This is a genomic window from Saccharopolyspora spinosa NRRL 18395, from assembly GCF_000194155.1.
GTDB classification, from domain to species: Bacteria; Actinomycetota; Actinomycetes; order Mycobacteriales; family Pseudonocardiaceae; genus Saccharopolyspora; species Saccharopolyspora spinosa.
This window is the reverse complement of sequence record NZ_GL877878.1, coordinates 2,777,729-2,964,530: the sequence shown is the minus strand read 5'-3', so window position 1 is coordinate 2,964,530 and position 186,802 is coordinate 2,777,729. Positions and strand designations below refer to the sequence as shown.

Sequence of the window (186,802 nt, the reverse complement as noted above, 5' to 3'; positions counted from 1 at the left end):
AGCCGCCGCCAGGGCCGCTGCCGGGACGGCTTCCGCCGCTGCTCGGGCTCGCGCCGCCCGGGCTGTGCCCGCCCGGGCCGCCCATCGGCCCAGCCATCGGGCCACCGGCCGGAGCGCTGCCCGGCTGGTCCGCACGCGGTGCGCTGGGAGACGGGGCGGCAGGCGATGGCGCGGCCGGAGCGTCCACATTGGATGCTCTGGTGCTTGATGGGGTATCCGGGTGCGACGTGGAAGGCGAATGCCCGCTGCTCGGTGCCGATGGGCCGCCGCCGAGCGGCGGGCCACCGCCTGGGGTGCCACCACCGGTCGGGCTTCCGCCGGGCGAACCGCCAGGGCCGTGCGAGCTGGGGCTGCTCGGCGAACTGCCGGCGTCCGGGCTGTGACCGCCGCCGCTGTTCGGCGCGTTGCCGGGACTGCTGGGGGTGTCCGGGCTGCTTGGCGAACTGCCGTTGCCGGGGCTGCTTGGACTGCTCGGTGTGCTCGCCTCCGGACTGCTGGGCGAACTGTTCGGGGCGTCCGGGCTGCCACCGCTCGGTGACCCGCTGGCGTTCGGGCTGCTGTACAGGTCGCCGGAGAACGTCGTGGGACGGTTGGCGTCGGGCGAACTCGGGGAGTTCGTGGAGTTCTGGGAACTCGGCGTGTTCGGCGTGTCCGAAGGCGAACCGGTTCGGGTGCCGTTGTCGGGCATCGCGCTGCTGTTCGGGGAGCCGGAGCCGTTTCCGGAGCTGCTCGGGGAGGCGTCCGCGCCTCCACCGTCCGAAGTGGACCTCGAGGATCCGCTGTCGGCGCCGGAGCTCGACGACCCGTTGCCGGAGTTCGTCGTACCCGAACCGGAATCCGTGCCTCTGCCGGGTGAGCCCGATCGGCCGTCCGAGCCGGAACCGGAGTCGTTGCCGCTGCCGTTGCTGGAATCAGATCCGCTGCGGGAGTTGTTGCCGTTGCCGGAATCCGAGTTGGAGCCGCTGCCGTTGCTATTGCCGGAATCCGACCCGTTGCCGGAGTTGTTTCCGGAGCCCGAACCCGACCCGCTACCAGCGTCGTTGCCAGCGTCGTTGCCGCCGTTGTCCCCGGACCGTTGCCGTCGGTTCCGCCGCCCGGGCCGCCGACCTTGGCGTTGTGCTTGCCCACGACGTTCGTGCCGAATACGTCGTCGACCTTCTTCCACACGCCTTCGGCGATCTTGTCCGGTGCGCTGCCGAGCTTCTTGATGACCTTGCCGAGGACCTCGACCATCTTGCTGATCTTCGGCGCCACGTTGCTGATCGTCTTGATCAGCTTCTTGACGACGTCGCCGATCTTCGAGGTGACCTTGGCGATCTTGGCGGTCACCTGCGCGACGATGACCGGGGTGCCCAGCCCGAGGGTGCACACCGCTTCCAGTGCATACGTGATGATCGCCGCGATGCACTCGGCCACCAGATCGCGCACGAACTCGCGCACGAACGAGACGACCTCGCCCATGATCGTCACGACGGAGCTCAGGGTGCCCGCCAGCTCGCCGGCGCCCGCAAGAGCCTCGGCCTTCTCCGCGGCATGCTTGCGATACGCGTCGCCCGCCGCGCCGGTCCACTCCGCCGTATCGGCCTTGACCGCGTTGTTGTACTCCTCGACGGCCGCTTTGACCGCCTCGGACACTTTCCCCCACGTCTGCCCGTAAGCCTTGACGCCGTCCGGGTCGCCGGCGAACCAGTCCAGCGCCTCCTTCAGCGGCTCGACGTGCTCGATCAGCCACGACAGGCCGTAGGAGAGCAGGGTACCGATCGGGTCCACGGCCATGCTGACGACTTCCATCGCCATGCCGCCGTAGGCCAAGCCGGCTTCCACCCAGCTGGAGCCGTCTTCCAGGCTCTTGATGTCGTGGGCGGACTCCAGGATCCCGATGCCCTTGATGCCGTCGGGAGTCTCGTTCGGGTCCTTCTGCAGGGTGTCTTCGGTGACGACCAGGTTGTTTTCGGCCATCACTGCACCTTGTTGATCAGCGCGCTGTTGTCGTCGTCCACGGCCTGGTAGTCCTCGGCCGCGCCGCGGATGTTCTCGGCGATTTCCTCCATCGCCGAGATCGCCTTCTGCAGCGACTCGACGCCGTTGCGCTCAACGGGCTGCAGCATCATGGCGAACGGCTGGCAAAGGATGCCGTACGCCTCGTTGTCCATCGTCACCTGCTGCGACGCGTCCAATGCGGTGTTCAGCTGATCCACCACTCCGTCCACTCTGGATGAGTGGGCGCGCAAGTTCTCGGTGACGAGTTTCATCTCGTCTGCCATCGTTTGCTCCCTCGGTGATCAGCGCAGGAAAGAACGGTCGCTGAAGTCGTCGTCGAAGTCGTCCGGGCGGCGGCGAACGGGCCGCGGTGGTGGCTGTGGCGGTGGCGCGGCCCGCCGCTGCGGGGGCTGCTGCTGCCGCGGTTGCTCGTAGCTGTCCTCGACGCCGAACTGAATCTCCGGCACGCCGGACCCGCGTTGCTGCGCCTCTTCCTCAGCTGCCGGGGGTTCGGGGAAGTTCTTGCGGGCCTCGCCGAGCACGTGCTGCGCGGCGGAGTCCTCCAGCCCTACGGTGCCGGCCACCGCCTGCTGCATCAGTTCGGGAATCTTCGCTTGTGCCGCCTGGACGGCGCGCATGATCTCGGTGCCCAGCTTCGCCATCGGGCGGTTGTTGGCGTGCTCGGAGAGCTTGATGTTCTGCAGGATGCCGTTCGATCCGATGGTCACCTGGATCGAGCCGTCGCGGGACGTTTCAGTGACGGAGATCTGCTCGATCTCCTGCTGCATCCGACCGAACTTCTCGGCCTTCTCGGCAGCACGTTCCTGCCATTGCTGAACCATCCGCTCGGCCGCGCCGATATCCCTGCCGAAATCCTCGGACACATGTCCTCCCCCGGGCGAAACCCCTGTTCGGGAAAGAATGACGTGCCGCGATTGGAATCGGTGCCCCTCGGTTGCACAAAACGGCTTAACGGCTCATTTCGTTGCGGCGAATGGACTAATCTGAATTGCTGGGTTCAGGTGATTCGGGCTGATCCTGTTAGCGGGTGTCGATCATCGGTGCCCGACGCGTTGCCGTTCGCCGTACCGCCCGCAAGCCCCGACTTCCAGTGGCCTCACCAGGCCCCCAGGACCTCGTCCCGCAGTACGGGTGCCTGTTGGCTGCTGTTCACCTCGGCGGCCAGCGCGACATCGTGCGCGAACCCCAGCTCCGCGAGCTCCCGACCCGATTCGCAGTCGGCGAGCAGGGAGCCGATCTCGCCGGACACGGCGCGGAACGCGGCCGCGGCCAGCTCTGCCTCGGGAGAACGGCGGCCGGGCAGGGCGGAAATGATCGCGCCCGCGCCGAGCTGATCCTCGATCGCGGGCCGCAGCTGGTCGTCCCGGCGTTCGCCTGCGGCGATCACGCCGATCGGCCCACCTTCCTGCGCTGCTGCGTGCGCCACCGCCTCCGCGTTGCGCAGACACCCCACGAACACGGTGGCACCGGTGGCTGACGCCTCAGCGCAGAGCGTCGCGCCATTCGGTGACGGCAATCCCAACAACACGTCCGGGGCGAGGGTGCGCAGCGACGACGGGCTCAGGGACCACTCGTCCAGGCAGCGGGGCTGCGCGAGCACCACACCTGCGGGTATCGAGGCGTCCTGCCAGCGCAACGGCAGCACCCGGGCTCCGGTGGCCGTGGCGACGTCCACGGCCGTCGAGAACGACAGCACGTCGACCACCACCAGCACCGGGCAGTCCGCCAGGGCTCGCAGGCCGGGCAGCGCCCAGTCGAGGTGCACGTCAAGGTTCGCGCTGGTCACAGCGGGTAGCGTAACCGGGGTGTGCGGGGGTGGTGGGCCGTTTGGCAGACTGCCCGCGTGCGCGTCTACATCGGCTCCGACCATGCCGGCTACGAACTGAAGAACCACCTTGTCAAGTGGCTGACCGACAAGGGTCACGACGTGACCGACGTCGGTCCGGCGGAATACGACGCCCAGGACGACTACCCGCCGTTCTGCGTCGAGACCGCCCGCCGCGTTGTCGCCGACGAGGGCAGCCTCGGGCTGGTCCTCGGCGGGTCCGGCAACGGCGAGCAGATCGCCGCGAACAAGGTCCCCGGCGCCCGCGCCGCGCTGGCCTGGAGCGTTGAAACCGCGAAGCTCGCCCGGCAGCACAACAACGCGCTGCTGGCCGGCATCGGTGCGCGGATGCACACCGTCGAGGTGGCCGAGCAGATCGTCGAGGCGTTCCTGACCACCGACTTCGAGGGTGGCCGGCACCAGCGCCGGATCGACCTGCTCACCGACTACGAGAAGACCGGCCAGCCCCCGGCCCTGCCAGGCAGCTGATCGAGATGGCACCGGCACGCCGGACCGCGGCGCTGCTGACACCTCTGGTGGCGGCAGCGGGCACTGCGGCTGGCGTGCTGGTGCTTTTCTTCGGGCAGCGCGCGCTCGCGCCCGTCCTCGCCGGTGGCCCCGGTGCGGTCTGCACCGAACCCGACTGCGTGCTCGGGGTTGGCCTGTGGCTGATCGTGGGCGGTGTCATCGCGCTGTGCGCCTCGCTGCTGGCCGGGACGGTGTTCCGGCATCGCGACCGACCGGTTCGGCGCGGCCTGCTCATCGCGCTGTGGTGCGTGGCGGCGTACCTCGTGGAGTCGGTCGTGCTGTGGATCCTCGCTTGACGCGGACGGACTGTTGACATGCCTGAAGGCCACACCTTGCACCGGCTCGCCGGATTGCACGGCGAGCTGTTCGCCGGCACGAAGGTCCAGGTGGGCAGCCCGCAGGGGAGGTTCGCCACCAGCGCTTCGCTGCTGAACGGCTCGGTGTTCGAGCGGGCTGAAGCGCACGGCAAGCACCTCTTCCACTGCTACGGCCCGGATCGGGTCGTCCACGTGCACCTGGGGTTGTACGGCACGTTCACGGAAGCCGAGCTCCCGCTGGCCGAACCGCGCGGCCAGGTGCGGATGCGCATCGTCGGCCGTACACATTGGACGGACCTGCGCGGTCCCACCGCGTGTGAGCTGCTGACCGGCGAGGAGGTCGCCGCGCTGCGCGGGCGGCTGGGCCCCGATCCGCTGCGCCGGGACGCCGACCCTGAGCAGGCCTGGCAGCGGATCTCGCGGTCCCGCACGAGCATCGCCGCGCTGCTGATGGACCAGAAGGTGCTGGCGGGTGTCGGCAACGTCTACCGCGCCGAAGTGCTGTTCCGGCTCGCCATCCCGCCCTACACCCCGGGCCGGTCGCTGGACCGGACGCAGTGGGAGACGATCTGGGCGGACCTGGTCGAGCTGATGGCCGACGGTGTGCGCGTGGGTCGCATCGACACGGTGCGGCCGGAGCACCTGCCGGAGGTCACCGGTCGAGCGCCGCGCCAAGACCGGCACGGCGGAGAGGTATACGTCTACCGGCGGGCGGGAATGCCCTGCCTGATCTGCGGAACCCCGGTGGCCACGGCAGCTCTCGCCGCCCGGAACCTCTACTGGTGCCCCACCTGCCAAGCGGGCTGACGAACGTCCCCACCTCCCCAGGAGGTGCGCGATTTCAAATGGAAATCGATGGTCCAGTTTCCATTGAAACTGCGGGTTGTCGCCAGCGACATCGGAACCGTCAGAGGTCGAACCCACCGATGTCGAAGCCGTCGAATCCGCCTTGGTCGAATCCGCCTTGGTCAAATCCGCCGTCGCCGCCCGCGTCCGCGCCGTCCATGCCCGGGTCACCGTCGGCACCCAGGCCGTCCTGGAAGCCGTCCGCGTAGGCCGCCTCTGCCGGGATCCCGGCCATGCCGCCGAACAGGGCGCTCATCAGCACGAACGAGCCCACGCCCCAGGCGCCCGCGACGAGCGCCGGCTTCCACCACGGCTCGCTGTACCAGCCCTGCGGCACCGGCCGCCCGGCGACCGTGCCGCCCGGGTAGTAGTGCGGAGTCTGCTCGGTCGGGTTCGGCGAGGCCACCTGCGGGTGGCCTTCGACCTCGACCTCGCGGTACTCGGTCACCTTGCCCGCGCCGCGCTGGCCGGAGAGGTCGGGGAGCTCGGGGCCCGGATCCATGTCCATCGCGATCCGGGCGGCCCGCACGTAGTACAGGCCTTCCAGCGCGGACTCCGCGGTCAGGCGGGCCTGCGCGGCGGTGCGCGCCTGATCGAGCTGGGAGACCGCCGCGCCGTGCCGTTCAGCCGCATCGGCGAGCGCCTGCTTGGCTGCTTCGTTGGTGCCGACCAGGTTGAGCACCTGGCCGCCCAATCGCTCGACCCAGCGCCGCGCTTCCGCCTTGGCGTCTTCGAGCTGGTTCCGCTGGTGCGCCACGGCCTTCTGCCGGGACCACCAGACCGCGGCGACGATCACCACGAGGGCGATCACGATGATGACTATTGCGGTCACCCGTGCCTCCTGAGCCAGCGGAACACCCGTTAGTTCCGACAGTACGCCGCTGGGCAGGGGCGCTGGCCGATCAGAAACCCTCCAGGCAGTGCGGGGCGTCGTCGGTGGCGAACGCGCGAGAGGCTTCGACCAGCGCACCCGGCGCGAGCTCGGCTACCCGCCCGGACCGGGCCAGTCCGGACAACGTGTTGCCGCCCAGGTATGCCGCGGCCAGGTCGCTGACGTCCAATGCGATCTGGCCCGGGTCGTCGGTGCGGGCGACGCTCGCGACCCCGCCGGCACCTGTGGTCAGCCGCCACCGGCCCGCGTTCCACGGGCAGAACGAGTCGGTGACGTCGAGCACGACGTCCACCGCGGCGCTGTACCGGCGTGCTTCCAGCACGCGGTCGAGATCGACAAGCCGGACCCACAGCGCGTCGATGATCTGCCGCTCCGCGAGGCGCGAGTTGGCGAGCATGCTCACCACTGGTTCGTCGACCGCGGCCTTGCGCCAGTGCACCTCGCCGACCAGGTCGAAGTCGAGCAGGTACCGCCAGAGCGCGGCGTAGGCCTGCGGGGTCGACGCGACGAGCTCCAGCACCCGCAAGTGGTAGGCGGGGCCCTGGTTCGTCCAGTTCGGCTTGGGCCGGTAGATGATGTAGCCGTCGGGGTGCAGCGCGAACCGGGTCTCGCCCAGGTCGCCGCGCTCGCTGCGGTCGTCGATCACCCGGACTTCCCAGGAGCCGTCGGCCCTGGACAACCAGCCGGTCCGGGTCGCGGCCACCGCCGGGTATCGCTGGTGCACGAATTCCAGCGCGGTTTCCCGGTCGACCTCGCTGACCCGCCGCCCATCGACGTCCACAGTGGACAGGAAAGCCGCGCCGCGGGGCAGGGTCAGGTGGCTCTCGTAGCTGGCCACGCCGAAGCCGAACCGGCCGTAGATGGACGCTTCCGAGGCGTACAGCGCCGCGAGCCCGGAGCTGTTGCCGCGCACGTCGTCGAGCTGGGCGCGCATCAGCGAGGTCAGCGCGCCGCGCCGCCGGTGTCCGGGCTTGACCCCGACCGCCGTGATGGCGGCGACCGGGTGCTGAACCGAGCCCGGCAGCGTGATGCCCGTTTCGAACCGCCCGGCGACGCCGATCGCCTCGTCGCCGTCGAAGGTCCCGTGGGCCAGCGCCGGGTCGAAGATCGCGCGGTAGCGCTCGACCGCGGAGTCGCGGCTGTCGTCGAGGAAAGCAGCCGTGAATACGTCGAAGAACAACTCGTGGTCGTCGGCCGAAAGACTTCTCGTGGTGAGGTCCGCCATGTGACTTTCATACCGCCCGCGAGAACGGCGTGCGACTCATTTTCAGTCGGTCTTCGGGAGTCAAAGGTTTCAATTGAAACTGCGGAACCCCCCGGGGGGTGACCGCACTTTCAATTGAAACTGTGCTCTCAGACGCCGAGCGGTACCTCGGCGACGGACTCCCACTCGGAGCACGAGTGGTCCCGGTTGAGCTTGACCAGGGACAGCGCGGAAACCTTGGCCGTGGTCGGCTCGACCACCGTGGCACCGAGGGTGGCGACGGCGAAGATCGCCGGGCCGTCGGTGGTGGAGTGGGCGAGGCTCACGTGCTTGTCGATGTCTTCGGGTTCCGCCGGGACGGTCGCTTCGCCGAGTGCCTCGGCGGTCACTTCGCGCACCGCGGCGCGGAGTTCGAGCACCCTCGACTGGGGTTCGGCGGGCAGCGACAGCGACTCCGGCAGCACCACTGCGTGGTGGAACGCCAGCGTCAGGGGCGGCGCGGACGCCAGCCGGGTACGGGCGGCCGCCACCAGCGGTTCGATTCGCGACTCGTCGATCTCGTCGGTGAAACCGATTTCCTGCACCAGGATGTGCATCCATTCCAGCGGGACGAGGTCGAAGCCGGGCAGGTCGCGCAGCGCGTACTGGTAGTCGTTCACCAGCTTGCGCAGCCCGGGCTGGTCGGCCAGCGGCAGCAGCCACGCGTAGCCAGTGCGCCCGGCGCGCCAGCCCGAGCGCCAGCGGGCGTGATTGCGGACCTGGTCGGCGTGCGGCATGTCGGTCACCCCTCACATACTGCCCGGGCCGCTCCGGGAGTGGGGCGAGCTTGAGCTATCTCACGGTTTTCGAGGGCTCGCGTTCACTCGGCTGTGTCTTCGTGGCCGGGGTGTCCAGGCTGGCCGCCGCGTCGGAGTCGCGCACCCGCAGTCCCAGCAGCAGGCCGAGCCCGGCGAAGACCACCGAGACCAGGAACGCGCCGTGGTAGGCGCCCAGCTGCGCCTCGGCGACCTGACCGGCCGCCGTGGGATCCACTGTGGACATGCCGTGCTCGGTGAGCATAACCAGCACGGTTGCGACGATCGCGGTGCCCAGCGCGGTGGCGACCTGCCGGCTGACGTTGAACATCGAGCTGGCCTGCCCCATGTCGGCACGGGAGATCCGGGCGAACGTCGCGGTCTGCACCGGAGTCATCAGCAGCCCCATCGCCACGCCCTGCACCGCGAGCAACGCGACCAGGAGCCACAACGAGGTGTCGGTGCCCTGCAGCTGCAGCCCGAGCCCGATCGCGACCTGCACCGCGAACCCGGCCAGGATCAGCCGCTTCGGCCCGACCCGGCCGTAGATCCGGCTGATTACCTGGGTGGTCAGCAACATGCTGATGGCCTGCGGCATCAGCACGAGGCCGGCGTGCATGGGCGATACCCCGCGCAGGTTCTGCAGGTACAGCGGGATGAGGAAGAGCACCCCGAACATCGCCCCGGTCTGGCACAGCAGCAGCACGTTGCCGGTGCAGAACAACCGGTCGGTCAGCAGCCGCAGGTCGAGCATCGGATGCGTGACGGTCAACTCCCGCCAGGCCAACCCGCCGATGAGCAGCACCGCGGCCACGAGGCTCGACCAGACCTGGGGCTGGCCCCAGCCGAGCTGCGCACCCTGTTCGAGCCCGTAGAGCAGCGTCGCCAAACCGGCTCCGGCGAGCACGAAACCGGGGAAGTCGAAGCGCCCCGGATCGCGCCGCGGCTCCTCCCGGAGGAACACCACGGCGAAGAACAGCGCCAACGCCCCGACGGGAACGTTGATGAAGAAGATCCACCGCCAGTTGGCGTATTGGACGAGTAACCCGCCGAGCACCGGCCCGAGCATGGGCGCAACGGTGATTGGGATGGCGAGCACAGCCCCGGCCTTGGCGCGCTCGTCGGGCGGGAAGGCCCGGAACAGCATCGCCTGGCCAACGGGCACGAGCATCCCGCCCCCAACGCCCTGCAGCACCCGGGCGCCGACGAGCTGCCACATCTCGGTGGAAACCCCGCACAGCACGGACGCGAAGGTGAAGATGACGACGGCGGTTTGGAAGGTCCGCTTGCTGCCGAACCGATCGGCGATCCAGCCGGACGAGGGGATGAACACGGCGAGGCTGATCATGTAGCCGGTGAGCACCCACTGGAGTGCGGCGGCGTCCACCCGGAACTCCCGCCCCAAGGTGGCCAGGGCGACGTTCAGGATGGTGACGTCGAGGATCTGCATGATCAGCGCCAGCACAAAGGTGATGCCAACCAGCCACTTGTACTCAAGCCGCCGCACAGAACCCCCAAAAAAGATCGAAAGAGCCGCGAAGGCCCGAGCCGCCCCACAAGCCTCGCTCAACCCCCCGACAAAACCCAAAGCCTTTTTATTCCCAAGACCCCACCCCAAGAACCCAACTGCCGCGAAGCGGCACGAATCGCCCAACAGCAGGCCGTACCAGAGAGGCACGACACAGCGGACACTGTGAGCAAGGTCGCTACCCCGGCACACCGCTCCGCAGGACGAGGCCGGATGGTCACGAACACAGCTCGTCCCAAGGAAGCAGGAGCAAGTGGCGATTTCGCGTGAAATCGCCACGACGCGCTAGACGCCGAAACGGCACGGCTGCCGGGAACGGGAGATAAGGCGAGAAGCGGTCGAAAAGGCCCCGCATCGCGTGTGCGGTGGTTGGGGGTGTGGGGCTCGGCCCCCATCGCGAAGGCGAAGAATAAAGGTCGAAGGGCAACGTCCCTCGACGCAAAACACCCAACTCGGAGCGGGCGACGGGAATCGAACCCGCGTAGCCAGTTTGGAAGACTCCCTCAGACTGGCCGATTACCCCTCAGACCTGCGGATCGGGTGGTCGGGGATGCCGCCGAGTGACCGTAGTTGACCGCGGCTAGTTGCACGCTAATTGCACGCGACCTACGCCGGGGGCGCGGGCAGCAGACGGAGCAACCGGCGGGTCGGCGGGGTTGATCGGTGGAGCTGGGCCGAACAGCGGGCCGAGCGTGCGGCGGATCCATATCGACTCCACTGCCTCGCGGTCGTCAGCGTCGGCCGGATCGTCGGGGTCGATGCGCAGTGCAGCCAGTGCGGCATCGAAGTCCGGTATGTCCACGAGTGGCAGCGTGCCCGTCAGATCCCGCGACGGTGGTCCAGAACGGCGAGGCTGTACGCCATCGCGAACTGCTCAGGTCGGTTTGCTGTCCCCGCCCGGTGTTCGTGTGGCATCCCGTCGACCTGCCGCCCCCCGACCGCGCGGCGGCCCGGGGGCGGCCCTCGACGCAACCGCCAGGCCGAACTCGTCCAATTCCGCCTTCGGGACGTCGTGTGGTAGCCCTCAGGGAGGTCGACGGGATGCCACACCCCGGCCATTCCGGAGACTTGCCCGCCCGGCGAGGGTGAGCATTTGCTTTGCCCCACTCGACCGGACTGTCCGGTAACGCTCGGCTAGCGCCTGGCGACAGGGAGTCGACATCACAAGAAGGAGCATGATGGCCCGACCCCCGTCGCGCGCGAGCAAGACCTCCCTGTATCGCCTGCAGATCGCTCCCGACGAGCAGCTCACCGCAGGCGCTAAGACGGACTACCTAGACAGGAACGAGTTCCATCAGCAGACAGTCGAGGTCGGAGCTCGCCCTGCCCTCCTCGTCTACGGGCAGATTCCGAAGGCGCAGCCTGACTGGCTTGATCATGCGCAGTCGCTGACGCGGTTCCGCCCACCATGCAGTAACGACACGTCCGCAGGTCTACTAATTCTTCGATTAGCCGACGATTCACGATTCTGCTACGGCCTTTCTTGGGGAATGGGTCATCTAGTCGTTAGCTCGGAGCGCATCGACGATGGGTTCGGATTGCGCTTTGCGCTACGGCGAGCAGACTCGAATCAGATTAGCGCCCTAACGACGCACGCCCTCGACTCTCTACCGCGAACCGCCCGGCTGTCGATCTTCGGCGGTACAGCAATCAATTCATTTGGCATGGAGGATATCGGGGAAGTCGTCAGCCGCATTGTCGGGAAGATTCCGGCGACTGGCCTGTCGAGCAGTCGGGCAAACGTGGAGGCGTTCATAACTGTTCGAGGTGCGGACGCCCTGAGCGTTCCGATCGGCAGAACACCTGACGACGCATTGCACGATCTCGCCATGATCGACCACGTAATTCGCAATGAAGAGCCAGCTGAGGGCCTTGAGTACCTGGAGAACACTCGCCCACTTCGCCCTGGCCATCCGAGAATCGAGCCGCTGGAACACGCGCTAGCTGAGGAGTTAGCGGGCGAGGCGCCATCTCGGGTCGCGCTATGTTGGCCGGCTGGGTGGAACGAGGATCTGGGAGAGGTCGAGACATTTCGCATCACGGGTCTTGGTTCAGAGAATACTGAAATTCCCGATATCGAACTTGACGACATACTCGAACCGCTTGCCCGCTGCGAAGAGGCGGACAAGTTCGCCCGCCTTCGCCGGATGGACATTCAGGGCCTCGCGGCAGGTGGCTCACCCATGTCGCGCAAGATCTCCGCCGACAAATGGATCACCTTCGAGTGCGACATGGATGGTGAACGCTATGTGCTCCAGCGCGGACGCTGGTACAACGTTGGCGGCGCATATATCGATATGCTGGAAGACAAGGTCGCTAGGGCGCTCGGCAATAAATCTGAACTGGTACTGCCTGCCTGGCCGCTTCAATGGAAAAAGAAGAAGAACGGTGAGGACTGCCTCGGCCGCGCAAATGAGCGAGAGTACAACCAGTGGGTAGCCAGGGAGCAGACGGAACTGCTCTGCATGGACCGCAAATTGATTCCTGCGGAGGTTCATCCCGGCGGGTTCGAGGCTTGCGATCTGCTACATACAGACGGCACATTGATCCATGTGAAACACTTGGACGATTCGACGTCCGCCAGCCACTTGTTCAATCAGGCATTAGTGTCCGTTGAAGCGCTCAGTCGACAAGTTGACGCGCGGGACAATTTTATTCGGAAAGCCGCGGAGATCAGCGAAGGGACGCACGAGCTTCCCGTTGACTTTAGGCCAGCCACAGTCGTGCTCGCATTCAGTGGTGGCGGCGCAATCGCGGACTCCATCTTTACCTTTTCGAAGATCGCACTCGTGCGGTGCTTTCAACGTCTGTCGGATTTTGGGGTCACGCTCAAGGTCGCCCGGCTGACCGAGTCCGACGACGTTCTCGAAGCGGGTGCGTGAGGCACCTGCCCAGGTAAACATTCAGGTGCCTGAGTTGATCTCGGGCGCGAAGTGTGATGATCTTGGCTCGTGGCTGGGTTGGAGGAGCTCTCGCGTGAGGAGCTGATCGCGCTCGTTGAACGGCTCCTGGAGTCCAACGCCAAGTTGACCGAGCGGGTCAAGCAGCTGGAACGGCAGGTCAGCCGCAACAGCGCGAATAGTTCGATGCCTCCCTCCGCCGATGATTTGCCCGGCCGGGCCACGCCAGCGGCGAAACCGGCGAAGCGGGCCGACCGTAAACGAGGCAAGCAGAAAGGCGCGCCGGGCAGTGCGATGTCGTGGGCGGTGCCGGATACGACTGTGCCGCATCGCCCGAGCGGGAACTGTGGTTGCGGTGCTGATTTAGCCTTCGCCGAGGATCTGGGTGTCGAACGTTCCCACCAGGTTCACGACCTGCCCGAAGTGCGTCTCACAGTTTGGCAGCACGATGTGCACCGGGTGCGGTGTGCCTGCGGCACCGAACACCTCGGCTCCCTGCCCGATGAGGTGCCGGACTCGCCGTTGAGTTATGGGCCGAATCTGCGATCGCTGGTGGTGTATCTGCTTGTCTACCAACACGTTCCGGTGCAGCGCTGTGTCCAGCTGATCGCCGACCTCACAGGCGGAAAGGGCCCGTCGGGTGGGTTCGTGCACGGCATGCTGACCCGATGCGCCCGCGCGGTGAACGAGGTCGTGGCCGTGATCAGGTCGCTGATCACGATGGCGCACGTGGCCGGGTTCGACGAGACCACCCTGCGCGTCGGTCCCGCCGGGTCGAGGAGGCGATACGTGTTGTCGGCTTCCACCGAGACCGCCACGGTTTATCACTTGGGTGGACGGGATCTGGACTCGTTTGCCGATGCCGGGATCCTGCCCGGATTCGCCGGCATCGCGGTGCATGACCGCTACAGCAACTACTTTCACTCGCGCTGGGAGAACCTAGCCGGGCATCAGGCCTGTGTTGCTCACCTGCTGCGGGACTTCGCCGACGCGGCGGAAACCTACCCGGATGAGCACTGGCCGAAACAGGCCCAACGCGCTTTACGCGGTCTGATCAAAGCCTGGCACCAAGCCAGGGAGAAGCGCTTGGCCGAGATCGACCCACGGGTGTCCGGCCCGCTGATCACCGAGTTCGATAACGCGGTCAAGGTCGGGATTTCCCGGGTTCCGCGGGTGCCCGGGCCGCCTTCGTCGACGGCGCAACGCCCCGGGCGGGAACTGCTGGAGTTCTGCCGCGACCGCCAAGGCGATGTTCTCCGCTTCAGCGGCGACACCCGGGTCTGGCCGACCAACAACATCAGCGAACGCAACCTGCGGCCCACGAAAACACAGCAAAAGATCTCCGGGCGTTTGACCAGCGAAGACATCACCCAAGATCGGTTGAACATCCGCAGCTACATCGACACCGCCCGCAAACAGGGTGTCAACGTCATGACCGCACTACGCCAGGCCATCACAGGCAACCCCTGGCAACCAGCGCTGCCCCCACCGATCTAAACCACCGGCAGATTCATCACCACCACACCCGACCCGCAAGAGCCGGGGACTTCAGCATGCCCACAGCAAAGCACCTGAATGTTTACCTGCCCAGGTGTGGAGTGGAGCGGTCGGGACAGGCCGGAGGCCGCACGCCCGACCGCTCCCCTCCACGATGCGGCGCCGAAGGCGCCGCCTTGATACGGAATGAAAAGTCTAGACACGGTGCACGCTAAGGCGCCGTGACCAGTGGTTTCGGTCACACTCAGGCGGCGGACGCGTTGGGAACCCATCGGGCCGCGCGCTCGGGAGCAGCACCCGTTGACGCGGCGAGGGATCGTGCAACGGCGACGGCTGGGGCCGGATCGTCGAGGCACGCTTTCAGTGCGACCACGGCGACGTCGTATGCGGGTTCGCCGTTGACTCCGCGGGGGTCGATGAGCCAGAGCCGGTCGGCGCCCATGAGGACGTTCCAGGGTGACAGATCGCCGTGGCAGAGGCGTGCAGCCTGAGGCGGGCTCCGAGTGCGTCGAGGGCATCGAGGGCGGGACGGCGCTGCTGCTCGGACACGAGCCGCCTGTGGGGCGGCATGTCGTCGTCGCCACAACGCGGCGCGGCCGGTCATCCGCAAGGACAACACTTACAAGCCATTTGGTGGGGTGCCCGCGCGAATTCTTGGCCGGCGCGGGCAGCCCGCTACCCGACCTGCGAAGGACTTGAGTAGCGATGAATCAGCGTAGGGCAACCCTATGACCGGACCGGCCCGCACACCGATGCGCTGATCCCACCGACCCGCAGGCCGCGAGTGGCGCGTCCTGGTCTGGCTACTGCGACACCCGCTGTTCCTGCTCCACCCGGCCCTGGCCGTCGTCCTGCTCGTGGTCGTCGGCCCGATCGCCGCGGTGGCCGGCTACGGCGCGGTCGCTGTGCTGGTGCTGGCGTGTGGCGCGGACACCCGGCCTCCTTCGACCGCGACATCGCCCCGCACGTGCGGGCGTGCTGGCGGCGCTGGACGAGCTACCGGGGCCGCCGGTGGGCGTCCCTGCTCGCCGACTGTGGCCTGACCCGGGAGCACCGCCACAGCGGCGAAACCCTTGTTCCGCGGGTGATGCGGGTCCGCTCCGCTACGCCGACGATCGACACCCTCCACGTGCGGATGGTGCGGGGCCAGGACCTCGCCCACTGGCAGGACCACGCCCCCGTACTCGCGGAGGCTCTGATCGCCCACCGGGTGGCGGTCATCCGTGCCCGGCCGCGTCGTCGCCCTAGTCGTCGAGCGCGAGCTGCTTTTTGGCCGCGTCATCCCGGCCCCGGACATCCCCGCGTCGGTGGACTAGGTGGACCTGTCGGCGCTGGAGATCAGTGACAACGAACACGGCGAACCCTTCACCGCGAGCGTGCTGCCCGGGCACCAGCCCGTCCCGGGCGCCTCGGGGCCGGTAAGGGCTCGATCCTGTGGTCCACCCTGCGTGCCGCGGGGCCGTGCATCCGCGACGGCCTGGTGCGGGTCTCGCCAAATTCGCCGAGGACGGTTCGGAGTGCCTGGTCTTCGTCGGGGAGCGGGGTGGACCACTGAGGCGAGGCACCTTCCACCGCAGCACCGCGTGCACGGCGACCGTGGTGAAGCCGGGCCTGCCCAGCGGTTTCCACTTCCACGACCTCCGGCACACCGGCAACCATCTGCCCGCCGCCGCAGGTGCCAGCACTCGGGAGCTGATGCACCGGATGGGCCACGGGTCGATACGCGCGGCGCTCATCTACCAGCACGCCACGAGCGAACGGGATCGTGTTCTGGCCGACCGGCTCGACGCCCTCGTACAGGACACGAGCGGTGATAGCTAATTGCACGCGAAGGCCGCCCCTTCCATGATCGGAGGCGGGCGTCATTTTTGTTGGTGAGAGTGTTGAGCGGGCGACGGGAATCGAACCCGCGTAGCCAGTTTGGAAGACTGGGGCTCTACCATTGAGCTACGCCCGCGCGCCGGTTTCGCCTGGCCCTCGCGGGTTTGGGCGACCTTGCGTGCCACAGCTTAGCGGGTCGCGATAGGCTCTCCACAACGCACCCGGGGTTTCCGGGTGCTCCGCACGTCGGACGGGGTGTGGCGCAGTTTGGTAGCGCACTCGCTTTGGGTGCGAGGGGTCGTGGGTTCAAATCCCGCCACCCCGACGTCGCGGCCGGCCGCTCACCATCGGTGAGTGGCCGGTTTTCTTTTTTTGCCGGCCGGCGTGTTGGGCGTGGTGATGTGCGTCGCAGCAGCTAGCTGCGGGTGGTAACGGTCTGTGGTGGGCGGCCGATTTCCCCTTCGTGCGCGATTCGAGTCTGGCCGGTTTCCGGGTCCAGCTGCCAACCTTTCTGGTGTGCGCGGTGCTGGGCGCCGCGGTGGCTTTCCTCGTCGTCGTTTCGCTGTGCGTGCCGGGTCCGCCGGTTTCGCCTGCGTCGGCGCCTTCGGAGGGCATCGTGACCGCCGTGACGCCTACTCAGTTGGGTTCGGCGGTTGGGGCGCTGGTCGGCGGTTGATGGTTTCGACGGTGCAGGCGGTGGGGCGGATCGCCGTCTTGCCGCAACTGTTGGGCCGGGGCGGGTCGAGTTCGCGTTCCCGGACCTCGACCTGCCAGCGTCGGCCGTCCTCGTGGTCGATCAGCACCTGGTGTGCTTCTTCGCCGGTGACGCGCAGGGCGTCGGCGAGGTATTCGCCCAGGCGCTCCCGGAGGGCGAGTTCGGCGGCTTGTCCGGCGCGGCTCCACGTGGATCGGCCTCGGCAGTGGTCGAGGACGACCTTCCCGGCCGCGGCGGAGGACAGCACCGCATCGGCGGTGTGCGCGGTCAGCCGCCCGTAGGTGTATCCGCTGGGCAGCACGACCGCGGCGGGCGCGAAGCGGTGCCCGCCGGTGTGCGTGGACTCCCAGATCCGGCCGTCGTGCCGCCCGGCGAGTTCGGTGATCAGTTCGCGGCCGAGGAGGGCGCAGCACCGGTCGCGGCGGCCGTTGGTGCACACCAGCAGCAGCGGCTCGGTGGTGGGTTGCCCCCAGTCGTCGTGGTTACCGGCCGCGATCCGGGCGAAGTCGAGTTCGAGGAGTTCGGCGGGGTCCGTAATGGTCGCCGTCCGCAGCCAGCCGGTGCCGGGAGCGGTGTGCGCGAGGAACACCCGCCGCTGCTGGTCACCGGCGGTGTCCGCGTGCCGCCCGGGGTGCCGGATGAGCTGGATCCGCACCCGGTGCTGGCCGGCCCGCGCGGACAGCGCCTGCCCTAGCTCGGGGTCCAGGTGGCTCTGGGTCAGCGCGTTGTGGCCCCAGGGGCCGCGCTGTTCCAGGCACAGCCAGCTGTCGGCGACCGCTGCGGTGCCGGGCATCGGCTCGGCGAGCGCTTCGGACAGTGCGGCGCAGGTAGCGGCGTTGGCTGCGGTGTGGAGCACGTTTCCACTCAAACACGGATGTCGGTTCAACGGAGCATTCGGGCTTAGGTGAGGCTTGCCAACGCGGGTAGTTGCAACCCCGGGCCGGGTGCCCGGGCGGGAAGCAATAGACTCGGAGGGCAGCCCGGCATCGTTGGACGTGGTGGTACGCCGCGCCCGTTGGTAGCGCCGGGAATCAAGCACGTTCGCACTAGGAGACCACGTGAAGAGCACCGTCGAGCACCTGAGCCCGACGCGCGTCCGGATCAACGTCGAGGTGCCGTTCGACGAGCTCAAGCCGAACTTCGACCGCGCGTACAAGGCACTCGCCCAGCAGGTCCGCATCCCCGGCTTCCGGCCGGGCAAGGTCCCGGCGCGGGTGCTGGAGAGCCGCATCGGTCGGGGCCCCGTGCTCGACGAGGTCGTCAACGAAGCGGTTCCGGCCAAGTACCTGGAGGCAGTCAACAGCAGCGAGGTGCGCACCCTCGGTCGCCCGGAGATCGAGGTGACCAAGATCGAGGACGGCGCGGAGATCGCGTTCACCGCCGAGGTCGACGTCCGCCCCGAGATCACCGTGCCCGCCTTCGGCGAGCTGTCGGTCAGCGTGGACAACGTCGAGGTCACCGAGGACGAGGTGACCGAGCAGCTCGACTCGCTGCGCGCCCGCTTCGGCACCCTCGCCGGGGTGGAGCGCCCCGCGCAGGAGGGCGACTTCGTCAGCATCGACCTGTCGGCCACCGTCGACGGCGAGGACGTCGAGGACGCCAAGACCAGCGGCCTGTCCTACGAGATCGGCTCCGGCCAGCTCATCGAAGGCATCGACGACGCGCTGATCGGCGCGAGCGAGGGCGACACCAAGACGTTCACCACGAAGCTGGTGGCCGGTGAGTACGCCGGCAAGGACGCCGAGGTTTCGGTCGCGCTCAACTCCGTCAAGGAGCGCCAGCTGCCCGAGGCCGACGACGAGTTCGCGCAGATGGCCAGCGAGTTCGACACCGTCGAGGAGCTCGTCGCCGACCTGCGGGAGCGGCTGGGCCGGGTCAAGAAGATGCAGCAGGGCATGGAGGCCCGGGACAAGGTCCTGGACGTGCTGCTGGAGACCGTCGAGGTGCCGCTGCCGGAGAAGGTCGTCGAGTCGGAGATCGAGGCGCGCCAGCACGACGCGGTGCACCCGTTCGACCACGACGAGGCGCGCCTCGAAGAGTGGCTTGAGCAGCAGGAGAAGACCCGCGAGGAGTTCGACGCCGAGACTCGCACTGAGGCGGAGAAGGCGGTCAAGACCCAGCTGGTGCTGGACACCATCGCCGACGCCGAGGACGTGTCCGTCTCCGACGACGAGCTCACCCAGCGGATCATCTACCAAGCCCAGCGCTTCGGAATGAGCCCGGACCAGTTCGTCCAGCAGGCCCAGCAGTCGGGCCAGCTCGGCGCGCTGTACGCCGACGTGCGCCGCAGCAAGGCGCTGTTCTCGGTCGTTCGCCAGGCCACCGTCACCGACGAGGCCGGCAACGAGCTGGACCTGGACGAGCTGTTCGGCCCGCAGGAGTCCGAGTCGGACGAGGCGGCCGAGACGGCGACGGCGGAGTGACCAGCCGCTCAGGCGACAACTGGATATAGAGCTAGCCGGACTGGGTGTGATCCGCAGGTGGGCGTCGGGCAAGCGGCGTTAGCCGTTTCCTGCCACCTTCGCAGCTTGCACCGCCGCGGGTTCTCAGAGGCCTTCTCGCGAGGACAACCCCGACACGACGTATTTGGACATACGTGCGTCGGGATTCCGGAGCCGAGAAGGCCTCTGAGGTTCCGCTACCCGCACCGCCACGCCAAGGCCAGTCCGAGCAATCTCTACGCATGCTCTAAGCGAACGTGGGCGGTACTGGGAAGCTGGTGCCGTCCACGTTCGTTAGGGTCGGTTGTAGCGGATCACCCGAGAGGGAAGCAGGACATCACCGAGGTCGCGGTCCACTGTGGAAGTGGGCGGAGTGGCCGATGTGGCCCCGGTGGACAACGGCCCATTGTGGGAGAAGGCAGGGAGACGTGACGCAGCACCTGACTGTTCCGACGTCCGACGCGCAGTCGCCGTCCATGCGGACGGGGACGAACGGGCTCTCGCTCAACGACTCGGTTTACGAGCGGCTGCTGCGGGAGCGCATCATCGTCCTCGGCTCCCAGGTCGAGGACTCGATCTCGAACCAGATCTGCTCGCAGCTGCTGCTGCTGGCGGCGGAGGACGCGGACCGCGACATTTCGCTCTACATCAACTCGCCGGGTGGTTCGGTGACGGCGGGCATGGCGATCTACGACACCATGCAGCTGATCAAGCCGGACGTGGCCACCGTGGCGATGGGCATGGCCGCTTCGATGGGGCAGTTCTTGCTGTCCGCGGGCGCCAAGGGCAAGCGCTTCGCGCTGCCGCACGCGCGGATCATGATGCACCAGCCGTCGGCCGGTCTCGGCGGTACGGCTTCGGACATCGAGATCCAGGCCAAGATGTTCTCCCGGCACAAGAAGGAAATGGCTCAGCTGATCGCCGAGCAGACCGGTCAGACGGTGGAGAAGATCACGCAGGACTCGGACCGCGACCGCTGGTTCACCGCGGAGGAGGCCCGCGAGTACGGGTTCGTGGACCACGTGGCGAGCGCCGCGAACCTGCCCGGCTGATCACCCCACCCGAGACCTAGCAACGAGGAGTCACCTGTCGTGAACCCTTACGAATCTTTGCAGTCCCGGTACGTCCTGCCCTCGTTCGTCGAGCGCACCGCGTACGGGGTGAAGGAGTCGAACCCGTACAACAAGCTGTTCGAGGAGCGCATCGTGTTCCTCGGCGTCCAGGTCGACGACGCGTCGGCCAACGACGTGATGGCGCAACTGCTGTTCCTGGAGTCCGACGACCCGGACCGCGAGATCCAGATGTACATCAACTCGCCCGGTGGTTCGTTCACCGCGCTGATGGCCATCTACGACACCATCCAGTACGTCCGGCCGGACGTGCGCACCATCTGCCTCGGGCAGGCGGCCTCGGCCGCGGCGGTGCTGCTGGCCGCCGGCACCAAGGGCAAGCGGATGGCGCTGCCGAACTCGCGGATCCTGATCCACCAGCCGTCGGTCGAGGGCATCTACGGCCAGGTTTCCGACCTGGAGATCCAGGCCGCCGAGGTGCAGCGGATGCGCGAACTGCTGGAGACCACGTTGGCGAAGCACACCACCCGGTCTCAGGAGCAGGTCCGCGACGACATCGACCGGGACAAGATCCTCACGGCCGAGCAGGCCGCCGAGTACGGCATCATCGACGAGGTCCTGCCCTACCGGAAGCTGTCGGCGCAGAAGGCGTAGGGAGATTGCAACGGCTCCGCTCGCGAGGGCGGAGCGGACGGCCGGGCGTGGTGGTTGCGCCACGCCCGGCCGTCATGCACGACACGCCGAACGCGGCGCTGGTCACACCACGCTCGGCAATGGCGGACACTGTGAGTCTCCCCGAACCCGGGGAACGACAGGTACCGTCGGAGACACATACGGTCAGGCGCGCTACCGGACGGCGCGCTGGAGGGGACGGGGTCAGCGGTCATGGCACGTATCGGTGACGGCGGCGACCTGCTGAAGTGCTCCTTCTGCGGGAAGAGCCAGAAGCAGGTGAAGAAACTCATCGCCGGCCCCGGCGTGTACATCTGCGATGAGTGCATCGATCTCTGCAACGAGATCATCGAGGAGGAACTGGCCGAGGCGGGCGAGGTCAAGCTCGACGAGCTGCCGAAGCCGGCCGAGATCCACGAGTTCCTCGACCAGTACGTCATCGGGCAGGACCCGGCGAAGCGGAACCTGTCGGTCGCGGTCTACAACCACTACAAGCGCATCCAGGCTGGTGAGCGCCGGGAGAGCCGCGGTGAAGAGGCCGTCGAGCTGGCCAAGTCGAACATCCTGATGCTCGGGCCTACCGGCTGCGGCAAGACCTACCTGGCCCAGACGCTGGCCAAGATGCTCAACGTCCCGTTCGCGATCGCTGACGCCACCGCGCTCACCGAGGCCGGTTACGTGGGCGAGGACGTGGAGAACATCCTGCTCAAGCTGATCCAGGCGGCCGACTACGACGTCAAGCGGGCCGAGACCGGGATCATCTACATCGACGAGGTCGACAAGATCGCGCGCAAGAGCGAGAACCCGTCGATCACTCGCGACGTCTCCGGCGAGGGCGTGCAGCAGGCGCTGCTGAAGATCCTGGAAGGCACCACCGCGAGCGTCCCGCCGCAGGGCGGTCGCAAGCACCCGCACCAGGAGTTCATCCAGATCGACACCACGAACGTGCTGTTCATCGTGGCGGGCGCGTTCGCCGGGCTGGAGAAGATCGTCGAGGACCGGGTCGGCAAGCACAGCGTCGGGTTCGGCGCGGAGCTGCGGTCGAAGAACCAGATCGACATCACCGACCACTTCGCCGACGTGATGCCCGAGGACCTGATCAAGTTCGGCTTGATTCCCGAGTTCATCGGCCGCCTGCCCACGGTCGCCAGCGTCACCAACCTGGACAAGCCGTCGCTGGTGCAGATCCTCACCGAGCCGCGCAACGCGCTGGTGAAGCAGTACAAGCGGTTGTTCGAGATGGACAACGTGGAGCTGGAGTTCACCAAGACCGCGTTGGAGGCCATCGCCGACCAGGCGATCCTGCGGGGCACGGGTGCCCGCGGGCTGCGCGCGATCCTGGAGGAGGTCCTGCTGCCGGTGATGTACGACATCCCGAGCCGTTCGGACGTGGCCAAGGTCGTGATTACCGAGCAGACGGTGCGCGAGAACGTCAACCCGACGATCGTTGCCCGCCAGGCCACTCGTCGCGAGCGCCGCGAGAAGTCCGCCTGAGGTCAGCTGGGGAGCGGCAGGAACCCGGCGGTTTCGCAGTCGGTCGTGCGGTAACGTGCTGCGCGGGCCCGCGCGTCGCGAGCGCGTTCAGCGGCTGACGAGTCGGTGCGAAGGGTGCCGACGGCGGTGCCCTTCGGGCTGCTCCTCGGGTGGGCGCCCGCCCGTAGCTTGATTATGACCGGATCGGTGGGTACCGGTCGCGGCCAGCGGATCCATCGGGGTTAGATGATCATTGGGTGCGACCAGACCAACGTTTCTCCGGGAGCGGTGCCATGAGCGAGATGCATGTCCTGCTGGTTCACGGAATGAGCGGTTCCGGCCCTTGGCATTGGCAGCAGTGGCTCGCCGGTCAGCTCCGGGAACAGGGCGTCCAGGTAGACCTGCCGGCCCTGCCCGACCCCGGTCGGCCGATGCTCGAGAACTGGCTGCCGGTGCTGCGGGAGCGGCTGGAGGCAGTGCCACCGGAAGCCGAACTGGTCGTCGCGGCCCATTCCTGCGGGGTGGCGCTGTGGCTGCACCACGCGGCGACGATCGCCGGGCGGTCCCGGCGCGCGGACCGGGTCCTGCTCGTGTCCCCGCCGGCCCGGGACTGGCAGCACCCCGACGCCCAGGGCATCACGCCTTATCCGACGGACGCCTCGGCGCTGCGCCGGGCCGCCGGGATCACCCGCCTCGTGGTCGGCACCGGCGACCCCTACCTGTCGATGTACCAGGCGCATGCGTTGGCCGAGGACCTGCAGGTCGAGATGGACGTCATCCTCGACGGCGAGCACCTCAACACCGACGCCGGCTACGGTCCGTGGCCGGCGGTGCTGCGCTGGTCCCTGTACGACACGGTTCCGCTCAACGACCGCTTCGACACGGACACCTACACCGCGGGCGCGTCCCAGGAACGCCTACGCCTGGTGTGAGCCCTTCACCTGTCGCTTGAGCGGGCGAGCTGGGTGCCGACGAAGTCGACGAGTTCCGGCAGCGCCTTGCGGTAGTAGCGGCTGTTGTGGCCGCCTGGGGTGGTCGAGGCGTACTCGGGCTGGGCGGCGTCGATGAAGCGGCGGGTGCCGTCGATGAAGCGGTCCTCGGTGCCGCACCACACGCCTAGCGGGAGGTCGCCGAGCGCGCCGATGTGGCGGAGCGGGTCCATCTCGGCCCACTCCGCCTCGTTTGCGAAGGCCCGCCGCTTGCTCATCTCCAGCCAGCTGGTGATCAGCGCCGGGGAGACCACGGCGGCGGCCGACAGCGGGTCGCCCTGCTCGCGGCGGCGGCGGGCGTAGAGCAGCGCGCCGAAGCCGCCCATCGAGATGCCGGCGGCCGCGAATGGTCGGCCGCCTTCGCCGCCGAGGCCGCGTTCGGCGAGCCAGCGTGGCACTTCGTCGAGCAACATCCACATCGGATCATCGCCGGGCCACCGGTGCCAGTAGCTGTTCCCGCCGCCGTCCACGGCGAGGAACGCGAACGGCGGGATGCGGCCGGCCGCGACCGAGTCGGACAGCCAGTTCGGTAGCCCGCCCGCCGACTTGCGCGCGTCGCCGAACCGGCCGTGCAGCATCAGGCAGACCGGAAGTCCTTCGCGCGCAACGCCTTTCGGGTACATCGTGACGAGGTGGACGGGGCAGTTGCGGGCCTGCGAGTACACCTGCTCCATGAAGACGTTCGACGCGTCGGCCAGCTGCACCGCCGGGCGCGAGTCGAGGTCGGCGGTCAGCCCGATGCCCAGCGCGCCGAGCCCGGCGACACCGGAGGCGAGGACGCTGCGCCGACTCAGCATGCGGCCGCGCGATTCACCGTCGCCCATGCGCCCTCCCGTTTGGCCGTTCCGCTTTCATCGTGCCAACGGCATGTCCCGCCACCAACAGGATGGGGCGTAATCAGGCGATGTCCTTCGTCACGATGCGCTCGGCTCCGGTGTAGACGTTCATGGACCGGCCGCGGAGGAACCCGATCAACGTCATGCCCTGCTCCGCCGCGAGGTCCGCGGCCAGCGACGACGGCGCGGACACCGCAGCGAGCGCGGGCACCCCGGCCATCGCGGCCTTCTGCACGAGTTCGAACGAAGCCCGGCCGGACACCATCAGCACGCATCCGGTCAACGGCACCCGGTCCGCCAGCAGGGCCCAGCCCAGGACCTTGTCGACCGCGTTGTGCCTGCCGACGTCCTCGCGCACCACGAGCACCTCGCCGTCGGAATCGAACAGGCCTGCCGCGTGCAGCCCCCCGGTGGTGTCGAAGACGCGCTGGGCGGCCCGCAACCGGTCGGGGAGCTCGATGAGGGTGGCGGGTGCCAGCCTCAGCGGGTCGTCGGCGGGGGAGTGGCGGGTGCTCAGCCGGACCGAGTCCAGCGCGGCCTTGCCGCACACCCCGCAGGACGAGGTGGTGTAGAAGTTGCGCGTCACAGAGGCGTCCGGCGGCTGCACGCCGGGCGCGAGCAGGATGTCGAGCACGTTGTAGGTGTTGCGGCCGTCCGGGCCGGGGCTGTCGCAGAAGCGGGCCGTGGACAGCTGGTCCTTGTCGTGGATTACGCCCTCGGTCAGCAGGAGAGAGCGGGGTGCCGTTGACCCGGATCTCCAGCGGCTCCTCGGCGACCAGGGTGTCGGGCCTGGTCCGGGTGCCGTCGGCGGCGATCTTCAGCACCGGTCGTCGCATGGTGACGCGTCCCATCAGGCCCTCCCTACCAGGCTGCGTCGGCGAAACGCGCTTCATCGGATGACTTGCACACAGTATGCTCAGCCGCGCTGTGATCAACGCCGCATCGGGGAGGTTTCATGGTCGCAGACCTGCTCGCTCCCGCCCGAATCGTCGCACCCGCTGGCTGGAACCGGTGGCTGGTTCCGCCCGCCGCCCTCGCCGTGCACCTGTCCATCGGGCAGGTCTACGCCTGGAGTGTCTTCAAACCGCCGCTGGAAGGAGCCCTCGGCCTGTCCGGGACGCTGAGCGCGCTCCCGTTCCAGCTGGGCATCGTAATGCTCGGGCTGTCCGCCGCGCTGGGCGGGACGCTGGTGGAGCGCCGCGGCCCGCGGTGGGCCATGACGGTGTCCACCACCTGCTTCTCGCTGGGATTCCTGCTGTGGTGGTGTTCGGGTACGGGTTCGTCGGCGGGATCGGGCTGGGCATCGGCTACATCTCGCCGGTGTCGACGCTGATCAAGTGGTTCCCGGACCGGCCGGGCATGGCGACCGGCATCGCCATCATGGGCTTCGGCGGGGGCGCGCTGATCGCCTCGCCGTGGTCGACCCAGATGCTGGAGGCATTCGGCACCGGTCGGTCCGGGATCGCGCTGACCTTCCTGGTGCACGGGCTGGTCTACGGCGTGTTCATGTCGCTGGGCGTGGCGCTGGTGCGGGTGCCGCCGCAGGACTGGCGCCCCGCAGCGGCGCCGAAGCAGGTGGCCCGCCCGCTGATCACCACGGCGAACGTGGCGGCCCGCAACGCGGTGCGCACGCCGCAGTTCTGGCTGCTGTGGGTGGTCCTGTGCTGCAACGTCACGGCCGGGATCGGCATCCTGGAGAAAGCATCGCCGATGATCGTCGGTTTCTTCGCGGAGAGCTCGACACCCGTCGCGACCGGCGCCGCGGCCGGGTTCGTCGCGCTGCTTTCGCTGACCAACATGGCCGGGCGCTTCATCTGGTCGTCCACATCGGACATCTTCGGGCGCAAGAACATCTACCGGTTCTACCTCGGCGGCGGGGTGCTGCTGTACCTGGCCATCATGTTGTTCGGGGCGACCGGGGTCCCGGTCTTCGTGCTGTGCGCGATGCTGATCCTGTCGTTCTACGGCGGCGGCTTCGCGACGATCCCCGCCTACCTGAAGGACCTGTTCGGCAGCTACGAGGTGGGCGCCATCCACGGGCGGCTGCTCACCGCGTGGTCGGTGGCCGGCGTGTTGGGGCCGCTGATCGTCAACGCGATCGCCGATGTCCGCAAGGCGGCCGGTGCCATCGGGCCGGACCTGTACACGACGTCGCTGTACATCATGATCGGCCTGCTCGTCGTGGGATTCGTGGCCAACGAACTGGTGCGGCCGGTCAACCCCAGGTTCCACGAACCGGCCACGGGAGGTGCGCGATGAACCGCCGGGGACTGCTCCTCTTCGCGTGGGCGTGGGTCGGCGTGCCCTTCGCCTACGGCGGGTACGAACTCGTCCAGAAGGTCACCCAGCTCTTCACCGGCTGACCGCGGCGTCGGTTCAGCGCGGGAACCGGTCGATGAGCGTTTCCAACCGCTTCTTGCGTTGCGGTGTGGGAGCGGAACCTCAGCGGCCTTCACAAGTCCGGGATCCTGGACTTGTGTGATGAAACAGGCTCATTGAAATTGCGGACCGGTCGGTTCGGCTGGACCGTTTCAGCCCGTTCAGCACCCGGTGGGTGGTTGGTGGCGCTAACGTCGGTCGCGCACCCCGCACAGTTAGGAATGCGATGGCCACCAGCACCCCGCTCGATCGGCAGAACCTGGGCTTCGCGGAAGCGCCGGAGCCGATCACCGAACCGATCACCAAGTTCGGCGGCCAGCCAGTTTGGCTGGCCGATCCGACCTGGCCGCTGTCGGCGAGCACCGGCCGGCCGATGCGGTTCATCGGTCAGATCCGCCTGCCGGGCGAGGAGGTCCGGCTCGGATACCTGTTCATGACCGAAGACGATCCCGGCGCATTCGTCGATGGCACCTACGACCCGGCCGGCGGTGAGAACGCCTTCTTCGCCCAGCCCGGCGAACCGGCGGACTTCTACCAGGTGGCCAGCATCCGCCGCGGCCCCACGTTCGGCCTGGACCACCGAGCGGAACTCACCCCGCACGACCCCGACGCCGCCACCGACGACGACAACGACCTGCTGCGCAGCCACCTCTGGGGCGAACCGGGCTGGCTGCAGGGCGAGGAGTGGCCGGACGAACCCGGCACCTGGCGGTTCGTGGCGCAGCTGGACAGCGCGGACGAACCGTTCGACATGAACCTGGGCGACGCGGGTGTCGCCTACGCCTTCCTCGACGAGAAAACCGGCCAAGGCCGCTTCCTGTGGCAATGCGGCTGACGCTGATCAGGGCCCGTGAGTGCTCTTGGGTGCGGTAGCCCGAAAGCACTCACGGGCACGTCAGGCCCGTTCCATGCGGATGATGACAGCCTTGGAGACCGGTGTGTTGGATTTCTCCGCCACCGAGTTCAGCGGGACCAGGGGGTTGGCCTCCGGATAGTAGGCGGCCGCGCAACCCTTGGCCGTCGGGTAGGCGACGATCCGGAAGCGGTCCGCGCGGCGCTCTTCGAGCGAGCCGTCCGCCGCCGTCCACTCCGAGATCACGTTCACCTGATCTCCCGCCGCGAAGCCGAGTTCCGTGATGTCCTCGGGGTTGACCAGCACCACGCGGCGGCCGTCCGCCACGCCACGGTAGCGGTCCGACAGGCCGTAGATCGTGGTGTTGTACTGGTCGTGGCTGCGGAGCGTCTGCAGCAGCAGGCGCCCGGCGGGCACCCGGATCGGCTCCGGGACGTTAACCGTGAAGTTCGCCTTGCCCGTCGCAGTCGGGAAGGTGCGGCTGTCGCGCGGCGGGTGCGGGAGCACGAAACCGTCCGGTTCGCGGACCCGGCGGTTGTAGTCCGCGCAGCCGGGCACCACCTGCGCTATGTGGTCGCGGATCACGTCGTAGTCGAGCTCGAAGGACTCCCAGCGCACCGGGTGGTCCGGGCCGAGCAACTCGCGGGCCAGCCGGCAGATGATCGCGACCTCGGAGAGCAGGTGCTCGGATGCCGGGGCGAGCCGTCCGCGCGAGGCGTGCACCACCGACATCGAGTCCTCGACTGTCACGAACTGCTCCCCGCCGCCCTGCACGTCGCGTTCCGTGCGGCCGAGCGCGGGCAGGATCAGCGCGGTCCGGCCCGGGGTCGCGTGCGAGCGGTTGAGCTTCGTGGACACCTGGACCGTCAGCTCGCAACCGCGCAGCGCCTGCGCGGTGGCGTCGGTGTCCGGCGTCGCGGACACGAAGTTCCCGCCCATCCCCAGGAACGCCTTGACCCGGCCGGACTGCATGGCCCGGATGGTGTCCACTGTGTCCAGACCGTGGTGGCGCGGCACCGGCACCCCGAACTCGCGCTCCAAGGCGTCCAGGAACTTCTCCGGCATCTTCTCCCAGATGCCCATCGTCCGGTCGCCTTGCACGTTCGAGTGGCCGCGGACCGGGCACACCCCGGCGCCAGGCTTGCCGATCATCCCGCGTAGCAACAGCAGGTTGACCACCTCGCGGATGGTTGCGACGCCCTGCTTGTGCTGGGTCAGCCCCATCGCCCAGCACGCCACCGTGCGCTGCGACGAGATCAGCATCTCCGCGATCCGCTCGATCTGCTCGCGGGCCAGCCCGGTGGCCTCGGCGGTGGCCTCCCAGTCGACGTCGGTGGACTGGGCGGCGAACTCGTCGAAGCCGTGCGTGTAGGTGTCGACGAAGTCCTGGTCCACCGCCCCCGCCTTGATCACCAGCGCGTTGATGGCCTTGAACAGCGCCAGGTCGCCGCCGATGCGGATCTGCGCGAACTCGTCGGCCAGCTGGGTGCCGTCGCCGACCACGCCGCGCACGTTCTGCGGGTTCTTGAACCGCATCAGGCCGGTCTCCGGCAGCGGGTTGACCGCGATGATCCGCCCGCCGCGCCGCTTGACCTTCTCCAGCGAGGACAGCATCCGCGGGTGGTTGGTGCCCGGGTTCTGGCCCACCACCAGCACCAGGTCCGCGTGCTCCACATCGGACAGCGACACCGAGCCCTTGCCGATGCCGATGGTCTCGGTCAACGCCGACCCCGACGACTCGTGGCACATGTTCGAGCAGTCCGGCAGGTTGTTCGTGCCGAAGCTGCGCACCAGCAACTGGTAGAGGAACGCCGCCTCGTTGCTGGTGCGGCCCGAGGTGTAGAACGCGGCCTCGTCGGGCGAAGCCAGCCCGCGCAGGTTCGTCGCGATCACCTCGAACGCCTCGCCCCAGTCGATCGGGCGGTAGTGGCTGTCGCCGTCGCGCAGGATCATCGGCTGCGTCAGCCGACCCTGCTGGCCCAGCCAGTAGTCGGTCTTGCCGGCCAGCTCGGCGACCGGGTGGCGGGCGAAGAACTCCGGCCCGACCCGCCGCGTCGTCGCCTCCTCGGCCACGGCCTTCGCGCCGTTCTCGCAGAATTCCGCGATCTTGCGCTTGTCGCCCTCGGCCTCGCGCGGGTCCGGCCACGCGCAGCCCGGGCAGTCGAAGCCCGCGCGCTGGTTCAGCAGCGGCAACGTCCGGACGGTCCGGGCTAGGCCCATCTGCTCCCAACTGCGCTGCAGCGAGACCAGCACGCCCTTCACACCCGCCGCGGCGTGGCCGGGCTGACCGACTCGGAGGGCGTTCTCGTCGATGTCCTGTTCTGGGGCTCCACGCGACATGGCAATAGCGTGCGACACCGCTCACAGACCGGCATCGCCGAGGTGTCGGGATTCACAACGGTGCTGGTCGCGGCGCAGCCCAATGCCCGGAAAACGCGCTGAACAGGCACTCGTAGAATTCGGTGCGTGACACAGACCCATGCCGCCCAGCCCCGTGAACTTCCGTCGACCTGGAATCCGGCCGACGTAGAGGCCGAGCTGTACGAGCGCTGGGTAGCTGCGGGGTACTTCGTCGCCGACGCCAACAGCGACAAGCCGCCGTTCTCGATCGTCATCCCGCCGCCGAACGTCACCGGCAGCCTGCACATCGGGCACGCCTTCGAACACACCCTGATGGACATCCTCACCCGGCGCAGCCGGATGCAGGGCTACGAGGCGCTGTGGCTGCCCGGCATGGACCACGCGAGCATCGCGGTGCAGGCACTGGTCGAGCGCCAGCTCCGCGACGAGGGCATCGACCACCGCGACCTGGGCCGCGAGGCGTTCCTGGAGCGCGTGTGGCAGTGGAAGGAGAAGCACGGCGGGGCGATCTTGTCCCAGATGCGCCGACTCGGGGACAGCGTGGACTGGACCCGCGAGCGCTTCACAATGGACGCCGGGCTGTCCCGCGCGGTGCAGACGATCTTCAAGAAGCTCTACGACGACGGCCTGGTCTACCGGGCGGAGCGCCTGGTCAACTGGTCGCCGGAGATGCGCTCGGCGATCAGCGACATCGAGGTGGAGCACAAGGAGGTCGAGGGCGAGCTCGTCTCCATGCGGTACGGCGACGGCGATGGCTCGATTGTGGTCGCCACCACCCGGATCGAGACGATGCTCGGCGACACCGCCGTCGCGGTGCACCCCGACGACGAGCGTTACAAGCACCTCGTCGGCACCGAGATCGAGCTCCCGCTGACCGGTCGCAAGATCCCGGTCGTCGCCGACGAGCACGTTGACCCGGAGTTCGGCACCGGTGCCGTCAAGGTCACCCCGGCGCACGACCCGAACGACTTCGAGATCGGCAAGCGGCACGACCTGCCGATGTTGACGATCATGGACGAGCAGGGCCGGATCGCCCACACCAGCACGCAGTTCGACGGCATGGACCGCTTCGAGGCCCGCGCCGCCGTCCGCGAGGCGCTGCGCGAGCAGGGCCGCATCGTCGCGGAGAAGCGCCCGTACCTGCACAGCGTCGGACACAGCTCGCGGTCGAAGGAGCCGATCGAGCCGCGGCTGTCGCTGCAGTGGTTCGTCAAGGTCGGCCCGCTGGCCAAAGCCGCCGGCGACGCGGTGCGCGACGGCCGGGTCGCGGTGCACCCGCCGGAGATGACCAAGCGCTACTTCGACTGGGTCGACAACTTGCACGACTGGGCCATCTCGCGGCAGCTCTGGTGGGGCCACCGCATCCCGATCTGGTACGGGCCGAACGGCGAGGTCGTCTGCGTCGGACCGGACGAGGAGCCGCCGAACGGCGAGGGCTGGCACCAGGACGAGGACGTGCTGGACACCTGGTTCTCCTCGGGCCTGTGGCCGTTCTCCACGATGGGGTGGCCGGTGGACACCGCGGACCTGCGGAAGTTCTACCCGACCAGCGTCCTGGTCACGGGCTACGACATCTTGTTCTTCTGGGTCGCCCGGATGATGATGTTCGGTCTCTACGCGATGGACGGCGTGGAGCCGTTCAAGGTTATCGCGCTGCACGGCATGGTCCGCGACGCGCACGGCAAGAAGATGTCTAAGTCCGCGGGAAACACCGTCGACCCGCTGGTGTGGATGGACAACTACGGCACCGACGCGCTGCGGTTCACCTTGGCGCGCGGCGCGAACCCCGGCACCGACTCGCCGATCAGCGAGGAATGGGTGGCGGCGTCCCGCAGCTTCTGCACGAAGCTGTTCAACGCCACCAAGTTCGCGATGATGAACGGCGCACGGGTGCCGGAGCGGCTGGCCGACCGCGGCGAACTCACCGACGCGGACCGGTGGATCCTGGACCGGGCCGACCAGTTGGTGTCCGATGTGGACGAACTGCTGGAGGACTTCCAGTTCGCCAAGGCCACCGAGGCGCTCTACCACTTCACCTGGGACGAGTTCTGCGACTGGTACCTGGAGCTGTCCAAGGTCCAGCTGGACGCTTCTGGAGCTGGCGTGGGCGATAATTCTTCGCCTGCCCAGGACCAGCGACCGGGTGCGGATGTCCCGCAGGACGCCGCCGAGCGGGCGGAGCGCACCCGCGAGGTGCTCGGGTACGTGCTCGACGTGCTGCTGAGGCTGCTGCATCCGACCATCCCGTTCATCACCGAGACACTGTGGACCGCGTTGACCGGCCGCGAGTCCGTGGTTATCGCGGACTGGCCGGAGGTGTCCGGGGCGGCTGCCGACGAGGCGGCCGCGGTGCGGATCGCCGCGGCGCAGAAGCTGATCACCGAGATCCGGCGGTTCCGGTCCGACCAGGGCCTAAAGCCGGGTCAGCGGGTGGCGGCCAAGCTCGGCGGCGTCGTGGAGCGGGGTCTGGCCGACCACGTGCCCGCGGTGCGGGTGCTGGCCCGGGTCACCGAGCCGGCCGACGGGTTCACCTCGTCGGCGTCCATCGAGGTCGGGTTGAGCGGCGGCAACGTGTCGGTGGAGCTGGACCTCTCCGGCGCCGTTGACGTGGTCGCCGAGCGCAAGCGGCTGGCCAAGGACCTGGCCGCGGCGGAGAAGGAACTCGTGGGCACCGACAAGAAGTTGAACAACGAGGCGTTCCTGGCCAAGGCCCCGGCCGACGTGGTGGACAAGATCAAGGCGCGCCGCGAAACGGCGCAGGCCGACATCGCCCGCATCAACGCGCGCTTGGCCGCGCTGCCGGAGGCCTGATCGGTCAGGAGAGTGGCGGACGGCGATTTCGCGCGAAATCGCCGCTCCTCCCCATTTCTCGGCGCAGATTCAGCCCCCTTGCGCGGTCATGACTTCCGCCAGTAGCCGCAGAACATGATGTGGTCCTTCGGCAGGCCGTTTCGGATCCAGTGCCGACGCAGCGAGGCGGCCAGGTTGGATTCGCCCACCACCCAGCCGTAGGTCGGCGAGGTGGCCGTCGGCAGCGCCTGGGCGGCCGCGAGCGCCGCCCGCCCGGGGGTGGATTCCGGATGGTCCCGCACGACCCACCGCACCTCGACGCCGGCGGGCGCGTCCAACGGCTGCAGGTCGGCTTCGGACGGGACCTCGATCAACGCGAGGCCGCGGGTTTCCGGAGCCAGTGCGGCCAGCACGCCCGCCGCGGCCGGAAGTCCTGTCTCGTCCACCACCAGCAGCACGTGTTCCACACCCCGCGGCGGGTTGAATCGGATGCCCTCGTCGAGGATCGCCACGGCGTCGCCCTCTTCGCAGGTCTGCGCCCACGTCGCGGCCGGGCCTGCCGTGCCGTTCTTCGCGGAGCCGTGCAGCACGAAGTCCACGTCGATCTCGGGCCCGTCGGGGCCGACGGGCCGGTAGGCGCGCACCGAGTAATTGCGCAGCACCGGGCGGGAGATCTTCGCGGTGGTCAGGAACTTGGCGTAGGAGACCGCGTTGAGTTTGTCCGGCAGCCGGGACAGCGAGTCCTCCGAGACCGGGATGAACAGGCGGAACCACTGGTCGAAGCCCATGTACCGGAACTCCTCGACGTCCCCGCGTCCCAGGGTGATCCGGGCGAAGTGCGGCGATATCCGCTCCCGGCGGAGCACCCGCAGGGTGAGCAGCTCGCTGTGCTCCGGCTTGATCCTCCGCGTCGCCAGGTTGGTGCGTGCCACGCTCAACACCTCCATTAATTAGCCACGCCTAACCTAAGTAAGGCTCACAATAAAGCACGCTGCCCTCGGAACTGGGCCGCCGTTCGTCGATCTCGCCCCGCCGGACCGCTCGACCACCGCCGCCGAGCGGGTCTTCGGCGGCCCGCCCGACGTCGAGACGTAGACTGACCTCGACATTCGTCGTGCCCAGTCGAGAAATCGCAGGGGAGTGAGCACTTGTCCGGCACCGATCCCGCCGCGCTGCAGGAGCTGCGCGTGGTGGAGGCCGAGCTCAACGAACGCTGGCCGGAAACCAAGATCGAACCGTCGCTCGACCGGATCAGGGCGCTCACCGAGCTGCTCGCCGACCCGCAGCACAGCTATCCGGTCGTGCACATAGCCGGCACCAACGGCAAGTCGTCGACCTCGCGCATCACGGACGCGCTGCTGAGCGGCCTCGGGCTGCGCACCGGCCGCTACACCAGCCCGCACCTGCAGCTGGCCACCGAGCGCATCAGCATCGACGGCGCGCCGATCAGCCCCGAGGGCTATGTCGAGGCGTACCGGGACGTCGCCCCGTACGTGTCGATCGTGGACTCGCGCAGCGACGTCCGGATGAGCAAGTTCGAGGTGCTCACCGGCATGGCGTTCGCGGCCTTCGCCGACGCCCCGGTGGAAGCCGCGGTCATCGAGGTCGGGCTGGGCGGCAGCTGGGACGCGACCAACGTCGCCGACGCGAAGATCGCGGTCGTCTGCCCGGTCGCGCTGGACCACGCCGATTACCTCGGCACCGACCTGGCCGGGATCGCCAAGGAGAAGGCCGGGATCATCAAGCCCGGTTCCATCGCCGTCGTGGCGGCGCAGCCCTCCGAGGCGCAGAAGGTGATCATGGAGCGGGTCGCCGAGGTGGACGCGACCGTGGCCCGCGAAGGCCAGGAGTTCGGGGTGCTGTCCCGGACCGTCGCGGTGGGCGGCCAACTGCTCCGGCTGCAAGGCCTGGGCGGCGTGTACGACGAGATCTTCCTGCCGCTGCACGGCGAACACCAGGCACGCAACGCCGCGCTCGCGCTAGCGGCCGTCGAGGCGTTCTTCGGTGCCGGTGCGGATCGGCAGCTCGACGTCGAGCGGGTCCGCGAAGCCTTCGCCAGCGTCGTCACCCCGGGACGCCTGGAGCGGGTCCGCGCGGCACCGACCGTGCTCGTCGACGCGGCCCACAACCCGCACGGCGCTCGCGCCCTCGCCGACGCGCTGAGCTCGGAGTTCTCCTTCCGCCGACTGGTCGCCGTGGTCGGTGTGCTCGTCGACAAGGACGCGCGCGGCATCCTGGCCGAACTGGAGCCGGTGGTCGAGGAGATCGTGCTGACCAAGAACTCCTCGCCCCGCGCGATGGATCCCGACGAACTCGCGGGCGTGGCCAAGGACATCTTCGGCTCAGACCGGATCGTGGTGGAACCCCGGCTGGACAACGCGGTCGAGACCGCGATCGAGCTGGCCGAGGAGACCGAGGACCCGGGCGAGTCGGTCTCCGGCGGCGGCGTGGTGATCACCGGGTCCGTGGTGACCGCAGGCGAGGCGCGCGCCCTGTTCGGCAAGGAGCCGGCATGATCGATCCGCAAGACACGGGAGCCGTCGTGACCGATCAGTCGAAACCCGAACCCGAAAAGGGCCTGCCCGTGGCGCCGACCGGCGTGCGCGACCCGTGGAAGGGCCTGCGCGGGATCATGGCGGGCACGCTGGTGCTGGAGTTCATCACCTTCATGCTCGCGCTGCCGGTGGTCGGGAAGCTCGGCGGTGGTGTCTCCAGCATCGGCTTCGTTGTCGTCACGGTGCTTTCGGTGCTGATGCTGGCGGCCGCTTTCGTACAGCGCCGCCCCTGGGGCCTCGGCGTCGCGCTCGCGCTGCAGGGCGCGATGATTCTGTGCGCCTTCGTGCACCCGGCGGTCGGGATCATGGGCGCGGTCTTCGCTGCGGTGTGGGGCTACGTCCTGTACCTGCGCCGCGACGTCGCCCGTCGCATGCGGGAGGGGCAGCTCTACGACCAGCTCGGCCACCCGCCGGGCTACCCGCCGGAACAGGCCGACTGAACGTTGCGCGTCCCGTGCGCACGTTTCGGCGCCATAGCGCTGCCATAGCGCCGAAAAGTACTCGCGGGCAGCTAGCGGCGGAGAGCTTCGACGAGTGCCGAAGCGGCCGGGTGCCAGGGCCTGGCCAGCGGGCCGGTGAGGACGAGATTGCGGGTTACGCGTTGGCGCAAGGGGACCAGCACGAGCCTGGCGTCGAGCATCGGCTCGGCCAGGCCCGGCACCACCGAGATCCCCACACCGGCGCGGACCATGACGAACAACGTGCCGAGCTCGCGGATGCGGTGGGCGGGTTCGAGCCGGGCCCCGGCCTGGCGGTAGGCGTCGCGGACGTGCCGCTCGCAGCCGCCGCAGGACAGCAGGAACGGGTCGTCGTCGAGGTCGCGAAGGTCGACCTCCTGCTGGTCGGCCAGCGGGTGGTCGCGCGGTAGCAGCGCGTGGAAGCGGTCCTCGCCGATCGGCACCCCGTCGCCCGGCGGCGGATCCACGAGCACCGCGAGTTCGACGGTCGCCGAGGCCAGCCAGTCGGCGACCTCGTCGTCCTCGCCCTCGAAGACGCGGATCTTCAGCTGCGGGAACTCGTCCCGCCAGCGCGCCAGCAACTCGGGCAACAGCCCCTGGCAGACGGTCGGCGGTGCGGCCAGCCGGAGCGGGCCGGTCGGACGCCCGTCCCGCTGCTCCGCGAGCACGCGGATGGTGTCGGTCGCGGCTACGGCGGTTCGGGCGTGTTCGAGGATGGTTTCGCCGAACGCCGTCGGCCGGGGTTTCCCCTGGCGCACCAGCACCCGGCAGTCCAGCGACTTCTCGAGCGCGGCCACGGCGTGGGACACCGCGGACTGGCTGATCCGCAGCGCGTCGGCCGCCGCGCTGAACCCGCCCTCGTCCGCCACCGCGAGGAACGCGCGGAGCGGCGCGATGTTGATCGACATGAGGAACTCTCATCAATGAGTCAGATCTGCTTGTTTGACTCATGATGCCCCGTCTTGTGCGATGGCGGGAAACCGCCGGAGAACGGCGACGGCGACAGACAAGGTGGTGGCATGGCCGAGCGGTTGGTTGAGTCCGCTGAGCGCGGAACCGAACGGTGGTTACCGGGCTTCGTCCTGCTGTCCGCGATCTGGGGATCCAGCTTCGTGCTGATCAAGGTCGCAGTCGACGCCGGTGTCGCACCGGTCTGGGTGGCGCTGGCGCGCTGCCTCTTCGGCGCCTCGGCGCTGTGGCTGGTATGCGCCGCGCAGCGGGTTCCGGTGCCGCGCGATCCCCGAACCTGGGGGCACGCCGCAGCGGTGGCGTTTTTACTCAACGCCGTGCCGTTCACGCTCTTCGCCTACGGCGAGACGCAAGTCAGCTCGGTGCTGGCCGGGGTCTGGAACGCGACGACCCCGTTGACCACGCTCGTCTTCGTCCTCCTGCTCGTCCCGCAGGAGAAGCCGACCGCGCGCCGGATGGTGGGCCTGCTGATCGGCTTCGGCGGGGCGCTGGTGGTGCTCGGAGTGTGGCGCGGTGTCGGCGGCGGGGTGCTGGTCGGGAGCCTCGCCTGCCTGGCCGCGACCACCTGCTACGGCGCCGGATTCGCCTACACCAGGCGGTTCTTATCCGGCCGCGCCGAGTCGGCGACCGCGCTGACGGCCGTGCAACTCACCTGCGCCACGACCCAACTCGCGCTGGCGGCCACGGTCGTCGGGGCGGTGCCCGCGTGGCCTGGCGCGACGGCGTTCGGATCCCTGGTGCTGCTGGGCGCGGTGGGCACCGGCCTCGCGTTCCTGCTGAGGGTCGACCATCGCATCGACGGTCACGTACGTGACCCCGTTGTGGTCGACGGCGCTGGGCGCGGTCCTGCTCGCCGAACCGGTCGGCTGGAACACCCTGCTCGGCGGGGCCCTGGTGATCGCCGGAGTCCTCTTCGCCAGGGGAAGGCGCAGTTTCAATTGAAACCTTCCGCTGACGCCGAACCTGGGCGGATGAGCGCTAGCCAATATCGATGACGGCTCGACCGACGGTTTCGCCTCGCTTGAGCGCGTCATAGGCCTCTTGGACCTGTTCGAAGGGGTAGTGGCGGCTGATCGCGTCCTGGGGGCGGAGCAAGCCGCGGGCCACCAGGTCGAGCAGGACCGGCATGTCGCGCCGCGGCTTCGCGCCGTAGGAGCCCTTGATCTGCAGCTTCCGCCGGGCGATGGTGGCCAGGTCGAACTCCCCGGTGGTGCCCCTGGCGGCGATGCCGACGACCACGATCTGCCCGCCCTCGACGACCGAGTCCCGGGCGATGTTGAAGGTCGGCACCGCGCCCAGCGCCTCGAATGCGACGTCCACGCCGCGCCCGCCGGTCAGCTCGCGGATCGCCGCTGGTGCGTCGGCTTCTGCGGAGTTGACCGCGTGCGTCGCGCCGAGCTTCCGCGCCCCAGCCAGCTTCTTCTCGCTGATGTCCACCGCGATGATCACCGATGCGCCGAACACCGCTGCCAGCTGGATCAGCGCCGAACCGACGCCGCCCGCCGCGACCACCGCCACGGTGTCGCCCACGTGCACGTTCGCCGCGTGGCGCAGCGCGCCGTACGCGGTCATCGTCGAGCAGCCCACCGAAGCGACGTCGCGGAGCTCCACGCCGTCCGGCACGCGGTAGACCGACGTCGCGGGCGTGACGCAGCGTTCCGCCAGGCCGCCCATCGAGTACATCCAGACCGGCTCGCCGTCCGGCCGGAACAGCCGGGTCTCGTCGTCGTAGAGCCGCCCCTTGCCGCGGTTGAACTCGAAGAACCTCTGGCAGATCTCCTCGTTGCCGCGCGCGCACTGCTCGCACTGGCCGCACGGCATGATGAAGCTGGTCACCACCCGGTCGCCCACCTCGAAACCGCTGACGTTCGGCCCGACCTCGGCGATCACGCCAGCTACCTCGTGCCCGAGCACGGTCGGCGTCGGGAACGGCAGTTCGCCCTTGAGCACGTGCAGGTCCGTGTGGCAGGCGCCGCAGGAGCGCACGTCGATGGCGACCTCGCCGGCCTTCGGCCGGGGATCGGCGAGTTCCTCGATCCGCATCGGCCGGTTCGCGGCAGTGTGCACGGCGGCGCGCATCCGGACCTCCTTGTCAGACCGGCCAGTCGGTTTGCCCGTGAAGCTATCGCGCCGATCGGCCGCAGACCAGGTGTGAGCGCGAAAGTGCCGTCGGTGACCGGCGGCCGATCGGCACGAACTCTTCACCTTTGTGTCGACCAGCGGTGATCCGGAAGCTTCCTGCCCTGGATAGAACCAGCGGCATGAGTCCCGAACGCTTCCAGCTCAACCGGCGCGCCCTGCTACGCGGCGCCGCTGCCACCGGAATCGCTGCCACCGGCATGTTCCTCTCCGGCGCCCCCGCCTTCGCGCGCGGCGGTGGCCCGGTGCTGACCCACGGCGTCCAGCTCGGCGACCCGCGCCCTGACGGGGCCGTGGTGTGGACTCGCGCCGACCGGCCGTCGAGGATGTTCGTGGAGATCTCCCGGCACGCCGATTTCCGCGGCGCGCGGCGGATCCCCGGTCCGGTCCTGACCCCGGAGACGGACGGCACCGGCGAGCTGCGGGTGACCGGGTTGCCGCCGGGGGAGCAGGCCTACTACCGCGTTATCGCCGAGGATCTCGACGGGCGCGTCGAGAGCGAGACCCTGACCGGCACCTTCCGCACCGCCCCGCGCAACCGCCGGGACGTGCGCTTCCTGTGGTCCGGCGACGTCGTGGGGCAGGGCTGGGGCATCAACCCGGACCTCGGCGGTATGACGATCTACAACGCGATGGCCGCCCGGAACCCGGACTTCTTCCTGCACAGCGGCGACACGGTGTACTCCGACGGGCCGTTGAGGGAGTCCGTCACGCTGCCCGACGGCCGGGTGTGGCGCAACGTCGTGACCCCGGAGAAGTCCAAGGTCGCCGAGACCCTGGCCGAATACCGCGGGCAGTTCGCCTACAACCTGCTGGACGAGAACGTGCGCCGCTTCGCCTCGCAGGTCCCGCAGCTCGTGCAGTGGGACGACCACGAGGTCACCAACAACTGGTACCCGGGCGAGATCCTGGACCTCGCCCAGTACACCGAGAAGCGGGTCGACGTGCTCGCCGAGCGCGCCTTCCAGGCCTTCCACGAGTGGCAGCCGGTCCGGCGCCAGGACGCGGTGGACGGCCGCGTGTACCGGAAGGTCTCGCACGGCCCGCTGCTGGACGTCTTCGTGCTCGACATGCGCAGCTACCGCGACCCGAACTCGGCGGGCACCACGCCGGAGCGGATCCTCGGCGACCGCCAGGCGCGTTGGCTCGTCGACGAGCTCAGCCGGTCGCGGGCGACCTGGAAGGTGATCGCCTCGGACATGCCGATCGGCATCGTCGTGCCCGACGGCGACAAGATCGAGGCGGTCGCGAACGGGCTGCCGGGGGCACCCAACGGGCGCGAGGCCGAGCTGGCGTGGGTGCTGCAGGAGATCAGCCGCCGGTCGGTGCGCAACACCGTCTGGCTGACGGCCGACGTGCACTACACGGCCGCGATCCACTACTCGCCGGAGCGCGCGGCGTTCGCCGGGTTCGACCCGTTCTGGGAGTTCGTCTCCGGCCCGCTGCACGCCGGCGCGTTCGGGCCGAACAAGCTCGACCCGACCTTCGGCCCGGACCAGGTGTTCGTCAACGCCCCGACCCGCCAGGGCGCCTCCCCGTGGGAGGGCTTCCAGCACTTCGGCGAGGTCAACATCGACGGCCGCACCGAGCAGCTGACCGTGGACCTCCGCGACCAGTCCGGCCGCTCGCTGTGGGCCAAGACGCTGGCGCCGAGGCGCTGACCAGCCACGATCGGGTTATTCCGTGGAAGTGGAAGTAGGAAAGGTCGTATTCTTACTTCTGTGAAGATGACGGAGAAGGGGCAGGTGACCATCCCGGTCGACCTTCGCCGCGAACTAGGACTGCGACCCGGAGATCAGATCGAGATCAGATTGGATGGAGACGCGCTGATCCTCACCCGCGGGCATTCGGTGCCCAGCCGTGGCCAGCGGATGGTCGATTTGCTGCGCGGCAGCGGGCACGGGGAGATGACGACCGACGAGATCATGGAGTTGACCCGTGGTGAATGAGGCGGGAGCCCGTCCGCCCGTCACCTTGGTCGACTCAAATATCTTCCTGGACCTGATCACCGAGGACCAGCAGTGGGCTCCTTGGTCGGAACGGAAGCTGAAGGAAGTCAGCGGTCAGGGACCCGTCGTGATCAACCCGATCGTCTATTCCGAGGTCTCGGTCGGTTACTCGACCTTGGGCGAGCTCGACGCTGTGCTGCCGGACGACCTCTACCACCGCGCGCCACTGCCGTGGTCGGCTGCGTTCCTCGCGGCGAAGTGCTTCCAGGACTACCGGCGCCGAGGCGGGGAGAAACGGTCACCGCTGCCCGATTTCTACATCGGTGCGCACTCCGCGGTCAGCCGACTCCGCCTCCTGACCCGCGATGCGCGTCGGTACCGCGTGTACTTCCCGACGGTCGAGGTGATCGCGCCGGACTGAGGCAGGGCCGCCGCTCGCGGTGTCACCTGCATCGATACCCTGGCGGGCAAATCGGGCGCGGAGCGTGTTCGCACCCGGAGCCACCGGAAATGAAGGAGAGTCAACCGTGAGCGAGCGCACCCTGGTCCTGGTCAAGCCCGACGGTGTCGAGCGCGGCCTGGTCGGCGAGGTGATCAGCCGCATCGAGCGCAAGGGCCTGAAGCTGGTCGCGCTGGAGCTTAAGAACGTCGACCGCCAGCTCGCAGAGCAGCACTACGCCGAGCACGACGGGAAGCCGTTCTTCGGCAGCCTGATCGAGTTCATCACCTCCGGTCCGGTCGTGGCCGCGTGCGTCGAGGGCCCGCGCGCGATCTCGGCATTCCGCGGCACCGACCCGGTCGACAAGGCCGCGCCGGGCAGCATCCGCGGCGACTTCGGTCTAGAAGTCCAGTACAACCTCGTGCACGGCTCTGACTCCGTCGAGTCCGCCGAGCGCGAGCTCAAGCTGTGGTTCCCCGAGATCTGAGCACGTAACCGAAACCAGCGTCGCCGCCGACGGCGTCGTCACCGGTCCGCCACGGGTGGAAACCCCGCACCCGGACCTGGTGGACGCGTTGGCCGGTCTGTGGGGCCGCTTCACCGCCGCCGGTGGTGCGGCCGGCTTCAGCCCAACGGACCCGGTCGACCAGCTGCGCGCGGCGGCCGCCGCGCTCGTCGAGGACGCGCGGAACGAGACGGCGTATCTGATCACCATCGACCAGCAGAGCGTGCCGGTAGGGCTGGCGGTGCTAGCGTCAGGTCCGCAGGCACACAGGTGAACTTGCCTGGCTTGCGGTCGATCCCGCGTTCCAGGGCAAGGGATGGGGAAAGCGGCTGCTTGCCGAGGTCCTGGTGCGGGCCCGGGCGATCGGCCTGGAGAAGCTGGACCTGATCACCCGCAGCGGACACGACTTGGAGCGCTTCTAGGAAGCCAACGGCCGGGTCGAACGCGGCCGCTGGCCGGGCGCGGTCCGGGTCGCCACCGGTGCCGACCGCGACGAAATCTGGTTCGCCCGGGACGTCTGAACTCCGATTGAACTCCGGTGTTGCGCGATTTCAATGGAAAGTCCGATTTCCATTGAAATCGCCCCCGGTCCTCCTGACCGGGGCGGACCTCTACCCTGGTCGCGTGCGTGTTGAGTCCGTTTTCGACAGGTTGGAACCGCTGCTGCCGCGTGTCTCCAAACCCGTGCAATACGTGGGTGGGGAGCTCAACGCGACGGCGAAGGCGTGGGACGACGTCGCCATCCGGTGGTGCCTCATGTACCCCGACGCCTACGAGGTCGGCCTGCCCAACCAGGGTGTGCAGATCCTCTACGAGATCCTCAACGAGCAGCCGGACGTCCTGGCCGAACGCACCTACGCGGTATGGCCGGACCTCGAAGAGCTGATGCGAGCGCACGACATCCCGCAGTTCACCGTGGACAGCCACCGCCCGGTCGGCGCGTTCGACGTGCTGGGTCTCAGCTTCGCCACCGAACTCGGTTACACCAACCTGCTCAGCGCGCTCGACCTCGCGGGCATCCCGCTGCACGCGGTGGACCGCACCGACGACGACCCGATCGTGCTGGCCGGCGGGCACGCGGCGTTCAACCCGGAGCCGATCGCCGATTTCCTGGATGCCGCGGTGCTCGGCGACGGCGAGGAAGCCGTCCTGGAGATCACCGAGGCCCTCCGCCGCTGGAAGGCCGAAGGACAGCCGGGCGGCCGGGACGAGCTGCTGCTCCGGCTGGCCGAGTCCGGCGGCGTGTACGTGCCGAAGTTCTACGACGTCAGCTACCGCCCCGACGGGACGATCGACGAAGTCGTGCCCAACCGCGACCGGGTGCCGTACCGGGTCTTCAAGCGCACCACCCTGGAGCTCGACGACTGGCCGTACCCTAAGAAACCGCTGGTCCCGCTGGCCGAGAGCGTGCATGAGCGGATGAGCGTGGAGATCTTCCGTGGCTGCACCCGGGGCTGCCGGTTCTGCCAGGCCGGGATGATCACCCGACCGGTGCGGGAGCGGTCCATCGAGGGCATCGGCGAGATGGTGCAGCGCGGGCTGGCAGCCACCGGCTTCGAAGAGGTCGGCCTGCTGTCGCTGAGCTCGGCCGACCACTCCGAGATCGCCGAGATCACCAAGGGGCTGGCGGACCGCTACGAGGGCACGAACACCGGGCTGTCGCTGCCGTCGACCCGGGTGGACGCCTTCAACATCGACCTGGCCAACGAGCTATCCCGCAACGGCCGTCGCTCTGGCCTCACCTTCGCGCCCGAGGGCGGCAGCGAGCGGATCCGCCGGGTGATCAACAAAATGGTGTCGGAGGAGGACCTGATCCGCACCGTCTCCGCCGCGTTCGCCAACGGCTGGCGGCAGGTCAAGCTGTACTTCATGTGCGGCCTGCCGACCGAGACCGACGAGGACGTGCTGCAGATCGCCGAGATGGCCAAGGAGGTCATCCGGGCCGGGCGTGAGGTTTCGGGCCGCAAGGACATCCGCTGCACGATCTCGATCGGCGGGTTCGTGCCCAAGCCGCACACCCCGTTCCAGTGGGCCGGGCAGACCGACCCCGACACCATCGACGACCGGCTGCGCAAGCTGCGCCAGGCGATCAACGCCGACCGCAGCCTGGGCCGGAACATCGGCATGCGCTACCACGACGGCAAACCGTCCACGGTCGAAGGCCTGCTCTCGCGCGGCGACCGCCGCCTCGGCCGGGTCATCGAGCGGGTGTGGCGCGAGGGCGGCCGGTTCGACGGCTGGAACGAATACTTCTCGTTCGAGCGCTGGATGTCCTGCGCCGCCGCCGAGCTCGGGCAGTTAGGCGTGGACGTGGACTGGTTCACCACTCGGGAACGCGGCGAGCACGAGGTGCTGCCGTGGGACCACCTCGACTCCGGGCTGGACAAGGAGTGGTTGTGGGCCGACTGGCAGGACGCGCTGGACGCCCGCGAGCAGGACGACTGCCGGTGGACGCCGTGCTTCGACTGCGGCGTGTGCCCGACGATGGGCACCGACATCGAGGTCGGCCCGACCGGGCGAAAACTGCTGCCGATCTCCCCGGTCGGCCAGGGCTCCCCGGTGCGCAACCCGGCCTTCAACGGCGGCTGACAATTCGGACCAGATCGGTTTCCGCTGTTCAGATATTGCTGGACGGCTGCGCCTCGGCGGAGCCGAGGATGTGCGCCCGAGCAACCGGAGCCCGTGAGCCGAGCTGTCGGTGCAGGGGTGGTCGTCGGGGTACGGTCCTGCGAAACATGACCCGCAGGTGTTGTCACACTGCGGGTTAGCACGCAAGCATCGACATCGGAGCGGTCGACGGCGACCGCCGATGACGATCATTGGTCGGGGAGGGAATCCTGAGTCGGCGAGATCACCCCAATCCCTCGGCGCCACCGGTGCAGAAGCTGCGGCTGCGCTACGCCAAACGTGGGCGGCTGCGGTTCACCTCACACCGGGACGTCGCGCGTGCCTTCGAACGCGCGCTGCGGAGGGCCGGGGTACCTATGGCGTATTCCCAGGGCTTCAGCCCGCACCCGAAGGTGTCCTGGGCGGGCGCGGTGCCTACCGGCGTGTCCAGCATGGCCGAGTACGTCGAGGTCCAACTCGTCGAACGGCTCGACCCGGAGGTGCTGCGCGACGAGCTCAACGCCGCGCTGCCCGACGGGATCGACGTGCTGGACGCGGCGGACGCCGAGCCCGGTGCGCTCGCCGACCGGCTGCAGGTCAGCCGGTGGCGGATCGATCTTCCCGGCACGGACGTCGCCGAACTGCGCGACGCCGTAACGGCGCTGATGGCGGCTGACACCGCGCTGGTGGAGCGGATGACCAAGGACGGCCGCCGCACCATCGACGCGCGCGCGGCGCTGGTCAGCGCGGAGGTCCCGGACGGTCCCCGGATCGTCGCGCAGAGTGAGCAAATTTCCGCGTCGACCGTCCAGGTGGACGATTGGCCGGAGGCGTCGGAACCGTATGGGATACTTGTAACGGTCGTGCGGCAGACAACACCGGTCGTACGACCCGACGACGTACTGAGCGCCCTGCGTGTCGTCGCTGGTCTGGCACCGTCGGCCGCCGCGAGCGCGACCCGGCTGGAGCAGGGTCGGCTCGACGACGGGGGAGGGATTGTCGACCCGTTGGCCCGGGCCTCAGGCGGCGACCGGATTCCGGCGGGAGGCCCCGCAGCGGGGTGACGGGCGGCGCGGACGTCGTCGACCCGCCGTGTGACTTCCCGGCCTGAAGGCCGGGGCGGAGGGACCACCAAGAATTGCCGTCGCCTGCGGGCGGCGGAGACCGAAGATCGCACATGCCTCTGTGCGGCCGCGTCCCCGGACGCGCCCGGGGGCGGAGGAGCTGGATGTTGAACATGGATACGCCCGCTGGAAGCACCAGCGGGCAATCGCCCACACCTACCCGAGAAGGGCAGGGCACGATCGAGCTGCCCGCCAAGCTCCGGGTGCACGCACTGGCCAAGCTGCTGGGCGCCAGCAGCCGGGAGATCATCACGACGCTGGAATCGATCGGTGAATCGGTCCGCAGCGCGCAGTCGAACATCACCCGCGACGTCGCCCTGCAGGTGGTGCAGGCCCTGCACCCCGAGCTGGTGGCGGAGTCGGACGGCCCGGCTGAGCCCGCGCAGGCCGAAACCAGGAGCGAGGCCGAACCGCAGTCCGCGGTCGAGCCCGCGGTGCCTGCTGCTGACTTCACTCCCGCCGGAGTCGAGTCGGCCGGCAAACACGCGCGCGGGTTGACGCCGCTCTTCGCCGCGCCGGAGGCGATGTTCCTGGCACCGCAGCCGCAGGAGTCGAGGCCCGTGTCGAAGGCCGAGCCGGAGCCGCAGGAGGCGCAGCCGGAGCCCCAGGCCGTTGCGGCCGAAGAGCCCGGGCAGGAAGCCGAGGCCGAGGACGAACCCGCTGGTCGCCGCCGTCGTAGGCGGGGCCGCCGGGGCCGTGGTCGGGGTCGCGGTGCCGACTCCGAGTCGGGTGGCGAGGAAGAGTCGGACACCGCCGAGGAGACCAGCGCCGAAGCCGCCGAACCGGTCGCCGAGGAAGCCACCGAGGAACAGTCGGCCGAGGCCGAAGGCGCGGGCGATTCCAACCGTCGCCGTCGGCGTCGCCGCCGTCGCAAGGGCTCTGCGGACGACGAAAGCGGCGCCCGCGAGGACGACCCGCCGAACACCGTCGTGCACGTGCGCGAGCCGGCGGCCGCGGAAACCCGCCAGGACAGCAGCGACGACGAGGTCCGCGCGGTCAAGGGCTCGACCCGGCTGGAAGCCAAGCGGCAGCGCCGCCGGGATGGCCGCGAGGCAGGTCGCCGCCGGGCGCCGGTGCTCTCCGAGGCCGAGTTCCTGGCCCGCCGCGAGTCGGTGGACCGCAAGATGGTCGTCCGGCAGAACGGCGACCAGACCCAGATCGCGGTGCTCGAGGACAACGTCCTCGTCGAGAACTTCGTGACCTCGTCGGGCTCCGGCTCGCTGGTCGGCAACGTCTACCTCGGCCGAGTGCAGAACGTGCTGCCGAGCATGGAGGCGGCGTTCGTCGACATCGGCCGGGGCCGCAACGCGGTGCTCTACGCCGGCGAGGTCGACTGGGACGCCGCCGGGCTGGCCGGCAAGGCCCGCCGCATCGAGCAGGCCCTGCAGACCGGCGACAGCGTGCTGGTGCAGGTCACCAAGGACCCGGTCGGCCACAAGGGCGCACGCCTGACCACCCAGATCAGCCTGCCCGGCCGATTCCTGGTGTACGTGCCGGGCGGCGGTGCCACCGGCATCAGCCGCAAGCTGCCGGACACCGAGCGCAAGCGGCTCAAGGAGATCCTCAAGCGTATCGTGCCGGACAACGCCGGGGTGATCATCCGCACCGCGTCCGAGGGCACCAGCGAAGAGGCGCTGGACCGCGACGTGCGGCGCCTGCAGGCGCAGTGGGAGGTCATCAAGGAGAGGGCCGAGACGCCTGGCGCGCAGGCCCCGCAGCTGCTCTACGAGGAGCCGGACCTGCTGATCAAGGTCGTCCGCGACCTGTTCACCGAGGACTTCTCGACCATGACGGTCCAGGGCAACGACGCCTGGGACACCATCGAGGCCTACGTCAAGCACGTCGCACCCGACCTGGCGCAGCGGCTGCACAAGCACGTCGGCAAGAACGACGTGTTCACCGAGCAGCGGATCAACGAGCAGATCGCCAAGGCCCTGGACCGCAAGGTCTGGCTGCCCTCCGGTGGCTACCTGGTGATCGACCGCACCGAAGCCATGACGGTGATCGACGTCAACACCGGCAAGTTCACCGGCTCCGGGGGCAACCTGGAGGAGACGGTCACCCGCAACAACCTCGAGGCGGCCGAGGAGATCGTCCGCCAGCTCCGGCTGCGCGACATCGGCGGCATCATCGTCATCGACTTCATCGACATGGTGCTGGAGTCCAACCGCGACCTGGTGCTGCGCCGCCTCACCGAGTGCCTGGGCCGGGATCGCACTCGCCACCAGGTCGCCGAGGTGACCTCGCTCGGTCTCGTGCAGATGACCCGCAAGCGCGTCGGCACCGGGCTGCTGGAGGCCTACAGCAGCACCTGCGAGCATTGCCGAGGTCGTGGCCTGCTGGTTTCGACGGAGCCGGTCACGCACCTGAACGGCCAGGCCGTCAACAACGGTGCTCGCCGCAACCGGCACCGCGGCAAGCAGCACGACGAGCAGCCCGCTCCGGAACCGCGCAGCGAGGCCAAGGCAGAGGCCGCCAAGGCCGATGAGCCGAAGGCCGAGGCTGCCAAGGTCGAGCAGCCCAAGCCGGAGCCCGTCAAGCCGGCGGAACGGGTGCAGGCGGAGCCTGCGGCCGTCGAGGTCAAGGCCGTCAAGGCCGAGCCGGAGACGCCGAAGCCGGAGGCGCCGGTTGAGCCGAAGGCGGAGGCACCGGTTGTCGAGCCGGAGCCGGTCGTCGAGCCGAAGGCGGTGGAGCCCGCGGCGGAGCCGCTGATGGCCGAGCCGGTGGCGGCTGCCCCTGCGGAGGCCAACGGCCGACCGCGGCGGAAGGCGACGCGGGCCGCTGGGAGCGCCGGTGCTCCGGTGACTCCGCTGGTGGTCAGCAAGTCGGCGGAGCCGCAGCAGTCCGCCGACAACGGACTACCGAGCGTCACCCCGGCCGCGCCGGTGCGGCGGGTTCGTCGCCGGGCAGCGTCGCGTCCGGCCGGTCCGCCGGTGGAGGACGCCCCCACCGGGGCTGCGACCGAGGGCTGAGCAGATTCGACGGAATGGCCGATTCGTTCAAGAACGGGTCGGCCATTCTTCTTATCGTCGGCACATGATTCGATGCACCGCCGAGCGCGTGGCCGCTGTCGAGCAGTTCGTCTGGCTGACCGCGCGAGTGCTGGAACAACGCCGTTTCGAGTTCTTGTTCGCCGAGGGCAGCGCGGACGGGGTGCTGGCAGCGCTCGATGCGTACCGCTGCGCCGACGGCGGCTACGGCTACGCCCTGGAGCCCGACGCACGCGGCCCGTTCAGCCAGCCGTTGCAGACCTACACGGCGCTGATGATCCTCGACGAGGTCGGGGCGTGCGACGGGGCTGCGGTTGCGGGGGCCTGCGACTACCTGATGTCGATCACGCGTCCGGACGGCGGTGTGCCCGCCGGTGACACGCGGCTGCGGGACTACCCGCACGCGCCGTGGATGCCGGCAGTCGAGGAACCCGATGGGAACCTGCTCACCACCGGACTGCTTGCTGGCGTGCTGCACAAGAACCAAACCGAGCATCCGTGGCTGGCCGGGGCCACCGAGTTCTGCTGGCAGCGGATCGATGGGCTGACCGAGAGTCACCCGTACGAGGTGCAGGCGGCGATGGCGTTCCTCGACCAGGTTCCCGATCGGCATCGGGCGCGTGCGGCGACCAAGCGACTCGGCGAGTACGTGCGGGAACAGGGGTTGGTGCTGCTTGATCCGCAGCACCCCGAACGAGCCGAGGTACCTCCCGGCTACGCCCTTGGTGAGCTGCACTGCGTCTGGGACTACGCGCCGGAACCGACGAGCCTGGCGCGTTCGTGGTTCTCCGACGCGGAGATGGCACAGGGCCTTGACCACCTCGCGGGCCTGCAGGAGGACGACGGCGGCTGGCCGATCCGCTGGCGCGCGTGGGCCCCCGGCACCCGCCTGGAGTGGCGACCTCGGGTGGCGATCGAAGCCCTGCGCACCCTCCGCGCCTACGACCAAGTCTGAACCGGGGCCGTGAGTCCTTCGGACCGCCCTAGCAGGTCGCCGTAGCCGCCCCAAGGACTCACGGCCGCGCGGCCCAAGGATTGCTCACCTGTGCTAGATTTAGCTCATGCGAGCAAATTCCAGCTCAAGTGAGCAAGATAGATCGTTCACTGAGCGGGGACGGCGGGCGCAGATCGTCGAGGCCGCCATTGAGGCGATCGTCGAGCTCGGCTACTCGCGCGCGTCGTTCGGGCAGATCGCCAAGCGGGCCGGCCTGAGCAGCACGGGCATGATCTCCTACCACTTCAGGAACAAGGCCGAGCTGATGCAACAGGTCGTCACCGATGTCTACGCGGCGGCAGAGGAACTGGTGGGAGCACGCATCGACGCGGCGGGCACGGCGCGCGACCAGCTCCGGGCGTTCATCGAGTCCAGTGTGGACTTCTACCGCACGAACCACCGGCAGCTCCGGGCGATCACCGAGATCTTCCTGAACGAACGCGGCGACGATGCGGCGTTGCCGCACCGGCGAGAACTCGAAGGCATGCGAGAACTGCTCCGCGCCGGTCAGCGGTCGGGGGAGTTCCGGGACTTCGACCCGCATGTCATGGCGGTGACGTTGCGCCACGCGCTGGACGGCGTCGCGCTTCGCCTCGGGGTGGAGCCCGATGCCGACGCCGACCGCTACGCCCGGGAGCTCGAGACCACGTTCGATCTGGCCACCCGAGCGGGTTGAGCCGACTGGGGTGCGGGGCGTCCCGCAACGACACGGAGGTGTCATGAACGAAATCGTGGAACTGGATTCCGGCCGCGTGCGCGGGCTGACCTACGAGAAGCACCGGCTGTTCCAGGGGATTCCGTACGCCGCGCCACCGGTCGGCGAGCTGCGGTGGTGCTCACCGCAACCCGTCGCTCCGTGGCCGCAGGTGCGCGACGCGACCGAGCCGGGCAACCCATGCCCACAGCTCCCGCAGGACTTCGCCGACATCGCCAGCTTGGACGAGGACTGCCTGTTCCTCAACGTCACCGCACCCCGGACCGGCGGTTCCAAGCCGGTCATGGTGTGGCTGCACGGCGGCGGCGGGGCCAACGGCGAGGGCGCGATCTTCGATGCGCATCGGCTGGCTGTCGCCGAGGACGTCGTGGTGGTGACGCCGAATTCGCGGCTGGGCATCTTCGGCAACTTCGCCTACCCGGGCCTGGCCGGCGGTGGCGGGTTCGGGATTGAAGACCAGCAGGCGGTGCTGCGCTGGGTGCAGCGAAACATCGGCGCGTTCGGCGGAGACCCGGGCAATGTGACGCTGTTCGGCGAGTCCTACGGCGGGCTCAACGTCAGCGCGCACCTGGTCGCGCCGGGCTCGGCCGGGCTGTTCCACCGGGCGATCGTGCAGAGCGGGTTCGCGCTGCTGCGCTCCCCGGCCGGTGCCTGGGCGCCCGGATCACCCAAGATGCCGGCCATATGGCTGTCCATAGTGGAATTCGAGGGGTTGGCGGAGCACCTGGTCGGCCAGCTCGGCTGGGTGCAGCCGGGGAAGGGGTCGGCGATCGAGCAGTTGCGCCGCATCCCGGTCGAACAGCTGATCAACGTGTCATCGGTGTTCAGTCGGCCAGTTTTCGGCGGTGCCGTGCTGCCGGAGTCCCCGGAGCAGGCGTTGCCAGGTGGGCGGTTCCACCGGGTCCCGGTGTTAGCCGGTGGAACCCGGGACGAGGCCAGGCTGTTCACGGCGCTGTTCTGGGACGCGGCAGGTCAACCGATCACGCCCGACGGCTACGACAAGCTGCTCGCAGACGGCTTCGACGCCGCAGCCGACAAGGTGGCCGAGCGGTACCCCGTTGACGCGCATGCGACTCCGAGCCTGGCTTGGGCGGATGTGATCGGTGACGCGGCTTGGGCACGCTCGGTGTGGGACCTCGCGACCGCGCTGAGCGCGGAAACCACCACGTACGTCTACGAATTCGCCGACCGGGATGCGCCGCCGGTCGTGCCGTTCCCGCCGGGATTCCCGCCCGGTGCTCACCACTCCGCAGAGGTTGCCTATCAGTTCGACCTAGGCAACCCGGCACCGCTGACCGAAGCGCAGCGCCAGCTGGCGGCAACGATTAACCGCTATTGGGCGAACTTCGCGCGCAGCGGTGACCCCAACGGGCCGGATCTGCCCGGCTGGCAGACCTTCTCGGCGGCCGATCCGCATGTGCAGTCACTGCACCCGGAACAGATCACCGGAACGGACTTCGCCGCCGAACACCGCCTGGATTTCTGGAACGCTCTCGCCTGATCACCAGGTGCGGTGAGTGGTCTTGCGGTGCTGTGGCGGCTGTTCGGGATGTGGCGGTGCGGCGTTGTCACGGGGCATTGGCGCCTTTGAAACGCCGAGGCTGTTAGTCAGCCCAAGCGGGAGCGCGCACCCGAGCTATCCAGGGCACTACCGGCTATGGATGTGGGTGAACGGCCCGTTCGTGACATCTATCGGGGTGGAGGGTCCGTTCGCCTCACGGCAGTAGTCCGGGGGGTGGGGGGGGGGGGGTGGGGGTGGTGAGGTGAACGGCCCGTTTGTGACGTCTATCGGGGTGGGGCGGTCCGTTCGCCTCACGGCAGTAGTCCGGTGGCTGGGGTGGGGTGGGTGAGGTGAACGGCCCGTTTGTGACGTCTATTGGGGTGGACGGTCCGTTCGCTTCACGCGTTCGCTTCACGGCAGTAGTCCGGTGGCTGGGCTTGGGTGGGTGAGGTGAACGGCCCGTTCGTGACATCTATCGGGGTGGACGGTCCGTTCGCTTCACGGCCGCGACACCAGGCGCATCACCGCCGCACAGCGAGTCCGCAACCAGCCGCAATTGCGCCCAAAGCACTCACGAGCCGTTCTGCGGCAGCGGGCTGAAGTACTGGCGCGGGGTCACCCCGGCGAGGCGGCGGAACTCGCGCGTGAGGTGCGCTTGGTCGGCGTAGCCGCTGGCGTGAGCGAGCTCCGCGAGTCCGCCCGAGCCCACGCCTAGCCGCGTCGCCCGCTGGAAGCGGAGCACGCCGGCGAGGGTCTGCGGGCCGTATCCGACGGCAGCCGCGACACGCCGTCGGAGTTGGCGCACGGACAGCCCGACGCTGTCCGCGAGCGCCGGAATCGCGGGTGGGACCGGAGCATCGAGGGCAGCCACCACCGGCGCTAGCACAGGATCGGGCCGGTACTTCGACAGCCGCGAGAACGCGAACTCCTCCAGGATCCGCCCAGCCCGATCCGGCTCATCGCCGAGCCTGCCCACGACGTCCCGCATCGAGGAGCCCCAGATGTCGAGGCTGTCGACCTGCAGATCGCGCAGCTCGGTGGCGGGGATATCGCCCAGCAGCAGGCGGGCAGCACCGGGCTTGGCGCGGATCCCGGTGATGCGGCTGCCCGGCGGCAGCGCCGAGAGCCTGGCCGTGGTGTCCGGTCCGACCACGTCGAGCCGGGCGCCCATCCAGATCAGATCCACGCAGCCGTCCGGAACCACGCGCTGCAGGTAGCCGAGCGACCCAGCCCCGTGCGTCCACACGCAGGCGATGGCCGTGCTCAGCGCTCCGACCGGCGGCCGCTCGCGATACCGACTCACAGACCCATGATGCCCACCCGCCCCGACACCAGAACCCGCGACGGGTGCGAGCGACCACGCCGCCAAAGGCACCCATCATCGCAATCCGCTCACCTGGTCAGGCATGAGTGAGGGGCACCCCGACCCGCTCAGTCGGTCGGAGGTGCCCCTCACTCGGATCGAAAACGCCCGCCCGGGGTCAGTCCTGCTCGTCGTCGAAGGTGGGGATGTCGGTGCGGTCGTCGGAGCTGGGCATGTCACCCGGCAGCTCCACGGACTGCGTCAGCGGCCCCGGCGACCAGGTGCCCCAGTGAGTTTCGGAGTGCACCTCCATCGCCGCCTGCGCGGGCAGCGCATCCGCCTCGTACGGGTGCACCACGAACAGCGAACCCCAGTCCTGCTGCGGATCGTTGCGCAGGTACGTCGGCAGCTCTCGGACGCTGGACGCCACGGTCAACCAGCCGAACGGCCCGCCGGCATCCGGCGACGACCAGCCCTCGCCGATGTCCCGGACCTCCTCGCCTGCCGACACCCGGAACTGCGGCATCTCCGCGATCCCGTTGTACAGCCCGGAAATCCGCAGGCAGGGATGCACCAGCGCGGCGGGCCACTCGACGAACGTCGCGCTGCCGCCGATGACCTCGGTCATGTTCGTCAGCTTGGGCACCCGCGGCGCGGTCACCGCGAGCCAGCCCTCACGGCCCAGCGCCTGGTCGACCGCGACCAGCCGCATCTTCGTCGCGCCCTCGGCTTCGGCGCCGAGCATGTAGCGGTGGTCCCGCCACCCGGGCGGCGGCCCCTGCGCCACGGTGTAGCGGCCGGTGACCTGGAAGCCCCGGTCGGTGTCCTTACCGAATTCGAGGACCACGAAGTTCGCCCCGGTCTCCGCGCCCGCCAGGCTCACGGCCACCGGCACCTCGCCGTTGCGGGCCGACTCCGGCAGGTCATACCAGGGAGTGCGCAACTCGCCGGTGTTCGTGCCGGCCTCGTCGAAGCTGCCCCACACCGGGGCGTTGTCGCCGCCGAACTGGTGCGGCGGCTTCCAGTTCGGCGAATCCGGATCGGCACCGTCGCTCGGGGGCACGCCCGGCCGGGTGAAGCCGACCTGCTTGGGCTGGAGGTACTGCTCGGCGGTCTCCCGATCGGCCAAGCGGCGCGGCGGCACCGGCACGTCGGAGTTCTTAGTCGGCGCGGCCACGGCGGGCTGCTCGGGCGACACCGGCAGGACGCTGGCCTGCGGATCGGTCTCCACCCCGATGTAGTCCGACAAGCCGCAGCTGGTCCCGGTGAGCTGCTTGATGTTGTCCGTGGACAGGCTGTAGCTGTCGCCGCGCTCCTGGATGGCCTTGCCGAACGCCGAAACCTCGCCGAACACCATGAGCGCGCACAGCACCGATAGCGGCGCGGTCCCGAGCCGCAGCGCCCGGCTGCGCTTCTCCGGGCTGTCCCAGCGCTCATCGACGATCTTCGGGTTGTTCTCGTCGATCCGCAGGTGCTCGATCAGCGCGATGACGCCCGCGATCCCGGCGAATACCAGGAACAGCGTGCTGAACTGGTGCCCGCTGATCGACGGCGGTTTGTCGAACCAAGGGATGCCCCAGCCCGAGACGTACCACCAGGCGTTCGGACCGGTGGAGGCGAACGCCAGGATCACCATCAGCCCTGCGACGAAGGCCGCCCGGTTGCGCCGGGAGCGCAGCACGGTGGTGCTGGTCGCCAACGCAGTCAGCGCGGCCAGCGCACCACCGAATGCGGCGAAGATGCCGAAATGGTGGGTGTGCTTGGTGGGGGTCAGGGCCAGCACGGCGAAGCACAGCGCGGTGACCGCGAGCAGCCGTCGGCTCGAGCCGAGCGCAGCGCCACGGATGCGGCCACGCCGCAGCAGCACCACAGCGCAGGTCGTCAGGCACAGGATCACCAGCAGCACCGGGAACCGGCGGGTCAGCGAACCGTCCGGACTCTGGCTGAACAGCAGGCTGTAGCGGTTGAGTTCCTCGTACCAGCGGCCGTTCGGACCGAAGGTGGTCTTGAGCTCCATCGCGTCCATGACCGACTGCCACGTCTGGTCGTAGAACAGCAGCGTCAGGATCACGAACCCGGAAGCGGAGATCGGCGCCAGCACCGGCACCCAGCCGAATTCCTGCGCCCGCTTGCGCACCAACAGGAACAGCGGCTTCACCGCGGCGATGTAGGGCAGCACCGCGACGAGGCCGTGTGGGTTGACGCCCACCGACAACGCGGCGCCGACCAAGCCCAGCGCGGCGGGCATCAGCCGCCCGGTCGCGACGGCACGCTCCACGGCGCACAGCGCCAGCAGTGAGAACAGCACCACGACCGGCTCGGCGCGGAGCCCGTTGTTGTAGGGCAGCCAGAACGCTAGGAACACCGCGGCGGCGGCCCAGCCGGCGGCGTTGCTGCGCCGCACCTGCTGGCCGAGCCGCGGCAGCACCTCGCGGCTGATCAGCAGCCAGCTCACGATGCCCATCAGCAGCGCGGGCAACCGCACCCACGGCGTCGCCGTCGACACCTGCACCCACAGCGCGTAGAACTCGTAGAACCAGCCGAACGGCGATTCCGGGTTGGCGAACCAGCGGTAGTAGTTGCTGATGTACCCAGCGCTCTGCGCCGACCGCACCATGCTCAGCACATAGCCGTCGTCGGAGGTCATCGCGCCGATCAACCACCACACGACCAGCGCTGCGCACACCGCCGCATCGCGGAAGGTCGGCTTCCACCAGCCGCGCGGGGCCAGCCGCGGCGGACGCCGTCCGGCGCGCACGTCCAGCCGCCGCAGGCAGATCACGGAGCCGATGAACGCCGCGATGGTCAAGGCGATCACCACGAGCTTGAGCGGCGTTGCATAGCTGCTGACTCGAAGGACAGGCCGCGCACGTCGTCGACGGTGTTGTCCAGCGACGAGTAGATGCCGGTCAGCTGGGGGCGCTGGTCGCCGAGAACGCGGGCCCACACCTGCTTGCCGATCCCGGCGGTGGTGCCGGAGGCGTCGGCGCGGATGTTGATGGCGCAGTCACCGGCCGGCAGCGGCACGGTGCTCACCTGCTGGCCCTTGGAGTAAAGCGCGGCTTGGCCGTTGTCGACCTGCAACGTCAGCCCGGTCAGCTTGCCGTAGTCCGATGACGGCGGGTTGGTGCTCAACAGGATTGCCGGCCCCGCGGTGCGCGCGTCCAGGCCGTGCGCGGCAGCGCACGGCACCTCCGCGTCCAGCCACAGCGGCGAATAGGCGACCAACGGCGCGGACACCGACTTGGTGCCTTCCGCGGTTGGCCACCGTAGTGTCACCACATCGTGGTTGACAGGTAGGAAAGGCACGAGCAACGCCAGCACGGTGCCGACGAGCCCGAGCAGCGAGGCGTACAGCCGAAGTTTCTTCGCCGACTCAGGGTGCACGGGGAGACCATACGGCCGGTGATCGACCGTAGTTGTGCGCACCCCTCGCGTGTTCGCCGGGCCGCTTCTGCATACCCGCAGCGCCCTGTGTTCCCGCTGGTCAGAACCCGTGAGTACTGCTGGGTGGCACAGCGCCGAGGACACTCACGGCGACTTACCGGACTGAGCCGGGCTCGCGTTCGTCGTCTGGTCGGCCACCAGCACGTCCACGTCCCGGCCCCGCCCGGTCCGGTGCAGCACCAGCTCGGCGAGCAGACCGACGGAGATCATCTGCACCGCGAAGATCTCCAGCAGGATCCCCAGCGTCAGCAGCGGGCGGGTGCCGATCGACTGGTCGGTGAACAGCCACACCCCGCTCAGGTAGAGCAGGATCAGCGTGCCGATCGTCCCGGCCAGCAACCCGAGCCCGCCGAACAGGTGCGCCGGGCGCCGCCCGTAGCGGGTGAGCGCGACGACCGTGAGCAAGTCCAGGGCGCCGCGCACGTACCGCTCGAGCCCGTAGTTGGACTTGCCGTGCACCCGCGGCCGGTGGTGCACGGCGAGCTCGCGGACCCGGTAGCCGAGCTGGTGCGCCAGCGCGGGGATGTAGCGGTGCAGCTCCCCGTACAGCGGCACGCGCCGGTAGACCTCGGTCCGCGCCGCCTTGAGCCCGCAGTTGTGGTCCGCCAGCTTCAGGCCGGTGATCAGCCCGGTGACCCAGTTGAACACCTTCGACGGCAGCCGCTTGCCCAGCGGGTCCTGCCGTTGCGCCTTGTGCCCGCTGATGAGGTCGGCCCCGTTGTCGAGCTCCGCGAGCAGCCGCGGGATCTCGGCGGGATCGTCCTGCAGGTCGGCGTCGAGCGTGACCAATAACTTCCCGCGGACCTCGGCGACCCCGGCGGCCAGCGCAGCGGCCTTGCCGAAGTTGCGCCGCAGCCGGATGCCGCGGAACCGGGGGTCCTGCCGGGCCTGCTCCGCGATCACCTGCCAGCTGTCGTCGGTGCTGCCGTCGTCGACGACCAGCAGCTCCCACGTCCGGTGCTGCTCCTGCATCGCATCGCGGATCTCGGCGAACAGCCGGGGCAGGTTCTCGCGTTCGTTCTTGGCCGGGGCGAGCAGCGAGACCTCGACTTCCGGTGCGGCATCTGTCATGGCTTGACCTGCGGACTTTCCGTGAGGGGCCGGATCCACCAGCCGTCGGGGAAGTGGAAGGCGACGCGCAGCAGCCCGGGCTGCGCGGGGGCGACCGCCTCGAAGCCGAGCCCGATCTCGATGCCGGGCGTCTGGGCTTCCGCGTCCGAGCGCGGGATGTCGACCACCCCGCCGCCGACGACCGTGTCAGTCTGGTCGAGCACGGCGATGCACTCGGCGCGTTCGATCCCGGAGATGGCCCAGCCCTTGAGCATCCGCGCGCCGCCCTGGACTTGGTCGGTCTCCACGTTGAGCACTACGTCGCGGCCGTCCGGCCGGGGCTCCCGCAGCGCGCCGACGCTGGGGGCCCGCCAGTCCGCGGTGCTGACCCGGTCGCCGATCTCCACGCCGTCGGGGCAGCCCAGCGTGAACTCGCCGGAGAACGGGTAGTGCCCGAGGGCCTGCAGCCGCGGCAGCAGCCGGTCCGGTTCGGGGAACCGGTCCTCGAACGCGTCGGGGTGACCGATGCGCGCGGCGATGGCCAGCAGGTTCTGATTCGGCGCATCGGCCCGCACGCTCTGCGCCATCGGGGCGCCCAGGGCTACGGTGGCCAGCACCGTGCCCGCGACCGCGACGGTGCGGATCTTCGGCCAACGCGGCCAGGCGACCACGATCACCAGCACCGCGATCCACAGTGCGGCGGTCATGCTGTTGTACCGGCTCTGCAACCCGGCGGCCTCGCCGAACGCGGCGCGCGAACCGGAGATCATCGCCGCGCACCCCACCGCGTAGATCGCCAGGCCCCACCAAGGAGCGGCACTGCGACGTTCTTCTGCGGTCTGCCGGACGTGCAGCGCGAGCACCGCGAGACCCGCCACGCCCGCGATCAGCGCGATCGCCGGTTCGGTGCCGGTCCACACCATGCCGAGCATGCTCAGCCCGGCGAGCAGCGCCTGCGCAGGATCGTCGGTCGGCGAGCTGCCGCCTCCGCCCTGCGGGCCGCGCAGCACCAGCCAAGACGCCACTACGAGCACCCCGACCACCGTCGGGGCCGCGATCGAGCGGCGACGGTCGCCGCGCAGCAAGGCCACCAGGGCCAGCGCCGGCCACACCGCGAAGGACGTGCCGTAGCTGATCGACGCCAGCAACCCGAACACGATCGCCAGCACCCGGTGCTCCCGCTGCATCGCCAGCAGCGCCGCGAGCACCAGCATCAGCGCGAGGATCCACGACGCCCCGCTCATCGAGCGCACGTAGTTGTGGATGCCGTGCGGGTTGAAAACCAGCGTCGAGGTCGCCGCCACCAGCCCGGCCCGCTGCCACGGGTTCAGCGACTTCGGCAGCATCGTCCACACGAGCAGCACGGACACGACGCCGAAGACGATGATCAGCAGCCCCAGCGGCTGGTTGAGCCCGTGCCCGTACCGGGCGCTGAGCCAGAACAGCAGGCTGGGCAACACGAACGGGTGCTCGTTGCGGAACCCGAACAGTGCCTCCGGGCGCAGCGACCCGTCGTCGTTGGTGATGTCGAGGAGGACCCACCAGTAGTCGTAGAAGTGCATCTGCGGGTAGCGCAGCACTTCCCGAAGCATCATCAGCGGCGGAACGAGCGCCGACAGGCCGAGGAGCAGGGGGCCGAACCGCCGCACGAGGCCTGGAACGGGGGCTTCGGGGGTGGCGCGTTCGCCCCGGTTCGTGTCGGATGCGATGTCTGTCACGCTTTGTCCCCAGATCCGAATCAATAAGCGACTCACGTTAGCAAGCGCAGGTCAGGGCCCGGCACCTTCCAACGTCAGGTGGCTGGATTTGACCACGGGGATCCGGTGGTCGTATGCTGCCGCGGCTCGTCCGTCTCCGGCCTCCACGGCCGGGTCCTTCCCGCAGTTGCGGCCCCGGTCGATCGGGGTTGGGAACGCGGTCTGTATGATGGATGAGAACTTCTCGCCGCCGGACGGGCGGAGAGATTAAACGCCTGTTTCGAATGCGGTCGCCCGTGCGGCTCGGCTGCCGAGACAGGAACCCACCGAGGCGCTGCACCGGCGGCGTGGTAGGAATCCTCGCCCCGCGCGGTCGAGGTGGACGTCCGCCGCAGACCTGGTGAAGTAGCGAAACCGAGCAGCAGGAGACTTCCGACTCATGTACGCGATCGTCAAAACCGGCGGCAAGCAGTACAAGGTGGCTGTCGGGGACGTCGTCGAGGTCGAGAAGCTCGAGGGCGAGCTGGGCTCCGAGGTCAGTTTCCCGGCGCTTCTGGTCGTCGATGGCTCTGAGGTCACGACCGACGCCGACGCGCTGGCCAAGGTGTCGGTGACCGGCAAGCTGGTCGAGCAGACCAAGGGCCCCAAGATCCGCATCCACAAGTTCAAGAACAAGACCGGCTACCACAAGCGCCAGGGTCACCGGCAGAAGCTGACCCGCGTTGAGGTCACCGGCATCACGAAGTGAGGACCTGAGTAGTCATGGCACACAAGAAGGGCGCATCCAGCTCTCGGAACGGCCGCGACTCGAACCCCAAGTACCTCGGGGTGAAGCGCTACGGCGGCCAGGTCGTCAAGGCCGGCGAGATCCTGATCCGGCAGCGGGGCACCAAGTTCCACCCCGGCCTCAACGTCGGGCGGGGTAACGACGACACCCTGTTCGCGCTGTCCGCTGGCACTGTCCAGTTCGGACGTTACCGCGGCCGCAAGGCCGTCAGCGTGCTGCCGGCCGAGGCCTGACCCGGCTCTCGGCTGCGAAGTACTTCCCGACGAGGGGCGGGTCCGGCTAGTCCGGCCCGCCCCTCGTCGTTTGCGTTGTGCGGGTGGTCACGCCCCACGGCAACATCGCGCCCCGCGCGGCACCATCGAGGTAGGTGACGTTCGTGCGCCCCTGGTTCGCACGCGCGGAGCGCTAAGACCGTTTTCGCCGGGCCGGGCTCGGCCGGAGTTTTCCTGGAGGCATTCGTGTCGCGGTTCGTTGACCGCGTGACCATCCACGTCGCGGCAGGCGACGGCGGGCATGGCTGCGCCTCGGTGCACCGGGAGAAGTTCAAGCCGCTGGGCGGTCCGGATGGCGGCAACGGCGGCAAGGGCGGCGACGTCCAGCTCGTCGTGGACCCCAACGTGCACACGCTGCTGGACTTCCACTACCGCCCGAACGCCCGCGCGGCCAACGGCAAGCCGGGCCAGGGCAGCATGCGCAACGGCGCGCAGGGCGGAGACCTGGTCCTTCCGGTCCCGGACGGCACAGTGGTGCTGACCGCGGCCGGTGAGGTGCTGGCCGACCTGGTCGGCGCGGGCACCACGTTCGTCGCTGCCGCCGGTGGTCGTGGCGGGCTGGGCAACGCGGCGCTGGCGTCCAAGGCTCGCAAGGCGCCGGGCTTCGCGCTCCTCGGCGAGCCGGGGGAGCAGTCCGAGCTGGTGCTGGAGCTGAAGTCGGTCGCCGACGTCGGCCTCGTCGGATTCCCATCGGCGGGCAAGTCGTCGCTGATCTCGGTGCTTTCCGCGGCGCGGCCGAAGATCGCCGACTACCCGTTCACCACGCTGGTGCCCAACCTCGGCGTGGTCACCGCGGGCGAGACGGTGTTCACCGTGGCGGACGTGCCCGGCCTGATCCCGGGTGCTAGCGAAGGCCGCGGGCTGGGCCTGGACTTCCTGCGCCACATCGAGCGCTGCGCGGTCCTGGTGCACGTGGTGGACTGCGCCACGCTCGAACCCGGTCGCGACCCGCTGTCCGATGTGGACGCGCTGGAGACCGAACTGGCGCAGTACACCCCGGCGTTGAAGGCCGAGCAGGGCGGCCAGGACCTGGCGTCCCGCCCGCGCATGGTCGTGCTCAACAAGATGGACGTGCCGGAAGCCAAGGAGCTGGCCGAACTGGTCAAGGCGGACGTCGCCGCGCGCGGCTGGCCGGTGTTCGAGGTGTCCACCGCCTCCCGCGAAGGGCTGCGCGAGCTCAGTTTCGCGATGGCCGCCGAGGTCGAGCGCTACCGCGCGGAGCTGCCGCCGCCGGAGCCGGCGCGCGTGGTGGTCCGGCCCACGGCCGTGGACAGCGGCAACTTCACCGTCGAGCCCGATCCCGAGTTCGAGGACGCGTTCGTGGTGCGCGGCGAGAAACCGGAGCGCTGGGTGCGGCAGACCGACTTCGGCAACAACGAAGCGATCGGGTTCCTCGCCGACCGGCTGGCGAAGCTCGGTGTGGAGGAAGCCCTGGCCAAGCGCGGTGCTAAGCCCGGCAGCCAGGTGACCATCGGCAACATGACCTTCGACTGGGAGCCGTCCACGCCGGCCGGGGTCGCGGGCGTGCTCGGCCGCCGCGGCACCGACCTGCGCATCGACCACGAGGACCGGATCTCAGCAGCGGACCGCAAGGCGGCGAAGAAAGCCCGCCGCAGCTCGCTGGACGAGTTCGGCCGGTTCGTCGAGGAGGAGGAAGGCCGGTGAGCGATCAGCTCTCGGCGACCAGGAAGGCAGTCGCGGCGGCGCAGCGCGTTGTCGTGAAGGTCGGGTCGTCGTCGCTGACCACCACGAAGGGTGGCCTGGACGCGGCGCGGTTGGCGGCGCTGGTCGACACCGTGGCCCGGCGAGTCGCCGCTGGTGGCCAGGTTGTGCTGGTGTCGTCCGGGGCGATCGCGGCGGGCATCGCGCCGCTGGGGCTGCGCCGCAGGCCGAAGGACCTCGCGACTCAGCAGGCCGCGGCGAGCGTAGGCCAGCAGGCCTTGGCGCACGCGTACGCGGAGTCCTTCACGCGCTACGACCTGACGGTCGGGCAGGTGCTGCTCACCGCGGACGATGTGGTGCGCCGCGGCCACTACCGCAATGCGCAGCGCACCCTGAACCGGCTGCTCGGACTCGGCGCGGTGCCGGTGGTCAACGAGAACGACACGGTCGCCACGCACGAGATCCGCTTCGGCGACAACGACCGGCTGGCGGCGTTGGTGTCCCATCTGGTGGGGGCGGACGCGCTGGTCCTGCTGTCCGATGTAGACGCTCTGTATGACGGGGATCCGCGCCGCGGCGACGCTTCCGCGATCCGCGAGATCAACGGCGACGCGGACATGGAAGGCGTGCGGGCGGGTCGAACCGGCGCGTCCGGCTTGGGCACCGGCGGCATGGCGTCGAAGGTGGAGGCGGCGAGGGTCGCCTGCTCCTCGGGGATTCCCGTGCTGCTGACCTCGGCAGCGCTGGCCGACCGCGCGCTCGGTCCGGCCGACGTCGGCACGGCGTTCGCGGCGACCGGCAGCAGGCTGTCGGCCCGCCGCTTCTGGCTGGCGCACGCCGCCGGAGCCAATGGCCGCCTGTGGTTGGACGACGGTGCGGTGGCGGCCGTGGTCAAGCGCCGCCGTTCCCTGCTCGCGGCGGGCGTCACGGCGGTGGAGGGTGCCTTCGACGGCGGCGACGTGGTCGAACTGGTCAACCCGGTGGGCAAGGTGGTGGCGCGCGGAGTCGTCGCCTACGACGCGACGGAACTCCCGGACCTGATCGGCCGCTCGACGCACGAGCTACCGGCGGAACAACGCCGAGAGGTGGTCCACGCCGACGACCTCGTCCCGCTGCGCTGAGCAGCCCGCAACGGGTTTTCGGGGCGGCGGGCACCTTTGGGCGACCATGTAGCTGTACACCCTGCAGTCAAAGTTGCCCTTCACTCACAAGCCGTCGGGGTCAGCGGAGTTCGGTGCCCTTGGTTTCGGGGAGGGTGCGGATCACGAAGAACGCGACCGCCGCGCCGATGGCGATATACCAGAAGAACATCGTCGACAGCTCGTAACGGGCGAGCGCCTGGATCACCAGCGGCGCCGTGCCGCCGAAGATCGCGACGGTGAGGTTGTACCAGGCGCCGATGCCCAGGCCGCGCAGTTCGGTCGGGAAAAGCTCCGACATGATCGCCGGCGCGATCGAGGTCATCGCCGTGTACAAAGCGACTCCGACGCAGAACACCACCAGCAGCCCGCCCAGTCCGGGGCCGACCAATGTGGACAGCGGAACGATCAGGACCGCGATCGCCGCCGACCAGACCAGCAGCTGCGGCTTCCGGCCGATTCGGTCCGACAGCGCACCCATCGGGTACTGCAGCACGATGAACAACGCGGTGGCGATCGACAGCGCAAGGAACACGTCGGTGGCGTCGGCGTGCCGGTTCTGCACCGCGAACGGGGTCAGCGCGCTGAAGAACGTGTAGTAGCACAACGTGGACAGCATGCTGAAACCGACGAGTTGGCCGACCGCCTTGGGGTGGTGCTTCAGCGTCATCCACAGTGGATTCTTCAGCGCCTTGGCCTTGGTGCGGTTGTCCTCGAACTGCTCGGTCTCCTCGAGCGTGCGGCGTAGCCAGATGCCGAGCACCCCGAGCACACCGCCGATCAGGAACGGGATCCGCCAGCCGTAGTCGGTGAGCTGGTCCTTGGTGAGCAGCGCGGTCAGTGCGAAGCCGAGCAGCGAGGCGACCAGCAGCGCGGAACCGGTCGAGATGTAGAAGAAGGCCGAGTAGCGGCCCCGCTTTGCCGGTGGCGCGATCTCCGCCAGGTAAGCCGACGCGTTGGACACCTCGCCGCCCAGCGAGAGTCCCTGCCCGACCCGCGCCAGGACCAGCAGGATCGACGCAGCCCAGCCGATCGTCTGGAAGGTCGGCAGCAATGCGATGATCAACGAGCCGCCTGCCATCAGCGAGATGGTCAGCAGCATCGCCGTCTTGCGGCCCCGGAGGTCGGCGAACCGGCCGAGCAGCCAGCCGCCGAGCGGGCGGAAGAAGAACGCCAGCGCGAACGCGGCGAGGGTGTTTATCAGCGCGAGTTCGCCGGGGAAGAACGCCGCGGCGAAATAGACGCTGAAGGCCGTGTAGATCGTCCAGTCGTACCACTCGACCGCGTTGCCGATGCTGGCGGCGACCAGCGTGCGAAGGGGTAGTCGGGATTTCTCGGCCGTCGCCGCTTCTTGCGCCATCGCATCCTCCGGTGCCTTGGTAGGACGCCCGTGCGCGCCGGAGGTGTGCTGTTGTCCTCCGGACCTCGTACGGGTCACGACACAGTACGGTCTGCGTTGCCTGTGCGGAAAGGTCCGAATTCAATTAGCGGGAGGACCTGGACTACAGGGAGCGATGGGGGTCCCGGCCAACTCGTGCGCGGTCTTGTTGCACTCGGGGCAGGTCGTCCACAGCCACGCGACGTCGGAGTTATCCACGGTGATCTGCTTGCCGCACAGCGTCTCGACCTGAGAATCGGCCGGAAAGCCGCCGCGGGGTCGGGGTTTCAGCGTGGCGTGTCGCTGTCCGTTGCCCGGTTGCCAGCGAAACGGGTGTGGCATGCATGATCACCGCCTGTTCAAATCGATTTGAGGCGTCCGCCGCGTGTCGCGTCCGGCAGCCAGTTCCGGGACGACGCCGACGGGAGCGCGGTATCGGACACCGGGGGTGCGGTGCGCCTGGGGTGGTCGTCGTCGCGCGTACCATTTTGGTGGTACTGAAACGGATGGCCAATTACCTGAACAGGTAGTAGTTACCAGACCCGAATTCTGTTTCGCTATGTTTCATGACCCGTACCACTGGTGGCACGCCGAAGGCCCGCGCCCTCGGGGCTGAGCTGCGCGAAGCCAGGGCAGAGGTCGGCAAGAGCCTGCGTGCGCTGGCACAGGAGCTCGACACCAATCACGTCAGGCTGATGCGGTACGAAACGGGTAAGTCCGTCCCGCCGCCGGAAGTGGTGGCCGCCTTCATGACCGCTCTGGGTGTTTCGGCTACCGAACGTGATCGACTTGTCGAGATGGCCCGCGATGCCGATGCGCCGAACTGGCTCACCGCGGACCGCTCCGGCGTGCGGCAGGAGCTGACCGCGCTGATCGAGTTCGAGCGCACCGCCACTCACATAACCAATGTGGCCACCGGGCTGATTCCGGGGCTGCTGCAGACTTCCGACTACGCACGCGCCGTGATGCGCGGCCGGCCGGTCGGTGAGGCCGAGAAACTGGTGCTGATGCGCGTCGGCCGCCGGGAGATCCTCTCCGCCCGCAGCGGCCCGCGGCTGACGGCGATCATCAGCGAGCACGCGCTCCGGGAGCCGATCGGCGGCCGCGCGGTCATGGCCGAACAACTCCGCAAGGTGGCGGAACTGGCCGACTGGCCCAACATCGACGTCCGGGTGGTGCCCAGCGGTTCGACGACGTGGCATCCGGGGCACGTCGGGCCGTTCGTGGTTTTCGAGTTCCCTAAGGCGCAGCCGATAGTTCACTTGGAGCACTACCGTTCTGCTGCTTTTCTCTACAACCCCGGACTCGCGCAGGAATATCTGGACGCGATCACTACCCTTCTCTCGTTCGCGATGGACGACGCCGATTCGATCGCGTTCATCGCCAAGTGTGCGAACGAAATGGAGGCCATCGCGTGAATACGGCAAAGCCGGTTGGTTGGCGGAAGTCGAGCCGGTCGGCGCAGGTGACGGACTGCGTCGAGGTCGGTCGCTTCGGTGACGGGGCGGCCGTCCGGGATTCGAAGCAGCGGACGGCGGGGTATTTCACGGTTTCGGGCGATCAGTGGCGATCGTTCGTCGCCGGAGTGCGTGCCGGTCGATTCGATTTCTGACGCCACCTCCCGCGGTGCCCTCGGCTCGAGGTTCGAGGGCACCGGGTCGCTTCTCCGCATTTCGTTCACATTTGGGCGTTTTCGTGATCCATTTCGGGTGAATTGAGTTCGCTGTTCCGAGTCGGTCGAATGCATTGCCGCGTCGGGCAGACTGGCCCGGTGACCACAGTGCGCGAGCTCGCCGGCGAACTGCTGGAAGCCCTCGCCGAGGAGGACCCGCTGAACGAGCTCCTCCAGGGACTACCGGGAATCGACCACCGGCTCAACGACCTCGACGAGTTAGCGCAATCGGCGCTCCGGCAACGCGCACTGCGCATCGCCGACACGCCCGCGAGCTCGATCCCCGGCCAGCGGACCGGATCACGCGCGGTGTGGTGGTGCAGCAGGCCGACGGCGTGCTGAAGATCCGGCGTGCAGGCGCTGTCCTATCTGGTCGGTCGCCTGGAGATCCAGCGGCTGCGCGCCAGGGCCGAAGCCGAGCTGGGCCAGGACTTCGACCTCCGAGCCTTCCACGACGTGGTGCTCGGCAACGGCCCGCTGCCGATGCCGGTCCTCGACGAGGTCATCGCCGGATGGACCAAGGCACGTTGGGTCGGCTGATCGCCCTTGAGTGCTTTTCGTTGCTGTAGAAGTGTTTCCGGCTCGTCCTGCGCGGCGGTGCGGCGGCGGAACCGCAGACGCCGTCAGGTCTCCGAGATCCCCGACTTGTGCATGACCCAATGCGCGGCGCTGGGGCTGTCCTCGCCAGACGACGTCTGAGCGAATTGCGGGGGTGGGCTTAGCGGCTTCGCCGCCTCAAAGACAAAGCCCGCCCTGCCGCACCTCGGAGATCACTCCCTGAACGGCCTCTATTGCGCCAAAGTACTCAGGGTCCTGAGCTGCGGCGTGGTTGCGAGGCCGATCAAGAAGTGGTGGCGAGGGTGAAGGGCAGGACTGCCGGGGCGCCCGCTTGGCGGAGCAGGCGGCTGGCGACCGTGATGGTCCAGCCGGTGTCGGCGTAGTCGTCCATCAGCAGCACCGGTCCGTCCAGCGTGGACAGCTTGGCGGAGAGCTCCTCGGGCACCTTGAACTGCTGCCAAATCGACGCCACCCGCTGGGCGCTGTTCGTGGCGCGCCGGGGCGTCGTGTTCGGGTTCGTCAGCACCTCGCCGAGCAGCGGCAACCGCCCGATCGTGGCGATCCGCTCAGCGAGGCTGCGTACCAGGCGTGGACGCGTCCGCGAACCGAGCGCGACCACGCCCACCGGCCGCTGCGCCCACTCCCACGCGGCCAGCACCTTGATCCCGGCCTGGAACAGGTCGTCCGGCAGTTCCTGATCGGGCGCGCCGGTGGCGAGCAGCTCCCGCAGCCGGTTGCCCCAGCCGATGTCGGTGAGCCGCCCGATCGCCCGGCCCGTGGTGGCCTGCTGGTCGGCGGGCAGCTTGCCGGAGACCGGGATGCCGAGCGCAGCCATGCCACTCGGCCACATCTTGCGGGGCGAAACCTCCACACCGGGTCGGCGCAGTCGCTCCTCCGCCTGCTGCACCGCCTGGTCGTCGACGTCGCCGGAATAGCCGGAGCCGGTGCAGTTGTCGCAGCGCCCGCAGGGCTCGGCCGCCGGATCGTCGAGCTGCCGCCGCAGGAATTCCATGCGGCAAGACGACGTGCCGAGGTAGTCGAGCATCGCCTGCTGCTCGGACTTCCGCTCCGCGGCGATGCGCTCGTAGCGCTTGGCCTCGTAGTGCCACGGCTCGCCGGTGGCCTCCCAGCCGCCCTTCACCCGGCGGACGGCCCCGTCGACGTCCAGCACCTTCAGCACCATCTCCAACCGGGTGCGCCCGAGCTCGACGTGCGGTTCGAGCGCAGCCGTCGACATGCGTTCCTGCTGCGCCAACGCATCGAGAACGGCGCGCACCGTCGGTTCCGGCGGGAAGGCCAGCGACGCGAAGTAGCTCCATATGTCGCGGTCCTCCGGGCCGGGCAGCAGCAGTACCTCGGCCCGCTGCACACCGCGCCCGGCGCGCCCGATCTGCTGGTAGTAGGCGATCGGTGAGGACGGCGCGCCGAGGTGGACGACGAATCCGAGGTCGGGCTTGTCAAAACCCATGCCCAGCGCGGAGGTCGCCACCAGCGCCTTGACCCGGTTCGCCAGCAGGTCGGCCTCGGCCTGCTGCCGCTCGGCGGGATCGGTGCGGCCCGAATAGGACGCCACCTCGTAGCCCTGGTCGCGCAGGTAGGCCGCGATCTCGTCGGTCGCCGCCACCGTGAGCGTGTAGATGATCCCCGAACCAGGCAGTTCCTTCAGGTGGCTCGCCAGCCAGCCCAGCCGGGCTTGCGCCGTGGGCAACCGGACCACGCCCAGTCGCAGGCTCTCCCGGTCCAGGCTGCCGCGCAGGACCAGCGCTTCCTGCGGATCGGTGAACTCGCCGCCCACCCCGAGCTGGTCGGCGACGTCCTGCACGACGCGGTCGTTCGCGGTGGCCGTGGTCGCGAGCACGGGGACGCCCTCGGGCAGCTCGGTGAGCAGCGTCCGCAGCCGCCGGTAGTCCGGGCGGAAGTCGTGGCCCCAGTCGGAGATGCAGTGCGCCTCATCGACCACGAGCAAGCCCGCGGCCTGGGTGAGCTCCGGCAGGATCGTGTCCCGGAAGTCGGGGTTGTTCAGCCGTTCCGGGCTGACCAGCAGCACGTCGACCTCGCCGGCGGCAACCTGCTCCTCGATGTCGGCCCACTCGTCTGAATTCGCGGAGTTGATCGTCGCGGCGTGCACTCCGGCCGCCGCGGCCGCATCGACCTGGTTGCGCATCAGCGCGAGCAGCGGCGAAACGATCACCGTCGGGCCTTCGCCGAGTTCGCGCAGCAGCGCGGTGGCGATGAAGTAGACGGCGGACTTGCCCCAGCCGGTGCGCTGCACCACGAGCGCTCGACGACGCTCCAGCACCAGTGCGCGGATAGCGCTCCACTGGTCCTCGCGCAGCGCGGCGTCGGGGCCGGCCAGCGCGCGGAGTCGGTCGTCGGCGAGTTCGCGCAGCGCGTTTTCGTCCACGACCCGATTCCTACCGGATGCCCGCGACGTGCCACGTCCGGGGTGACCGGGCGTGAAAATCCGATGTCGGGGCGCTGGCCGAACGGACTAGTCTGTGCAGGTGACCACCACCGAGTCCACGATCACAGACCAGGTGCCCGGAGACGAGCTGCGGGAGCAGGTCCGCGACGCGGCACGGCGGGCCAAGCGGGCGGCGGCGGAGCTGGCACAGGCCACCCGTGGCGACAAGGACGCGTTGCTGCACGCGATGGCCGACGCGCTGGTGCAGCGCGCGCCGGAGATCCTCGCCGCCAACGACCGGGATGTTGCCGCCGGACGCGAGTCGGGGATGCCGGAAGGCCTGATCGACCGGCTGAGCCTGAGCGCCGAGCGCGTCGCCGCGATGGCCGACGGGCTGCGCACGGTCGCCGGTTTGCCGGACCCGGTTGGTGAGGTGGTGCGCGGCGGCGTGCTGCCCAACGGGTTGCAATTGCAGCAGGTCCGGGTACCGCTCGGTGTGGTCGGGATCGTCTACGAGGGGCGCCCCAACGTCACGGTGGACGCGGCGGGGCTGACGCTGAAGGCCGGCAACGCTGTGCTGCTGCGGGGTTCGTCCTCGGCGGAGCACTCCAACACCGCGCTTGTGGCGATCCTCGCCGACGTGGTCCGCGAGCGGGGCCTGCCAGCCGACGCCGTGCAGCTCCTGCCGTGTCACGACCGGGCGTCCGTGCAGCACTTGATCACCGCGCGCGGGTTGGTCGACGTGGTGATCCCGCGCGGGGGCGCTGGGCTGATCTCGGCAGTCGTGGAGAACGCCACGGTGCCGGCCATCGAGACCGGCGTCGGCAACTGCCACGTGTACGTCGACGGGAGCGCTGACATCGACACCGCGCTGCGCATCCTGCTCAACTCCAAGGCCCGGCGCCCCAGCGTGTGCAACTCGGCGGAAACGGTGTTGGTGCACAAGGAGATTGCGGAGGAGTTCCTGCCCCGAGCGCTCGCCGAGCTGCACGGCGCGGGTGTGACCGTGCACGGCGATGAGCGAGTCGTCGAGGTCGGGGGCTCCAATGTGGTTCCCGCGACCGATGAGGACTGGGACACGGAGTTCTTGTCGCTGGACATCGCGGCAGCGGTGGTGGATTCGCTGCCAGACGCGGTCGAGCACATCCGATCCCACGGCTCGGGGCACACCGAAGCCATCGTGACCAGTGACGTCCGCGCAGCCCGGCAGTTCACGGTGCAGGTGGACGCGGCTGCGGTGATGGTCAACGCCTCCACCGCGTTCACCGACGGAGGCGAGTTCGGGATGGGCGCGGAGATCGGTATCTCCACCCAGAAGCTGCACGCCCGCGGCCCGATGGGGCTGCCGGAACTGACCTCCACGAAGTGGCTGGCCTTCGGCGACGGGCACGTGCGGCCGGGCTCCGCCGCGGCGAACACCAGTTCGTGCCCGGGGAGCTGACTTCACCCAGGCGCCGCGCCGCAAGCGTGGCTCGGCCGCGACCAAGGAAGCGCTGTTGCAGGCCGCGTCGGCGTTGTTCGCCGAGCGGAGCAGGTGACCGATTACATCGACAAGATGCTCGTCGACATGACCGGGCTGTTCGCCGAACACCGCGAAGAACCGGCCGACGACCTGCTCAGCGCGTTGATCGCGGCGACGAGCAGGACATTCGGGCACGGGGCCCGTGCCACTGCCTCGGTGCCCAGCTCGCGAAGATGGAGCTGCAGGTCGCGCCGCGCACGCTGCTGACGCGGCTGCCAGGACCGCGTTTCGCGACGTCCGCCGAAGACGTCGACTGGAAGACCGGAATGCTCGGTGCCCTGCGGATGCTGCCGTCATGGCAAGGTGTCGGGTGATCCCGCTCATAACTGGAAGAGGTGGCGAATGAGCTGGTCGATCGAGATCGACGCGGACACCTGCATCGGTTCCGGCATGTGCGCCGGCGTCGCACCGGACCACTTCGAGCTGGTGGACGGCTACTCCTGCGCCAAGAAGGCGACGGTGGAGCCGACCGACGAGGTGGTCGACGCGGCGGAGTCGTGTCCGGTGGAGGCGATCCTGGTCAAGGACGCCGAAACCGGCGCGGCGATCGCCCCGGAAAAGTGACGCAGACCACTTTCGAAATCGCGTCATGGTTTCCCAGGTGCGCCCGTCACACCGGTGCGCGCCTGAGAAATGGCAGCGCCCGCGACCTGAGGTGGGCCCCCAGCCGCCGAGGGTTGCGCAGGGCCGTGGGGCCCGGCTCAGGGGGAGCGTGGGCCGGGCTCCACGGCCGGCGTGGCCTGGGCCCCGCTCATAGGGAGTGTGAGCCGGGCCCAACGGTCGCCGCGACGCGCGACGCACGCCCCGCCGATCGGCGCGGGCTGTCGGCTTTCTAGGCTTGTCAGCTATGTCTCGTCGCAGGATCGGGGTCATGGGTGGCACCTTCGATCCCATTCATCACGGGCACCTGGTGGCAGCCAGCGAGGTGCAGGCCCAGTTCGGCCTGGAACAGGTCGTGTTCGTGCCCACCGGCCAGCCGTGGCAGAAGAGCCACGAGGTGGTTAGCCCCGCCGAGGACCGCTACCTGATGACGGTGATCGCCACCGCGTCCAACCCGCGGTTCCTGGTCAGCCGCGTCGACATCGACCGCAGCGGCCCGACCTACACCGCCGACACCCTCACCGACCTGCACCAGCAGTACCCGGACGCGGAGCTCTACTTCATCACCGGGGCCGACGCGCTGGAGCAGATCCTGTCCTGGCACCGGGTCGACGAGCTGTTCGACCTGGCGCACTTCATCGGCGTGACGCGGCCCGGCTACTCGCTCAACGGGGCCCACCTGCCCGCCGGGGCGGTATCGCTGGTGGAGATCCCGGCGATGGCGATCTCCTCCACCGGCTGCCGGGACAGGGTCCGGGCGGGCCTGCCGGTCTGGTATCTGGTCCCGGACGGAATCGTGCAGTACATCACGAAGCGAGGCCTCTACCGGGAGGAAGCCGGCGCGGAGTGGGGCCCGTCCGGTTCCTGACACGCCCCGCCCCTCGTCGCGGTCGGAAGCAGATCGTTAGGGCGCGGGTGACCGTGGGCGTGGTCAAGACGGCGTCGAACGCCGACGGGATGGGCCGGTGCTCGCCTCACCCAGTCGCGCGACCTGCGTGTTTCACCGCCGGGTGAAGGACCGTGGTGGGCGGGGCCCGGGGCGATTCGGTCTCCGCGCGGGCGCCCATGCGGGAACGCCACATGCGAACCCGAGGACACCTGGGGCGGCCGCGGCTTCGGCCCGAGGGACGTGGAGGCGGGTTCGGCCTGGTGCGAGGCGGGCTGGCTATCCTCTACCCGGCGTGGGTCGCACACCGGACCCACCCGAGAGGAGTGACGTGGCAGCCACCGAGAACGCCCGCCGGCTGGCTCTGATCGCGGCGCAGGCCGCGGCGGACAAGAAGGCCACCGATGTGGTCCTGCTGGATGTCTCCGAGCAGTTGGTCATCACAGACTGCTTCCTGATCGCTTCGGCGCCCAACGAACGGCAGGTCGAGGCGATCGTCGACGCGGTCGAGGAGAAGCTGCGCGCCGCCGGCACCAAGCCGGTGCGCCGGGAGGGTGCGCGCGAGGGTCGGTGGGTCCTGCTCGACTTCGTCGACGTGGTGGTGCACGTCCAGCACTCCGACGAGCGCGCGTTCTACCAGCTGGAACGGCTGTGGAAGGACTGCCCGCAGATCGAGTTCGAGGACCAGAACGCGCCCGCCGAGGCCGACTCGCCGGACTCCGAATCGTGAGCCTGGACCGGTTAGTCCTCTGGCGGCACGGCGAGACCGGCTACAACGCCGCCGGCCGTCTCCAAGGACACCTCGACAGCGCGCTCACCGAGACCGGCCAGGAGCAGGCGCGGCGCGCGGCACCGGCGATCGCCCGGTTCACTCCGGACACCGCAGTCAGCTCCGACCTGAGCCGTGCACGCACCACCGCAGCAGCGTTTGCCGAGTTCAGCGGGACTTCGATGCGGTTGGACAAGCGGTTGCGCGAGACGCACCTGGGGGAGTGGCAGGGGCTCAGCGGCGCGGAGGTCGAGCACGGCTGGCCTGGAGCGATGGGCACCTGGCGGGCGGATCCAACGTGGGCGCCGCCCGGCGGCGAGTCCCGCGTCGAGGTCGCCGAGCGCGCGCTGGAGGTCGTGGAGGAGCTCGAATCCCAGCACCAGGGCACCGCGTTGCTGTGCGCGCACGGGGGATTGATCACCGCGCTGACGGCGAAGCTGGTCGGTCTGCCGCTGGACCTGTGGCCGGGGCTGGGCGGCATCAGCAACTGCCACTGGGTTGTGCTGAAGCGGCGTAGCAACCGCGATCACCGCTGGCGGTTGATGGCTTACAACGCCGGGATACCGGTCGAGGGCTGATCGCATTCCTTCCGCGACGTCGTAGGGTTGCGGCGTGCCAATTGCAGTCGTCACCGACTCGACGGCGTACCTGCCGGCGGGATACGCCGAGCGATACGCGGTGCGGACCGTTCCGTTGCACGTCAGCGTTGATGGCGCCGCCGCGGTCGACGAACCCGTTTTCGGCCCCGGTGATCTTGCGCGTGCCTTCGACCGCAAGCATCGGGTCACCACCGCGGGCGCGACGCCGCAGGAATTAGCAAAGGCGTATCAGGACGCGCTGGACTGCGGCGCGGACGGCGTGGTCGCGGTCCACCTGTCCCGGCAGCTTTCAGGCACTTGGGATGCGGCGCGGCTGGCCGCGCGCGAGGTGGATCCAGAGCGGGTCCGGGTCGTGGATTCCCGATCTGCGGCAATGGGGCTGGGATTTTCGGTGCTCGCGGCGGCCGAGGCGGCGAAGTCGGGAGCAGAGTTGGCCGAGGTGGAACGCTCTGCGGTTTCGACGGCCGAGCGCACGACGACTCTGTTCTCCGTGCAGACCTTGGAATACCTGCGGCGTGGTGGCCGGATCGGAACCGCCGCCGCGGTCTTGGGCACGGCGTTGGCGATAAAGCCGCTGCTGCACGTTCATGACGGGCGCATCGACGCGTTGGAGAAGGTGCGCACGACCACTCGGGCCATGACTCGGTTGTTGGACATTTCGTTGGGGGCAGCGGGTTCCGGCGCCGCCGCGATCGCCGTGCACCACCTGGCCGCGCCGGAGCGAGCCGAGCAGCTCGCCGGGCGGATCCGGGCCGAACTCGGGGAGTCCGCCGACTGCGTCGTTTCGGAGGTCGGCGCGGTCATCGGTGCGCACATCGGGCCCGGAGCGGTGGGTGTCGTGGTGCTCCCGAACGGGTGGCGTTCGGGAGCTTGAAAACCTTTCGGTGGGCGGATTCCACACCTTCGTGCTGAATCTGTGGACGATTTCCTCCACTGTGGTCTGAGCGGAGAAAAATAAAGCTGCGCAACGTGTTTCGTCTCCTCTAAAGTCGATCACATGTTTGAAATGCGGAGTTTTCGTTCCACCGCAGGCGAATCCGAAGAACTCGACCCGAGGAGCAGGCTGCAAACCCTGCGGCGACATGCGTCCTTCGACGAGCCGGCGGAGCGCGTCGGCCCGAACTACTCGGTGACGCCACCGGATACCGGATCCGGTTCGTCTTGGCGGCGGCTGGCGGAGAGATGGCTTCCCGAATCCCTGCTGAGGTCCAGAGCGGACCCCGGTCGGATCGGTGTGCTCGCGCTCGCCCTGGTGGCATTGGTGGTCCTGGTGGGTGTGGTGGTCGGGGCGTGGGCGAACCAGCCCGCGGCCGAACCCGTGCCACTACCCGTCTCGCCGCCACCGCCACCGGTCACCACCGCGGCGCCACCGGAACTCGTCGTCAGCGTCGTCGGCCGGGTCACTCGCCCGGGGCTGGTCACCGTGTCGCCGGGCGCTCGGGTGGCCGACGCCCTCGCGTCGGCCGGTGGCCCGCTACCCGACACCGATCTGACGGGTCTCAACCTGGCCCGCCGGCTGGTCGACGGCGAACAGCTCTACGTCGCCGTGCCGCCGCCACCGCAGGCGTCGTCCGCCCAGCCCGGAGGCGACGGCAAAGTCAACCTGAACACCGCAACGGAGGATCAACTCGATGAACTACCCGGCATCGGCGAGGTCACCGCCAAGCGGATCGTGCAGTGGCGGGCGGAACACGGCCGGTTCGACTCGGTGGAGCAGCTGCGTGAAGTTGGCGGCATCGGCGAATCCCGGTTCGCCCGGCTGCGGGAAGCGGTGCGGGTGTGATCGCAAGACTCGACCTGCGCCTGGTGCCGACCGCACTCGCGGTCTGGGTCGTGACGTTGACCGGATTGCTGGTGGGCTGGGTTCCGGCCGCAGTCTTGGCGTTGCTCTGTTCGTTGGCCGCGCCACTGGTGTGGCGGGCGGCGCCGACCGGGCCGGTTGCCAGGGGCACCCTCGCGGTCCTGCTGCTGGCGGGCGTTGCCGCGACCGGAATTGCGGTGCGCGCCCACGGCGTCGAGCACCACCCGGTGCGACTGGCAGCGGAGCACGGCGAGCGGGCAACACTGCGGGTCATGTTGACCAGCGCGCCAAGGCCGTTGCGCGGTGCGGCGTTCGGCGCCCGACGAGCGGCGGACAGGTCGTTGGTAAGCGCGGAGCTGCAGTCCGGTGAGCTCGCCGGGCGTCGAGTACGGGCAGGCGGAGCGGTGGTGCTGCTGGTGCCGACTGCAGGGTGGCGGGATCTCATTGCCGGGCAACAGGTGACCGCGACGGGAAAGCTCTCCCCGCCGCGTGCGGGCGAGCTCACGGTCGCCGCGCTCCAGGTTTTCGGCCAACCCGCCGATGTCGGGTCGGCTCCAGGCTGGCAGCGTGTCGCGGAAGACCTGCGGGAGGGACTGCGGCGGGTGTCGGCCGACGTGCTCAGCCCGGCCGCGGCGGGACTGCTGCCGGGGTTGGTGGTCGGCGACACCGGGGGACTGCCACCGGAGGTGGAGCAGAACTTCGAGACGGCCGGTCTGTCCCACCTGACGGCGGTTTCGGGGGCCAACCTCGCGATCGTGTGCGGCGCGGTGCTCGTGCTGCTGCACCTGGTCGGCGCGGGGCCGGTCATGTCGGCCGGCGGCGCGGGCGCGGCGCTCGTCGGTTTCGTCGTCCTGGCGGGGCCGGAACCGAGCGTGCTGCGCGCGGCGGTGATGGGTGCGATCACGCTGCTGGCGTTGGTGCTCGGCAGGCAGCGGTCGGCGTTGCCGGTGCTGTCCGCGAGTGTGATCGGTCTGCTGCTGCTCCAGCCCGACCTGGCGATGAGTGCGGGGTTCGCGCTGTCGGTGGCGGCCACCGCCGGGCTGGTGCTGTTGGCACCGGTGTGGTCGTCGGCATTGCGGACGAGAGGAGTGCCCATTGGATTAGCGGAAGCGATCGCCGTTCCGCTGGCGGCGCACGTCGTCACGGCCCCCCTGATCGCGGCGCTTTCCGGCGAGGTCAGTCTGGTGGCGGTACCGGCGAACATCCTGGCCGGGCCCGTTGTCGCGCCGGCGACGGTGTTCGGCGTGCTGGCCACCGTGGCCGCACCGGTTTCGACCTGGCTGGCCGGTGTGCTCGGCTGGCTGGCAGCGCCGGAGCTGGAGTGGATCATCCTGGTCGCGGACCGGGCTGCGGCGGTTCCCGGCGCGGCGTTCGACTGGCCATCCGGCACCGTCGGCGGGTTGCTGCTGGCGGCACTCGTGGTGGTCGGGCTGATCGGCATGCGCGGCAGACGGATTCGCTGGGCGGTTGCGGTCGTGGTGCTGCTCGCGGCGCTGGTGCTGGTACCGGTGCGCACCATGTTGCCGGGCTGGCCGGTGCCGGGTTGGAGCATGGTGGCCTGCGACGTCGGCCAGGGAGATGGGCTGGTGCTGGCCACCGGTGGCCCGGACGAGGCCGTGGTGGTCGACACCGGACCGGATCCGCAGCGGGCCGCGGAATGCCTGCAGCGGCTGGGCATTCGCCGGGTAGCGCTGGCGGTGCTCACCCACCTGCATGCCGACCACGTCAGCGGACTCGCCGCGTTGATGGGCAAGGTCCCCGTTGGCGCGGTCGCAATCGGCCCGCTGCGAGAACCGGCCTGGGCGATGGATGACGTGACCAGAGATGCCCGCGCACATCAGGTTCCTGTCGTGCCGCTGCTGTCCGGGCAGCGGGTGGTCTGGCCGGGACTGGTCCTCGACGTGCTCGGCCCAGATCCGGTGCTGGCCCGCGCGCAGACGGCCGACGACGCCAACGACGCGTCGATCGTGCTGCTCGCGACCACCCCGGCCGGGCGGGTCCTGCTCACCGGTGACGTCGAACTGCCCGGCCAGGGGCGGCTCATGTCGTCCGGTGCGGATCTGCGAGCCGACGTGCTCAAGGTGCCGCACCACGGATCCCGTTACACCACACCGCTTTTCCTGCGAGCAGTGCGTCCACGACTAGCCGTGATCAGTGTTGGAGACGGCAACACCTACGGCCACCCGAGCCCGTTCGTCGTCGACGACCTGACCCGCGCTGGCACGAAAGTGCTGCGCACCGACCAGGAAGGAGACATCGCCATCCTGCCCGGCCCGCAGGGGCCCCGCTACGTCGCCAGGGGAGGCCCATTGCGCGCGGGTGAGTCGTAGGACAGCCGCGGCCGCCCCGGAGCGTCCGAGGAGGTCCTTTGTAGACGAAAGCGCGGCGCCACCGTCGTGCGGTGACGCCGCGCGTCTCGAATCGGCTTGGTTCAGAGCCCCAGCGCCTGGTTGACCGCGTCGGTGGTCGGGGCGATCGTGGCCTTCGGGCCGATCTGGTCCTGCACCGCGTCCAGGGTCTTCAGCCCGTCACCCGTGATCAGCAGCACAGTCTCGGCGTCCGGGTCGATCTCGCCCGCTTCGATGAGCTTCTTCGCCGTGGCCACGGTGACCCCGCCGGCCGTCTCGGCGAAGATGCCCTCGGTGCGCGCCAGCAACCGGATGCCCTCGCGGACTTCGTCGTCGCTGACGTCTTCGATGGCGCCGCCGGTCTTGCGCACGATGTCCAGCACGTACGGGCCGTCGGCGGGGGCGCCGATGGACAGCGAACGGACGATGGTGTCCGGCCGCACCGGCTGGACCACGTCGTGGCCGTCCTTGTACGCCGTCGACACCGGGGAGCAGCCGGTTGCCTGCGCGCCGAAGATCCGCACCGGGCTCGGCTCCACCAGGCCGACCTGGCTGAGCTCGTTGAACCCCTTGTAGACCTTGGTCAGCTGCGAGCCGGAGGCGATCGGCACAACGATCTGCTCGGGGATGCGCCAGCCGAGCTGCTCGGCGACCTCGAAAGCCAGCGTCTTCGACCCCTCGGAGTAGTAGGGGCGCACGTTGACGTTGACGAACGCCCAGTCCTCGTGCTCCGCGGCGAGCTCGGTGGCCAGCCGGTTGACGTCGTCGTAGTTGCCGTCGACGGCCAGCAGCGACCCGTCGTAGACCGCGCTCATCAGGATCTTGGCGCGCTCCAGGGTCTTGGGCACCAGCACCACCGAGTCCCAGCCAGCGCGGGCCGCGGCGGCAGCCACCGCGTTGGCGAGGTTGCCGGTGGAGGGGCAGGCCAACACCTTGAAGCCGAACTCGCGGGCGGCGGCCAGCGCCACCGCGACGACGCGGTCCTTGAAGGAGTGGGTGGGGTTGCCGGTGTCGTCCTTGACCCAGATCCGCTTGACGCCCAGCGCCTTCGCGAGCTTGTCGGCCCGGACCAGCCGGGTACAGCCCGGCTCGGTGTTCGGGTGCTCTTCGACGTTGGTGGGAACCGGGAGGAGCTGCTTGTAGCGCCAGATGGAGCGCGGGCCGGATTCGATGTCCTCGCGGCGGATCTTGCCGAAGTCGTAGGCGACCTCTAGCGGGGAGAAGTCCTCCAGCGAGACGAACTCCGGGGCCAACGGCTGCCGGTGGCCCTCTTCCTTGGACACCAGTTCGACGGCGTTGCCCAGGTCGAAGGTCTTCTTCGGAGTCGTCTGGGCATGGGCAGCAGCAGTCATCGAGAGGTCCTCTCCTCATCTGTCCCGCGGACGGGTCGGAATTGGCACCGCTTTCGTCAGAGACCTCGCGGGTGAAAGCACGATTCGCTGACGAACGGTTGCCGGGGCTTCATCGGGCCGTTCCCTCTGCCCCTCTGGATGAGCTATTCAGTTGTGCCAGCAACGCTAGTGGACCGCGCCGGGGTCTGGCCAGCACGATCCAGATGGCGGGAACGTCACGGGTGCGTGCGACGATGCGTGCATGAGCGCACCGGCCGTGGTCCCTGATCCGCTGCAGTTGGTTCTCGGCGACGAAGAACTGCTGGTGGAACGCGCGGTTTGGGCCGCTGTCGGAGCCGCCCGCGCGGCCGATCCGGAAGCCGAGCTGCGTCGCGTGAAGGTGAGTGAACTCACTCCTCCGGAGCTGACCGAACTGCTCAGCCCATCGCTGTTCGCGGAGGGCCGGGTGCTGGCGGTGGAGTCCGCCCAGGACGCGGGCAAGGAGATCGCCGACGCGCTGCTGATGCACGCCAAGCAGCCGGCGGACGGGGTCATGCTCGTCGTCGTGCACACCGGCGGCGGCCGCTCGAAGCACGCCAAGGAACTACCCAATGCGCTGCGCAAACTAGGCGCGCGGGTCACCGAGTGCAACAAGATCACCAAGCCCGCCGAGCGGGAGGCGTTCGTCCGCGACGAGGTGCGCCGGGCCGGCGGCAAAACCGATGCCGCCGGGGTGGCTGCGCTGATCGAAACGGTCGGTTCCGACCTGCGGGAGCTGTCGGCCGCGGCGACGCAGCTGGTCGCCGACACCGGCGGCAAGGTCAACGAGACGGCCGTGCGCCGCTACCACCGCGGGCGAGCCGAGGTGACCGGGTTCGCGGTCGCGGAGAAGGCGGTGACGGGTGACCGCGCGGCTGCCCTGGAGGCCTTGCGGTGGGCTGTGCAGCTTGGCGTCCCGCACGTGCTGATCGCCGACGCGCTCGCGGACTCGGTCCGCACCATTGGCCGCGTCGCCGCCGCGGGCGGTCGAAACGACCCGTTCCGGCTGGCAGGCGAGCTGGGCATGCCCGCGTGGAAGGTGAAGAAGGCGCTGGCGCAGTCCCGGGGCTGGAACGCTTCGAGCCTCGCGCAGGCGCTCCAGGCGGTTGCAGAGGTCAACGCCGGGGTCAAGGGCATGGCCGCCGACGCCACCTACGCCTTGGAACGAACCGTCCTGCGCCTCGTGGAGCTCCGCAACCAGCGCTCGTGATCGCACCGGTTTCCACCGAAATCGCGAAAGGCCCCTTCCCCGCGCGGGGAAGGGGCCTTTCGAAGTTCAGACCTCAGCTCAGAGCTGGTTGGCGCGCTGCGCCAGCGCGGACTTCTTGTTCGCGGCCTGGTTCTTGTGGATGACGCCCTTGCTGGCGGCCTTGTCCAGCGCGCGGCTGGCGGCCTGCTGCAGCTCGATGGCCTTGTCCTTCTCGCCGGCGTCAGCCGCCTCGCGGAACTTGCGGATGGCGGTCTTGACCGCGGACTTCACGGCCTTGTTGCGCTGCCGGTTCTGCTCGTTGGTCTTGATCCGCTTCATCTGGGACTTGATGTTGGCCACTGTGGCGCCTCTTCCTCGTCTGTCGAATCGATCGTGCCGCGCTGTTGTCGGCGCTGCGCTCAGGCAGGTTTCCTCCACGGCGGAATGCCGCACGGCACGGTCGTCCATGTTAACAGCGCCGACCTGCGCAGATTTCGGGCGGGCGGTGCCGGGCTAGGGCGATCACATCGGGCCGGATCCGGCGTTTCCGAACCATAGGGTTCAAGGCTCGTGCTCGATGCGTTGAACTGGCCCGGATTCGCCGATCTGTGCCTCGCCGGACTGCTGTTTTTCTGCGGCGCCGCGCTCCTGGCCGGGGCTGTCGATGCGATCGTCGGCGGCGATGGCCTGAACCAGCTGCCCGTGATCCTTCTGCTCCTGCCCGGCGGCGAGGTGATCTACTCGCTGGCCACCAACAAGGTGGCGGCGATCGCCGGGACCGCCGCGGCCGCCCGCACCTACGCGAAGCGAACCCCGATCGACTGGCCGGCCGCGTTGTCGATGGCGATCGTCGTCCTGCTCGGATCGCTGGGCGGCGCAATACTGGCCGGTGCTCTTCGCTCGCAGTCACTCAGCGTCGTCGTGCTGGTCGCGTTGGGTCTCGTCGGTGTTCCCACCTGGCGCAAACCCGAATTGGGTTCGGCCGACTCGCCGCGTTTCCAGCGACGCGCACAGCTGCTGGTGATGCTGGCCGGTGGCGCCGTGATCCGTTTCTACGACGGGGTCGCAGGTCCCGGTACCGGCTCCTTCCTGACGTTCCTGCTCGTCGGCCTGGTCGGTTTCGCGTTCGTCACGGCTTCGGCGACAGCGAAGGTCGTCAACGTGGCCACGAACATCGGCGCGCTGGAGTTCTTCGTCCCGGCGGGCAAGGCCCTTTGGGGATCGGCGCTGGTGATGGCCGTGAGCAACATACCGGGCAGCGTCGTCGGCGCGATGATCGCCGCGAAGCGCGGCTCTGGTTTCGTCCGGCGGGTGTTCCTGACGGTGGTGGCCGGGCTCGTCGTCAGCCTCGGTTGGAAACTCGCGCAGGCGTCTAGCTAGAGCCTTGGTCACACATGAGCCGGGGATTCCCGGAGTCCTGACGTTCCGCTACCCGCACCGCAGTTCGGGGTGAGTCCGGGAACGGTCCCTCCGGATCCGCGATTCGCACGGAGTAACATCAACGCCCGGTTGTGCCTAGGGTTCCGCTCCCGCTCCGTCGCAGATCGTCACAACCAGGGGTGTGGGGGACTGGTCCGAGCGGCACCGGCGATCGCGGAAGGCGCGTGATCGCACATCTGACGGGACAAAAACCTGGAGGAACCCGGATGTCGCGCGCCTGCGCGGCACGGAGAGGGTTCGATGGGGCTGGCAGCCGTTCTTCTCGTCGCCACCGCCGCGTTCGCACACGCGGCGTGGAACTTCTTCGCCAAGCGCGCCGGGGCGGCCGGTGCGGGGTTCGTGTGGCTGACCGCGACGTGCAGTGCGGTGCTGTACCTACCGGTGATGGCCGCATCGCTGATCTGGAACGGGCTCCCGCCGCTGGGCGACTGGCTGTTGGGCGTGCTGGTGAGCGCGGTCGTGCACCTGGCGTACTTCCTGCTGCTGCAACGCGGTTACGCGGTCGGCGACATGTCGGTGGTGTATCCGCTGGCCCGTGGCACCGGCCCGATGCTGGCGATGCTCGTCGCGGTGCTGCTGCTGGGCGAACGCCCGGGCTGGCTCGGGATTCTGGGTGGTCTGCTGGTGGTCGCCGGGGTGTTCGTGATCGGACTGTCCGACGGGGTGCCGCGCTCCGGCGCGAGTCTTGCTGGTGTCGGTTTCGGCCTGGCGACGGGTGCGCTGATCGCGACCTACACGGTTTGGGACGCGCACGCCGTGACAGGGCTGGCGTTGTCGCCGCTGGCGTACGACTGGGCTAACAACCTCGCCCGCTCGATGCTGCTCGCCCCCTACGCGGTGAGCCGCCGAACCCGGGTCGTGGAGGCCTGGAAGTCGCACCGCCGCGAGATCCTGGCGGTGGCCCTGCTGTCACCGCTGGCATACATCCTCGTCCTGTTCGCGATGCAGCTCGCCCCGGTGAGCCTGGTCGCCCCGGCCCGTGAGCTCAGCATCGTCCTGGCGGGCCTCCTGGCCTGGCGACTCCTGGGCGAACCCCAGCCAACCCGCCGATTGACGGGAGCGGTGGTGGTCCTCGCCGGAATCGTCCTCCTCGGCATCGCCTGACCGCGTCGCCCGGCGGCTGGTTGTGGGCGCGGGTAGAAACGTGGCATGGAGATCTTGAACAGCCGGTTGATCCTTCGGCCGCGGGATTGGGAGCGGTCGTTGCGGTTCTACCGGGACGTGCTCGGGTTGGCCATCGCGCGGGAGTTCCCCGGCGGCACGGTTTTCTTCCTGGGGCAGGGTTTTCTGGAGATCTCCGGCCGGGGCGGGCCCGGGCCGAGCCCGGACCAGGTGCTCTGGCTGCAGGTGCGCGATGTGCGGGCGGAGTTCGAACGGTTGCGGCACCGCGGAGTGACGGTGCTTGCCGAGCCCGAGCGGCAGCCGTGGGGGCTCGACGAGGGCTGGGTGGCGGACCCCGACGGCATGCGCATCGTTCTGGTCGAGATCCCCGCCGACCATCCGATCCGGGTCGACGTCCGCAAGCCCTGATGCGGTCGCGGGGTGCGCCGGACTACGACGGCTTGATGGCTCGGGTTTGGGCCTGGGTGGTGCCGTAGTCCGGTTTCCAGGCCCACGTCTGCACGTCGGTGAACCCGGCCGCCTGGACGTCGGAGTGGAGTCTGGGGCGTCCGCCCGGCAACCAGCGTTCGTGGGCCGACACCAGCAAGACACCGCCTGGCCGCAGCACTCGGTGCAGCTCGGCAAGCGCTGCGGTGCGGTCCGGCCACAGCTGGACGTTGTTCACGCTCAGCGCCGCGCCGAACGCAGCGTCCGGCAGCCCGGTCGCGTCGGCGGTGCCGTCCTGAACAGCGACGTTGCGCAGCCTCGCGCATCTGCGGGCGGCCGCCTGCCGCATGCGCGCAGACGGTTCGACCGCGACTACGTGCGCCGCCTGTTCGGCGGCCGCCTGCAACCCCACGCCCGGCCCGGGGCCGATCACCAGCACTTCTTCCGCGCCGGTCAGCCGGGCCAACCGCACGACCTGCTGCTCTGCCGCCGCATTGCTGCGCGCCATCAGCGCGCCGCCCACGGCGCCCAGGATTCCGGTGGGGTGACCGAAAGCACGGTCCAGGGCGAAACCGGCGAAACCACTCATAGGACCAGCTCAGCAGCCCGAAGCGGGTGGTCGCATCGGGGATGACCCGGAGTTGGGCGCTGGGTACCAGGCGTGTCATGGGACGATGGGGTGAACCCCGCACCAGTCGACATCCGCGAGGAACACTGAGTGAGCAGTTTCGCCGACACCACGTTCACGCCCCCGGAGCGAATCCGGAACTTCTGCATCATCGCGCACATCGACCACGGCAAGTCGACGCTGGCCGACCGCATGCTGCAGCTGACCGGCGTGCTGGAGGAACGCGCGTACCGGGCCCAGTATCTCGACCGGATGGACATCGAGCGGGAACGCGGCATCACGATCAAGGCGCAGAACGTGCGCCTACCGTGGACCTCCGACGGCGTCGACCACGTGCTGCACATGATCGACACCCCCGGTCACGTCGACTTCACCTACGAGGTCAGCCGGTCGCTGGCGGCGTGCGAGGGCGCGGTGCTGCTGGTCGACGCCGCGCAGGGCATCGAGGCGCAGACGCTGGCGAACCTGTACCTCGCGATGGAGCACGACCTGCAGATCATCCCTGTGCTCAACAAGATCGACCTGCCGGCGGCTGAACCGGACAAGTACGCCGCCGAGCTGGCGCACATCATCGGTTGCGAGCCGGAGGACGTGCTGCGGGTGTCGGCGAAGACTGGTGAGGGCGTCGCATCCGTGCTGGACGAGGTGGTCCGGCAGATCCCTGCGCCGCAGGGCGTTGCCGACGCGCCGCCCCGCGCGATGATCTTCGACTCCGTCTACGACACCTACCGCGGTGTGGTCACCTACATCCGGGTCGTCGATGGCAGGATCACGCCGCGGCAGCGAATCCGGATGATGTCCACCGGCGCGACCCACGAGCTGCTGGAAGTCGGCATCATCTCGCCGGAACCGAAGCCTTCGGCGGGGCTCGGCGTCGGCGAGGTCGGCTACCTGATCACCGGGGTGAAGGACGTCCGCCAGTCCAAGGTCGGCGACACGATCACCGCCGACCGCAAGGGCGCTGAAGAGCCGCTCAGCGGCTACCGCGAGCCGAAGCCGATGGTGTACTCCGGGCTCTACCCGATGGACGGCACGGACTACCCGCTGCTGCGCGAGGCGCTGGACAAGCTGCAGCTCAACGACGCGGCGCTGACCTACGAGCCGGAGACTTCCGGGGCGCTGGGCTTCGGTTTCCGCTGCGGATTCCTCGGGCTGCTGCACCTGGAGATCACCCGTGACCGGCTGGAGCGCGAGTTCAACCTGAACTTGATCTCCACCGCGCCGAACGTGGTCTACGAGGTGCAGATGGAGGACGGTTCGGAGCTGGTGGTGACCAATCCGTCCGACTGGCCCGAGGGCAAGATCAAGGACGTCCTCGAACCGGTCGCGAGGTGCACGATCATCGCGCCGTCGGAGTTCGTGGGCACGATCATGGAGCTGTGCCAGAGCCGGCGCGGGCAGTTGTCGGGCATGGACTACCTGTCGGAGAGCCGGGTCGAGCTGCGCTACACGCTGCCGCTGGCGGAGATCGTCTTCGACTTCTTCGACCAGTTGAAGTCCCGGACCCGCGGTTACGCCTCGATGGACTACGAGGAGTCCGGCATGCAGGCGTCGAACCTCGTGAAGGTCGACATCCTGCTGCAGGGCGAACCGGTGGACGCGTTCAGCGCGATCGTGCACCGCGATGCCGCCTACGCCTACGGCACGAAGATGGCTTCGAAGCTGCGCGAGCTGATCCCGCGGCAGCAGTTCGAGGTGCCGATCCAGGCGGCGATCGGGTCCAGGATCATCGCCCGCGAGACGATTCGCGCGATCCGCAAGGACGTGCTCGCCAAGTGCTACGGCGGTGACATCAGCCGGAAGCGGAAGCTGCTGGAGAAGCAGAAGGAAGGCAAGAAGCGGATGAAGACCATCGGCCGGGTAGAGGTTCCGCAGGAAGCCTTCGTCGCCGCGCTGTCCACCGATGAAGCCAAGGACGACAAGGCCAAGGGCAAGAAGTAGCTGGGATGGTCCGGCATCGGCGGTCGCCGGTGCCGGATCTTCCTCAGTGGACTTCGGTGGCGAGCGGGCGGAGCAGAGCGAGTCGGCTGGCGGTGCGTTCGATATCAGTGCCGTTCGCCAAGGTGTCGGCGATGCTGTTGTCGGCGAGCACGTGCGTGGCGATGTCCTTGTCGCACAACACGTCTACGACGTTGGCGAAGCGTTGCGGCATCCGCTCGTGCGAGAACGTCGGCGTGCGAGATCACCCCACGACTCTGTGCGAAGCCCTGCGCCACACCGCTTGAGGCACGATTTTCACTGCTTGAGGCTCGTGAGTGCTTTCACGGTGTGGCGTTGCGCTGGAGCCGCTCGCTGAAGCGCCGAGGCTCTTCACACGCCCTCGCGGGGCCCGGGTGCCCCGAGCTATCCAGGGCGCTGCCGAGGCCGGGCGTGAGGTGAACGGTCCGTTTGTGCCGTCTATCGGGGTGGACGGTCCGTTCGCTTCACGTCAATGGTCTGGTGGGTGGGGTTGGGTGGGTGAGGTGAACGGCCCGTTTGTGCCGTCTATCGGAGTGGACGGTCCGTTCGCTTCACGCCAGCGACGCGCAGGTGCACCACCACTGCGCAACGGGTCCCAAACAGCCCGCTGCAACTCCCTGAAGTGCTCAAGGCGCTTGATCAGTGTCGACGGCGTTGATGATGGCTCGGGTGGCGGCTTTGGTCCCGCCCTTGGGACGGCAGTTCGGAAGTAGGCGGATCTGCCCGTCGGCATATGCCCGGGTGACGGCGTCCTTGATGCGCACTGCCGTCGCGTGGTCGCCGAGGTGTTCCAGCATGAGGGCGGCCGCGAGGATTTGGGAGGTCGGGTTCGCCTCGTCGCGTCCGGCGATTGCGGGAGCGCTGCCGTGGATGGGTTCGAAGTAGGCGGCGTGGTCGCCGATGTTGCCGGCCGGGCACATGCCGAGTCCGCCGATGGTGGCCGCGCCGACGTCGCTGAGGATGTCGCCGAGGAAGTTCTCCATGACGAGCACATCGAAATGCCCGGGATCAGCGACGAGGTCGTGCCCGGCGGCGTCGGCGTAGCGGTAGTCGCGTTGGACGTCGGGGTATTCGTCGGCGATCTCGTCGAAGATCGCCCGGAAGAACGCGAAGCTGCGCAGCACGTTGCTCTTGTCCACGCAGGTAACGCGGCGGACACCATCAGCGGGCGCGCCGCTGCGGCGGCGGGCGAGCTCGAACGCGAAGCGGACCACGCGCTCGGTGCCCTCGCGGGTCATGAGCATCTGGTCGGCGACGGCCCGGTCGTTCCCGACCCCTCGCCCGCGCGAGAGGTAAAGCCCTTCGGTGTTCTCGCGCACGATCACGTAGTCGATGCCCGTTTCGGTGCTGCGCAGCGGCGTGACCGTCCCGCGGAGCAAGGCGATCGGGCGGACGTTGGCGTAGGTGTCCAGCCCGCCGCGCAGGATGCCGCCGAGGATTCCGGCTTCGGTGCCGTCGGGGTGGCGGACGTCGGGCAGGCCGACGGGTCCTTTGAGGACACCGTCGTAGGCGGTGCGGATTCGCTCCAGCGACTCCGGGCTCAAGGCGGCACCGGTCCGCCGGAAGGTGTCGGCGCCACCGTCTTCGGTGGTGAAGTGGAGGTCGGCCGAGGCCGCTTGCAGCACTTCGACGGCGCTGTCGACGAGTTCGGGGCCGATGCCGTCGCCGGGGATCAGGCCGATCGAGATCCTTGGCCGGGAGCCCACGTCGTTCTCCTTCGGTAGTGGGTCGGGCGCCGAGTCCGCGCTGCCATTGATCAGCCCTGGTGTGCTTCGACGAACGCGTACACGTCGGCCTCGTCCACGCCGGGGAAGGTGTCCGACGGTAGTGCGGCGAGCACGTGCGAGTGGGCTCGGGCCGACGGCCACACCATGCCTTCCCAGCGGCTCGCGAGATCCGCGGGCGGGCGCTGGCAGCATTCGCCGTTCGGGCACTTCGACTTGGAGTGGTTGTTGGTGTCCCGGCCCCGGAACCACCGCGACTCCGTGTAGGGCACGCCTAGGGTGATCGCGAAATCCCGCCCGCGGCTGGGGTCGACGTGCGCGACGCACCAGTGCGTGGCGCCGGGTTTGTCGGTGTACTGGTAGTAGGTCGAGTAGCGGTCCGGGGATGCGAACACCTGGCGTCCCGCCCAGTACCGGCACATCCGCTGCCCCTCGATGGCGCCGGTCGGGTCGGTGGGGAAGACCAGCCCGTCGTTCTCGTACGCCTTGTAGATGATGCCGGTCTCGTCGTTGCGCACGAAGTGGCAGACGAGGTCCAGGTACTGGGTGGCGAGGTTGGTGAACCGGTGCGCGGCCATCTCGTAGGACACGGAGAACACGTCGCGCAGGTCCTCGACGGCGAGGTCGCGCTCGGCCTTCGCGTCCTGCAGGAACGGCACGGCCGTCTGTTCGGGCACCAGGACCGCGGCGGCGAAGTAGTTCGCCTCGACGCGCTGCCGGAGGAAGTCGGCGAAGTCGCGGGGCTGGCGGTGGCCGAGGCTGAGGTGTCCGAGGGTCTGCAGCAGGATGGTCCGCGGGCTGTGCATGCCCAGCGATTCGCGGCGCAGGAAGATCCGCCGGTTCTTCAGGTCGGTCACCGAGCGCACCGAGCGGGGCAGGTCGGTGACGAACCGCAGCCCGTAGCCGAGGTGCGTGGCGATGGACTGGATCAGTCCTTCGGACAGCGGGCCGCCGTGGTAGCCGGCCTTGTCGAGGATGCCGGCAGCAGACTTCTCGATCTCGGGGAAGTAGTTGCCGTGCTCGCGCATCATGCCGCGCAGCTCAGCGTTGGCCTTGCGGGCCTCTTCGGGGGTGGCGACCTGCTTAGTCTCGCGGCGCTTGAGTTCTTCGTAGAGCGCGAGGACGTGTTCCAGGGCTTCGGTGGGGACGCGTTTGCCGACCCTCAGGGGCGGCACGCCCAGCCGTTGGTAGATCGGGTCGAGCTGGGCCTTCTCCACGGCGATCTCCAGCTCGGCGCGCCGGTTCGGCGGCTTCTTGGACAGCAGGTCGTCGACGGAGCTGCCCAGCGCATCCGCTAGTGCGCGCAGCAACGACAGCTTCGGCTCGCGGTGGCCGTTCTCCAGCAGTGACAGCTGCGACGGCGCGCGCCCGACCCGTTCGCCCAGTTCCACGAGGGTGAGCCCGGCTGCCCTGCGCAAGTGCCGCAGCCGCTGACCGAAGACCAGAAGGTCGTGTTCTGTTGAAAAACTACGGTCTTCTTCTGTAGCGAACTCCGTCATGACATTGATGTTAGCAGAAAAAATGCGAAAATTACCTCGAAATTCTGGTCGTGTTTCGCTGGATCGGGGTCAAGACTGGGATCAACGGGCAGCAGGGAGATTTCGGAAGGGGAACATCATGAGCATCCGCGAGCAGGCGAAGCAGGCCGTCGAGGAGTTGCAGCGTGACTGGGACACCAACCCGCGTTGGCAGGGCATCGAGCGAACCCACTCGGCCGAGACCGTCATCCGCCTCCGCGGTTCCGTGCGCGAAGAGCACACCCTCGCCCGGCAAGGCAGCGAGCGGCTGTGGAAGCTGCTACACGAGACCGACTACGTCAACTCGCTCGGCGCCCTGACCGGCAACCAGGCGGTCCAGCAGGTCCGCGCCGGTCTGCAGGCCATCTACCTGTCCGGCTGGCAGGTCGCCGCGGACGCCAACCTGGCCGGCGAGACCTACCCGGACCAGAGCCTGTACCCGGCCAACTCGGTCCCGGCGGTCGTGCGGCGGATCAACAACGCACTCAAGCGCGCCGACCAGATCAACTGGTCCGAGGCGCTGGACCCGCAGGGCGCCGGCGGCGAGAGCGAGGACATCCACTGGCTGGCGCCGATCGTCGCCGACGCCGAGGCCGGTTTCGGTGGCGTGCTCAACGCCTACGAGCTCATGAAGGGCATGATCGCCGCCGGCGCCGCGGGCGTGCACTGGGAGGACCAACTGGCCTCCGAGAAGAAGTGCGGCCACCTCGGCGGCAAGGTGCTCATCCCCACCGGCCAGCACGTCAAGACGCTCAACGCCGCGCGCCTGGCCGCGGACGTCGCCGGCGTCCCGAGCCTGGTCGTCGCCCGCACCGACGCGCAGGCCGCGACTTTGCTGACCAGCGACATCGACGAGCGCGACCAGCAGTACGTCACCGGTGAGCGCACCCCGGAGGGCTTCTACAAGGTGCGCAACGGCATCGAGCCTTGCATCACCCGCGCCCTGGCCTACGCGCCGCACTCGGACCTGATCTGGATGGAGACCTCGACCCCCGACCTGGAGGTCGCACGCCGGTTCGCCGAGGCAGTCAAGGACAGGTTCCCGGAGCAGATGCTGGCCTACAACTGCTCGCCGTCGTTCAACTGGAAGAAGAACCTCGACGACAGCACCATCGCCAAGTTCCAGCGCGAACTCGGCCACATGGGCTACAAGTTCCAGTTCATCACGCTGGCCGGCTTCCACGCGCTGAACTACAGCATGTTCGACCTGGCCAAGGGCTACGCGGCGGACGGCATGACGTCCTACGTGGACCTCCAGGAGCGCGAGTTCGCGGCGGAGGACCGCGGCTACACCGCGACCCGCCACCAGCGCGAAGCCGGCACCGGCTACTTCGACCTGATCAGCACCGCGGTGAGCCCGGACTCCTCGACCACCGCGCTGGCCGGTTCGACCGAGGCGGCGCAGTTCCACTGATCTCGCGGACCAAACTGAATCCGTGGTTGGCGCGCGGGTAGCGCGCGACCACGCCCCAGACGCACCAGCGGCCCTGTGGCGGGGTGTCGGAAAATCGCGATGGTGCGAGTGGGCGGGAACCCAGGCGTCGGGTTCCCGCCCACTTTTTCGTTCCACTTTCCGGTGATCATCGGTGGCGGCTGTATCTGTTCGGACCCTTCGCTCCTCTTTATTTGCGGGACTCCGAAAACCTCGGGGCCCGCAAGCGAGTGGAGGGAGCAAGTGATGTCGATCGATCTTGACGGGCGCCGGTTCACGGTCCAGGACCTGGAGGGGTTTCCGGAGGACGGCCGCCGGTACGAACTCGTCGACGGTGAGCTGCTGGTGGGCCCGGCACCGGGCTGGCCGCACCAGGAGGCGCTCGGTGCCTTGTTCGTCCGCCTGCACCGGGCGAGCCCACCCGATTACCGGGTGCTGTCCGCGCCATTCGCGGTGCGCCAGGACCTGTGGACCGAGTTGCGGCCTGATGTCCTGGTCGCGCGCTACGACGACCTGACGTTGAAGAACTTGCGGACCGCACCGGTGCTCGCGGTGGAGGTGGCGTCGCCGAGCAGCCGGTTGAACGACATCAGCCTGCGGAAGGCTGCCCACGCCAGGCTGGGCACCCAGCACTTCTGGCTGGTCGACCCGGATCTGGAGGTGCCGTCGGTGACGGCTTGGGAACTGGTCGGCGGCAGCGAGTACCAGCGGGTGGCGCGGGTCGTCGGGGACGAGCTGTTCGAGCCGCAACGACCATTCCCGCTCCGCTTCGCCCCGGTGGATCTGGTCGCGGGGTTGCGGCCCTGACCCGGGCCGTCAGCGGTCGATCGGCCGCCACATGCCGTGGACGGTGAGACCACCGGTGATCGGGTACTCGTGGATCACGCGGAATCCGAGCCGCTCGAAACGCGCGACCCCGACGTGCGTCATGGCTTCCAGGTAGATCGGGGTGTCGTGGGCGCCGGCGCGCGCCAACCCGGATTCCAGCAGGGCGCGGCCGAGCCCGCGGCCGCGGGCCTGCGGAGCGGTGCCGATCGCGGCCAGGTGCCAGTGCGGTTCGTCCGGCCGGTGGCTGTCGGTGGCGTTGAACGCCTCGATCGCCCGCGCGGTTTCGGGAAGCCGCCAGCGGAAAACCGACAGCAGCGCCGGGAGGTGCGCGAGGCGTCGACTGAGCGGAGCTGTTCGGCTGCCCGGCCGGTCCCAAACCGCGACAGCCGCCGGGTGTCCGTTCAGCGCGGCGATCTCGGTGCCGTGGTCGAGGTGGTCTTGCTTGAGCAGAAGGGAGAACAGTGCACGGAGCTTGGTTTCTCGCTGCGCCTGGTTCGGCAGCAGCCCGGCCATCCGGGGCTCGTCGCGGTATGCCGCGCCGAGCAGTTCGGTGAGTTTTGCGGTGTCTTCGCCGCTGGCGGCGCGGAGCACGAGGTCATCGCGCGTGGTGGTTCGCATGGGGGTTGCCTTTCCGATCAGCTCCTCAATTCCAGTTATGCCTGGGTGAAAGGAGGAATGCCGTTGAAAGAGTGCCGGATCACGCACAACTGAATCAGCTGCTGGGTCACCGGCCTGGGTTGTGGTGTGCGCGATGCTCTGATGCGCCCCCGGTGGGGCTGGGGCTACCGTCGAAACATGATCGCAGAGCGACAAATTCCGCTGATCGCGGCGCCGATGGCGGGCGGCGTCTCCACGCCGGAACTGACCGCGGCGGTGAGCGCTGCGGGGGCCTTCGGTTTCCTGGCCGCCGGCTACCTGACGGCGGATGCACTGGCCAACCAGATCGCGGGGGTACGGGCGATCACGTCGGAGCCTTTTGGCGTGAACCTCTTCGTCCCGGGTGAACGGCGGGATCTCGATCTCTCCGACTACCGGATGCGGGTCGAGGCGGCGGCCGCGCGGCACGGGGCCGAGGCGGGCTCGCCGAGCTGGGACGACGACAACTACCCGGCCAAGGTGGAGTTGGTGATCGCCGAGCGGATCCCGGTCGTGTCGTTCACCTTCGGGCTCCCGGACCGGTCCATTGTGGATCGGTTGCACGAGGTGGGGGCCCAGGTCGTCGCCACGGTCACGACTCGGCAGGAGGCGCGTGCTGCCGCGGATGCGGGGGCGGACCTGCTGTGCGTGCAGGGCATGGAGGCCGGTGGGCACCGTGCGGTGTTCAACGACGACCCGGCGCTGCCGGGCGGCGGGTCGCTGTTCGGCCTGCTGGCGGCGATCCGCGTGGTCCAGGCGGAGGTCGACCTGCCGATCATCGCGGCGGGCGGTCTGGTGCACGGTGCTGATGTCGCGGCGGTGCTGTCCGCGGGTGCGGTGGCGGCCCAGTTGGGCACTGCGTTCCTGGTGTGCGACGAGGCGGGCACGCAGCCGACCCAGCGTGCAGAAATCGCTGCGGCGCAGCGGGAAACCGAGCTGACGCGCGCGTTCAGCGGACGCCCGGCGCGGGGGCTGGTGAACCGGTTCCTGGCCGACAACGGTGACGCCCCGGCGGCGTACCCGCAGCTGAACAACCTGACCAAGCCGATGCGTGGTGCTGCGGGCAAGGCCGGCGACCCGGAACTGATGTCGCTGTGGGCAGGCCAAACCTATGCCCAGGCGCGCCCGCTGCCGGCAGCGGAACTGGTGCGTCGCCTGACCGAAGAAGCACGCCAAGCACTGCAGCAGGCCAGCACCCGGCTGTAGCAACGACCGAGATCCCGTCCGCAGACAACCGGACGCGATCAACGGGACACTGCCGCGCGGCAGCAATGGGAAGGGTGGGGTGGGGGGAGGGGAGGGCCCCGAGGAAACCCGCGCGGCAGTGGGCGGTAGGTGGTGGCGCCGCTCGGCGCTTGGCTTGCTGGGCGGTATGCGACCGCTGGTGACAGCGTGCGTGGGTGGCGTCCGGGAGCCGTTGCCGTCGAGGTTGCAGGGATGGCAGCTCGTTCGGGTCGGCGGTGGCTGCCCGCGTAAGTTCGGGCTCATGGGGATTGTCGAGTCGGTGAACCTGGCGGTGGTGCGGACCGGGGATTGGACCGGTCGGGTCGGGCGCAGCGGCATCGACAAGCGCCCGGCCGAGCCGCCGGTGCGATTCGAGCAGGTCGGGGTGTGTGGCGACACCGTGTGCGACACGAAACACCACGGGGCCTGGTACCAGGCTGCTTACGCGTTCGACCGCGAGGAGCTCGCGTACTGGTCGAAGTAACTTGGCCGCGACCTGGTTCCCGGCAAGGCCGGCGAGAACCTCACCCTGGCGGGTTGCGACAGCAGTTCTGCGGTGATCGGCGAGCGGTGGCCGGTCGGTGAGGCGGTGCTGCGGGTGACGGGTCCGCGCACGCCGTGCCGGGTGTTTGCCGGGTTCTGGGATGTCCAGGGGCTGGTCAAGCGGTTCACCGAGCGCGGGCGGACAGGCGCGTACCTGGCGGTGGAGGAGCCGGGTGAGATCGCGGCAGGTGATGCGGTCGAGGTGATCTCCCGGCCTGGGCACGGGGTGCAGGTGGACGAGGTGTTCGCCCTCCAGATGCACACCCGGGCCGACCTGGCCGAGCACGTCGCCGGTGGCCTGGACGACTTACCGGAGAAATGGCGGAAGTCCGTTGCCGCCAACCTGCAGCACTGTTGAGGCTGTTCTCCGCCTTTGAAGCGCCGGAGGGCCCGCCGGGGACGTCGTCTGGCGAGGGCAGCTGGACATGCACAAGTCGAGGGAGCCCAGGCGGTGTCCGAGGCCCGCTACCCGCCCCTTCGCGCAACGAAGCTGGCCCTACCGTTCGGGGCGGCATTCGATGATGGCATAGCCATTGTCCAGCGGGGTGAAGTCCTCGACGGTCAGCCCGGCCGCCGCGGCGACCTGCTGGGTGCGGTCGAGATCGCGCAACCGGCCACCGACGTAGATCATCATCCGCAGGTCCATCTCGGTGAACAGCGCGATCCGGTCCTTGTCGGGCAGCAGTTCGATGATCAACACCCGCCCGTCCGGCTCCACCGCCTGCCTGCAGTGTTCGAGGATCCGGATGGCGTCCTCGTCGTCCCAGTCGCCGAGGACGTCGCAGATCACCGCGGCGTCGGCCTGGACGGGCAGCGGATCGAAGAAGCTCTCGGTGACCACCTCGGCGCGTTCCGCGACCCCCTGTTCCTGCAGGTAGTCGGCGGCGTTGCGGGCCGGGCCGATCAGGTCGACCAGGATGCCTCTCGACTGCGGGCTCGTCCGGAGGATCTCGGCGAGCAGCACGCCCTTGCCGCCGCCGACATCGGCGATCCGCGCGTATGCGCTCCAGTCGTGCGCGGTGGCGATCAGCGGAGCGATCCCGTACGTCTTGGTCTCCATCAGCGAGTCGAACGAGTCCGACAGCTGGGGGTTGTGCGCGAGGTCTTCCCAGAAGGACCGGCCGAACGCGGCCGGGTAGGCGGGGTGGTGGCCCCGGACCTGTTCGATGAGCTCGACGAAGGCGAGGTCGGCGCGGCCGACTGCGCCGTCGAGGTCCAGCCAAGGTTGTGGGCCGTCGGCGAGGTCGCTGCGCAGCGCGTCCGACGCCTCGTTGGGGCCGAAGACGTCCGGCTCGGGTTCGGTGAACATGCCGTGGTGCACCAGGAATCGCAGCACGCGCCCGAGCGGGTCCGCCTCGGCCTTGCAGAGGTGCGCGATCTCGGCGAGCGGGAGCGGCCCGTCCTTGACCACATCGGGCACCCGGAGGGTGGCCGCGGTTCGAACTGCGAACGGCGTGGCCAGGTCCGCCATTGCCCAGACGTCGGGTGACTCGAGGGGCATGCGTTGCAGGGTAAGCCCGTGACGCCTGCTCAGCGCGCCGCGATCCGGACCGGGCTCGGGCGCGGTTCCGGCCAGGCCGGCTGTGCTTTGTGGACGGCTAGCCGCCGCCACGCGGTGGACGGCAGCTCGTCTGCCTCGAAACCGTTGTTCTTGAAGGGAAAGTTCGCGATCCGCGATGTACGGCCCGATATGAGTCCTTGGGGCCGCTACGGAAGGCCGGGCCGCCTCGGCGGCTTGAAGGACTCACAGATCCGCTAGAGCCCGGAGACGCCTTCGCTGATCGCGCTCGGCGCTCCGGGGTTGCCTTGCCGCACGTCCCAGGTCCAGAGCTCGACGATGTTGTGGTCCGGTTCGGCTACGTACGCCGAGTGGGCATTGCCCGGGCCGAACTCCACTTCGTCGACCTGCGCGTCGCGCGCGAGCCCGTTCGACGGCCGCGTCGTATTCGCTGTCGCTCAGGGGCAGGGCGTAGTGGACGTGCACGCCGCGCCGGGCGCGGGCGATGCCTAGCGCCGGCTTCCACGGGCCGATCCTGGTGCCACTGGCCAGCACCGACACCGCTTCGTGGTTGCGCCAGCGCTCGCCTTCCCAGCGTTCGATGACCGGGAAGCCGAGCACTTCGGTGTAGAGGCGCTCCGAGGCGGCCAGGTCCGCCACCTCCAGGACTAACTCGTGCACACCGGGCGTCTTCGCCATCCTTTTATATAGGAAAACTCCTATTCCCTATATATAGGAGAATAGCGATACGCTGATCGGGTGGCCAACGATGATCTGGCGCGTACCGCTGGCCTGTTCCGGGCGATGGGGCACCCCATCCGGCTCGGCGTCCTCGACCGGTTGCGCCGGGAGGGTGAGATCTGCGCCTGCGACTTCACCGAGTACTTCGGCGTGAGTCAGCCGACGATCTCCGGGCACCTGCGGACGTTGCGCGAGGTCGGGCTGGTGCGAACCCGGAGGGACGGCACGCAGATCTGCTACTCGCTCGAACCCGGAGCCCTGGAAGTGGTCCGGCGGATGTCCACCTCGCTGGTCCCGGTCTCGTAGGGGTGTGCGAGTGGTCGGGGCGGCCCGGTACGGTGGCTAAAAGCCCGGGAGGACGGTCCGCATGCACCTGGCCCAAGTGGCCGATCTGGTCCGCCGAGACGCTGCCGACGGCGTGCAGCAGCAGATCGTCGCGGCCGTCATCGATGCCGGCGGGCAGGTCCTGCTGGTGCGGCGCCGCGCGGCGGATTCCCGTGGTGGCGAATGGGAATTCCCCGGCGGCAAGGTTGATCCGGGTGAAGACCTGACCACCGCGCTGCATCGCGAGGTGGTCGAGGAAACCAACCTCCGGATCGCCGAGATCACCGGATACCTCGGGGCGTTCGACTACACCACCCGGAGCGGCACGTACAACCGTCAGCACACCTGGTCGGTCACCGTCACCACGACCGAAGGCGTGCGGCTGACCGAGCACGACGCCTTCGCCTGGGTCTCTGCAGTCGACGAGATCCCGCTCGGCCCCGACCTCCGGAACATTCTCGAAAAGTACCTCGAAGCCTGATCGTCCTCTGTGGACCGATCGGATCCGGGGCGGGATCGGTGAAGGCCTGGCGGCGGTCCAGGTTGTGCTGCCGTACGAGATCGGAGATCCGGATCGTGTTCGGCACCTGCCCTGTGGCTTCAACGCCGACGATCCGATCCACCGGGAGCGCCGGAGCTGACCCGATGTCGTCGAACCACTTCGATTCAGCCGGTTCGGTTGAAATGCGGCACCGGGTGTCAGTCGTCGAGGCGCACTGTGACGGCGACTCGGCCGCGTTCGTCGCGGTGGGCGACTGCGTGTCCGCTGCGGTTCGCGTCGTCCAGGTGCAGCGAGATCGGGCCGCCCGTACCGAGGAAGTTGCGCCACCACGTCTTGGAGTCGGGAAAGCTCACGCTGATCCAGACGACGTCGGCGGTGCGGCGGTAGGCGACAGGTGTGCTGAACGTGCGCCCTGAGCGTCGTCCCGTGTAGGTGACGACCGTGAGGTACCGGCTGACCCATCGTCCCCACCGGGGTGAGGCTCGCAACGCGAACACGCGCGCATTGATCCAGTTCGCGGCTCGCGTCGGAAACCACAGCTTGGTCCGCATGCATCCTCCATCGGCACGAGCCCGGCGCGACAGGAGTGATCCCCGCTCACCGTCCGGTGTGAAAGTCATGTTCGATGTCGAGGAAGTCGTTGGAAATTGCCGCTGCCGGCCACGTTAACAGCGATAACCGGGGTGTTCCGTCCGGTTGCGCTGGAGCGGCGGCTTCGCCCCGCCGCGTGCCGGCTCTGCCCCTCGGTGGACGGATTGCCGGCTCGGCTGGATAGCCGTCGCCGCCGGTTCCGTTCGGCTCTCGGGATGGCAGCACGTAGACGCGGACCACCCCCCATTCGGTGGTGTGATGCAGAGCACCCTGTTGCATCCGTCGGATTTCTGGGAAAGATTGGAGTACCAAAGGTTTGGTTTCCTAGTAATTACCGACCGGTTCGGCGGAAGGTGCGTTGCGACATGACCAACGAGCTGGAGCACTTCATCGGCGGCAAGCGCGTCGCGGGAACGTCCGGTTCCTTCGGTGACGTGTTCGATCCCAACACCGGGCAGGTGCAGGCCAGGGTGCCGCTGGCCTCGGCGGAGGAGGTCGCGGCGGCGGTCGACAACGCCGCCGAGGCGCAGCCCGCATGGGCCGCGATGAACCCGCAGAAGCGGGCGCGGGTGCTGATGCGGTTCCTCCAGCTCGTCAACGACGAGATGGACTCGCTGGCCCGCCTGCTCGCCTCCGAGCACGGCAAGACCGTCGCGGACGCCAAGGGCGACATCCAGCGAGGTCTGGAGGTCGTCGAGTTCGCCGTCGGCATCCCGCACCTGCTCAAGGGCGAGTACAGCGAGAGCGTCGGCACCGGTATCGACGTGTACTCGATGCGGCAACCGCTGGGCGTGGTCGCCGGCATCACCCCGTTCAACTTCCCGGCGATGATTCCGCTGTGGAAGGCGGCGCCGGCCATCGCCTGCGGCAACGCCTTCGTGCTCAAGCCCTCCGAACGCGACCCCTCGGTGCCGCTGCGGCTGGCCGAGCTGTTCATCGAGGCCGGGCTGCCGCCGGGGATCTTCAACGTGGTCAACGGCGACAAGACCGCGGTGGACGCGATCCTGACCGAGCCGCGTATCGAAGCCGTCGGGTTCGTCGGTTCGTCGGCGATCGCGGAGTACATCTACTCGACGGCCGCGGCCCACGGGAAGCGCGCGCAGTGCTTCGGTGGCGCCAAGAATCACCTAATCGTGATGCCCGACGCCGACCTCGACCAGGCCACCGACGCGCTGATCGGCGCCGGCTACGGTTCCGCCGGGGAGCGCTGCATGGCGATCTCGGTGGCGGTGCCGGTCGGCGAGGCCACCGCGAACGCGCTGGTCGAGAAGCTCATCGAGCGGGTGCACCAGCTCAAGATCGGGACCAGCTTCGACGAGTCCGCCGACTTCGGCCCGCTGGTGACCAAGCAAGCCTGGCAGCGGGTCCGCGACCTGATCGGCGTGGGCGTCGAGGAGGGCGCCGAACTGCTGGTCGACGGACGGGACTTCAGGCTGGCCGGGCACGAGGACGGGTTCTTCTTGGGAGCCTCGCTGTTCGACCATGTCACCCCGGACATGCGGATCTACCAGGAGGAGATCTTCGGGCCGGTGCTGTCCGTGGTCCGCGCAGCCGACTACGACGACGCGGTCCGGCTGCCCAGCGAGAACGAGTACGGCAACGGCGTGGCGATCTTCACTCGCGACGGCGACGCGGCCCGCGAGTTCGTTTCGCGCGTCAACACCGGCATGATCGGCGTCAACGTGCCGATCCCGGTGCCGATCGCCTACCACACCTTCGGCGGCTGGAAGCGGTCCGGATTCGGCGACCTCAACCAGCACGGGCCGGACTCGATCCGCTTCTACACCAAGACCAAGACGGTCACCTCGCGCTGGCCCTCCGGCCTCAAGGAAGGCGCCAGCTTCACCATTCCGACGATGCACTGAACCGGGTGGGTGCGGCGGCGATTTCGCGCGAAATCGCCGCCGCACCCCATTGAAGGTGGCGGTTTCGTGCGAAACCGCCGAGGGGAAGGGAGCGGACGTGTCCGTTGCAGCCGTCGCCGGTCCGGTGTCGCCATTCGAGCTCACCGAGGACCAGCGCGCGATCCAGCAGACCGCGCGGGAATTCGCCGCCGAACAACTCGCGCCGCACGCCATCGAGTGGGACCAGGCCAAGCATTTCCCGGTGGAGGCGTTGCGCGCCGCCGGGGGGCTCGGCATCGGCGGGGTCTACGTCGACGAGTCGGTCGGCGGCAGCGGGCTGAGCCGGTTCGAGTCGGTGCTGATCTTCGAGGCGCTGGCTACCGGCGACCCGTCGATCGCCGCCTACATCTCCATTCACAACATGTGCGCGGGCATGATCGACCGCTTCGGCACCGCCGAGCAGCGCGCGCGCTGGCTGCCCCGGCTGTGCTTGATGGAGCAGCTGGCCAGTTACTGCCTCACGGAGCCCGGCGCGGGCTCGGACGCGGCTGCGCTGCAGACCCGCGCGGTCCGCGACGGGGACGACTACCTGCTCACCGGCGTCAAGCAGTTCATCTCCGGCGCTGGCAGCTCGGACGTATACGTGGTGATGGCCCGCACCGGTGAGCCGGGTGCGAAGGGCATCTCCACCTTCATCGTCGAAGGCGACGCCGAAGGGCTGTCCTTCGGGGCCAACGAGAAGAAGATGGGCTGGAACGCCCAGCCGACCCGGCAGGTGATCTTCGACGGCGTCCGGGTGCCCGCCAACCAGCGGCTCGGCGAGGAGGGCATCGGCTTCCGGATCGCCATGACCGGCCTCGACGGCGGCCGCCTGAGCATCGCCGCATGCTCGCTGGGCGGCGCGCAGGCCGCGCTCGACAAGAGCCTCGCCTACGTGCGGGAACGCAGCGCCTTCGGTGCCAAGCTCAGCGAATTCCAGGTGCTGCAGTTCAAGCTCGCCGACATGGCGACCGATCTGGAGGCCGCCCGGCTGCTGCTGTGGCGGGCGGCGTGGGCGCTCGACGTCAAGGACCCCGGTGCCACCCGGTTGTGCGCGATGGCCAAGCGGCTGGCCACCGACGCGGGATTCGCGGTGGCTAACGAGGCACTTCAGATCCACGGTGGATACGGCTACCTTGCCGAGTACGGCTTGGAGAAGATCGTCCGCGACCTGCGGGTGCATCAGATCCTGGAAGGCACCAACGAAATCATGCGGCTGATCATCTCCCGGGGCCTGCTGGCGGCCTGACGCCGCCGGCCCGGGTGGGCAGCGCGAGAACTTGGAGTCGCATCATGACGGAGCCCGAGATCCTGGTTCGGGAACAGGGATCGCTCGGACGGATCACGCTCAATCGCCCCAAGGCGCTCAACTCCTTGACGCTGGGGATGGTGCGGGCGATGGCGGAGGCGGTGGAGCAGTGGCGCACCGCCGAGCACATCCGGGCGATCCTGATCGATGGGGCGGGCGAGCGCGGGCTGTGCGCGGGAGGCGACGTCCGCGCGCTGCACGACGCGGCGAAGGCCGGTGACGAGTCGCTGCCCGCCGCGTTCTGGACCGAGGAGTACCAGCTCAACTCGGCGCTCGCGGGCTACCCGAAGCCGGTCGTCGGGATCATGGACGGCATCTGCATGGGCGGCGGCGTGGGCATCTCCGCGCACGGCTCGCACCGGGTGGTCACCGAGCGCTCCAAGGTCGGCATGCCCGAGGTCGGCATCGGTTTCATCCCCGACGTCGGCGGCACCTACCTGCTCTCCCGTGCCCCCGGCGAGCTCGGCACCCACCTGGCGCTGACCGGCGCACCGATCGGCGGCGCCGACGCGATCTACTGCGGGGTGGCCGACTACTACGTCAACAGCGCGAACCTGCCGGGGCTAGTCGAGGACCTGGCCGGCGGCGAGGTGGACGAGGTGCTGCAGAAGTTCTCCGAGCCCGCCCCCGAGGCGCCGCTGGCCGCGCAGCGGGAGTGGATCGACGCGGCGTACTCGGCGGACAGCGTGGAGGAGGTCCTGCGGCGCCTGCGCGAGCGGCCGGAAGAAGCCGCCCGCGAGACCGCCGAGGCGATCGAGCACAAGTCGCCGACCTCCCTCAAGGTCACCCTGAAGGCCTTGCGCAGCGACTACGGCTCGCTGGAGGAGGCCCTCGTCCAGGAGTTCCGGCTGGCGATGGCGTGCGTGCGGATCGGCGACTTCGTCGAGGGTGTGCGCGCGACGCTGGTGGACAAGGACCGCAACCCGCAGTGGTCCCCGGCGCAGCTGTCCGATGTGGACGAATCGCGGGTGGAGAAGTTCTTCGAGCCGGTCGCGGACGAGCCGAAACTGCTCGGCTGACGCCGCTTCGGTCTTGACGGAAGTTCCAGCGCAGAAGGGGAAATGACAATGGCTGTCATCGGATTCATCGGGCTGGGCCACATGGGCGGCCCGATGTCGGCGAACCTCGTCAAGGCCGGTCACGCGGTGCAGGGCTTCGACCTGGTGCCGGCGGCGCTGGAGGCCGCCGACCGGCATGGCGTGACCACCGTGGCGTCGGTCGCCGATGCCGTCGCCGGCGTCGATGCGGTGATTACGATGCTGCCCAGCGGCAAGCACGTGCTGGCTTGCTACGACGAGGTGCTGGCCGCGGCGAAGCCCGGCACCCTGCTCATCGACTCGTCCACGGTGGACGTCGCGGATGCCCGCCGGGCGCACGAGCGCGCCGCCGAGGCCGGGTTCGGCTCGATCGACGCCCCGGTCTCCGGCGGCACCGCCGGCGCCGAGGCGGGCACCCTGACGTTCATGGTGGGCGGGTCGGAGGAGGACTTCCACCGTGCCGAGTCCCTGCTGGAACCGATGGCGCGCAAAGTGATCCACTGCGGTGGTCCCGGCAACGGCCAGGTCACCAAGATGTGCAACAACCTCATCCTCGGCGCGTCCATGGTCGCGGTGAGCGAGGCGTTCGTGCTGGGGGAGCGGCTGGGGCTGTCGCACCAGGCGCTCTACGACGTGGCGTCGATCTCGACCGGGCAGTGCTGGGCGCTGACCACCAACTGCCCGGTGCCGGACCTGGTGGAGACCAGCCGGGCCAACCACGACTACGAGCCCGGCTTCGCCGCGGCGCTGATGCTCAAGGACCTCAAACTGGCGACCTCGGCGGCGGAGCAGAGCGGCACGGACGCCGCGATTGGCCGCCTGGCCACCGAGCTCTACCAGCGGTTCAACGACGAGGGCGGCGGCAGCCTCGACTTCGGCGCGATCATCAAGTCCGTCCGGGAGCACTCCGAGCAGCGCTGACCGGAGATGTCGGTTTCGCGAGGAATCACGTTTCCCCCAGGTGGCGGTCGATTCCTCGCGAGATCGTGCTGTCGTGCGGCGACAGGTTCACATGGGGTAGTCGTGGGAGGGGCCGGGGCGGCGCACGGCGTCATCGGACCGGGCGTACCCTGACGCTCTGTGTTGGAGTGGCTGGTCGAGTGGTACGACGGCGTCGAGCTGTGGCTCGTGCAGCTCGTCTACCCACTGCAGGTGACCCTCGTGCTGGCGGTGCTGCTACCGCTGTGCTGGGGGCTCGCCCGCGTGATCGACCGCGGTATCGACGGCTTAGGAGCGAAGCTGACGAGGGTCCGCGACGCGGAACCCCCGGTCGGCCGCCGGGACGGCGAGACCGGGCGGAAGGGGACGGCGGCGTGACGTCGCGCAGACGCATCTCGGTGGCGTTGGTCGGGCTGATCGCCCTAGTCGTCATCGGCTGGTTCGTCCGGGGCTACGTGGACCTGGATTCCGGTGCGGCGACGCAGCAGCGGGCCGTGCCCGGGGCCGAGTCCGGCCTGCCGGCGAAGCAGCTGTCCACGCTGCCGGCGGAAGCCGGGAAGACCTGGCAGCTGATCGTCAAGGGCGGCCCGTTCCCGTACCCGGGCAAGGACGGCTCGGTGTTCGGCAACCGGGAAGGCGTCCTGCCGGACAAGACCTCCGGCTATTACCACGAGTACACCGTGCCGACCCCGGGCTCGAAGGATCGCGGAGCCCGGAGACTGGTCACCGGTGGCCAATCCGAGCTTTACTACACGAGCGATCATTACGATTCATTTGTGGTTGTCGACCCCGCAGGTTGAGTGCGATGTTTGCGACGAAGTGGGCTAGCAGGGTGCGGAAGGAGCCGGCGGTGAGCGAGGTGGAGCAGCCGTCGGGCGGCGTCACTAGGCGCGAGGCCGTGCAGGAAGCCGAGCAGCGCGGCGCGACCGCGCACGTCTTGGACGGCTCAGACCTGGTCAGCAAGCGGACGACGCTGGACGGGATTGCCGCGGTGCTGAACTTCCCGGAGTGGGCGGGCCGGAACCTCGACGCCCTCTACGACTGCCTGACGGACCTGTCGTGGCTGCCGGAGGGCGAGCACGTGCTGGTCTGGTCTGGCTTCCATACGCTGGCGGAGCACGACCCGAAGGCCTTCGGCCGGATCAACGCGGTCCTCCGCGACGCCTCCGAGCACCCCATCTGCGGCCGCGAGTTCACAGCAGTCCTGACCAGGTCTTGATCGCCCGTTCGTGAGCAGGGGCAGCCTCGTAGTACTGGCTGCCGTGCAGCTACCGGACAGGGCGATGACGGTCGAAGACCTGGCGGGCCGTCCGCCTGATGTCGGCGGATGCGAGTTTGCCGATGGACGACTGGGGCTGTCGTGCCCGCAGGTCTATCGGCACGCACTGGTTGCCAGGCCGTGTCGTTCACGCTGCCGTACGGCGCTCCCGATCGGTTCGGGGTGTTGAAGAACGGGCCGGCGTCGAGCTGAACGAGAGGGGACGCGTTACCGCAGACCGGATCTGGTCGTGTTGGACCTGGACGCTTGGGAAACGCCTTACCTCACCCGGCCGCCACTGCTTGCGGTCGAGATATCGGCACCCGGGACGGCCTTCCGCGACCACCACGCGAAGCGTGTGGTGATGACCTGGGTTGTTGGGCGTCGAGGTGATCGTTCAGGCCGCCGCCGAGGCGGTGTTCTGGGCCTGCACACGGGCTCGGCGGCTTTCGTGCGCAGCGGCCAGGCTGGCTCGGCAGGTCCGGGTGATCTGCCGAGTCGCAGCGGTCTCGGGGGTCTGGCGGCACCGCGTGCACACTACGGTCACCGATCTGGTCACCTCGTCGACCGCGACGGATGCCTCGGCCTCGCAGGGGCGGCACCAGCGGTGCCCGGTGACGGGGATGACGTGCATCGGCGAGGCAATGCATTCGTGTGCCCAGCGACGGTGAACGTGGCAGGTGATGCGCTCGTGAGCCGAAATCTCCTCGCGTTCCTCCCTCGCATCCTCGAGGATCAAGGTGTGTGCGAGGTGCTGGTCGCGGAGGTCCGCGTAGCGCTCGCCGTACCGTAGTACCTCCGTGGCGCTCGGCCGGGAGGGGTGCGACGAACGTCGGGGGCGCGGCGAATCCGGTTCGATTCGGTCGGGGTGGGAAAGGGGGAGCATGGTTTGGCCTTGGACGTATCTGCTTATCGGGTTGACATCAGTGTCTTTAGTCCCCGATACGGAGACATCGGTGGCACTACGTAGCCAGCTGCGTATCTATCTGTCGGTACGTACTGCGGAGATCAGCTGGCCGTGTCGGACCGGCCTTGCTCGGTAGTTCCGGGTCGCGCCGTAGCCGTCGCCACCGCACGGTTCAGGCATGACCGAGGGTCGGGCTTGCACGTGCATGAGGTAGAGCGCGACGGCCGGTCTGCGGCTGGTCTCAGTCGATCTGATGCACCGCAGGCCAAAGCTCCCAAGAGAACAGCGCGACGGCTCCGCATCGAATCGATTGCGACCGGACAGACGCCTTCGCCACCGATTTCCCGGTCCCGATCAAGATCGTTCCGCGCTGGCTGCTCGGGCAGGAAAGAGACTGGCGCGAGCGGATCGGCGGCGAAGGCGACTGATCAGCCGGTTACTTCAGGACGTCGGGTACCCAGGCGGGCTTGCGCTTTTCGGCGAAGGCCCGCATGCCTTCCTGGCCCTCTTCGCCCGCGAAGTGCTTGGCCGACAGCTCCAGCATCTGCGCGAACGCCTCGCCCATGTTCGGCGGGCGCTGGCTGGTGAGCATCTGCTTCGTGGCCGCCAGGGCGTTCGGGGCGCCGAGGGCGAGCATGTCGGCGTAGCGCTTGACCTCCGCGTCCAGCTCATCGGCCGAGACCGCGGAGTTCAGCAGCCGATTTCGGCGGCGCGGCGGGCGTCGAAGGTCTCGCCGGTGAGGAACAGCTCGTGCGCCTGGCGAGAGTTGAGGCGGGGCAGCACCGTCACCGAGATCACCGCGGGTACGACGCCGATGCGCACCTCGGAGAAAGCGAAGGTCGCGGTGTCCGCCGCGACCGCGATGTCGCAGGCCGCGACGATGCCGACGCCGCCGGCGCGGGCGGGCCCGGCGAGCTTGGCGACCACCGGCTTCGGGCTGGTCCAGATCTGCTCCAGGATCGCGGGGAACTCGTTCACGCCCTGCTTCTCGGCGTCCGCCGAACGCGACTCCTTGAGGTCCATCCCGGCGCAGAACACCGTGCCGGTGTGGGCCAGGACGATCACGCGCACCGCGTCGTCGGCGATCGCTGCGTTCAGGTGGTCCCGAAGTTCGCGCCGCAGCTGCGCGGACAGCGCATTGCGGTTGTTAGGCGAGTCCAGCGTTATCGTCGCGATGCCGTCGGCCACGGCGAGGTGCACGAGTTCATCCATGACAGGCACGTTAACCGCCGTTAGCCACCCCGGGCCAGTGAGCAACATCCCACTTCGAGCCGGACTGAGCGCCTCCACCGCAGGTCACGAGCTGGAACTCCAGCGCAGAGTGCTGGAAGGATCCCGGCGCATCAGACGCTCCAAGCCACGGGACGGGTGAAAGACGCATCCCCGGCGTTCCCCGGCCTTCGCGCGCCGGTTGGTGCGGTCCCTCCCCACGTGCCGACCGGCCACCCCCGCGACTCCGCCGCCCGTGAGTGAAAGTTCCGGTAAGGACCGGAACTTTCACTCACCAGCCTTGGGCGTCAGGTCGAGGGGTAGCGGTCGGACCAGGTCGGCGGGCGGGGGCCGAACTCCAGTACCGCGTCGTGGGCGAGGCGCTCGATCACCTCGTAGAGCTCCAGCTCCGCCGTCCAGCGCTCCGGGATCTGCTCCGCCCCGGATTCCGCGCCGATCAGGCTGCCGCAGACCGCGCCCGTCGTCGCACTGTTGCCCGAGTGGTTCACCGCCACCGGCAGCGCCGCGTCGAAGTCGCCGTCGCAGACCAGCGCCGCGTACAGCCCGATGCCCAGCGCTTCGGCCGCCGTCGATCCCGTGCCGAGGTTGCGCTCCAAATCGCCCGGCGCGATACGGCCGCTGCGGGCCAGGCGGACCGCCGCGGTGATCCGGCGGCTCACCTCCTCGTGCCCGGTGTGCGGGGTGAGCTGCTCCAGCGCCGCATCGACCGCTGTGGCCAGCGGCTCACCGTTCATCAGACGCGACACCAGGAACGCCAGCGCTCCCGCACTGAGCCCGGCCGCCGGGTGGCCGTGGGTCAGCGCCGCCATCCTCATGCCGATGTGGAAGACCTCCGCCGGGTCGTTGCTCCACAGCGCGGCCGGAACCGCGCGCATGATCGCGCTGCTGCCCTGCGAGTCGCTGACCGGGTTGTCCGGGGATCCCATCTGTTGCTGGCCCTTGGCGAACGCGATGAGCGTTCGCATCATGGTGCGGCCGGGGTTGCGGGTCTGGAACAGCGCCCGCTGGCCGACCAGCCAGCCGTCCGGTTCGGGTGTGCCGTGCAGGAACTCGCCCGCCGCGCGCGGCCAGCTCAGGTGCTGGGTGTGCAGCCAGCGCTGGTAGGCGTGCTGGATGTGCCGGGTCGGTTCGTCGATGCCGGTGGCGCGTCGGCTGATGTTGGCCCGGATCGTGCCCTCCAGCGAGAACAGCAGCAGCTGGGTGTCGCTGCCGATCCGTCCGGACGGGTGCCCGGCCGGGATGTAGTCGGTCAGGCCGCCCGCGCCGTGCCGGGACTGGATCTCGTCCCAGCTGTCAGCGGCGATCGGCATGCCTAGCGCCTCGCCGACCGCGCAGCCGAGAACCGCGCCGAGGAACCGGTCGCGGGACGCCGCCAGGCGGGGGACCGCGGTCAGCCCGGTGCGGTAGTCCGCTGTGGACGGTGCCAGGGGCTCGGCGGATTCGGTGGTCGGGTAGCGGCGCTCCCAATGATCGGATTCGTCCGGGTACGGGCCGAATTCCCTTGCTGCGTCTGCGGAAAGCCGCTCGACCAGTTCGATGATCGGGAGTTCTTCCAGCCATTCCGCCGGAATCGCCGTCGGGCCGTGCAGCGCGCCGAGCAGCTGCCCGCACAGCACGGCTGCCGTCGCCGCGTCTCCGCTGTGCTCGCTGGCTGAGCCGATGGCGGCGGCGAAATCGTCCTCGCAGGCCGATGAGACCCGGACCGCGACCGCCAGCGCGTCCAGGCCGCTGCGGCCGGGTTGCGTCGCGTCGAGGTTCGTGCGGCGCGGCCGGAACCCGGCGGGGCTGATCTGGCCGAGCCGCAGGGCACGTCTGAGCGGGGTGCGGCCCGACTGCCAGCCGGAAAGTCCTAGGCTCAGCGATGTTTGCAGCGCGTTCCCGCGCAGCAGCGACAGCATCGTCACCCCGAGCACGCTGGCCGGGCTGTGGCCGTTCGGGTGGCCGTGGGTGAGCGCGGCGAGGTCGCCGCCGAGCGCGAAAACCGTGCCGGGGTCGCCCGACCACAGCGCGGCGAGTGCGCCGAGCGGCACGGCGGTGGCCGTGTCCGAGGTGTTGATGGGCTGCCGCCGGGAACCGGCGGCGTGCCCGGCGGCGACCCGGGCGAGCGCGGTGAGCATCGTCGGTTCGTCGCTGTCGGCGGAGTGCAGCGCGGGTTCCGTCACCAGCCAGCCGTTGGGCTGGGCGGTGTCAGCCCCGCAGTCTCGCCAAGGCACGCCGCGGGTGTGCAGCCAGCGCTGGAGTCCGCCGAGGGCGAAGCCGACCGGATCTCCATCGCCCGCCGACCGCGCTTGGGTGTGCGCGCGGATCAGGCCCTCCAGGACGAAGAGCACGGCGGTGGTGCGCTGCCCGACCCGGCCGAGCGCGACGAATTCGCCCACCGCTCCGCCGAGCAGCATGCCGAGCAACCGTCCCGGTGCTTCGGGCAGCGGGCCGTTGCGACCGGCCAGGCCGGTGGCAGGTGCCGGCGGGGGTTCCGCGCTGAGCCGGTGTTGCAGGGCCGTCGCCCACAGCGGGCGGGTGGCGGGTTTCCGCTGCCACCGCCGCCAGGTGTTCAGCAGCTGCTGCTCCACCGGGTCGCGGCGGCTGGGCGCGTGCGTTTCGCGCCAGGCCGCTAGCAGCGCCCGTTCCGTCTCGTCCAACCAGAATTCGTCCACTGTGGATTAACCGGGGTAGCGCTGCGCCCAGCCGGGCACTGGCTCGTGGGTGTCGATCTCCGTGCCTGCCCGGTGCGCGTCTTCCAGCAGCTGGTCCAGGACCGGGCGCAGCTCCAGGCCGGTGGCCCACTCGGCGGGGATCGTCCCGGCGCCGCGGGCGGTGCCCAGCAGGCTGCCGCAGATGGACGCGGTCGCCGCGCTGTTACCGGCGTGGGTAGCCGCCAGCGACACGGCTTCGGCGAACGAGTTCGGGTGTGCCAGCGCAGCCGCGACGGCGATCGCCAGGGCTTCCGGCGCTTGCCAGCCGAGGCCCAGGGTTTCCAGTCTGGTTGGCGACACCGGGCCGTTCGCGGCGATCTCGATCGCGGAGCGCAAGCCCTGCGCAGTGGTCCCAGCACCCTCCATCTGGTCCAGCTCGGCCAGCACGGCATGCACCGCTTCGGCGAGGGTGTGGCCCTCCTGCAACGCGGACACCAGCCCGGACAGCGCCCCGGCCGGCAGGTAACCGTCCGGATGCCCGTGGGTGACCGCGGCGATCTCGATACCGAGGGAGATCGAGTCCTGCACGGTGCGGACTTCGAAGCCGACCACCGCACCGCGGACCGTTGCCGCGGGCGTGCGGGCGGCGTTCGGCGGGTTGCCCGGCGTCGGGGGCTCCCGGCGGTCGTTGCACTGCGCCAATGAGATCAGCGACGCATCGTCCGGGAACCGCTGCGCGCGAAGCGTTTCGTTCTCGGCGAGCGTCCCGGCCGGCACGTCGACCCGGGCGCCCTGCGTGAGCAGCCATTGCTGGAGCGCGGTGCGGACCAAGCCCGGCCGGAACGCCGGGATGCCGCGCAGCGTTGAGCGGATTTTCCCGCCGATCAGGCCGTAGAGCACGAACGCCGCCTGCTGCGAGTAGGCGGTGGCCGCGCCGCGGCGGGCGAAGGCCTCGGAGAGTTCCCGCACGCCTCCCGGGTTCGCGCCCAGGACCGTGCGCAGGTCGGCGAACATCCAAGGCGCGCCGAGGGCGTCGCCAGCGGCGGCGCCCAGCACGCAGCCTTCGAGCCGCTCGCGGCGGCTGAGCTGCACCCGGGTTTCGGCGGCGAGCCCGGCTCCGGCTTCCGGCTCGGCGGCGGCCTCGCCGATCAGCTGGGCCGCGCGTTCGGCGCCGAAGGCCTCGACGAGCAGCTTCTGCAGGCCCTGCGTCAGGTCGGCGGAGTTCCCTTCGCCGTTGTCGCGGAACTTGCGCCACACGCTGAGCAGCTGCAGTTCCTCGTCCGACAGGCCTTCGTCGGCTACGTCGCCTGCCTCGGCTGGCGCCTCCGCGACGGCGGTTTCCGTAGCCGGAGCCTCGACGACTGCCGCCTCGGCAACCGGGGCTTCGGGAGCTGGAGGTTCCGCAGCGGGCGTCTCGGCGGCGGGAGCATCGGCGACCGGAACTTCCGCCGCTGCGGCTTCCGGAGCGGGCGCTTCCTGGCCCGGGGTTTCCGGCACCGGGTCGTCCTCGACCTGTCTCTCGCCGGGCTGCGCGGTCTCCGATTCCGGTGTTCCTGCTGCGTACCGAGTCCATTCGGGCACTTCGGCCGCTGGCGCGAGGACGTCCTTTTGTGGTGGCACGGCGGGCTCGGCCTCGCCGATCGGGTAGCGCTCCAGCCACTCCGCGTCCGACGGCGGGTTCGGGCCGAACTCGCGGATCGCGTCGCCGGCCAGCCCCTCGATGACCTCGCGCAGCTCCAGCTTGTCGCGCCAGGTCTGCGGGATCGCGTCCGCAGTGAGCGCCGCGCCCATGATGTTCCCGCAGATCGCCGCGGTCGAGTCGCTGTCGCCGGAGTGGTTGGCGGCCAGGACCACCGCGTCGGCGAACGACTCCGGATGGGTCAGCGCCGCGCACACCGCGATCGCCAGGGCCTGCTCGCCGAACCAGCCCTCGCCGAGGAACTCGTGGATCTGCTCCGGTGTCGGGGTGCCCGCGGTGGCCAGCTCGATGGCCCGGCGCACTGCGGCGCTCGTCTCGTCGTGTCCGTCCCATGTGGACAGCTCGGTGAGCGCGCGGTCCACCGCCTCCGGCAACGACCGGCCCACCAGCAGCTGCTGGACGATCACGGCGAGCGCCCCGGCGGGCAGGTAGCCGCTGGGGTGGCCGTGGGTCAGTACCGCGGTCATCGCGCCGACCTGGAACACCTCGGCGGAGTCGGCGGACCACAACCCGGCCGGGGCGGCCCGCATCACCCCGCCACAGCCCTTCGAGTCGTTGAGGCGGTTGGTGAACGAGCCCTGCTTGTTGCCGTTGGCGTAGCCGTGCAGCGCCTGGATGGTGGTCGTGGCGGGCGCGCGGCGGACGAACAGGCCCCTCTGCCTGATCAGCCAGCCGTCCGGTGCGGTCGCGGCCCGTGGCCCGCCGGCCTCCCGCCAGTCGAAGCCCTGGGTGTGCAGCCAGCGCTGGTAGGCGTGCTGAACCTGGGTGGTGGGCTCGTTCTCGCCGAAGAGCCGACGGCGGACGCTGGCCCGGATGAGGCCTTCCAGGGTGAACAGCGTCATCTGGGTCTCGTCGCTGATCGACCCGCCGGGCCGGTGCGCGTCGACGTAGTCGGTCAGCCCCGCCTCGCCGTACTTGCGGCGGATGTTCTGCAGCGAGTCGTCCTCGATGGGGTGGCCGAGCGCGTCACCAGCGGCGCCGCCGAGCAGGAAACCCAGGATGCGGTTCGGCCGAAGCGCCGCCGGGTCAGTGGCGGGTTCGGCAGGTTCGTCGACTGCCTCGACTGCCGCGTGCGACTGGCCTGCAGTTTCAATTGAAACTGCAGGGACTTCGGGCTCGGGGGGCGCGGTGTCCTCCGCCGGAACCTCCGCCTCCTGCTGGTCCGCAGTTTCAATTGAAACTGCGTGAGCGTTTGGCTCGGCTTCGGGCTCGACCGCTTCGGCGAGCGCGTCGTCGGCGACCGGCGGCGCCTTCGAGGGCTTCGCGACTGGCCCCGCGTCCGTCAGCGGCAGGGTGGAGGTGAACACCAGCTCGGAGATGTCCTTCGCGGCCGGGTAGCGCGAGGTCCACGCGTCATCGCTCGGCGGAGTCGCGCCGAACTCCAGCAGCGCGTCCGTCGCCAGCGTCTCGACGATCTCGCGCTGCTTGAGGTCGCGCAGCCACACGCCCGGCAGCGCGGGCGCGCCGTAGCGGGCGCCGACGATGTTCCCGCAGATGGCCGCGGTCGAGTCGCTATCGCCGGAGTGGTTGACGGACACCATCAGCGCGGCCGCGATGTTGTCGGTGCTAAGCGCCGCGCACACCGCGATGGCCAGCGCCTCGTGCCCTGCCCAGCCGCCGCCCAACGTGTCCTTGAGCTGCTCGGGGCTCGGCTTGCCCTGATTGGCGAGCTCCTCGGCGGCCTGCAACGCGCGCTCGGTGTCTTCGTGACCCTGGTACTGCACGAGCAGTTCGCGGGCCTGCCGCACCGCGTCTTCGAGCGTCTCCTCGCGCAGCAACCGGTGCACCACCACGGCCAGCACGCCGGCGGGCAGATAGCCGTTGGGCTGCGAGTAGGTCAGGGCCGCGGTTGCGGCGGCGAGTTCGAAGACCTGCTCCGGCTCGTCGGACCACAGGGCCACCGGTGCCGCCCGGACCACGCCGCCGCAGTCCTGCGAATCGTTGATCGGCTGCTCGAACGTGCCGGGCGCGCCCACCGCGGCGAACTCGCGCAGCGCGGTGATGCAGCTGCTGTTCGGCGAGCGCACGGCGAACAGGTCGCGCTGCTCGATCAGCCAGCCGTCGGGCTTGGGGTGGCTCATCGTGAACGGCCCGGCGGCCCGCATCCACGCGTAGCCCTGGGTGTGCAGCCAGCGCTGGTAGGCCAACTGGATCGCGGACAGCGGGCTGTCGGCCCCGGCGGTGCGGGCCGCGAAGTGCCCGCGGATCAGGCCTTCCAGGGTGAACAGCACCAGCTGGGTGTCGTCGGTGAACTCGCCCGGGTGCTCACCGGCGCGGTCGTACTCCGTGACGCCCATCGCGCCGAAGCGGCTGCGGATCTGGTCCACCGGGTAGAACTTCACCGGCGCGCCGAGCGCGTCGCCGATCGCCCCGGCCAGCATCGAGCCGAGGAACCGGCGGCCGAACTCGGTTTCCAGGGGATCGCCCGGCGGCTGCGCGGTCGGCCCGCCCGTCGGCTTCGGGGCCTGCTCGCCCGGCTGCGGCGCGGCTCCCGGTGGGGCCTGCACCGGCATTCCGTTCGCGGGGGAGTTGATCGGCACGGCAGGTGCCTTCGGTGGCACCGCGGCCGCGGCCTTGGCCAGGTCCTCGGCGGGGAGCCGGGCCTTGACCGGGCTGGTCGGGTTGACCTGCACGTCGATGCCGGTGAGGTTGTGCGTCGAAAGCTGCCGACCGGTCATCCGCTGCCAGGTCGTCCAGTTGGGCGGCAGGAAGGTCTCCGAGGTGAACACCTGCAGCTGCCGACGGCCCGACTCGTGCTCCATCGTGAACAGCCCGCTGCCCTGTGGCTGCGCGAACAGGATCAGCTCGGCGTCGAGCATCGCGGTCAGCAGGGAATGCCCCTGCGCGTAGCCGGTGGTGGTGAGCTGCAGGGCGCGTTCGACGTCGTTGGTCGGCGCGGGCAGCCGCAGCGCCACCGGGGACGGCCGGTAGTTCGGGTTCGGCGAGAAGTCGTCGGTGATCTCGCCCTGCTCGTCCACCCGGTAGCCGCCGATGAAGCCCCACGGCGGCACCTCGGCGTTCGGATCGGTGAAGATCGGGTCGACCACGTACAGCCAGGTGTTCGGCTGCTTCTGGGCCTGTTCCCGCATGGTTGGCGTGATGACCGGTCGATTCGGCTGCTGCGTGTTCATCTCGCGCTGTTGTCCCCGACTCCTCATCCAGCCTTGCAATTGATCGCCCCCCCACCGGCGCGGTCACTCGATAGCGCGGCCTGACGGGTGTGACGAGCACAAGGAGCGGCCGGTTCCCCGTCCAGACGCTGGCACTAAACTCTCTCATGACCACATGGGGTGAAGCTTAGTGTTCGAAAGAACAACTCAGCGTAAGGTGCGAGTTTCTGCCGTCATCGCTGGTCGCGACGCGATCACACGCTGCTGTCGGAGAGCGCGGCGGCCATCAGGCACCGCAGACACGGCATGCCGGCCGGTCCGTCGAGAGCTTCCGCCTGACCTGGGACGATGCCGAAACCGCAGTAGGCGTACAGCATCGCCGGCAGTTCACCGCCGTCCGGCAGCGGGAAGAAGTGGCAGGACTTGTCCTGCTCGCTGCGCGCGAACTCGGCGCGGACCCGCGCGATCAGGTGCGGTCGCGCGTTCATCCGGCCCCCACGGTGCACTGCGAAGTCGGGTCCGGCAGCGGCCTGGGCGGTCGGGGGTGTCCGGGCCGCTGCCGGCCTTCGTGTACCCAGCTGGATGACACGGCCACATCATGCCCCGCAGGTTGCGTCCACCAACAGAGTTGTCGACTTTTGCTCAACCCCCGGGCGACTACCCGTCCCCAGGAAGGCGGAATTCCCTGCCGCAACGGCACGAATCCCGCTATTGGCGGCCTGCGCCCGGAACCGTTCGCCCGTGTCAGAGGGCGACGGACAGGTCCGGGGATGCTTGGGCTTCGGCGTAGCGGTGGTCGGCCACGCCCTCGTCGTCGGCCATCGGGGCCGCTAGCAGCGGGTTTGTCGCGTGCTTGCGGGCCAGCTCGATGATCCGGTCCGGGAGCAGGCCCGGGGCCAGGAACCAGGAGGCGACCGCGATGCGGCGGGCACCGCGTGCGCGCAGGGCCTCGATCGCCGCCGGAACATCGGGTTCGGCGGCTGCCGCGAAGGTCGCGACGGCGCCGGCCCACGACGTGCGCGACTGCCAGCGCGCCGCGACGTCGGCGACTAGGCGGTTTGCCGGTGCGTGCGACGATCCCGCGCCGGCCAGCAGCACGCCCAGTTCCGGGTCGTTGGCGGACGCTCCGGCCTCGGCAAGCCGCCGCCACGCCGCCTCGTCCAGTCGCGGATCCGGGCCCAGCACGTCGGCCACGTGCACCCGGAACCGCGGATAGCGCCGCTCCGCGTCGGCCACCGCCGCGGGCACGTCGACGCGGGCGTGGAAGGCCCGGCCGAGTAGCAGCGGCACGACGACCGCCGAGTCGTGGCCGTCGCCGTGCACCGCGCTGAGCACGTCGCCCACGCGCGGTGCCGACAGGTCCAGGAACGCCACTCGTACGTCGAGATCCGGGCGCATCGCGCGGACCACGTCCATCAGGGCGTGGATGGTCGCGGCCGAACGCGGATCCCGGCTGCCGTGCGCGACAGCCACCAGTGGCGCGGTCATCTCCTGCTCATTCTGACGCGGCGGCCAGCGGCGCCAACGGCACCCCGATCAGTCCGGCGGCCAGCGTGGTGCCGTCGGCGGGGTCGATCACCAGGAACGATCCGGTGCGCCGGCTCGCGGCGTAATCGTCGATCGGCAGCGGCTCCGCCGTGCGCAGCCGCACCCGGCCGATCTCGTTGAGCTGCAACGAATCCGGACCGTCCACACTCGACAGCTGCTGCTCGTCGAAGCGGGCCGACAGCTCGGTGACGATGGCCTGCACGGTGCGGGTGCCGTGCTTGACCAGCACCTTGGCGCCCGGGTTCAGCGGCTTCTCGGCCAGCCAGCAGACCGTGGCGTCGAGCTCGTCGGTGACCCGCGGCGGGGCGTCCGCGGCGGCGATCAGATCGCCGCGCGAGATGTCCACGTCGTCGGCCAGCAGCAGGGTGACGGAGTGCCCGGCCGCGGCGCGCGGCCTCGCCCCGTCCGGGCTGTCCACCTTGGACACCCGGGTGCGCAGCCCGGCGGGCAGCACGACCACCTCGTCGCCCTCGGCGACGACACCGGCCGCCACCTGGCCCGCGTAGCCGCGGTAGTCCGGGTATTCGGCGGTGCGCGGCCGGATCACGTACTGCACCGGCATCCGGAACGGCGCGTCGTGCGGGTCCGGTGCCACCGGCACGCTTTCCAGGTGCTCCAGCAGCGAAGGACCGCTGTACCAGGGGGTGTTCGCGGAGCGTTCCACCACGTTGTCGCCGAGCAGCGCGGACACCGGGATGGTCACCACGGTGTCGTCCCGGTAGCCCAGGGCCCGGGCGTGCTCGGTGAACTCGGCGGCGATGCGGGTGAATACCGCCTCGTCGAAGCCGACCATGTCGATCTTGTTGACGGCCAGCACCAGCTGCGGCACGCCCAGCAGCGCCAGCACCGCCGCATGCCGCCGGGTCTGCTCGATGACGCCCTTGCGCGCGTCCACCAGCAGAACCGCCAGCTGCGCGGTCGACGCACCGGTGACGGTGTTCCGGGTGTACTGCACGTGACCGGGGGTGTCGGCGAGCACGAAAGTGCGCTTGGGCGTGGCGAAGTAGCGGTAGGCCACGTCGATGGTGATGCCCTGTTCGCGCTCCGCGCGCAGGCCGTCGACCAGCAGCGACAGGTCCGGGGTGGCGAGGCCGCGGTCCGCGCTGGCGCGGTGCACCGCGTCGAGCTGGTCGGCCAGCACCGACTTGGTGTCGTGCAGCAGCCGCCCGACCAGGGTGCTCTTGCCGTCGTCGACGGAACCGGCGGTGGCCAACCGCAGCAGATCGCTGTGCACCGGCAGAGTCACCTCGGTACCGCTGTCCGGCGCGGTGCGAGTGGTCGTCTCGGTCATTGATGAACCCATTCCTGGTGGTTCGGCTGTGTGCCTTGTCTCTGAAGTTCCGTCGTGTTCTTGTAGTGGTGAAGCCACTTGGCCCGCCTGGGCCACTTGCAACGCTTGCGGGTCCTCAGACGTCTCCCGGGAGGACAGCGCCGGCGCCGTGTAGGACATACACGGGTCGGCGATCCCGGACCGAGGGGGCGTCTGAGGTTCCGCTGCCGGCACCGCTACTCGAAACGAGGGTGGAAAACCGTTTTTCAGAAGTAGCCCTCGCGCTTGCGGTCTTCCATTGCTGCTTCGGAAATGCGGTCGTCGGCTCGCGTCGCGCCGCGCTCGGTGAGCCGGCTGGCGGCGACCTCGGCGATCACGTCGTCCACTGTGTACGCCTCGGATTCCACCGCACCGGTGCAGGAACCGTCGCCGACGGTGCGGTAGCGCACGGTCCTGGTGGCCGCGACCTCCCCGTCGCGGGGCCCGCCCCACGGACCCGAGGTCAACCACATGCCGTCGCGCAGGAACACCTCGCGCCGGTGCGCGTAGTAGATCTCCGGCAGCTCGATCTTCTCCCGCTGGATGTAGCGCCAGATGTCCAGCTCGGTCCAGTTCGACAGCGGGAACACCCGGACGTGCTCGCCCGGCCGGTGCTTGCCGTTGTACAGGTTCCACAGCTCGGGGCGCTGGCGGCGCGGATCCCACTGCCCGAAGGCGTTGCGCAGGCTGAAGATGCGTTCCTTGGCGCGGGCCCGCTCCTCGTCGCGCCGACCGCCGCCGAAGACCGCGTCGAACCGGTTCTCGCTGATCCCGTCCAGCAGCGGCGTGGTCTGCAGTGGGTTGCGGGTGCCGTCGGCCCGCTCCTGCAGCCGGCCGTCGTCGATGTAGTCCTGCACGGACGCCACCACCAACCGCAGGTCGTGCCGCTCCACCAGCTCGTCGCGGAAGGCCAGCACCTCCGGGAAGTTGTGCCCGGTGTCGACGTGCAGCAGTGGGAACGGCACCGGCGCGGGCCAGAACGCCTTCAGCGCCAGGTGCACCAGCACCGTGGAGTCCTTGCCGCCGGAGAACAGGATCACCGGCCGGTCGAACTCCCCGGCCACCTCGCGGAAGATGTGGATCGCTTCGGACTCCAGCGCGTCCAGGTTGTCCACCTGCGGCGGCACATCGGTCCGATCGGTCGGCAACTCGACTGTCGTCATGTCTCCTCCGGAGTTCCTCAGCCGTGCAATCCGCACTCGGTCTTGGCGCTGCCCGCCCAGCGCCCGCTGCGCGGGTCGGCACCGGGCGCGGGCTTGGCGGTGCAGGGCTGGCACCCGATCGACGGGTAACCGGCCGACACCAGCGGGTTGACCAGCACGCCGTGCTCGTCGATGTAGCGCTGCATGTCGTCGTCGGACCAGGCCGCCAGCGGGTTGATCTTGACCAGGGCGTTGCGGTCGTCCCAGGTCACGATCGGCGTGTTCGCGCGCGTCGGGGCCTCCACCCGGCGAACCCCGGTCACCCACGCCTCGTAGCGGGCCAGTGTGTTGCGCAGCGGCACCACCTTGCGCAGGAAGCAGCAGCGGTTCGGGTCCCGCTCGAACAGCCGCGGGCCCTCGCTGGCGTCCTGCTCGGCGACGGTCTGCGCGGGGATCGCGTTGACGAGGTTCACGTCGTGGACCTGCGCGACGGCGTCGCGGGTGCCGATGGTCTCGGCGAAGTGGTAGCCGGTTTCCAGGAACAGGATGTCTACGCCCGGCTTGGCCTTGGCCGCCAGGTCGACCAGCACCGCGTCCTGCATGTTCGACGCGACGATCAGGCTGTCGCCGAAGTTGTCGGCGGCCCAGCGCAGGGCTTCCTCCGCGTCGGCCTCGGCCAGCCGCGGCGCGGCCTCCTCGACCAGCGCCCGCAGTTCGTCGTCGCTGCGCCGGGCGCCGATGTTCGTGGTGGTGTCGGCAGTCATGCTTCTCCGTTTCCTCCGGCCGGGTCTTCGGCCTGCTCGCCGAGGGACAGTCCGACGAGCCGCACGGTGAAGACCCGCAGGCACGACGCGCACTGCCACGCCCCGGCCGGCTCGGCCTCGGGCGTGAGGTCCTCGTCCCCGCAGTACGGGCAGTAGAACGGCGCCGCTCGGCTCACTTGAGGTCGTCTTCCGCTGCCCGCGCCACCCACTGCGCGAAGCGCTCGCCGGTGGAGCGCTGCGCCAGGTAGCGGCGGACCAGCCGCTCCACGTAGTCGCCGAGCTCGGCGGAGGTGACCTTGTGACCGCGGATCTTGCGGCCGAACCCGGCGTCCTCGCCGAGGCCGCCGCCGAGGTGCACCTGGAAGCCCTCGACCTGGTTGCCGTCGCCGTCCGGCACCATCTGGCCTTTCAGGCCGATGTCGGCGACCTGGGTGCGGGCGCAGGCATTCGGGCAGCCGTTGAGGTTGATCGTCACCGGGTCGGTGACGTCGCCCTGGATGTCGGCCAGCCGCTGCTCGAGCTCGTCGACCAGGGCGATCGCCCGCTCCTTGGTCTCCACGATGGCCAGCTTGCAGAACTCGATGCCGGTGCAGGCCAGCACGCTGCGCCGCCACGGCGACGGGGCGGCCGGCAGGCCCAGCCCGTCGAGGTCCGCGACCAGGCTGTCCACTTCGGATTTCGGCACGTCGAGGACCAGCAGGTTCTGCTCGACGGTGGTGCGCACGCGCCGCGATCCGACCTGCTCGGCGGCCTTCGCGACCTCCACCAGCGTGGAGCCGCTGACCCGGCCCGCCGCGGACTTCGCGCCGACGTAGAACTTGCCGTCGGCCTGCGGGTGCACCCCGACATGGTCGCGGTGACCGGTCGGCGTCTCCGGCGCGGGGCCGTCCACCAGCTTGCGGCCCAGGTACTCGTCCTCCAACACCTGCCGGAACTTCTCCGCGCCCCAGTCGGCGAGCAGGAACTTCAACCGGGCGCGGTGCCGCAGCCGCCGGTAGCCGTAGTCGCGGAAGATCTGCACCACGGCCTGCCACACCTCGGCGACCTCGCCGAGCGGCACCCAGGCGCCCAGCCGCACCGCCAGCTTCGGGTTCGTGGACAGGCCGCCGCCGACCCACAGGTCGAAGCCGGGCCCGTGCTCCGGGTGCACGACGCCGACCAGCGAAATGTCGTTGATCTCCGGCACGGTGTCCCAGCGCGGCGAGCCGCTGATCGCGCTCTTGAACTTCCGCGGCAGGTTGGACAGCGACTTGTCGCCGATGAACCGCTGATCTCCTCGATCGCCGGGGTGGCGTCGATGATCTCGTCCGCGGCGATGCCCGCGACCGGCGATCCCAGCACGACGCGGGGGCAGTCGCCGCAGGCCTCGGTGGTGGACAGCCCGACGCCCTCCAGCTTCTGCCAGATCGTCGGCATGTCCTCGACCCGCACCCAGTGCAGCTGGATGTTCTGCCGGTCGGTGATGTCGGCGGTGTCGCGCGCGTAGGTCTGCGAGACCTCGCCGATGGTGCGCAGCTGCTCGGTGGTCAGCGCACCGCCGTCGATGCGGACCCGCAGCATGAAGTAGCGGTCGTCGAGCTCCTCGGGCTCGATCGTGCCGGTGCGCGCGCCGGGGATGCCCGGGGCGCGCTGGGTGTAGAGGCCCCACCAGCGGAAACGACCACGCAGGTCGGCCGGGTCGATCGAGTCGAAGCCGCCGTGGGCGTAGATCGTCTCGATGCGCTGCCGGACGTTCAGCGGGTTGTCGTCCTTCTTCGAGCGCTCGTTGGCGTTGAGCGGCTCGCGATAACCGAGCGCCCATTGGCCCTCGCCGCGCGTCTTGCGCTTGCGGGCGGGGCTAGCAGGGGCTTCCGTCGGGGGGACCATGTCCGACCTCCGGGATTCGGGCGCGGCAGCGCCGCGTGGAATCCCGTCGACGGTGACGGTTCTCACTGCTCGGCGCTCCCGGCGCCGACTGGACAAAGCAGAACGCGGCGGCGGGATTTCAACCCATGATGGCGCGGCACAGCGCGCTGGACACGCGCCGCAGGTCCACGTAGCGGCGGGTGACCAGCAAGAGCCTCGGCAAGGTCGCACCCATGTGGGGCAGCGTGCCACGTGCTCACCGACCGGTCCATCCCCATCCGCATGGTGAGACAGTGGTGGAGTGCCTGCTCAACTGCCTGTCGGTGAACCCGCCCCGGCCGACGGAACGCTCCCGCCCGAGGCCCTGACGGGCCTGGGGGCGCGGCCGTTCGGGGTGTACGTCCACGTGCCGTTCTGCGCCACCCGCTGCGGCTACTGCGACTTCAACACCTACACCGCCGATGAGCTGGGCTCATCAGCGAGTTTCGGAAGCTGGCTGGACGGCCTTCGGGCGGAGCTGGAGCTGGGCGCGCGGGTGCTGGCGGCGGGCGATCGGCCGGTGCCGGCGGCGGCGACGGTCTTCGTCGGCGGTGGCACGCCGTCGCTGCTCGGCGCAGGTCGGCTGGGCGAGGTGCTGGCGGCGATCCGCGACTCGTTCGGACTCGACGGTGCGGCGGAAATCACCACCGAGTCCAACCCGGAGTCGACGTCGCCGGAGTTCTTCGCCGGGATCCGCGAGGCCGGGTTCAACCGGGTGTCGCTCGGCATGCAGTCCGCCGCGGAGCACGTGCTGCGGGTGCTGGAGCGGCGGCACACGCCGGGCCGCGCGGTCGCGGCGGTCGGCGAGGCGCGTGCGGCCGGCTTCGACCACGTCAACCTGGACCTGATCTACGGCACGCCGGGGGAGACCGACGACGACCTGCGGGCCTCGCTGGAGGCGGTGCTGTCCACCGGGGTCGACCACGTCTCGGCGTACGCGCTGATCGTCGAGGACGGCACCGCGATGGCCCGAAAGGTCCGCCGAGGCGAACTCCCGATGCCCGACGACGACGTGCTGGCCGACCGCTACGAACTGATCGACGGCGCGCTCGGCGAGGCGGGTTTGGGCTGGTACGAGGTGTCGAACTGGGCGCGGGACGACGCGGCGCGCTGCCGCCACAACCTCGGCTACTGGCAGGGCGGCGACTGGTGGGGCGCCGGCCCGGGCGCGCACAGCCACGTCGGCGGCGTCCGCTGGTGGAACGTCAAGCACCCGGCCCGCTACGCGGCGGTGCTGGCGGAGGGCAACTCGCCGGCGGCGGGGCGGGAGCGCCTCGACGCCGAGGACCAGCGGGTCGAGCGGATCATGCTCGAGCTCCGCCTGGCCACGGGTCTCCCAGTGGACGCGCTGGACGAGCCGGGCCTTCTGGCGGCGAAGCAAGCAGCCGCCGACAGTCTGCTGGTGCCCGAAGCGCTGACGGCGGGTCGTTGCACCCTGACGGACCGCGGTCGCCTCCTCGCCGACGGAGTGGTTCAGCGCCTGATCTCCTGAAAACCGGATTTGGGCGGTTTCAACGGGGATCGGGCCGTTGATTCCCGTTGGAACCGCCACCGGGTGCGGCCGGCCGGGCTGCGTCCAGGTCGAGGACTCTGGCGTGCAGGACCGTGCGCTGGTGGAGGGCCGCTCGGAGGGCCCGGTGCAGGCCGTCCTCCAGGTAGAGCTCGCCGCGCCAGCGGACCACATGCGGGAACAGGTCCCCGAAGAACGTCGAGTCCCGGCTGAGCAGCCGATCCAGGTGCAGCACCTTCGTCGTGGTGACCAGATCTTCCATCCGCACCGGGCGCGGCGGAACGTTCGCCCAATCCCGCAGCGCCATCCGGTGGTCGGGGTACGGCTGACCTTCCCGGACGTCCTTGAAGATCACGGCAGCTGGCACCTCCTGGCGAACGGCCGAACACGGTGGACGCCGCAGTTGGTCCGCCTGCGGCTACCTCCGACGGAACCGATCTGCTCCGCTGGATGTACCGGCCCGCGACCCCGCGGCAGGCTACCGCCGCCCGCCCGTGCGCCTCGGCTCCGGTGCACGAACACCGTAAACTCGATGGTGGTACCCGGGCTGCGCCTGGGCATCAAAGTTTGGGCGGGTGTCGTTGGGAGTGAAGGAGGTGGCGGTGGTGAATGCGGATGAACGCCGATTCGAGGTGCTGCGGGCGATCGTGGCCGACTACGTGTCGACCAAGGAACCGGTGGGTTCGAAGGCGCTCGTCGACCGCCACAACCTCGGGGTGTCCAGCGCCACGGTCCGCAACGACATGGCCGCCCTGGAGGAGGATGGCTTCATCGTCCAGCCGCACACCAGCGCGGGCCGGGTGCCCACCGACAAGGGCTACCGGCTGTTCGTGGACCGGCTGCACGAGGTCAAGCCGCTGACCGAGGCCGAGCGTCGCGCCATCCACAAGTTCCTCGAAGGGGCGCTGGACCTGGACGACGTGATGCGCCGCAGCGTCCGGCTGCTGGCGCAGCTCACCCAGCAGGTCGCCGTGGTGCAGTACCCCACGCTGACCCGATCGACCGTCCGGCACGTCGAGGTCGTCACCATCACCCCGGCGCGCCTGATGCTGGTGCTGATCACCAACACCGGGCGTGTCGACCAGCGGATGGTCGACCTCGGCGACGTGATCACCGACGACGACGTGGCCCGGCTGCGCAACGTGCTCAACGCGTCGATGGCCGAGAAGCGGCTCGCCGACGCCTCCGCCGCGGTGGCCGAGCTGCCCGACCAGGCTCCGCCGGAGCTGCGCGACTCGCTGATCCGCGTGTGCAGCGTGCTCATCGAGTCGCTGGTGGAGCACCCGGAGGAGCGGATGCTGCTGGGCGGCACGCCCAACCTGACCCGCAACGTCGCCGACTTCCCCAACTCGCTGCGCCAGGTCCTGGAGGCGCTCGAAGAGCAGGTCGTGGTGCTCAAGCTGCTCGCGGCGGCTCGCGATTCGGGCACCGTGCGGGTCAGCATCGGGATGGAGAACGAGGCCAAAGAGATGCAGACGACCTCGGTAATTTCCACCGGATACGGTTCGGATGGCATGGTACTGGGTGGCCTGGGAGTAGTCGGGCCGACTCGCATGGACTACCCGGGCACTATGGCAGCAGTGCGGGCCGTAGCCGCGTACGTGGGTGAGATCCTGGTCGGTCGGTGACGGTTCGCCGCGCCCGACCGGCGTGTACTCGTTGATCGAGCAGAGGAAGTACGGAAAAGGTGGCCAGGGACTACTACGCGACCCTCGGGGTGGCCAGGGAAGCGACACCCGAGCAGATCAAGCGGGCGTACCGCAAGCTCGCGCGAGAACTGCACCCGGACGTCAACCCCGATGAAGCCGCGCAGGAGCGGTTCCGCGAGGTGACGACCGCCTACGAGGTGCTCTCCGACCCGAAGAAGCGGCAGGTTGTCGACCTCGGCGGCGACCCGCTGTCCAACGGCGGCGGCGCCGGCGGTGGCATGGGCGACCCGTTCGCGGGCTTCGGCGGTCTGGGCGACATCATGGACGCCTTCTTCGGCGGCGGCGCCGCCGGTGGCGGCGGGCGGGGCCCGCGCAGCCGCGTCCAGCCGGGCTCGGACGCGCTGCTCCGGCTGGAGCTGACGCTGGAGGACTGCGCCAGCGGCGTGAACCGGGACATCACCGTCGACACCGCGGTGCTCTGCGACTCCTGCGACGGCGGCGGCTCCCGCGTCGGCAGCGCCCCGTCGACCTGCGACACCTGCGGCGGTCGCGGCGAGGTGCAGTCCGTGCAGCGGTCGTTCCTGGGGCAGGTCATGACGTCCCGGCCGTGCCCGGTCTGCCGTGGTTTCGGCGAGGTCATCACCGACCCGTGCCAGCAGTGTGGCGGCGATGGCCGGGTCCGCGCGCGGCGCACCATCACCGTCAAGATCCCGGCCGGTGTCGGCGACGGAATGCGGGTGCGGCTGGCCGGCGAAGGCGAGGTCGGGCCCGGCGGGGGACCGGCCGGTGACCTGTTCGTCGAGGTCGAGGAGCTGCCGCACGAGCGCCGATGACGGCCGCGGCGCTGGGCACCGTGCTCGTCCTGGAAACCCTCGACGGCGGCCAGGAGGAGCTGACGGTCGAGCCCGGCACCCAGCCCGGCACCGAGCACGTGCTCACCGGTCGGGGCCTGCCCAAGCTGCGGTCCAACGGCAAGGTCAGCGGCCACGGCGACCTGCACGTGCACCTCGACGTCGTGGTGCCGACCCGGCTCGACGACTCGCAGTCCGACCTGCTGCGCCAGCTCGCCGTGCTGCGCGGCGAGGAGCAACCGGAGCCGACTGTGACCGCGAACGGCAACGGCAACCGGCACGGGCTGTTCTCCCGCTTCCGCTCCTTCGGCCACCGCTGAACTGGAAGAGTGCTTCGAAGTGGTTTGGGTTGAGTCCCACACCGCGAGCGGCTACCGCCGCTTGCGAAGAACAGACTGAACGGTGAGGCGGGACGTGTCCGAATCCTCGCTGCCGGTGTTCTCCGTCGAGCGGCTGCCCGCCGTCGGCGCGGCCACCCTGGACGGCCCGGAGGGCAAGCACGCGGCCACCGTCCGCCGCCTGCGCGTCGGTGAGCAGCTGCTGCTCTCGGACGGGCAGGGTGGTTTGGCGCGCTGCGAAGTGGTGGTCGCTGCGAAGGATTCGCTGCAGCTCGCCGTTTCCGAGACCTGGCACGTCCCGCAGCCCGGACTGCGGGTGCGGCTGGCGCAGGCGCTGGTCAAGGGCGACCGCGGGGAGCTCGCGGTGGAGCTGGCGACCGAGGCGGGCGTGGACGCGGTGGTGCCGTGGCGCGCCGCCCGGTGCGTGGCGAAGTGGGACGACGGCCCGCGCGGCGCGAAGGCGCTGGCGCGGTGGCGGAGCACGGCCGCGCAGGCGGCGAAGCAGGCGCGGCGGGCGTGGACGCCGCAGGTGGACGAGCCGGTGAGCACCAAGCAGCTCGCGGCGCTGGTCCGCGGTGCCGACGCGGCGCTGGTGCTGCACGAGTCGGCGACCACGCCGCTGTCGTCGGTGGATCTGCCCGCGACCGGTGAACTCGTCCTGATCGTCGGCCCGGAGGGCGGCGTGACCAGCGATGAGCTCGCCGCGCTGGCCGAAGCGGGGGCGAACGTCGTCCGCCTGGGCCCGACGGTCCTGCGTGCCTCGACAGCCGCCGCGGTCGCCCTCGGAGCCCTCGGCGTTCGCACCGACCGCTGGGCCTAAACGACCTGATCTCACGACTGGGTGACTGACGATCTCATTCGAAATCGGCGCAGTACGCGCAAGGTGGTCACATACCGCTAAGAAGATCAAAAACTTCGGTCGATCCGTAGCGCGAACGGTTGACTCAGCGATACGCTCGGTGTGCGAAAGATCGCGGCGGGGTTTCGCCGCAACCGGTGCCGCACGGGGCATCGGACCCCAGCACTCGTCGGACACCTCCCCCCTCGGTCCGGCGAGAGCTGCGCCGCAAACGGGACAACCCCCAGACCCGATTGCGGCGCAGCGTGCCGGGGCACCAGGCGGAGATCCTGGAGTCCAGGCGGCGTCTGCGGTTCCCACCACCCGCACCGCTTCGCAAGATGAACCGTGAAACCTCTAATCTTCCGGGCATGAGCGACATGGACTCCTTGTTCCTGCGGATCATCGCGCGCGAGGTCCCGGCCGACGTGGTGCGCGAGAACGACCGGGTCATCGCGATCCGCGACATCAACCCCCAGGCCCCGACCCACGTGCTCGTCGTGCCGAAGAAGCGCTACCGCAATGTCGGCGAGCTCGCCGCCGCCGACCCGGAGCTGCTGGCCGAGCTGATCACCGTCGCCCGCGAGATCGCCGAGCAGGAAGGCATCGCCGAATCGGGTTACCGGCTGCTGTTCAACACCAACGCCGACGCCGGGCAGACGATCTTCCACGTGCACCTGCACCTACTCGGCGGCGAACCGCTCGGCGGACTCACCGGTGGCCCGCTCAACGGCTGATCCCGGTGTCGACCAGGTGGCGGCGACGGCGGCAATCTGATTGCCGGGTGGACTACCATCGACGCCAGGGAGAACTGACCGAACAACCCGCGCGAACGCGCAGAAAGCAGGCCCGAACACACGTGGCCGGTATTGCAGCGGGTGGAGCCGCCGCCCAGTCCGGAGAGCACCCCCAGACCGCAGCGCAACAGGCAACAGCGCAGTCGAAGGTGACCGTTCCCGACAACGTCGTGCTGACGCTGGTCGGATCCAGGGACGAGAACCTCCGGGTCGTGGAGGATCTGCTCACCGCCGATGTCCATGTCCGGGGCAACGAGGTGACGCTGTCCGGGGATCCCGCGGAGGTCGCGTTCGCCGAACGGGTGTTCGCCGAGCTGATCGCGCTGATCGCCAAGGGCAGCCCGCTCACGCCAGATATTGTCCGCCGCAGCGTCGCGATGCTCTCGGCCGACCACAACGAGTCGCCGGCCGACGTGCTCAGCCTCGACATCGTGTCCCGGCGCGGCCGGACGATCCGCCCCAAGACCCTCAACCAGAAGCGCTATGTCGACGCCATCGACCACCACACCGTGGTGTTCGGCATCGGCCCCGCCGGTACCGGCAAGACGTACCTGGCAATGGCCAAGGCGGTGCAGGCGCTGCAGGCCAAGCAGGTCAACCGCATCATCCTCACCCGCCCCGCCGTCGAGGCGGGCGAGCGACTCGGGTTCCTGCCGGGCACCCTCTACGAGAAGATCGACCCCTACCTGCGGCCGCTGTACGACGCGCTGCACGACATGGTCGACCCGGAGTCGGTGCCGCGGCTGACGCAGGCGGGCACGATCGAGATCGCGCCGCTGGCCTACATGCGCGGACGCACCCTCAACGACGCGTTCATCATCCTCGACGAGGCGCAGAACACCACGCCGGAGCAGATGAAGATGTTCCTGACCAGGCTGGGCTTCGGCTCCAAGATCGTGGTGACCGGGGACGTCACGCAGATCGACCTGCCCGGCGGGCAGCGCAGCGGTCTGAAGATCGTGCAGCAGATCCTGGACGGCGTCGACGACGTGCACTTCGCCCTGCTGGACAGCCACGACGTGGTGCGGCACCGGCTGGTCACCGACATCGTCAATGCCTACGACCGCTGGCACGCGCTGGAGGACGCCGACCACCACGACCGGTCGGATCGGCGAAACGGGCATCGACGGGGACGCGCATGAGCATCGAGATCGCCAACGAATCCGGCGTCGCAGTGCCCGAGGCGACCATCGTCTCGGTCGCCCGCTTCGCGCTCGACAAGATGAGCGTCAGCCAGCTCGCGGAGCTGTCCATCGTGCTGGTGGAGCTCGACGTGATGGCCGACCTGCACGAGCGGTGGATGGACCTGCCCGGTCCCACCGACGTGATGTCGTTCCCGATGGACGAATACGACTCCGCCCGCCGCCCCGACTCTGCCGGCTCCGGGCCGGCGCTGCTGGGCGACATCGTGCTCTGCCCGGCGTTCGCCAAGGACCAGGCCCGCAAGGCCGGGCACAGCCTGCTGGACGAGTTGCATCTGCTCACGGTCCACGGTGTGCTCCATCTGCTCGGCTACGACCACGCCGAGCCGGAGGAGGAGCGGGAGATGTTCGGCCTGCAGAACCGCATCCTGGCCGAGTACCGCGAAGCCCGCGACGAGGCCGAGCGGGCAGCCGCGCAGCGCAGCGCGGACGCCAGGGTGCTGGGTGCCGTCGGGCTGGACGAGCCGGAGCCGCAGGGCGGCCCGGCCGCCACCAACTAGGGGAGTCGGCGGTGGCCGTGACCGGTTCCACTGCGTTCCTGATCATCGCGGTGCTGCTGGTGCTGGCGGCCGGGGTCTTCGCGGCCTCCGAGTCCGCTATCGCCGTGGCCTCCCGGGCCCGCGTCGACGAGCTGGTCCGCGAGGGCCGCGGCGGCGCCAAGCAGCTCGCGCAGCTGCTCGCGGACCGGCCCCGGCACGTCAACCTGCTGCTGTTGCTGCGGCTGGCGTGCGAGATGGGTGCCACGGTGCTGGTCACCGTGGTCGCCATCCGGATGGCCAACTCCGAGGCCTGGGCGGTGGTGATCGCCGGGCTGATCATGCTGGTGGCGTCCTACGTGCTGGTCGGCGTCGGCCCGCGCACCCTCGGCCGGCAGCACCCCTACGGCATTGGGCTCAAGGTGGCCGCGCCGGTGCGGGTGCTGGCCAGGCTGCTCAACCCGCTGACCAGGCTGCTGATCCTGATCGGGAACATGATCACCCCCGGCAAGGGCTTCCGGGAGGGCCCGTTCTCCACCGAGGTGGAGCTGCGCGAGCTGGTCGACCTCGCTGGCGAGCGCGGCGTGGTGGCCGCGGGCGAGCGAGAGATGATCCACTCGGTCTTCGAGCTCGGCGACACCCTCGCCCGCGAGGTGATGGTGCCGCGCACCGAGATCATCTGGATCGAGCAGACCAAGTCCGCCCGGCAGGCGTTGGCGCTGTGCTTGCGCTCCGGGTTCTCCCGCGTCCCGGTGATCGGTGAGAGCGTCGACGACATCGTCGGCGTGGTGACCCTCAAAGACCTGACCCGCGCCGTGCTGGACGCCCGCGACGAGGCCGGTCCGGCGGTGGCGGAGCTGATGCGCCCGGCGAGCTTCGTACCGGACACCAAGCGGTTGGACGAGCTGCTCGGCGAGATGCAGCTGTCCCGCAGCCACCTGGCCATCGCAGTCGACGAGTACGGCGGTACCGCCGGGCTGCTGACCATTGAGGACATCATCGAGGAGATCGTCGGCGAGATCACCGACGAGTCCGACCTGGAGGAGCACCGCCCCATCGAGCGGCTCGACGACGGCACCATCCGGGTGAGTTCGCGGCTGCCGGTCGAAGACCTCGGCGAGCTGTTCGGCGTGGAGCTCGACGACTCCGACGTGGAGACGGTCGGCGGGCTGCTGGCGCAGCGCCTCGGCCGGGTGCCGCTGCCCGGGGCGGAGACCGAGATCGCCGGGCTACGGCTGCGCGCCGAGGGCGGCAAGGACCACCGCGGGCGGATTCGCATCAACGCGCTGCTGGTCCGGCCAGTGAACGCAGATCAAGCACCGCTGAGCGGTGCCGACCAGGAGGGAAGCAACGCCCGTGGCTGAGCACGTCGAATCGGTGGCTCCGCAGGAGATCGACCCGGAGGACGCCAAGATCGTCACACTCGCGCGGTCGTCCCGGGCCCGCACCGGAGCGGCCGAGGGAGCAGCGGTGCGCGACACCGACGGCCGGACCTACGCGGCGTGCACGGTCGCCCTCCCGTCCCTGCGGCTGACGGCCCTGCAGGCGGCGGTGGCGGCGGCGGTCGCCAGCGGCGCCGAGGGTCTGGAGGCGGCTGCGGTCGTCACCGACGCCGACTCCGTCGACGCCGACTCCGCGGCTGCGGTCCGCGACCTCACCAGCACGGCGACGATCCTCCGCGCGGACGCCCGCGGCGACGTCGTCGCTGTCCTCCAGGCGTAGCCATCGGCGCAGTTTCAACTGAAACTGTCCCAAGTGCGGGTGGGGTTGTCAGTTTCAATTGAAACTGCGCGGGTTCGTCGGCGCCGGGGTTGCCCGGTGGGTTGGGGCCAGGGTGGGCCGGTCACAATGGTGCGGTGACCAGCTCCGCAGATGTGCACCGCTCCGGATTCGCCTGCTTCGTCGGCCGCCCCAACACGGGGAAGTCGACGCTGACGAACCGCCTGGTCGGCTCGAAAGTGGCGATCACCTCGAGCAAACCGCAGACCACCCGGCACGCCATCCGCGGCATCGTGCACCGCCCCGACGCGCAGCTGATCATCGTGGACACCCCCGGCCTGCACCGGCCGCGCACGCTGCTCGGGCGGCGGCTCAACGACCTGGTTTACGAGACGTGGTCCGAAGTGGACGTGGTGGGGTTCTGCGTGCCCGCCGACCAGAAGGTGGGCCCGGGGGACCGGTTCATCGCCGAGCAGCTGAAGAAGGTGGCCCGCCGCACCCCGGTGCTGGGCATCGTCACCAAGACGGACCTGGTCGGCAAGGAGCAGGTGGCGCAGCAGCTGCTCGACCTTCAGCAAGTGATGGAGTTCGCCGACCTGGTGCCGGTGTCGGCAGTGGACTCCTTCCAGGTGGACGTGCTGGCCGATCTGCTGGTCGGACAGCTGCCGGAGGGTCCGCAGCTCTACCCGGACGGCGAGCTGACCGACGAACCGGAGACGACGCTCATCGCCGAGCTGATCCGGGAGGCGGCGCTGGAGGGGGTGCGCGACGAGCTGCCGCACTCGCTGGCCGTGACCATCGAGGAGATGATCCCCCGCGAAGACCGCGACGACCTGATCGACGTGCACGCGGTGCTCTACGTCGAGCGCTCCAGCCAGAAGTCGATCGTCATCGGCCGCGGCGGGGAGCGGCTGCGCGCCGTCGGCACCCAGGCGCGCAAGCACATCCAGGCGCTGCTGGGCACCAAAATCTACCTTGATCTTCACGTGAAAGTCGCCAAGGATTGGCAGCGCGACCCGAAGCAGCTGCGCAAACTGGGGTTCTGATCACAACTTCGCGGCGGATTCCCGGGAACCCGCCGAAATGCGTGCGCGTCTCAGGTACGTTGCTGGCCGGTCTTTGCGCACGGCAAGGACGTATCGGCTTCTTTTGTTGACCACTAAAAGGAAAAATCGTGACGAATCCCTATGGCGGCCCGCCCTCGGGGCCCAACCCGCAGCAGCCGTACGGCCAGCAGCCGGGCGGATACGGTCCGCCGTCGGGCCCGATGCCGCAGCAGCCCTACGGCCAGCCCGATCCGTACGGTCAGGCGAACCCCTACGCGCCGCAGCCCGGCATGGGTGGTGCCCCGCCGAACAACAACATCGGCTGGGGCATCGGTTCGATCTTCCTGTGCTGGCCCTTCGCGATCCCGTCCCTGATCAAGGCCACCTCGGTGCAGAACCTGTGGGCCCAGGGCCAGTACGCGCAGGCCCAGGCGGCCGCGGACGACGCCAAGAAGTGGGGCAAGATCGGGATCATCGCCGGTGCCGCCTGGTGGGTCCTGATCATCCTGATCTACGTGATCTTCTTCGTGATCGTCGCCGCCTCGGTGAGCTCCTCCTACTGATCAAAGTCGTGTGGTTGCGGCCAGCCGAGCGCTGGCCGCAACGGCATGCCCGAGTCCCCTGGTGAGGCCATGACCGAACCGTCCGACCCCGCCGGCCTGCCGGCGCAGCAGCCGCCACCGCCACTGCCACCACCACCGCCTCAGCCAGGGCCGGGACCCTACGCGGCGCAGTTCGGATACGCCCCGGTGCCGGTGAACAACAACCTGGGGTGGGCCATCGGCGGCATCCTCGTGTGCTGGCCCTTCGGGATCCCGTCGCTGATCAAGTCGCTGGCGGTCAACTCGTTGTGGGCCCAGGGCCAGTTCAACCAGGCTCAGCTGGCCGCGGACGAGGCCAAGAAGTGGGGCAAGATCGGCATCATCGTAGGTGCCAGCGCCTACGGGCTGCTGATCCTCGCCTACGTCGTCTTCTTCATCGTGTACGCCGTACTCATCGGCAGCCTGGTAGCAACGACGCAATGACCGCGACGCGGCTGCGCGCCATGCTGCTCCCGGCGGGGACGGTGCTCGTCGGCTGCGCGGCGGCCGGCGTCGTGCTGGCCGCCGACCCGACGTCCGACGCGGGTTTCCCGCTGCCGCCGTGCCCGGTCAAGTGGCTGACCGGGCTCGACTGCCCGGGCTGCGGCGCGACGCGCTTGTTCTACAGCCTGCTGCACGGCGACGTGCTGTCGGCGCTGCACTACAACGCGGCGCTGATCGCGTTCATCCCGTTTTTCCTGTGGACCTGGGGCGCCTGGGTGCTGGGCCGCTGGCAGGGGCGGCGCATCCCTACCTGGGAGCAGTGGCGCTGGTCCCCGATGGCGGGGCTGGTCCTGATCGCCGTCTGGGCGGTGATCAGGAACCTGCCGTTCCCGCCGTTCACAGCGCTCTACGTCTAGTCGTTGAACGAGCTCTGCAGGCCGCTGCCCAGGACACCGGTCGCGGCCAGGATCATGAACGTGATGAACAGCACCCAGAGCGCGGGCACGACCCACCCGACGATGATGCCCGTCAGCGCCATTGCGCGGTTGGTGTAGGCCTGCGGATTCCGATTGATCTCGCGCATCGAGACGTGGCCCAGGATCGCACCGACCGGCCCGATCAGAATCGCGCCGTAGCAGGTGAAGATCGCCGCCAGCGAAACGCACATCGAGGCGATGGCCATGCCGTTGTTGCGCGGCATCATCGGATAACCCGGCCCGACGACGATCGGTACCTGCTGCTGGTACGGGTTCTGCGGGTCGTGCGGGTAGGTCATCTCTTCCTCTCAGTGATTGACGGCGCACACCTGGGACGTTCCATGACGCGAGCCGGATCCCTCGAATCTCCGCCTTCTCGGCGGGGAACTCGCACGAAGGTGCGACGATGAGGGGGTGAGCCTCTACCGGGATATTGCGGTCGTGCTGCGGGTGCAGAAGCTGGGCGAGGCAGACCGGATCATAACCCTGCTCACCCGGCGGTACGGGAAAGTCAGGGCTGTTGCCAAAGGCGTGCGCCGGACGACGTCGCGCTTCGGCGCGCGGGTCGAGCCGTTCTGCCACGTCGACGTGCAGCTCTACACCGGTCGTACGCTCGACGTGATCACCCAGGTGCAGACCGTGGACGCGTTCGGCGTGCAAATCGTCGATGACTACCAGCGCTACACCGCGGCTTGCGCCGTGCTGGAGACCGTCGACCGGCTGGCCGCCGAGGAAGGCGAGCCGGTGTTGCGGCTCTACCTGCTCGCCATCGGCGCGCTGCGCGCGCTGGCCGGGCGGGAACGCGACTCCTCGCAGGTGCTGGACGCCTTCTTGCTCCGCGCGATGTCCTTCGCGGGCTGGGCGCCGGCGCTCGCTGAGTGCGCGCGCTGTGGTGAAGCGGGCCCGCACGCCGCGTTCAACGTGCAGGCCGGCGGCGCGGTGTGCGTCCGGTGCCGGCCGGCCGGTTCGGTGCGGCCCTCGGTGCAAACCTTGCCGCTGATGGAATGCCTGCTGCACGGTGACTGGCCGTCCGCGGAGACTGCCTCGAACTCGGTCCGCAGGGAGGCCAGCGGCTTGATCGCGGCGCACCTGCAGTGGCACATGGAACGGCAGTTGCGGTCGTTGCCGCTGGTCGAACGGACGGTGCCGGAGCTGATCCAGGAGCGCGCGGCCGATGTCGCGCTGGTCGCCGCTGCCGAGGACGGGCGCTGAACCGATGACCGACCGGGGCGAGGACAATGAGCACGCACGCCCAGCAGTCCGAAGGAGAACCCAGTTATGTTGCGACGCCGTGGGCGGGGCAAGGACGACCTGACCGTGCGGACGCCGGAACCGCACGCCTCCGGCGCGAAGCCGCCGGCGTTGCCACCGGAATTCGTGCCCAAACACGTCGCCATCGTGATGGACGGCAACGGCCGCTGGGCCAACGAGCGCGGGCTGCCGCGCATCGAGGGACACAAGCGCGGCGAGGCGGTCGTGCTGGAGCTGGCCAGGGGCGCGATCGAGATCGGCGTCAAGTGGCTGTCGCTGTACGCTTTCTCCACCGAGAACTGGAAGCGCAGCCCGGACGAGGTCCGGTTCCTGATGGGGTTCAACCGCGATGTGATCCGGCGACGCGTCGACGAACTCGACGAGATGGGCGTGCGGGTGCGCTGGGCGGGCCGCAAGCCGCGGCTGTGGCGCAGCGTGGTGAACGAGTTGCAGGCCGCGGAAGTCCGCACGCAGCACAACGAGGTCATGAACCTGACCATGTGCGTCAACTACGGCGGCCGGGCCGAGATCGGCGATGCCGTGCGTGAGATCGCCAAGTTGGCGGCGGAAGGCAAGATCACCCCGGACCGGGTGGACGAGCGCACCGTCGCCCGCTACCTGTACCAGCCGGAGATGCCGGACGTGGACCTGTTCATCCGGCCGTCCGGTGAGCAGCGGACCTCGAACTTCCTGCTCTGGCAGTCCGCCTACGCGGAGCTCGTCTTCCAGGACACCCTGTTCCCCGACGTGGACCGCCGGCACCTGTGGAACGCGTGCGAGGCGTACGCGCGCCGGGACCGGCGGTTCGGCGGAGCCATCGATAGGGCGGCGGCCGGTGCGCCCGCCGATGTCGCCCGGGAGGGCAATTGATGACCCAGGAAGCCGCAGCCACCGCGCGGTTGTTGACCGCGGCGAAGGAAGCGCTGGAGAACTACCACGACGTGCACGTCGACGACGACGGCGCGCTCACCTTCCGACACTCCGACGTCCCATGCGCCGTGCAGGCGATGCAGCTCGCCGAGGGGCTGACGGTGCTGAGCCTGACCTGCGTGGTCGCCTGGGACCTGCCGGCCACCGACGAGCTCGCGCAGTCGGTCGCGGAACGCGCGGGGCAGGGTCTGTTCGGCACGCTCGGGGTGGTCCGCACCGAGCGCGGCATGGACGTGACCCTGCGCTACGCCTTCCCGGCGGAGGGGATGGCGGCGACTCCGCTGGGCACCCTGCTGATGCTGGTGGTCGCGACGGCGTCCCAACTGCGCACCGAGCTGCTGACCGAATCCGAGGGCACCGCCACCTAGCCCCCCCGGACGGGGGTTGGACCGCAATTTCAATGGAAATCGGACCTTCAAATTGCGGGTCGTCACGGAGCCGGGGGACGCGTCGGTGTGTCGGTCCGGCGGCAAGCACGCCGCTTGAGCAGGGGCGATGGTGTCGGTGCCGGGAGACGTGGGGGTGGTTTCGCCCCCTAGTGCGAACGATTATCAGTTCGAACTGGCACGATGACCCGGTGACCGAGATCGCCGACCCGCCGCGCACGCGGCGCCCCATCATCACCTCGTTGGAGGTGCTCTGCGGCCTGCTGGTCGTCGCGGCGGTGTTCCAGCAGCAGCTGAGCACACTGCTCGACGTCCCCGCGCTCCGCACCGGCTCGACCGTGTTCGTCGCCGTCTGCGTGCAAGCCATGCCGTTCCTAGTGCTCGGCGTGCTGGTCAGCGGGTTGATCGCGGCGTTCGTCCCGCCGGAGGCGCTGCGTCGGCTGCTGCCCGCCAACCCCGCCGTCGCGGTGCCGGTGGCTGGTGTCGCGGGCGTGGCCTTGCCAGGCTGCGAGTGCGCTTCGGTGCCGGTCGCGCGACGGCTGATGCAGCAGGGCGTCGCACCGGCCGCGGCGCTTGCCTTCCTGCTGGCCGCCCCGGCGGTGAACCCGATCGTCCTGGTCTCCACCGCGGTCGCCTTCCCGGACGAGCCGCTGATGGTGGTGGCGCGATTCCTCGGGTCACTGCTGACGGCGTGCGTGATGGGCTGGCTCTGGGCCCGGCTCGGCAAGGCGGAATGGCTCGCCGAGCGGGCGCTGCATCGGGTCGAGGCGCACCGCGGATCCGGCAGCCGGTGGGTGGTGTTCGCCGAGTCCGCCCGGCACGATCTGGTCGAGGCGGGCGGATTCCTGGTGCTCGGCGGCCTGACGTCCGCGGTGTTCAACGTCCTGGTGCCCGCGGCTTGGCTGGAGTCGCTCGGCGGTCAGCTGGTGCTGGGTGTGCTGGTCATGGCGGTGCTCGCGGTGGTCCTCGCGCTGTGCAGCGAGGCCGACGCGTTCGTGGTGGCTTCGATGCCGGGCCTGCCGCTGATCCCGAAGCTGGTGTTCCTGGTCGTCGGGCCGGCCGTGGACCTCAAGCTCATCGCGCTGCAGTCCGGTGCCTTCGGCCGCCGCTTCGCCGCCCGGTTCGCACCCGCCACGTTCGTGGTCGCCGTCGGCTGCGCGGTCGCCGTCGGCGCCCTGCTGCTGGGAGGTGCGTGATGCGCCGGGAAACGCAGAACCTGCTGCTGTTGCTGCTGGGCGGCGCGCTGCTCAAGATCGCTTTGGGCGGCAGCTACCTCCGCTACGTCAAGCCCGCGCTGTTCCCGTGGCTGGTAGTCGCGGGGGTGGTCATGATCGCGCTGTCGGCGTTCGCGATCGTCCGCGACGTCCGGGCCAGTGGGCCCGGGTGGCACGAGCACAACTCGCGGAGTCCCTGGATGCTGTTGCTGCCGGTGTTCGCGATCTTCCTGATCGCCCCACCCGCCCTCGGCTCCGACTCGGTGACCCGCGACCGGATGGTGGCGCCGGCCGCGCCGAAGGAATCCCTGTTCCCGAGCCTGCCGCCCGAGCAGGCGCCGCTGCTGAGCCTGTCGGAGTTCGTCACCCGCGTCATCTGGGACGACAGCGGTGCGCTGAACGGCCGGGCGGTGCGCCTCCAGGGCTTCGTCGTGCATCCGACACCGGGAACGACGCAGCTCGCGAGGATGCGCATCAGCTGCTGCGCCGCGGACGCGGCCCCGGTGAAGGTCGACCTCGCGGCCGCCGCGCAAGCGGCGGAGCTCCCGGCGGACACCTGGATCGAGGTGACGGGCAAGCTGCGACCGGGAACGGCTACGGAAGCCAACGACTACGTCCCGACGCTGGAGACGGCGCTGATCCGCCCGATCCCGACCCCGCAAGACACCTACGAGTACTGAACACCTACGAGTACTGACCAGACCAGTTCTCATAGGCCATACGAGCTGGTGGTCTGGTCGTTGTCTTTGAAACGGCGCAGCCGCTAGACGAGTAATTCCAAATTCCTGCGAGCATGAGGCGAGGGTGTCCATGATCCGTTTGTGACGACAGACCTGGACACCCTCGTGATCGCACTCTACGTCAAAATCGACGATGACCTGGCCGGTTCGGCTTGTCGCCGGGAAAAGTGGCAAGGGCCGAAGATGTGGCCGTCGCCCAGGACATCCCGCGCAACTTCCTGCTGGCGGTGTTGGCCGACCTGCGCCGGAGCGGGATCGTCGCCAGTCGGCGCGGCCAGGCCGGGGGCTGGGTGCTGGCCCGCCCGGCGGAAGCGGTGTCCGTGGCGGACGTGATCCGGGCCGTGGACGGGCCGCTGGTGAGCGTGCACGGAGTGCGGCCGGAGGATGTCCGCTACGAACCTTCGGTGGCCGTTCTGCAGCGGGTATGGATCGCCGTTCGCAGCAGCCTGCGGGAAGTGCTGGAGGAGGTCACCCTGGCCGACCTGGTGCACGACGACCTCCCGGTCGCCGTGGCCGGACGCACCCACAGCCCGGAGGTGTGGCAGAGCCGGTCCAATACTCGGCCATGAAGGACCGAGCGGTTGGGACATGTTTGACAAATACCCACGCCGGGCGTGCGCGGTCGCGCACGTTGACCCCGGCGACGACGTCGGCTGGTCCAGCGAGACCGCACCGACGACACAGGAAGTCATCCCGAGTGGTCCGGTTGGCCCTCTCGGTGTCACGACAGCGAGGACAGTGCTGCGAGGTATTGGCCGCATCGACGTCGATCACGGCCAGGACGATTGTCGGGCCTGCTGGCCGCGTCGAACCGTGACCAGCTCACGGATGCCCTGGAGCTGCTCCAGAGCAATGCCGCGTTCGGTGCGTTGGGCGACGGCCGCACCGGCCAGCCAGTCACTCGCTCACTCACCGCCTACGATCACTGATCGTATTCAGACTTACTCGTCTAGCCCACCCTCGCAGCTCGCACCGCCGCGGGTCTTCTCGCGAGGACGGCCCCGATGCTTCGGTCATGCACAAGTCGGGGATCCCGGAGCCGAGAAGGCGTCGGAGGTTCCGCTACCGGCACCGCCACGCAAGACGAGTCAGGAATCCCGAAACATCAGAAGCCCCGGGCGGTGCAGTCCGGGCAGCTGCCGATGATCTCCACCGTGTGGCTGACGTCGGAGAAGCCGTGTTCCTGGCCGATCCGCTCGGCCCAGTTCTCTACCGGCGGGTCTGCCACCTCCACGGTCCGGCCGCAGTGCCGGCACACCAGGTGATGGTGGTGGTGGCTGGAGCACCGCCGGTACACCGCCTCGCCGGTCGGGGTGCGCAGCACGTCGACCTCGCCCGCGTCGGCCAGGGTTTGCAGCGTGCGGTAGACCGTGGTCAGGCCGATGCCCTCGCCCTGCCGCCGCAGCTCCTCGTGCAGTTCCTGGGCGGAGCGGAAGTCGTCGACCTGGTCCAGCAGGTTCGACACAGCCGCTCGCTGCTTGGTGGCCCGCAGTCCCGGTACGCCGACCGTGGGACCCTCGCCGGTGGTCACGCTGTCTCCGTCTCCTGTTGGGATGCGATGGAACGTGGCGCCGGACCGTGCGACCGGGTGCCGGAGATCTCCTCCGCGTGCGCGGCGGCATCCACCACGATATGCGCCAGATGCTCGTCCACGAGCCGGTAGACGACCTCCCGGCCGTGCCGCTCGCCGTGGACGACCCCGGCGGACTTCAGCACCCGCAGGTGCTGGCTGATCAGCGGCTGGGCGACGCCGAGCGCGTCGACCAGCTCGTGCACGCAGCGTTCAGCCTCCCGCAGCTGCAGGACGATCGCGATGCGTACCGGCGCGGCCAGCGCCCTCAGCAGCTCCCCGGCCTCGACCAGGATCCGCTGGTCCCGCAGCGGGACCGGGCGCGCGGCGCGCTCCGGCGAGTGCACGTGGTCGGCGGTGCTGTCCAGGGCGAGGCCCGCAGTCGACCGGGCCGGCTCGGAATCCGGGCTGACGGCGGGCATCGTTTCCTTTCCGGCGAGCCTCGACGCGGGGTCGCCTGACTGCGGTTGCGGCGGCCGCGCAGGCGCCCGAACGGCGGCCTGCGGGCGGGGACGCTCCACGCACCCCATCCTACGGGTACGTCCCACCTGACCTGTCACATCAATACCGCACGCTCGGCCAGTGGCCTCGCGCCACCCGATGGCCAGCCCGGGCGAACGTCACCCGGTCCGGGATCGGTACGCTGGGAAACTCCAGCCCGACCAGCTGGTTCGACGTAAATCCAGTGATGATTCCGGAGTGAACGTGCCCGCCGACCAGATCGACACGATCGTCAATCTCTGCAAGCGCCGTGGTTTCGTCTATCCGTCCGGCGAGATCTACGGCGGTACGCGGTCGGCTTGGGACTACGGACCGCTCGGCGTCGAGCTCAAGGACAACATCAAGCGCCAGTGGTGGAAGTCGATGGTCCAGGGCCGCGACGACGTCGTCGGCCTGGACTCGTCGGTGATCCTGCCCCGCCCGGTTTGGGAGGCCTCCGGGCACGTCACCGCGTTCCATGACCCGCTCGTGGAGTGCACCTCCTGCCACCACCGCTTCCGCGCCGACCAGCTCGCCGAGGAGTACGCCGAGCGCACCGGCAAGGAGATCGCCGAGGACGACCTCTCCGACGTCCCGTGCCCGAACTGCGGAACCCGCGGCCAGTACACCGACCCGCGCGAGTTCAACATGATGCTCAAGACCTTCCTCGGTCCGGTGGAGAGCGAGGAGGGGATGCACTACCTGCGGCCGGAGACCGCGCAGGGCATCTTCGTCAACTTCGCGAACGTGATGACCACCGCGCGCAAGAAGCCGCCGTTCGGCATCGGCCAGATCGGCAAGTCGTTCCGCAACGAGATCACGCCCGGCAACTTCATCTTCCGGACCCGCGAGTTCGAGCAGATGGAGATGGAGTTCTTCGTCGAGCCCGGCGAGGACGAGCAGTGGCACCAGTACTGGATCGACGAGCGCACCCGCTGGTACACGGACCTGGGCATCGACCCGGAGAACCTGCGCAACTACGAGCACCCCAAGGAAAAGCTCTCGCACTACGCGAAGCGCACCGTCGACATCGAGTACCGGTTCCGGTTCGGCGGCCAGGAGTGGGGTGAGCTGGAAGGCATCGCCAACCGCACCGACTTCGACCTCACCACGCACTCGAACCACTCGGGCGTGGACCTGTCGTACTTCGACCAGGCCAGCAACTCCCGGTACCGGCCGTACGTGATCGAGCCGGCCGCGGGTGTGGGGCGGCCGATGATGGCGTTCCTGATCGACGCCTACCACGAGGACGAGGCGCCCAACGCCAAGGGCGGCGTGGACAAGCGCGTCGTGCTGAAGCTGGACCGCCGGTTGGCGCCGGTGAAGGTGGCGGTGCTGCCGTTGTCGCGAAACGCCGAGCTGTCGCCGAAGGCCCGCGACATCGCCGCGCAGCTGCGCCGCAACTGGAACGTCGACTTCGACGACGCCGGTGCGATCGGTCGCCGCTACCGGCGGCAGGACGAGATCGGCACGCCGTTCTGCGTCACGGTCGACTTCGACTCGCTGTCCGACCACGCGGTCACCGTCCGCGAGCGCGACACGATGTCGCAGGAGCGGGTGGCGATCGACAAGCTGGAGGAGTACCTGGCGGTCCGCCTGCTCGGCTGCTGAGCTTGGTGCGCCGGTTCGGGCCGGCGGCGTCCTCGGACGTCGTCGGCCCGACGTCTGGGAGCGCTTGAGAAGGTTTGCGCTTCCGGACCTGTCGAACCGCCCGGTGCGGCCGGCCCCGGATCGTCGTCGGTGGTTCCCGAAGATCTGCGAGGATGCCAACGTGAGCCCTCATCGAGCCGCCCATCGGCGCCGACCCGTCGGTCGGCTGCTGGGGCGCGCGGTGGTCGGTGCCCTGCTGGTGGTGCTGCTGGTGATCGGCGGCACCGCGTTCCGCGTGTGGCAGGTGGCCCGCGCCGACGACCGGCGGCCGGTCGACATCGTCGTCGTGCTCGGTGCCGCCCAGTACCACGGCAAGCCCTCGGACGTGCTGGCCGCCCGGCTCGACCAGGCCTTGGAGCTCTACCAGGACGGCCTGACCAAGTACATCGTCACGGTCGGCGGCCGGTTGCCCGGTGACGCCTACACCGAGGCGCAGGCCGGCAAGAAGTGGTTGATGGACAACGGGGTGCCCTCCGGGAAGATCGTGGACGTCGATGTCGGCAGCGACACGCTGGGCAGCCTCCAGGCCGTCGCCGAGCTGTCCCAGCAGCGTGGTTGGACGAGCGCGCTGATCGTGAGCGACCCCTGGCATTCGCTGCGGGCGCGGACGATGGCCAACGACTTTGGGCTCACGGCGTGGGCGTCCCCGGCCCGGTCCGGCCCCGTGGTGCAGACCCGCGAGGTCCAGTTCAAGTACATCGTCCGGGAAACCGGCGCACTCATGTACTACCGCCTGACGCACGCCCCGTCCGAGATCTCCGGCGACGGGCTGGGCTGAGGCACGGCGCGCGACAGGCCCCGCTGCGCTGCCGCGATGTGTCGGGTTCTGGCCGTAATCTGAGCGCGATGAGCTCCGGAGACCCGACGGGCGCGATGCCCGGCTACGACGCGCACGACCTTCGGCGGCTGCTGCCCGAGCCGCCGAAGGTCGCGGTGCCCGCCGGCGCCCGTTCCGATGACCGGAGTCCGTTCGCGCGAGACCGGTCGCGGGTGCTGCATTCGGCGGCGTTGCGCCGGTTGGCGGGGAAGACGCAGGTCGTGGGCCCGGAAGAGGGCGATGTGCCGCGCACCCGGCTGACCCATTCGCTGGAGGTCGCGCAGATCGGGCGGGGCATCGCCGCCGCGTTGGGAGCCGATCCGGATCTGGTGGACACCGCTGGGCTCGCGCACGACATCGGGCACCCGCCGTTCGGGCACAACGGCGAGCGGGCGCTGAACGACCTCGCCGGCGACTGCGGCGGTTTCGAGGGCAATGCGCAGACCCTGCGCATCCTCACCAGGTTGGAGCCGAAGTTGGCCGAATCGGGTGACGTCGGTCGCGGCCTGAACCTGACCCGCGCGTGCCTGGACGCGGCGACGAAGTACCCGTGGCCGAAGCGCCCGGGCCAGGCCAAGTTCGGGGTCTACCCGGACGACCTGGCGGTGTTCGAGTGGCTGCGCGAAGCCGCGCCACCCGCGCGCCGGTGCCTGGAGGCCCAGATCATGGACTGGTCCGACGACGTCGCCTACTCGGTGCACGACGTCGAGGACGGGGTGCTGTCGGGGCGGATCTCGCTGCGTTCGCTGACCAGCGGCGATGAGCGGGCGGAGATCGTCCGGATGGCGGCCAAGCAATTTTGGGGCGACGGTTCGGGGGACACCGCCGGGCTGCTCGAACACGCGGCGTCGGAGCTGGTGCGGTGGCCGGTGGTGGCCGCGGTGCTGGACTACGACGGCACGTTCCGCGCGCAGGTCGCGCTGAAACGGCTCACCAGCGAACTCGTCGGGCGGTTCGTGGCCGCGGCGGTGACCGGGACGGCCGACCGCTTCGGGCCCGGGCCGCTGACCAGGTACCGCGCGGAGCTGGTCGTGCCCGAACCGGTGGTGGCCGAGGTCGCGGTGCTCAAGGCAGTCGCGCTGCGGTACGTGATGAGCGATCCGCAGCGGTTGCGGATGCAGGAGCGGCAGCGGGCGCTGCTGGCCGAGCTGGTGTGGGCGTTGTCCGAGCGGGCCCCGGATTCGCTGGACCCGGCGATGGCCTCGGCCTGGCGCCGGGCGGGCGACGACGCGGCCCGGCTGCGCGTCGTGCTGGACCAGGTTTCGTCGTTGACGGACGCGCAGGCGATCGGCTGGCATCGAAATCATGTACGGAACGTGGCTAATCCGATGTGATGTTAATCCGAAAGGGGAGAGTTGATCTGGGATTTTCCCGCAGAATTCTTACTCAGAGTGTTAATCGGCGGGTCCCGACCGCCGACAGCACGCCCCCGATCCCCGTCCGGCTGTCCGATGCGGAGACAGCCCGCGGCCCGGCCCCGAAGCCCCGGGCCGCAAGGAGACCCCGATGCGCAACCGGCACTACATCCAGAAGCTCGTCGTCGGCGGCGAGCCGTACGTGAACACCGACAACCTGGCCGACTGGGTCCGGGACCTGCGGTGGCAGGATCCGGCGGCCCAGCAAGCGGCCGACTACATCGCCCAGGAGCTCCGCCTGATGGGCCTCTCTGACATCGAGGAATCCATCAGCTAGGAACGAGTTTCCCGACTTGTTCCGCTTGGCGGTGCGGGTGGCAACGGCGGCTGGAAGCTCACGTCGACGACGGTGCTCCAGGCGGCGATTTCGCGCGAAAATGGCCGCTCGCTTCACTTCGGGCGCAACACCATTCGTCCTGCGCGGCCGAACCGCTGGCGGCCCCCACGCCCCGGTGCTCGAGTGGGCGAGAATCCGCCAGCGCCGGTGCGAGCGGTGTCGGCCGTTCGGCTGGCAGACTCGGGATCAGCCCGAGTCAGCCGACGCGGAACGGAGCCCAGCGGCCGTGAGCGAACACCTCGACTTCAGCCTGTCCCTGCACCGACGGCTAGCTCCGCCGGTGGACACCCCGTTCTGCTGGTCGCCTTACTCGGTGGCCAGCGCACTCGGCCTGGCCGCGACCGCGACCAGCGGTCAGACCAGGGACGAGCTGGTCGCCGCGCTGCGGGACGACCCGGCCGGGCTGCTGAAACTGCTCAGCGGCGCCGCCGAGCTCTCCGCCGGTGGAGCCGCCGAGCCGCCTGTGCTGGCGGTGGCGAACACGCTGTGGACGCACGCGGGTCTCCTGGTCGAGCAGTCCTACCTGTCGGCGCTGGAGGACTGGCCCGGAAGCGCGGTGCGCAACGCGCCGTTCCGGGCGGCCCCGGAGGAGGCACGGCAGCTGATCAACGCGGACGTCTCGGAGACGACGCGTGAACTGATCCCCGAGCTGCTGCCCGCCGGTTCGGTCGACCCGGAAACGGTCGCGGCCCTGGTCAACGCCCTCTACCTGAAGGTTTCGTGGCGGGAGGCGTTCGACGAGAAAGCCACCGGTCGGCGGCCGTTCCACGCCCCGGCTGGCGACCGCGAAGTTCAGACCATGCACGCCACCCGGCGCCTCGGCTACGCCGCAGCGGAAAGATGGCAGGTCGTCAGCCTGCCCGCAGCAGGCGGTGTCGAGGCCGTGATACTGCTGCCGGACGCCGACCTGGCGACGTCCGAACCGGATCTCGACGCGGCGCGGCTGCGCAGGCTGCTGGTCGCCGTCGAGCAGCAGCGGGTGGAGCTGTTCCTGCCGAAGTTCGACGTCACCGGCGACGCCGAGCTGAGCAGCCCGCTCGGCGCGCTCGGGGTGCGTGCGCTGTTCACTCCAGCGGCGGATTTTTCGCCGCTGACAGATCAGCCGCTGCGAGTTTCGATGATCATGCACCAGTCGGTGCTGGAAGTGGACGAGAGCGGCCTCGAAGGCGCTGCGGCGACGGCGATGATGATGCGGCTGACCGCGATCGTCCGGGAGCCGGACCCGATCCGCGTCGAAGTGGACCGACCGTTCCTATTCCTGGTGCGCCACCAGACCACGGGAGCCCTCTACTTCCTGGCCCGAGTCACCGACCCCAGCTGAGCCGGGGGCCTGCTTAGAGGCTCCGGCAATAGGCCGGGAAAGTTGATTAGAACCGCAGGTAGAAGTCCGTGAGCCCGTTGGGTGCTGCAGAGGCCGCTGTAAAACCCGTTCTGCCTAGAGGTTTCGGTGGCGATCCCAACGGGCGCGGTCTCGTTCCGCCTCGCCAACCGATGTGAAGCGAACGGCCTGTTCGCGTCGTTAGGCGGCACGAACGGTCCGTTCGCTTCGTTCAGTCTGGTGTGGGTGCCGGGGTTGTTGGTGTGAGGCGGATGGCCTGTTCGCGTCGGAAGAGTCGGCGGAGTTGCAACAACTACGCCGGAAGAACGTAGAACCAGGGCGTGACAACGCGACTCTCAAAGCAGCGTCGGCTTTCTTCGCGGCCGGGATCGACCGGCCACATCGCTTCGCGGAGTTCATTGCAGAACACCAGGACCTCCACAAGGTGGGCCTGTGGTGGGGTGTCGAATCGATCCGTGCCGCGCTCCTGAACTTGGTATGAATGCCCGACGCCCCGCGCAGCGGTCATACAAGTGAACGTCTCCGGCCCCACCTGGACGATTCGTCTTGAGCGAGCTTGGCAAATCCAGCCAAAAACCCCCCTCCCCGGCCTCCGGAACCCGCCGTGGGGCCGCCAGCAGAAACCAACGTTCCTAGCCAAACATCGCCCCTCACGGATTCTCGTCATGCGCGCGTTCGGCGTCGCACCCGCGACATCAGAGCGACACTGCCAGCAAAACACGACATTCCACCGGGGAAGCCCGGCAAGTGTGCCCCCTTAACCCTGCCAATAGAAGAAAAGGGGCATCGGTCTCTCTCCGGCTCCAAAGCTCGGAGCCGACCGCTCGGCCCGTGAGTCGTTTCTGGTAAAACGTGATCGCGTCAGGTTGCCGCAGTAACCTCCGTCGGCCATCACCCTACGACCAGCGAGTTTCCCAGTGATGCCGGAGACCGGTAGACGGTTGTGCCTTTTGGCGGAGATCTGCGAGCGGACGGATTCAAGCGGTCGTGGCAACACCGCTTGTTTGGGGCGATTGTAGGTGATGTTCGAGGATCTCGGCAGGGGTTTTCCATCCGCCGCGGATCTGGTTCATCGCCTTGAGGGTGGTGGCGATCGCACTGCGGCGCGCGATCCGCAGCGCCCGCACCGCCTCGACCGCCCCGTCCCGGCTCTTGGGGATACCGGTGGCCCGCCCGGAAAGCACGGCCGTTGCGGCGGCGTAGGCGTCGATCGGGTCGGACTTGCCCTTCATCCGCCGCGTTGTGCGGTCCGGCCGGTCCACGTCCACGACCGCGACCCCGGCCGCGGTGAGGACCCGGGTCAGCTCGGCGCCGTAGGCGCCGGTGCCTTCCACCCCCACCGCGACCAGGTCGCCGTGGGAGCGCGTCCAGTCCAGCAGGTCCCGGTAGCCGCGGATGGTGGCCGGGAACTCCTGGTCGGCCAGGTGCCGGCCGATCGAGTCGATCACTGCGGCGTGGTGGGTCAGGCCGTGGGTGTCGACTCCACCGGTGATCTGCGGGGCGTTGTGCGTCATGCTGGTCATGTCCGTCCTTGCCAGTCCGTTCCGAGGGCGGCACGCGCCGGTCGGGCGGGTGGACAAGACAGTGACGGGGCTTCTTGGCCAAGCTCCTATGAGATCACAAACGCCCGTCCGGCCGCGTGCGTGGTGACCGTTCGAGGGTCAGACCCACCAGCGGCGTCACTACACACATCATCACTGTCCGTTCGCTTCAACCAACACCCAAACAGCTGCTACCGCACCCAACAGCGCTCACGGTCTCTGGGCAGGCGGGGGCCCGGTACTTACCAGGGGACGCGGGTGAGCTTGTCCGGGTTGACGATGTCGAAGATCTGCGCCGGGCGGCCGTCGCGCACCGCCATGCTGAACACGCGGGGCGCTGCCTTGCCGTCTTCGGAGCCGCTGAACAGAACCCCCAGATCGCCGTTGACCAGCACCGGCCGGATGTTCTCGACCAGCCCGTCGCCGTACTTCTCCATGAGCCCCACGATGAACCGGGCGACCTTGTCGACGCCCACCACCGGGCGACGCGCGGTGCGGGCCTTGCCGCCACTATCGCCGTAGACCGCTGCCGCCGGGTGCAGCACCCGGGTGATCGCGTCGATGTCCTTCGAGGCCACCGCGGTGAGGAAATCGTCCAGCGCCCGCTGCTGCTCGGGCAGCGGCACCCGCTCCGGCGGGTCCGCTTCGGCCATCGCCCGGCGCGCCCGCGATGCGTACTGCCGCGCCGCCGCCACGCTGCACTTCAGCAGTTCGGCGATCTCGGCGAACGGCACGTCGAACCCGTCGTGCAGCACGAACGCCAACCGCTGGTCCGGTGGCAGTTCGTGCAGCACGCGCAGCGCGGCCATCCGCAGGTCGTCGCGGACCGCGATGATGTCGCCCGGATCGTCGTCGAGCGAGGTCACCAGCGGTTCCGGCAGCCACGGCCCGACGTACTGCTCGCGTCGGACGGCGGCCGAACGCATCCGGTCCAGGCACAGCCGGCTGACCACGGTGGTCAACCAGCCGCCCAGGTCGCGGATGCTCTCGCGGTCGGTCGACGCCAGCCGCAGCCAGGCGTCCTGGACTGCGTCCTCGGCGTCGGCGAGGCGGCCGGTGAGCCGGTAGCCGATGCCGATCAACCGGCTGCGGTGCTGGTCGAATTCTGCGGCGAGGGTGGCGTTCGTGGCGGGCACAGCCGCGATTCTGCCGCACCGGCAAGCCACCTCGACCGTGACGATCACAATGCCCCTAGACTGGGTGCGTGGCAGGCAGGATCCGGGAAAGCGACATCGCCGAAGTGCGCGATCGCAACCGGATCGACGATCTGGTCGGCGAGTACGTCGCCCTGCGCAACGCCGGCGGCGGCGCGCAGAAGGGCCTGTGCCCGTTCCACGACGAGAAGACGCCGTCGTTCAACGTCCGGCCCAGCCACGGCACCTTCCACTGCTTCGGCTGCGGCGAGGGCGGCGACGTCATCGCCTTCCTGATGAAGATCGAGCACCTCGGCTTCGTCGAGTCCGTCGAGCGGCTGGCCGACCGGGTTGGTCTCCAACTGCAGTACGAGGGCGGTACCCCGGGACCGAAGCGGGACCGCGGCACGCGCGCCCGGATGGTCGAAGCGCACCGCATCGCCGCCGAGTTCTACTCCGAGCAGCTCCGCTCGCCGGAAGCGCTGAAGGCCCGGGAGTACCTGGCGCAGCGCGGTTTCGACGAGGCGGTGGCCGAGCGCTTCGGCTGCGGCTTCGCCCCGGCCGGTTGGGACAAGCTCACCAAGATCTTGCTGATGAAGGGCTTCGAGCTCGACGAGCTGATCAAGTGCGGCCTGTCCAAGGAGGGGCGCCGCGGCCCGATCGACCGGTTCCACCGGCGCCTGCTGTGGCCGTTGAAGGACCTCAGCGGCGACGTGGTCGGATTCGGCGCGCGGCGGATCTTCGACGACGACCCGATCGAGGCCAAGTACGTCAACACCTCGGCCACCCCGATCTTCAACAAATCCCAGATGCTCTTCGGTATCGACTTGGCCAAGCGGGATATCGCCAAGCGGCGCCAAGCGGTGGTGGTCGAGGGCTACACCGACGTGATGGCGATGCACCTGGCCGGAGTGCCGACGGCGGTGGCCTCCTGCGGCACGGCTTTCGGCGACGACCACATCTCCGTGCTGCGGCGCCTGATGATGGACGACGATGCGTTCCGCGGCGAGGTCATCTTCACCTTCGACGGCGACGAGGCTGGCCAGAAGGCGGCGCTGAAGGCGTTCGACGGCGAGCAGCAGTTCGCCGGCCAGACCTACGTGGCGATCACGCCAGACGGGATGGACCCGTGCGAGCTGCGGGAGGCCAAGGGCGACGCGGCGGTGCGTGACCTGGTCGCCCGCCGTCGGCCGCTGTTCGAGTTCGCCATCCGCAGCCTGCTCACCGAGTACGACCTGGACTCCGTCGACGGCCGGGTCGCGGCGCTGAAGCGCACGGTGCCGCTGGTCGCGCAGATCAAGGACCCGGCCAGCCGGGACGGCTACGCCACCAAGCTGGCCTGGTGGGCGGGCTGGAACGATGAAAACCAGGTGGTCCGCCAGGTGCGGCAGAGCTCCGGTGCCCCCACCCGTTCGTCGCGGCGACGCCCGCGGCAGGACCAGTCGCAGCAGTCGCTGGGCATGGAGATCGACCTGCCGAAGCGCCCGCCCCGCCACGATCCGCGCTTCCTGCAGCGGGAGGCGTTGAAGGCGGCGCTGCAGGTGCCTGCGCTGGCGGGCCCGCTGTACGACTCGCTGCCCGAGGAAGCGTTCACCGAGCCCGCTTACACCGAGCTGCACCGGGCGCTGCTGGCAGCGGGAGGCACCGTGTCCGGCCTGTCCGGCGCGGCGTTCGTGGATGCGGTGTCGCAGCAGTGCGAGAGCCAGGTCGCGCGGCACCTGCTCACCGAGCTCTCGGTGGAGCAGTTGGAGAACCAGTCGGAGGAGGATCCGCGCTATGTCGCGGCCTTGATCGCCCGGTTGCAGGAGCGGCTGGTCAGTAGGCAGATCGCGGACATCAAGTCCAGGGTGCAGCGGATGTCGCCGTTGGAGGACGCCGAGGAGTACAACGCGCTGTTCGGCGACATGGTGGCGTTGGAGGGCTACCGCAAGGCGCTGCTGGACCAGGCGATGGGGACGCTGTGATCGCCTGGCTGCGGCGGTTCGTCGCGCGGCTGAGCGGCACGGCCGAGGTACCGGCGGAGTTCCCCGGCTCGCTGGAGGCCGAGGAGCACGTGCTGGCGGTGGCGAAGACGGCCGACGGAGCGCTGGTCGCCACGCACCTGGGGTTGTGGCTGCCGGAAGGCCGCCGCCTCGGCTGGCACCTGCTCAGCAAGGCGACCTGGAGGAACGGCGTGCTCACCGTGATCGAGGCCGAGGAAGCCGGTTCGGCGGGCGGCGCGGTACTGCTGCGCGACCAGCCGGGCCGTCGGCTCGAACTGGCCGAGCCGGGGCGGCTGCCCGACGTCGTGCACGAGCGCGTCAACCAGTCCATCCGCTCCCGCCACCACCGGGACTTGCCCGGCGGGGGAGCGTGGTTCGTGCAGCGCAAGGTGCCCGGCGAGGACGGGATCGTGCTGCAGGTGCGGGCCGACCGGGACGCGGACGAGGCGGCGGTGGCCGAGTTCGCCGCGACCGTCGCCGAGCGCCTACGGGAGGCGAAAGGCCCGGGGCCGGACTGATTTCCGCTCGACACCGCCGAAGCCCCAAATATACAGTACGAGCGTACTGTATACGGAGGTGTGGACGTGTGGGATCCGCAGAAGTACCTGTCGTTCAGTGACCAGCGCGACCGCCCGGCCCACGACCTGCTGGCCAGGGTCGGTGCGACCGGGGCCCGCCGGGTCGTGGATCTCGGCTGCGGCGCGGGGAGCCTGACCTCGCTGCTGACCGATCGGTGGCCCGAGGCGGTGGTCGAGGCCACGGACGCGTCGCCGGAGATGGTCGCGGCGGCCCAGGCCCGCGGGGTGGCCGCGAGGCAGGAGGACGTCCGGGACTGGAAACCGTTGCCGGACACCGATGTCGTGCTGTGCAACGCGGTCCTGCAATGGGTGCCGGAACACCTGGAGCTGCTGCAGCGCTGGCTGCCCCAACTGCCCGCCGGGGCGTGGTTCGCCTTCCAGGTGCCGGGCAACTTCGAATCTCCGTCCTACGTGGCGATCCGGGAACTGGTCGCGGAGTCGCGCTGGCGGGACAGGGTTGGCGAGGTGCTGCGATCCGACGCGGTGCTGTCGCCGATCGGCTACGCGAACGCGCTCGCCGACCTCGGTGCGGAGGTGGACACCTGGGAGACGACGTACGTCCACGCGCTGAGCGGCGCCGACCCGGTGCTGGAGTGGGTCACGGGCACGGCGCTGCGCCCGATCCGGGCGTCGCTGGACGACGCGGAGTGGGCGGAATTCCGCGCGGAGCTGGCACCTCGCCTGGTGGCGGCGTACCCGCGACGACGCGACGGTACGACCTGGTTCCCGTTCCGCCGCATCTTCGTCGTGGCCCACCGGCGCTGACCAGCGGGTTCGTCGTCTGGATCAGCAACAGGGGGGTCCGGTGAGGCGGTCTGAGGGCATGGGCTAGAGTAGTTCTCGTCAGCGCGACGAGGGCTGACGAGAACGAAATATTCCTCCGTAGCTCAATTGGCAGAGCATTCGGCTGTTAACCGAAGGGTTACTGGTTCGAGTCCAGTCGGAGGAGCAAAAGCCCAGGTCATACGGCCTGGGCTTCTCTTTTTGTGCCCGATTTGTCCCCCGAGGGTGCAGAAAAGGCGCAGAATCACGGAGCTGCGCCGCTGCGGGCGTAAGCCGGGGCTTTGGCGGCCTGTTGGGCGATGTGCACATCTGGTCAGGTCATCATCGTGTGGCTGCCGAAACCCACGTAGTTCCATACGAAGCACTATCAGACGTGGCAAACAGCCGTTGGAAAAGGACAACCGTCCAGAACGGAATCGGGCTGCAGGATGCGGACACAGACATCTGCGCTCGACCGCACCAGCACAGCAAGTGAGATCATCGCGGGATTGCCGCTGAGGCTCGGGTTCGTGACGGCGCGGGCTCAAAGGCCATAGTGCTGGAGGGTTATCTGTTGCAGGTTCCTCCGCTGGACTTTGAAGTCCCGTACTCCGCCCTTGCGTTCCCGCCCGGCACGGTGCCGCGCAGCGGCGTGTTGACGTTCTCGGTTGACGACCTCGCGCACGCGCTGATCGTCACTGGCCGGCTCCGGGGGATCGACTGTCGCACGGTGCCGCATCAGTGTGGGAATGGCTGCATCGGGCCTCGCTGATCCCGGCCTACTTCCGACGCACCTACCGTGCGGAACTCCTTCGGTCCGACCTCGCGCTCAGCCTGGACCGTTCGGAGTCGGCGGCGCTTTCCTACGCGCTGGGACAAGCGATCACCGGGATCTTCCGTCAAAAGCTGCTTGTGGTGACGCACCCTGATGCACATCGATCGGTACGCGAGCGAATACCGAGTCGGTTTCGGGAACACTCGCAAGCGCTCGGACTTGTTCGGTCTGGCGCCGGCCGGGTGGGTGGGGGCTGAGGCGAAAGGCCGTGCCGGCGACATGGATCTCAAACTCCGGCGGCAACTGGAGGCGTAGAAGCGCTCCGTGATCGCGATCGACGACGAGAAGCCATGTGTTGCGTTAGGCTGTGTCGCTTCCTTCCCGGTCCGCGACGAAGGCATGCGGATCGACGCTGTTGACCCGGAGAAGGAAGGAATCGAACCCATTTCGCTCGACGCGGTCACGCGGGACCGGTTCGCTCTCGACTACTACCTGCCGTTCCTGCGCGCGCTGGATTTCGGGGGCGCGGCGAACGCTGACCTGCCGGTGAACGACTTCAACGAGACTTTTGTAGCCACGGACTTCGCCAACTTCGGCCTGCTTCTCGCGTTGCCTCGGGCACTGGTAGTGCGGCTGCGGGGTGCTCTCGCCGGGAACTCACCGGACTCCACGAAAGCGTGCACGCCATCCTGGACGACGTGCATAGTCGAGAACTTCAGGTGTTTCCGGATGGCACTCGAGTGGAGACCGACTGGTCAAGTGCCTTGATGGTGGGGGAGTTCTAATAACTCCTTTAGAGGCTCCGGAAATTGGGTCATTTGAGGCGTCGCGTAGTGGGTCGGGTGTCCCAGCGGTAGAGCGGTCTGGCGCGTTGGATGAGTTGACGGACTGTGACGATGGCGGTGGCCAGGTGATGGTAGAAGTCGGGCGTCGATGACATGCTCGAAGACGATGCGGTCGGGGATGCGCCTGCGGTGACAGCCCAGCGGATCCGTGGGGACAAGCTCTAATTTTTCGGGCAGCAGCGCGGCGAATTGGACCCAGGTCGGCTCAATGACAGATCGATGGAAGCACGGGCATGGTCGTTCCTTGTGATCACGAAGCGTCAGGAATGTCATGATCATCCACGGCCATGCCCGCCCTGCCTTAACCCCAGCCAAGATCAGCAACCGGCACCTACTGCCGGAGCCCCTTATCGGCACCCACAAGGACCGGTCGCTGTCCCCGAGTCTTCACGGACGAACGCGGATGATCGTCTTCCCTTTGCGTCGCTCGGTTGGATTAAGGGCCGCGACGGCGTCGTCGAGGGTCGCGACGTTGCCGATGTTCGTCCGCAGTCGTCCTTCCCGTACTCGCTGCACGATCTCACCCAATTGGCCACGATCGGACTCGACAACAAAGTCGACCGCCAGGCCGTCCGTGGGCCGCGCCTCAGTCGGCCCGACGACGGACACCAGCGTTCCTCCGGCTCGAATCAGGCCTGCGGACCGCCTCTGGATGTCGCCGCCGATGACATCGAACACCAGGTCGACCCCGCCGACGTCTTCCAGGGCGTCGTTGCCGAGGTCGACGAACTCCTGCGCGCCGAAGTCGAGCGTCTTCTGGCGGTCGGCGGCGCGTCCGGTGCCGATGATGTATGCGCCGAACTCACGTGCGAGTTGCGTCACCATCGTCCCGACTGCGCCGGCCGCGCCGTGTACGAGGACGCTCTGCCCCGCCTGAAGGCGGCCGTGTTCGAACAGCCCTTGCCATGCGGTCAAGCCCGAGATCGGCAGGCTCGCGCCCACCGTGAAGTCGACGTCGCCCGGCAGCGGCGCGAGGTTGCGTGCCTCGACGGCCACGTACTCCGCCAGGGTGCCGTCGCGATGCCAGTCCGCGAGGCCGAACACCCGCTGTCCCACCGACAGCCCCGTCGTGCCGTACCCGAGAGCGGCGACCACTCCGGCCAGCTCGTGCCCAGGGATCGACGGTGTTCGGTCACGGTCGGCGCGATCGGCCCAGGTCGAGGGCCACGTCAGCTCAGTCGGGACGAATCCCGACGCATGAACCTGAACAACGACGTCGTTTATCGCTGCCGGCGGCTCGGGCCGCTCCACCAGCGTCATCCCGGCCGTTCCCGCAGCCTGGTCCGTCACCACGATCGCCTTCATGGGAATTGTCTCCTCGGTCATTTGTCTCTTTGGTGGAAATGTTGCATCGATGGGCGCGTGTCGCTCACGGACGAACGTGGATGATCGTCTGCCCGCTGATCCGCTCGGTCGGATTGAAGGCCGCGACGGCGTCGTCGAGGGACGCGACGTTGCCAATGTTCGTCCGCAGTCGTCCGTCCCGCACCCGCCAGACCGCTCTACCGCTGGGACACCGGACCCACTCACGACGCCTCGAATGACCCAATTGCCGGAGCCTCTTACAACTCCTATCGGTAAGTCTCTGCCTACAGAAATCGACGAGCCACATGGGCGTTGGGGCCCTCGCCGTCCGGGGACATCGAGATCCGGGAGGTCACGCGATGAGTTTCGCGCGTGCGGGAAGTCTGTATGGACATGGGAAAGTTGAGCTATGGCATGAACGTCTCGGTCGACGGTTACATCGCCGACAGGTCCGGCAGCATCGAGTGGTCCGAGCCGGAAGATGAGCTGCACCAGTACTGGAACGACCACACCCGTGCTCTCGCCGTAGCGCTGTACGGGCGCAAGCTCTGGGAGCTGATGTCGGCGTACTGGCCGACCGCCGACGAGGACCCGTCCGCTACACCCGTGGTGGTCGAGTTCGCCCAGCTGTGGCGGGCGGTGCCGAAGGTTGTCTTCTCGCAGACCCTCGACAAGGTCGAAGGGAACGCGCGGCTGGAGCGCGGTGACCCGGTCGAGGTCGTGCGGAAGATGAAGGACGAGACCGACGGGCTCATCGAGGTGGCAGGCGCGACGCTGGCCGCACCACTGGTCCGGGCCGGACTCGTCGACGGGTTCAACCTGGTCCTCACCCCGACCGCCGTCGGTGGCGGCACACCGTTCTTCCCGCCGCTGGACAAGTGGATCCCACTCGAACTGGTGGAGAACCGCACCTTCCCGTCCGGCGCGGTCCTCCTCCGCTACGTCCCGAGAAGCTAGCCGACGGTGACGGTGGCGAGCCGGTCTCGGCCGACTCGCCTGCCTCCTCGGCGATGCGCATGGCTTCTTCGATGCCGCCTCGCAGAACCACCTGTATCGGTTACCGACCAAGTCCTGCCCCGCACGGCCGTCTCCGGCTGGACCACGGAACGTCTCGCCGAGGCGTTGTTGGGTGAGCGCCTGAGTAGCAGGGCCGAAAGGGTGCCGGGGGATCAGCTGGAAACGTTCGTGCTGGTGGCCTTCGAAACAGTGGTTCCTGCGAACCTTGCTTCCGTCCCTGTGGAAAAATCGTCTAGGTTCGGGAGAAGTTCGGCGTCGAACTGGATGTGTTTGCGAGTACGTCACGAGCCAGGTCGAGCAGATGATCGACATCGAGGATGTTCGGGAGTTCACCGGCTCTTGACCGCTATTCGGGGCGGCCAGAAACTGCGGACATGGAAAGGGAATGCCATTGGCGACATGGGCGCACACGGCAACCATCCCCTCCCAGCAGTAGATGTCGCCAGCCGTGCGCCGAACCGATCGCAGCGCATAATGAGTGCCCGGCCTGTGCGGCTATTCCCGATCAGGACGCTGAGGCTGGGCTGCGTCACCCCGATATAGCGAAAACGGCCACAGTTTCCAACAGAATGCGATGTTGGCGATCAATGCCGATGCGTTGGAGACCACGGTCCGTCGGTTTCTGCTGAGCGGTTCGGGCGGTTCAGGCGTTGGGGTGGAGATCGGTGAGGAGGGCGTCGAGGACTAGTTCTTCTTCGACTGCTTTTCCGGTGGTGCGTAGGGCTTCGGTGAGGTTGGCGTCCCATTGGGCCGTTACTGGGGTGCCGGTCAGGGTGTGGCCGCGGGGTGCGACGGCCAGGTAGGACTTTGTGTCGAAGCGCCAGGGGCGGGCGGGGAAGCGGTCCAGGACGGCGTTCGCGATGCGCAGGCCGCCCCAGTCGAAGTCGCCGTGGTAGCGGAGTTCGGCTCCCGCTTCGGTCAGCAATCGCAGCAGGTGAATCACCGCCGCGACCGGTTGGCCGTTGGTGCAGATCAGCGGTTGGCACGTGCTACCGAGGCGGTCGGCCGCGGCCGTGACCACCACCGGGTTTTCGCACACCGACACCAGTTGCTCGGTGAACACCGGGGGATTGCGGACGAGCTGGCGCAAGGTCAACACCACCGGTTGGCCGGCTTCGTGCCAGGCGGCCAGTGCGCGGCCGGTCGGTGTGCGGTCGTCGCCCCGCAGGCCCAAGGTCAACACGGTGCTGGACACGTCGTCGCGCAGCAGACCGACCGAGGCCCATACCTCGTGCCGCCATTCGGAGCCGCTGCCGTTCGGGATGCTCGTCATGGCACGCGCGGCCCCGAGGGCGAGAGTCGCGAGTGGGCCCTCGTCCAGGGCATGCGCACGACGTGTTACCCGTGCTGCGAAATGCCCCAGCGGCTCGCCATCGGCGGGCAGATTCCGGACAACCGCAGCGAGATCGCGCAGAATCGGGCCGGCGGCTTCCGGGTTGCCCGTAAGCCTGCGGACCAGGCCGGTATCGCGGATCGTCGAGTACCAGTCGGCGAGTTGCCGGCCGACCACCTCTTCCAGCGGCGCGAACGCTTCCTGCCAGGCCTGTGCCAGTTTCGCTGCAACCGCTGCTTTTTCCGAGACCGGTCCGGTGAGCGCTACGACGGCAGCCGCCAGACCGTCCTCGCAGACACCTGATCGGCGCAGCACATCGTCGACGGCGTCCAGTGACACCGTCACCTTGGCACCCGCACGTGGGCGGCGTCCGAGCAGCCGGTGCGCGGCGGCGCGTTGGGCGGCTGTGGCGTCAGCGAGCGTGACGGTGCCGTGCAGGGGTTGGCCGCGTTCCATTCGGGCGCGGACCCGGTTGACCAGCCAGGCCAACTCAGGATCGCCGAGCAGCCGTCGCAGCCGATCACGCTCCAACCGACTGACCCCACAAACCTTGCTGTGCGGGGGAAGCCTGCGGGAGTACGCGGGTTCGCGCCGAACCGTCCCATTCCCAGTTCGTCACCAGCACCGCAGGCACCCCGTCGACCCTCGACAACTGCGCGATCCGTAGCCCGGGAACCTCTGGATAGCAACCCCATTCACGTTCACTGGTCAGCACCACGTCGAGGTCGAAGGCGGCGAGCAGACCCAGGTACTTCGCCCGCGCGTTGTCGTCGACGCCAGCGAACGCCTCGTCGAGGGTGACCAGGCGCGGTGCGTGCGGGTTTCCGGCCGAGGCGTAGTGCGACGATGCCGCAGCGAACAGCGGCACGCTGGCGGCGAGCACGCGCTCACCGCCGGAAGCCGGTCCGCTCGCCGATCGCCATTGACCGTGTTGGTGCCGCTGGATCACGAACCGGTTCCACTTCCGGTAGTCCAGCGCCTCCGTCAGGTGCTCCAGCCAGGTTCCGGTCGTGTTCCGGGCGCGGACCTCGGCGATCTGGGCTTGCAGGAATCCGCCGACTGCGGCCCGGTCGTCCTCTGACCACGCATCCGAAGTTTGCCGCAGCAGCCGCTCCCTGGCCACCGCGAGTCCCGCTGGGCCGTCCTCTTTCGGCCGCCACAGCAGCCGTAGCTGCATACCGGTGCTGGTCGGTCTGGCCGCCAGCTCCTGGTTCATCAGCGCCACCTGCGCCTCGGCCGCCGAGATGAGTTCCTGCAGGGTGCTCGCCACCTCGTTGACCAGGTGGTTTTCTAGGGTTTCCCGCTCTCGCTCGTTGAGCAGCCGCTCCCGGTCGGCGACCTCGGTGGCCAGCGCCTCGGTCAGTTCCGGCACCGACGCCGGGCGGCCCTGGAACTCGATCTCCACGACCACGCCGTCCTCGCGTAGATCCGCGGAAGCCCGGTTGCCGTGCCGGGACAGCGTGTCGTGCAGCGACTTGTGCTCGTTGTTGACGCGGTGCTGCGCCCGTTCCCAGGCGTTGTCATCGTCGGCGACGTCGGCGAGTTCCTCGTTGACCCGGCGGGCCAACCGAACCGTGGGATCCGGGGCCCACTTCTCGGCCGGGTCGGGGATCTCGAGCTCCGGCAAGGCAACCGCCAGCAGTCCGGTACCGGCGAACCGGCGGAACGACTCGGCCGCCGTCGCGCGTTCCTCGGCCGCCGTCTTGAGCTGTTCGCCCAGCTCTTCGCGACGCCCCTTGGCCGCCCCTCGCTGCTCGATCGCGCGATCCCGGTCCAGCCCGGCCTGTTGCTGGCCGGATTCGTTGTCCTGCACGGCTTCCGTGACCTCGACGAGTTGTCGCTGCAGCTCGGCGACCGCTGCGCCAACGGTGCTGCTGAGGGTGCGGTGGTGTTCGTCGGCGGCGGCGGCCTCGTGCTCTGCCGTGCCCGCGCGGTCGGTCAGTTCCTCAACTGTGGACTCGGCGTGCTCCAGTTCGACCGCAGTCTCCCCGGCATGCCTATCGGCTTCGCTGACTGCCTCTACCGCTGGCCAAAGACCCGCTATGACGACGCGGTATTCGCCCAGGGCACTGTCTACTTCGGATAGTTCGGTGCGTTCGGCGGGAAGGCCGGCATCAAGCGCACCCTCGCCCAGCGCGGTGCGGGCAGCTTCCTCGACCGCGGTTGCGGCCACGACATCCTGTCCGGCTTTCGCCTGCCGCACGGTGAGCCGCTGGTGCTCCTGATCAAGAGAGGCGAGCTGCGCGTGTGCTTGACGCAATCGCGCGTCGCTGGGCACCGCAGCGACCTCTTCGGCGAGCTTGGCTTTGCGTTCCTCAAGCCGTCGGCGTGCTTCGGCGACCACGGCGAGCTCGGCCTGCACGCGCGCGAGTTCTTCGCGCAGCTCACCGAGCCGGGCGCGGCGAGCCGCTTCGCGCGCCCCGCGCCCGATGTAGGTGGCGACCGGTTTGTGCCACGCGCCTGCCAACACCCCGATCTGGAACCGCCCGTCCGGGCCGACCCAGGTCTGTCCGTGCTCACCGAGCCCAATCGAGGCGAGCACGCTCAGGACCGTGGCATCGGAAACCGCGTCGGCGTGCGGATCGGCTCGGTCCACAGCTGGTTCGAGTACCGCACTCAAGTTCACCGACGCGGGTTCGCCGGTCCGCAGCAGGATGTCGCTGGTGTCGGCGGCATAGAGCTCGCCTCCTGGCGTTACCCAGGCGTCGAGGATTCCGGCCGCTTCCAGCGCGGCTTCGAGCCCGGCCCGTCGTGCCTCGTCAACGTTCTCGGAGAAATCCACCAGCCGCCACAACGGCGCACCCGGACGCCCTTCCCGGGCTGCGTGGTCCCTCGTGTGCGGAACCGGTGGGGCGCTGTCTTCCCCGCTTTCCAGCCGCTCGATCTCGTCGGTGAGTTCGGTCCTGCGCTGCCGACCGGCGCGTTCCTGCGCTTCGAGATCGGCCGCCGCCGCGGCGAGCTCCCCGGCCGCCGCGTGACCGGCAGCGCTCACCGCCGTCGCGGCGGGGTTCGGCCCGGCGAGCGTCTCCACCCACAGCTCCAACTCGGCCATGACTGCGGCAAGATCTGCGAGCCGGAGTTCCGTCGCGTTCTCCAGGTGCTCGCGCACCGCCGACACCAGCTCGACGCCGTTTTCCCGCACCTCGTTGCCGGCTTCGACGCGCCGATCCGCCAGATCTGCGGCTTCCGCGTCGAGCTCTGACACGCGACGGCGGGCAGCCGCGAGTGCCTGCACAGCGTCCTCGACCGCCTGGACCAATCCGGTCACGTGTTTGATCGCTCGCTGCTGCCGAACCGCGAGCTGCTCGGCAGTCCGGCGCAGCACTGCCAGATCCGGTTGTTCGTCCAGCGGCCGATCGATGTCCCCGGTGTGCTCGACAGCAATCCTGGCACGGTCGGCGACGTCGACACCGGAGCGTCGGACGCCGGTCAGGGTCTCCCGCGCGGCGGACAGCCGCTGCGTCGCGGCTTGGTGCCGATCACGTTGCGTGGCCAGCCTGCCGACTGCACGGTCGCGTTCACCGACGATCCGCTTCGCTTCCGCTGCCAGCCTTCGTGCGTGCTGCCCGGCGAGTTCCAGTTCGCGCGCGCTGCGCATTTCCGGGCTGGCGCGCAGTGCCTCGTCCCGAGCCTGCAGTCGCTTCCGGGCGGTGGTGAGCTCGGTGAGCTTCAGCCGGATCGCGGTGAGTTCTTCCTCGGCTCGGGTGAATTCGGCTTCCGCCGCGCTCAAGTCGCTTCTGACTCGCTCGTAGTTCGACTGCGCGAGACGAGGCTGCGCCGCCCGCCGCCGCGCCGCGATGCACGCGTATCGGCGGTAATGATCGAGGAACGACTGCGCGGCATCGCGTGCTTCGATCATCGCGGCCAGCGCGTCGCGGTCTTCCTCAAGACTGCGGAAGGCTTCGGCAACATCCGCGATCACCGCTTGGTCCAGCGTGGGCAACGCTTCGGTCAGCGCATTGGACAGCGCCTGCTCGCTGGGGCGTTTGGACAGCTGCGGCTGGCGGAGCTGGATGAGCAGGTCGACCAGCGCACTGTAGCGCTGCTCGCCGAAACCGAAGAAGGTCTCGTCGACCGCACGCCGGTAGTCCCGAGCGCGGTCGTAGACCGTGCCCTGCTCATCGAGCGCGTCGATCAGCCGATCCCGGGACAGTGCGGTTCCGGTCGCATCGACCAGCGCCAGGTCATCGCCGATCCGCTTGCTGGTGACGAAGTACCAGTGCCGCGCGATTCCCTTGCCGGACACCGCTTTCAGGCCACAGCCGATGGTGCGGAACACCGGCGCACCTTGCTCGTCGATGCGGCCGAATTCGAGCCAGGTGTAACCGAGACGCTCCGGATGCGGATGTTCGCCGCCGAGTAGCAGGTTCCACTCCATCCGTTTCTTCGGGTCGGCATCCGGTTCGACCCGGTGCGGCGAGAGATCACCGTCCAGCAGGAAGGGAAGGGTGAGCGCGAGCACCTTGGACTTGCCCGTGCCGTTGTTGCCGCGCAGCAGCAGCCGGCCGTCGCGGAACCAGAACTCCTCGGAGTCGTAGTAGAACATGTCGATCAGACCGGCACGCAGCGGCTGCCACCGCTGCACCGCGGGCTCGGGCAGTTCTCGGCTCATTTCGTTTCCTGGATGGTGGGTTCGGCCAGCGCGTAGCGGGAGAGCGCGGGCAGCGCGGTGACGGCGCCATCCGCCCGATCGACCAGCCGCAGCGCAGCCAACCTGCCAAGCGCGGTCTCGGTCAGTTCGACTTCGGCGCCCGGATCGGTTGCGTTGCGCCGCCAGTAGGTGCGGTGCTCGTCGGCCTTTCGCCGGAGGTACTGGTGCAGTTCTTCCAGCGGCAGGGCGCGGTTGCCGTGCTGGGCGAGGTGCTCGGCGAGCAGCAGGGTCGCGTGACCTTCGGTGCCGCTTTCCGGCATCCGGACGTCGGTGAGGTCATCGAAGGGATCCACCATCGCGATGCCCTCGGCGCGAGTCTCGGCCACCAGACCCGTGAGCTCGGTGATCCGTGCGGTGATGGCCGCGCGCTGGCTGGTGAGGTATGCGCGCTCCGCATCGTCGAGTTCCTCGTAGTACAACACGGGTTCGTCGAGCAGCCGTCGGGTGAGGCGATGCCGGATGCGCTGGTTGCGCAGGTCGTCTGTGGTGGGTGGGATCTCGTAGAGCAGCGCGGCCAACCGGTCCTCGAATCCCTGGGCCGTTACTGTCGACGGGCCACGCGGAGCGGCGAGAAGGGCGGACAAGACGCGGCGTCGCACGTCGTAAAGTGCGTCGCCGGTGTCCTTGACGAACGCTTCCTCATCTCCGGCAACCCGGGTGAGTACACCAAGGTCGAGCAGCAGCCGCACCACCGTCGCGAGATCGGACCGCTCCGCCCGGCTGCTCAGGGTGAATTCGACGCCGGCGGTGACGAGTTCGGGATCGGCGGCGCCGAGCACGACCTGCTCGGCGAGACGGCCGAGGGTGATCTGCGCGTCGGCGCGCTCCAGCGCGGCCAACGCCAGGCAAGTCAGCACGTAGCGGCGGCGACCGAACGGCTGCTTGGACCGCACGTCCCGCGCCGGGTGCGTGGTGTCGGTGGTGTCTGCCGGCTGCTTGACGAGCCGGGCGACTTCGCTGTCGATGTGCAGTCGCCAGCCGGTGTTGCGGTCGAACCAGTCCCGCAGGTCGGGCACGTACCGGCGGATGAGGACGAACGAGGGGTCCGTGGCGCGCAGCAGGGGGCGCCGCAACAGGGCCCGGGCGGCGCGGCGCAGTTCATCGGCGCGGGAGGCCGACATTGCATCGCCGAGCGCGCTCATGCCTGGTCCGCCTCTCCGCGATTCACAGTGGTGGTTGCGTCCAGCCCAATCTCCCGTTGCGTGGTTTCTTGTGGCTGGTTTGCGTCACGGTCCCCTGGGGTGCGGTTGAGGCGGACTGAGGTTGCCCCAGGGCTACTCATGCGCTTTGCTCCACTTGCTCTTCGGTGGTCAGATCGATGATCTCCACCAGGTGATCGGGCCCCCGGAAGACTCCCTGCGGTGTGTGGATCTCGGCTTTCCTGCCGTCATCGAGGGAGGTGAGCCGGATGGTCATGGTGCCATCGGTGGTCGTGGTGGTGACCGTGCGCTGACCTGGTGCGTACGCGGCCAGAGCATCGCCGAGCAGGTGGAGGAACAACTGGAACGCGGTCGGGTCCAGCTCCCCGAGATCGCTGAGGCGCGTCGGGCGTTCGGTCACGAGAGCTCGCCTGGCCGCTGCGGTCTCGGCTGCCTCCTTCGCCGCGAACTCGGCCAGGTACTGGCGCTGCGCCGAACGGTCGACAACCCGGTTGGGCTTGCCGCGGCGTTCATAGCTGCCGGTTTTCCGCAAGCGCGGACTGATCTCCAGGGGAGGTGCCTGCGCCCACGGGGTGTTCGCGGGAACCGGGTGGTCCGCTTCGTCGGCCTCCGCGACCAAGTGACGCGAAGGAGAAAGCCCGAACGCAGCTCGCCACAACCGATGCATGTCCTCCTCCCGGGACGCCTGCGCGAACCAGCACGCCAGACTGCGGAAATCGGCGGACCGGTCGGAACGCCCAGCGCGGCGCTCGTTAAGCGTCGCCACCACCTGCAGCAGTTGCGGAATGGCCGCGCGGGCTCGGGCGCGAAGCAACTTGGCCTGACTGGGATGTTGCGGCTCGCTGATGAACCAACCCCGGAAGCCACGCCAACGGTCTTGCCAGCGCAACCGCCCGCGTTCGAACTCGACTTGGCGCGGATCGTCCCCGTCCTCGCCAACGCCGGGGGCGGCATCGGCGGCTTCCCGTTCGGCAGCCACGTCCAGCAACCGCACGACGCCGATTTGCTCGAGGTCGACGACCAGTGCGGCGATCTCTCCGCCGGTGGCGACCAGATCCTTGACGAAGCGCTCCAGATAGTCGATCAACCGGTCTTTGTAGGCGCGGAAGGCGTCCAGGTCGGCATCGTGCAGATCGATGGTGCGCTGCAGCGAATTCATGAAGGCTTGTGCGTTGTCGGCGAGATCGGTGAAGCGGTCTACGAGCGATCGCAGTGACAAATGCACCTTCGCCGGATCAGGGTCGTCCTGATGCACCAATTCCAGCAATGCGCGGAGCTGCGTTGCGATGTCCGTGAGTGCAACGGCCTGCAGCGCCCCACGCCTGCCGAGGGCCTCGTCGTAACTCGCGAGCGCCTGCTCGGCGGCCTCGCCCGCGTGTGTGAGCTGGTAGAGGAACCGAGCGCGGTGAAAGTCCTCGACCGTGGTGACGCGGCTGGTGTCCGGGTCGGCGCGAAGATTCCCCCAATCCACCAGCCGGGAAAGCGAATCGACGATGGACGGCAGGTCTCCACCAATGACCTCGTGAACATCTTCCGGCCGAAGGTGAACGATGAACCGAAGTTTGGCCTGCATGAATGAGCCCATGATCCGGCGGTATAGTTCGGCATTGGGCGCGCCGAGATGAGCGAAAGGACGAAAATCGACCTCGCTCAAGCCCGTTCCTCTCTCCCGAAGACCGCATCCGAGGGTACGGCAAGCCTCCGGGGCGCCAGCGCCACCCCTCAGGGCTCGCTCGGAGTTTTCTGGCGCGTTGCCAGCGCTCGACCTGTGCGGAGAGGAGCTTTGCGTAGTGGGCTTCGATCGCCTTCTGTCGGGCGAGCTTCCGGCGCGGCGGTCGACCCGGTTGACCTCGGCCGGGCTCGTCCGGCCGAGCGACGACGAGAATGCCTACTGGTCGTCGTGCGGCTCCATCGTCGACAGGTCGAGGAACACGCCCAGGCGGTGACGCCTGGGCCGACGTCAACTCCAACAGGCGCAGCAACCGCCTGTTCTCCGCCTGCAGACGTGTAGTCAGCGCGCGAAGGCTCGCGATCTCGTCGGCAAGCCCTGCTGCCTCCGCCGACTAGAGTTCGCCACCCGTCTGACACATCGTCGAACGCAAACCGTAGTGATATGCGACGTAGTGACTGCATGGTTACATGCAACCACCATCATTGATGGTTACCTGCAATCACCTCATTGGAATCCGAGTAGTTCTTGTAGTGGACCAGGATGGTTCGGTGGCGAGTTGGGTAGGGGTTCCGGCTTTCACCAAATTGGGCGTACTTCCGGGTTCGATCAGCGCAAAGTGACAACGAGGACGACGCTGTTCAAGATCATCATGCTACGTTGGTCGAATAGTGTCATCTCTGGTATATGACACTTTGCGAGTTGCGGACAATTGAATCAAGGGTCGAGCGGTTCCGCGGCCGACAAGCGTGCCGTGGACGGATATGAGGTGCGAAATGCCCCGAAAAAGATGGGAAGCGGACCCGTCGTCCTCGCTTGCACGGCGATGGGGGAAGTCTGCGCACGAGCTCAGTTTGACCTCTGAGGACGACAGTTGTCCCGACATCTGGGAGCTCGATAACGGCGATGTCGCAGTCATCGGACGGGATCTCACGGACTCCTACCGGTCGCGGCTCCCCGCGGGTGTGACTGTTGACGCGGATGAGCGGCTCGTGATCATCCCGCGGGCCACGATCGTGGCTGCGAAGTTGGACATACCCGATGAGTGAGCTGCTTGACGGCGCGCGAGGCGATCGGATGCCGCTCGACGAGTACCGCGCTGACTTTCAGCGGCACTTCTGGCGCATTGAGGAGCCGGGGTTCTGGAAGCTGGAGCGCCAACAACATTTCAAGGAGCCGGGAAACGACAGCTGGGCGGCCTTCGCTAGCGGAGATTGGGCTGAAGCGATGCGCCTGATCGAATCGCGGCGTAGCAGCCTGGCGGACTACTATCGGCGGATTGCCGAACAGGGGTTCGGTACTTGGCGGGTCAGGGTAGTCGAAGAGCCAATCACTCCCTATCTTCAGTGGGAACTGCATCTGCTGCGAATTCGGCACGAGTGCGGCGGCAAAGTCCACGTAGTGGACGTCGAACAGGTGGAGCACTTCGAAAAGGTCGGTTCACTGCCCGAGATCTACACTCTCGGGAATGACGTCATGTACCAAGCTGAGTACGACAAAGACGGGGTTCTTCAAGCCGGTATCAGATATCAGGACCGGAGCCTGATCACGCGGTGTCAGCAGTTCATCCAGGACCTTTATGAGATGGGAGAAAGCCTGTCCAGTTACTTCGAACGCAGGGTGGTCCCGTTAGCAGCTCCCGGTGGGGAATGACGAATGCACAGTGGAGACCCGGACGAACTATCGCGGCATGACAACCGCACGGAAGTGTCCGGGTCGACAGCTGATGTCGTGCAGGCCCGGCATGTCTATGGAGGTGTCCACTTCCACGGAGCCGACCGGTCGTCCGTCCCCACACCGCAGCAGCTTCCCGGGGATGTGCGTAGTTTCGTCAACCGGAACGCGGAGCTGGAACACCTTGATGGCGTCCTGACTGATGACCGTGATGAACCCTTGGCGGTGGCGCTGTCGGTGATCACGGGTACCGCTGGGGTCGGTAAGACTTCGTTGGCCCTGCACTGGGCGCACTTGATGCGGCACCGCTTCCCGGATGGGCAGTTGTACGCCAACCTCCGGGGCTACGACCCGGGCCTTCCGGTAACGGCCGAAGAAGCTCTCGACCGGTTTCTGCGGGCACTCGGCGAACCCGCGGCCGCGATCCCTGCCGAACTGGAGGGAAAGGCCGCCCTGTACCGCTCGCGGCTGGCCGGCCAGCGGGTGTTGATCATCCTCGACAATGCCGCGTCGGTCGGGCAGGTGCGGCCCTTGCTGCCCGGAACGGCCGGGTGCTTGGTTGTGGTGACCAGCCGCAGCCGGCTTTCGGGGCTGGTCGCCAGAGACGGTGCGCGGCGGCTGAGTTTGGACATGCTCCCCGAGACGGAGGCCATCGCGCTGCTGCGCGCGGTCACTGCGGGTTACCGGTCAAATGACGACGACGCTGAATTGCGGGAGTTGGCCCGGTTGTGCGCACGGCTACCACTGGCGTTGCGGATCGCCGCGGAGCGTGCTGCCAGTCGGCCGCTGATGCGGCTTGGCGATCTGATCTCGGATCTCCGCGACGAGTCGGCGTTGTGGGATGCCCTCACAGCCGAAGATGACGAGGAGGCCGACGCGGTTCGAACCGTGTTCGCCTGGTCGTACCGGGCGCTGTCAGCGGAGGTGGCGCGGCTGTTTCGACTGCTGGGTCTGCTTCCAGGCTCGGAATTCGGCGCAGAGGTAGCCGCAGTGTTGATCAACGCTGACGGCAGTCGGGTACGTCGCCAACTGGATGTCTTGGTAGGGGCGCATCTGCTTGAGCAGAGCGCGTCCAGGCGGTATCAACTCCACGATCTGCTGCGTGCTTACGCGGCCGACCAGGTGTTTCACGAGGAGGCACCGGAAAGCCGCCGAGCTGCATTGCGACGCGTGCTCAGCTGGTATCTGCGCACGCTTGATTCCGCGCTGCACGTCATCTTCCCTGGCACTCGGCGATTTTCCCTCGAACCACCCGAGGTGGATGTCGTTCCCATTACCTTCGCCGGTCGCACTGAGGCGTTGGACTGGTTCGAGGTGGAGAGATCCAATCTGGTCGCTGCTGCTCGTGCTGCTTCGGACGTCTCGCTGCATCGGGTCGCATGGCAGCTTTCAGCCATGCTGCGGAGCATTTACGCGAGCAGGAACATATTCGACGATTGGCTGGCAACCAGTCTCATCGGACTGGAGTCCGCTCGCCAGGTCGGCGATCTCCACGGGGAAGCCGAGATGCTCGAAAGCCTGGGGAAATCGTCCTTCCAAGCGCGTCGGCTGGCCGAGAGCGAGAGTTACCACCGCGCTGCCTTGACGATTCGCGAGAAAATCGGCGATCAACCGGGAAGGGCGATTTCCATCAATGCTCTCGGCTTACTTGGGCTCCGGCGACGAAGGCTGGCAGATGCGAAGTCCTACTTCGAACAGAGCATGGTGATTTCGCGAGAGATCGGGGACAGGCGCCGGGAGGGCCTCGCGCTGTGCAATCTCGGGGAGACCTACTACGAGCTCGGGGAATTCGGGGAAGCGATCGAAAACCTGCATGCGGCACTTCGGGTCTACCGAGAGCTGGCCGATCGCGCCCGCGAAGGAAACGCCCTGTTCATCCTTAGCATGACCCTACGGGAAACGGGCGATGTCGAGAATGCGCTTTCGTCTATTCGCGATGCTCTCGCCATAGCCGACCAGTTCAACAACCGGATGTGGGAAGCGCATTGGCTGGTCGAACTGGCGCGGATCCAGCGGGCTGTGGGCGAACCGGGCGAGGCGCTGGTCTCCTGTCAGGAAGCTGCGACCATTCAGCAGCGCTTGGGCGATCGCAGCCGCGAGGCCATGTCATTGCACGGCACCGGCCAGGCGTACCAGGAACTAGGCCGCCTCCGAGAGGCAGTCGGCTTCCACCGGCGAGCGGCAGCGATCCACCGCGAACTCGGAGATCACTGGCAGCTGGCTCACACGCTCGACGACCTCGCCGTAGCATTCGCTGCTACCGACGCGGCCGCGGAAGCATCGCACTGCCGGCAGGAAGCCCTGCGAAGCCTTACCGACTTCGAAGATCCGAAAGCCGCCGCGAAACGTGAACGCCTTACCGAGGCGTTGGGCCGTCCGTAGCGGGTGGCTCGGCGGGCACGAATTCGGTCACCCAAAGTGGCCCGTCCGCGCAGTCAACCCGGATGCCTTCCGCCCGGGTAGTACTGGTGCGGAGGATCTTCACCCACCGGCCGTCGATCTGCCCGAGCGGACCGCGTCCGGATCCCATGTGTCGGAACGTGCGAACCTGGTTGTGAATGTCGCGGGCAGTGTGCGACCAGTCTACGTGCGAGAATCCCGGTTCCATGAACCCTGCGTAGGACGCCTCGGAGTCGTCCTGCGGGGTCCCCGGGAACCCTGTCGCGACGCGTTCGAGCGCGATGCTGAGAAGATCGCCGATCACCGGATTGATTCGCGCCGACAAGCTTTCCTGAGTGATGTCGTCGTCCAGCGGAATGCCACCTCGCTGAACAATGATGTTCCCTGTGTCGAATTCGCCGTCCATGCGGTGGATCGTCACACCCATGTCGGCATCGCCGTTGCGGATCGCCCACAGGACCGGCGCGGGCCCTCGGTACCGCGGCAGCAAAGAAGTGTGCACGTTGATGACGCCGTACCGGGGCAAGCGCAGTACGGTTTCGGGCAGCTTCCAAGAAAACCCGTACACCACTACGAGATCAGGGCAATACCCGGACAGGGCGGTGGCCAGACCGTCGGCGCTGCCGGGGAGCAACAGGTCCATGCCGGGTGGAATGGCATTAAGAACTTCGCCGACAATCCTCCCGGAGTTCGGGGAACTCCGCTGTCGCGGCCTCTTGGAACGGGAGTAAGCGTAGGAAACCGGCACGAATCCGGCTTGTTCGCATGTGGAGTGGAGTGTTGCGAACTGGTCAGGACCGAATGAGGCGAGCACGACGCGCGGCGATTTCGGCATATCCAAGATCATCCCACTGATCACCGAGCGCAGAAGGACAGTGCGGATGGCCTTTTCGGTTGATTCTGGGCGTTTCGCCGACTTTGGGCAGGGTGGGGTCTTGACGCACCGCCTTCCAGACGCCTTGTTGGTTCGACGCCTCCGAGGCCGTGTAGGGGCTCTACGGCGTGGCCCGCTCCCGTACCGAGAACAACTTGCCCGGTTGTGCAATACGGCCAAGGGGTTGGCCAGCCGTCTCGGCGCCAAGATCACGAACGAGGGTGCATTTATGGTGCAGAAACGCGGCCGATTCGGGGCGAACGTGGGCGACTGGGGTCGTGAGCGATCACAAATTTCCCAGCTAGATCGACCGGCGGCGACTGGCGGCCAGAACGGTCAGTTAACCGAAGGGTTACTGGTTCGAGTCCAGTCGGAGGAGCAAAAGCCCAGGTCATACGGTCTGGGCTTCTTCTTTTTGGAACCGGTTTCAAGATCAGCAGTCCAGAAACGCTCCGTTTTCAGCCGAGCTGCGACGCAACTTCCATAGGCGTGCGGAACGGTTCTGGCTCAACGGCCGCCCATCCTCTTGCGGAGGCTGGAGGGTGCAACCTTAATGATCACGTTTTAACCTCGGGTCCGCATGGGCGAACGAGCCGCGTCCGCATCGCCGCTCCAGGTGCTTGTTGGTCTCTCATTGTCGTTGCCGTCACGCTGGCCACGACCTGTGGCACCTACACCAGCGGCAGCACTATCTGCCCCAGTGCGAGTACTGGTCGCGCTAGAGGTGCTGCCAAGGCTGGGAATTGGTTGAGCTACCGCCGCCAGAGCGGCCACCGGGCCTGAGTAGTTTCCAGCACCATCGCCGCCAGTTCCGCGTCCGATCCTGTACCGCGCCCCGTATTCCCGCCGACTCGGCAATCGAGGTTCCCGGGCAGCCGGTGCTGCCGACCGGGATCACCGCGTGCCCGACGAACCCGGCGCCGATGCTACGTCGTTGCCAGGAAATACTCAGCTGGAATGGCTGGCGGATCTCATCCCGGCGATCTTTCACCCTACTGGCCGTTTCGCAGGACACATTCCGCAGCCCTCTACGTGCGGGTGAGGGTTTGGGCGGCAGACTGACCCGGCACTCGATTCTGGGGAGGGGAAGTCGGATGAGCTACGGCAGGCGTCGGGCGAACGATTGGGAACCCGAGTACGACCCGCTGTCGGAGTTCGAGGACTTCGAGGATCTGGAGGATCCCTTACCCAGTGGTGGTTCGTTCGCGAGCGATACGGATGACACGGCCGACTCTGAGGCGCCGGCGGTCACTGTCCATGTCACGGATGCCGGGGCTGTGACCTCGGTTGTTCTTGCTGCGGATTGGCGACGTTCGGTCGACCCACGTGAGCTTGGGGCGGCTGTACTTTCCGCATTCACGGCTGCGACCATGCGGGTGCTTGAGAACCAGGTCGAACGTGTCGAGCAGACGCCTTCTCTCTCCGCGGCTGGCGAACCGGCTGATGTCCCTGATACGTCGCCGCTAGGCAAGGACGACGTGATGAGGTTGGTGGATACGGTCTCGGCTGATCTCAACGGCTTCACCGAGCAGCTGTCCGCTCGCGTTGACCGGACGGTCTCGGTGGAGAGTTCGGGTGGGCATGTTCGGGGTTCTGCCAGGAGTGGGCAGGTTCTGGAGGTGTGGATCGACTCGGGCTGGGCCGCGTCCTCGCGGAATTCGGAGATCGAGCTTGAGCTCACCGAGGTCTTGACACATCTGAGTGAGCAGAGTTCGCCTGGTGAATTGGCGCAGGGGCCTCACAGCCGCGCCATTGACGAGCTGAATGTCCTGGCTAGCGACCCGCAGCTGTTCCTTCGCCGGCTCGGTCTTCTGTCGTGACCGCCCTGATGACACGAGGAGTGCCACGTGACTCAACCTGGTGATGGCGTCGACGTTGCGCTGGAGGCGCTGCGGTCGGATGCGCGCGTTTGGGAAGCCGCAGCCGACAGCTTGAACGCCCCGCTGCACGCCCTGGGGCCGCTCAACATCACGGGCGAAGAAGCGTCGATATGGGCGGTTGACATGGGCCTGGACGACGCTTTCAACGACGCCCGCACGGCGCTGGAAGACATGATCCGTCAGGCGGCCGAGTATTTCAGGGAGATCGGCGCGGACCTGCGTAGTTCGGCCGATCAGTACGAGCGTGACGACGAGCAAGGGATGCACGAAATCCAGAACGCGTACCGAATGCAGGGGGACATCTATGGTGGCTGATCCGCTCGTCGGCCAGGTCGACGACAAGCTGCAGGAGCTGAACCAGAGGATCAAGGAGTTCTTCGACAAGGTCAATGAGGTTCTCACCTGGGTCCCTGAAGCCTTTGCGCACCTGATTGAGCCGATTCAACGGGGCATGGAGGTCGTGAAACAGAAGATCCAAGAATTCTGGGCCAAGATCCAGCAGGCGTGGAACCAGCCCGGCAACTCCGCCGGACTCAGGCTCAAAGCCGAGATGTGGGCAAGCGGAGTCGCCAACCCGATCGGAGACGTTGCGGGTGATGTCGCTCTGCACAACCTCGATGCAAACGTCGAATGGACGGGCCGTGCGGCCGAAGCTTACAAAGCGATCGTTCCGGCACAAGCCGACGGGCTCACGGGTCTAAAAGATCTCGCCCTGCAGATCCGCAACTCGCTGAACAGCTTGGCGAACGCGCTCGACGCCTTCAAATTGGCGCTCTATGTAGCCATAGCCGTCTTTATCGTCGGTGTCGTCGGCGCCGTCGCTGCGGCATGCACCATCGTGGGCGCAGGTGCCGCGATCGGCGCGATCGCGACGGGTGTAAGCGTCGCGATCGGCTTGATCACCGCTGCGATCACGGCGGTGAATTCCTATCTGGATGTGATCGAGACCGAGCAGACCGCCCTCACGCAGAAGATCCGCGACGTCGGCAGCACGTGGTCTCGCTCGGACCGTGACCTTTCCGACGGTAGCGTCAGCGACGGTGACGGATCAGATTGGCGAGTCAACCGATGAACCCCGGTGGGCCAGGCGTACCCCCGCACCACTACCGCGCTCCGGCACAACGCCCCGCCTACCACGAGTTTATGGTGCTGCCGTCGCAACTCGGGCGGAAAATCCAGTTCTGGTCTGTACTCATTGGATCGTTGTCGGTCGTTTTGAGTGTCGTCATTGGCATTTTGGTGGTCGTGATCGGTTACCGGCTGCCCACGGCGACCTGGGCGACGACCGGTCTGGTGACGATGATGGGTGGTCTCTCGGCGTTCTTCTATTTCTCTTCTGGTGTCACGTTGGCGTTTGCGCCGGTCTACGTGAAAAACGGGCACCTTAACGTGACCTTCGCGACCAGGGCCCGGCGAGTGCTCGTCACGCTGTTCGGTGGCACGATCCTCACCACGATCATCTCCACGTTTTTCTTCACTGGTACCGTGAGCGCATCGGTCAGAACAGTCGGCGACCCCATTTACCGCCAGTTGTCCGGCGACCAACCGGTCGGCTACACCCCGGCAACCATCGGCTACCTGATCCTGCTCGCGACGCCACTCCTGCTGTCGGCCGTCAATGTAATCACCGGATGGCGGCTCCTGTGCCCAGCACGAAGGCTGCTACGTAAGTACGGTTTGCCGTGATCATCCACTTGGCAGACACCCCGTGTTGTATAAGGGATCCATTGAGGTCGGAGCGTGCCTATCGTTAACTTCCAGGGACTGGTGACTGTGCGGTGGGCCGGTTGACCGAACTAGCGAATCGCCAATTAGGCCAGTAGTGCGGCCGCTCGACACGATTCTTCTGTGAGATGGCGCACAATTCCACGCCTCTCGTCTGCTCCGGTGACCGTGGCAGCTGAAGAGCATTGACTAGACCATTTGAGTGAGGGCGCGTTTCCGTGGCATTTTCTGACATGTTGCGTACTCGGTGTCGATATGCTGCCGCGCGGCCAATCGGCCCGAAGGGTCCAACGCGGAACCGCGTAGGGGTCTGAGGTGGAGTGCAGTCTTTGGGAGTTCGGCGCCATCGTGCGGCACGAGAAGATCCGTCACGAAACCGGCCTGGTCTCGGCGACGGAAGCGCAGCGTAAGTTCGACGTGCCGGCGTTCGTGACCTGGTGCGGCAGCGGGCTTGATTAGCCGGACGATCCGCGGGCGACCCCGGAGGCTGCCGAGGACAGGGCGCGAGCCAAGGGCTGGATCGAGCGCAGTGGCAGGTTGAACGACCAGTGGTACGAGATCGTCTCCGTGCTGGTCTACGGCCAGTCTTTCGCCTACCTCTACCTCACCGAACCCGCAGGCCGAGACGCGGGCGATGGTCGCGGTCAGCCAACTGGCGTTCCGGTTCGTGCTGTGCGGTGACCGGGTGTGGATTGACGAGGTCGGCCTTAACGCCGCGGAGCAGGCGTTGGTGCTGGTAGGCGGCGGGCAGTGTGTACCTGCCGAACAGGGTGAAAGCGCCCTCGTAGTGTTGCGCGTCGTACTCCTCCGGCGTGGTCACGTACTGGCTGTAGGCGTTGGCGTAGCCGTGCACCAGCACGTTCTCCAGCGGCACGCCCGGCCCGGCGGCCACGGTGCGGCGGATCCGCAGCCCGGCGTCGATGGTGTACTCCTCCGCCCCGGCCTCCAGGTACAGCTGACCGATCCGGATCAGCTGGAGCGGCAGCACTTCCGGGCACCACGGGTACGGCTTCATCGCGCCGAATGGCACCGCGACCAGCTTGGGTGCTTGGGCGTCGGCCAACTCGTGCGGGATCGGCGCATCCGCTCCGCCCAGCCAGTCCAGGAACGGGTTCTTGATGCCTTAGGGGATCGGGATGCCGGGGCCGTCCTCGGTGCTGCCCGCCGGCATGGAGGCGCCGATCGCCGCGGTGCATCTGGCGTGCCGCGGGCCGCCGGGGGTGAACCGAGCGTCCACAGTCACCTTTGAAGCAGCACGTTCTGCTCGGCGCAGAGATCGCCGTAGGACTCCTCGAGCCGGCGCAGCACCCCTTGGTGCACCGACTGGAAGATGGCGCCGAGTTCGGCGGTCACGAGCACGATCCGCTTGTCGCGCCGGCCACGATGAAGGCCCGCGCGAGGGTGCGGAGATGGATGCCCGCGGTCTGCTGCTGCGGCATGGAGTAGCCCATCATGCCGTTCTCGGCGGCCGGGCCGGTCACGTCGGCGATGCCGGGACCGACCAGGTATGCCCGGGTGGGGTCGGCAGCGGCGCTGGCGCCTCTGAGAGCTGAGACGGCCAGTGGAACCGCCGCTGTTGCGGCCAGCACCTGTCGCCTCGCAACGGTCATGGGATGTTCTCCTCAGCAGCCTGAGAAAATGAACCAAGTTCACATTCTTGGCCGGAGAGATTACGTGACTCAACTCACCCTGCCAAGGGGGTGATCGTGCGAGGTCGTGCTTCAGGGGTTGGCCGCGATGAGGAGACGGGCGTGGAAGCCCGCTTCGATCAGGTGCCTTCGGTCGGCGTTCGTCGCGACCAGGATCAGTTCGCTAGTCACCAACGTGCTGCCGAGGAGGCGGAGTTGGGTGACGTATCTGGAGGGGTCGGGGACGACGCGGACCAGGGCGTTCTGCTCGACGGCCAGTGCGCGCGCCGCGGGGATCGGGCCCTGCAGGGATTCCCTGCGCAGCTCTGCGGGATCGGGTGCCTCGTCGGTTTTGGCCTGCCGCGGGCTGGTCGTCCGAACTGTGGGCTTGGGTGTAGCAGGGGGGCGGATGGCGGCAGCGGGTGGTCGCGGTGGGCGAGATGCCGCCATTGGGCGAGTTCCCGGCCGTAGTGCTCGCGCCATCGCGAGCGGCCAGGAGTGGCTGGAGCAGGTTCGGCGAAATGGCGATCGTGGTGGAGCGGATCCGGAAAGGTTCGCCGATTTGGATCGTTCCTGCGCCGTACGAGCGAAATTGATGAACCGGACCTGCCGAGCAACCGCTCAGGACTGTTCGGAACAACGAGCGGAAGCCGATTGCGGTAATCCCGAATGTTGACGGTCGGTATTTCGAATTCCCCCGGATTCGGTCAGAAGGCGAGGATCTGCGTCGCGGTCGCGCTGACGTCCTGGTGGGTCGTGTCTATCGAGATCGCGCTCGGTGGTTCGAATCGGGCGATTGCCGCGAGCTTGTCCACGGACCGGTGGAGCCGCGCTCGTGCTCCAGAGCCGGCCGGAGTCGATCAACGCGTGGGCCAGGTCGAGCTCGGCGAGTTGCCGGGCGCGGGCTCGTAGCCGGTTGTGGACCGCCGACGCCCTCCCGGCCCGCAGAACACCAACACCTAGACGTCCCGGACGGGTTTGATCTTCCTTGCGCTCACGGCAGAAGTCGAGCGGGTTGTCGCGATCGAGCTGCCTCGACAGAAGTGTCCACAATGGATCTTGAAGTGCGAGTTCACCCCCTCGACAGGTTGCCGGAGCACGCTCGATGTGCGTCCGATGTGCCGATCGTTCGAGACGCGACAGGGCGTCACGGCTTGTTCGCCCCGGGTCACCGTGACGGTCGAATGTGGGTGTGCAGGGTCTCGACGCCCGGTGGCGGTGGTAGCGCATCCGTTGGGTAAGATCGGTGGCGGGTATTTCGGTGGAGAGCTGTCGGTAGCGACACCGTGGTCGCGGCGGTGCGTGTCACCTGCCTGAGTGACCAGGTGTCGGGCTGGATAACGATCCCGGATCGTTGCGCGATCACATCCTTGCTCGGCTCGCGGTCGACGGTGTCGGCACGGATGATTTGTGCAAGCCACGCGACCTGCGGGCTGGAATGGCTTGGCTGTGCTGTTTGATCCGCTCGATTGCTCCGAAATGAACTCGTGATGCGTTGCGCGCAACGGAAACCCGTTGCGCTTCGTCTCTTGAGCAGCGGTGTTTCGTCCAAGGGACTGACAGAGGACGGGGGAAGTCAGGATGTCCGCACCAGGGATCGGCAAGGAATCGCACATCTCGCTGCCCGACTTCGGCTCGGTGGCCAGGCTGCCGAAGCCGATCAAGGCGATCGTCTACTTGATCATGCTGTCGGTGATCACGGTGGCGGCGATCGGCGCGCTGCTGGCCACCATCGTGGTCATCGGCCAGCTCAGCGGAGCCTTCAACGTCTTCAGCTTCATCAGCTGAGTCGACGACGGTCCGGGGCCGGCGCACTGCACGGGTGCGCCGGCCCCGTTTTTTCGTGCGGGCGGTACCCGGGTAGTCCACTCGGCGTAACGCTGTGCGCTGCGGATTCGCCCGGTCAGATCAACCGGCTCGTAGGCCAGTCGGCCCGGTCCACCCGCCAGTTCCGGCCCCACGTGACCTCGCTACGATCGCCGGTGTTGCGAAAGCCGCCGGGGGCAGTAGCTCAGCAGGTCAGAGCAGCGGACTCATAATCCGTCAGGTCGTGGGTTCAAGTCCCACCTGCCCCACAAAACCCCAGGTGAAACGCCTGTGGGGAAAGCGCAGAGAGATCATCTCCACACTTTCCCCACACTTTATTCGGCGAACCACTCAACCCTGCTCAGAGCCTCGGCCGCCTTGCGGCTCTTGACCCGACGCCCCATGTATACGTCCTGAGTCGTCGATACCTTGGAGTGGCCGAGCTGATCGGCGATGTCCCGAGCAGTCAACCCGGCATCGTCCAACACCGTCGCCACCGACCGGCGGAAGGTCCGGAAGGTCACCCACGGGTACCCGGCATCCGAACGGAAGTCCCGCCACCGAGCTAGCGTGTTGTGCTTGTCGCGAAGACCGCCCTGAGTGTTCGGGAACACTGGCCCGGTTAGCTCGCCCGGCTCGATGCCGAACTTCTCGGCCAGCCTCACCTGCCGCTCTCGAAGCATGGTCACCAGCCAAGTCGGCAGCGCGAGAGCCCGTTCGGAGACCTCTGTCTTCCCGTCGTTGATCATGTTGCCGGTTCCCTTCGCGCGGATCAGGTTTCCGGCCCAGTCAACGGTGCCCGCGTCAAGGTCGAGGTGATGCCAGTGGACAGCGAGAGCCTCCCCGGTCCGGAAGCCTGTCCCGGCATACCAGCGGGCGAGGTCCGGCAGATCATGACGGATTGCTACCTCGCTGCTGTCGAGCTTCTGCAGCAGGTCCTTCATCTCCTCAGCTTCGAGTGAGCGAGACGCCTTGCGTCGGCCCTCGAGTGGTGCCATGTCGCGAACCGGATTGACCTGCATGGCCTTGTACCGGACCGCCAGGCCGCAGATTCCAGAGAGGATGTTGCGCACCGTCCGGGCCGAGTCAACACTCTGATTCTTCTTGACCGCCTGGCAGACCTGTTGCACGCGGAAAACCGTCACCTCGCGTAACCGCAGCGCGGCCATCGCCGGAAGCACAATGCTGTTGAGCCGTCCCCGGTAGGTGTCCAAGCTCGTTGGTGAACGAGTACCGTCGGTAACGGCGTCCTCGAACTCCTTCAACCACAGCTCGGCAGCCTCGCCAAACTTTGACTCTGGTGTGAGACCAGCCTGCTGAAGCCTTGGCCTGCGTGGCTCCCATGCGTTCAACCGGCCGCGTCACGCCGTCGTAGTCGCGATACTTCGTCATCGCACGCCAACCGGTCGTAGTCCGGTAGAAGCGGATCTTCCCGTAGGTGCCGACAGGCAACGGCGGGCGCGGCATCAGATCACCCCCTCAGGCTGGGACTCGAACCACTGCTCAACCTGGTCGGGCTTGTATCGGACATGCCTGCCAACCCGGCGACCAGGCGGACCGCCGCCACGGCTTCGCCACTGGTAGACGGTGCCGACGGGGACGCCGAGGTAGCTGGCAACGTCGTTCGGTCCCCAGAGGTTGCGGATCATGGTCAGTCTTTCCTTTCGGTGGCGTAGCGGTGTTTGCGTGCTTGGCGGGTGCGTTCGGCGTGGTCAGTCTTTCCTTTCGGTGGCGTAGCGGTGTTTGCGTGCTTGGCGGGTGCGTTCGGCGATGGCGGCGGCGAGTTCGCGTTCTTCGTCGGTGCGGTGGCCGACGCTGGTCATGTCCCAGTGGTTGACCACGGCGACGGTGTCGGCTTCGACGCCGAGTTCGGCGAGGTTCTGTTCAAAGCGCCAGATCTGCCGGTCTTCGCGGAGCTGCTTGAACGTGGTGGAGTAGGCCCGCGATTTGGACAGGAAGTGCCCACGGAAGGCGAGCATGTGCGTCCAGCGCCGCAGGTTGAGTTCGTCGAGCGGCCCGGGGATCCAGCCGCCGTTGTCGCAGGTGCCGCAGTGGCCGATGGCGGCGCAGGCGCAGCCGCCGGCCTGGTGCTCGCCGTGGGGGTGGCAGTCGGGGCAGACCACAGGTGCGCCGAGGTCCCAGGCGGTGCGCATGATCTGTTTGTGGTGCTCGGTGGTGCGCAGGAGCTCGATCACCGTGCGGGAGCGGATCGGCCGGTCAGCGGCTTCGGACTTGCCGGTGCCCTTGGTGGCGTACTTGGCCACGTAGGAGGAGATCCGGTCATCGCTGATCGTGCCGTGCTCGTCCTCGAACCGGCGCGCCTCGGCGGGGCGGATCGGCCGGATGTCGACTTGTTCACCCCACGCGAACGTCAGCGCCTGGCCGTCGAACTTCGGTGAGGTGACCGTGGTGTCGGCGTGAGCGGCCCGCACAGCGTCGGCCGTGCCCCAGGCCGGGGTGGCGTCGATCGCGCCGTCGGGGCCGTCGAGGCGGATCACGGCGTGGAAGTGGATGATGCCGCGCCGCTGGAACTCGGCGACCTTGGCGTAGGACAGCCGGGCGTGGTCGGTGAAGTCGCGGACGGTGATCCCGGCCGCGCGGGCGAGGTGCCGCCGCAGCTTGGTCGTGAAGCGGTTCCAGAGCTTGCCGGTAGCCGTCGGGGTCGATCGCTTCTTGGCCGATCAGCGGGTCGTGTTCGTGGTGGTAGCGCCCGCGGCAGGGAGCGTGCTTGCCGGTGGCGGTGGTGCGGCGGTTGTGCACCGGCCCGAACGACGGGGCGGTGAGGGTCACGAACAGGCGGGGTTTGTCGGACACGGTGACCGGGACGCCCTTGGAGCCGCCGGAGAGGCCCGCGCGCATGAGCTGGAAGGCGTCGGCGGCGTAGCGGTCCGAGCAGGCCGGGCAGACCGACTCGCGGCGGTTGCCGCAGGGGGACAGGATGTGCCCGCTGGTCTCGGCCGGGCGCCCGTCAGCACCTGGCCGGTGGTTTTGTCGGTGATCTGCCAGCTGCCGGACAGGCGGACCGGGTGCAGGCAGCCGTAGACGTCTTCGACCTTCTTGCGCCAGTCGCGGTAATCGGGGGCTTGGATGCGTTGCTTGATGCGGTCGACGTCCGGGAGCGTGGGCAACACCATGTGGTGACCTTTCGAGGGCCATCCCCGGCGTGGTGCTGCCCGCCGAGCATGGTTGTGCTTGTATCTGTTTTCAGTTGTCCCGCAACGGTTTCAGTTGAAGGCGTGGCCGTTGTGGGTGGTGAACTCGGCCGCGACCTGTTCGGCGATGTCCGCAGAGAGCTTGGCTACCCGCTGGATGTCGGCGGCGGTGAACTCCCGCCCGTTGGCCAGGGCTTGGGAGCGGGCGTCCTTGACCTTTTGGAGGATCGGAGCGGGGAGCCGTGGAGCCCGCCGGATCGCAGGCATCACCGGACCCGGTACAGGCTCGGGAACCGGTGCCGGGGCTGGTTCGGGAACCGGTGCCGAGGTCGGAGCCGGGGCCGGTTCGGTGGCCGACCGCGCCGGTTCAGATCCGGGTTCGGGTTCTGCGGTGTCGTCGGCCTGGTCGGCGGTCTCGTAGATCAGGAGCATGATCTCCCGCCGTTTTGCCTGGATGACCGGGATGACTTCGGCGATGCCGTAGACGATGACCGGGATGATCGCGTGTACCGCCGCCGAGCCCAGGTTGAACTCCTGCCAGCGGCCCCGCAGCAGTGGCGTGATCTGCGGGATGACGTTCATGGCCAGCGTGGAGGCCAGCAGGACCTTCTTCAGCCGGTACCACCATTCGTGATCCGGGTCGAGACCGTAGGAGAGGATCACGGCCTCGAAGTTGAGGATCACGATCAGCAGCCCGCTCGACCGTCCACGCGGCCCACCACAGCGGATCCGTGCGGGTCGCATCGCCTGCCAGGAACTTCTGGACACCGGCCGTGGTGAACACCAGGCCCAGCGACAGGAAGAACCACAGCCCGATCAGGGTGCGGCGGGTCTGCCGTTCCATTTCCACGGCCTGCAGGTCCGGGTCCCGCACCAGGCCCCGCAGCTGGCGAGCCTCGAAAATCCGGGCACCGAGCTTGCGTACCCGCCGGGTCTTCCCGGTCTTGGCCGGGGTGTTGTCGTCGTCGGGCCCGACTTGTCAAAGATCGAGGAACGCCGACCCACACCTTGACGAGCTACTACCGCCCTGAGGACGTTGAAGGAACCCCCTTGGTCGACCCAGCGGAAGGGCCAGCGGGGCGTGGCGGCGGGTTCGCGGTCCTGACCATCCAGGGGCTAGAACCCGACACGATCACGGAAACCATGTACGCGAGGATGCCGACCCCCGAAGAGGCGGGGACCCTAGAACTCCCGGCAGGCGAACCGGTAATGATCTTGAACCGGGCGACGTGCACCGCGAGCGGCCGTGTGGTCGAGTTCGCCCGTGGTGTGCACTCCGCATCACGGTTCGCCTGGTCGTACACGTTCAAGATCCCCGACTGAACCGAGAGCGCGAGAATCGCAATGAACGCACCGACAGTAGGCATCCCGGAGAACGTTCGGGCGGATGTGGAGCGCTTGTGGAACTACCACGACCTTCATCACGAACTTCGAGCCTGCGACGTGGGCGTCGGCCTGGGCAGCCATGACCTTGGCGTTGCCGACCACATTGTCGACCTCTACCAGGCCGGGAACTTTCCGCTGATCGTGTTCACTGGCGCGAACGCACCGACAACCGTAGGACGGTTTCCCCGGGGAGAAGCCGTGCACTACCGCGAGCGTGCCCTTGAACGCGAGGTTCCCGATTCGGCAATCCTGGTCGAACCGCAAGCGACCAACACAGCCGAAAACATCGAGTACACCCGGAGACTGTTGGCCGCAAAGGATATTGCAGTCGGCTCGATCTTGCTGGTGTCGCGGCCCTACCAGCAACGTCGAGCGTTCGCCACGGCCAAGAAGATTTGGCCAGAGGTCGAGATCGTCTGTAGCTCGCAGCGTCTACCGCTGGACGAATACGTGCGCGCCATTGGAGACGCCGACCGCGTGATCAACATGCTCGTGTGGGACACCCAGCGCATCACGGTCTATGCAGAACGCGGTTTCGCGATCCCCCAGGAAGTTCCAGACGAAGTCAATGCCTCGTACCGCCGACTCGTTGATGGCGGCTACGTCTCCAGGCTTGTTCGTGACTAGGGCTGCTGTCTGCCGCACGGCTGTTGCCCTAGGCCCCAGTCCACGTGTGTTTAAACTTTCTCTACCCCCTGCCTGCGGTATGCGAGCCCGGCCCAGTCGTCCGCCGGCGGGCGTGCGGCCTGGCGGCCGGTCCCGGCGGCGGCCGACGGTCCGGGCGCGGGAGCGGAAGGCAGGCGGCCCGGAGGGCCGCCCGAGTTCGAGAATGTTGAACCCCGACCGGGCACCTTGATCACGGCGTACCAGGGCGAGCCGGAAGCGAAACGGTGCTGGGCGCGTCGCCGAGTTGGTGCCTTGACCACTCCGGCCGGGCACGAAACGGCCAGCCCCGAACTGGCTCACCGGCTTGTGGTCCCGATCAGAGCTGCTCCGAAGTCTCGACTGTCCTGTAAGCACTAAACCGCCCCTGAGTGTTCAGAGACTTTGATGTGCCCCGCTTTCGGATGTCGGTGCTGGGTGACCACGCCGAGCGCGTTAATGACTAGGGTCGAAGTCTGATTGCTGTCGATCGATCAGCCCACGACGCTCCACCACACCCGAGGCGTCCGGCAACGGTGAAGTTCACGGGCGGGTTTTCTCGATGAAGCTGATTAAGGAGTCCAGGCGGTGCGCCCAGAACAGCGTTAGCCCTCGCGACTGGGCGCTCTCGAGATTGTGGATCTTGAAAACACCGGATAGCACCGCAGTAGACACGACAGTGGCCGTCCCGAATACCTTGATCCAGGTCTCGGCCTTAGCGGCTGCGTCGTTATTCAGTCGCTTGACACTGTTGGTCGAAGAGTTGCTGACCTTGCACTCGATCGGCATGACGCGACCATCCCAGAGGCCGACGATCAGGTCTGCCTTGCGACCACCGAACTCACTCTCCCTGCAGAACTCGCCAGGACCGGGAAAGTGAGATGTGTTCTCGACGACGCGGGTCGGTACCTCGATGAAACCGTTCTGTTTCAGCACCTCCGCGACGGCATCCTCCTGCTCGTCCTTGGCTTCGTTACGCCGGGCTGTCTGGACCCTCTGCGTCGCGATCATTGCCGCGGTCGCGATCACGGCGATCTCGCGCTCTGCGTCCGTGGGCTCTCGGTCCTCCCCGACCCAGGGGAACCGGACGCGATCGAGGCCGAGTAAGACGGTCTCGACGACCCTCCGGGCCATCTCTGGGTCAGACTTGATCTTCGTCGGTGCGAGACTCACACCATCGCCAACGAGCTCTTTCAGATCATCGGTGCTGATCGGCGGGCCAGCGAGATACCTGACGGAGTAAAGCACCCTCGGGTCAGAAAGCTGCTCAGCGGCTTGTTCACGAAGCTCACTGAGATCGATCGTCTCCTCGATGAGGTCTTCCATCGTGCCGCGGAAGCTGTCGAACTGTTCTAGATACTGCTCCAGCGGCTCCTGCATCCGCTTCTCGCAGAACCGGCGCACCGCCTCGGCGGCGTCTTCTGTGAGTTCGTCTTCACTCCACCGTGGAGGCGGAACCTGCGGCACTGACGTCTCCTTTGCTCAGGGACTCCAGGCTCGGGATGGGTAGACGTTCCATCTCCTTCGGCTCGAACTTGGTGAGCCCGCCTGCGTACGTACGTCCCTGAGCCAGGGTAACGGCTGAGCGGAGATGCGTAGCCAAGTTGTCGAGGACCGCTGTGTCGAGGTGTTGCCGAGGGTAAAGGCCGTGGGCAATGTTGATGTGCCGTGCCTCCACGTCGTTGCGCACGAAGGCTGGCGGGCGGCGCGCCATGTAGGTCGCCAGGACGGGTGCCGCATCACGCAGGCCGACGCTCCACCACGCCGTTCGCTTAGAGGCGATGTATCCCTCGTGGACACCCTGCTTCTTCGCAGCACGCAGGAAACGATCGATCTGTTTGCGCTCATCCACGTCAAAGATATCCAGATCCACGGGCAGATCGATCACACGCCGGAGATGGTCGGCGGCAGCGAGCCGTTCACCTGCCCCGAAAAGGTCGAGCGCCTTGGTGACCGACGGGAACAGGACGCTCTCGGGAAGGTCGATCTTGCCGTCGCGATGGACCCATATCTTGTTTGCGCCGGTGACGGCACCGCGATGAACGCGGCACAGCTCGCCGAGTTCGGTGTAGCCCTCGGGGAGCTTTGGGGTTACTCGCGTGAGGACCGACCAGCGGTTGGCCTCCGCGAGACGCTGACGAGACAGGGCGTGGCCCCCATCGAGTCGGCCGAGCGCCGACGCGTCATCGACCCGACGAACCTTGATCGACTCAGGCCGCTCGCCGAGCTTGAAGCACGTGATCGCGCCGGTCGTCGTGGCGTCGGCGAACGGCGCAGCTTTCGGGTCGAGCACGTGCAGGGAGTCACCACCGAGCCCGTCCAGCAGCAGCTGGCGAACGAGGCTTCCGTAGTTCACGTCCAGCCACTCGGCGCTGGTGATGAATGCGCCGTAGTCACCAGGACGTCCGTGCTCCGCGGTCGCCAGGAAGAAATGGACGTGCAGACCAGCCAGTCCGCTGGCCTTGAGTCCGCGCTCCTTTGCAGTTGAGAGGAGCCACGCCTTCCACTCAGGTGCAATCTGGTGGTGCCGGACGTAAGGCGGATTGCCGATATAGAGAGTCCGCCCATCAATGTCGGGCAGGTCGAGCGACCGGTAATCGCCGAGCACTACTCTCGTGCGAGAAGCGAGACCAGTCGCGACGACATTGGCACGCAGCATGAGAGTGGCCAGCGGGTCGACGTCAGCCCCGATGAGAGTTGCCTCAGGGAACTCACGGGCGGCGGCAAGGAGATACCGGCCGGAGCCTGCACCTGGGTCAACGATTCGCTCCGGCTTTCCCTGGTCCCTCGCCCAGCCGACCATCGACTCGACGATCGTGGCGGGCGTGTAGGTCTGACCGAGCCGACGGCGGTCAAGCGGAGAGAAAATCTGCGTGTATGCCTCGCCTAGCGGGTCGAACCCTCGCTGGATCTGGATGGCTGACCGTTGCACGATTGTCTCGGGCGCATCACCAGGATGCTCGGCTACAAGCTCACGCTCTCGCGCTGTGAGTTTCCCATTACTCTGCGCGCCGAGTCCGACGCAGAGGCGCACGAGGTCGCCCACATAACTGATCGAACGCATGTTTGACATCGTCTCACAGATGAAGGGTACGGGGGTCGAGGTGTTAATCACGGAGGCGGAACACCCCGCGCTCCACGCGCACGAAATACCGCTCGTCTTGCAATGCGCTGCGAAACGACGAGTCTGGCGCCTCGCCCACTTCGTCGTAGACGGCGTCTTTGATCTCACTGATCGATGCCGGACCACCACCCTTGCGGGCAAGGTATTCGCGCATCGCATTCTTCAGCTCGTTGTGGGGTCGGCGCTTCCTTGGCTTCGGCTCGGCCATAGATCGCTCCAAATGTCGACGCTATAAAGTCGACGCTATCATATGAGGTCATCCAGGTCGAGAGGGGCGCCAGCGGCGTGTCGTGGAGCGCCGTCCACCAATCGACTTCTCCTAAAGCCGGTTTAGGGGCGCCTAACCCGGCCGCCGTAGTGTCTCCGATTGCCGACCCGCGTCAAGGGCGCGACATCGGCGGGGACCCCGAGCTCTACCGATGTGCGTCCTTCGGAGCTTCGCCCCTTGACACGGGACTGCATCCGGAAGGTCGGCTCCGTGTCGGGTGAAGCCGGAGGAATGGCCGACGTGCCGCTTTATTGCCACTCATCGACCCCGATCGACGTCAGACGACGGCAGGGGAGGGCAATCCCCGAACCAGCTCCGCGGCAGGTCACGACCACGTTGGACAAGCGACGACAACCATCGACACGGACGGACCAGCCATCAGAAGGTTTGGCAGTCGTGGCCGTGCGGTACCTCAGGGCGTTGCCTCCGGGAACTTGCGCCTGCGCTGCCCTGCCTTACCCCCGAAAAACAACGTCAGATGACCGCAGACAACCGCCCCTGATGTTCATTCGCATTCGTAATCAATGCAGGTCATGGCGGATATTGAGCAGTGATCGAAGACAACGGCAGGTGTCGCCCCAGAATCCGCGGGTTCAGGGTTCGGCTGCCCCGGTTTGTTGCGGCGAGAGGTCGACAACGCCAGGACGAATCAAGATCATCTCCATGCTTTACCCGCACAAAACCGTGTCCAACGTCGGCAAGCAACGTCTCCTTATGGCGTGTGCGATTGTGAAAGTTGCTGGCCATGTCAGGTGACGGCAGACAACGGGGAGTGATCTCATGACCCGTCAGGTCGTGGGTTCAAGTCCCACCTGCCCCACCGTTTTGCCAGGTCAGAGGTCATGTCGGTCTGGTCATAGGGTCGATAGGCTGGTCGAATCCAGCGGAAACCCACCGGAAACCCACCGGAAACGGGGTCGATCATGGCTCGGCCGCCCCTCGTCATCCGCACCCACAGCAACATCACCGTCACGGAAATCGGCGGCAACGGGAAAGCGCGTGCACGGTTCCGGGGCGCTGAAGGAGTCACGCGCCCCGGTCGAGCGGTGGGGCCAACGGCGGCCAAGGCGAAGAAGGCTCTCCGGGACGCGTTCCAAGAACGGCCGGCAAGTCCGGCACCCAACTCAAGGACACTTCGAAGGTCGCCGGCATCGCCAAGGTACGGATCGGCCAGGTCGAGTAGAAGGTTGCCGAGGGTGTTCGGCGGGGTTACGACCTGCGACACCTACTCCGTGGACCTCCGGAATGCTGTCATTCCAGAGATCGGCAACCTGTGGCTTGGCGAATGCGCCGTCGGCCGGCTCGAAGACCTCATGGACACGTTGCAGGCCGAGGATATGCCCGCCGACGCGCGCCGATCTGTCCGGACAGTGCTCTTCGGGATCTTCGGGCTAGCGGTCAGGCGCGACCTGATGTCGGCGAACCTGGTCAGGCAGATGTCGCTGATCAAAGGCGGGGCACGGTGAGCAAACGCCAGTTCGAGGCGACCGCCACCCGCGAAGGCAAGTGGTGGGTCGTCGAAGTGGAGGATGTCGGCGCCACCCAGGGGCGGAACGTGGCCGAGGCGCGCGAAATGGCCAAAGATCTTGTGGCGGCGGTTTGACGTCCCGTTGGAGTCTGTCGGCATTTCAGTGAAGTTGAAGCCCCTGCGAACCTCCGCGACGAAGTCAACGCGGCTCGTGAAGCAACACGGCAGGCGGCTTTGGCTCCAGGACGCCGGGTGCCCGAAGGTGACCAAAACTCGCCGAGTCAGTCCGGAGGCGGGCTCGCAAGCGTGCTATACCCCGCTTGGCTGTCAAAGTGACGCGGCTTGGATCTCCTACCGTGTCCGTAAGCCGTCAACGAAGACCGGGACGATTCGATCAAACTAGCTTGCCGCCAAGTCGCGACGGAGTGAGAGCCTCTGGAGCTGATCAGCGCCATCGCGCACTGGTCATGTTTGGCTCTGCGCGGAGCTTGGACGGTGGGGTCCTAAGAGGGAGGGTGGCCCGGCAATTCGGGCTATATCTGGTGGGTGACACGAGCCGCAGGGGCCAAGGATCTGTTCGTCCGGGCACTCGACCGCTGACCCAAAGGGCACCTGATGGGGTTCAAGGAGTGACGAGCCGTCCTCGTGTCGTACTGTGGCCGCCGTGACCTCGCCTAGGGATTTGCAGCTCTCCGCCGACGGCAAGTGGGAGCCATACGATGTGTTCGGTGGTGCCTCCGACGTTACTGATGTCGGGGACTATCTGGAGTCGCAAGGTTGGAGTCCATTCCTCAGGCTCGGCGCTGGGGAGTGGTCGAGCCTGAATCTGCTCACCTGGCAACGCGACCAGGATGGCCGCAGCGAGTACCTCATCGAGGTCAGCAATCAGGACCAGACGTCGGAGTACCTGAAGGTCATCGGCTTGCCGAGGTTGATGGATCTGCTGGCGCGTTGGGCTCCAGCGGTTCAGGCGGCCAGCATCGCCGACGTGGTTCAGGACCTCCATGAACCCGTGATCGAGCATGGGGGCATCGTGGAGACCGTTGCTGCGCGGGCTGTGTGGGGTGTGCAAGATCGGTTGCCGAAGCTGCGTAGCTACCGGCAGCAGTGGGACGCCGCCGAGGCCGAAGCCGTGGCAACGCGTCAAGAACATCGTGCGTCTGAGTGAGTTTCGGTTTTTGCGCAGCAGCTTCGGTGTAGCGTTATCTAGATCACGCCGACCTCGTGTTGGGCAATGGCCAAGCTCTTTGAATGTACGGAAAGAGCCGTCCCGGAAATACTGGCGGGGCGGCTCTTTGCGTCCCACTCAGCTGCGACCGACAGCGCGAGCGAACGAGCTCCACCCGTCACCCGACACCTCCAGAGCGGCTAGCGCCAGCGCCTTTCCCGTCGCCGTCGTCATTGCCTCCACGCTCGATCGCGCCCACTCGTCCAGCTGTGTTTAGCCCTCGCGCTGGTACTCCCGGGCCTGCCAGCACAAGCTCCGACTTGTCGGCGTCTCGCGAGTACTCGACTCCAACGTAGCGTCAGGGGGCTTCGCTGACTCGAGCTCGTCGAGCAGGGAGTGTCCGACCTGGTCGGCGATGCCGCGAGCCGACGGCGGAACGTCGCCCGCGGGTACTCGGAGCCGACGACGTGTTGCGTCCCGCAGCCCGGTCAGGTCTGGAAGGTCCCACCGGTTTGCCCGTGTCCGCTTCCGGCGGTCGTTAACCGACTGAGCAGATCAACTATCTGCGCAGATGCCCGCGCGCTACGTTCATTTCCGCTGGTTCATCCATCGGCTTCGCCGCTCCGGGGGTGTACGGGTGCGGAGACCGGACGCTTGTGGACAGATTGAGGAGTCGTCGCTTCAACGAGCTGGATCTTGGACCACACGCCCTGCGATGGGAACCGCATCGGGCTCGATCGAGCAGGGAAACGTGCTGATGATCAGTCGGCGAACATTCTCAAAAGCGCTCACTGCAGGATTCGCAACAGCTTCGCTAGCCGGTCTCTCGTCAGCGCAAGCCTCGGTGGGTGCCACTGCCGCGCGCAATGTCGTACTCGTGCAC

174 protein-coding genes, 4 tRNA genes, 13 pseudogenes and 1 riboswitch (1 of these 192 only partly in view) are annotated in these 186,802 nt (G+C 68.4%); of the genes and pseudogenes, 117 read left to right on the top strand and 74 right to left on the bottom strand.

All coding sequences use genetic code 11. The features are described 5' to 3' along the window. Nucleotides 1-383: hypothetical protein (locus tag SSPN_RS56705; protein WP_202798823.1), on the top strand; the 383-nt coding region annotated here is incomplete at its 5' end. Between the two features lie 21 nt (nucleotides 384-404). After that, entirely contained in the window at nucleotides 405-1,208 is an 804-nt protein-coding gene (locus tag SSPN_RS48875; protein WP_010695871.1) for a hypothetical protein, read from the top strand. 184 nt (nucleotides 1,209-1,392) lie between these two features. Here SSPN_RS48875 and SSPN_RS63260 read toward each other — a convergent pair. The 4 genes and pseudogenes from SSPN_RS63260 to SSPN_RS0114875 form a co-directional block, all read right to left on the bottom strand. Beyond that, nucleotides 1,393-1,776, bottom strand: a pseudogene (locus tag SSPN_RS63260) (WXG100 family type VII secretion target); the annotation flags it as partial. 182 nt (nucleotides 1,777-1,958) lie between these two features. Beyond that, nucleotides 1,959-2,264, bottom strand: a complete 306-nt coding sequence (locus tag SSPN_RS0114885; RefSeq protein WP_029535344.1) for an ESX-1 secretion-associated protein — start codon at nucleotides 2,262-2,264, stop codon at nucleotides 1,959-1,961. An 18-nt stretch (nucleotides 2,265-2,282) separates the two neighbouring features. Then, nucleotides 2,283-2,864 carry a YbaB/EbfC family nucleoid-associated protein gene (locus tag SSPN_RS0114880; protein WP_010695866.1) on the bottom strand — a complete coding sequence of 194 codons (582 nt, stop codon included), beginning with the start codon at nucleotides 2,862-2,864 and terminating at the stop codon, nucleotides 2,283-2,285. A 233-nt stretch (nucleotides 2,865-3,097) separates the two neighbouring features. Further along, the gene (locus tag SSPN_RS0114875; RefSeq protein ID WP_010695864.1) at nucleotides 3,098-3,787 is read right to left on the bottom strand and encodes a 2-phosphosulfolactate phosphatase; all 690 of its coding nucleotides are present in this window, start codon (nucleotides 3,785-3,787) and stop codon (nucleotides 3,098-3,100) included. Between the two features lie 57 nt (nucleotides 3,788-3,844). Here SSPN_RS0114875 and SSPN_RS0114870 point away from each other — a divergent pair, with 57 nt between their 5' ends. The 3 genes from SSPN_RS0114870 to SSPN_RS0114860 are packed head-to-tail and all read left to right on the top strand — an operon-like array spanning nucleotide 3,845 to nucleotide 5,478. Beyond that, entirely contained in the window at nucleotides 3,845-4,315 is a 471-nt protein-coding gene (locus SSPN_RS0114870; RefSeq protein ID WP_010695863.1) for a ribose-5-phosphate isomerase, read from the top strand. Between the two features lie 5 nt (nucleotides 4,316-4,320). Continuing rightward, a complete protein-coding gene (locus SSPN_RS0114865) occupies nucleotides 4,321-4,650 on the top strand; it encodes a hypothetical protein (RefSeq protein ID WP_010695861.1) in 330 nt (109 codons plus the stop codon). A gap of 18 nt (nucleotides 4,651-4,668) precedes the next feature. Further along, nucleotides 4,669-5,478 (top strand): Fpg/Nei family DNA glycosylase, encoded by an 810-nt coding sequence (locus tag SSPN_RS0114860; protein WP_010695859.1) that lies wholly within the window; start codon nucleotides 4,669-4,671, stop codon nucleotides 5,476-5,478. Between the two features lie 100 nt (nucleotides 5,479-5,578). Here the strand turns inward: SSPN_RS0114860 and SSPN_RS0114855 are convergent, their stop codons facing one another. The 5 genes from SSPN_RS0114855 to SSPN_RS0114835 form a co-directional block, all read right to left on the bottom strand. Further along, on the bottom strand, nucleotides 5,579-6,349 hold the full coding sequence (locus SSPN_RS0114855) for a hypothetical protein (protein ID WP_010695852.1): 771 nt from the start codon (nucleotides 6,347-6,349) through the stop codon (nucleotides 5,579-5,581). Nucleotides 6,350-6,419: 70 nt separating this feature from the next. Beyond that, complete coding sequence (locus SSPN_RS0114850; protein WP_010695851.1) at nucleotides 6,420-7,634, bottom strand: GNAT family N-acetyltransferase; 1,215 nt, start codon at nucleotides 7,632-7,634, stop codon at nucleotides 6,420-6,422. A 128-nt stretch (nucleotides 7,635-7,762) separates the two neighbouring features. Next, entirely contained in the window at nucleotides 7,763-8,389 is a 627-nt protein-coding gene (locus SSPN_RS0114845) for a 2'-5' RNA ligase family protein (protein WP_029535343.1), read from the bottom strand. Nucleotides 8,390-8,444: 55 nt separating this feature from the next. Next, entirely contained in the window at nucleotides 8,445-9,914 is a 1,470-nt protein-coding gene (locus SSPN_RS43865) for an MDR family MFS transporter (RefSeq protein ID WP_010695847.1), read from the bottom strand. Nucleotides 9,915-10,515: 601 nt separating this feature from the next. Continuing rightward, a complete protein-coding gene (locus SSPN_RS0114835) occupies nucleotides 10,516-10,737 on the bottom strand; it encodes a hypothetical protein (RefSeq protein ID WP_010695846.1) in 222 nt (73 codons plus the stop codon). Nucleotides 10,738-11,110: 373 nt separating this feature from the next. On the opposite strand from SSPN_RS0114835, the gene SSPN_RS0114830 reads away from it, so the two are divergent. Together SSPN_RS0114830 and tnpC are read left to right on the top strand one after the other, a co-directional pair. After that, nucleotides 11,111-12,817: a DUF6119 family protein gene (locus SSPN_RS0114830; protein ID WP_010695845.1), complete on the top strand. Its 1,707-nt coding sequence runs from the start codon at nucleotides 11,111-11,113 to the stop codon at nucleotides 12,815-12,817. Nucleotides 12,818-12,886: 69 nt separating this feature from the next. Continuing rightward, nucleotides 12,887-14,332, top strand: a complete 1,446-nt coding sequence (gene tnpC / locus SSPN_RS0114825; protein WP_010310815.1) for an IS66 family transposase — start codon at nucleotides 12,887-12,889, stop codon at nucleotides 14,330-14,332. 244 nt (nucleotides 14,333-14,576) lie between these two features. Here the strand turns inward: tnpC and SSPN_RS62600 are convergent, their stop codons facing one another. Then, the gene (locus SSPN_RS62600) at nucleotides 14,577-14,936 is read right to left on the bottom strand and encodes an aminoglycoside phosphotransferase family protein (RefSeq protein ID WP_101376459.1); all 360 of its coding nucleotides are present in this window, start codon (nucleotides 14,934-14,936) and stop codon (nucleotides 14,577-14,579) included. A gap of 315 nt (nucleotides 14,937-15,251) precedes the next feature. On the opposite strand from SSPN_RS62600, the gene SSPN_RS51015 reads away from it, so the two are divergent. Together SSPN_RS51015 and SSPN_RS43860 are read left to right on the top strand one after the other, a co-directional pair. After that, nucleotides 15,252-15,677, top strand: a complete 426-nt coding sequence (locus SSPN_RS51015; protein ID WP_192814543.1) for a hypothetical protein — start codon at nucleotides 15,252-15,254, stop codon at nucleotides 15,675-15,677. Nucleotides 15,678-15,793: 116 nt separating this feature from the next. Beyond that, entirely contained in the window at nucleotides 15,794-16,153 is a 360-nt protein-coding gene (locus tag SSPN_RS43860; RefSeq protein WP_049887593.1) for a tyrosine-type recombinase/integrase, read from the top strand. A 65-nt stretch (nucleotides 16,154-16,218) separates the two neighbouring features. Here SSPN_RS43860 and SSPN_RS0114805 read toward each other — a convergent pair. Continuing rightward, nucleotides 16,219-16,289: transfer RNA gene (locus SSPN_RS0114805), tRNA-Gly, on the bottom strand. 115 nt (nucleotides 16,290-16,404) lie between these two features. On the opposite strand from SSPN_RS0114805, the gene SSPN_RS0114800 reads away from it, so the two are divergent. After that, nucleotides 16,405-16,478, top strand: a tRNA-Pro gene (locus SSPN_RS0114800). 307 nt (nucleotides 16,479-16,785) lie between these two features. Here the strand turns inward: SSPN_RS0114800 and SSPN_RS0114795 are convergent. Further along, the gene (locus SSPN_RS0114795; protein ID WP_010695837.1) at nucleotides 16,786-17,724 is read right to left on the bottom strand and encodes a sucrase ferredoxin; all 939 of its coding nucleotides are present in this window, start codon (nucleotides 17,722-17,724) and stop codon (nucleotides 16,786-16,788) included. 202 nt (nucleotides 17,725-17,926) lie between these two features. Between SSPN_RS0114795 and tig the strand changes: the two genes are divergently transcribed. From tig to SSPN_RS0114770, 5 genes are all read left to right on the top strand, one after another. Further along, a complete protein-coding gene (tig, locus tag SSPN_RS0114790; RefSeq protein ID WP_010695835.1) occupies nucleotides 17,927-19,291 on the top strand; it encodes a trigger factor in 1,365 nt (454 codons plus the stop codon). Between the two features lie 446 nt (nucleotides 19,292-19,737). Then, the gene (locus SSPN_RS0114785; protein WP_010695833.1) at nucleotides 19,738-20,361 is read left to right on the top strand and encodes an ATP-dependent Clp protease proteolytic subunit; all 624 of its coding nucleotides are present in this window, start codon (nucleotides 19,738-19,740) and stop codon (nucleotides 20,359-20,361) included. Between the two features lie 39 nt (nucleotides 20,362-20,400). Then, nucleotides 20,401-21,033: an ATP-dependent Clp protease proteolytic subunit gene (locus SSPN_RS0114780; RefSeq protein WP_010695831.1), complete on the top strand. Its 633-nt coding sequence runs from the start codon at nucleotides 20,401-20,403 to the stop codon at nucleotides 21,031-21,033. Nucleotides 21,034-21,264: 231 nt separating this feature from the next. Then, nucleotides 21,265-22,545, top strand: a complete 1,281-nt coding sequence (clpX, locus tag SSPN_RS0114775; RefSeq protein ID WP_010695829.1) for an ATP-dependent Clp protease ATP-binding subunit ClpX — start codon at nucleotides 21,265-21,267, stop codon at nucleotides 22,543-22,545. Nucleotides 22,546-22,817: 272 nt separating this feature from the next. Next, complete coding sequence (locus tag SSPN_RS0114770) at nucleotides 22,818-23,456, top strand: RBBP9/YdeN family alpha/beta hydrolase (protein WP_010695827.1); 639 nt, start codon at nucleotides 22,818-22,820, stop codon at nucleotides 23,454-23,456. Between the two features lie 5 nt (nucleotides 23,457-23,461). Here SSPN_RS0114770 and SSPN_RS0114765 read toward each other — a convergent pair whose 3' ends face one another. Together SSPN_RS0114765 and fdhD are read right to left on the bottom strand one after the other, a co-directional pair. Next, a complete protein-coding gene (locus SSPN_RS0114765) occupies nucleotides 23,462-24,337 on the bottom strand; it encodes an alpha/beta hydrolase (RefSeq protein WP_010695825.1) in 876 nt (291 codons plus the stop codon). A gap of 73 nt (nucleotides 24,338-24,410) precedes the next feature. After that, a pseudogene (gene fdhD / locus SSPN_RS43855) lies at nucleotides 24,411-25,200 on the bottom strand (formate dehydrogenase accessory sulfurtransferase FdhD). A gap of 104 nt (nucleotides 25,201-25,304) precedes the next feature. Here fdhD and SSPN_RS43850 point away from each other — a divergent pair. From SSPN_RS43850 to SSPN_RS0114745, 3 genes and pseudogenes are all read left to right on the top strand, one after another. Continuing rightward, nucleotides 25,305-26,608, top strand: a pseudogene (locus tag SSPN_RS43850) (OFA family MFS transporter). After that, nucleotides 26,605-26,712 (top strand): MFS transporter small subunit, encoded by a 108-nt coding sequence (locus SSPN_RS62595; protein WP_010695822.1) that lies wholly within the window; start codon nucleotides 26,605-26,607, stop codon nucleotides 26,710-26,712. The pseudogene SSPN_RS43850 and the gene SSPN_RS62595 overlap by 4 nt, the downstream one beginning before the upstream one ends. A gap of 242 nt (nucleotides 26,713-26,954) precedes the next feature. Next, complete coding sequence (locus tag SSPN_RS0114745) at nucleotides 26,955-27,563, top strand: YwqG family protein (RefSeq protein WP_010695820.1); 609 nt, start codon at nucleotides 26,955-26,957, stop codon at nucleotides 27,561-27,563. 60 nt (nucleotides 27,564-27,623) lie between these two features. On the opposite strand, the gene SSPN_RS0114740 is transcribed toward SSPN_RS0114745, so the two are convergent. Further along, a complete protein-coding gene (locus SSPN_RS0114740; protein ID WP_010695818.1) occupies nucleotides 27,624-29,921 on the bottom strand; it encodes an FdhF/YdeP family oxidoreductase in 2,298 nt (765 codons plus the stop codon). A 126-nt stretch (nucleotides 29,922-30,047) separates the two neighbouring features. On the opposite strand from SSPN_RS0114740, the gene SSPN_RS0114735 reads away from it, so the two are divergent. Continuing rightward, on the top strand, nucleotides 30,048-32,753 hold the full coding sequence (locus tag SSPN_RS0114735) for a valine--tRNA ligase (RefSeq protein ID WP_010695815.1): 2,706 nt from the start codon (nucleotides 30,048-30,050) through the stop codon (nucleotides 32,751-32,753). Between the two features lie 86 nt (nucleotides 32,754-32,839). Here SSPN_RS0114735 and SSPN_RS0114730 read toward each other — a convergent pair whose 3' ends face one another. Further along, entirely contained in the window at nucleotides 32,840-33,664 is an 825-nt protein-coding gene (locus tag SSPN_RS0114730) for a siderophore-interacting protein (RefSeq protein WP_029535341.1), read from the bottom strand. 216 nt (nucleotides 33,665-33,880) lie between these two features. Between SSPN_RS0114730 and folC the strand changes: the two genes are divergently transcribed. Together folC and SSPN_RS0114720 are read left to right on the top strand one after the other, a co-directional pair. Continuing rightward, a complete protein-coding gene (gene folC / locus SSPN_RS0114725) occupies nucleotides 33,881-35,248 on the top strand; it encodes a bifunctional tetrahydrofolate synthase/dihydrofolate synthase (protein WP_010695811.1) in 1,368 nt (455 codons plus the stop codon). Further along, the gene (locus SSPN_RS0114720) at nucleotides 35,245-35,727 is read left to right on the top strand and encodes a DUF4233 domain-containing protein (protein ID WP_010695809.1); all 483 of its coding nucleotides are present in this window, start codon (nucleotides 35,245-35,247) and stop codon (nucleotides 35,725-35,727) included. Before folC ends, SSPN_RS0114720 begins: the two co-directional genes overlap by 4 nt. A gap of 71 nt (nucleotides 35,728-35,798) precedes the next feature. On the opposite strand, the gene SSPN_RS0114715 is transcribed toward SSPN_RS0114720, so the two are convergent. Further along, nucleotides 35,799-36,653 carry a LysR family transcriptional regulator gene (locus tag SSPN_RS0114715; protein WP_010695808.1) on the bottom strand — a complete coding sequence of 285 codons (855 nt, stop codon included), beginning with the start codon at nucleotides 36,651-36,653 and terminating at the stop codon, nucleotides 35,799-35,801. Between the two features lie 111 nt (nucleotides 36,654-36,764). Between SSPN_RS0114715 and SSPN_RS63255 the strand changes: the two genes are divergently transcribed. Then, on the top strand, nucleotides 36,765-37,709 hold the full coding sequence (locus SSPN_RS63255; RefSeq protein WP_010695806.1) for an EamA family transporter: 945 nt from the start codon (nucleotides 36,765-36,767) through the stop codon (nucleotides 37,707-37,709). On the opposite strand, the gene SSPN_RS0114705 is transcribed toward SSPN_RS63255, so the two are convergent. Further along, nucleotides 37,693-38,793: a zinc-binding dehydrogenase gene (locus SSPN_RS0114705; protein ID WP_010695804.1), complete on the bottom strand. Its 1,101-nt coding sequence runs from the start codon at nucleotides 38,791-38,793 to the stop codon at nucleotides 37,693-37,695. The genes SSPN_RS63255 and SSPN_RS0114705 overlap by 17 nt on opposite strands. 182 nt (nucleotides 38,794-38,975) lie before the next feature. Between SSPN_RS0114705 and SSPN_RS0114700 the strand changes: the two genes are divergently transcribed. The 12 genes and pseudogenes from SSPN_RS0114700 (at nucleotide 38,976) to SSPN_RS0114650 (ending at nucleotide 51,677) form a co-directional block, all read left to right on the top strand. After that, complete coding sequence (locus SSPN_RS0114700; protein ID WP_010695803.1) at nucleotides 38,976-40,514, top strand: alkaline phosphatase D family protein; 1,539 nt, start codon at nucleotides 38,976-38,978, stop codon at nucleotides 40,512-40,514. Nucleotides 40,515-40,580: 66 nt separating this feature from the next. Further along, the gene (locus SSPN_RS0114695; RefSeq protein WP_143539498.1) at nucleotides 40,581-40,802 is read left to right on the top strand and encodes an AbrB/MazE/SpoVT family DNA-binding domain-containing protein; all 222 of its coding nucleotides are present in this window, start codon (nucleotides 40,581-40,583) and stop codon (nucleotides 40,800-40,802) included. Then, a complete protein-coding gene (locus SSPN_RS0114690; protein ID WP_029535339.1) occupies nucleotides 40,795-41,223 on the top strand; it encodes a type II toxin-antitoxin system VapC family toxin in 429 nt (142 codons plus the stop codon). The genes SSPN_RS0114695 and SSPN_RS0114690 overlap by 8 nt, the downstream gene beginning before the upstream one ends. A gap of 106 nt (nucleotides 41,224-41,329) precedes the next feature. Continuing rightward, the gene (gene ndk / locus SSPN_RS0114685; RefSeq protein WP_010695800.1) at nucleotides 41,330-41,728 is read left to right on the top strand and encodes a nucleoside-diphosphate kinase; all 399 of its coding nucleotides are present in this window, start codon (nucleotides 41,330-41,332) and stop codon (nucleotides 41,726-41,728) included. A gap of 55 nt (nucleotides 41,729-41,783) precedes the next feature. After that, nucleotides 41,784-42,020, top strand: coding sequence for a hypothetical protein (locus SSPN_RS59730; RefSeq protein WP_010695798.1), 237 nt, complete (start codon nucleotides 41,784-41,786; stop codon nucleotides 42,018-42,020). Between the two features lie 46 nt (nucleotides 42,021-42,066). Next, a pseudogene (locus SSPN_RS59725) lies at nucleotides 42,067-42,168 on the top strand (GNAT family N-acetyltransferase); the annotation flags it as partial. A 202-nt stretch (nucleotides 42,169-42,370) separates the two neighbouring features. Beyond that, a complete protein-coding gene (locus tag SSPN_RS0114675; protein ID WP_029535338.1) occupies nucleotides 42,371-44,335 on the top strand; it encodes a TIGR03960 family B12-binding radical SAM protein in 1,965 nt (654 codons plus the stop codon). 287 nt (nucleotides 44,336-44,622) lie between these two features. Further along, a complete protein-coding gene (locus SSPN_RS0114670; RefSeq protein ID WP_010695794.1) occupies nucleotides 44,623-45,417 on the top strand; it encodes a TIGR03936 family radical SAM-associated protein in 795 nt (264 codons plus the stop codon). Between the two features lie 164 nt (nucleotides 45,418-45,581). After that, nucleotides 45,582-48,449 carry a translation initiation factor IF-2 N-terminal domain-containing protein gene (locus SSPN_RS0114665; protein WP_010695792.1) on the top strand — a complete coding sequence of 956 codons (2,868 nt, stop codon included), beginning with the start codon at nucleotides 45,582-45,584 and terminating at the stop codon, nucleotides 48,447-48,449. Between the two features lie 64 nt (nucleotides 48,450-48,513). Further along, nucleotides 48,514-49,422 (top strand): hypothetical protein, encoded by a 909-nt coding sequence (locus SSPN_RS0114660; protein ID WP_044572927.1) that lies wholly within the window; start codon nucleotides 48,514-48,516, stop codon nucleotides 49,420-49,422. Nucleotides 49,423-49,528: 106 nt separating this feature from the next. Then, nucleotides 49,529-50,137, top strand: a complete 609-nt coding sequence (locus tag SSPN_RS0114655) for a TetR/AcrR family transcriptional regulator (protein ID WP_010695788.1) — start codon at nucleotides 49,529-49,531, stop codon at nucleotides 50,135-50,137. 43 nt (nucleotides 50,138-50,180) lie between these two features. Further along, the gene (locus tag SSPN_RS0114650; protein ID WP_010695787.1) at nucleotides 50,181-51,677 is read left to right on the top strand and encodes a carboxylesterase/lipase family protein; all 1,497 of its coding nucleotides are present in this window, start codon (nucleotides 50,181-50,183) and stop codon (nucleotides 51,675-51,677) included. A gap of 571 nt (nucleotides 51,678-52,248) precedes the next feature. Here the strand turns inward: SSPN_RS0114650 and SSPN_RS43835 are convergent. The 5 genes from SSPN_RS43835 to SSPN_RS0114630 all read right to left on the bottom strand — a co-directional run bounded on the left by SSPN_RS43835 (nucleotide 52,249) and on the right by SSPN_RS0114630 (nucleotide 59,195). Next, nucleotides 52,249-52,980 (bottom strand): helix-turn-helix transcriptional regulator, encoded by a 732-nt coding sequence (locus SSPN_RS43835; RefSeq protein ID WP_010695786.1) that lies wholly within the window; start codon nucleotides 52,978-52,980, stop codon nucleotides 52,249-52,251. A gap of 178 nt (nucleotides 52,981-53,158) precedes the next feature. Continuing rightward, on the bottom strand, nucleotides 53,159-55,789 hold the full coding sequence (locus SSPN_RS43830; RefSeq protein ID WP_337466331.1) for an arabinosyltransferase: 2,631 nt from the start codon (nucleotides 55,787-55,789) through the stop codon (nucleotides 53,159-53,161). A 5-nt stretch (nucleotides 55,790-55,794) separates the two neighbouring features. Further along, nucleotides 55,795-56,367, bottom strand: coding sequence for a hypothetical protein (locus tag SSPN_RS62145; protein WP_337466330.1), 573 nt, complete (start codon nucleotides 56,365-56,367; stop codon nucleotides 55,795-55,797). A gap of 144 nt (nucleotides 56,368-56,511) precedes the next feature. Then, nucleotides 56,512-57,498 (bottom strand): glycosyltransferase family 2 protein, encoded by a 987-nt coding sequence (locus tag SSPN_RS0114635; RefSeq protein WP_010695784.1) that lies wholly within the window; start codon nucleotides 57,496-57,498, stop codon nucleotides 56,512-56,514. Then, nucleotides 57,495-59,195 (bottom strand): hypothetical protein, encoded by a 1,701-nt coding sequence (locus SSPN_RS0114630; RefSeq protein ID WP_010695782.1) that lies wholly within the window; start codon nucleotides 59,193-59,195, stop codon nucleotides 57,495-57,497. The genes SSPN_RS0114635 and SSPN_RS0114630 overlap by 4 nt, the downstream gene beginning before the upstream one ends. 418 nt (nucleotides 59,196-59,613) lie before the next feature. On the opposite strand from SSPN_RS0114630, the gene rplU reads away from it, so the two are divergent. From rplU to proB, 4 genes are all read left to right on the top strand, one after another. Beyond that, nucleotides 59,614-59,922: a 50S ribosomal protein L21 gene (gene rplU / locus SSPN_RS0114625; protein ID WP_010695780.1), complete on the top strand. Its 309-nt coding sequence runs from the start codon at nucleotides 59,614-59,616 to the stop codon at nucleotides 59,920-59,922. 14 nt (nucleotides 59,923-59,936) lie between these two features. Continuing rightward, nucleotides 59,937-60,194 (top strand): 50S ribosomal protein L27, encoded by a 258-nt coding sequence (gene rpmA / locus SSPN_RS0114620; RefSeq protein ID WP_010695777.1) that lies wholly within the window; start codon nucleotides 59,937-59,939, stop codon nucleotides 60,192-60,194. Between the two features lie 213 nt (nucleotides 60,195-60,407). After that, entirely contained in the window at nucleotides 60,408-61,898 is a 1,491-nt protein-coding gene (gene obgE, locus SSPN_RS0114615; protein WP_044572924.1) for a GTPase ObgE, read from the top strand. Next, nucleotides 61,895-63,016 (top strand): glutamate 5-kinase, encoded by a 1,122-nt coding sequence (gene proB, locus SSPN_RS0114610; protein ID WP_010695773.1) that lies wholly within the window; start codon nucleotides 61,895-61,897, stop codon nucleotides 63,014-63,016. The genes obgE and proB overlap by 4 nt, the downstream gene beginning before the upstream one ends. Nucleotides 63,017-63,116: 100 nt before the next feature. Here proB and SSPN_RS0114605 read toward each other — a convergent pair whose 3' ends face one another. Both SSPN_RS0114605 and SSPN_RS54700 read right to left on the bottom strand, forming a co-directional pair. Continuing rightward, nucleotides 63,117-64,394, bottom strand: a complete 1,278-nt coding sequence (locus SSPN_RS0114605; protein ID WP_010695771.1) for an MFS transporter — start codon at nucleotides 64,392-64,394, stop codon at nucleotides 63,117-63,119. A 120-nt stretch (nucleotides 64,395-64,514) separates the two neighbouring features. After that, entirely contained in the window at nucleotides 64,515-64,754 is a 240-nt protein-coding gene (locus SSPN_RS54700; RefSeq protein ID WP_143539499.1) for an HC3 family zinc finger protein, read from the bottom strand. Between the two features lie 224 nt (nucleotides 64,755-64,978). Here SSPN_RS54700 and SSPN_RS0114595 point away from each other — a divergent pair, with 224 nt between their 5' ends. The 4 genes and pseudogenes from SSPN_RS0114595 to SSPN_RS0114580 form a co-directional block, all read left to right on the top strand. Further along, nucleotides 64,979-65,830, top strand: coding sequence for a helix-turn-helix domain-containing protein (locus tag SSPN_RS0114595; protein ID WP_010695765.1), 852 nt, complete (start codon nucleotides 64,979-64,981; stop codon nucleotides 65,828-65,830). After that, on the top strand, nucleotides 65,800-66,024 hold the full coding sequence (locus SSPN_RS0114590) for a DUF397 domain-containing protein (RefSeq protein WP_337466329.1): 225 nt from the start codon (nucleotides 65,800-65,802) through the stop codon (nucleotides 66,022-66,024). The genes SSPN_RS0114595 and SSPN_RS0114590 overlap by 31 nt, the downstream gene beginning before the upstream one ends. Nucleotides 66,025-66,183: 159 nt before the next feature. Beyond that, entirely contained in the window at nucleotides 66,184-66,426 is a 243-nt protein-coding gene (locus tag SSPN_RS0114585) for a hypothetical protein (protein WP_029535336.1), read from the top strand. A 12-nt stretch (nucleotides 66,427-66,438) separates the two neighbouring features. After that, nucleotides 66,439-66,624 (top strand): annotated as a pseudogene (locus SSPN_RS0114580) (DUF885 family protein); the annotation flags it as partial. A gap of 301 nt (nucleotides 66,625-66,925) precedes the next feature. On the opposite strand, the gene SSPN_RS0114575 reads toward SSPN_RS0114580, so the two are convergent. Continuing rightward, nucleotides 66,926-69,046, bottom strand: a complete 2,121-nt coding sequence (locus SSPN_RS0114575) for a RecQ family ATP-dependent DNA helicase (protein WP_010695760.1) — start codon at nucleotides 69,044-69,046, stop codon at nucleotides 66,926-66,928. A 100-nt stretch (nucleotides 69,047-69,146) separates the two neighbouring features. On the opposite strand from SSPN_RS0114575, the gene SSPN_RS0114570 reads away from it, so the two are divergent. From SSPN_RS0114570 to SSPN_RS0114525, 9 genes are all read left to right on the top strand, one after another. Further along, on the top strand, nucleotides 69,147-70,487 hold the full coding sequence (locus SSPN_RS0114570; protein WP_029535335.1) for a glutamate-5-semialdehyde dehydrogenase: 1,341 nt from the start codon (nucleotides 69,147-69,149) through the stop codon (nucleotides 70,485-70,487). A 93-nt stretch (nucleotides 70,488-70,580) separates the two neighbouring features. After that, nucleotides 70,581-70,775 carry a hypothetical protein gene (locus tag SSPN_RS56700; protein ID WP_010695758.1) on the top strand — a complete coding sequence of 65 codons (195 nt, stop codon included), beginning with the start codon at nucleotides 70,581-70,583 and terminating at the stop codon, nucleotides 70,773-70,775. A 135-nt stretch (nucleotides 70,776-70,910) separates the two neighbouring features. After that, nucleotides 70,911-71,132 carry a ferredoxin gene (locus SSPN_RS0114555; protein ID WP_010695756.1) on the top strand — a complete coding sequence of 74 codons (222 nt, stop codon included), beginning with the start codon at nucleotides 70,911-70,913 and terminating at the stop codon, nucleotides 71,130-71,132. Between the two features lie 283 nt (nucleotides 71,133-71,415). Further along, nucleotides 71,416-72,036, top strand: a complete 621-nt coding sequence (gene nadD, locus SSPN_RS0114550; protein ID WP_029535334.1) for a nicotinate-nucleotide adenylyltransferase — start codon at nucleotides 71,416-71,418, stop codon at nucleotides 72,034-72,036. Nucleotides 72,037-72,385: 349 nt separating this feature from the next. Further along, nucleotides 72,386-72,784, top strand: coding sequence for a ribosome silencing factor (rsfS, locus tag SSPN_RS0114545; RefSeq protein ID WP_010695754.1), 399 nt, complete (start codon nucleotides 72,386-72,388; stop codon nucleotides 72,782-72,784). Then, the gene (locus SSPN_RS0114540) at nucleotides 72,781-73,401 is read left to right on the top strand and encodes a histidine phosphatase family protein (RefSeq protein ID WP_010695753.1); all 621 of its coding nucleotides are present in this window, start codon (nucleotides 72,781-72,783) and stop codon (nucleotides 73,399-73,401) included. Before rsfS ends, SSPN_RS0114540 begins: the two co-directional genes overlap by 4 nt. A gap of 34 nt (nucleotides 73,402-73,435) precedes the next feature. Next, nucleotides 73,436-74,296, top strand: coding sequence for a DegV family protein (locus SSPN_RS0114535; protein ID WP_010695752.1), 861 nt, complete (start codon nucleotides 73,436-73,438; stop codon nucleotides 74,294-74,296). 132 nt (nucleotides 74,297-74,428) lie between these two features. Continuing rightward, on the top strand, nucleotides 74,429-75,205 hold the full coding sequence (locus SSPN_RS43825) for a ComEA family DNA-binding protein (protein ID WP_010695751.1): 777 nt from the start codon (nucleotides 74,429-74,431) through the stop codon (nucleotides 75,203-75,205). Next, complete coding sequence (locus SSPN_RS0114525) at nucleotides 75,202-77,553, top strand: ComEC/Rec2 family competence protein (RefSeq protein ID WP_010695750.1); 2,352 nt, start codon at nucleotides 75,202-75,204, stop codon at nucleotides 77,551-77,553. Before SSPN_RS43825 ends, SSPN_RS0114525 begins: the two co-directional genes overlap by 4 nt. Nucleotides 77,554-77,654: 101 nt before the next feature. Here SSPN_RS0114525 and thrC read toward each other — a convergent pair whose 3' ends face one another. Continuing rightward, the gene (gene thrC, locus SSPN_RS0114520) at nucleotides 77,655-78,923 is read right to left on the bottom strand and encodes a threonine synthase (protein WP_010695748.1); all 1,269 of its coding nucleotides are present in this window, start codon (nucleotides 78,921-78,923) and stop codon (nucleotides 77,655-77,657) included. Between the two features lie 12 nt (nucleotides 78,924-78,935). Beyond that, nucleotides 78,936-79,068, bottom strand: a riboswitch (SAM riboswitch). A gap of 96 nt (nucleotides 79,069-79,164) precedes the next feature. Between thrC and holA the strand changes: the two genes are divergently transcribed. Continuing rightward, a complete protein-coding gene (gene holA, locus SSPN_RS0114515; protein ID WP_010695746.1) occupies nucleotides 79,165-80,151 on the top strand; it encodes a DNA polymerase III subunit delta in 987 nt (328 codons plus the stop codon). A 78-nt stretch (nucleotides 80,152-80,229) separates the two neighbouring features. Here the strand turns inward: holA and rpsT are convergent, their stop codons facing one another. After that, complete coding sequence (gene rpsT, locus SSPN_RS0114510; RefSeq protein ID WP_010695744.1) at nucleotides 80,230-80,490, bottom strand: 30S ribosomal protein S20; 261 nt, start codon at nucleotides 80,488-80,490, stop codon at nucleotides 80,230-80,232. A gap of 210 nt (nucleotides 80,491-80,700) precedes the next feature. Between rpsT and SSPN_RS0114505 the strand changes: the two genes are divergently transcribed. The 3 genes from SSPN_RS0114505 to SSPN_RS0114495 all read left to right on the top strand — a co-directional run bounded on the left by SSPN_RS0114505 (nucleotide 80,701) and on the right by SSPN_RS0114495 (nucleotide 83,100). After that, nucleotides 80,701-81,510, top strand: a complete 810-nt coding sequence (locus tag SSPN_RS0114505) for a TSUP family transporter (RefSeq protein WP_010695742.1) — start codon at nucleotides 80,701-80,703, stop codon at nucleotides 81,508-81,510. A gap of 300 nt (nucleotides 81,511-81,810) precedes the next feature. After that, complete coding sequence (locus SSPN_RS0114500; RefSeq protein ID WP_010695740.1) at nucleotides 81,811-82,674, top strand: DMT family transporter; 864 nt, start codon at nucleotides 81,811-81,813, stop codon at nucleotides 82,672-82,674. Nucleotides 82,675-82,719: 45 nt separating this feature from the next. Continuing rightward, complete coding sequence (locus SSPN_RS0114495; protein ID WP_010695739.1) at nucleotides 82,720-83,100, top strand: VOC family protein; 381 nt, start codon at nucleotides 82,720-82,722, stop codon at nucleotides 83,098-83,100. 22 nt (nucleotides 83,101-83,122) lie between these two features. Here the strand turns inward: SSPN_RS0114495 and SSPN_RS0114490 are convergent, their stop codons facing one another. Then, a complete protein-coding gene (locus tag SSPN_RS0114490; protein WP_010695738.1) occupies nucleotides 83,123-83,707 on the bottom strand; it encodes a class I SAM-dependent methyltransferase in 585 nt (194 codons plus the stop codon). 129 nt (nucleotides 83,708-83,836) lie between these two features. Here SSPN_RS0114490 and lepA point away from each other — a divergent pair, with 129 nt between their 5' ends. Then, a complete protein-coding gene (gene lepA, locus SSPN_RS0114485; protein WP_010695737.1) occupies nucleotides 83,837-85,687 on the top strand; it encodes a translation elongation factor 4 in 1,851 nt (616 codons plus the stop codon). A 43-nt stretch (nucleotides 85,688-85,730) separates the two neighbouring features. Here the strand turns inward: lepA and SSPN_RS54690 are convergent, their stop codons facing one another. From SSPN_RS54690 to SSPN_RS0114470, 3 genes are all read right to left on the bottom strand, one after another. Next, a complete protein-coding gene (locus SSPN_RS54690) occupies nucleotides 85,731-85,898 on the bottom strand; it encodes a cell division protein ZapE (RefSeq protein ID WP_010695736.1) in 168 nt (55 codons plus the stop codon). Between the two features lie 433 nt (nucleotides 85,899-86,331). Further along, on the bottom strand, nucleotides 86,332-87,411 hold the full coding sequence (locus SSPN_RS0114475; RefSeq protein WP_010695735.1) for an isocitrate/isopropylmalate dehydrogenase family protein: 1,080 nt from the start codon (nucleotides 87,409-87,411) through the stop codon (nucleotides 86,332-86,334). 50 nt (nucleotides 87,412-87,461) lie between these two features. Then, nucleotides 87,462-88,928: a helix-turn-helix transcriptional regulator gene (locus SSPN_RS0114470; RefSeq protein WP_010695734.1), complete on the bottom strand. Its 1,467-nt coding sequence runs from the start codon at nucleotides 88,926-88,928 to the stop codon at nucleotides 87,462-87,464. 118 nt (nucleotides 88,929-89,046) lie between these two features. On the opposite strand from SSPN_RS0114470, the gene aceA reads away from it, so the two are divergent. After that, nucleotides 89,047-90,360, top strand: a complete 1,314-nt coding sequence (gene aceA / locus SSPN_RS0114465; protein ID WP_010695733.1) for an isocitrate lyase — start codon at nucleotides 89,047-89,049, stop codon at nucleotides 90,358-90,360. 264 nt (nucleotides 90,361-90,624) lie between these two features. Further along, on the top strand, nucleotides 90,625-91,185 hold the full coding sequence (locus SSPN_RS0114460; protein ID WP_029535333.1) for a Uma2 family endonuclease: 561 nt from the start codon (nucleotides 90,625-90,627) through the stop codon (nucleotides 91,183-91,185). 9 nt (nucleotides 91,186-91,194) lie between these two features. On the opposite strand, the gene SSPN_RS48870 is transcribed toward SSPN_RS0114460, so the two are convergent. Then, complete coding sequence (locus tag SSPN_RS48870) at nucleotides 91,195-91,824, bottom strand: GNAT family N-acetyltransferase (RefSeq protein ID WP_010695729.1); 630 nt, start codon at nucleotides 91,822-91,824, stop codon at nucleotides 91,195-91,197. Nucleotides 91,825-92,001: 177 nt separating this feature from the next. On the opposite strand from SSPN_RS48870, the gene SSPN_RS0114450 reads away from it, so the two are divergent. The 3 genes from SSPN_RS0114450 (at nucleotide 92,002) to SSPN_RS59715 (ending at nucleotide 93,967) form a co-directional block, all read left to right on the top strand. Then, nucleotides 92,002-93,048 (top strand): NAD(P)H-dependent flavin oxidoreductase, encoded by a 1,047-nt coding sequence (locus SSPN_RS0114450; RefSeq protein WP_010695727.1) that lies wholly within the window; start codon nucleotides 92,002-92,004, stop codon nucleotides 93,046-93,048. A gap of 79 nt (nucleotides 93,049-93,127) precedes the next feature. Then, the gene (locus tag SSPN_RS59720; RefSeq protein ID WP_237710545.1) at nucleotides 93,128-93,550 is read left to right on the top strand and encodes an MOSC domain-containing protein; all 423 of its coding nucleotides are present in this window, start codon (nucleotides 93,128-93,130) and stop codon (nucleotides 93,548-93,550) included. Nucleotides 93,551-93,562: 12 nt separating this feature from the next. After that, complete coding sequence (locus tag SSPN_RS59715) at nucleotides 93,563-93,967, top strand: MOSC domain-containing protein (protein ID WP_272941763.1); 405 nt, start codon at nucleotides 93,563-93,565, stop codon at nucleotides 93,965-93,967. 138 nt (nucleotides 93,968-94,105) lie between these two features. Here SSPN_RS59715 and SSPN_RS0114440 read toward each other — a convergent pair whose 3' ends face one another. Next, nucleotides 94,106-95,110, bottom strand: a complete 1,005-nt coding sequence (locus SSPN_RS0114440; protein WP_029535332.1) for a methyltransferase — start codon at nucleotides 95,108-95,110, stop codon at nucleotides 94,106-94,108. Nucleotides 95,111-95,353: 243 nt separating this feature from the next. Continuing rightward, entirely contained in the window at nucleotides 95,354-95,788 is a 435-nt protein-coding gene (locus SSPN_RS43810; protein WP_010695725.1) for a VOC family protein, read from the bottom strand. A gap of 78 nt (nucleotides 95,789-95,866) precedes the next feature. Here SSPN_RS43810 and SSPN_RS0114425 point away from each other — a divergent pair, with 78 nt between their 5' ends. Further along, a complete protein-coding gene (locus tag SSPN_RS0114425) occupies nucleotides 95,867-96,154 on the top strand; it encodes an ArsR/SmtB family transcription factor (protein WP_010695724.1) in 288 nt (95 codons plus the stop codon). Nucleotides 96,155-96,215: 61 nt separating this feature from the next. Next, the gene (locus SSPN_RS0114420; RefSeq protein ID WP_010695723.1) at nucleotides 96,216-96,653 is read left to right on the top strand and encodes an NUDIX hydrolase; all 438 of its coding nucleotides are present in this window, start codon (nucleotides 96,216-96,218) and stop codon (nucleotides 96,651-96,653) included. A 218-nt stretch (nucleotides 96,654-96,871) separates the two neighbouring features. Here the strand turns inward: SSPN_RS0114420 and SSPN_RS0114410 are convergent, their stop codons facing one another. Continuing rightward, a complete protein-coding gene (locus SSPN_RS0114410) occupies nucleotides 96,872-97,225 on the bottom strand; it encodes a PNPOx family protein (RefSeq protein ID WP_010695722.1) in 354 nt (117 codons plus the stop codon). Between the two features lie 405 nt (nucleotides 97,226-97,630). Here SSPN_RS0114410 and SSPN_RS0114405 point away from each other — a divergent pair, with 405 nt between their 5' ends. From SSPN_RS0114405 to SSPN_RS0114375, 7 genes are all read left to right on the top strand, one after another. Then, on the top strand, nucleotides 97,631-99,130 hold the full coding sequence (locus SSPN_RS0114405; protein ID WP_010695721.1) for a CoA-acylating methylmalonate-semialdehyde dehydrogenase: 1,500 nt from the start codon (nucleotides 97,631-97,633) through the stop codon (nucleotides 99,128-99,130). A 97-nt stretch (nucleotides 99,131-99,227) separates the two neighbouring features. Further along, nucleotides 99,228-100,397 (top strand): isobutyryl-CoA dehydrogenase, encoded by a 1,170-nt coding sequence (locus tag SSPN_RS0114400; protein ID WP_044573993.1) that lies wholly within the window; start codon nucleotides 99,228-99,230, stop codon nucleotides 100,395-100,397. 44 nt (nucleotides 100,398-100,441) lie between these two features. Next, nucleotides 100,442-101,476 carry an enoyl-CoA hydratase/isomerase family protein gene (locus SSPN_RS0114395; RefSeq protein ID WP_010695719.1) on the top strand — a complete coding sequence of 345 codons (1,035 nt, stop codon included), beginning with the start codon at nucleotides 100,442-100,444 and terminating at the stop codon, nucleotides 101,474-101,476. Nucleotides 101,477-101,524: 48 nt separating this feature from the next. Then, nucleotides 101,525-102,415, top strand: a complete 891-nt coding sequence (mmsB, locus tag SSPN_RS0114390) for a 3-hydroxyisobutyrate dehydrogenase (protein WP_010695718.1) — start codon at nucleotides 101,525-101,527, stop codon at nucleotides 102,413-102,415. A 159-nt stretch (nucleotides 102,416-102,574) separates the two neighbouring features. After that, nucleotides 102,575-102,811 (top strand): hypothetical protein, encoded by a 237-nt coding sequence (locus SSPN_RS0114385; protein ID WP_010695717.1) that lies wholly within the window; start codon nucleotides 102,575-102,577, stop codon nucleotides 102,809-102,811. Then, on the top strand, nucleotides 102,808-103,233 hold the full coding sequence (locus SSPN_RS0114380; RefSeq protein WP_010695716.1) for a guanyl-specific ribonuclease: 426 nt from the start codon (nucleotides 102,808-102,810) through the stop codon (nucleotides 103,231-103,233). Before SSPN_RS0114385 ends, SSPN_RS0114380 begins: the two co-directional genes overlap by 4 nt. Before the next feature lie 50 nt (nucleotides 103,234-103,283). Further along, on the top strand, nucleotides 103,284-103,652 hold the full coding sequence (locus tag SSPN_RS0114375; RefSeq protein WP_044573990.1) for a barstar family protein: 369 nt from the start codon (nucleotides 103,284-103,286) through the stop codon (nucleotides 103,650-103,652). Nucleotides 103,653-104,088: 436 nt separating this feature from the next. Here SSPN_RS0114375 and SSPN_RS57685 read toward each other — a convergent pair whose 3' ends face one another. From SSPN_RS57685 to SSPN_RS62140, 12 genes and pseudogenes are all read right to left on the bottom strand, one after another. Beyond that, nucleotides 104,089-104,325, bottom strand: coding sequence for a hypothetical protein (locus SSPN_RS57685; protein ID WP_187764540.1), 237 nt, complete (start codon nucleotides 104,323-104,325; stop codon nucleotides 104,089-104,091). A gap of 709 nt (nucleotides 104,326-105,034) precedes the next feature. After that, nucleotides 105,035-105,810 (bottom strand): annotated as a pseudogene (locus SSPN_RS43800) (enoyl-CoA hydratase-related protein). A 305-nt stretch (nucleotides 105,811-106,115) separates the two neighbouring features. Further along, nucleotides 106,116-108,467, bottom strand: a complete 2,352-nt coding sequence (locus SSPN_RS0114360; RefSeq protein WP_237710544.1) for an ADP-ribosylglycohydrolase family protein — start codon at nucleotides 108,465-108,467, stop codon at nucleotides 106,116-106,118. A 21-nt stretch (nucleotides 108,468-108,488) separates the two neighbouring features. Then, nucleotides 108,489-113,291 (bottom strand): type VII secretion system-associated protein, encoded by a 4,803-nt coding sequence (locus SSPN_RS0114355; RefSeq protein WP_010695708.1) that lies wholly within the window; start codon nucleotides 113,289-113,291, stop codon nucleotides 108,489-108,491. Between the two features lie 233 nt (nucleotides 113,292-113,524). After that, nucleotides 113,525-113,758, bottom strand: a complete 234-nt coding sequence (locus SSPN_RS0114350; RefSeq protein ID WP_010695706.1) for a hypothetical protein — start codon at nucleotides 113,756-113,758, stop codon at nucleotides 113,525-113,527. A 256-nt stretch (nucleotides 113,759-114,014) separates the two neighbouring features. Next, complete coding sequence (locus SSPN_RS0114345; RefSeq protein ID WP_010695704.1) at nucleotides 114,015-114,758, bottom strand: sirohydrochlorin chelatase; 744 nt, start codon at nucleotides 114,756-114,758, stop codon at nucleotides 114,015-114,017. Nucleotides 114,759-114,765: 7 nt separating this feature from the next. After that, nucleotides 114,766-116,109, bottom strand: a complete 1,344-nt coding sequence (locus tag SSPN_RS0114340) for a sulfate adenylyltransferase subunit 1 (protein ID WP_010695702.1) — start codon at nucleotides 116,107-116,109, stop codon at nucleotides 114,766-114,768. A gap of 245 nt (nucleotides 116,110-116,354) precedes the next feature. After that, nucleotides 116,355-117,290: a sulfate adenylyltransferase subunit CysD gene (gene cysD, locus SSPN_RS0114335; RefSeq protein WP_010695699.1), complete on the bottom strand. Its 936-nt coding sequence runs from the start codon at nucleotides 117,288-117,290 to the stop codon at nucleotides 116,355-116,357. Nucleotides 117,291-117,307: 17 nt separating this feature from the next. Continuing rightward, nucleotides 117,308-118,033, bottom strand: a complete 726-nt coding sequence (locus SSPN_RS0114330; protein ID WP_010695696.1) for a phosphoadenylyl-sulfate reductase — start codon at nucleotides 118,031-118,033, stop codon at nucleotides 117,308-117,310. Further along, complete coding sequence (locus SSPN_RS0114325; RefSeq protein ID WP_010695694.1) at nucleotides 118,030-118,209, bottom strand: hypothetical protein; 180 nt, start codon at nucleotides 118,207-118,209, stop codon at nucleotides 118,030-118,032. Before SSPN_RS0114325 ends, SSPN_RS0114330 begins: the two co-directional genes overlap by 4 nt. Next, nucleotides 118,206-119,899 (bottom strand): annotated as a pseudogene (locus SSPN_RS43795) (nitrite/sulfite reductase). The gene SSPN_RS0114325 and the pseudogene SSPN_RS43795 overlap by 4 nt, the downstream one beginning before the upstream one ends. 118 nt (nucleotides 119,900-120,017) lie before the next feature. Beyond that, nucleotides 120,018-120,113, bottom strand: coding sequence for a putative leader peptide (locus SSPN_RS62140; protein WP_010695692.1), 96 nt, complete (start codon nucleotides 120,111-120,113; stop codon nucleotides 120,018-120,020). Between the two features lie 66 nt (nucleotides 120,114-120,179). Here SSPN_RS62140 and hemW point away from each other — a divergent pair, with 66 nt between their 5' ends. After that, nucleotides 120,180-121,409 carry a radical SAM family heme chaperone HemW gene (gene hemW / locus SSPN_RS0114310; protein ID WP_010695690.1) on the top strand — a complete coding sequence of 410 codons (1,230 nt, stop codon included), beginning with the start codon at nucleotides 120,180-120,182 and terminating at the stop codon, nucleotides 121,407-121,409. A 19-nt stretch (nucleotides 121,410-121,428) separates the two neighbouring features. On the opposite strand, the gene SSPN_RS0114305 is transcribed toward hemW, so the two are convergent. Continuing rightward, a complete protein-coding gene (locus SSPN_RS0114305) occupies nucleotides 121,429-121,782 on the bottom strand; it encodes a type II toxin-antitoxin system VapB family antitoxin (RefSeq protein ID WP_010695688.1) in 354 nt (117 codons plus the stop codon). 247 nt (nucleotides 121,783-122,029) lie between these two features. Between SSPN_RS0114305 and hrcA the strand changes: the two genes are divergently transcribed. From hrcA to SSPN_RS0114245, 12 genes and pseudogenes are all read left to right on the top strand, one after another. Continuing rightward, complete coding sequence (hrcA, locus tag SSPN_RS0114300; protein ID WP_029535328.1) at nucleotides 122,030-123,055, top strand: heat-inducible transcriptional repressor HrcA; 1,026 nt, start codon at nucleotides 122,030-122,032, stop codon at nucleotides 123,053-123,055. A 59-nt stretch (nucleotides 123,056-123,114) separates the two neighbouring features. After that, nucleotides 123,115-124,247 (top strand): annotated as a pseudogene (dnaJ, locus tag SSPN_RS43790) (molecular chaperone DnaJ). Between the two features lie 94 nt (nucleotides 124,248-124,341). Further along, nucleotides 124,342-125,085 (top strand): 16S rRNA (uracil(1498)-N(3))-methyltransferase, encoded by a 744-nt coding sequence (locus tag SSPN_RS0114290; RefSeq protein ID WP_029535327.1) that lies wholly within the window; start codon nucleotides 124,342-124,344, stop codon nucleotides 125,083-125,085. A gap of 389 nt (nucleotides 125,086-125,474) precedes the next feature. Then, on the top strand, nucleotides 125,475-125,840 hold the full coding sequence (locus SSPN_RS0114285; RefSeq protein WP_029535326.1) for a histidine triad nucleotide-binding protein: 366 nt from the start codon (nucleotides 125,475-125,477) through the stop codon (nucleotides 125,838-125,840). Nucleotides 125,841-125,962: 122 nt separating this feature from the next. Next, complete coding sequence (locus tag SSPN_RS0114280; protein ID WP_029535325.1) at nucleotides 125,963-127,042, top strand: PhoH family protein; 1,080 nt, start codon at nucleotides 125,963-125,965, stop codon at nucleotides 127,040-127,042. Next, nucleotides 127,039-127,602, top strand: coding sequence for an rRNA maturation RNase YbeY (gene ybeY / locus SSPN_RS0114275; protein ID WP_010695675.1), 564 nt, complete (start codon nucleotides 127,039-127,041; stop codon nucleotides 127,600-127,602). Before SSPN_RS0114280 ends, ybeY begins: the two co-directional genes overlap by 4 nt. A 17-nt stretch (nucleotides 127,603-127,619) precedes the next feature. Beyond that, the gene (locus tag SSPN_RS0114270; protein ID WP_029535324.1) at nucleotides 127,620-128,942 is read left to right on the top strand and encodes a hemolysin family protein; all 1,323 of its coding nucleotides are present in this window, start codon (nucleotides 127,620-127,622) and stop codon (nucleotides 128,940-128,942) included. After that, complete coding sequence (locus SSPN_RS0114265; RefSeq protein ID WP_010695671.1) at nucleotides 128,935-129,300, top strand: hypothetical protein; 366 nt, start codon at nucleotides 128,935-128,937, stop codon at nucleotides 129,298-129,300. Before SSPN_RS0114270 ends, SSPN_RS0114265 begins: the two co-directional genes overlap by 8 nt. Before the next feature lie 134 nt (nucleotides 129,301-129,434). Further along, nucleotides 129,435-130,343 (top strand): GTPase Era, encoded by a 909-nt coding sequence (gene era / locus SSPN_RS0114260; protein ID WP_010695670.1) that lies wholly within the window; start codon nucleotides 129,435-129,437, stop codon nucleotides 130,341-130,343. A 128-nt stretch (nucleotides 130,344-130,471) separates the two neighbouring features. Continuing rightward, on the top strand, nucleotides 130,472-130,906 hold the full coding sequence (locus SSPN_RS0114255; protein ID WP_029535323.1) for a CD225/dispanin family protein: 435 nt from the start codon (nucleotides 130,472-130,474) through the stop codon (nucleotides 130,904-130,906). A gap of 69 nt (nucleotides 130,907-130,975) precedes the next feature. Further along, nucleotides 130,976-131,368, top strand: coding sequence for a CD225/dispanin family protein (locus tag SSPN_RS0114250; RefSeq protein ID WP_010695665.1), 393 nt, complete (start codon nucleotides 130,976-130,978; stop codon nucleotides 131,366-131,368). Then, nucleotides 131,365-131,784 (top strand): DUF2752 domain-containing protein, encoded by a 420-nt coding sequence (locus tag SSPN_RS0114245; protein WP_010695663.1) that lies wholly within the window; start codon nucleotides 131,365-131,367, stop codon nucleotides 131,782-131,784. The genes SSPN_RS0114250 and SSPN_RS0114245 overlap by 4 nt, the downstream gene beginning before the upstream one ends. On the opposite strand, the gene SSPN_RS0114240 is transcribed toward SSPN_RS0114245, so the two are convergent. After that, on the bottom strand, nucleotides 131,781-132,143 hold the full coding sequence (locus SSPN_RS0114240; protein WP_010695661.1) for a DUF4190 domain-containing protein: 363 nt from the start codon (nucleotides 132,141-132,143) through the stop codon (nucleotides 131,781-131,783). The genes SSPN_RS0114245 and SSPN_RS0114240 overlap by 4 nt on opposite strands. Before the next feature lie 115 nt (nucleotides 132,144-132,258). On the opposite strand from SSPN_RS0114240, the gene recO reads away from it, so the two are divergent. From recO to SSPN_RS43785, 6 genes are all read left to right on the top strand, one after another. Further along, nucleotides 132,259-133,056 carry a DNA repair protein RecO gene (gene recO, locus SSPN_RS0114235; protein WP_010695659.1) on the top strand — a complete coding sequence of 266 codons (798 nt, stop codon included), beginning with the start codon at nucleotides 132,259-132,261 and terminating at the stop codon, nucleotides 133,054-133,056. 66 nt (nucleotides 133,057-133,122) lie between these two features. After that, nucleotides 133,123-133,965 (top strand): isoprenyl transferase, encoded by an 843-nt coding sequence (locus SSPN_RS0114230; RefSeq protein ID WP_010695657.1) that lies wholly within the window; start codon nucleotides 133,123-133,125, stop codon nucleotides 133,963-133,965. Continuing rightward, nucleotides 133,965-134,393, top strand: coding sequence for a hypothetical protein (locus SSPN_RS0114225; protein WP_010695655.1), 429 nt, complete (start codon nucleotides 133,965-133,967; stop codon nucleotides 134,391-134,393). Before SSPN_RS0114230 ends, SSPN_RS0114225 begins: the two co-directional genes overlap by 1 nt. Nucleotides 134,394-134,602: 209 nt before the next feature. After that, nucleotides 134,603-135,607, top strand: a complete 1,005-nt coding sequence (locus SSPN_RS0114220) for a permease (protein WP_010695654.1) — start codon at nucleotides 134,603-134,605, stop codon at nucleotides 135,605-135,607. Next, nucleotides 135,607-136,305, top strand: coding sequence for a TIGR03943 family putative permease subunit (locus SSPN_RS0114215; RefSeq protein WP_010695651.1), 699 nt, complete (start codon nucleotides 135,607-135,609; stop codon nucleotides 136,303-136,305). Before SSPN_RS0114220 ends, SSPN_RS0114215 begins: the two co-directional genes overlap by 1 nt. A gap of 227 nt (nucleotides 136,306-136,532) precedes the next feature. Beyond that, nucleotides 136,533-136,934 carry an RrF2 family transcriptional regulator gene (locus tag SSPN_RS43785; protein ID WP_202798821.1) on the top strand — a complete coding sequence of 134 codons (402 nt, stop codon included), beginning with the start codon at nucleotides 136,533-136,535 and terminating at the stop codon, nucleotides 136,932-136,934. Here SSPN_RS43785 and SSPN_RS62590 read toward each other — a convergent pair. Then, complete coding sequence (locus SSPN_RS62590; RefSeq protein WP_202798820.1) at nucleotides 136,834-137,139, bottom strand: zinc ribbon domain-containing protein; 306 nt, start codon at nucleotides 137,137-137,139, stop codon at nucleotides 136,834-136,836. The two genes, SSPN_RS43785 and SSPN_RS62590, sit on opposite strands and share 101 nt — an antisense overlap. A gap of 11 nt (nucleotides 137,140-137,150) precedes the next feature. On the opposite strand from SSPN_RS62590, the gene SSPN_RS58390 reads away from it, so the two are divergent. Then, nucleotides 137,151-137,294 (top strand): hypothetical protein, encoded by a 144-nt coding sequence (locus tag SSPN_RS58390; RefSeq protein ID WP_010695647.1) that lies wholly within the window; start codon nucleotides 137,151-137,153, stop codon nucleotides 137,292-137,294. Between the two features lie 176 nt (nucleotides 137,295-137,470). Here SSPN_RS58390 and SSPN_RS0114200 read toward each other — a convergent pair whose 3' ends face one another. Together SSPN_RS0114200 and SSPN_RS0114195 are read right to left on the bottom strand one after the other, a co-directional pair. Then, a complete protein-coding gene (locus SSPN_RS0114200) occupies nucleotides 137,471-137,896 on the bottom strand; it encodes a Fur family transcriptional regulator (protein ID WP_010695645.1) in 426 nt (141 codons plus the stop codon). Further along, nucleotides 137,893-138,357 carry an ArsR/SmtB family transcription factor gene (locus tag SSPN_RS0114195; protein ID WP_010695643.1) on the bottom strand — a complete coding sequence of 155 codons (465 nt, stop codon included), beginning with the start codon at nucleotides 138,355-138,357 and terminating at the stop codon, nucleotides 137,893-137,895. The genes SSPN_RS0114200 and SSPN_RS0114195 overlap by 4 nt, the downstream gene beginning before the upstream one ends. A gap of 283 nt (nucleotides 138,358-138,640) precedes the next feature. Between SSPN_RS0114195 and SSPN_RS0114190 the strand changes: the two genes are divergently transcribed. From SSPN_RS0114190 to SSPN_RS0114170, 5 genes are all read left to right on the top strand, one after another. Then, nucleotides 138,641-140,026, top strand: a complete 1,386-nt coding sequence (locus SSPN_RS0114190; protein WP_010695640.1) for a glycine--tRNA ligase — start codon at nucleotides 138,641-138,643, stop codon at nucleotides 140,024-140,026. Between the two features lie 160 nt (nucleotides 140,027-140,186). Further along, entirely contained in the window at nucleotides 140,187-140,843 is a 657-nt protein-coding gene (locus SSPN_RS0114185) for a YdcF family protein (RefSeq protein WP_237710543.1), read from the top strand. Nucleotides 140,844-140,911: 68 nt separating this feature from the next. Next, nucleotides 140,912-142,216: a deoxyguanosinetriphosphate triphosphohydrolase gene (locus SSPN_RS0114180; protein ID WP_101376470.1), complete on the top strand. Its 1,305-nt coding sequence runs from the start codon at nucleotides 140,912-140,914 to the stop codon at nucleotides 142,214-142,216. 172 nt (nucleotides 142,217-142,388) lie between these two features. Beyond that, nucleotides 142,389-142,574, top strand: a complete 186-nt coding sequence (locus tag SSPN_RS0114175; RefSeq protein ID WP_010695634.1) for a hypothetical protein — start codon at nucleotides 142,389-142,391, stop codon at nucleotides 142,572-142,574. A 286-nt stretch (nucleotides 142,575-142,860) separates the two neighbouring features. Beyond that, nucleotides 142,861-143,955: a serpin family protein gene (locus SSPN_RS0114170; RefSeq protein WP_010695631.1), complete on the top strand. Its 1,095-nt coding sequence runs from the start codon at nucleotides 142,861-142,863 to the stop codon at nucleotides 143,953-143,955. A 995-nt stretch (nucleotides 143,956-144,950) separates the two neighbouring features. Here SSPN_RS0114170 and SSPN_RS43775 read toward each other — a convergent pair. Then, a complete protein-coding gene (locus SSPN_RS43775) occupies nucleotides 144,951-145,496 on the bottom strand; it encodes an IS110 family transposase (protein ID WP_010311817.1) in 546 nt (181 codons plus the stop codon). A gap of 260 nt (nucleotides 145,497-145,756) precedes the next feature. After that, a complete protein-coding gene (locus SSPN_RS0114150) occupies nucleotides 145,757-146,650 on the bottom strand; it encodes a sigma-70 family RNA polymerase sigma factor (protein WP_010695623.1) in 894 nt (297 codons plus the stop codon). Between the two features lie 68 nt (nucleotides 146,651-146,718). On the opposite strand from SSPN_RS0114150, the gene dnaG reads away from it, so the two are divergent. From dnaG to SSPN_RS0114115, 5 genes are all read left to right on the top strand, one after another. Then, nucleotides 146,719-148,611, top strand: coding sequence for a DNA primase (dnaG, locus tag SSPN_RS0114145; protein ID WP_010695621.1), 1,893 nt, complete (start codon nucleotides 146,719-146,721; stop codon nucleotides 148,609-148,611). After that, on the top strand, nucleotides 148,608-149,147 hold the full coding sequence (locus tag SSPN_RS0114140) for a hypothetical protein (protein WP_010695619.1): 540 nt from the start codon (nucleotides 148,608-148,610) through the stop codon (nucleotides 149,145-149,147). Before dnaG ends, SSPN_RS0114140 begins: the two co-directional genes overlap by 4 nt. Before the next feature lie 66 nt (nucleotides 149,148-149,213). Next, complete coding sequence (locus SSPN_RS0114135; RefSeq protein WP_029535320.1) at nucleotides 149,214-149,972, top strand: trans-aconitate 2-methyltransferase; 759 nt, start codon at nucleotides 149,214-149,216, stop codon at nucleotides 149,970-149,972. A gap of 111 nt (nucleotides 149,973-150,083) precedes the next feature. Further along, nucleotides 150,084-150,156, top strand: a tRNA-Asn gene (locus SSPN_RS0114130). A gap of 912 nt (nucleotides 150,157-151,068) precedes the next feature. Beyond that, entirely contained in the window at nucleotides 151,069-151,512 is a 444-nt protein-coding gene (locus SSPN_RS0114115; protein WP_010695612.1) for a hypothetical protein, read from the top strand. Between the two features lie 46 nt (nucleotides 151,513-151,558). Here SSPN_RS0114115 and SSPN_RS62585 read toward each other — a convergent pair. The 4 genes and pseudogenes from SSPN_RS62585 to SSPN_RS0114105 form a co-directional block, all read right to left on the bottom strand. Beyond that, a pseudogene (locus SSPN_RS62585) lies at nucleotides 151,559-151,681 on the bottom strand (IS5/IS1182 family transposase); the annotation flags it as partial. Next, nucleotides 151,671-151,799: pseudogene (locus SSPN_RS59710) on the bottom strand (IS5/IS1182 family transposase); the annotation flags it as partial. The pseudogenes SSPN_RS62585 and SSPN_RS59710, both read right to left, overlap by 11 nt. A gap of 177 nt (nucleotides 151,800-151,976) precedes the next feature. Beyond that, nucleotides 151,977-152,894, bottom strand: coding sequence for an NADP-dependent oxidoreductase (locus SSPN_RS0114110; RefSeq protein ID WP_010695610.1), 918 nt, complete (start codon nucleotides 152,892-152,894; stop codon nucleotides 151,977-151,979). A 64-nt stretch (nucleotides 152,895-152,958) separates the two neighbouring features. Beyond that, entirely contained in the window at nucleotides 152,959-153,078 is a 120-nt protein-coding gene (locus SSPN_RS0114105; protein WP_010695608.1) for a hypothetical protein, read from the bottom strand. A 209-nt stretch (nucleotides 153,079-153,287) separates the two neighbouring features. On the opposite strand from SSPN_RS0114105, the gene SSPN_RS0114100 reads away from it, so the two are divergent. Further along, nucleotides 153,288-153,851 carry a dihydrofolate reductase family protein gene (locus SSPN_RS0114100; RefSeq protein WP_029535319.1) on the top strand — a complete coding sequence of 188 codons (564 nt, stop codon included), beginning with the start codon at nucleotides 153,288-153,290 and terminating at the stop codon, nucleotides 153,849-153,851. 703 nt (nucleotides 153,852-154,554) lie between these two features. Here the strand turns inward: SSPN_RS0114100 and SSPN_RS0114095 are convergent. The 4 genes from SSPN_RS0114095 to SSPN_RS0114080 form a co-directional block, all read right to left on the bottom strand. Further along, the gene (locus SSPN_RS0114095; RefSeq protein WP_010695605.1) at nucleotides 154,555-155,775 is read right to left on the bottom strand and encodes a TIGR02679 family protein; all 1,221 of its coding nucleotides are present in this window, start codon (nucleotides 155,773-155,775) and stop codon (nucleotides 154,555-154,557) included. Next, complete coding sequence (locus tag SSPN_RS0114090; protein WP_010695603.1) at nucleotides 155,765-159,856, bottom strand: TIGR02680 family protein; 4,092 nt, start codon at nucleotides 159,854-159,856, stop codon at nucleotides 155,765-155,767. Before SSPN_RS0114090 ends, SSPN_RS0114095 begins: the two co-directional genes overlap by 11 nt. Next, on the bottom strand, nucleotides 159,853-161,037 hold the full coding sequence (locus tag SSPN_RS0114085; protein WP_010695602.1) for a TIGR02678 family protein: 1,185 nt from the start codon (nucleotides 161,035-161,037) through the stop codon (nucleotides 159,853-159,855). The genes SSPN_RS0114090 and SSPN_RS0114085 overlap by 4 nt, the downstream gene beginning before the upstream one ends. Nucleotides 161,038-161,173: 136 nt before the next feature. Continuing rightward, a complete protein-coding gene (locus tag SSPN_RS0114080; RefSeq protein WP_029535318.1) occupies nucleotides 161,174-162,709 on the bottom strand; it encodes a TIGR02677 family protein in 1,536 nt (511 codons plus the stop codon). An 869-nt stretch (nucleotides 162,710-163,578) separates the two neighbouring features. Here SSPN_RS0114080 and SSPN_RS0114070 point away from each other — a divergent pair. The 3 genes from SSPN_RS0114070 (at nucleotide 163,579) to SSPN_RS0114060 (ending at nucleotide 166,780) form a co-directional block, all read left to right on the top strand. Beyond that, complete coding sequence (locus SSPN_RS0114070) at nucleotides 163,579-163,773, top strand: hypothetical protein (protein WP_010695598.1); 195 nt, start codon at nucleotides 163,579-163,581, stop codon at nucleotides 163,771-163,773. Continuing rightward, nucleotides 163,766-164,377 carry a DUF6879 family protein gene (locus SSPN_RS0114065; protein ID WP_010695596.1) on the top strand — a complete coding sequence of 204 codons (612 nt, stop codon included), beginning with the start codon at nucleotides 163,766-163,768 and terminating at the stop codon, nucleotides 164,375-164,377. The genes SSPN_RS0114070 and SSPN_RS0114065 overlap by 8 nt, the downstream gene beginning before the upstream one ends. A 165-nt stretch (nucleotides 164,378-164,542) precedes the next feature. Beyond that, complete coding sequence (locus SSPN_RS0114060; protein ID WP_202798819.1) at nucleotides 164,543-166,780, top strand: ATP-binding protein; 2,238 nt, start codon at nucleotides 164,543-164,545, stop codon at nucleotides 166,778-166,780. Here SSPN_RS0114060 and SSPN_RS0114055 read toward each other — a convergent pair. After that, nucleotides 166,755-167,633, bottom strand: coding sequence for a methionyl-tRNA formyltransferase (locus SSPN_RS0114055; RefSeq protein WP_029535316.1), 879 nt, complete (start codon nucleotides 167,631-167,633; stop codon nucleotides 166,755-166,757). The two genes, SSPN_RS0114060 and SSPN_RS0114055, sit on opposite strands and share 26 nt — an antisense overlap. Before the next feature lie 1,133 nt (nucleotides 167,634-168,766). Between SSPN_RS0114055 and SSPN_RS0114050 the strand changes: the two genes are divergently transcribed. From SSPN_RS0114050 to SSPN_RS56695, 5 genes are all read left to right on the top strand, one after another. Next, nucleotides 168,767-169,492, top strand: coding sequence for a hypothetical protein (locus SSPN_RS0114050; protein WP_010695593.1), 726 nt, complete (start codon nucleotides 168,767-168,769; stop codon nucleotides 169,490-169,492). Nucleotides 169,493-169,519: 27 nt separating this feature from the next. Further along, on the top strand, nucleotides 169,520-169,867 hold the full coding sequence (locus SSPN_RS0114045; RefSeq protein WP_010695592.1) for a type VII secretion target: 348 nt from the start codon (nucleotides 169,520-169,522) through the stop codon (nucleotides 169,865-169,867). Then, nucleotides 169,857-170,624, top strand: a complete 768-nt coding sequence (locus SSPN_RS0114040; protein ID WP_010695591.1) for a hypothetical protein — start codon at nucleotides 169,857-169,859, stop codon at nucleotides 170,622-170,624. Before SSPN_RS0114045 ends, SSPN_RS0114040 begins: the two co-directional genes overlap by 11 nt. Nucleotides 170,625-170,695: 71 nt before the next feature. After that, entirely contained in the window at nucleotides 170,696-171,238 is a 543-nt protein-coding gene (locus tag SSPN_RS0114035) for a hypothetical protein (RefSeq protein ID WP_010695590.1), read from the top strand. Between the two features lie 354 nt (nucleotides 171,239-171,592). Then, nucleotides 171,593-171,736, top strand: coding sequence for a hypothetical protein (locus SSPN_RS56695; protein WP_010695589.1), 144 nt, complete (start codon nucleotides 171,593-171,595; stop codon nucleotides 171,734-171,736). 145 nt (nucleotides 171,737-171,881) lie between these two features. Here SSPN_RS56695 and SSPN_RS59705 read toward each other — a convergent pair whose 3' ends face one another. The 3 genes from SSPN_RS59705 to SSPN_RS0114005 all read right to left on the bottom strand — a co-directional run bounded on the left by SSPN_RS59705 (nucleotide 171,882) and on the right by SSPN_RS0114005 (nucleotide 173,355). Next, nucleotides 171,882-172,340, bottom strand: coding sequence for a neutral/alkaline non-lysosomal ceramidase N-terminal domain-containing protein (locus SSPN_RS59705; protein ID WP_010695588.1), 459 nt, complete (start codon nucleotides 172,338-172,340; stop codon nucleotides 171,882-171,884). Nucleotides 172,341-172,626: 286 nt separating this feature from the next. Continuing rightward, the gene (locus tag SSPN_RS59700; protein ID WP_010695585.1) at nucleotides 172,627-172,887 is read right to left on the bottom strand and encodes a neutral/alkaline non-lysosomal ceramidase N-terminal domain-containing protein; all 261 of its coding nucleotides are present in this window, start codon (nucleotides 172,885-172,887) and stop codon (nucleotides 172,627-172,629) included. Nucleotides 172,888-172,998: 111 nt separating this feature from the next. Further along, a complete protein-coding gene (locus SSPN_RS0114005) occupies nucleotides 172,999-173,355 on the bottom strand; it encodes a hypothetical protein (protein WP_010695584.1) in 357 nt (118 codons plus the stop codon). A gap of 1,131 nt (nucleotides 173,356-174,486) precedes the next feature. Between SSPN_RS0114005 and SSPN_RS0113995 the strand changes: the two genes are divergently transcribed. Both SSPN_RS0113995 and SSPN_RS0113990 read left to right on the top strand, forming a co-directional pair. Further along, entirely contained in the window at nucleotides 174,487-174,693 is a 207-nt protein-coding gene (locus SSPN_RS0113995; RefSeq protein WP_010695582.1) for a hypothetical protein, read from the top strand. A 212-nt stretch (nucleotides 174,694-174,905) separates the two neighbouring features. Continuing rightward, nucleotides 174,906-174,980 (top strand) — tRNA-Ile (locus SSPN_RS0113990). A 66-nt stretch (nucleotides 174,981-175,046) separates the two neighbouring features. On the opposite strand, the gene SSPN_RS43765 is transcribed toward SSPN_RS0113990, so the two are convergent. The 4 genes and pseudogenes from SSPN_RS43765 to SSPN_RS43755 all read right to left on the bottom strand — a co-directional run bounded on the left by SSPN_RS43765 (nucleotide 175,047) and on the right by SSPN_RS43755 (nucleotide 178,547). After that, nucleotides 175,047-175,976 (bottom strand): site-specific integrase, encoded by a 930-nt coding sequence (locus SSPN_RS43765; protein WP_148271960.1) that lies wholly within the window; start codon nucleotides 175,974-175,976, stop codon nucleotides 175,047-175,049. 201 nt (nucleotides 175,977-176,177) lie between these two features. Beyond that, on the bottom strand, nucleotides 176,178-176,360 hold the full coding sequence (locus SSPN_RS0113980) for a helix-turn-helix domain-containing protein (protein ID WP_010695580.1): 183 nt from the start codon (nucleotides 176,358-176,360) through the stop codon (nucleotides 176,178-176,180). Between the two features lie 63 nt (nucleotides 176,361-176,423). After that, nucleotides 176,424-177,845: pseudogene (locus SSPN_RS61580) on the bottom strand (replication initiator). Between the two features lie 90 nt (nucleotides 177,846-177,935). Continuing rightward, the gene (locus SSPN_RS43755; protein ID WP_237710542.1) at nucleotides 177,936-178,547 is read right to left on the bottom strand and encodes a hypothetical protein; all 612 of its coding nucleotides are present in this window, start codon (nucleotides 178,545-178,547) and stop codon (nucleotides 177,936-177,938) included. 318 nt (nucleotides 178,548-178,865) lie between these two features. On the opposite strand from SSPN_RS43755, the pseudogene SSPN_RS0113965 reads away from it, so the two are divergent. Next, nucleotides 178,866-179,186, top strand: a pseudogene (locus tag SSPN_RS0113965) (UTRA domain-containing protein); the annotation flags it as partial. A 21-nt stretch (nucleotides 179,187-179,207) separates the two neighbouring features. Further along, nucleotides 179,208-179,876, top strand: a complete 669-nt coding sequence (locus tag SSPN_RS0113960; RefSeq protein ID WP_010695575.1) for a YdcF family protein — start codon at nucleotides 179,208-179,210, stop codon at nucleotides 179,874-179,876. A gap of 558 nt (nucleotides 179,877-180,434) precedes the next feature. Here SSPN_RS0113960 and SSPN_RS0113955 read toward each other — a convergent pair. The 3 genes from SSPN_RS0113955 to SSPN_RS0113945 are packed head-to-tail and all read right to left on the bottom strand — an operon-like array spanning nucleotide 180,435 to nucleotide 183,223. Further along, a complete protein-coding gene (locus tag SSPN_RS0113955) occupies nucleotides 180,435-181,358 on the bottom strand; it encodes a XamI family restriction endonuclease (RefSeq protein ID WP_010695574.1) in 924 nt (307 codons plus the stop codon). After that, a complete protein-coding gene (locus tag SSPN_RS43750; RefSeq protein WP_010695573.1) occupies nucleotides 181,327-182,955 on the bottom strand; it encodes an Eco57I restriction-modification methylase domain-containing protein in 1,629 nt (542 codons plus the stop codon). Before SSPN_RS43750 ends, SSPN_RS0113955 begins: the two co-directional genes overlap by 32 nt. Nucleotides 182,956-182,998: 43 nt before the next feature. Continuing rightward, entirely contained in the window at nucleotides 182,999-183,223 is a 225-nt protein-coding gene (locus tag SSPN_RS0113945) for a hypothetical protein (RefSeq protein ID WP_044572911.1), read from the bottom strand. A gap of 1,256 nt (nucleotides 183,224-184,479) precedes the next feature. Between SSPN_RS0113945 and SSPN_RS0113940 the strand changes: the two genes are divergently transcribed. The 4 genes and pseudogenes from SSPN_RS0113940 to SSPN_RS62580 form a co-directional block, all read left to right on the top strand. Continuing rightward, a complete protein-coding gene (locus SSPN_RS0113940) occupies nucleotides 184,480-184,749 on the top strand; it encodes a hypothetical protein (RefSeq protein ID WP_010695571.1) in 270 nt (89 codons plus the stop codon). Further along, nucleotides 184,746-184,886 (top strand): hypothetical protein, encoded by a 141-nt coding sequence (locus tag SSPN_RS56690; protein ID WP_010695570.1) that lies wholly within the window; start codon nucleotides 184,746-184,748, stop codon nucleotides 184,884-184,886. Before SSPN_RS0113940 ends, SSPN_RS56690 begins: the two co-directional genes overlap by 4 nt. 520 nt (nucleotides 184,887-185,406) lie before the next feature. Continuing rightward, a complete protein-coding gene (locus tag SSPN_RS0113930; RefSeq protein WP_010695569.1) occupies nucleotides 185,407-185,919 on the top strand; it encodes a hypothetical protein in 513 nt (170 codons plus the stop codon). A 571-nt stretch (nucleotides 185,920-186,490) separates the two neighbouring features. Beyond that, nucleotides 186,491-186,802: pseudogene (locus tag SSPN_RS62580) on the top strand (lipase family protein) (its annotated part continues 159 nt past the right edge of the window); the annotation flags it as partial.

Excerpts from the sequence above, each read along its gene's own strand:
- SSPN_RS0114885 (WP_029535344.1), bottom strand. The coding sequence starts at position 2,264 with ATGGCAGACGAGATGAAACTCGTCACCGAGAACTTGCGCGCCCACTCA.
- SSPN_RS0114865 (WP_010695861.1), top strand. The coding sequence starts at position 4,321 with ATGGCACCGGCACGCCGGACCGCGGCGCTGCTGACACCTCTGGTGGCG.
- SSPN_RS0114860 (WP_010695859.1), top strand. The coding sequence starts at position 4,669 with ATGCCTGAAGGCCACACCTTGCACCGGCTCGCCGGATTGCACGGCGAG.
- SSPN_RS0114850 (WP_010695851.1), bottom strand. The coding sequence starts at position 7,634 with ATGGCGGACCTCACCACGAGAAGTCTTTCGGCCGACGACCACGAGTTG.
- SSPN_RS0114845 (WP_029535343.1), bottom strand. The coding sequence starts at position 8,389 with ATGCCGCACGCCGACCAGGTCCGCAATCACGCCCGCTGGCGCTCGGGC.
- SSPN_RS0114830 (WP_010695845.1), top strand. The coding sequence starts at position 11,111 with ATGATGGCCCGACCCCCGTCGCGCGCGAGCAAGACCTCCCTGTATCGC.
- SSPN_RS62600 (WP_101376459.1), bottom strand. The coding sequence starts at position 14,936 with ATGACCGGCCGCGCCGCGTTGTGGCGACGACGACATGCCGCCCCACAG.
- clpX (WP_010695829.1), top strand. The coding sequence starts at position 21,265 with ATGGCACGTATCGGTGACGGCGGCGACCTGCTGAAGTGCTCCTTCTGC.
- SSPN_RS0114770 (WP_010695827.1), top strand. The coding sequence starts at position 22,818 with ATGAGCGAGATGCATGTCCTGCTGGTTCACGGAATGAGCGGTTCCGGC.
- SSPN_RS0114765 (WP_010695825.1), bottom strand. The coding sequence starts at position 24,337 with ATGGGCGACGGTGAATCGCGCGGCCGCATGCTGAGTCGGCGCAGCGTC.
- SSPN_RS62595 (WP_010695822.1), top strand. The coding sequence starts at position 26,605 with ATGAACCGCCGGGGACTGCTCCTCTTCGCGTGGGCGTGGGTCGGCGTG.
- SSPN_RS0114745 (WP_010695820.1), top strand. The coding sequence starts at position 26,955 with ATGGCCACCAGCACCCCGCTCGATCGGCAGAACCTGGGCTTCGCGGAA.
- SSPN_RS0114740 (WP_010695818.1), bottom strand. The coding sequence starts at position 29,921 with ATGTCGCGTGGAGCCCCAGAACAGGACATCGACGAGAACGCCCTCCGA.
- SSPN_RS0114720 (WP_010695809.1), top strand. The coding sequence starts at position 35,245 with ATGATCGATCCGCAAGACACGGGAGCCGTCGTGACCGATCAGTCGAAA.
- SSPN_RS0114715 (WP_010695808.1), bottom strand. The coding sequence starts at position 36,653 with ATGTCGATCAACATCGCGCCGCTCCGCGCGTTCCTCGCGGTGGCGGAC.
- SSPN_RS63255 (WP_010695806.1), top strand. The coding sequence starts at position 36,765 with ATGGCCGAGCGGTTGGTTGAGTCCGCTGAGCGCGGAACCGAACGGTGG.
- SSPN_RS0114705 (WP_010695804.1), bottom strand. The coding sequence starts at position 38,793 with ATGCGCGCCGCCGTGCACACTGCCGCGAACCGGCCGATGCGGATCGAG.
- SSPN_RS0114700 (WP_010695803.1), top strand. The coding sequence starts at position 38,976 with ATGAGTCCCGAACGCTTCCAGCTCAACCGGCGCGCCCTGCTACGCGGC.
- SSPN_RS0114695 (WP_143539498.1), top strand. The coding sequence starts at position 40,581 with ATGACGGAGAAGGGGCAGGTGACCATCCCGGTCGACCTTCGCCGCGAA.
- SSPN_RS0114665 (WP_010695792.1), top strand. The coding sequence starts at position 45,582 with ATGTTGAACATGGATACGCCCGCTGGAAGCACCAGCGGGCAATCGCCC.
- SSPN_RS0114660 (WP_044572927.1), top strand. The coding sequence starts at position 48,514 with ATGATTCGATGCACCGCCGAGCGCGTGGCCGCTGTCGAGCAGTTCGTC.
- SSPN_RS0114655 (WP_010695788.1), top strand. The coding sequence starts at position 49,529 with ATGCGAGCAAATTCCAGCTCAAGTGAGCAAGATAGATCGTTCACTGAG.
- SSPN_RS0114650 (WP_010695787.1), top strand. The coding sequence starts at position 50,181 with ATGAACGAAATCGTGGAACTGGATTCCGGCCGCGTGCGCGGGCTGACC.
- SSPN_RS0114635 (WP_010695784.1), bottom strand. The coding sequence starts at position 57,498 with ATGACAGATGCCGCACCGGAAGTCGAGGTCTCGCTGCTCGCCCCGGCC.
- rplU (WP_010695780.1), top strand. The coding sequence starts at position 59,614 with ATGTACGCGATCGTCAAAACCGGCGGCAAGCAGTACAAGGTGGCTGTC.
- rpmA (WP_010695777.1), top strand. The coding sequence starts at position 59,937 with ATGGCACACAAGAAGGGCGCATCCAGCTCTCGGAACGGCCGCGACTCG.
- SSPN_RS0114605 (WP_010695771.1), bottom strand. The coding sequence starts at position 64,394 with ATGGCGCAAGAAGCGGCGACGGCCGAGAAATCCCGACTACCCCTTCGC.
- SSPN_RS54700 (WP_143539499.1), bottom strand. The coding sequence starts at position 64,754 with ATGCCACACCCGTTTCGCTGGCAACCGGGCAACGGACAGCGACACGCC.
- SSPN_RS0114595 (WP_010695765.1), top strand. The coding sequence starts at position 64,979 with ATGACCCGTACCACTGGTGGCACGCCGAAGGCCCGCGCCCTCGGGGCT.
- SSPN_RS0114555 (WP_010695756.1), top strand. The coding sequence starts at position 70,911 with ATGAGCTGGTCGATCGAGATCGACGCGGACACCTGCATCGGTTCCGGC.
- nadD (WP_029535334.1), top strand. The coding sequence starts at position 71,416 with ATGTCTCGTCGCAGGATCGGGGTCATGGGTGGCACCTTCGATCCCATT.
- SSPN_RS43825 (WP_010695751.1), top strand. The coding sequence starts at position 74,429 with ATGCGGAGTTTTCGTTCCACCGCAGGCGAATCCGAAGAACTCGACCCG.
- thrC (WP_010695748.1), bottom strand. The coding sequence starts at position 78,923 with ATGACTGCTGCTGCCCATGCCCAGACGACTCCGAAGAAGACCTTCGAC.
- holA (WP_010695746.1), top strand. The coding sequence starts at position 79,165 with ATGAGCGCACCGGCCGTGGTCCCTGATCCGCTGCAGTTGGTTCTCGGC.
- SSPN_RS0114500 (WP_010695740.1), top strand. The coding sequence starts at position 81,811 with ATGGGGCTGGCAGCCGTTCTTCTCGTCGCCACCGCCGCGTTCGCACAC.
- SSPN_RS0114495 (WP_010695739.1), top strand. The coding sequence starts at position 82,720 with ATGGAGATCTTGAACAGCCGGTTGATCCTTCGGCCGCGGGATTGGGAG.
- SSPN_RS0114490 (WP_010695738.1), bottom strand. The coding sequence starts at position 83,707 with ATGAGTGGTTTCGCCGGTTTCGCCCTGGACCGTGCTTTCGGTCACCCC.
- SSPN_RS54690 (WP_010695736.1), bottom strand. The coding sequence starts at position 85,898 with ATGCCGCAACGCTTCGCCAACGTCGTAGACGTGTTGTGCGACAAGGAC.
- SSPN_RS0114470 (WP_010695734.1), bottom strand. The coding sequence starts at position 88,928 with ATGACGGAGTTCGCTACAGAAGAAGACCGTAGTTTTTCAACAGAACAC.
- aceA (WP_010695733.1), top strand. The coding sequence starts at position 89,047 with ATGAGCATCCGCGAGCAGGCGAAGCAGGCCGTCGAGGAGTTGCAGCGT.
- SSPN_RS0114460 (WP_029535333.1), top strand. The coding sequence starts at position 90,625 with ATGTCGATCGATCTTGACGGGCGCCGGTTCACGGTCCAGGACCTGGAG.
- SSPN_RS48870 (WP_010695729.1), bottom strand. The coding sequence starts at position 91,824 with ATGCGAACCACCACGCGCGATGACCTCGTGCTCCGCGCCGCCAGCGGC.
- SSPN_RS0114450 (WP_010695727.1), top strand. The coding sequence starts at position 92,002 with ATGATCGCAGAGCGACAAATTCCGCTGATCGCGGCGCCGATGGCGGGC.
- SSPN_RS0114440 (WP_029535332.1), bottom strand. The coding sequence starts at position 95,110 with ATGCCCCTCGAGTCACCCGACGTCTGGGCAATGGCGGACCTGGCCACG.
- SSPN_RS0114420 (WP_010695723.1), top strand. The coding sequence starts at position 96,216 with ATGCACCTGGCCCAAGTGGCCGATCTGGTCCGCCGAGACGCTGCCGAC.
- SSPN_RS0114410 (WP_010695722.1), bottom strand. The coding sequence starts at position 97,225 with ATGCGGACCAAGCTGTGGTTTCCGACGCGAGCCGCGAACTGGATCAAT.
- SSPN_RS0114405 (WP_010695721.1), top strand. The coding sequence starts at position 97,631 with ATGACCAACGAGCTGGAGCACTTCATCGGCGGCAAGCGCGTCGCGGGA.
- SSPN_RS0114395 (WP_010695719.1), top strand. The coding sequence starts at position 100,442 with ATGACGGAGCCCGAGATCCTGGTTCGGGAACAGGGATCGCTCGGACGG.
- mmsB (WP_010695718.1), top strand. The coding sequence starts at position 101,525 with ATGGCTGTCATCGGATTCATCGGGCTGGGCCACATGGGCGGCCCGATG.
- SSPN_RS57685 (WP_187764540.1), bottom strand. The coding sequence starts at position 104,325 with ATGCACGTCATCCCCGTCACCGGGCACCGCTGGTGCCGCCCCTGCGAG.
- SSPN_RS0114355 (WP_010695708.1), bottom strand. The coding sequence starts at position 113,291 with ATGAACACGCAGCAGCCGAATCGACCGGTCATCACGCCAACCATGCGG.
- SSPN_RS0114350 (WP_010695706.1), bottom strand. The coding sequence starts at position 113,758 with ATGAACGCGCGACCGCACCTGATCGCGCGGGTCCGCGCCGAGTTCGCG.
- SSPN_RS0114345 (WP_010695704.1), bottom strand. The coding sequence starts at position 114,758 with ATGACCGCGCCACTGGTGGCTGTCGCGCACGGCAGCCGGGATCCGCGT.
- SSPN_RS0114340 (WP_010695702.1), bottom strand. The coding sequence starts at position 116,109 with ATGACCGAGACGACCACTCGCACCGCGCCGGACAGCGGTACCGAGGTG.
- cysD (WP_010695699.1), bottom strand. The coding sequence starts at position 117,290 with ATGACGACAGTCGAGTTGCCGACCGATCGGACCGATGTGCCGCCGCAG.
- SSPN_RS0114330 (WP_010695696.1), bottom strand. The coding sequence starts at position 118,033 with ATGACTGCCGACACCACCACGAACATCGGCGCCCGGCGCAGCGACGAC.
- SSPN_RS62140 (WP_010695692.1), bottom strand. The coding sequence starts at position 120,113 with ATGGGTGCGACCTTGCCGAGGCTCTTGCTGGTCACCCGCCGCTACGTG.
- SSPN_RS0114285 (WP_029535326.1), top strand. The coding sequence starts at position 125,475 with ATGAGCGACATGGACTCCTTGTTCCTGCGGATCATCGCGCGCGAGGTC.
- ybeY (WP_010695675.1), top strand. The coding sequence starts at position 127,039 with ATGAGCATCGAGATCGCCAACGAATCCGGCGTCGCAGTGCCCGAGGCG.
- SSPN_RS0114250 (WP_010695665.1), top strand. The coding sequence starts at position 130,976 with ATGACCGAACCGTCCGACCCCGCCGGCCTGCCGGCGCAGCAGCCGCCA.
- SSPN_RS0114245 (WP_010695663.1), top strand. The coding sequence starts at position 131,365 with ATGACCGCGACGCGGCTGCGCGCCATGCTGCTCCCGGCGGGGACGGTG.
- SSPN_RS0114240 (WP_010695661.1), bottom strand. The coding sequence starts at position 132,143 with ATGACCTACCCGCACGACCCGCAGAACCCGTACCAGCAGCAGGTACCG.
- SSPN_RS0114230 (WP_010695657.1), top strand. The coding sequence starts at position 133,123 with ATGTTGCGACGCCGTGGGCGGGGCAAGGACGACCTGACCGTGCGGACG.
- SSPN_RS0114225 (WP_010695655.1), top strand. The coding sequence starts at position 133,965 with ATGACCCAGGAAGCCGCAGCCACCGCGCGGTTGTTGACCGCGGCGAAG.
- SSPN_RS0114215 (WP_010695651.1), top strand. The coding sequence starts at position 135,607 with ATGCGCCGGGAAACGCAGAACCTGCTGCTGTTGCTGCTGGGCGGCGCG.
- SSPN_RS0114195 (WP_010695643.1), bottom strand. The coding sequence starts at position 138,357 with ATGCCCGCCGTCAGCCCGGATTCCGAGCCGGCCCGGTCGACTGCGGGC.
- SSPN_RS0114180 (WP_101376470.1), top strand. The coding sequence starts at position 140,912 with ATGAGCTCCGGAGACCCGACGGGCGCGATGCCCGGCTACGACGCGCAC.
- SSPN_RS0114175 (WP_010695634.1), top strand. The coding sequence starts at position 142,389 with ATGCGCAACCGGCACTACATCCAGAAGCTCGTCGTCGGCGGCGAGCCG.
- SSPN_RS43775 (WP_010311817.1), bottom strand. The coding sequence starts at position 145,496 with ATGACCAGCATGACGCACAACGCCCCGCAGATCACCGGTGGAGTCGAC.
- SSPN_RS0114110 (WP_010695610.1), bottom strand. The coding sequence starts at position 152,894 with ATGAAGGCGATCGTGGTGACGGACCAGGCTGCGGGAACGGCCGGGATG.
- SSPN_RS0114100 (WP_029535319.1), top strand. The coding sequence starts at position 153,288 with ATGGGAAAGTTGAGCTATGGCATGAACGTCTCGGTCGACGGTTACATC.
- SSPN_RS0114090 (WP_010695603.1), bottom strand. The coding sequence starts at position 159,856 with ATGAGCCGAGAACTGCCCGAGCCCGCGGTGCAGCGGTGGCAGCCGCTG.
- SSPN_RS0114085 (WP_010695602.1), bottom strand. The coding sequence starts at position 161,037 with ATGAGCGCGCTCGGCGATGCAATGTCGGCCTCCCGCGCCGATGAACTG.
- SSPN_RS0114065 (WP_010695596.1), top strand. The coding sequence starts at position 163,766 with ATGAGTGAGCTGCTTGACGGCGCGCGAGGCGATCGGATGCCGCTCGAC.
- SSPN_RS0114055 (WP_029535316.1), bottom strand. The coding sequence starts at position 167,633 with ATGCCGAAATCGCCGCGCGTCGTGCTCGCCTCATTCGGTCCTGACCAG.
- SSPN_RS0114050 (WP_010695593.1), top strand. The coding sequence starts at position 168,767 with ATGAGCTACGGCAGGCGTCGGGCGAACGATTGGGAACCCGAGTACGAC.
- SSPN_RS0114040 (WP_010695591.1), top strand. The coding sequence starts at position 169,857 with ATGGTGGCTGATCCGCTCGTCGGCCAGGTCGACGACAAGCTGCAGGAG.
- SSPN_RS0114035 (WP_010695590.1), top strand. The coding sequence starts at position 170,696 with ATGGTGCTGCCGTCGCAACTCGGGCGGAAAATCCAGTTCTGGTCTGTA.
- SSPN_RS59700 (WP_010695585.1), bottom strand. The coding sequence starts at position 172,887 with ATGACCGTTGCGAGGCGACAGGTGCTGGCCGCAACAGCGGCGGTTCCA.
- SSPN_RS0114005 (WP_010695584.1), bottom strand. The coding sequence starts at position 173,355 with ATGGCGGCATCTCGCCCACCGCGACCACCCGCTGCCGCCATCCGCCCC.
- SSPN_RS0113995 (WP_010695582.1), top strand. The coding sequence starts at position 174,487 with ATGTCCGCACCAGGGATCGGCAAGGAATCGCACATCTCGCTGCCCGAC.
- SSPN_RS0113980 (WP_010695580.1), bottom strand. The coding sequence starts at position 176,360 with ATGATCCGCAACCTCTGGGGACCGAACGACGTTGCCAGCTACCTCGGC.
- SSPN_RS0113960 (WP_010695575.1), top strand. The coding sequence starts at position 179,208 with ATGAACGCACCGACAGTAGGCATCCCGGAGAACGTTCGGGCGGATGTG.
- SSPN_RS43750 (WP_010695573.1), bottom strand. The coding sequence starts at position 182,955 with ATGCGTTCGATCAGTTATGTGGGCGACCTCGTGCGCCTCTGCGTCGGA.
- SSPN_RS0113945 (WP_044572911.1), bottom strand. The coding sequence starts at position 183,223 with ATGGCCGAGCCGAAGCCAAGGAAGCGCCGACCCCACAACGAGCTGAAG.